The sequence below is a fragment of the Anaerolineales bacterium genome (genome assembly GCA_015075725.1).
Taxonomy (GTDB): Bacteria; Chloroflexota; Anaerolineae; order Anaerolineales; family Villigracilaceae; genus Villigracilis.
The window spans coordinates 3,744,824-3,975,509 of the sequence record JABTTV010000001.1 but is presented as its reverse complement, the minus strand read 5'-3'; the positions used below and the strand labels follow the sequence as shown (position 1 = coordinate 3,975,509).

Here is a 230,686-nt window from a genome sequence, read left to right as displayed (position 1 = left end):
TCGGTGAGAGCGCTCGATACCTCCAGGAAGGCATGGAGGTAAAACTGACTTTTTACAAGGGCGAAGCCATCGATGTGGAAATGCCGACCTCGGTGGATTTGAAAGTGGTGGAGGCGGAAATGGCGATTCGCGGCGATACCGCCACCGGTGTGACAAAGAAAGTGACCACTGAAACCGGGTTGACCGTTCAATGCCCGAACTTTGTCAATGTAGGCGATACGATTCGCGTGGACACCCGCACCGGCGAGTACATTACCCGCGTATAACGATGAAAACCCCTTCAGGCCAGGAATGTCCGCATTTTTACGGTGATTACTTTCGCGGTAGGAACGTGGAGGAATGCCGTCTGCTCATGGCTCAGGGCCAAACCTGGACCAGGGACCTTTGCGGCACCTGCCCCGTACCAGCCATCGCCCGGGCGAATTCCTGCCAGCACATGAAATTGAATGCAACTGTTTCCCGCCCGCTCGTGGCATTGTTCCAGCGCAGGGTTCAGATCCAGGCATTTTGTGAAAAATCGAAGCAAAATGTCCCTGAACCCCAGGTGGGGTGCGGCGAATGCCACGCTCTTCCATTTACATTCGAGATAAAAGAAGAATAGAATCCGAGGACTCCGGGGGAGTCTTACAACCTATGACGCTGACCCTTTTGCTTGACCTCGATGACACCCTGCTGAAGACCAACCAGAGTGCTTTCGTTCCCGCTTATTTTCAGGCGATTTCCACCCATCTGGCTCCGCAACTGGATCCTGGCTTGATTGCTGGCGCTCTGCTCTCCGGCATGAACGCCATGAATCAGAGCGGGGATTTCTCGCGCACATTGAAGGAGATCTTCGACGATGTCTTTTACCCGATGATCGGGTTGCAAAAAGGGGAACTTGATTCCGAGATCGAAGTATTTTATGACGAGATCTTTCCCGCGCTTCAGCCGATCACGGAACGCAACCCGGACGCGAAGCCCTTCGTTCACTGGGCGCAATCGCAGGGTTTTCGGCTTGTCGTCGCCACAGACCCGCTCCTGCCGCGCAAAGCCACTTACCACCGTGTGCGGTGGGCGGGTTTCGATCCCAACGAATTCGAGCTCATCTCCACCTTTGATGATTTTCATTTTTCGAAGACCCATTCCGCTTATTACGCTGAACTCCTCGGTCGGCTCGGCTGGCAGGAGGGACCGGTCTTGATGGTGGGCAACGATATGGAGCGGGATATTCTACCCGCAAAGCGCCTTGGGCTGGAAACATTTTTTCTTAACGGAGATTCCGCATCAGGTCCCGGACCCGAAGCGGGATTGCACGGTTCCCTGCCGGATCTTCGCCGGCGCCTTGAATCCGCAGACCTGACGTCGCTTATCCCATCCTTTACGGCAAAGGAATCCATCGTTTCGATCCAATCGGCGACCCCTGCGGTATTGGATGGATTGTTCCGAAATCTCGAACCGGCTGCATGGTCGCTCAAGCCCTCCGATGACGATTGGTCATTAACGGAATTGATCTGTCATCTGCGCGATACCGAACGGGAGATTCACCACATGCAATTGAAATTGTTCGATGGGCAGGGCGAACCGTTCATTCCGCGGCCGGATACGGGAGTATGGGCCAGTCAGCGCGATTATCTTCATGAGGATGGACCAGGTGCCATGCGCGAGTATACCGAAGCGCGAAGGGCGACTCTCGATATCCTGATGAATATGCCGGATAAGAATTGGGAGCGCAAAGCCCGCCATGCCATCTTCGGCCCCACGAATTTTCGCGAAATTGCCGGGTTTATGGCTGACCATGACCGGATGCACATCCATCAAGCATGGTCGATATTGAAAAAACTGGCTTTGGAAAAGTGATCTTCCTGTGTCTGGTGAGTCTTATCGAAGCATTTTCAGCCTTATGAAATGCTCGATCCCCGGCGTGTCTAAAACCCCGATCCTGTGTTAATTATAAATAATTCCCTTGCTTGAATTTCCCAAGGAGTGTTTGATAAATGAGAAAACGCGTTGTGATTACCGGGATGGGTTGCGTCAGCCCGGTGGGAAATAATGTAAAAGAAACATGGAATGCGCTTCTGGCAGGCAGGTCAGGGGCGGCTCCCATATCGTCGTTCGACGCAAGCAGCCACAAGACAAAGTTCGCTGCGGAAGTAAAAGGTTTCGATGGCGGCGCGATGTTCGGTCCGCGAGAGGCGCGCAAGATGGACCGCTTTACACAATTTGCCACATCCGCCACTCTTGAGGCTCTCGAACAATCCGGTTTGAAGATCGATGAATCGAATCGCGACCGGGTGGGTATTCTGATCGGTTCCGGCATTGGCGGGGTCATCACCATCATCGAACAATACCAGGTTTACAAAGAACGCGGACCCGACCGAGTCAGCCCGTTTCTCGTCCCGATGATGATCTCGGACAGCGCGGCGGGGAATCTTGCCATCCGGATTGGCGCGCGTGGACCGAACATGTCAATTGCAACGGCTTGCGCCACCGGCACCAATTCTTTGGGCGAGGCGGCCGAGATGATCCGGCGCGGCGCGGCGGATGTCATGGTGGCGGGCGCTGCCGAGGCGGCGATCCATCCATTGACAATGGCTGGAATGAACGTCATGACCGCGCTTTCGGCGCGTAACCACGAACCGGAGCGCGCCTCCCGTCCCTTTGATAGGGACCGTGATGGATTTCTGATGGGGGAGGGATCCGCAATTCTGATACTTGAGTCTTTGGAACATGCCCAGGCTCGCGGCGCGAAGATCATATGCGAATTTACCGGCTACGGCACGTCGGATGACGCCCACCATATCTCCGCTCCCGCGGAAAATGGCGCAGGCGCGGCGATCTCGATGAGCAATGCTTTGAAGGATTCGGGATTGGAAGTTTCCGATATTCAATACATCAACGCGCACGGTACATCCACCCAGCTGAACGATAAAAGCGAAACAGCCGCGATCAAGACGGTCTTCGGTGAACAGGCATATAAACTCGCCGTATCTTCCACCAAATCCATGACCGGTCATTTATTGGGCGCATCCGGCGCGCTGGAGGGAATGATTTCAGCGCTCGCGATCGTGGATCAGATTCTTCCGCCCACCATCAATTATGAGACGCCTGACCCGAACTGCGACCTGGATTATGTGCCGAATAAGGCGCGAAAATCCGAAGTCAGCCATGTGATGTCCAATTCCTTCGGTTTCGGCGGACATAACGCGACCTTGATACTCAGCCGCTTTCATTAAGGAGAAAGAATGCCATACGCGCACATCACAGGCTGGGGAATCAGCGTCCCAGAGCCCGTTCTGACCAATGACGATATCGCGAAAATGGTGGAAACCAGCGATGAATGGATCCGCGACCGCACGGGAATCCGTGAACGGCGCATCGCGCGTGAAGATCAATTCACCTCAACGCTGGCGGTCGAGGCTTCGATCAAGGCGCTTGAAGTTGCAAATCTTGCACCGACCGAGCTGGACCTGATCATTGTCGCTTCTTCGACCCCGGAATACATTTTTCCTGCCACTGCCTGCATCGTGCAGGATCAGATCGGCGCCACAAAGGCCGGTGCCTTCGACCTGTTGGCGGCATGTTCGGGTTTTGTGTTCGCCGCGAATATGGCGGCTCAATCGATCCGCTCCGGCTCGATCAAAAATGCGCTGGTCATCGGTTCCGAGACCCTATCGCGATTCACGAATTGGAAGGATCGCAACACCTGTATTCTCTTTGGCGATGGGGCGGGGGCGTTTGTCATTCAGGCGAGCGACCAGCCGGGGGGAATTCTCTCTGCGGTAATGCGCTCAGACGGCTCAGGCGCGGATTCGCTCACGCTCTTGGGCGGTGGTGCCCGCCATCCGGCGACTGAAGCGACCGTCCACGAAGGCAAACATTACATTCAGATGGACGGCAAGGCTGTATTCCGTTTCGCGACCCGGGTGATGGGATCCGCCACAAAGGAAGCGCTCGAACTTGCCGGATTGACCACCGCCGACGTGGATTGGGTCATCCCGCATCAGGCGAACTACCGCATCATCGAGACGGCGGCAAAATACCTCAAACTGCCCCTCGAAAAATTCGTCATCAACGTGGATCGCTACGGCAACACATCCACGGCGTCGATTCCCATTGCGGCCGTCGAAGCCATCGAAAAAGGAAGCCTGAAAAGCGGCGACAAGGTCGTTTTCGTCGGGTTTGGCGCCGGCCTGACCTGGGGTGCGCTCGTCGCCGAGTGGACGGGACCGATTCCCACCAAGCGTCATGTGTATCCTAAGCAGTATCGACTGTTTGCCCGCCTGCGATCGTTGGTCCGCCGCGCGTTGCGTTTCATCGAAGGTTTGTTCTCACGCCGCGAGCTTTAAGCGCCTTTTCATGGAATCATGGTACGATAATCGCGAAATAAGAAAAGGAGCAATGAAATGCCATTCAGATTCGGACCCCTGGAACTCATCGTCCTGCTTGTGATCGTCGTCCTGATTTTTGGACCCGGGCGCATCGGCAAGGTGGCGGGCGAGATCGGCAAGAGCATTCGATCTTTTCGGGACGGGTTGTCTGGAAAAGACGATGAAGAAACCCACGCAACGACGACCGAAGAAAAAAAATAATCCTGCGCCTGGGTGTAAAAAGCGCCTTCCTTCGAAGGCGCTTTTTGTTTCCATGCTTTCTATTATTTGAACGCTACGCTGGGCGTTGCCACCTTGCCGGCATAACTACGGGTCTTTTCCCTCATCGCACGTTCGAAGGCGCGGCGTTCCGCCTTTTGTGCATCGATGCGGCGCTGGACATGCGGAGAAAAGAAACCCGCATAGCGTTTCTGAAGTTCCGGCCTCTGCCAGTCGTTACCGCTTACACGCCTGCGGCAGTTCGGCGCGCCGCACAGGCAGTCGAACTCATCGTAGGGCATGGTATCGCACATGGCGTAATCGAAACAAACTTCCTCGCCGATTTGGATGTCTCGCATGGCAACGAGTCCAATCTGGCCCGAAAGACCTGCGTTCGGGTTGCACGAGTGATTGACATAATCTCCCTCGCCAATGGGGCGCGGCACCAGGAAGTGACGATCTTCGACCTGGAGGCACAGACTGCGCTCACGTTCGGGTAGGTGGATAAAGGTCTCCCATTCATACACAACGCCGCCGAAAACAGCGATCAATTCACCCTTCTTAATGGGCTTGAGAGTGAAAATGCTGTTCCCGCTTTTATCGGCTTTCAGGCGACCTTCCAACTTAGAAGACAGATAGGAACTTGGTTGCTTGGACATTCATACAATCACCTTTCGTATTTGAGGGTTAAAGATGAACAGCGCCTCCCGCGGTGGACGAGCCGCGAAAAACGCCATTGGTGATTGAATGATACATCAAACAGCCTGCATGTAAAGGGTTTGAGTCGTGCAGATTATTTTTCCGCCAGTGATGATTCGTTATTTCGGCTTCCCCCGAAATTCATAAACGATAACTTCAATACTCCTGGGATGCAAAAACTTCATGGCGGATTCCGGACCCGAATCGCGCCTCGCTTCCTGCCCAAAAGTGGTTCCAACCATTTGCATCTGCATTCCCCGATAATTTTCCCGCACGTTACGCAGAATTACCAATCTGCCAGCTTACTCTATCCAATTTGCGCCCCAATCGGGTTCCGGGTCGTTTGTGAGTTGTCTCATGCCTGAGCCGTCCGCCTCCATGATGTACAAATCCGCCTGGTCGTTGTTTCTCAGGGAATTGAACACGATGAATTGGCCGTTCGGCGAATAGGACGCGCCTGCGTTATTCCCGCCATCCGTCACTTGGGTGGATTTCCCTGTGGCAATGTCGATCTTGAAAATGTCTTTGTCCCCGAATGGACCTGCGTGAATGAGCAGGGATGTTCCGTCCGGTGACCAATCCACGCTTCCACCGATGCCCGATAATCCCTGGGAGATCTTGAGGTGGTTTCTCCCGTCGATATCCATACTGTATATATCATATTCTTGGGGTGAGCCTGAATTCATTGCATAGGCGATTTTTTCTCCCCTAGGCGACCAGGCTACAGCGACGATATCGCGCAGACCCGTATAAACCAGCCTCGGATTCAACCCGTCTGCGTTGACCATCCATACGGCTGTTGGACCGTCCCCGACACGATTTGCAAAAACGATCGTCCGACCGTCGGGGGAGAAATCCGGTGAAATCACATTGCCGACATTTTCGGTCAACTGAAACACCTCCCTCTCGGCGAAATTCAACACGAAGAAATCGAAATTCCCGTTGCGATTGGAGGCAAATAACACGGAACTTCCATCTGGTGTGAAGACGGGGTAATAATTGCTCGCCGCCATATCCGTAAGCTGGACGAGGTCTGTCCCGTCGCGGTTGATCATGCAAAGCTGGTTGTAATCGCCGCGCGTGCAGGTGAAAACGATGCGGCCGCCATTTGTAAAAGTGGGCCGGGGTGTGGGGGAGGTGGAAGGTTCGGGGGTGATGTTTGGAACGAATTTTGTGAAGAGGACCGGGGTCGGGAGTGGATTCTCTCCAGCCGGGCGGATAAAAATAAATAAGGCTACGAATCCGGAAACGAAAAAGAAAAGGATGAATGGAATGATTCCAAAGCGCAGGGCGGGCTTCTTTTTTGGGGTACCAAGCGATGCGAGGCGTTCTTCCAGGGGGACTGTGTCTGCGCTGACGGCAGTGGATTTGGGCGGGGGAAGAAACTCCCATGCGTTGAGCGCGGAGTCTATGATCGGAGCGTTTTTTGCATTGGCTCGCACAGGAATCTTATCCACCGAATACCCTGCGGCTAATGCCAGTGATGAGATCAATTCGGTCGTTGTTTTGAGCCGTTCTTCGGGATTTTTCCTTAACGCCCAAAGGACCATGCGCGAAAAATTACCGGGGAGATTTGGATTCAGAGATGCCGGGGCAGGCGGGGATGAGTCAAGATGCGTTTTTCGGATCGAGTCGAAAGCGCGCGGCGGATTCTTTCCATTGATCCATTTTCCCGTTATCAGTTCGTAGAGCATGACTGCCAGCGAGTAGATGTCGGTGGCCGCGGTCTGGGGTTTCTTTTGGATTTGTTCGGGTGAGAGGTGTAACGGCGGGTGGCTTGAGGTGTTGAAATGGACCGCTCCCGCTGCCCCGATCCCGCAAAGGATGAGTTCACCGCGCTTGTTGATGCGCACGAGTTCGGGGGAAAGATGAAGATGGAGAAAGCCCTGTTTGTGTAGCGCCTCCAATCCGCTGCAGACCGCCCCGGCAACGAAGAGCGCTTCCTCGGCGCTCAACAGACCGCGCGTACGGATTTCTTTCATCGAAGGACCGTCGACCCAATTTTCAACAAAAAAGGTCAGCGCGGGAGTCCTTTGAATGCCGTAATACCTGTTCAAGTTCGGGTGGGAGAGCGCTTGAAGCCGGGCCGAATTCCCCTCGAGTTCTTTCATTGCCTCTGCGTTTTCGGTAACAAGTACCGGAAGAATGGTGATTGCAAAGGCTCTATTCGTGCGCTCGTCCGTTGCCCGATACAGTTCGCCCAGCGCTGTGACGCCGGCGAATTCTTCGATTCGGTACTGGTTTATGGAGGTTTTTATCGCGAGAGTCGGGGGCATGGCGAATCACAAGTGGTGCAGGTTTCCCCACTTCCTATTTGCCGGCGAAAGATATTGAACTCCCGTCAAACTACAAAGCCCACGCAAGCATCAAGCCGAAGATGGCGACGATCAACCCGAGATGCAGGCAAAGATTGGCGGTCGCAAGGATCGAGCCGGGGAAGATGAATTGGAGGAGCAGGTTCAGGAGGATGAGCGCCAGCCCGATGATTGGCAGAAGGCCTTTGCGATGGGCGAGATATTCTGAAAGAAAATCGAGCATTTTCGAGATCATGCTTCCTCCAGGTCGGCTTCGGTCTCATGCATTCCCGGCGCGCTGCCGTTCGGTTGGATCTTCCAGGGTGCGAATTGCGCCAGTAGCCTTCCAGGCAGACTCCCATGGATCAAGACACCGCCGCGTTCGTGCTCGACGCGCTCCACCTGACCAAGTTCGTGATAGAGCGAGATCAACGCACCTTCCTTATATGGAAGGCGGACGCCAATCGTTTCGAATGCCTCGAATAATTCTTCCTGCACGAGCATGAGCAAATCATCCATGCCCGAGCCTTTCAAAGCGGATGTTGCCACGGATTTGTGAAAATTTTCCAATATCCTTGCCGCATTTTCCGGATCTTTCAACCGATCGGCTTTGTTCAAGGCGGTGATCATCGGTATATGACCTGCCCCGATCTCTTCCAGGGTTTGTAAAACGGCTTGATATTGTCCGAGCGCGTTCGGATGGGAAATGTCAACGATATGCAGTAACAGGTCGGCTTCGGCGATCTCTTCGAGCGTCGCATGGAATGCCGCGACCAGCGTGGTCGGGAGTTTTTGGATGAATCCGACTGTATCGGTGAAAAGAGCCGTATTATCGCCGGGAAGCTGGACGCGTCGCGTGGTCGGATCGAGCGTGGCGAAAAGTTGGTCTGCAACGTAGACATCGGCTTTGGCGAGGCGGTTCAGGAGCGTGGACTTGCCCGCGTTGGTGTATCCGACCAGGGCAACGGTGGGGATGCGCGAACGTTTCCTTTGTGCCCGGTAGCGCATGCGATGCGCCTCCACTTTGTCCAGTTCTTTTTTGATGTGCGCAATGCGTTTGCGGATCGTGCGGCGGTCAACCTCGAGCTGGGTCTCGCCGGGACCACGCAAGCCCACTCCGCCGGTCGAACCGGCGCGTCCGCCGCCGCCGCCTGCCTGCCGTTCAAGATGCGTCCATGCGCGGGTGAGGCGGGGAAGGTTGTATTCGTATTGAGCGAGTTCCACCTGCAGCATGCCTTCTTTTGTATGGGCATGCTGGGCGAAGATGTCGAGGATCAGCGCCGTGCGGTCGATGACGCGTATGTTTTTGCCGAGCGCTTTTTCCAGTTCGCGTTGGTGGCGCGGTGAAAGTTCATCGTCGAAGATGACGACTTCAGCGAGAGTTTCTTCGGCAAGCGCCCTGAGCTCTTCCACCTTGCCGGGACCGATGTATGTCTCGACGTTCGGGCGTTGCAGCCGCTGCGTGATCTCGCCGACGACATCCACGCCGGCAGTGTCTGCAAGCAATGCCAACTCTGCAAGCGAGTCTTCTAGCGAAAGGACATTTTTATGGTCGCGAAGCTCAACGCCTGCAAGGAAGGCGCGCTCACGCGGGGGGATCGTCGGTTGGGGGATTTTCTTCGCCACGTAGATCAGTTTCCATTTTTTGTTCAAGGCTGCCAAAGAATTTGAGCATGACAGGGTTTGTCGGCTCGGTTCGTGTAGGCAGCAAGATGTGAAAGGTCGAGCCGGGTAATTTTACTTCGTCGTAACCTGGGGATTCAACCCATATCGTTCCACCGTGCGCCTCGATAACGCCGCGAGTGATGGAAAGACCCAGACCGGGTCCGCCCCCCTTGAATTTTATTTTGCCGCTGGAGTGTAAGTCCTCCTTGCCGAGTTGGCCGAATTTTTCGAAGATGAGCGCTTGATCTTCGGCGGAAATGCCGATCCCGGTATCCTTGACGGTGATTTCGATAAATCCTGGCAGGAGCCGCCCGTCGATCGTGATCTGACCCCTGTCCGGTGTGTATTTAATGGCATTCGTTATTACGTTGTTGAGCGCCTGATACAACCTTTCAGAGTCGCCGTAGATCATCAGGTCGCTTCCTTCGAAGTCATTGACGGTCAAGGTCTGCTTTCGTTCAGCGATCGTTTTCTTGAACTCGTTTCGAGCGAGATCCAATAGATGGCTGATCCACATCGGCTGGATGTTCAATGTGAGCAGGTTGTTATCTATCAAGGACACATCGATCATATCGTCGATAATTTCCCGTAAGCGCAGGACGCCGGTATTTACCCCGGCCAGGTAGCTTCGCATTTGCGCCTGCGAGTCGGCCTGGATAAAGTCTGCCATCATGGAGGTGTAGCCTTCGATCAGAGTGAGCGGAGTCTTCAGTTCGTGCGCCGCCACGGAGATGAACTTGGATTTATTCTGATCGAGGATCTGCAACTTTTCCTGCACCGCCCCCAATTCCTTCGAAATATGTGCTACGCGGGTTTCCATCTCGTACCGGATCACCACGCCCAGACTATGTGTCAATACCGGGATGGTCGCCGCGAGAAGTTCAAGCGCCTCTTTGGGTTTAAGGTGCTCCCGGGAGATCTCGAGGGTGAGCGAGATCATGCGGTTCAGAATGAATGAAACATAATAATCGGCATGTTCGAGGTTCGTTTCGGTGGGAGAGCGTCCCCAATCGTACAGGATCGGGTCGAGCCATGCCATGTCGCCGGTGATGATGGTTTGTTCGAGCAGGTCATAGAATCTTTCCAATTGCTCTGTGAAACCCGCGCGTATACCTTCCCCAACCGCCATTTCTCGGGAAACGCGTTCCACCCAAATGGGACGAAGTTTACGCAAAGATGCCTGTACTGCCATTGCCTTAAGTGTAAGCCCAGTCTTTTCTTTTGACCACTCTTAATTTCCGCCTTGTTCAACGACCCAATGCCAGAGCGTATCCCCCACGGCTTTCAGGCTGTCGGCTGATACCTTATCCGCTGTGTCTTCGGTGGTATGCCAGTAGGGATAATCGAAGTCAATGATATCAACGGCAGGGATGCCTTTCTCGAGAAAGGGGGTGTGATCGTCGAGCATGCTGTGTTTCTCCGACGGAATGAATATATCGCCATAACCGAGCCGCTCTGCGGTCTTCCAAATTTCCGCACGAAGGGTGACGTCTGAATTCCTTTCGTAATAAAGGTTCAAATCCGCATCCCCGACCATATCCACGATGATCACCGCCCGGGGACGAACAGGGATTTCCTCCACGAATGCGCGCGAGCCGAGGATCCAATCCCAGCCCTCGATGCGCCCGTTATCTTCTGCGTCGAAGAAAACCAGCCACACGGGCACTGTATCATCCGGCAATATGCGGGCTAGTTCGAGCAAAACCGCCACTCCGGATGCGCCGTCGTTCGCGCCGGGAACAGGCTCGCTCCTCTTCGTTTCAACCGGATCGTGGTCGGCGATAAATCTTGTATCGTAATGCGCGGCAAGGATGATTTGCGGTAATTCCCCGCCTTTCTTTGCAATAATGTTGTAAATGGGATGTCCCAGCCGCTCCGCCTCGTGGACTTCTACAAGCCAGCCGGTATTTTCCAACTCTGTGCGCATCCATTCGCGGACCTGGGCATGTCCGGCCGACCCGGGCGTTCGTGGTCCCATGGCGACCTGGACTTCCACATCTGCCAATGCGCGTTCTCCATCGAATGTTTCCGGAGTCGTGCTGTATGTGTTGAATGAAAAGGCGTACCAGCCTGTTATGGCCAGGAACAACGTGCTTATAAGACCCAGATAGATCGTTGGATTCCGTTTGTTCATGATGGTTGATTCCGTAAATAATCTTCCAATGCGCCTGCGGCGCGGTCTGCGTGGGCTTGACCCTTTTCGCGTTTGCCGATCTTCCTTTCAGGATGAAGTTCCGGCAGGATGCCGAAGTTGGCTTTCATCGGTTGGAAGTCTTTCAGGTCGGCATGGGTGACGTAATGACATAATGCGCCGAGCATCGTCTCGCGGGGGAGTTCAAACAGCGGTTTACCCTGCATGAATCGCGCCAGATTGATTCCCGCCAGCAGTCCTGTGGCGATGTTGCCCATGTAGCCTTCCACGCCGGTGATCTGACCTGCAAAGAAAAGGTTGTCGCGGGAGATATGTTGAAGGGTGGGGCGCAGAAGCTTGGGCGAAGCAATGAATGTATTGCGATGCATCTGGCCATATCGCTCGAACTCGGCGTTTTCGAGTCCGGGGATCATTCTTAACACGCGTCTTTGCTCGGGGAATTTCAGATTGGTCTGAAAACCAACGATGTTATACAAACTGCCAGCCAGATTATCCTGCCGGAGCTGCGCCACCGCGTACGGACGTTTACCCGTCCGTGGGTCGCGCAAGCCGACCGGGCGCATGGGTCCATAAGCCAGCGATTCGTCACCTCGTTCGGCGATGATCTCCACGGGCAGACAACCTTCGAAGAAGTGACCTGCCTTCACGCCTGTCTTGATTGCGTCTTCAAAGGAGCGCAGTTCGATGCGCTCTGCCGTGCGCAAGGCATGCAGGAATTCGTAATATTCTTCCTTGGTAAAGGGGCAATTGATGTAATCGCCTTCATCCTGCTCGCTTTTATCGTAACGCGAAGCGCGAAAAGCGATTTTCATGTCGATGCTTTCGGCACGCACGATGGGAGAGATGGCGTCGAAGAAGAAAAGGTGTTCGTCGCCGCTCAACGCCGCAACGGAGTTTGAGAGACTTTCCGAGGTGAGCGGTCCACTGGCGATGACGACCGGCGAAAGTGGAATCTCTTTCACCTCTTCACGGATCAACTCAATGTTCGGGTGAGCCGAAATCTTTTTCGTCACCCTGCGTGCAAACGCCTCGCGGTCCACGGCAAGCGCTGCCCCGGCGGGGAGAGCCGTTTCCTCCGCGCATTTGACGAGGAGGGAATCCAGCCGGCGTAGTTCATTTTTCAGGACGCCCGAAGCGCGGTCGGCCTGGTTCGAACCGAGTGAGTTAGAGCAGACCAATTCCGCAAGTTGATCCGTCACATGAGCGCCGGTCGACGCCTGCGGACGCATTTCATAAAGTTTTACCCTTAAATTTCGTCCGGCGATCTGCCAGGCGGCTTCACTCCCGGCGAGTCCGCCGCCGATCACGATGATATCCTTCATAAGGCGGTTATTTTAACGTGAAATGTCTTAATCATGAGTGACGCGGGTATAATTTGAAAAACAACCGCCATGCAGACCGAAACAGGCATCGAGACCCAACTCAAGGAAGCCGTTCAACTCTCCGGCGCAAACTGGGCTGTGCTGGCGGAACGGGTGGGGGGCGTTTGGCTCGTGCGCGTATCTCACCGTTTGAATAAGGCGGCTCAGAACGAATTGACCGGCATCATGGCGATCAATTCGACGGACGCGTGGTTGTGCGGCGCTCTTACAGGAGGACATCCACGCTCTGCAGAGATGGGGAAGAACCGCGGGTTGGGCCACGGGCGTTTTTATGCCTTTCCGATCTCGAACTCGTCGAAACTCATCCTGGTCGGCGCTGAGGAGCAGACCGCCGAAGCGCAGAGAGTCTGGCGCTTGATGACCTCCCTGCTTTCCGGTCAGCTTGCCCCGAAGGGACAGGCGCTTCTTCCCGACCTCCAATCTGGGCTGGCCTTCAATCTGCCTCTTGCGCTCGAAAAAGTCCTCACCAACTTTGTGCAGACGGTAACCTGCCAGGGAGCCTGGCTTGCGATTCGGCGGGGTGATACGCTCGACGTTCAAGCTGAGTGGAACGCTCCCAGGGCACGCGGAGCCTCCCTTCTGATCGACGAAAATCCGGTCTTCCGCCGGGTCAACCGTTCGCTCTCTGATTTACTGCTCACCCGCGGACAGCCAAACTTCGACCAACTCCCGTTTACAAACCTGAAACCGAACAGCGGCGCATGGATCTGTTTACCCTTGGTGATCGGGCAACGCCTGATCGGCGTCGTTGCGATGTGGCGTCAGAAGGAATTTACGACATCCGAACGCGGTCAACTGCGCGAACTGGCGATGGGCATCCCGCAAACGGTGGATATCGTTGTGACCTTCTCGGAGATGTCCTCGCACCTGCGCAGGCTTGGCTTGCTGAACGACTTCGTATTGACCGTTTCCTCCGCGCAGAATCTCGACCAGATTGCCCGCCGTATGTTCGGTTTGCTTACCCGCGCTTTCAGCACCGAATTGATCGCGCTCTTCTTAAGATCGAGCGATGGTCGCATCCTTCGCGAATATCGTTTATATGAAGGCAAATTGAACGTGACCAGCGCTTCTGTGACGGAGCATCCCATCCAGCCGTTCCTGAAAGAGGGACGGGTCCGTCGTGTCTCGGATTCGTCCCGCGAAGGTTACATTGGGATTCATAAAACCGCCCGTTCTGAGTTGATCGTCCCGCTCCGTTACCGCGGACAGGCGATGGGCGTGCTTGTCATCGAGAATGCGCAAGCGGAGGCGTTCAGTCAATACGACGAGCATCTCATGGTTGTGATCGCCAGCCATCTGGCGGGACTCATCGAATACACCCGCCTGCGCGAAGAGGCGGAGGGCCGGGCGCGAAGCCTGGGCTTGATCCATGAAGTCGTCCAACAGGTCATTGGCTTGAACGACAAAAAGGAAGTTGCCTCCATCACGGCGGAATTGGTGGCGCAATACTTTCGTTACGAGCTTGCGGCCATTTTACTCCTCGATGCGCACAATGAATTTTCCATTCAAGGCATCGGCGGGACCCAGGCGAAGACATTTACCGAGTCCCTGGACGGTGAAGACTTTGTCGTCCTCGAAGGCGTGACCGGCCACGTATCTCGCAAGGGCGAGAGCGTCCTGCTGAATGACACATCTCAAAGCAAGCTCTATCAACCGACCAGGGGCTGGGAGGCGCGCTCTGAGATCTGCGTTGCCGTCAAGGATGGCGAACAGATTCTCGGCATCATCGATGTGGAAAGCCGCGAATTGAACGCTTTCTCTCATAACGACTTGATCGCGATGGAAGCGCTCGCAGGGATTCTCGCCTCGGTGGTGACCAGCGCCAATCAATATCAACGCTTGCAGGAAACCGTCCATCAACTCCAGATGACCGAGATGGAACTCAAGGAACGCATGGAAGCCCAGCGCGCCGCCGAGAATCGTCTCTTGCAGGCGGCAAAACTTGCAGCAGTCGGCGAAATGGCGGCAGGTGTGGCGCATGAATTGAATAACCCGTTGACCACCGTGACGGGATTTTCAGAGTTGATGCTGGAAGACCTGCCCGAAGATTCACACCACCGGCAGGAATTGCTCATGGTCCTGAACGAGGCGCGCAGGGCTAGTTCCGTCGTCCGTCGTCTGCTCGATTTCTCGCGGCAGGGGGAGCGCATCCGCGCCAGCGCCGATCTGAACGAAGTGGTGAACGATGTCATTGCGCTGACTCGTCATTTGATTCAAACGAACAATGTTGCGCTCATCCTCGAGCTCGACGAATCCCTGCCCTGGGTGTCCATTGATTCGAATCAAATGAAACAGGTTCTGCTCAATCTGATCCACAACGCATTGCAGGCGATGCCGCGCGGCGGCGAGATGCAGGTACGCACGTTCCGGAGCAGGCGTGAAAACCGCGATTGGGTCGTGATGTCTGTGCGCGATACGGGTACGGGGATCACACCCGAAGCCCAGGCGAAGATCTTCGAGCCGTTCTTTACCACCAAAGGCGACAGCGGCGGCACGGGTCTTGGTCTATCTGTCACGTATGGTATCGTCGCCGATCACGGCGGCACGATCGAAGTCCTGAGCCAATCCGGGCGCGGTTCTGCCTTCGAGGTCTGGCTGCCGTTGTAATCATTATCGCGTAGGGCGCGTTCTCTTACGCGCCTCGGGGCGTTGGATAACGCCCGTTACACAAAGTCGGAGAACATGGAATCACCTTTCGTTTACGTCGTCGATGATGAACCCGGAATTGCCATGCTGTGCGAGCGGGTGCTTTCGCGCGCGGGTTACCGTGTTGTCACCGAGACCAATCCGCGTAAAGCTGTCGAGTACTTTGAAGACCATCCGATCGACCTTCTTCTCGTCGACATTCGCATGCCCGAAGTGGATGGTTTCGAAGTTATACAGCATATCCAACGCTGGCAGCCGGATGCCGCAATTCTCATCATGACGGGACATGGAACGGTGGATACCGCGATCCGCGCATTGCGGCAGGGTGTGGATGGGCTCATCCTCAAACCGTTCAAACAGGGCGCCGAACTGGTCGATGCCGTCAAACTTGCATTCGCCGACAATCGAAAGAAACGCGATGCCGCGCGCACACAGGCATTGCGCCCGCTATTTACCGTCACCGAGGCGATGCTTTCCGAGATTCGCCGCGCGCCTTTGCTCGATCTCGTCATCAAAGCCATCACCGCCCAGGTCAATTGTTCGCAGGCGGCGTGTTATCAAAAACCGAAGGACGCAAAGGATTATTCCCGCCTTGCCGCGCGGGGGATTTACGAATCGAATTCATTGTTGGAATTGATTTCCAGCGCGGGGGGCTCGGATTCCCCGGTTTTGATCAATGCAACCGGACCCGGAAATCCGTCACTCAAAACGCTTCTCGCGGACCTCGATCTTGGTTCTGCGATTCTCGTGCCGGTTCATCATCCAAGCCTGAGCACGGTCTTCTACGCCGCCCGCGCGGTGGACGAATCACCGTTTCGCGAATCGGATCTGGAATTGTTCCAGATCCTTGCGCGCCAGGCTGCGACCGCGCTCGAAAATTCCCGCCTGTATGCCGAGCAGGTGGAATATGTGCGCCAGCTCGAAGCATCGCAAAAAGCCTTGGTCCAATCGGAGAAAATGGCGGCGGCGGGACGGTTGAGCGCATCCATTGCCCATGAACTCAACAATCCGCTTCAGGCGGTTCAAAATTGTCTGCATCTTGCCGGGCGCGAAGACCTGCCGGAGGAAAAACGCCGGGAGTATTTCGATATGGCGCGGACGGAACTCGAACGCCTGATGGTCACCGCCCGCCGCATGCTGGATTTTTACCGCCCGAACGCATCCACCCAGACGCAGGTCAACCTGGTGGATATGCTCGAGTACGTCTTGAGCCTGATGTCCAGGCAGTTATCCGAGGCGAAGGTCAATGTCGTCAAGGATATCCGCGATGACCTGCCGCTCATATCGGCTGTGGGGAGTCAGGTCCAGCAGGTTTTCATCAATCTCATCCTCAATGCGGCAGACGCGATGACGCCGGGCGGGGGCGACCTGCGAATCACCGCGCGGAAGTGGGAGAACGGGGTGGAGATATTCTTTCAGGACAGCGGTAAAGGGATTTCCACAGCCGAACAAGCCAACATCTTCGAGCCCTTCTTTAGTACCAAAGACGGGGGCACGGGGCTCGGCTTAACAGTAAGTTACAATATAATTACCGCGCACGGCGGGTCGTTGGAACTGCTTGCGGACCGCGCACCCGGCGCCTGTTTTAGAATCCTGCTGCCAACCGGAGGTAAACAATGAAGTCGAACATCCTTGTCGTTGACGACGAACCTGTAGCCCGGCAATCTCTCACCGATATTCTGAAACTCGAGGGGTATCTCGTCCAATCCGTCCCGAACGGGCAGGCGGCCGTCGAACACATCCGCACCCACGCCGTGGACCTGATGGTCGTGGACCTCAAAATGCCGGGCATGGACGGTCTCGAAGTCATCCAGGTCGTCAACCAAACGTCCCCCGAAACGGAAATCATATTGCTCACCGCGCACGGTTCAATCGAAACCGCCGTGCAAGCTTTGCGGCTACGCATCCACGATTATTTGCTCAAGCCTGCCTCCCCGGCGCAGATCCTTGCCAGCGTAAAAAAAGGTCTGGGTCGGCGAAGCAAACTGCGGGCGGGGACTGCGGCGGTGACCGGGTCCGAATCCACGCAGGAAGTGTACACGCTCAAAGACGGCACCATGGTCGACCTGTCGCGTCGTCAGATCAAACATAAGAGTAAGATCGAGCATCTCACGCCCGCCGAGGGTCGACTCCTGCGCATCCTGATGGAGAATGAGGGCAAGGTCTTTTCGCACCGCGAACTGGTGCTGCTCGTGCAGGGTTACGACACCTCGGCGCGCGAAGCCCCCGAAATTTTGCGCCCGCTCGTCAGCCGCCTGCGCCACAAACTGGAAGCCTTCCCCTCGCTTTCGGAGAAGGTCGTCAGCGTGCGCGGGACGGGGTATTTGTATGAGGGGGGATGATGTGGGTAGATCGGTAAATTAGGAAATGGTAAAGGGACAGCCGAGAGGCTGTCCCTTTACCATTTTGGGGCTCATTTACTGAAAATGGTTGACGATTTCAGTTATCCATATCACGGTCAATAAGATTTCCCATATTGATAACCAGATAATATTTATAAACATCATAGTAATTTTTCTTTTAATTATCGTTGTTTTTTGTTTAGTCTTTTTTTGTGTTAACTCTTGTTGATTGTAGAGTAATCGCTTTACACAAAAAATAATCAACGCAATTCCTACTAACCAAAATCCTAGCAAAGTTAAATTTAATAAGAGGAAGTTGTTATCATATTTCATGTTTACCTGCATGTCCTATTTAGCGGAACGAATAATAAAATATATTAACGTATCCTTGAGCAGAATAATTTAATGAAGCACCAGCTCCTATTGCCGGTCCAATTGCCAGGCTTTGTGGATCACTTGCTCCAAAAGGCTTCTTAAATGCCGGCCATGAATAACCAGCTGTGATGCCATCAAACATTGCTGCCCCTCTACCTTGTATGCTTTGGCTGCCACCTTCGTAATTATTTACACCGTCTATATTAAATCCAACAATTCCGGCTACAGAAGGTATGATCCCACCCCCTAGACCTGGGGCAGGTCCTCCATGAACATACACCGCAAGTGACCTATCACCAATAAGATATAAAGCGTCAATACCATAAGCACTTTGAACAACATTGTAACCTGGGGAAACATTCCCAGAGACACCTATGGCGTTTAGTGTGTAATCGCCCCAAAATGATTGTGCAGCGCTGACTCCGGAATCTACCATTGCTGGAATAGAGTAAGGATTTTGCGGGTTGACTAAAGTTGAATAATCCATATCGCAGATATAGGACTCGATTACATATCCGCACATAGATTGAGGGGAGGGAAGAATATCGTTCATAGGAATATTCGGGTTACCGGAATCGGCTTCACTAACATAAATATCGCCTCCACCTCCTCCGCCAGCGGGGTTATTTGTTCCACTGCCACCTCCCGAAGGTGAATGATTAGGACAATAATCATCACTGTTCCTGTCATTTGAGCAAGTAAAATGCCCACTCGGGTCGACGTAATTCATCGGCGAGTTGTTGACGTAGGCGTAGCGGTCCAGTCCACCTGCCCCCGGCGGGACGATGCTATCCGCTTGGGCAAAGCGTCCCAGAGTGGGGTCGTACCATCTGGCATTGTAGTACATGAGACCGTATGATCCTGTGTAGGAGTATTGTCCTGTGTACGTATACGCCGTCAGCGACGGTCCGCTTTGGTGGCGGACTTCACCCCAAGCTTTGTCCCTACGGGAGGCTTCGCACTACTTCGTCTGCGAGAGGAGATTGCCGTTCTCGAAAGTGACGATGCTTGTGAAATCGAGGTATCCGAAGAACGTATAGTACTTTGATTTATTCTTCCCACTTCCAATATGGTGCAATGGAAGAGGCGGCGATCACAAAAGATATCAATATGGAGACGATCCAATAAAACACCCAATTTCTAATATTTCCATCAAATTCCCAAAGAAAATAACTCATGAATACGAGTAGGATGGCGCAAAAATCGACCCAAAATGTTCTCCTGATTGCATCGCGCCTATTTATTTGTTTTTTCAGGAACCTTTTAAACAATAGTAACGAATAGGCAAGCGATCCAAAAACACCAACAAAGGGTAGTATCATAAGACTTATTTGCACGTAATACATTCTAGTACTCCAGTGGGAAGGCAACTTGTAATATTAATCACGGCCAAATATTCAAGCCATCAGGGTAATGCGAATCCGTAAGGTATATTCTCCCAGGCGCAATATGAAGATCGAAAAGTTTTTCCCCTCCTGTTACACGATAATAATCATGAATCACCGCGACACCATTTAGAAATGTATCGCCAAATGGTTCTGAGTAAAACCCTCCCGCACCGGCAAATGTTCCAGCTATAACCGTGTCTGAGCTTATTGTAAATTCTGATTTTGCTGAAGAATAGTTAGTATTACCTGTTATTAGCACATCGTTAGCAAGTGTGAGTCCGAAAGTAAAAGTTCCTATTCTTCCTTCAATTTCGTTTGCAATCTTATACCCTTGCATAACAGTACCAAGCCCGATTGGTCCCCCTGCAATTGAAGACACCGCTAGTGCTGCAAAGACTCCGGTCCCAACAAATGCAACTCCATCAAGAACAAACACGGTTACACCAACTGTATTACTAATTGTTTGACAGGATGAATGGGTAAGCGTTTGTTCGCATAGTGGAATTGGTTTATCTGATTTAGTAATTCCTGCTCCAAGCTCAGGACCATCACCAATATCACCCCCTTGGCTTTCATCGTCTGAATTGCCCAATCTCGGATTCCATTTTGGACCTTGTAATCCAGGCTTGTGTTTCGGGTTTGACCCTCCATTGCAATTGCCTGCCATTCCAACATCACTATCTCCATCACTTTCCACGCAAATGTGACCTGATGGGTCAGTGTAATTCATCGGCGAGTTGTTGACGTACGCGTACCGATCCAGTCCACCTGCCCCCATGAAATGGGGTGCACCCCCGGCGGGACGATGCTGTCCGCTTGGGCAAAGCGTCCCCGGGCGGGGTCATACCAGCGAGCGTTCTCCGCTCGCCGCGATGCGGCTCGGGATGCTTCGCGATAGTACATCAAACCGAACGATCCTGTATAGGAGTATTGTCCCATGTAGGTGTAGTTGGTGGGACTTGTCCCTGAATTGTGCTTATAGAGTAATTGTAACGCACCCATCCCTTTCGAATCATCCTTTTGAGCTATCTCTCCTTTTTTATTAATTTGCAGGCAGTATAATTTCCGAGTGATGACACATTATCACGTGCCACCTTCCATTGCACGGATCGCGCCGGATGGCAATCTATCTGCGCGGCAGAAGCGGCATTTCATGATCGAGATGTTGAAACGCCGTGTACGAGCGGGTACAGGGAGTGGCGTCGATTTCATTTTGCGGAGGACAGCGATGAACGCATGGCCCGATCTACGCCCGATCTTGAAGGGGTTGGATTGGCTTGTGGTTGACGGAGTTGCAACCCGTAACTACATGCCTGAACGAATGACAAGGGATCTGGATTTTCTCGTTCGTGAAAGAGACTCTGAGGCTGTTATAGCAAAGCTGGAAGCGGCTGGATATAAACTCGAAGCTCAACTTTCAATCCCGGGTGTGTTAATGTTCTCTCCCGATGGTGTGGAAGTGGATATTTTGTTTGGGAATGCTCCCTGGCTCGAAGAAGCGATGAAAAATGTTTCAACAGACCCGGCAGGGTACCCAACAATTGCCTTGCCCTATTTGATCTTATTGAAAATGGACGCCCAACGTGCCCAGGACTGGGCGGATGTTTCTCGAATGTTGGGATGGGCAAGCGATGCTGATTTGGAAAAAGTTCGTGAAGCCTTTCGGGTATATGCGCCGCAAGATGTGGAAGATTTGGAATCGCTGATCTTTATTGGTAAGAAGGAAAGAGAAACATCTGATTCTGAAAAATAAATATCTGCAAACCAAGCAGGCACCCTCCCCATTTGGGGAGGGACGGGGAGAGGTCACAGGGACAGCCGAGGAGAGGCTGTCCATTTTTTGTTGCCATGCCAGACCTGATAGGCGTCGCGTGGCACCGTGGCGATATCTCACTCGTTTCTCGCCTCACATCATCCTACACCGACTTGATTAAGATGTATTCTTACTAGATCGTTTTACTTGTTTTTTATCTTTTTTGAGCCACCACCACGTACCATGCTTAAGGGTTTCTCTAATATCATTTCTTAGTCCAGCAAGGATAGAAAGCAATATTATCAAGCCAAATATCCACCAGGATACATCCGGCGCCACAAACGGCTTAAGCAAAACCAATGAAGATACTCCTAAAAAAATAATTTTTTTTGAGTCTCGTACTACTCCTGATTTTTGTAACCAATTGTTTATTAATAGTCCCAAGAAGTTGAAAACAAGAAACGATGCAAGTAAAATAGCAATTTGATCATTATCCATTTTTTATCCTTTTAACATCCATAGTATGTATCACAATAAGGACCTGTGGGGGGACCTGCTAATAATTGTGGCACACGGTAATACCCATTCGAAATCTCGTCAATGACAGAGTATGTTGATGCGGCAATTGAAAAAGCCGGATGAATACCTGCGGTAGTTACCAAGGTGCCTTTTATATCACCTTCTTGCGAACTCTTTAATAAGGATAGCCCTGTATGTTCTATTGTTGAATAAACAACAATTTCCCTGCCTAATTTGATGGCATTACGAATCGATTCAATACCGACCACACTAAGTACAAGCCCAACATATTCCCAGGCTAGCTTAGTTGAATCTATTCTAGCAGGGTCAAAAACCGTCTTGTATGGACGATAAGGACTGCAACCTTGCTCTGGACAAGCATAAATTGGAATAGACAAAGTTTCCTCAATTTCCAGTGTCATAGAATTAGCGAAGTCAGGTGCGATTATGGGTGGCAAACCTACAAAAGGTAATTCAGGGGTCCCATTACCTCCACCATCCACATTACCTCCACCATTCACATTGCCTGACTTTGGATTCCATTTTGGACCTTGTAATCCGGGCTTATATTTTGGGTTAGAACCACCATGACAATTCCCTGCCATACCAGCATCACTATCGCCATCACTTTCCACGCAAATGTGACCAGAAGGATCAGTGTAATTCATCGGCGAGTTGTTGACGTAGGCATACCGGTCCAATCCACCTGCCCCCATGAAATGGGGGTGCACGCCGGGTGGGATGATACTGTCCGCTTGGGAGAAACGTCCCAGAGAGGGGTCTTACCAGCGGGCGTTGTCCCTACGGGAGGCTTCGCACTAATACATCAAGTCGAACGAGCCTGTGTAGGAATATTGTCCAGTATACGAATACTCCGTCAGCGACGGTCCGCTTTGGAGGCGGACTTCTCCCCAGGCTTTGTATTTCGTCTGCGATATGAGATTGCCGTTTTCAAAAGTTATGATGCTGGTCGAGCCGAGGTGATCACCGAGCATGTAGTACAGTGTACCGCCTTTTCGCATTGCGATGTGCTGAGACCCGGCAAAGTAGTATTTGAAGACGACTCCATCGGTTACTTTTCAAATTTGCCGTAAATAGCGTGTAATATATTTATGGATATGTTGATCAAGATAAATAATAATGCAAATGTTAATATATAAGGTAGTTGAACCCTAAATAATTTTAGAATGATTAATAACGTTGCGCTAGATGCGAGAGAGACTATAAATTTGTAACCATAGAGAAACGCAAGAACTTTCATATGAATTTGGCTGGTCTGATTAGCGGCTAAATTTTCATTATCGTTACTTCTTCCAAATTTCGACCAAAATTCCGCTAGCTCAAAAGGGCTAATTGCAGACACTCGAGCAAAATAACCAATAATTAGACTAAAAATAAAAAATATCGGCAGGAAATTTTTCGCTAATGGTTCTGTGATCCACCACGATAAGAACAAACTAAATGTTCCCGCTGAAGCAATTAACATAGCGTACCACCCGAGCTTATTTCTCTCTCCTTGCAACCTTGGGATTTGCCAAAGCGCGATGTAAGTGTATGTTATCCACAAAGAAACCCCAAAAAGCAACATTCCAATGAAAATGATCTTCAACGTTGTAGTCATAGATATCGTCCTAACATTTCATCTTTCATAGCTAACATAATCGTACCAACTTAACGAATCGAAGAAGTCTGAGCCATTTTCGTGGCCTATGTGATATTGGTATAACCCCCATATCGGTTTTTTTCCTTGTAACCTTTGAATATCGTAATACACTGTTGCGATGTTTGCTGTTAGGTCAGTAGCGGCTTCTGGAGTTAGAGGAGTGTTGCCCAACGCAATACTTGTTAATGCAAATGTTGTATCAGGCCCCAATGTCAACTCTGTCGATGGTTTTCCTGAAGAAGGGCTCTTTTTGATCTCGATGGTTGTTTGATTTGTTATTACATCTGCTGTGGCAACCATACCCAAAGACCACAGCCCAAGGGTGTTTTCAACAGGGTTCATGAATTTATTGTAAAACTTCATGGCCCCGCGAGCGCCAATAGCCCCGTCGATTCCTGGCAAAGGAGTTAGACTTTCACCAAAGATTAATCCTGCTCCTTCCAAGATTGTTCCTGCAAAACTTATTGTCCCTGCCAAAATATCGAGACCAGTCGCTCCGGAACTCAGAATAGAAGCAAACTTATCAGCCATGGATTCCTCTGGTGTCCTCCCCCTCGTCCACCCACTGGGCCTGCCCATCAGCCCGCGCTTGTAATTGGGATTCGACTTCCCGCCGCAATTCCCTGCCATTCCAACATCACTATCTCCATCGCTTTCCACGCAAATATGCCCGCTCGGGTCGACATAATTCACCGGCGAATTGTTGACGTAGGCATAGCGGTCCAGTCCCTGCACGCCGGGTGGGATGATACTGTCCGCTTGGGCAAAGCGTCCCAGAGAGGGGTCGTACCAGCGGGCGTTGTAGAACATCAAGCCGAAATCTTGGGTGTAGGAGTATTGTCCCGTGTAGGTGTAGTTTGTGGGAATCACGCCAGAAGTATAGCGCACTTCGCCCCAGGCTTTGTCCCTACGGGAGGCTTCGCACTACTTGGTCTGCGAAACGAGGTTGCCGTTTTCAAAAGTTATGATGCCCGTCGAACCAAGGTGATCGGAGAGCATGTAGTACAGTGTACCGTTTTTTCGCATCGCGATGCGAGTCGCGCCGGCAAAGCCTGCACTGAGCTTGTCGAAGTGTAATATTTGGTGACGACTCCATCGGTCACTTCGGTGTGTCCGCCCACGAATAGGGTTGTTGTCGAACCGAGGTTGGTCGTGATGACCGATTTCACGCGTCTGCCGTCGCTGTCCCTTCGATAAACTTAGGATACAAATCCGGCATCGTGTATAATCATAACGGAACCGAGGTAGAAATGGAACAGATTACCATTCAAGTCAAAAGCAGGCAAAAGGCGCGGGCGTTGATTGATTTTCTCAAGTCGTTGGATTTCATCGAGGAGGTGAGCGCCAGCCTTTCCTCCAATCAAACCGATGTCAGGATGAATGAATCCGAGTTCTTTGCCCTTGCCGGGATCTGGTCGGGACGCGATGTGACCCTTGACCTAATCCGCTCGCAAGCCTGGCCTGCCCGCTCATGATCCTCTGCGACACCAATATCCTGATCGAGTTCTATCGAAATAATCCAGACGTGGTTTCAGTCATGCGGGGAATCGGGCTTTCCAATCTTGCCGTCAGCGTCATTACAGTTGGCGAACTTTATTACGGCGCAAGGGATCAGCGCGAGTTGACGAAGCTCAAAAAGCATCTTGCCAGCCTGAATCAAATTGCGGTGGACGAAGAAACTTCTGACATCACTCTCACCCTTTTGGAAAGCTATGCTCTTAGCCATCGTTTGAGTTTGCCAGATGCCATTATCGCGGCAACGGCTTTGCGGCATTCGATTGAGCTTTACACTCTAAACCTCAAGGATTTCCGGTACATTGACGGGCTTTCCATTTATAAACCATAGGCAGGCATTAGCGAAATAGCGGAAGAGACGGTTCTTTGACCGTCTCTTTTTGATTGCCCGCCAGACCCACGGACTTGACATCCGTTTCGCCAGCCTGTCCCGGAGACCCGTCAGGTCTTAGGTATTCCCAAGGTGATCAGGGGTAGCGAGTAGTGAGTAGTGCCTTGTCTCACATCGTCCCCTTGTGGATGGCGATGCGTTGAGTCCCGGCGAAATAATATTTGGTGACGACTCCGTCTGTCACTTCGTAGTGTGCACCTACAAAGAGAGTCGTTGTCGCACCGAGATTGGTCGTGAGGACAGATTTCACACGCTTGCCGTCGCCATCGTAAGTGAATTGGGCAGAGGAGAAGACTCCGCTCGGCGGATCGGTGGGGATGGGCGGGTTGTTCCAAGTCACCGTGTTTTCCTGCCAGGAATTTTCGAGGATTTGGCGGAAATCGCCCCCCGAAATTGTGCAAGCGAGTTTCGTTATCTGCTCCTATCTTGATTTGTTATTCTTCATTTTTATTTTTATTACCCCTTAATCTCTTTTCAAAGAATGAAAGATTGTAGTATTTTATTGCCCAAAAAATACTAAAAATAACAATAAAGCCGAATAGGCAAATCCCACTCGAAAATGCTAATGTAGGTTTGTATATCACGCCCGCCCCCCAGGCGCTTAACGTAAAGAGCAAAAAACTCGTATAAGTAAATATTAATCCCTTTCGGGTAATCATTCCTTTTCGAGCATAGAAGAACGCCGAAATAAGAGTGATTATTAAAGTAAGAAGTACAAGTATTTTTATGAATGAAAATATAGTTTCCTTGTTCATGTCTGCACCAATTTCTTATCTGCGTAACGAAAGCCGAATTGGAAGTGATATTCTTATCAATGTAGTAGCTTGGATGTCGCCAGATCGTCTGCCTTCGTCATACAACAGCTGATTGTAAGAAACCCAAGCGTCAAAATTGGCCTCAGGTACAAGCCCGCCTAAGCCGTTTCCAACGGCAACAACCGAGTCTTGCCCTATGCCGATATTAATCTCATCCTTACCAAAATCTATGTAAGATGTTTCGCTGGTAAAAAAGTCATCCAATATAGTAGCAACTGCGGACGTACCGCCTGAAATATTTTCGATTACCCCGACTGGCGAGTAGGTTGTTATGAGGTAATCCATTAGCAACGCGTCGCCTATTGCCGGTACACAACCAGCGCCTGTTGAGCATCCTCCGGCGATGATAATTGCCATCATCGTGTCGGCGACAATCAGATTCGCAATTGAGGAATAAGCCCCCACGATATCGGAGTAGTAAGCGATATCAGAAAATAGCGTAAACTCATTCCCTTTTGCATTTTGTGGGTAGCTACATGAAGAGCAAATAGAACTGCCATCAGAATCATCAGCGTCACTGGATGTGCCTCCCCTCGTCCACCCGCTGGGACTGCCCATCAGCCCGCCCTTGTAATTGGGATTCGACTTCCCGCTGCAATTCCCCGCCATTCCAACATCACTATCTCCATCACTTTCCACGCAAATGTGACCTGATGGGTCAGTGTAATTCATCGGCGAGTTGTTGACGTAGGCATACCGGTCCAAACCACCTGCCCCATGAAATGGGGGTGCACCCCCGGCGGGACGATGCTGTCCGCTTGGGTGAAGCGTCCCAGTGCGGGGTCGTACCATCTGGCATTGTAGTACATCAAGCCGAAGTCCGCGGTGTAGGAGTATTGTCCCGTAAAAGTATACTCCGTCAGCAACGGTCCGCTTTGGTGGCGGACTTCACCCCAAGCTTTGTCCCTACGGGAGGCTTCGCACTACTTGGTCTGCGAGAGGAGGTTGCCGTTCTCAAAAGTCACAATGCCCGTCGAACCGAGGTGATCGGAGAGCATGTAGTACAGTGTACCCGCTTTTCTCATCGCGATACGAGTCCCACCGGCGAAGTAGTATTTGGTGACGACTCCATCGGTCACTTCGTAATCTACCCCTTGTTGTTAATTCCTTCCAGTCAAAAATGATGCTATAAAGGCAAAAGCAACTAAAGATGCTAATGGAATAGAGACAAAAAAGAAAAACACCCAATGCGTAATATTCCAATCAGCCTGCCATATATAAGTGGCAAGAAGGATAGCCATGACGCTACAAAAAATCACGATGAATGTTTTCTTTATTGCTTCACCTTTTGTTAAACGTTTTGCCCAAAATTGAAAAAGGAGAAACAGCGAATAAATAAGGCATAAAAAAGCGCTAATTAGAAAAATAATCGAAAAGCCTATCTTCATATAATAGAAATCCATTGCGACCTTCCTTCGCATCCTTAATAATTATATTTAGTGTCCATACTCATGATACCCATCAACAGCCCACCAGCCCAACCCTATATGAAATTCAAAAACAGGATCATTGCCAAGTAGGCGATATGAATCATAAGTCAATGCTGCCCCATTTATCAATGTATCCCCATAAGGTTCTGGGTCTAAACCACCAGAGGCAGCGAATATGACCGATAGGGCCACATCAGAACTAACAACGAGTTGAGGTATGGGGGTAAAAGTAAAATAGCTATCGCCGGTTACTGCAAAATCATTTACCAAAGTAAGAACAGCTGCCGTACCACCCATCCAGCCTTCTGCGCCATTTGCTATTGCATAAGCCTCGGCGATGCTTACTGGTCCAGCGGGTCCTACGCCAGCGCTTATTGGAAGCATTACTCCCAGTATTCCTGTTCCAATAGTTGCTACGAAGTCTAAAGTAAAAACTGCTGTGCTTAATACACCGCTAGTCTGTTGGCAAGTGGATGATGAAATTAGCTGCTCACATGGTGGAATTGGTTTATTTGATTTTGTAGTTCCTGCTTCAAGCCCTGCCCCACCACCAATATCACCTCCTTGGCTTTCATCATCTGAATTGCCCAATCTCGGATTCCATTTTGGACCTTGTAATCCAGGCTTGTGTTTCGGGTTTGACCCTCCATTGCAATTGCCTGCCATTCCAACATCACTATCTCCATCACTTTCCACGCAAATGTGACCTGATGGGTCAGTGTAATTCATCGGCGAGTTGTTGACGTAGGCATACCGGTCCAATCCACCTGCCCCCATGAAATGGGGGTGCACCCCCGGCGGGACGATACTGTCCGCTTGAGCGAAGCGTCCCAGTGCGGGGTCGTACCATCTGGCATTGTAGTACATCAAGCCGAAGTCCGCGGTGTAGGAGTATTGTCCCGTAAAAGTATACTCCGTCAGCAACGGTCCGCTTTGGTGGCGGACGTCTCCCCAAGCCTTGTAATTCGTCTGCGAGACGACCTGTCCCGAAGCGTCGGTGACGATGCTGGTCGAGCCGAGATGATCAGAGAGTAGATAGTAGAGAGTAGCGCCTTGTCTCATGGCGATGCGTTGAGTCCCGGCGAAGCCTGCACTGAGCGAAGCCGAAGTGTAGTACTTTACCTGTGTACATGTATACGTTTCGACAACCTCATAATGCGCGTTGACGAATTTGGTGGAGATAGCGTTGATACAAGATGAAAGTACAGCTTTATGTATTGTTGATATAGCCGTAAATCAGCGCAGCTATGATTGTCAGCAGAATTGCGTACCCAAAGCCAAACAAGCCCTGCTTCCATTTCTTCATTAATATCAAGCGTATACCTACCAACAATGAATAAGTTGCGTAAATAACCGACGGCAATAAGAGGTAATCGTTTCGTAAAAAAAATGCGGTTGCCGTAATCAGGACCAACAGTATTCCGAATGAAGAAGCATGCGTCTCATGAAATGCCGACAGGACTCGAATAGCCGTTGTTACGGATGGAGAAATCAAGAAAACTTTCTTAAATTGATCCAGAGACTCCCTTATATTACCCGCAAGGCTGAAAGCGTATGCCAGATTCGTACGGGCGACTACATCCAGCGGATTTATTTTCACCGCTTCTGTAAATGCATTTATCGCTCCTTCTTGGTCTTTATCTACCAGAAGCATGATACCGTAACAAGTCAAGACATCGGCTGAAACGGGGTCCAGTTTATATGCCTCTTGTGCTATGTATCTGAAAGATTCAAAATCGTTTTTACTGTAATAGGCGTATGCCATAACAACATGAGGCAGGGAAAGATTGGGGTTTAGTTCTATAGCCTTTTTGCTTTCGGTTATGGCTTCGTCGTGCGCTCGCATTCGAAGTAAGGCTTGGGCTAATCCCTGACGGACTAAAGCGTTCCCTGGTTCCTCGATCACAATGGACCGATAGATCTTTAGCGCCTGTCTGTACCTCCCGGTTTTGAGGGCGTTTTCTGCAATGGTTAACTTATTCATCAAACCTCCTAACAATTAAACCCTGGCACGCATTGTGGTCGCCCTTGCTGAATTATTTTCCCAAACAATGGAATCACTGCTGGTACCCGTGATACAACATAGATTGCCACTGGCGCTACTGCCAGAGCTGTATTATCCGGTCGCGCTACAATCTCAATTCCGAGCGTATAGGTAGCAGCGACATTTTGATTGGTGACCGAATAATCTGCGTTCACGTCAAATCCCCAAGGTGCTAAGGGGTTGCCTATATTTACACCAAGCACAGAACCTAATGCCCCAATACTAGATGATCCCGTTTGGAAAATGAAATTATCCGATCCCATTTCAAATTGTCCGTTTGAAATTGTCGTCGGACCAATGGTCATAGAGCTATTGTTTTGAAACGTGAATTCTACATCGCCGTAAAGCCTCGAGCCGCTGAAGAAGGGAAAACCGGGTGTTTGGACTAAAGTAAAGCCTGCTGGCGTTTGCACTGACCAATTAAATGCACTATAAACATCTTGAATTGCCTGGGTAAACAAATTGGGTTGCTGTGCAGGCGGAACGCCAATGCCATTCGGATTACAAACCGAGCTTGAACATACGGGGACAGGATTACTCCCGCTTCCCTCCTCAGGCTCACCACCTCCACCCGCCCACCCGCTGGGACTTGGCGTCACCTGCCCATTCCAGTTGGGATTTGGATACCCGCCGCAATCTCCAGCCATTGCCACTTCATCGTCCGTCCCCTGGTTGTTGACGCAAATATGCCCACTGGGATCAACAAAATTGACTGGCGAGTTGTTGACGTAGGCATACCGGTCCAATCCACCTGCCCCCATGAAATGGGGGTGCACGCCGGGTGGGATGATACTGTCCGCTTGGGCGAAACGTCCCAGAGAGGGGTCGTACCAGCGGGCGTTGTAATACATGAGACCGAAATCTGCGGTGTAGGAATATTGTCCAGTATACGAATACTCCGTCAGCGACGGTCCGCTTTGGAGGCGGACTTCTCCCCAGGCTTTGTATTTCGTCTGCGATATGAGATTGCCGTTTTCAAAAGTCACCGTACTCGTACTTCCCAAATGATCTGAGAGTAAATAGTAAAGGGTTCCGTTCTCGCGCATGGCGATTCTTTGTGAGTCTGCATAATAGTACTTTGTAATACTGGAACCGGTCATTTCGTAGTAGCTGCCGACGAAGTACGTGGTGGTTGAACCGAGATTGGTCGTGATGACTGATTTTACCCTCTTGCCGTCGCCGTCGTAGGTGAATTGGGCGGAGGAGAAGAGGCCGCTCGGCGGATTGGTTGGGATGAATAGTAGGAACTAGGGCGAATCAAAATTTTTGAATAATGAAAGGAGATGCATGCGAGAAAGTTTATTATGCATTACTTTTGGGAAAAGTATCTCTCTTCAATGTCGCCGTATCCAGCCCAATTATATTGTATGTCAACAATTGGCAAGTCAATATTTCCCATTGAAAACCAGCCTCTTTCGAGTAATTCATGATATAAACTTGGTGAAAAGTAGGTCACCCATTTCAAATCCGTCTCTGGTTTTATTTCCAGCTGAGAAGATTCTTGAAGTTCTATCGTTGCATATCCAAAAGAAATGCCCTTCGTGGGAAGAACGCCACTTATCCAAAGCCCGCCAAAGGGATTGGCCTGAATCATAACCAGTTCTGGTTCATCAGTTTTATTGATCATTTCTCCCAAAGTAATATCAATATCTCCAGTAAAATTAATAACCACTACATTATCAGAAATTATTCTTGTTTCAATATATACAGATTGACTCTTCGATAAAGATGAATCGCTGGAGACATTGAATATCACCCCGTCATCATATCCATCCCATGGTCCCGTCACTCCAATTTCACCCTGATTAACATTTGGTAGTTCCGATAATATTTCAAGCAATCTTTCTTTTGAAGTCTCGCCGGGTACAATTCCTTTCCAGCAAGGAGGAGTGCAATTAGAATCAGTTATTACGTTTTTAGACGTTAAATTTAATGTGCAACTTGAAACCAGGAACAAAATCACTATGTATGTTTTTTTCATTTTTTAATCCTTGAGAAATCTCATGGCAGATTCGATGCTTGTAAAGAAATAACGACATCAAGCCATGCCCCCACCAGGCTTTGCGGCAACTTTTCCTGGCCGTAAATATTCCAGGAGAACGACTCGGCAAAGTATTCTCCCGTTGAGTTATTACCATAGCCTTGATGTACGCTCTGACTCCATCGGTAATTTGCTGGGATGTAAGGATCGCTCAAAAAACTCAATTTGCCAGATAGATCAAATCTTACAATTCCTGGTTCAGCTCCGATAAAATCTGCCAACATATCCCCTGCACCACCAACGCAACCCGGTCCTACATAGCCGCTAGATGCACAATCCAAATGATGTGCAAGCTCATGAGCAAATAATTGGTGCGGATCCCAACCGCCATTATTTGTTTTATCTGTCCATTTACCATTTAAAAAAGTGACACCACCATCAGGTACAGACGCAAGTGGTGTACCTGCAGGATAAGATTGATTATTAGGCAAAGTGTAATCATGAGTTATTGTTATGCCACCCAAATATTCAAGAATCCAGTCTTGACCTCTTCCGCCCGTCAACCCATTCACATAGGCTACAATATCTTGCCCTGTTTGGTAAATTATTTGCAATTCTTCAAGTGAAAAATCTGATGCAATATTCCAATCAAATTCATTTTTGATTGTCTTGCGCCAAAATTCAGGTTTGCTCGTACATTTCGGACCATCGTCCCAATTCACGCCTTCACAGGTTACATGCCCACTCGGGTCGACATAATTCATCGGCGAGTTGTTGACGTAGGCGTAGCGGTCCAGTCCACCTGCCCCCATGAATTGGGGGTGCACCCCCGGCGGGACGATGCTATCCGCTTGGGCAAAGCGTCCCAGGGCGGGGTCGTACCAGCGGGCGTTGTAGAACATCAAGCCAAACGATCCTGTGTAGGAGTATTGTCCCGTAAAAGTATACTCCGTCAGCGACGGTCCGCTTTGGAGACGGACTTCGCCCTCATGAGATCTGAATCGTTTCAGAATTTATTGGTATCACTTTTGTGTAAAGGATTTTATGTAAAGCTCTCCCAGTATGATCAATGTGAAGATTATACCGATAAAAATGATAATCCCGGCCTTTGAAATTACTATTTCGTTCCAATAAACAGCAAGACATAACCATCCAAAAATAAATATCACCCCAGCAATCATTAGAACAAGCATTAGCATCGGCATCCATTTTAATGGGCTGTTTTCCTTTCCGGCGTTTGAGGTCAGTTCCTTTATTAATTCTATTCTTTTCTTTATGCCGGTCCCGATGCCGAAAATAAGGATTAAAGGCAACAGGCATATTATCAATAATGCAATTGGATTATCAATTGATATATTCATTGTTCCTCTATCTTGGAAGGTAAATACTAAACTCCAAATTTCCGTACGTTGGGATGATCGGTTGATCTAAAAATGGACTCCTTGTCACATCATAAGCCAAAACTGCCGCATCAATCACTGTGGAAGAATATGGATCCCTTCGTGTCCATCCAGCAACATTTGTAGAAACAGCAGCTATGGTATCTTGACCTACCGAAACCGTATACACGAATTGGTTTTCTTGGGCGTTCAATGTTGCCGTGTTTTCGCCAAGTAAATAGTCATTTGTTATCCATAAAGACATTGCTGCTGTGCTCACTGTGTTTATGTAAAGAGAGTCAATTTGATAAGCAGCAAGTGCGGGACCTGCCATACCCGGAATGGCACTTAACCCTGTGAAAACGAAGGCATCAAAAGCATTTCTTCCGAATGCGTACGCATCAAGGAGAGTAGCAAAAACGGATATGCCTTTTGCGAATGATAAGCATTGGCTATTGCAGTTTTCGTGGCCGATAATGTAATAAAGCTCATCCCCGATTTGCGGGCTATTTTGATAACAAGAATTGGAAGTACAAGCAGGCCCTGCTTGAAATGGCGAAACTATCTCGCCGCCTCCTTGATTTTCATTTCTCGAAATCCCCAACCTCGGATTCCATTTTGGACCCTGCAATCCCGGTTTGTATTTAGGATTTGAACCTCCATGGCAATTTCCTGCCATTCCAACATCGCTATCTCCATCGCTTTCCACACAAATATGCCCGCTGGGATCGATGTAGTTCATCGGCGAGTTGTTCACGTACGCATACCGATCCAATCCACCTGCCCCCATGAAATGGGGGCGCACCCCCGGCGGGACGATGCTGTCCGCTTGGGCAAAACGTCCCAGAGAGGGATCGTACCAGCGGGCATTGTAGAACATCAAGCCGAATGATCCTGTGTAGGAGTATTGTCCCGTATAAGTATACTCCGTCAGCGACGGTCCGTTTTGGTGGCGGACGTCTCCCCAGGCTTTGTCCCTACGGGAGGCTTCGCACTACTTGGTCTGCGAGAGGAGATTGCCGTTTTCAAAAGTCACAATGCTGGTCGAGCCGAGGCTTGTGCTGAGCATGGTCGAAGCATGGTCTCCGAGCAGGTAGTAGAACATGCTGTTCTCCTTCATCACAAACTGCAGATGTAATATTCAAAAAAATCTTACTTATAAAACATACTTAGATCAAAATCAAAACAGGTGTCTTCTTGGTTTCCTGACAGCATCTCAGAAAATTCTATTAATGATAGATTGGAAATTTGCTCTATTGAGTACATAAAAGCTAATGGTGTGTTAAGCGAATCTCCAATAGACATATCGAACCCTCCTATTTTGTTCTTGGCTAATGGACAAGCATGTAAAGTTGCATCTGGGCGATAAGCGTTATCTTCGCCTGAATACAGAATGTACAGTGAAATATTGTGATAAGAAAAAAGCATTTGATAACTAATAAATCCATTCTGCCCTTCTCCAAACCCAACTTCGATTTTTGTAGGTTTCCCGTATTTTTGTATTATTTGATTTGGTGTAAATGGCGCCCAGTCAGACAGAGTAATGTTGTTTTGCTGTAATCCTCTGATTGATACGTTAATTGTTTTTACTAAATCATTTTCTTCAAGAATAACTGCTCCAATAGATAATTTGTTTTCCACTAGGTAAGTGATATTAAAATATTTTCCAAAGTCGTACGTTCCTAATAATCCGCCTTTTCCTAACGAATCAAGAAACATCACTGAATTATCAAATGTGCTCTCATTTGGAATAATCCCCCAAAAACATAGATCGGCGCATAAACCGTTTGTTTTCATCAAGTCAGATATTTTTTCAGTAGATATTTCTGTACTTGATGTTGGCGATGCTGTAAAAAACGGTGTGTTAGTTAATACTACAGGTGCCTGGTTTGTAGTTGCAACTGAGTTTTGTGGAAAACAACTAACAGCAGATAAACAAAAAAATATAGTTACGATATAGGCTTTTCTCATTTTGTCCTTTCCTTGTGTTAAGGTGTGTTCGTAAACGCACTAATAACCCAATTTTGTCTGGCAACGCCGTACTGATAATTCGGATTAGTTGGATCGGTTATAAGATTACCCGCAACATAATTTGTAACGAGGTCCGCAAATTCTTCATCCGCGTTATTACCACTAGCGCACCAATCAGGTCGTTCGGAACAGTTGTATGAAGCAGTATGTTGCTCTGCTTCTACTGATATACCAGTGGGATCTTGTATTATTTGATTTTCATATCCAAGAGAATTTCTTGAATATCCTATATCAGGACCACCCATTACGAATATTCCGCTTGATGTATATATTTTTTCAGATCGCAAGAGGTCAGTAAAATAATTACCACTTCTAATGTTTATTGAATGAGCAACTTCATGATAAATATTTTGAAATGGGATATTCCCATATGACCAAAAGGAAATATTGCCATTACTGGTATTTGTTCTTCCTCCGTAATGATTTGAGTCATAGGTAAAACTATAGGTAGTGCCATTTGTATATTCCCTGATACTTCCTGGAAGCGCATCATTCAAATTAGATAAGGAATCATATAGATTTCCAAGATTCCGCATACTCCAGTTACCCTCTAATGTGATACCAAAACGCTGTTTAATTAACATTGAATATTGTTTCTTATAATCTTTACCAGCAATTAAGCAATCATCGGGATCATCATCCATTGCACAATGCCCACTCGGGTCGACGTAATTAAGCGGCGAATTGTTGACGTAAGCGTATCTATCTAACCCCTGCACGCCGGGTGGGATGATACTGTCCGCTTGGGCGAAACGTCCCAGGGCGGGGTCGTACCAGCGGGCGTTGTAGAACATCAAGCCGAAGTTTGCGATATAGTGACATTATTCAAATTAATACTTGGCAATCAATCCTGAGATTTTTTTGCCCAATACATATCCATTCGGTACACTCCCAATGTAGAACCTGTTAACAATATCAAAGCGAACCAATGGATAGCTAGATCGGGCATCCAAATACGTTTTATAAAGGTCAGAACTACACAAAAGATTATTGTTAGCAAGGAACGGTTAGGTGCTAAATTTTTATTCTTAAGCCAATAACCTAAAAGTACCCCTGGGATGGAAAATAATATGCCAATCCCAAAAGAAGTTATTGTAATATTAATTATTTGTAATAAAGTCATTATTTACCTTCCTATCGGTGGTATGTATGGAATTTCATAGAATCCGGCAGAGATATCCCGAATTACTGATGCCCCTGACGCTACAGTTCCAATAGGAGGTCTAACAAACCCGCCCACTGAAAGCCAACCGCCAGTGTTATCGCCACTATTGAATGAGTAAAATCCGGAGGCTGCTCCAAAGCCTTGTGAAGCTAGGTTTACCGGAATAGCATACTCAGGAACTACAATTAATGCGGCAACACCTAATGTAAAACTTGCGCTATCTAATCCTGTGCTTGTCCAGTCTATGCGTGAAGGATCAAACATAGTTACTTGGATATCATTATGAAGATCGTAAAACTCATAAAGTTTATCAGGCTCAGTTAATATATCGCATCCACTACCTGGTGAATCCTCACATCGATTTTGCCAATAATCGTGACGAATGTTATAGAAGTCCATGTAATTACCAGGATTATGTAAGTAAGGATCCTTTTTTATATCGTAGCCAGAGTGAGATTTCATGTAGATTTCTATTGCCGAAGATAACTCTTGAAAAAGCGAAGAGCCTCTATCATCGAGTTGCTCGCCATCACCGAATCTTTTATAAAGGTTTATTAATTCTCCTGGTGTTTCTCCATGCGTTGTGCTATTTCTCCATTGTCCTCCTTCGCAATCTTCCTTGTTTTGGTTATTTATATAATCGCAATACATATGCCCACTCGAGTCGACGTAATTCATCGGCGAGTTGTTGACGTAGGCGTAGCGGTCCAGTCCCTGCACCCCCGGCGGGACGGTGGTGTCCGCTTGGGCAAATCTTCCCAAAGCCGGGTCATACCATCTCGCATTATAGTACATGAGACCGAACGATCCTGTGTAGGAATATTGTCCCGTGTACGTGTATTCCGTCAGCGACGGTCCGCTTTGGTGGCGGACTTCGGTTATCGTTAAGGCGAAAATCTTATCTGACAAAATACGTTACAATACCCATGCCTGACTATAAAAGGAGATTTCGATGCGCGCAGTGGATATCATCATCAAAAAACGCGATAAAGGACAATTGACGGCGGAAGAGATCGATTTCTTTGTGCGCGGGTTTACGAACGGGGAGATTCCCGATTACCAGGCGTCCGCCTTTGCCATGGCTGTCATGCTCAACGGCATGACGAACCGCGAGACCACCGACCTCACCCTTTCCATGGCGCATTCCGGGCAGGTGCTCGACCTCTCCAAAGTTGTGGACATCGCCGTGGACAAACACTCTTCGGGCGGCGTGGGTGATAAAACCAGCATCGCCGTATTGCCGATCGTGGCGGCATGCGGCTTGCCCGCGGGCAAGATGTCCGGGCGCGGATTGGGGTTCAGCGGAGGCACGCTCGACAAGCTCGAATCCATCCCCGGTTATCGCGTCGATTTGACCACCGACGAATTTCTCGAACAATTGAAAGAAAAGGGCATCGTGTTGACCGGTCAGACTCTCGACCTTGCGCCTGCGGACGGAAAGATGTATGCGCTTCGCGACGTGACCGGAACGGTTCCATCCATGCCGCTGATCGCTTCCTCGATTATGTGCAAGAAGATCGCGGCTGGGGCACAGGCGATTGTCCTGGATGTCAAAGTGGGCTTGGGTGCGTTCATGGAGAACCTCGAGCGCGGTCGTGAACTTGCGCATCTCATGGTGGATATCGGGCGGCTGGCGGGACGCGAGACGGTGGCTCTGCTTTCCGATATGAACCAGCCTCTCGGCTCAGCGGTGGGAAATTCCCTCGAAACGATCGAAGCCATCGAAACCCTGTGCGGTCGCGGCCCCGCCGATTTTGTGGAGCACTGTCTGCATGTTGCGGCGCATGTGCTCGTGCTTGGAAGGCGCGCAAAAGATCTGGAAGCAGGCCGGGCACTCGCTCAAAAATCCATCGCCGAAGGGACCGCCCTGGAAAAATTGCGCCTGCTTGTGTCCGCCCAGGGCGGCGATTCCTCTTTTGTGGACGATACCTCGAAGTTCGAGAGGGCAAAATTCATCGAGGCGGTCAAGGCTCCCCGAAGCGGATTCGTATCCCAGGTCAACGCAAGAACCGTGGGCGAGGCTTCCGTCGCTTTGGGGGCGGGGAGAGCCAAAAAAGGCGATCCCATCGACCACGCTGTCGGTTTCCTCGTCTTCAAAAAGGTCGGGGATTCGGTTCGGGCGGGCGAGGCGCTCTGTGAGATTCATGCCAACGACGGGGAAAAACTCAAGGATGCGCGTGAGGCGATCCTCTCTGCGTATCGATACAGCGATGAATCCGTACCGCCGTTACCGCTGTTTTACGAGTAAAATATAGTCAGTCGCCTTGCGATTTTCATTGGAATCAGGCATACTTAATCATAGGAAAAGGTAATGGCAAAAGTATCGTTGCGAATCTACAACCGCGAGATCGAACGCCTCATCGAACAGGGGCAGACGAACGAGGCGATTGCCCATTGCCGCCACATCCTCAAAACGTTTCCCAAACATCTCGAAACCTACCGGCTGCTCGGCAAGGCATACCTTGAGTCTCGTCGTTACGCCGAAGCGGTGGATATTTTCGGGCGCTTGCTCATGGCTGTCCCCGATGATTTTGTGGCGCACGTCGGCTTGAGTATCATCCGCGATGAGGAGAATAAGCTAGACGACGCCATCTGGCACATGGAACGAGCTTCCGAGGTGCAGTCATCCAATCCGGCGATTCAAGCGGAATTGCAGCGGCTCTATGGTCGGCGCGATGGAATGGAACCTCCCAAGGTCCGTATGACGCGCGGCGCGCTCGCGCGTATTTACGTGCATGGCGAATTATATCCGCAGGCCATTGCCGAGATCCGCGCCGTGCTCGCCTCTGACCCGCAGCGGGTGGATATGCAGCTGCTTCTGGCTTATTCATATTACAAGAGCGGTCAACGCGCCGATGCCGCTGATATCTGCAACCAGTTGATCAAGCGATACGCCTACACTTTCGACGCGAACCGCATCCTGGTGGACCTGCTTCCCGCCTCGGGTGGGGTGGAGAGCACCCAGGTCTATCGCCTGCATGTTGCCGAAATGGATCCATATGCCAATTTTGTAAAAGGTTCCATCTTCGAAATGGCTGACGTTCCTGACGCCTCCGTGAATCTGGACCGGCTCGAATATACCGGCGAAGAAGTGCAGATGGGACAGGAATGGAACAACGCATCCATCGGATTTCCATCCGTGCCTCCTCTCGGCGCCGGGACCGCCGTTGTCGAAGAGCAACCCGAGTGGCTTCGTTCTTCCGCGATGGAGGAATCGCCTCAGGATTCAGCCGCATCTGCATCTCCACCCCAGCCTGATGAAAGCATCCCGGACTTTTTACGCGCTGCCGGTTGGGGTGCATCAAGCGGACCCGAACAGCCAGCATCCATTTTTGATGAAACGCCGGATGAAGAGGGACTTGTACAAGCGGATATCCCCGAGTGGCTAAAATCACAGACCCCCCCAAGCTCCGCACCGGTAGCCGCGGAACCCTCGCTGGGGATCGAAACGCCTGATTATTTAACCAACCTTGATCCTGGCTTCGATCCTTTCGCGGGCGCAGCCAAACCCGCAGGTGACGTCCCCGACTGGTTGAAAGCGGAAGGCGAGTCTTCTAATGAGGTTTCGCCAGCTCAATCTGCCGAGCCCATTGGTGATGTCCCGGATTGGTTGAAGGGTGTCAGTGATGTGCCACAACCTGAGCCTACTCCTTCCACCGAGGAATCACCGGACTGGCTTTCAAGCTTGGGCGCGATGTCTGCAGTGACGTCTGAACCACAGAGCGAAGAACCCATCATTGAACCCGGAAACATCCCGGATTGGTTGAAATCGAGTGAACCGGCGAATGAGCCATCCGCTTCAGTTGAAACTCTCGGTTCCACAATGCAAGAGCAGGATGATGCGGTGGCATGGCTCGAATCGCTTGCCGCAAAACACGGAGCGAAGCCCGAGGAGCTTGTCACCGATCCACAAAAACGCAGCGAGACTCCGCCCGAATGGGTCGCACAAGCCCAGAACATCGGCGCGCAGCCTTCCGAGCAAATTCCGCCGCCAGGTGTCGAAACCCTCGGTTCGACCTCGCAGGAACAGGATGATGCGGTGGCCTGGCTCGAATCGCTTGCCGCGAAACACGGAGCGAAGCCCGAAGAACTTGTCACCGACCCAAATAAACGCAGCGACACTCCGCCCGAATGGGTCGCGCAAGCCCAGAACATCGGCTCGCAGCCTTCCGCCGAGCCTGAACCTGTCAAGTCGGAATGGAGCGAGAACGCGCAGAATGTCGGTGAGGAATTCTTTGCTGATTTCGAAAAGGCATCTGCTGCCGAATCTTCCGCTTCGTTGCCTGCAGAGGATGAAACCAGCCTGTGGTTAAAGAATCTTGAGGCCCTGAAAGACGAGCCAATGGAATTATCAGGGTCTTCATCAGGAGTACCCGATTGGATGAAAGCCGATGAGAGCCAGCCGGAGGAGAAGGGAACCATTCCGGATTGGCTGGGCGAATCCGAGTCTGTGGGTGAAACCCCACAGCGGCCGCTTGACACATCCAGCCTGCCGGATTGGCTTGGCGGCTTGGACAAACCCGAGCCTTCCGCCATTGAATCAGAAGAGAGCCTTGTGAAGAACCAGGATCTCACCGACTGGTTGAGCGGATTGGATAACGAGCCGGGCTTGGATATTGATCCCGAAACCCTGCGCGCTCCCAAACCACCGCTTGAATCACGATATCCGGCGCGAGAACCTGTTCCAACCTCTTCGGGTTTGCCAAGCTGGATGGAAGCCGGGGAAGAACCGGAGGAAGAATCCTGGACGCCTCCCTCCTCACCGGAACCTGAATCTGTTACTCTAAGCGCGGAATTACCCGACTGGCTTAAAGGCGTCGATGAAGAGGAATTTGCAACTGATCTGGCTGGCGGGGAGTTGCCTCCCTGGTCGCACCGTGAGCAATGGGAAGCGGAAGGCGGTGCTCTCACTCCTCCAAAGCCGACCTCGCCTTCAGACTGGCATCCCATCTCGACTTCGCAGGAAGCAGAGCCGGTTGGCGCACCGCGTACAGGACAGAAACTGGTGCAAAACCCGCCATCCCCTGAACCGTCCGAACCTGCCGGGAAAAGGAAATCGTTCCAAAAACAAGGTTTGCCGCGCGGACGCAAATCTGAAGGTCAGGCTTCTGTCAGCACGCTGAATCTTGCCAAGGCCGAGTTGGACCGGGGCGATATCCCCGAAGCGCTGATGCATTTTGGTAAATTGATCAAGAAAGGCAAGCATCTTGAAGAGGTGATCGGCAATCTGTCCGAATCGCTCTACCGGTACCCGGTGGAGGTGGGCATCTGGCAGACACTGGGAGACGCCTATATGCGGGCGAACCGGTTGAAAGAAGCTCTGGATGCCTATAACAAAGCGGAAGAGTTGATAAGATAAAGATAACCTGACAGGTCTCGAAGACCTGTCAGGTTTTATATTCATTTTTTGGAGGAACTCAGTGGAAAGAACGCTAGTACTTGTAAAGCCCGACGGCGTCCAGCGTGGATTGATCGGTGAGGTGATCGCCCGTCTCGAACGCCGCGGTCTTCGCCTGGTGGCTGCGAAATTTATCGAGGTCGGTTTGTCGTTGGCTGAAACTCATTATGCAGAACACAAAGGTAAACCTTTCTACGATGGTTTGATCTCTTACATCACCTCTGCGCCTGTGATGGCGATGGTATGGGAAGGTCCGAATGCCGTAGCCGCTGTCAGGCAGACGGTCGGCTCGACCAAACCGGTCGAAGCCGCGCCCGGCACCATCCGTCACGACTTCGCCCTCGAAGTTGGGCGAAACCTCATCCACGCATCAGACAAACCGGAGACAGGCGAGCGCGAAGTTGCGCTCTGGTTTAATAAAGAGGAATTGGTGGATTGGAAGCGTGATGTGGACCGTTGGATATTCGAGAAATAACGTCGAAATAATTCAGTCAATTTGAACCAAAATGGTTCATAACAGTCTCTTCGAAAATTGTTGAAGAGACTGTTTGTTTTCTACAGAAAGAATCAGTTTTGAAGAAACTCACAAAAAATGGATGACTAATTGCGTTAACTGATTGATTTCGATTGGGTGGTTATATAATGATTCTAGGCAGGAAATCGAATTTTCCCTCTATTTGAAAGGAGGAATCACCATGACACTTGGTATGAAATGGCGTTTGGCTGTGCTGACGCTCCTGACCGCGACTCTGGCATGCAACATCCCCGGTTCGACGGGCGGCGAATACCCGATGGAGGAAACCCGGGTGGCGCTGGCGATCCAGCAAACCAGTCTGGCGATCCAGCGGGCGACATTGAACGCTGATGATTCTGCGGAAATCCTGCCTCCACCTGCCGCAACATATACTCCTTATCCGACCTATACCCCCGAAACTGTAATAGGGGTCGGACCGGGACCAATAGGACCAGTGGGAAATCCGACCCCGGAGGTGATCGATATGGACGCAAACATCAAGGGTTCGAATATCCTGATCTTCGAAGACGCGGCGGGCGACCCGTCTCTTGCGCCCGTAGTTGCCCAAACCGTCCGTGCCATGAACTTCTCCGGTGGCAGGGTTATCAATACCGGGGATGCGATGGGAAGATTCCGCGAATACGCCAATTCCGCCACCAAGTGGGATTTGATCATAGTCGCCGCCGAGGTGCGCTCCGGTTTCAGCGGCGAGCTGTTCGAGTTGCTATACGACCACATTGATAACGGCGGCGCGGTGATCATCGAGGTCTGGTATTTGGACCAGGTCGCCCGCGGCAAGATCGCGCCAATTCTCTCTGATTGCGGCGTGGGATTCTTCCGGGACTGGGAGCGTGATTTCGATTACGACCCCTATAAGTATTCGATCTTCTGGCTGGATACGTCTCATCCGCTTTTGTCCACGCCGAACACCGTTAGAGCCCCTTCGTATCCCTACCCGGTCTGGTTTGGCGATGCAGGCGACCTGCTCGATTTGGCTCCGGGCGGGGATGGCGTTTTGGTCGGCGGACTTTACCAGGACCGAAAATCGGATTACGGTGTGCTCGCCTCCTGCCTTGACGGGCGGATGGTGATTCAGACTTTTTCATCACATGATTACGATTGGGAACTGGTCCAGCCGCTTTGGGAAAATTACATCACCTATACACTCATTAATCACTACGAGTATGAACAATGACAGGCGGATAAAAAAATAAACCCGCAGGCCGAAGAGCCTGCGGGTTTTCGTTCATTGAAGTCTCAACAGGATTTTTCCATCTTCCCAAAGTTCTTCGATCTGGTAATACTCACGCTGGTCGGGTGAGAGGAGATGCACTACCACGTCGCCAAAATCGACGACCACCCAGCCGTCGCGGGAGAGACCCTGCTTTCGGGCTTTCTTCCTGTATTTTTTCTTGATTTCGTCGGTGGCGGCGCTTGCCAGGGCGTCGAGCATGCGGTCGCTGGTGCCTGTGCAGATGACGAAATAGTCGGTAAAGGATGCGATGTCCTTGATATCCATCAGGAGGATGTCTTCGCCTTTCTTATCCTCCAGGGCGTGTACGATGTCGCGTGCCATGTTCAGGGCGGTCAGGGGTCACCTCAACGGCGCGGAGAATAGTCTGGTGTAAACCGACCCGTCCGCGTGCAGGTCGCTTTGGTAGAGATGCACAGAGTCTACTCTGGCTGTGCCGATCCTGCCAAGTTGGATTTCAGCAACGGCATTGCGTATTCTTTGAAGTTGCCCTGCGTCGATTCCCTGTCGGACCCGTCCCACGGTCAGATGCGGTGAGAATGAGCGTCCATCCTTCTCGTAGCCGAGACGGGCAGCACCCGCTTCGATCTCGCGTTGAAGGGAGGCGAGGGCGGCTGGAGCGTGGACTCCAACCCAAAGGACGCGAATCCGGTTTGAGGTTGGGAAGGAGCCGAATCCACCGATGGTCAGGTCGAATTTTTGGGCTGAATCCGCGGCTTGGGAGAGCATCTGTTTGAGGAAGTCCAAATGCGTCCCAGGTATGTTGCCCAGAAATTTTAATGTCAGGTGCATATTGCGGGCGGGAACCCAGCGGATGGCATCGTTCCCCAATGTCTGGCGCAGGTGGGAAATTTGTTCTTCGATTGATTCTTGAAGGGATGAAGGCAGGTCAATGGCGATAAAAGCCCGAATTTGATTCATTCCGGATCGGAAATGCCGAGCACCTTCTCAACCGCCTGCTTGAGGTCTTGATACCCAACCGGTTTGGTGAGGTACATGGAAGCGCCGGCTTCGAACCCCGTTCGAATGTCGCCAGGCATGCTTTTGGCGGAAAGGATGATGACGGGAATGGATGCGAGCTCGGGTTCGCGGCGAATATAACGCAGGACTTCGAGGCCTGAAATGTCGGGCATCATGATGTCCAAAAGGATTACGTCGGGTTTTTCCTGGCTGATGATGGGGATGGCGGGACCGCTGGAAAACATTTTGATGACTCGAAAACCATTCAATCGCATCATTTCGGAGAAGAGTTCCGCGGCGTCCGCTTCGTCCTCGATGATCATGACTGTCTTTTGTTTGGAATTCATCCGAAATCCTCTGCCGCGCTAAAAATAGCATAAAGGCATCGAAATTGCAAGGGCGTTTTCGTGTTGCGATGACTTTGCAACCCGCCTCCAATAAATTGAATTGTAAGAAAACCCCGGTTGTTCATGTCTGGTAGAAAGAATGGATGACGAATAGGAGAGACGATGACCGAACTTGAGGCGTTCCGTGCAGAGAAGGATGAATTCTTTGCCAGCCACCCGCAAAGCCCCTTGACCCGCGAGCAGAAAGCGGGTTTTCACGGCTTGAATTATTTCCCTGAAAATGAACAACTGCGCATCGAGGCGCAGGTGGAGGAATTTTCTGTCAAGGATGGGTTCGATATGCAGACTTCCACCGGGGGAGTTCAGCACTATGAACGATACGGCAGGATTTCATTTTCTGTCGAAGGTGAGACCGTTGAGTTGACGATTTTTCGGAGCGAGCACGGATATTTCCTTCCCTTTGTCGATTCTCTGGCCGGTCGGGAAACGTATCCGGCAGGGCGGTATCTCGAGCCGGAGGTTTTGCCGGGAGGTCGATTTCTTGTCGACTTCAATCTAGCCTATAACCCGTATTGCGCATACAACGAGATGTGGTCCTGTCCGATCACCCCGGTGGAGAACAGGGTGAGGGTGCCCATCCGGGCGGGCGAGAAGCTGTTTCACGGATAAAAAATTGACAGGCGATCGCCTGTCAATTTTTTTCATCCTCTTTTGTGTGCTCGATCACGGTGAGCAGGGCTTCGTATTCATCGCAGCATTCCGAGCAGATGTCCAGATGCTCGCGGATGAGCGGAGTGAGTTTATGGGCGCTTCCGCCCCTGATCTCGGTTTCCACGAATTCGTCCAATACTGCGTAGAATTCCCCACAGGATAGTTCCTCCTCCTTGAACTGTTCGAGCACGTGGAGGAACTTGAGCGTAACCTCGTCGGTCATCTCGGGCTGGGAGGACGAGCGGTTTCGGATTCGATGGAGCAGGTTTTTTATGTTCATTCTAAGGCTGAGACGATTAATATAAAGTTAATCTTACTTTTGTTCGAAAGCGAGCAGCACATCCTGCGGGGATAGATCTTCGAGGGAGAGGCGCTTTTTCAGGCGCAGGCGGGCATCGTGCAATAATTTATAAAGCGCGTTGCGGTTGGTCTTCATTCTGCGGGCGGCTTCTTCCATGGGCACATCCTGCAAACCGAGCAGTACAAGCGCTTCGCGTTGTTTGGGGGTCAGTTCCTCTTCCAAGATCCGCCTCACCCGGACGATCATGTCTTTGCGCTCGGCTGAAGTTTCGGGGGAAGCTTGCGGGTCGGCAAGCAGGCCGGGGGGCGGAGGAGCGTCTTCGTTTTCAGTCAACTCGTCGAGGGATGCATCGCGCCAGCGCTTGCGGCGGAGTTCGGTCAATGCGATGCGAATGGCGATCTTATGAACCCAGGTTGTGAAAAGACTGCGCCCTTCGAAAGTGTTCAACTGATCCAGGACGCGTAGGAGAGTTTCCTGCGTCACCTCCTCGACGAGAGGCTGGAAGAGCGGATCGTCGGAGGATAACCATCGCGAAAGGGCATAAGGAAGTCCCTTTTGGACGACCAGGCGCAAATCAGCCAGGGCTTCCTCGTGGGGTGCGCCTGTGCTGCGTAAGGCTGAAAGCCATGCTTCATTTGAGCGGTTTGTCATACACCGTGATTATAAAAGAGGACGGAGCTTTTTTTGCAATCATGATAGATTCTGATAGTTTGCTTACACATTTCGGAAAAAAAACCGCCTCGTGGGAGGCGTTTTTTTGTGGGCGCACAGGGACTCGAACCCCGGGCCTCATCTGTGTGATAGATGCGCTCTAACCAACTGAGCTATGCGCCCTTTGTGACGGGCGGGATTATAGTCCAGCCGTTCCGCTTTTGCAAGGAATTAATGGGTGAGGTCCTCCGGTTTGAAGCACGCTTGATAATCGGCGCCAAGGATGACGCGATATTGCACGCGGCTGTTCGGGTCCGGGATGGATAATATATTGGCGGAGTATGCTCCCAGGACATTTAGGATGGTCTGACGTTCATTTTGGTCCTGTGTCACTGTGTGATCCACAAGAACGGAACCGGCGTAATCCCTGTTATCTGCAATTCCCGTGGTGGTTTCGTATCCGGCGTAATTCAGGCGGGAGGCGGCCAGCGCTTCCATCGTGTCGAAGCGTGAGCCGTTCTGCACTTCGATCGTGATATTTTCCCTGACGGTTGCGTATGTGGAGAGGGTCGTCGCTTCGATCAATAACTGCCTTAACGCCTCCTCCTGCGGTAAGAGAACGGACGCGCCGCCCGGTGTGATCCATGAAGTGACATAAGGCGGACGGATGTAATAACTGCGGATGTTCGCGTTGGTGAAATTGATGGCGTAAGGCGCAAGATTCAACATATCACCCAGACCCATGTCGGTTATAACTGTGCTTGAAAAATCGTTATAGAGTTGGGGAATCTTGCTGAACGTATTTGTTTGTAGCGCTTTTTGAAAAAGGGTCCGGATGACTTCCTGTTGTCGGCGACCTCGGTCGAAATCGTTGGATTTGGAACGGGAACGGGCGTACCAAAGCGCGAGGTCTCCGTCCATATGCACCTGCCCGGGTCCCACTGTGTACAGCCACCAATTGTTTTCGTTATTCTCATCGAGGCCGGGGGAGATGAGCCGCCAGTCTGTGTAGGGACAGGCGACGGGGACATCGATCCCGCCGAGGGTATCCACGATGCGGCGAAATCCGTCGAACTCGACCATGGCTGTATGATCGATGCGGATGCCGAAGTTTTGCAGGATCGTATCCTTCAATAACCCCATACCACCGCCTGGGTAGCCGCCGGATATTCCGCTCTGGTAGGCGGTATTGATGCGCTGCATCCCGACAGTAGGAATGTAAAGCCAGGTATCGCGTGGGATGGAGATCAATGAAACCTGCCCTTCACGATACCAGACAATGGCGATGAGCAAGGTATCCGTGCGGTGCGATGAGCCGTAAGGTCTGCGGTCTGAACCGATGAGTAGAAAGTTTACGGTCTCATTGTTGGTCAACGGCGGCAGGGAGGCGGGATCCACCGATGGGACTTCGGGGGGCGGGGCTGCCTGCGTCGGAAACAACTGTTCGAAGGACGCAGTCGCTGTCGGGGAGGCGAGAGGCGCAGCGGTTGGCGGGACGATTATGGTCGGAAGGATCGCCGGCGGCTCAGGATTCGAATCATTAACAAGAAGTAACGATGAGGTCGGAGTAACAAGCGAAGGCTGGAACGGCGTTGGAGTCGGGCTTGCATTCGCCGCTGGGGTGATCAAGACGAACGGCAGAGGCGCCTGCTCGGTGGCGGGCGGAGCACATGAGGTAAATATCACTGTCGCAAGGACGGTCGATATAATAAGTGTGGATGGTTTCATCGATGTATTCGAACGTTAATGGAATGTGCGTGTTATGGGGATGGAGTGGTGATCGGGAACGGTGTCAGCGAGGCGGTCTGGGTCGGGATGGGCGTCACGGTGGAAGATGGAGTTGATGTTGGCGGGATGGGCGTTTGGGTCAGGGTCGGCGTGCCTGTGAATGGCAGGCTCGTTCCCGGTTCGGTGAATACGGGAGTCGCTGTGATATTCTGGGTAATTGTCGCAGACTTTGTCGGGGTCCGTGGTGTGACATTTGGCACCCAAAGGATTTCGCCTGCAAAGATGACCTCGGTCCTGCGACAGTTCGCCTTTTTAAGGGCATCCAGGGTGGTCGAATATGCCAGAGCGATGCTGAACAACGTATCGTTCGCTTTCACGACATAATTTTTTATCCAGCCAGCAGCGCCGGGGGTGCATGCCGCTGGGATGCTCGTTGGCTGGTTTGGAACGAAGATGCGCGTTCCTGGAAGCAGGCTGCTGCTGACCAGGCAGTTCCCGCCTCTCAAGATCTCCCCGGTTGTTCCATATCTTGCGGCAAGGCTTTCGAGCGTGTCACCTGGTTGGACGTAAATGAGTATCCATCCGGTTGGAGGGGGGCAGTTTGTGGATTGGGCGATCGTGCTGGTGGCCGTAAAGGTCGATGATGTTAAAGCTGAAATCAAAGTCGAAGTCGGTGGAAATGTGTTCGTTGCCGTGACGGGAATCGGCGAAGGGATCGGCGTCAGGGTCGAGACTTCAGTTTCTTCCGGGACGAACCCGACAAGGGAAATTGACAGTGCGCCAAGAGTCAACCCGATGGAGAGGAACGCTGCCACCAGCGCATTCCCAAATTCGCGCACACTCCGCATTAACTATTTCCTTTTTTGTTTTTCTACAAGTTTTTCGCCGGAGATCGGCAATAGCACACTAAAGGTGGCGCCCTGACCCATGTTGCTTTCCACCCAGATGCGGCCCTGCTGGGCCTCGGTCAAAGTCTTTGCGATGGACAAACCCACACCGGTATCACCGACGCCCTGGATAAGGACGTTGTCGGCGCGATAGAGCCGGGTAAAGACCCGCGGCAGATCTTCGGGAGCGATTCCCCCGCCCATGTCAGTGACCTGGATCAGGATGTACTCCATCCCATCTTCGCTTCGTGTCTGGACCTTGAGTCGGATCGTCCCTTCGAAGGGGGTCGCCGCCCCGGCATTTTGCAATAGATGAATGAGGATCTGTTGAAGCGCTTCGCGGTCGGCGTGGATGGACGTCGGCGATTTCGGCACTTCGAGGTGGATGGAAATATTCTTCTCGCGAATCTGCGAACTCGTATATGACATGGCGTTGTCGATGATCGAATTAAGGTCCACCGATTCGGGTTTGAGTTCGTTGAGATCGGTTGCCAGGGTCGTGATCTGGATCATGTCGTCCGTCAAACTGCGGATTCGCTCTGTCGAAACCTTGATGCGGTCGACGAATTTTCTCTGCAGCGCGCCAAGAATGCCCACCGATTCGCCCAGGAGCAGGTCGGTGTAACCGACGATCGAGGAAAGCGGCTGGCGTAATTCCTGCGAAATGGAGGCGATCACTTCCGCCTGCTCGGTATTTTTCGTTGCGATGTGTCCCTTTTCCAATTCATCCAGTTTCATTCTCGCTTCTGCAAGCTGATTTTGCAGGGTTGCCACTTCCTGCAGGGTATCATTGAGTTCCTGTTCAGCCTGGGTTGGAGTCAGATTCTTCCCGGCGCGGAGTTCGGCGTTTTCATTCTGGAGATGTTCGATAATGAATTGCGACTCTTCCTGCGCGGCTCTTAGCGAAGCGATGTCGTCTGGGCGGTTTTGCTCCGCTTCGTTTCGAGCCGTTTCGAGTTGGCTGGTCAACTCGCGGATTCGCCGCTCGAGGTCTGTCGCCTGTGCTTTCGAGAGGCTGTTCTCCTCTTCAAGCCTGGAAACCCTCTGGTTGCGCTGGATAATGGGTACCAGGGAAGTGGCTATGTTTGAAAGGAAGGCTTGATCTTCTGCGCTCCATGTCCGGTCGGAGTATGGCGAAAGCAAAAGGATGCCTCCCAAAGTTTCCTTATCCGGGGTAAGGATGGGGACATAAAGGATATGGCCGGGGTTGCTCAAACCGAGGATGTCCGCGAGACCCTTGATATCCGCCGATGTGCTGCTGGCAGGGAGCCTCAAAGGTCGCCCGCGCTGGATCGAATTTGCCAGCATCGGTATCGCATTTTTGGAAAGGGGTCCGCCATCAAGGCTTTCCTCCCGGATCAAATCATATCCACCCGCAATAACCATCTGCTTGTTCTCGTCAGTAAGATAGATCATGAAGCACAGGTCTGCGAGCATGGTTTGCGCCGTGGCGCGCGTGATCGCCTGGCTCATCTTCGTGGAATTATTCTCGGCGGCGACTGCAAGCAGCGCGTGGAAAGTCTTCGGGTCGGTGCTGTATCTTCTTCGTTCCGGCCGTCCCGTCAGATCCTGTTTCCGGGTTGTCGGTTTGACAGGTTGCGCAACCTCCACGCCTTGGATGGATGAAAACCGCTGGGGCAGGGTCAGCAGGATCGGGAATGCCGCCATGTATGCGAGCCGCACAATGCCGGGGTAATCGCCTTCCAATCCGATGAGCAATTGTCCGAGATGACCCGCAAAGCAAAGGAGCATCAGAATGATACCGTACCACATGCCATCGGGTTTGCGGATAAAGAGAACTGCCATACCCAACAAGGTAAGGAGAAGAGAACCGACCTGCCAGACAAGGTCATCGATGGTCAGGTTGTAACTCAAGGTCGCGGACTCTGGATTGGCGATCTGTTGATTCCATGAGATCAAACCAAGCCCCAGTGCGGTGATGATGAACATGCTCAACAATGTCGCTGCTGCATCCGCCAGGCGGTTGGGTTCGGGGAAGGCGTACAACCATGTGACCCAAACGATGCCAAAAGCGAGAAAGGCGCGGTCCAGGGGCGGGAGAACGGATTTTGGATCCAGCAATTCCTGCCATCCCAGGCCGCTCAATAAAAACATGAGAATCTGGGCGCACAGCAATATTCCCAGCCCGATGAATGCGCGGCGCGATTGTGGAAATTCGCTCGCCCGCCAATGATTGAACGCCGACTGCAAGGCGCTGGCAACCACGAATACCAGGACGATGTAATAGATCAAATCGCCTGGCGGGACGGTCAATTGCGTCAAAACCAATTGAATAAAGTCGCTCATTCGATGGTGATTATACTGCCAGTCCCGGATTATCGCGTAGAATTGAAATCATGTTGCGACGGATCGGATCGACCTATTGGATCGTTTTTCTTCTCATCTTTTCGGCGGTGGTCTCAATACTTCTTGGGGGCTACTCCAGTCTCGATCGCGCAGAGCAGGCGGAGCGAGAGGGGAGTTACGCCCTTGCCGCAGAATCCTTTGCCCATGCCGCAAGATTTTTACCCTGGCGCAGGGATTTGTTCGAACGCGCAGGCATTAACGGGGCACAGGCGGGGGACTTTTCCGCAGCCGTGGGTTATTTCGAAAAGGGGGATGATTTCTCAGAACAAGGTTGGATCTGGTATTGCACATCTCACATACAGCTCGGGAATTTGTCAGCAGCTGCGCCTATTTGCAACAAGGGGGCTGAGCGCCATGAATCAGCGGGGTTGTACAGCCTGCTGGCTTTCATATATCGCGAAGAGAAGGATTGGGAAGCGGAGCGGCTCGCTCTCGAAAATCAAACCCGGCTGGATTCTTCGGATGCCTATGCCGCGTATCGACTTGGCATGTTATCGATGTTGCTATCTCCCGACGATGCACTGCCTGAATTGACCCGCGCCTCGACTCTCAATCCGGAGGTTGATTCAGCTGTTCAGACTTTACGTGCCGCCCTGGCAGTATCAAGCCAACAAAACGACCCTTCCATGCAAAGGGTGATCATCGGTCAAGCCTTTGGTCTCGTTCAGGACTGGGAATTGGCCACAGCGGCATTCGAAGAGGCGATTCGGCTAAATGATATCAATGCTGAGGCGTGGGCATGGCTTGGAGAGGCGAAACAGCAGACCGGTCAGGATGGAAGCGCGGAACTTGATCGGGCGTTGTCACTGGATCGAAATTCTGTCAGTGTTCGCGCGTTGCGCGGGTTGTATTGGAGCCGTAAAGGTAAGTACGAACAAATGCTCGCGGAATATCTACTCGCGGCCGGTATCGAACCGGAAAATCCGCGCTGGCGGGCCGGGGTCGGCGAAGCGTATGCCAAACTTGGCGACCTGGTTCTTGCGTTGGAATCGTATCAGCGTGCTGTGGAACTTGAACCGAACTCAGCGGAATACCTGCGCTTGCTCGCGGTTTTTTGCGCGGAGAATACCATCCAGGTCGAGGAGATCGGTTTGCCCGCCGCCCAGCAAGCCTTTGCGCTCGCGCCAACCGACCCCGTTGTTCTGGATACCCTCGGCTATGTTTATCTATCCACAGGGCGATTTGCCAATGCTGAACTGGTCTTGAAGCAAGCCATTGACATAGCGCCCGAGTTTTATTCTGCGCACATCCATCTTGCCCTCACGTATCTCGCCCAGGGGAATCGAGCGGCGGCCTTCAACCTGCTGACATTTGTCCGCGATGCTCAAAATCCCGGCGGGTACGCCGACGCCGCGCGCCAGTTATTGGATAAATACTTTAGATGATAAAATCGCGTTCATGAATCGATTCCTTTTGTTTTTCGTTTTGTCCGCTCTGATTGCCGCCTGCGCGGGTGCGCCTCCCGGGCAGGGACAGGCTCCCGCCGCGCCGCAAGCGTCAGGTTCGGTGCTCTTTCAGGATGACTTTGCGCAGCCCACCACCGGCTGGGATCGCCTGCTCGTCACCGAAGGCGTGATGGATTATTATTCCGGCGGTTACCGCATGCTCGTCAATGCCTTGCAGACGAATTTTTGGGCGACCCCGCGCCGGAATTTCACCGACGTGCGCGTCGAAGTGGATACCGGCAAATTGGCGGGTCCGGATGAGAACCGCATCGGTGTGATCTGCCGTTATAACGGGAGGGACTATTATTTCTTCATCATCACCAGCGACGGCTACTATGGCATGGGTCTCTTTCAAGGAGGCCAGGCGTTATTGCTCGGTCAATCCGAATTGCTGGCCTCGTCCAGTATCAACAAGGGACTTGCCATCAATCATATTCGCGCAGATTGTGCCGGAAACACGTTGACCTTTTATGTGAACGGGAATCTGGTGGCGCAGGCGCAGGATGCAGCTCTTTCTTCCGGCGATGTGGGAATCCTTGCAGGTACCTTCAGCGCGTCGGGCGTTGACATAATTTTCGACAATTTCGTCGTTTTGCAGCCTTGATGGTTTTATGAAGATCTTTCTCGATACGATAGGTTGCCGTCTTAACCAGGCGGAGATCGAAACCATGTCGCGGCAGTTTCGCGCTGCGGGGCACGAGATCGTCGCGTCTGCCGATCGCGCAGATATGGCGGTGGTTAACACTTGCGCGGTCACAACCCAGGCCGCATCTGACTCTCGTGGCAAGGTTCGCGCCATCGCGCGGGCGGGCGTGAGCGAGATCGCCGCCACCGGATGTTGGACTACCCTCCAGCCGAAGGAAGCCGCGAGCCTCCCCAATGTCAGGCATATAATTTCAAACGAAAAAAAAGATCTGCTCGTTTCCGAGATCCTCGGCTTGCCCAAAGAGTCGTTCGATCATGAACCTATCGACCGGGTGCCCATTCCCGGCTTGCATCGCCGCACGCGAGCATTCATAAAAGTGCAGGATGGCTGCGACAACCAATGCACGTTTTGCATTACGACACTCGCCCGCGGCGAAGGACGTTCACGACATATCGGTGACGTGATTCGCGACGTCAATTCGGCGCTCGCAGGCGGTTCGAAGGAGATTGTCCTGACCGGTGTTCATCTTGGTTCATGGGGAAATGATTTTGGGTTTCATCTCCGTGATTTGGTAAAAGCGCTTTTACGGGATACGGATGTCCGCCGCCTGAGACTCTCCTCTCTCGAACCCTGGGATCTGGATGCGGGCTTTTTCTCCTTATGGGAAGATTCCCGCCTCATGCCTCACCTTCATCTGCCGCTCCAATCTGGTAGCGACTCAACGCTGAAACGGATGGCTCGCAAAACCACAACGGACTCTTTTCGAGAGCTCGTCCATGCCGCCCGCGCGGTGATTCGGGATGTCGCCATCACGACCGATTTGATTGCAGGATTCCCCGGCGAGACGGAAAGAGAATTTGCAGACACTCTGAGCTTTGTCACCGAAATGAATTTTTCTGGCGGGCATGTCTTCTCCTATTCGCCCCGTCCCGGCACGGGGGCGTCTCGGATGAAGGGACAGATCAAGCCCGAGTTAAGAAAGAAGCGGAATCGCATCCTGCAAGAATCGATTGAAAGGTCGGCAAGGTCTTATCGAGAAAAATTCATCGGAAAGTCCATGTCTGTTCTGTGGGAGTCGACAACAGAATATGATGAATTCGGTTGGAGGATGGAAGGCTGGACGGGAAATTATCTGCGGGTGAGCGCGACAGCCCCTTCGCCAAGGTGGAATGAGTTGGATGAGGTGTTTTTGCAGGAAATGGGGGACGGCGTTATACGTGGGGAGATTCATTGAGCAGGCTCAATCCTTTTGTCCGCAAACATGGCTTGGTCGTTGCGGCATCGGTCGCCTTTTCAGTCAGTCTTGTCGTACTACTCTATATCCTTTACTTTCAATCGTTTGGTTTGAGTTTGAGGCGTGCTCTGTTTGGGGGAATTATCGTTGCTGTGTTATCTTTCTTGAGTCTTGCTTTGATCTTTTATTTAAAGAGAAAGCATTATTTTGAGGACCAGGCTCGGTTCCTGAAAACCCTGGGGTTTTGGATGTTTCTGGCTCTACTGCTCAGCCCATGCTTTTTCCCGATTCCTCATTATCCGACATCTCCGTTATTCCAGGCAACCAGTAATCTGAAAATCACGGTTGATTATCCGGACGAAGAGAATGATCCGGTTCAAATGAAGGGGGTATGGCTGAGATTCGACGACAAAACCTATTCCTATGAGGATTTTATTTTTTCAGGGGAGTGGGAGGCTGAATCCGATTATTTTTTCCTAAGCCCCGGCTCTGTCGGTGAATTGATCTGGCAGGGGAGCATTGGCGAGCGGGCTACCCTGACGTTGTTTCCATTGGATAAGAGGGCGAAGGTCACTATATTGTGGGATGGTGAGAAATTCGATTCCATATTGGTGGATAAGCCGTTTATCGTCAACAAGAAAAGCTCGACCCCCTTCTCGTATTATGCCCTGATCGTTATTACGAGAATTGTTTGCTTCGGTTTTGCTTTCTTTGTTTTCTTCAGTGTGTTTGAGTCGGTGGATAGCCAGAAGAAAAGACAGATTGCGGTCTTTGTCCTGCTTGCTCTCTTGGGTTTGTATTCAGTTTATCTTCAATTTGAAAACCCAGAACTTAAAGGGCGGCTTGATTTACAGGTCGACAGGCACAATGCGGTGATTAGCGGCGCGGCATTGGATCCCTGGCAATATCGGGTCTTTGCGGAGTGGTTGATCGAGGCCCTGGTTTTGGCCGCGAAACCTCTCGGGATAGCAGATCCGTACCTTTGGGTTTTTGTCTTTTTACGGGTCCTCCAAAATTTTACGATCTTCCTGCTCGCGTATTTCTATTTTCGAAAACTGGCATTTTCAGAGGTGGTTTCGCTGGCAGGCATCATCTTCCTGACCGGCTCGTTGCTTAATTCATTCCATCAAAGCGACCTCTCCTTCAACACGTACTTCGATTTGATCTTTTACCTCGGCGCAGGGCTGTTGATTTTAAATGACTTCTTCCAGTTGTTACCCTATTTGATGGTTTTCGCGTCTCTGAATCGCGAAACAAGCGGACTGATTCCATTCATGGGATTTTCCTCGCTCCAAAATTTCCGAACCGACAGGGCGAAACTCGCTTCGATCCTATTTTCCCTGGTTGTTTGGACGGTGATTTTTTTCCTTTTACGGGCGTTATACCCCGACCGTGAGTTGTTCATCCCTTATGGTTATCACCCCGGACCTGAACTCCTATCCTACAATTTGACCCCGTTCTCCTTGATATTATTCCTCCGTTTTCTCAGTTTTGCGCCCTTTGTCGGGTTGTTGTACTACAGGCAATGGTCGCCGTTGCTGAAGCGGTTTTTTATTGCAATCGTCCCGCTATGGTTTCTCGTCCATTTTCTTGGCGGAGTGGTTTCGGAGGCTCGCCTTTTCCTCGTGCCGCAGGCGCTGGTTTTCATCCCGCTTTTTTTGTGTTATATGCGAGAATATTACCCTGCTGGGGGGCAGAGTCAGGTTGTATAAGGTTCTTATCGTTACAAATGTCACTATATCGAATCGGGCGCAGAATATATAATTTTATATGAAAATCAAGGCACAAGGAGCAACCCATGACGGCTCAATTAATAGATGGAACTGCCATAGCGCAGAAGGTGCGCGATGGAGTGAAGGAAAAAACCGCGAAACGGCTTGCTGAGGGCAAGTCACAGCCGGGTCTGGCGACCGTATTGGTGGGGGACCGGATCGATTCGGCGACCTACGTCAGCATGAAGCAGAAGGCATGCGCCGAGTTGGGAATGACGTCATATCATCACCCTCTCCCAGCAGATGTCTCGCAGGCGGACCTGGAAAAACTTATCAAGGAGTTGAACGCCGACCCGAAGGTGAACGGCATTTTGGTGCAGCTGCCTTTGCCGGATCATCTGGATGAAGAACGCGTCCTCCAACTCATTTCGATCGAGAAGGATGTGGATGGATTCTCGCCCATCAACCTCGGCCGCCTCGCGCAAAAGGGGCGCGAACCGCTTTTTGTTCCCTGCACGCCTTATGGATGCATTTACCTCCTCAAGGAAGCCGGGGTCAAGATCGCTGGTGCGAACGCCGTGGTGTTGGGGCGGTCGAACATCGTCGGCATGCCCGCGGCTTTGCTCCTCATCAAGGAAAACGCCACTGTGACAGTCGTCCACTCGAAGACGAAAGACATCCCCGGTGTCCTGCGCGATGCAGATATTATCATCGCTGCCATTGGACGTGCTGAGATGGTTCGCGGCGATTGGATCAAACCCGGCGCGGCGGTCATCGACGTGGGGATCAACGGCATTCCGAAACTTAATCCGGATGGTACACAGATGATCAGCCAGAAAACGGGCAAACCTCTTCAGCGCCTGGTTGGGGACGTTAATTTTGAAGAAGCGAAGGAAGTCGCTGGTTTCATCACGCCTGTCCCCGGCGGCGTTGGTCCCATGACGATTGCAATGTTGATGGCAAATACATTCAGGGCGGCGGAAATCCAGGATAATAAGTAGAAGCTGGCAGTTTCCTTTCGTGATGAAATCAGCCCCGGCCGCCTCCGGGGCTGATTTCTTGCCTATCAAAAACCCTTGACATATCATTAGATTTATACTAATATTTGATTATTAGTAGTAAGAAATTGATATTATCGAAAGGAGCCCATATGTTCGTTCTTGATGCTCATACAAAAAAATTCCAAAAGGAACTTAATGCGGGAACCTCCTCGCTGGTGCTGTTGAGCGTTTTGAACCGCAGCGGCGAGCCGATGTACGGGTATCAGATAGCGAAGATGCTCGAAGAAAGCGCGCCGGATATCCCAATGATGAAGCAGGGGACTTTATATCCCGTCCTGCGTTCGCTGGAGGATAATGGCTTGCTTGGCAGCGTTGTTGAACCGTCCGTGTCAGGTCCGCCGCGCCGTTATTACAAGATTACGAGAGAGGGCCGGGAGGCGCTGGCTGAGTGGACCGAATTATGGAAACAAACCCGGAAGTTCGTGGATTCGATCTTGAAAGGATGAAATGATGTTCAATACAATCGAAGAATATTTGAATGCTTTGAAAATGGAGATGAAGAATGTGGATCCTGCATTGGTGCAGGATGCCCAATCGGATGCGCGGGAACATCTGACCCTGGCGCTTGCCTCGGCAAAAGAAAAGGAACCTGAAAGAAACGATACTGACGCACTGGCGAAGATCATCCAGGAATATGGCTTGCCTGAAGAGACTGCCCAGGCATATCGCGAGGCGGAGCGCCGCATCTCCCCGGCCTTGAGTCAACCGGTCAGGCCGCGTTCCATACTTGGGGATTTCTTCGGCGTGTATGTGGACCCGCGAGCCTGGGGCGCCCTGCTGTATATGTTCATTGCCTTTATCACTGGCGTCTTCTATTTCACCTGGGCTGTGACTGGCGCATCGATCTCGATCTCCTTTTTGATCTTTATCTTTGGTTTTCCGCTTTCACTGCTTTTCCTGCTTTCGATTCGCGGACTTGCCTTGCTGGAAGGAAGATTGGTCGAAGCGTTGCTCGGTGTGCGGATGCCGCGCCGCGCGCTTTTTTCTCATCATGACATGAAGTGGCTGGACCGCCTCAAAACGCTTTTGGTGGACCGGCAAACCTGGATGATGCTGCTATATATGCTCGTTCAATTCGTTTTGGGAACTGTTTATTTCATCCTGATTGTTCTTGTGCTGAGTTTTTCCCTGGCGTTTATCGCGATCCCTGTTTTTCAAGAGGCTCTGAATCAGGGCGCGATGGTGATCGGAGACACCCGCATCTTCTTCCCATCATGGACATACCCGCTGTGGGCGATTGGTGGGTTTTTATTGTGGACGATCTTCATGAATATTTCGCGCGGCATCGGGCAGCTGCATGGAAAAATGGCGAAGTGGATGCTGGTGGGTGAGTAGTTCGCCAGGTTAATATCCTCAAACAGAAGAGCCGCACCTTCGCGCGGCTCTTCTGTCTTTAGAACTTAACAACCAAGTGTTATCGCCTTGCTGCTTGCGTCACCGGCGGGATTGAATGCGATAACCCGATATCCCACTGTCTGGCCCGATAAAAGCGTGATGGTTTCGTTGAATTCGATCGAGTTTGCAGGAAGTTCGGCAACCACAACATCGTTGCGCACGACGCGATAGCCTGTTTCATCTTCCTTATCCGCCCAGCGAATGGTGACATTGGCTTGATTCGTCTCGTAATTGCAGGCGATATCCCATTTTTGCAGGCTGACGTTTTGCGGTGCGCCCCCCTCGGGGAGGGGCGGCGCGGTGACGGTCGGTACGGCGCTCGTGTTTCCTGCCGGGGTGACGAATTGACCCGCCACCCAGCATTGACCTTTGTCGGTTTCAACGATCCAAAAACTTGGCGGGAGGAAACCGACGATCTCGACGGAAACTCCTGGCTGGATCTGGGTGACCGGCGGGTAATTCACACCTGGACCGGTGCGGCAATTGGTCACATCTTCGAAGCTTGCCGATGGTGCTTCTCCCGCGGACGGAGTTTTGTCTTGTCCTGAAACCCCAGCAGTCGGGCTGGCGAGAGGACTCTGATTGTTCAACGCCGCTTCGACGGTCTGCACGGCGGATGTGGCAACAGCGGGATCCGTAATTTCGCTTGCGGGGGGCATGTTACATGAAGAAACGAACAGGCTGATTAGCAAAAGAATGTGACAACAACGCTGCATGGCATTCTCCGATTTCAAAGGAATTATTCTCCGTCGCCTTCCAGCCAGGTTTCCATGTAGGGTTTTTCCATTTCGAGGGCATGCGCCGTCATCTGGAGTGGATGGAAGGTGTCCACCATCACGGCGAGTTCCTTAGTCTCGGTCTTGCCGATGCTGGCTTCCGTCATGCCGGGCTGGGGACCGTGCGGCAGACCAAAAGGATGCAGGCTGATATCCGCGCGTTCGATTCCCTTGCGCGACATGAAATTGCCTTCTGCGTAATAGATGACCTCATCGGATTGGACGTTGGAATGATTGTATGGAGCGGGGATGCCGTCCGGGTGATAGTCGAAGAGGCGCGGCACAAAGGAACAGACAACGAAGTTATGCGCGTCGAAGGTTTGATGAACGGGCGGCGGCTGGTGGATGCGTCCCGTGATCGGCTCGAAGTCTTCGATGTTGAAGATCCAGGGATAGAGATAGCCGTCCCAGCCGACGACATCGTGGGGATGATAATCGAGGATATGCACCGAGATCCTGTCGCGCACCTTAACGCGCACTTCGAACTCACCTCGTTCGGTGTGGGTTTCCAATTCTTCAGGCACGCGGATGTCGCGTTCGCAATACGGCGCATGTTCGAGCATTTGCCCAAAATTATTCCTGTATCGTTTGGGCGGCTCGATCTGGCTTGGGTTCTCGATGGTGAAGAACTTGCATTCCTCGTTCAATTCCATCTTCCAGGTCGTGCCGAATGGAATGACGATGTAATCTCCCTTGTGGAAAGGCAGGCTGCCGAACTGCGATTTCAACACGCCGCTTCCTTCGTGGACCCACCAGGTTTCGTAAGCCTGCGCGTTGCGATAGAAATATTTCATGCTGTTCTTGGAGCGCGAAACGCCAAGGATCACATCGTTATTGCCGAGGAGTGGAATCCTGGAGGAGACCGGATCTGCGCCGGCGAGGATCGGTTCCGTCTTAAAGGCACGGTGGCGGATGGGACCGAAGTCCACGTATTGAGGTTTTGCAGAGCCGAGGTCCCTGGTTTCTTTTACGCGCGGCGGCAGGAAGTGATGATAGAGAATGGACTGGATCGATGAGAATCCCTCCAGTCCCATTACTTCTTCGCGGTAGAGTTTGCCATTCGGTTTTTTAAATTGCGTATGGCGCTTGTGGGGGATGCTTCCGAGTTTATGGTAGAAAGGCATTCGGTTTCTCCTTATTTTTCGCTGATGACGATGGATGAGACCAGTTCGTCCAGAATATCGAGCGGAGGCGTGAATTGATCTGGGGCGGATGTATCGATCAGGGTATTTACATTCGAATAGAAGGATTCGAATTCCTCGACGGTTGTAAGCGGCTGGTTAAGATACGGCGCGAGGAAGGGCGCGTCGACACTGATAAGGAAAGAAAGAAAATATTTTTCATCCTCCGTGACGCCCTGATACATATAAGTCATGCCGGTGCTCAAGAGCGGATCGGCTGAAAACGATTTGGTGAGCAGAAAGCGATAACCGGTTCCGTTCTTGAAGTCGACGGGGGATAACTGCGCATCGATCACATTGCCTGCCCCGGCGAGCCGCGGGAAATCGTTATGATGATCTGCCTGCCCTTCACGCACCGCGGAGAGATTTTCCACCACGCCTGCTTGAAGCGCATTGATCTCGTCTATCCGAAAAACGCGGATCCCTGCGGCTGTGATATCTTCAGACCCGTTGGTATATGCCGTGAACAAAATTCGCGCATGAGCCGGATATGGCAATTCGAAGGGCGCATTCGGTCCATATACGTCGACGACGCTTGTGCTGACGCTTTGAGTAAAATCATCGGGATAATCGAACCCGACAGCGATTCCCATTTCATCGAACGTGACAAGATTCTCCGCCTCGATCTCCGCAGGGACGGTTGAATCAGTTTCAGTTATCTCGGGCGTCGCAGACGATGCCGCCAGCGAAGGTAAAACTAATGCCGCCGGGTCGGCATCGGTCGGGGAAGAGGCGGGCGCGCATCCTGCAGCCAAGAGAAGCGCTATAAAAAGGAACAACTTCTGTTTCATCTGAATCCTATTGGACGGCAATGGACTGGATGAGCGCATCCAATTGGGTAAGCGTCGGCTTGAAAGAATCCGGGCTGGCGGCATTCAACACGTCTGTTATTCCCTGATAATATCCGGTCAAACCTTCGGAATCTGAGATATCAGCGGGGTAAACAACCCCGTCTGCGGAAGGATTCTCAGAGGTGGATTGCAAGGGAAGGGTCACCGGGAGTAAGGCGGCAACAAGATACTTCCCATCGCTCGTCAATCCTTCGTAATGATAGAAGCTGTTGTTTTTGGTTATCGGACCGGGAAACTGCCCATATTGCGAGATCATGCGGATGCCGTTTCCGCTGTTGAAGGAGAGGCGTTGAATCTGCGCGGCGTACTGCTGCGCGGCCGCCCCGTTGAATGGAACCGTGGGGGCGTTATCGTTCGTTATTGTCATGCCGGGGCTTGCCAGGATCGCCCGCAGACGGTCGATGCTGCCTTCCGCCCAGGGGTTGACGTCTGCATAAGCTTGCGCCGGATAAATGCGTATCACCGCATCGAAACCATCCTCTGATGGCGCGGGGTAGTCCTGGAGTGTAAAAAGCAGATGTTCCGGCGCGACTCCCCAGGGTCCTTGCGATTCATCCACAAGCGGAACGACTTCGCCGTTCGCGCCGCTCCCGAGCCCTTGAGGAATTACAAAATTGACGTTTTGAAAGTTTATTACTGTTCCACTGGATTCAGTCGGTGCGTTTGCCGCCTGTTGTGTGACGGCATTTAATGTGGCGGCAACGACGGTTTCCACGTTGGGCTGGGCGGGCGCTGAAGCGGGGATGGCTCCGCATGCCTGCAGAAGGAGCAGCATCAGGATCGACAGGCTTGAAAGTTTCTTCATCCTATAGATTCCCGCGTCGTTCCTGTTCCAATTCGAGTGATTCGAACAGGGCTTTGAAGTTGCCCTTGCCGAATCCCTGCGCACCGTGGCGCTGAATGACTTCGATGAACATGGTGGGGCGGTCCTGGATGGGGCGGGTGAATATCTGCAGGAGATAGCCTTCGTCGTCTTTATCGACCAAAATGCCAAGTTCGTGAATGGTCTTAAAATCTTCTTTGATCTTGCCCACGCGGTCTGGAAGCAGTTCGTAGTAGGTGTCCGGCACACGCAGGAATTCTACGCCGTTCTTGCGGAGTTTATCCACTGTGTCGATGATGTCCCCGGTGATGATGGCGACATGCTGTGCGCCTGGTGTGAGATAGTAATCGAGATATTCTTCGATCTGGCTCTTGCGTTTGCCTTCGGCCGGTTCGTTGATCGGGAACTTGACCCGTCCGTTCCCATTCTGCATGACCTTGGACATGAGCGCGGAGTATTCGGTGGAGATGTCCTTGTCGTCGAAGTGCATGAGTTGGCGGAAGCCCATCACTTGATGATAGAAATTGACCCAGTGGTTCATCTTGCCGAGCTGCACATTGCCGACGATGTGGTCGATGGCGGCAAGCCCTGCCGAATTGGTTTCATAATTGAGAGGCTTATAGGTGGGGGCAAAGGCGCCTTTGTAATCGTCGCGGTCCACGAATACGTGCAGGGTCTCGCCGTATGTATAGATGGCGGATGTGCGGTAAATGCCGAAATCATCCTTCTCCTCGCGCGGCATCCACGCGGATTTGGCTCCGCGGCTGGTGGTCTCGCGCCAGGCTTTTTCCACATCGTCCACGCCGAGCGCGATGACTTTGACGCCGTCGCCATGAACCATGTGGTGGGATGCAAGCGGGCTGGAAGGTGAATACGGCGCGGAGACGACAAAGCGCGCCTGGCCTGATTCGAGAACGTATGAGGCGAAATCCCGGTTGCCTGTTTCGAGCCCTGAATAGGCGACGGGTTTGAATCCGTACGCCTTCCACCAGTAATACATCGCGTGCTTGGCGTTGCCCACATAAAAGTGAACATGGTCAACCGATTTGATCTGGAGGAAATCCGCCTCTTCGGTCATGGGACGCGATTCAGTTTTAGCTTTTGTTGCCATTTTCTCTCCTTTGGCTGGTTTGCTGGATTCTACGATAAATGACCGGCGGGCGCAACGAACAAAATGCCCGGACTGTTACAGTCTGGGCGGTTTTTGAGCTTCTCAGGTTGATTTGACCTGCGCCGATTTTGCCAGTTGGTCTTTGATCAGGAATGGAAGGTACATGATGAAAAAGATGATGAACGCGACCACTTCCAATTGCGGGATGTACCAGGGCCAGGGCGAGAGGATATCCATCAAAGTGGGTGAAGGCGGCTTTTGGGCGATGAACAAATAATTGCTGCCGATGGCGTAGTTCAGGAAAAAGATGATCACCATGTAGATGTTCGTCCAGATGAAGATGCGTTTGAACGACGCAAGCGTCGGGCGGTATCCGTCCACGATCGTCATGAAGAGCGGGATGGAGATGATCAATCCGTGCGCGATGAGCGTTTGCATGATGCGGTAGTGCGGGATGTCATACATTGCGCCGTCTGCAGGCGTGAGGAAGGCTTGCAATGCGCCGCCGATACCCAAAAAGTAGGCGAAATCATATAGCGAGTGATTATGGGTTATGACCATGAAGACGATGATCCACAGGATCATGCTGCACATGTGCAGCGGCAGCATGGTTTGAACATTCCAAATACCCCAGTATGCAGACCAGAGATGCAGCCCGATCTCATTTACCGCCAGCAGGATCGCAAGCGTTAGTCGCACGGTGTTTCTCTGCTTCTCATTCCAGATACTGCGGAAATAGAACAGCGACAACCAGAATAGCACGAAGACCGCCACCACGGTCAAATGTTTGGTACCGAAAATTTGCAGGGAGGTTTTTGTGTGTTCGACGGAGAAAAATTCAAACATAATTAACTCCATTGTCTAGTGAGGATCAAATCATCAGGGCAGCCGCTAGGTCCCGCTTGGACTTCTTTTTATCGCGTCTTCGATGAACATCTTCCAGACCGGGTATGCATCCTCATCCCAGACCTTGTGCATTATCTCGAAGGCGTCTTCTTCCCCCCATCCAAGCCTGAGGATGCGGTATATTGCAATGAATGCAGTTGCCCTGAAATTCGCCTCGCAATGCACGTGGATTTTCTTTTCGCTGTTTGCATCCATCCTGTCCATGAAGAGATTTAATCCGTCTTTCGTTGGCGTCCCCCAATTGACAGGGATGTTGATGTATTCCATGCCTAGCGAAGCGACGACTTTTTCTTCATTTGGAACGGCATTGGGCGCATCATGCGGAGCAAGATTGATGACCAATTGCACCCCCGCATCCGCGATGGATTTCATTTGTTCCTGCAGGGGCATACCGCTGCTGGATAGTTTGTCGTGGTAATGCAGGAAATTATGGATATCGTTCACGTTATACTAACGACTCTTCCGCTCGTCATTTTTTGCAGGTCTTCCGTCTTCAATTCAAAGATCGCATTGGGAGTGCCCGCTGCCGCCCAGATCGTGGGATATTGCAGGAAGCTCTCATCGATATAGGTTTCCATTTGTTGGGCATGGCCGATCGGCGGCACGCCTCCGATGGCAAAACCTGTCACGGCGCGGACGAAGTCCGCGTCTGCCTTGCCGATCGGTTCGCCTGCGTACTCGCTGACAAGCTTTTCGTTTGCGCGGTTCGGACCCGACGTCAATACCAGGATCGGCTTGCCGCTGGATTTTCCGCGAAAGATCAAAGACTTTACGATTTGACCCAGTTCGCAGCCAGCGCGGTCGGCGGCTTCCTGGGCGGTTCGGGTCGATTCGGCGTGTTCGATCACGGAGTAGCTGTAACCGAGTTCGATCAATAGGTTTTGGATTTTTTGGGCGGAGGGGGATAGCGTGGGCATCCGCCAATTATAAACAACTTATTTGCGTGTGTATTTGATTCGCCACCTGATCTGCCAGGTCACCCCTCCGTCATCGGAACGCTCCCAGGTCCAGTCGAATTGCCCGGCTTCGACATTGGACCAGACCATGCGTTGTTTACATCGCTCGCCATTCACGACCGCGTCACGGGCCAGGATCATCTCTCCATCCTCGAATCCGCCTTTGAAGTCGAGGTACGAGCCGGTATTGTCCACCCAGGTCTGGCACCACAGATTTCGCTCAGGGTCGTAGCATGATACGCTCATGCCGATCAGGTCCGGCGCTGTAAAATTTTCCATCACCACCTTTCCGTCGAATGCCATCTCGACGCGATTCGTCCCCCGGCCGCCATCCCAAACCGCGTTCCATTCACCGAGCCAAAAATCGAATTGTCGTTCCGGCGAAATTTTCATCTTTCTTCTCCTTTGTTGCAGGAGAATAGCACAAACGCCTCTGGTCAAAAATCCCGCCAGGGGACTGATTTATAATCACCCCATGACTACTCAAGAAGAAATCTACAAGACCGAAGGGGATAAATACGAAGCGTTGATCGCGCGCGAGGATTATCAGGGAAACATTTTGAAATCCCTGCGGGGGATCACGCCTCTCGAAGACCGCCTCGTCCTGGACCTCGGAGCGGGTACCGGGAGATTAGCCAGTATGCTTGCGCCGCATGTGACCAGCGTCCGCGCATTTGACGTGTCGGAGGAAATGCTGCGGGTCTGCCGCGAGAAATTCGTCAAAAGCGGATTGTCGAACTGGCAGGTGGATATCGCCGATCATCGAAAACTCCCCGTGTCGGATCATTCTGCCAACCTGGCAGTCTCTGGGTGGAGTGTAAGTTACCTGGCGGTTTGGAATCCTGATACTTGGAAGGGAGAACTTGAGAAATGGCTTGCGGAAATGAAACGCGTTCTAAAGCCGGGAAGCCCCATCGTCCTCTTTGAATCGTTTGGTACGGGTAACGAGTCCCCCGTCAGGCTCGAACACCTCAAGGATTTTTATCCATGGTTGGATGAAGTCGGATTTCGAAGCAAATGGATCCGCACGGACTACATGTTTGCATCCCTTGCTGAAGCCGAAGAGCTTTCCCGCTTCTTTTTCGGCGACGAGCTGGCGAATCAGGTCGTGCAAAAAAATTGGACGATTCTGCCGGAATGTACCGGCGTGTGGTGGCTGAACATATGACGTCTTGCTTTTTTGACGAAATCTGTCATAATAACCCGAATATTCCGACCAGAGTCCGATAGGAGGTTCTCATGAGTTCGAATCAATCTCTGCTGGAGCAATTGACCAAAAAGAAATCCGTCCTTGATTGGTTTAAAGGTTTATTCACCCAGGTTCATCTTGAAATAACGGATACGGGTGAAAAATTTACCATTCTGCATCATGGAGACAGCGCCGAGGTGGTTTCCGGGTTTCATGCCAAAAAACCGAACTTTATCATTCCACTGAAAAGCGAAAATGTCGGCAATCTTGTGCGGGCATTCTCCGATGACAGGATCGACGCCCAGGAGGAATATCGGATCGTTAAGTTCATGATGGTGCCCTGCCTGCGCGCCGCTTTGGCGATGCCGATCCTGAACAACACCGCCGTGCATAAGATCGTCAAGGTCGATACGCACTGGCAGGAAGTCCTTATCGACCCGAGCGGCAACGAGGACCTGCAGCTCACGATCATCTACGTCAACAAGCAATGGCTGGTGATTCCCGGTCTGTACGGAACGCCTACACGGCGGCTGGCGCTGACCCCGGCACAGCTCCTCGATTTTCAGCGCCGGGTGCTCGCTGCCGATGCTTCAGGAAAAGTTTCCGATTGGGCAGGTTTAGCCAAATGGTATGTCGATTGGCGCGAGGAAATCACGGTCCACTAACGGGCAGGGGAAATAGAATATCATTTCATGGCTGTTCGCTGGCTGGCCATCGTCAACCCGGTTGCCGGGCATCCGCGCTCCTCTCATTGGAGGGAAACCTTTGCGAAGCGTCTTGAGGCGGAACTGCAAGCCGAGGTCGCTTTTACACAACGCCCCGGACATGCGGAGGAACTTGCCCGTGGTACGGACCGCGATCATATCGCTGTATTTGGCGGCGACGGAACAGTTGCAGAAGTCGTCAACGGCATGGATTTGGACCGTCAGCGTTTGTTGCTGCTGGCAGGTGGAACGGGCAACGGGCTCGCGCGCGACTTCGCCATCACCTCCTTGGATGCCGCCTTCCTCGCCGCCAAAAGAAATGGATTTCGCGCCCTTGACCTCATCCGGGTGATCTATCGATCCTCAGACCAAACGCGGTCGCGGCTTGCCATCAGCACTGCATCCATTGGTTATGCTGCGGAAGTGGTCTCACTGGCGAATCGATACTTCAAGCGACTGGGAAGTTGGTGTTATCCCATTTCCGCCACCTTACAGGCAATGCGTCAATCCACCTTCTCACTGAATTTATCCATCGATGACAGCCCTTTACAAGAACATAAATTAACCAACGTCATGATAAATAATACCCGTCACGCCGGGAATTTCCGCGCATTTCGGAAATCGGAAACCGGTGACGGCAAATTCGAGATTCTATTGGCGAAGGCGGGGTTTTGGGGACAATTCACCCATAATCTGGCTGTCTTGAGCCGCACTTATTTTTATCGGACAGCGGAAGAAAAGCCTGCTCATTGCCTGACATTAAATCTACCGGATCCCAAGCGGCTTATGATCGATGGGGAGTTGTGGGAGGACATCCACGAAGTTCGTTTCGAGATTTTACCGGGTAAACTTCGCTGTATCGTATGAATCGAAAAGATTATTTCATTGTCTCTCCAACCTGGGTGGATATATTAACTCTGGGAAGTTTAGCGCTCTCCACTCTCGGTTTGTATCAGGCTGCGCGAGGTCGGCTTAGTCTCGCCATCGTATTCATGTTGGTCGCGATGTTCGCGGATATGTTCGATGGCTTGATCGCGAGGCGTTTGAAATTGGAAAGCGAATTCGGCAGACAGCTGGATGGTTTCTGCGACGTATTTACATATCTGGTCCTGCCGTTATACATTTTATTTCAGATTGGCATGAACGACGCGCTTTCGATAACTGCGCTATTTGTTTATCTCGCCGGCGGCCTGCTCAGGCTTTCGAAGTTCAACATGATCGGCGTCGTGGAGGAAGCGGGGATTGCTTATCACATCGGTCTGCAAGTGATCTGGAGTCAGCTTTTCGTTGTATTGGCGTTTCCGCTTTGGTCCTGGCTGGGGGATATTTCCCGGTTTATACTGGCGCCGATCCTGTTCCTGATGAGTTTTTTCATGATTCGTAATTTGCGTTTTCCGAAGCCGACCCGATATGTTCTTCAGACCATCATCATCCTGGCTGTGGCATCTGCCTATCTTTACCTCCATCTGATCGGTATTCATACTCCATGAAGGTCCTGGATTTTGATTTCGACAAGGACTTGCTGAAACGATTTTTGGATTTTCCTCAGCGACTTTACGCCTCAGACCCGAACTGGCTGCCCGATCCCGGCGAGGAGCGATTGCTCACCGATGGATTTTCCTCATCCCTCTGGCGGAATTTTTTGGTATTGAATGGAAATGAAATTGTCGGAAGAGTCACCGCCATCATCAACCCTTTGCTGCGCGACGAACACGGTCAGCCTTATGGACAGTTGGGTTTCTTTGATTGCAGAGATGATCTGCAGGCTGCACAATTGAAGGTCGATGGAGCGCTGACTTGGTTGAGGTCAAAACTGGGACCCGAATCCACGATTTTTGCGCCGATGAACTTTGACACCTGGCACCCGTACCGCCTTCGCACCAAAGGCTTCGACCAGCCGACCTTCCTCATGGAACCCTGTAACCCGGCGCATTATCCGGGATTGTTGGAAAGACTTGGTTTTGCCCCCATCACCCGCTATGTCACCAAAACGGTTAACGACCTGGATCCTGCTCTGAATGTGTGGCGGGAATATCATTCACGCGCGATCTCTTGGGGATATTCCGTCCGAACCTTCAACCCAGCCGATGCATCTGGAGAAATATCCCTGGTTTACCGGCTCTCGACAGATATGTTCCGCGAAAATTATTATTTCACTGATATATCCGAAAACGAATTTCGCGCTTTGTACGCGGGTGCGGCAGGCAGGATCGACCCCGATCTGTTCCTGTTCATTATCGATCCGCAGCAGAACCCGGTGGGATTATGTTATTCGTTTGTCGATCACCGCATGACCGGGACGGTGAACGTCAAAACCTTTGGTGTATTGCCACATGTCCGCGGGGAGGGGGTTGGTGCGGCGCTTGCCTATGAAGTGTATCGGCGTTTTCAGCAAAAAGGTTACAAATGTGTGAATCATTGTCTGTTGCGGGCAGGCAACCGCGCCGATAAATTTGACGGCGGCTTGGGTGAAGTAACGCGGGAGTACACCTTATACACACGGCAACTCCGATCATGAATATTGCATCCCTGCTTGGCTCGGTGCCTGAGTCGGATCGTTCGGCGCTTATTTTTCCGACAAGTCATCCATCCATTTTTTCTTTTCGGCTGCTTGATGAATTATCCTCCCGGCTGGCGGGGGGCTTTCTTGGAAGCGGCTTGAAAACAAGGAGCCGGGTCGTTGTGTTGGCTCCGATTTCATTAAACCTTTATGCTGGTCTGATCGCATTATTCAAAATGGGAGCTACGCCGGTGTTCCTCGATCCGCAAAGCGGATTTGGACAACTGGAGAAGACGATCTCTTCGATACGACCGGATGGATTGATCTGTGGTCAAAAGATAAATTGGCTGCGGTGGTTTTTACCAGACTTGCGCCGCATCCCTCGCGTTTTTCCAACGGATGGAAATTCCAGGTTTTCTTTGAATCGTCTGGCTGTATCCTTTTCACCGCACTCCGAAATCTCTGAAGTGGACCTCGAATCTCCGGCGTTGATCACATTTACGGGCGGAAGCACCGATCCATTGGGTTCGCGCGGCGTGATTCGCACTCACGGATTGCTGGCTGCACAACATGCCGCATTGAGTCGCGCGTTGCCCAATGACACCTCGGATATCGACATGCCTGCGTTCCCGATTGCGACTTTGCATAATCTGGCATCCGGCATAACAAGCGTCATCCCGGATTTTCCATTCCGCCGCCCGGATGCAGTTCGACCGGAACGGATTCTCGAACAGATTCGTCAGCATGAAGTTACAACCGCATCCGGGCCACCCGCTTACTGGTCTGTGATTGTGGAGCATTGCCTGCGCCTTCAGCAATCTCTGCCTCTGCGGCGCATTGTCACAGGCGGAGCGCCGGTTACCCCTTTCTTTTTGGAAAAACTGGAACGCGTTGCGCCCCACGCAGAGATCCTTAACGTTTATGGGAGTACGGAAGCGGAACCGGTTGCGGTCATTAAGAGCTGCGATGCCATGGATGAAATGAAAAAGCCTGTAGCGCCGAGGGCAGGCATCCCGTTGGGAAGAGCCGTGCCCGAGGTCAGGATCCGGATTCTAAGTGCGGATGGGATCGAGCTTGAGACAGGTCAGGTGGGTGAAATTTGGGTGGGTGGGAATCATGTGGCGCGGAAATATTTTTCCAACCCGGCGGCTGAATCAAAAAATAAACGATTCGACTCAGATGGCGTTTTATGGCATTGCATGGGCGACCTGGGTTACAAGGATGAGACCGGTCTTTTATGGCTTGCCGGGCGGGTGAACACGATTGTTGTGCGCGGTGAAAAAAATTTATACCCGGTGTTTGTGGAAACGGTGGCGGAAGCTTTGCCGTTCGTGCGCCGCGCGGCATTGATCGGAATGCCGGACTCGAAGCTGGGTGAGCGTTCTGTATTAATAGTAGAATTCGCGGAAAATTCACCAAAACCAAAAGATTGGGTGAATCAATTGCGCGCCTTGTGCGGTGAGCATGGCTGGGCGCTGGATGAGATCCGTGCAGCCCGCCGCCTGCCGGTGGATGCCCGCCATAACTCGAGGTTGGATTACAAGCGCTTGAAAACAAAGAGACTTGGATGATAAAACATTTTTGGGCATACTTGCAGGAACGTTTTCCTTTACAGGCGAACGGCGTCCTCATCGTTTCGTATTTCACAGCCAACTATCTGCTTGCGCTTGGCGCGGTTTTCGGTAAAAGCCAGCCCCTTGAGATGTCGTGGAGATTCGCTGCGGGTTGTCTGGTTTTGTTGCTCATGTTCTTTCATATGCGGGTCATAGACGAACACAAGGATTATGAGCAGGATCGCATCGTACACCCGGAGCGGGTGCTGTCACGTGGATTGGTCACTTTGAAGCAACTTCGATATGCTGGCATCTTTGCAGTGACCGTCGAAGTGATGCTGAGTCTTCTTTTGGGGGTTCCGGCGTTCGTGATGTGCCTGGTGGTACTTGCCTTTTCCGGGCTTATTTACAAGGAATTCTTTATCGCGGAAATTCTTGAAAGACATCTGCTGGCGAATGCGTTTATTCACCTGTTGATCATGCCTGCTTATTGCCTGTATGTGTTTGCCGTTGCGGCCGATAGATCGTTCTGGCTGGCGCCCATGCCGATATTGCTCTATGCCTGGGTCAGCTATGGAGTGGGGCTTGGGTATGAAGTTGCCCGCAAAACGCGCGCGCCTGCGGATGAACGCGAAGGTCTGATTACATACTCGGCTGTGATGGGACCGTATCGTTCTGCTTTCATCAGCCTGCTGGCGTTGTTGTTTTCGGGCATGGTCAGTATGATCGTCGGCGCTCAAATGGAGTTCGCCTGGTGGTATCACGCGGCGGTCGCAGCGCTGTTGGGGGTGGTTGTATTTGGTGTGTTGTACTTTTATATTAAAACGACGGGCAGGACTGCCGCAAGCCTGCAGCTTTATGCAGGGATGTTCATCTTTGCCTTCGACATTCTTTTGGCGGTGGAATTGATCCGCTCGCATGGGCTGATCTGGTCATGAGCAAGGCGTCGAATTTAAGAGTCTTGAGTGAAGCGGGTTTTCGAGTTCCGCCTTTTGTTGTTGTTCCCGCCCGTGCCTTCGATGACTTCCGCTTGACGCTGTCAGATGGGGCGAACGAAGAAAAAATCGTACAGGCATCCTTACCTGCGGCCATCCAAAATGAGATTATCGAACTTGTGCGCCAACTTCCGGATGTAGATTTGGCGGTTCGCTCCTCTCTCGCTGAAGAAGACTCTGCCCGATACTCCTTTGCCGGTCAGCTCGATTCCTTTCTGAACGTTCGCGGCAAGGAAGCGGTGCTCGATGCGGTTAAAAAATGCTGGGCATCCGCGTATGGAAAACGGGCGCAGGCATATCGCATTAAGAATGGGTTGTTAGATAAAAAGATCGAAATGGAAGTGATCCTCCAAACGATGGCACCTGCGGATATCTCGGGTGTTGTATTTACGGCAGATCCCGCAACGCGAGACCCACGCTGGATGGTGATTTCCGTTGTAAGGGGATTGGGCGATGAACTTGTTCAGGGCAAAGTCAGCGGGGAAACCTTTCGCGTGAACCACGAGACCGGAGAATGGGATGGAGACGGGGCTTTGTTGAAAAAGAGCCAGGTCTCGGATTTGGTTGCCGTTTCCAGGCGGATCGAAGCCCTGTTCAAGTCTCCGCAGGATATTGAATTTGCCTTTATCGAAGATGTGCTTTTCATTCTTCAGGCCCGCCCCATTACCACGCCGATTCCCACGGAACACATCTTATGGGACAACGCCAATATCACCGAGAGCTATTCGGGCATTACCTCGCCTTTGACGTTTTCCATCATTCGCGGCTCATATGCGAATGTCTACCGTCAATTTCTGTCCCTGATGGGCGTAAAGGAAATGGACGAGACGGTGCTGAAGAATCTGCTCGGTTTTTACAATGGGCAGGTCTATTATCAATTGTTCAACTGGTATGAAGCCCTGAGCTGGCTGCCGGCCTTCGATCAAAACCGGCGTTTTCTCGAACAAATGATGGGTGTGAAGCAATCTGCAGGGGAAGCACACGGTAAAAGAACCGGCGGTTGGTTTGCTCTGTTCAGTTGGGGGATGCGCATGTTCGGACTACACCTCACCAGCGAGCGCCGCGCGAAAGATTTTCTTCTTGCTTTCAACACTGTCTTGGCGGAGTACCGCGCCAAGGATTTCTCGACCATGACGCCTCATCATCTTCATGAGTCATATCGCGACCTTGAAACGCGAGTGCTGGGGGAATGGCGCGCCCCGATCCTGAACGATTTTCTGGCGATGATCTTCTTTGGGATTTTACGCAGCCTGACGGAGAAATGGTTCGAACCCGGCAGCTCGCTTCATAATGACCTCCTGGCTGGGGATGGCGATATCGAGTCGATCCAACCCGCCAGGCGGGTGCAGGCGATGGCTCGCATCGTAAGAAACGACCGGGAGCTGGGAGCCATATTCGATCTCGAGCCGGTTGAAATCCTTGAACGGATTCGGAACCAGGAAAAATTTGCCGCCTTTCGCGTGGAATTCGATGAATATTTGCAAACCTATGGCGACCGCTGCATGAACGAACTCAAATTGGAGGAACCCAACCTGCGGGACGATCCTCTGCCGTTGATTCGGATGATTGCGGCCGCGGCGAAGAATCCGTCTGAGATGCCCGAGCATTCCCCTGTCCGGGCCCGAGCCGAAGCGCGTTTGTCCGCTTTACCGCTTCACAAACGATTTGCCTTCCAATGGATCTTGAACAATGCGCGCCGTTATGTTCGCAACCGAGAGAACCTTCGCTTTGCACGCTCGCGCTTGTTCGGTTTATTGCGCGGTATCTTGAATTCGCTTGGGAGGCAATGGGCGCAGGCGGGAGTGTTGCCGCAGGCTGCGGATGTTTATTATCTGACCATCGGCGAAATATGGGATTTTGTGCATGGCACGGCGGTCGCACAGGATTTGAAAAGCATTGTGTCCATGCGCCGCACCGAGTTTGCGGGATACAAAACCGATTCAGTGAGTCTGCCCGATCGGTTCGAGACGTTTGGCATCCCATACCTTGATTCGCCTCGTGGCCTGCTGGTGCGTCCGATGGCGGATGATGCGGATCTGCAGGGCGTGGGCTGCTGCTCCGGCATTGTGACTGGAAAAGCCCGCGTGGTGTACAGCGTGAACGAAGTCAGCGATCTTGGCGGTCAGGTCTTGGTTGCCGAACGAACCGACCCCGGCTGGGTCTTTCTGTATCCTTCCGCATCAGGGATTTTGGTCGAGCGCGGCAGTCCGCTTTCTCATTCTGCGATCGTCGCCCGCGAGTTGGGCAAGCCCATCATTGTCAATATCCCAAACCTGACGAGGCGGGTAAGGAGCGGTGACCGGGTGGAAATGAACGGCGGACGCGGTACTGTGAAGATTCTCCCATGACAGCCCTTCATTGGAATGTGCTTCTCATCTATGGTTTTTTCCTGGTGATTGCTACATTGCTTGCGTTTACCCGCCGCTGGTTGGACCCGAATGGAACGGGCGAAAGTGTCTGGCGGAAATATCCGCTTTATATTTTCATCAACCTTTGTTTTGTAGCCGCGGGCTGGCTCCCGCCAAATTGGCATGCGTTGACCATTCTGCTCGGGTTATTGGGAGCCTTCGCTTCCTGGGAGATATCGAGCGCGCTCAAGTTGTCTTCGCTGGCTTTTTATTTTGCAGCCATCACGTTTACGGGAATCGTTCTTGCCGATTTTCTCCAAATCGAGATCTGGCTGAAAGCCTGGCTTGCATTGATGCTCGTCGTTTTCTCGATGGGAACTTTGACCCGAAAGCCTGAGGATTATCCCGCGTTCGCCTTCGCTATTGCCGGGTGTCTGATATATCTTCCGATATGCCTTGTAACATATATTTGGATTCAACAAAACGACCCGGCAGGGTTTCGAGCCGCTTTTCTGTATCTGGTCATCGCAACGAACGATGCCTTTGCGCAGATCATCGGGCAGTCTTTCGGACGCAGGCAATTGGCTCCGCAGGTCAGCCCGGCAAAAACGGTCGAGGGCGCAATTGGCGGACTTTTATTCGCTGTTGCAATGGCAGTTGCTCTAGGTCAGTCAATTGGGATGACGCACATCACAGCAGGCGTGATCGGATTTACGATCGGGCTGGCGGGACTGATCGGCGACCTGACCGCCTCGATGTGGAAACGCGCACTGGGTAAACGAAATTACTCCGCCATGCTTGGGGCTCAGGGCGGAGTAATGGATCGGTTCGATGGCTTGATCTTTGCCGCGCCGGTTTTTTATCTTTTGATTACGATTGCAGTTTGAAACCGTTCAACGCCGCCTTGACAATGCCGACCAGTACCAGCCCAAGACTGATAAATGCAAAACCCCACTTCACAAGCCCCAGCGCCATGGCGATCCATGCCAGCGCGGCGGATTGAGCGGGATGCATCAGAATCATGGGGATGATCGCGGCGTTTTCGACCAGATCGAACAGCCAGGAGCCGGCCGGCATGATGTTGAATTTTTGCATCGCGTTTCCGGGTTTATATCCGCGCTGAAAGAGCCAAGAAAGAAACAGTGAGAAAAACAACACTGTCGAGAGCGGGTAAATAATGTCGGCGGTCAGTTCGATGGTGAGATATGCCGAGCGGCCCGCTTCGCCGTACCGTTCCATCATCTCGAATGCCTGCTGCGGAGTGTAGTACATCATCAGGTCGAGCGGGGTCACGCTCTGACCGGCAGCGGAATTCATCCATGCGGCCATTTGCGGCATCATATAGCCTGCGAAGAATCCGTAGACGACCAGCATTCCAAGCACCAGCCCGCCTTTTGCCCATTGATGAAACTTTTGCGAAATATTTTGTAACATGGAACCTCCATTGACGAAAATAGTTGACAAGTCACATGGGTAGGGCTGTCAACTTGAAGAAACACGCTGCCTGGTAAGAGGTGGCGTGTTTCTTATCCCACATTGGTGGGGGGTTATTTTATCGCCGCATCCCCGCCGCGTATTGCATCTTCGACCCTCATCTTATGCTCGCCGTGCATCGGCATGGAGTCCATTTCATCGAGTGAGTAGAATCCAAAATCGGTGGTTTCTTCGCTCAAGCCCAATTGCCCTTCAAATGCGTTTACTTCGAAACTCATCACGACCATAAAGACTTTCATCCCGTCGGGATAGATCACCAGTTGTTCCGGGTTGCTGTACACACCGATCAAACGGGTCGCGCGGACTTTCAAGCCCGTCTCCTCCCAAAACTCGCGCTCGCAGGTTTCCGCCGCGCTTTCGCCGGATTCCATTCTGCCGCCGGGCAGGCACCAGCGTCCATTATCGACGCGGCGCGTAAGTAAAACCTTTTTACGGGATTGGTCGAACAGGACAGCGCAGCAACCGACTCGCAATTCGCCTTCCCTGCCGAGACGGGGACCATATAGAACTTGAGTCATATTATTTTGCTTCAGCCGCCGTCCTCGGCGGTGAGGTATTGGAACCAGATGTATTTTTATGGAGATCTGCGCCGGGGACGGCGCAGGGAGCATTGGGATTAAGGTTTTATGAACGTCCCGTTCCGCAGTTCGCGGATGGTTTCTTCGATCTCTTCGCGCGTGTTCATCACGAAGGGACCGTACGGCACGATGGGCTCTTTGAACGGAGCGCCGGTGATGAGCATGAAACGGACGCCCGCTTCTGTACTGACCTCGACCTGGTCGCCGTCGTCGTTGAATTTCACCATGCTGACGCCTTCTACAACTTGACCTGAAAACTCTCCAACGCCTTCGAAGACGTACATCAAGGTTGTGTGTCCGGCTGGGATGGGATAATCGAATCGGGAATCAGGATTCAACTTCACATCCATGTAAAGAGGCGAAGCGGCGATCTCTGTCACGGGTCCGCGGATTCCATTCACCTCTCCAGCAACGAGGCGAATCACCGCGCCGTCTTTTTCGATGACGGGGATCGTCCCCGCGGCGACCTCTTGATAGCGCGGTTCGCTCATCTTTTGCGCGGCGGGCAGGTTGACCCAAAGTTGGAAACCGTAAATGTTTCCGTTGGGGCTTCGACGCGGCATTTCTTCGTGCAGGATGCCCCGCCCGCTGGTCATCCATTGCACGTCGCCTTCGGCGATGGTGCCCATGTTGCCGAGGCTGTCGCGATGGCGGACCGTGCCTTCGAGCATGTAGGTGACGGTTTCGATGCCGCGGTGCGGATGGGTGGGGAAGCCGCGAATTGGACCTTCGAGCGGGTTGTTGAAGGCGAAATGGTCGAATAAAAGAAAGGGGTCGAACTGGTTGCTGGCGTGCGGACCGAAGGAGCGCCTCAATAAAACGCCCGCGCCTTCGATCACAAGTTTGGGTTCGATGATTTGGGATATGGTTCTATTGGTCATGTCGTGTAGATGATTTTGGGGATGGGAAACTTACGTTTGCGGATTAGTGTCACTCTGAACGAGTGGCGCCCGCGCCACTTAGCATGACAAGATGATTATGGCAAATAACATCTCGCCTTCGTCACGCCTCCGCTGTCATACTCCTCGAAAGGATCCGGAAACGAATTCAACTCAGGTTCGTTTTGGACATGGTAAACGATGCACAGATTTCCTTTCGGCTTGGGGCGATTGTCCCATATTACTCGGATATTTTGAGGATTTTCGACCAGCAGGGAATAGAACTGCACGTTCGCATATGTCTCGCGCGGCTTGTTCATAAAAATTATTTCACCGGGTTGCCGATCGATCGCAAATTGCAGGGCGGATTCGAAGTCGAAACTCCCCATCGCTTTTACGCTTCGGGCGGGATAAGCGCTGAAGTAATCCAGTTGGAAACTGATCACTTCAGCCAATAGGAGCAGGGATATGCCGGTCAAAACCAGTGACTTGGCGCGTTGGTATCTGATGTAAGCAAATTCAGCAATTCCATAACAGGAGAATATGAGAATGTAATATCCTAGTGTCATGCTCCTTAACGCGTGCGGAGTCCCTTCGGAGGTCAATGCGGCGGGGATGGGTGAGAGGAACAGGCTGACGAAAAGGAAAATGTGGAAGCGATTCCACTTTCGCCGGATAAGAATGCCCATCAATCCGATCATGGACAGCAAAAAGACGGAGATGAAAATGACGCCACCGAATCCCGTCGAGTGACGCAGGTTGGGATCACCTTGAAAGAGCAGGAAGCGAGGGGAAAAATAGGTGAAATAGTTTTGAATGAAAATGGAGATTTTCTCACCAAGCTGCATCGACTCGCTCCAGTAGGATAGTGTATTGAACCTTGAAGTGATCGCCCCTGGATTGCGGATAGTGAAAAAGATTAACGGAATCAATGCGATAACAAATGCAACCGTGACCAGCGACAGTTTTTTGAGATTCTCTCGCTTAAAGAAAATTACCCAAAGCAATGCCAGCCCGAGAAAGGACAACAATCTCCCCGTGGAATATGTGTAGGTAGAAGTGCCGAGAATTATTCCGCAGGCAAGCGCTTTCAGGATATCCCTTTTCGAGTCATTCTCGTGAAAAGCGATCGATATCGATAGAATCCCTGCTGAAGTCCATGTTAATTGGGCGATGACCTCGAAGGCAATTCGTGAAATCGTGAATAACATTGGCAGGAAGCCGAAAGTTACCAGCGCATACAAGCGGACGATCTGGCTCTTGTCAAATACCCGGTTGATCAGCAAGAGAGTTAATGCGAGCGCGCAAAAATAGAATATGACGCTGGTGAACCGGAGCGTGAACTCTGATATTCCTAAAATTTTCAGCACCAGCGCCGCAGTGTAGATGTAAACAGGATTTTTATAATCCCCGACGGATTTTGGGTAGATGGGCAGGAACGCGCCGTGTTCGTCCCGCCCGGTTTCGATGAGTGAGACGGCATTATAGCCGATCGAAGATTCGTCGAGATAGAGACCTGAAGGGATCTCGGCGAGGAAGAAAGTGTGGGCGGCAAGGATTGGAATTAAAAAAAGGAGGAATAGGATCTTTGATGATGGTTGTTTGGAGAGAGAAAACTTGGGTGTATTTGTAGCCATTACATGGAGGGTTTTGCTCTTGACTTTCAAGACCGCTTGCCCTGGGCTGTTTCGAGGGGCCGTCGCACGCTTTGTCAGGTGCGATTTACGCTGGAAGACGTTCTATGTAAGCACAGGTTGCGGGCACGGGAGGGGCGACCCGACTCAGAAACTCTACCGTTTGTATTTCTTTAATACGCCATCCTTTTTCAACCGTAAAACGTGTTTTTAATTCATTGATTGAAATTTGGCGGGGCACATTGGGCACGGGAAATTCGATTGCGAACTCGTGTAAATGATAACCGCCATGCGGCCTCAATATCGAGGCGACCTCATCAATTAACTGTTCACATTGGTCTGGGTCGAACAAATGATAAAAACCCGAATCGAAAACTGCTCCAAATTTTTCGTCCAGTGCGGAGGGCTTGAGGGCGTCTGCTACTCGGAAACTTAATGATTGGTTGGTCTCATTGGGAAGGGATGCAGCCTTGTCTTGGGCGTTCTTGATCGCAGATTCAACGAAATCAATCCCAACAATTTCATGTCCCAATTTTGCCAAATAAATCGCAAGGTCGCCGGTGCCGCAGCCGAGATCCAAAATTGGATTTGCAGGCGGATATGTTTCTATAAGGGCAGCCATGGCGGGTTGAGGTGCGCCAATATCCCAGGGTGCGATATTCTGATATACAGAGTTGAAAAAAACAAGCGGGTCAGGACCAAATCTACTCAAGATAAATCTCCGGAAGGTAATTTCTTGAAAACACCTTATCGTTTTGAGCCTCATCCCCAAACCGCCTCGACAGGTTCAAGGCAAACTCCGCGAGTAGGCGCAAGACTACCGTGTCACACGAACCGGCGAAGCGGTCCAGCCGGAAAAAAGTTCAGGCGTGAGATGACCGCAGAATTTTCTCCAACGCTTTTCCTTTTGCGAGTTCATCGATCAGTTTGTCCAAATAACGGATTTTTTGCATCAGCGGGTCTTCGATTTCTTCGACACGAACACCGCAAACGACGCCCTTGATGAAGGACCTGTTCGGATTCATGGCCGGCGCTTGGGCAAAAAAGGTTTGAAAATCATTTCCCTGTTTGAGTTGTTGTTGCAATCCTGCCGGGCTATAGCCGGTCAGCCAGCAGATGATTTCGTCGACCTCTTCTTTCGTACGATTTTTGCGTTCCGCTTTTTGAACGTACAGCGGGTAAATCTCTGCAAATTTCATTCCAAAGATACGTTTAATAGACTTGTTGTTCATAACTGCCTGGCTTTCTTGAGATCGGGCGGGAAAATTTGGGATGCCATCCCTGCGTTTTCGTTAAACCCGTTCCACGCCTTTCAACTTGGCGAGTTTGGTAACGCATCGTCGAATTCCTCTTCATCGTAATCGTCGTCCATCAAGGCGTTCTCATCGATCCAATCGATTACCGTGCCGCCGCTTTCGGGATAATACGGGCTGACGAGATAATTCATCCCGTTTTCCCATGTCACGCGGAAATCGCGTGCGGTGAAAGTCTTATCCGCATGCAGGTCATAAAGTTTATCGGTCAATTTTGGAACAGGCGTGAAGGGATATAACTGCTCAAGGACAAGTTCTTTATCCTCTTCAGGGATTATGAACTCCTCCACGCTCGTCCCGTCCGCGAAATACATCGGGCGGGTGGGGTAGGGAAGTTTTTCCTCGGTGGGCATTTCATCGTGTGAGAGGAATTCGTTGCTCATGAACGTCCGGCTCCATTCGTGACCCAGGCATGGATCTCACGGATATGACCCGGCGTTGTGCGGCAGCATCCGCCGATGAGTCTTGCTCCCGCCTCATACCAGACTTTGGATTGCAGCCCGAACGAATCGCAGGAGGTCTCCCCGTGCCATGTGTTCGTGGACGGGTCGTAGATCTCGCCGGAGTTTGGATAAACGATGACCGGTCTGCCTGTTTTATTCCTGATCCTGCCGATCAAAGCCGGGATGAAAAGCGGCGATGAGCAATTGATTCCCACCGCGGCAGCTTGCGGCTGTTCATCTAGAAATGCGGCGATGTCTGCGATCCTTTCGCCGTTGCTGATGTGCTCTCCGTCTTTGGCGGTGAATGTGAACCATGCAAATGTATTTGGGAACTCAGCCAGCAGGCGAATCAACGCCCGGGCTTCGATTCCACATGGGATGGTCTCGCAGGCTAGGAGGTCCGTGCCCGAGGCGACCAGCGCTTCCACGCGCGGACGGTGGAACGCGATTAGTTCGTCCTCGGCCAGGTTGTAATCGCCGCGATATTCCGAACCATCCGCGAGATACGCGCCATAAGGTCCCACCGAACCGGCGATCAATGGATAAGCGCGATCGATACGGTTCGTTTCCTTCGACCAAAATTCATCGCGCGCCTCCTGAGCCAGACGCACGGATTTTTTCATCAAATCGATCGCCTGCTCGCGATTCAACCCGCGTTTGGCAAAACCCTCGACTGTCGCTTGATAGCTGGCAGTGATGGTGATGTCCGCTCCTGCCTTGAAGTAATCCAAATGCACCGCGCGAATCAGTTCGGGTTGTTCGAGCAAAACCTTTGCGGACCACAGCGCATCGTTCAAGTCGCAGCCGCGCGTTTCTAGTTCGGTCGCCATCGCACCGTCCACGATGGCGATGCGGTGATAGTTGAGAATGTTTTCGATTGGATTCATTGGATAGGCGGTCAACAGGGTTTCTTAACGCAAAGCCGCAAGGACGCAAAGATTCGCCCCGATCCCTTGCGCCTTTGCGCCTTTGCGTTATATATTTTACGATAGTCTTGCAAGTCCGATATCTTTCCGCGGACTCGAACTACGTTTTCGCCGCAACTTCCGCCGCGCGCAATTTATCCGTCGCGCGGAAGTATTTGAGATAGCGCATCGAGTTGGCGTCGCGCCCAAGCAAAAGGTCGGTGGCTTTGATGGCGGCGCCGAGTTTGATCGGGTCCGTGATGGATGTGGTCGCGCCGGTGAGCATCGCGATCGAAAGCATCGCCGCGTTGACCGAGTGTCTGTCCGGAAGACCAAAGGAAACATTGCTCGCGCCAAGACTGATGTTCACGCCGAATTCGTTCTTGATCATTTCGATGGCTTTGAGAGTGACCATCGCAGCTCTGTAATCGTGCCCGACCGTCATCACCAGCGGGTCGAGGATGATGTCCTCGATGGGGATGCCCATCTTTGTTGCGCGTTCGATGATCTTCGCGCCCGCCGCGAGGCGACCCTCTGGTGTGGGCGGGATGCCTTCATCGGCGATGGTCAACCCGATAACCGCCGCGCCTCTCGCCTTGACGATGGGCAGCACCGTGCTGAGTTGCTTTTCCTCCCCGTTGACCGAGTTCACCAGGGGCTTGCCGCCTTTGATCGCGTTCAAACCCGCTTCGAGAATTTTCGGCTCGTTCGAGTCGATGCACAACGGCACATCCGTCACGGATTGAACCGCCTCCACCACCAGCGGCATGACTTCCGCTTCTTCGATCTGCGGATGTCCCACGTTCACATCCAGCACATCCGCCCCCCAATCCACCTGGCGTTTGGCGAGGTGCTTGACATAATCCATGTTCCGCTCGACCAGCGCCTGCCCCAGCTTTTTGATTCCGGTTGGGTTGAGCTTCTCGCCGATGATGACGAACGGCTTGTCGAAACCGATCACGACTTCTTTTTTTTCAGATTTCAAAATGGTGTGCATGTGCCCTCCGAAAAATATATTTGTCATTGCGGGGGCGAGCCTCGAACGGCGAAGCCCGAAGCAATCTCCTGGTTAACACTGTGATTACTTCGCCGCAACAAACAAATGCGCGGCTCGCAATGAAGGTGTTTGTTATTGCCTTAAAAATCTCAACGCCGTCTCCGCCAGCACCGCCGTGCCGATCGGCAGGGCGCGTTCGTCCAGGTCGAATTTGGGATGGTGCAATTCATACAGGGGACGTCCTTCGATCATCGTGCCAAGGGTATACATCGCGCCCGGCGTCTTTTGCAGGAAGTACGGGAAATCCTCCGCGCCGAGTGTTTTGTGGAGAGGATGCACATTGCCTTCGCCGAGCAGGTCATGCCCGACTTGCGCGATCGTATCCGCGACCTGTTTATCATTGATGGTCGGCATGCCCCCGAAAAGAAAACTCAATTCGTAATCGCCGCCCAGGGATTTTACGATCTCGAACACCCGTGTTACTTCCTCGCGGATCTGCTTCTCGACATCCATCGAGGTAAAGCGCAGTGTGCCGATCATTTCGACCTTGTCCGGGATGACGTTTTCCGCAAAGCCCCCGTTGATCGCGCCGATGCTGACCACCGCCGGTTCGAACGGATTCAGCCTGCGCGAGACGATTGCGTTCAAGCCCATGATGACATGCGCAAGCATCACGAAAGGGTCGTTTGAATCGTGGGGATGCGCCCCATGGCCGCCCTTGCCGTAAATGACCGCGGTCCAATTGGTCACGCCGCCGCCGCTTGCGCCCTCATTGATGGCAATGGTGCCAACCGGTCTCGTTGGGTCCACGTGCTGGGCAATGACGTAATCTGCACCGTCCACGGCGCCTTCGTCATACATACGCATCGCGCCGCTTAATCCTTCTTCATCCGCCGTCTCTTCGCAGGGTTGAAAGAGAAAACGCACCCGTCCCATAAATTTTTCCTTTGCCAGGATTTTTGCCGCGCCCAAAGCCATCGCGGTATGCGAGTCGTGTCCGCAGGCATGCATTTTGCCTTCATTTTGCGAGACATAATCGGTCTCATTCAATTCGAAAATGGGCAGGGCATCCATGTCCGCGCGGATGGCGACAACCTTCCCGCCCTCGCCTATTTCTGCCACGACGCCTGTCTTGCCAACTCCGCGCTTGACTCTGTATCCCATCTTTTCCAATTCATCGGCAACGATTCCCGCTGTGCGAAAAACGTCAAAGCCGGTTTCGGGGTGCATGTGAAAATCGCGCCGCCATTCGATGAGTTCTTCTGAAATTGCATGTGCCTGTTTGATCATAAATTCTCCTTTTTATATCATTGCGAGGAGCCCGAAGGGCGACGAAGCAATCTCATTATTTTAGCTGGGAGATTGCTTCGGACTGCCGCCTTCGCAATGACGGCAACTTACTTCTTCTTCGCCGTCTCCCGTTCCGCTCCTGCCAGTATTTTATCCAATTCTGCTTCTTGTGCCGGCTCCAGCGGCAGGGCCTGATGCTCGCGTAAAATACGCTCCGATTCCTCAATGGCGTAATCCGCCATCTGTTTACGACCGAGTTTTTCGTCCCACGTGTCCCACGAATTGCGTTCGGCGAATTTGGTCAGCGCCATTTCGCCACCGCGCAGGTGCTTCATGGTGTGCTTTTGCCCGAGGAAGTTGCGCGTGCCGTTCATTACATCCAGGATGATATTCACAGCGATGTGATCCGCATCTGCGGAAAGTCCTTTGTGCAGGCGCAGGATGCTTCCCGCAAGTTCGTTGTCCAATACCATTTGGGCGAAGGACCCCATCACGCCCGCTTCCATTTCGCCGATGCCCGAGAGTTCGTCCGCTCCAGCCAGGGCGGGGATGGCGGCGTTCAGTCCGCGCTCGAAGGCGTTTTGTGCGTCCAGCGTATGGGCATTGGTCGAAAATCCATACACGTTGACGCTGAATCCGTAATAATGTCCGAGTTGAACCGTGGCGGCGGAGGATATGCCCAACTCCACGCCTCCCCAGATCAGGCCGGTGCGAGGCTCCAGCATCCCCAATCTGCCGCAATACACCACGCCGCATCCCGGGTTGATCAATTGGGCGAGAACCAGCGGAGCCAGTGTCTCGGCGCTTTGCTGTACGATACTGCCCGTGATCGTCATTGGTGAAGTCGCGCCGCCGGTGGGGCAGGGCAGATTGGCATGAATAACACCATGTTTCGCCATCTCCATGATGGCTTCGGCGGCAATGTCGTGCATCGTCAATGGACTGACTGGCGAAAGTGAAAGCGTCAATTCATTGGCAGGCGTGCCGACCACCGCAGCCATCTCCACGGCAAAGCGTACCTCATGACCGAATTGAATTCCCGGTCCCTGCACCGGCTTGACCGTATTCGAAAGCGCGTGACGGTACATGTAAAGCGATAGCATATCATTTGAAACATCCGGCGGGGTGAAGAATGGCGTCACCGTATTGCAATTGGGAAGTGCATCCAAAAGTCGGACGGCATCGGCGCAGTCTCGTGCGGTTGCCATGCGGCGGGAGCCTGTTCGCGCATCGTACACATCCCGCGCGCCGCCGAGGTTATGGAAGTACAGGTTGCCATCGCCCAGGCTGTTAACCTGCCCGTTTCGTCCGCGAATGACCGGTCTCTTGTTGGCTTTGGCGATCGAATCGATCACCAGGTCGGGCGGAAAGAAGACGCGGTTGTCTTTTATCCTGCATCCCGCTCCCTGCAATATTTCCAGGCTGGGTCTGTGCGTCCAGAATACACCCGCCTCATGCAAAACTTGCAATGTCGCTTCATGCATGGCTTGTAAATCTTCATCGGACAGGAACATTAATGGTTGCATGTATTCTCCTGTAAAAAGTCGTTTAACCGGGGGCGGTGGACCACAGACCGTTCAATGCGGTCTACCCTCTGCGGTCTACGGTCAGAATTCGCTCCAAAAACTCCATGCGCCTCATCTCTGCATCGATGATGTTCTCGATCCTATAAAACGCATGCCCTTCACCTTCGTACAAAAGCAATTCTACTTCCTTCCCCAATTCCGCCAACTTATCTCTTGAGTCAATTGAATCCGACGCCGGGCAGCGCGGATCATTTTCACCGCAGATCATCTGCACGGGCGAGTTCACTTTATCCAAAAAGTAATATGGCGAGCGCGCCATCCACAGGTCCTTATTCTCTTCCGGGTAGCCCATATTCTCGATGTTCCAATGCTGCAGATCTTCGCGCGACGCATAATGTGATTTTATCCAATTCAGGAACGGCACAACCGCCGACCCGCCAACAAACAATTCAGGGTAACCCGTCAGGCAGGTCATGGTCAAATACCCGCCGTGGCTTCGCCCGGTCACCGCGACCTTTTTCGCCAGCCCATTATCCAATAGAAATTTTGCGCCTGCTGCACAATCGTCATTATCCACGCCGCCCATGTCGAATCGGCTGGCATTTTGCCACTGCTTGCCATAACCCGTCGAGCCGCGATAGTTCGGTGCAAGCACCGTCCATCCTTGTGCCGTCATAAAACTCAACTCCGGATTCCAGGAGAATTGCAGATGCCAATTTGGTCCGCCGTGGATGTTAAGCACGGCAAAATCACCCGCGCCGCGATACAGCAAGGCGGGCACCCGCACACCGTCCAAGCCCGGATACCAAACTTCTTCAGGCTGCGCAAAATTCAACTCCACATCCAACGACTTCGTGAGTTGCGTTTCCTTGCCGCTTTCAAGGTTTATCTTCCATAGATCCGTCGGGTGATTCACGTCTTCATACAGGATGACGACCCCATCGGCAGTGATCTGCGGTCGGGCATGGACTCCCTCACCGACCTTCACCTCGCGAATTGCATCGCCTCCACGCATAAACTGGAGGCTGGTTCGCGCCCCTTCGCTGTGTACCCAGCCGATTAATTCCCCGCTCCGCGACCACGTGGGTTGGGTGTCGTCGCCAGTGGAATCGGTCAGCCAGCTGACTCCCTGTGTTTCGACATGGAATAGACCAATATTGAACCATTCGCTATTTTCACAGGAAAATGCCAGGGTCTTCGAGTCGGGCGACCAGGCTGGATGCTGCGCATTCAGAGGTTTACCATCCTGTGTCAATTGAACGGTGCGAACTTTTCCTTTATGTCGACCCACTGGCACGATGTGAATGCTTCGGTCACTCGCTGCCGCCTCCGACTCGACCGCGATCCATTTTCCATCCGGCGACCATGCCGCATCCCAGCAGGGATGGAAGATATTTCGGATCATCCGCGCGCTACTGCCATCCAACGGCAGGACATAAAGCGAGAAGATTCCCTTGGCATCTGAAAGCACAGCCAGTGACTCTCCATCTGGTGACCACGACACATTGGGTTGATGCGCATATAAAATATCCGGCGTCAGGTCGGTGGAGATGTTGGTAGTGAGGTCATGGATGCAGATGTGATAGGACTCACTTCCATCCAAATCCAGCGCAAAGGCGATCTTTGTTCCATCCGGCGAGAACTGGGGCGAAAACTTTGCTCCAGCCAGTCCAATCTCTAATCTTCTAATCTCTAATCCTCTAACTTCCCACAACTCCCAAGTGCCAGATTTGTTCCACGAAAAGACAATCCGCTTCTCATCAGGCGAGATGGCGTAATTCAAACCGGAGTCGACATAAGGGATGCGGAGAAGTTCAGGGAGGGTTAGCATGATTGTTTGGGAATTAAGAAATGAGTAACGAAAAACGAGGGCATTGTACCTTGTAAATCGTTACTCATTTCTCGTTACTTGTCTCTAAGCAAATACAATTCCTTCCAAGTTTGGCAGTTCATCCATACCGGCTTGCTTGGTGAGATTCAAAACGTAATTGTGAAGTTCCGCCTCATGGACGGGATCAAGCACAGGTCGAGTGTAGGAGGCGAGCAATTCCTTCACGTGGACTCGCGCGCGCTCGAAGGTATCCAACGAGCCGGATTCTTTCCATCCACGGATTGAGTCGCGGTCGATGATCTTCGTCGGCATGTGCTGTTCTTTCGGGAAGAGTTTCATGGTCACTTTTTGTTTGAGGAAGTCGCCGCCTTTGAAGTTGACGCCTTCAAAGAATTCGGTGGCGAGCGTTTCCGATTGGACGAGCATGCCTTTCAACATTCGTTTTGCCATCGCGATGCCTTCCGCGTCGATGACGAGTTTTTCAGGGCTTTGGCAGAGCAGTGAGTCCAACATGCCTGCGCCGGAGATCATATTGATGCCGCTCAACGCGCCGACGAGGAAGCCCATGACGCTATCCATGCCTGCCTGCATATCGAGGATTTTCGCGTCGGTGGCGCCGAGGTAGGTGTGTGTGGGCAGACCGAGTGCCTTGCCGACCTGCGCGTAGGACGAGTCGATCATGGCAGTTTCAATGGCTCCATACGGAGTGCCGCCTTTGCGCATTTCAAAAATGGCGGGCGCGCCGCCCCACACGATGGGCGAACCCGCATGCGCGAGTTGATGGATGGTGATGCCCGAAAGACATTCTGCCGCGTGCTGCGTGACCGCGCCAAGTAACGTCACGGGAGCCGCCGCGCCCGCCAACGGCATGGAGACGATCTCTGCCGGGATGCCTGCTCTGGCAAGTTCGATCAATTGACCCGCGCCGAAGTTCGACCAGATCAGCGGCGGCGAGGGGCAGGCATCGAATATGGCGCGCGGTTTGGTGCGCAGCTCGTCACGTCCGCCCGCAAAAATGGCGAGCATGTCGATCATCGCATTCACAGTTTGATTCGTGAACGCGCCTGTGACAATCGGTTTCTTCGAATACAGCATGACCAAGTACAAACGATACAGGTCATGAATATCTTTGGGCACATCGTGGCAAACCACCGCCGTGGACTGCGCATCGTACTGTGGGAGGCATTCTGCGATCTTGATGACGCGCAGCAGGTCTTCGGTTTCGGCGGTCTTGTGCTCCAAGGTCTCTGGGATGAGGACGGAAATGCCCGAGGAGCCGGGGTCGAAGTTAACCGCGTCGCCTCCGTACTGGACCTTGGGATTGCCTTCGTAATCGTAGAGGTGGAACACTCTGGGAACGGTTTCCAGCGCTTTGACCACGATCTGTTCGGGAATCCGGACGACCATGCTGTCTTCGTCCACTTGTGCTCCGGCTTCGGCGAGCAGGCGTCTTGCTTCGGCGTTCTGTACTTTGATGCCGGGCTTGAGCATCAATTGGTAGGCTTCATCGAGGATGCGTTGTATGAGGGCATCATCGAGCAGGGAGAGTTTAGGTTGCATGTGTGCCTCCTTGGAAATAGGAATTCAAAATGGTGGGTTATGAATGACCAAGGCGCACACTATAAAGTGCTGACGATGGACGGAAGACCATTGTCAGCGGTCTATCGTCCATCGTTTATCATGCAACTTCTAAATCTTCCAGCCTGGGTAATTCTTCAATGCCTGCCTTTTTAGCGAGGTCGAGCATGTACGAGTGGAGTCGCGCTGTCTGGTTGGGATCAAGTTCAGGTCGGGTGTAAGAGGCGAGCAATTCCTTCACACGCAGTTTGGCTCTGCCGAATGCATCCAAAGAGCCGGACTCTTTCCACTGGCGGGTCGAGTTGCGGTCGATGATGTCGCTGGGTAGATGCTGTTCTTCGCGGAAAAGTTGCATCGTTATTTTTTGCTTGAGGAAGTCGCCGCCTTTGAAGTTGATCTTTTCATCGTAGAAGCCGGTGGCGAGGGTGTCGGTGTGCTGCTTGACTCCCATCACCATGCGCTTTGCCATGGCGATGCCTTCTGCGTCGATGACGAGTTTTTCGACGCTGTGACAGGCCAGGAAGTCCAACATGCCGGAGCCGGAGATCATGTTTATGCCGCTCAATGCGCCGACCATGGCGGTGATGCCGCTCTCGAGCCCGGCTTGCGCATCTACCAGTTTGGAGTCGGTGGCACCGAGATAGGTGTGGGTGGGCATGCCGAGGGTCTTGGCAACTTGGGCGTACGAACAATCGAGCATGGCGGTTTCGATGGCTCCCATGGGTGTGGCGCCTTTTTTCATGTCGAAGATGGCTGCCGCGCCGCCCCACACGATGGGCGAACCGGGATGCGCGAGTTGATGGATGGTGATGCCCGCGAGAACTTCTGCCGTGTGTTGGGTGACCGTCCCAAGCATGGTGACGGGAGCCGCCGCGCCTGCCAACGGCACAGATACTATCTCGGCAGGAATGCCTGCACGCGCAAGTTGAATAAGATTGCCCGCCCCAAAGTTCGACCAGATCAATGGCGGTGCGGGGCAGACGTCGAAGATGGCTCGCGGTTTTTCGCGGGCGGCTTCGGGGCTGCCTGCAAAGAGTGCGAGCATGTCAATCATCTCTTGCACGGTCTGGTTGGTGAAGGCACCGGTGACGATGGGCTTTTTGGAATAGAGCAATGCCAAATAGAGGCGATAGGAATCTTGAATGTCTTTGGGAACGTCGTGACAGATCACGGCGGTGGATTGTGCGTCGTATTGTGGAATTTGTTCCGCTACTTTGAGCAGGCGGACGAGGTGCTCGGTTTCGGTCGTGTCATGCTCGAGCGTGTCGGGATTGAGCATGGTGATGCCGGAGGAACCCGGGTCGAAGTGAACCGAGTCGCCGCCGTAGTGGACGGTGGGGTTGCCGTGATAGTCGTAGAGGTGGAATTCGCGAGGCGCGCTTTCCAAGGCGCGGTGTACGAGTGAGGAGGGTATCTGTGCAACGTGGGTATCCGCGTCAATGAGCACACCTTCGCGCTTAAGCAGATGGCGCGCTTCTTCATTCTGAACTTTGATGCCGGGGCGCAATAATAATTCGTACGCTTCCGCAAGGATGCGGGCGATGATGTAATCGCTGAGCAGGGTTAGTTTTGGTCTCATGGATGACACCTCTAATTGGGTTGAGTTCTCTTTGGCGAAGAGAATTTCCTTTGTATGGGCGAGGTAATACCACTTCGTGGTACGAGCCTCGCCCATACAAAGCCGACTATTTATTTTTCTACAGACTTGATAATTCTTTCGAATTCTTTGCTGACTTTTTCATCCAGCGGGTCGGGCTGGTGTTCTTTCAGGATTTTTCTGGCTTTTTGTACTGCCCAGTCGCGGGCATCGTCGCCTTTTTCTTCCCACTGTGTGTATGGGCGGCGATCCAAAAATTGCGGCAGGAACAATTCACGCATGTGGTTGCGGGTGTGTTTCTGTGCAAGGTAGTGACCACCCGGTCCCACCGCGGCGACGGCATCCAGTGCAAGAGTCTCGGCGTTGACTTCGATGCCGTGCATCATCTTTTCGATGATGGAGAAGATCTCACAGTCCATCATCATTTCGGCATAGGACCAGATGCGGCTGCCGTGCAGGAACCCACACCCGAGCAGCATGTCAGACATGACCACGCTTGCCATGAAGGTGGAGAGACTGCCCTCCAGACCTGCTTGCCAGTTCGGTTCCTTGGCACCAGTGGCGAAGGAACCCATCGAAAGCGGAATGTTATAGAAGTCTGCGAGGATATTGGTTGCCGCGCCAAAGAGGAAATCTTCCGGTCCGCCGCCGGTGTAGACCCCCAAGCGTGGGTCTGATGCTGTTTGGGCGGCGGCATAGAAGACGGGTGCGCCGGGGTAAGCCAGTTGTAAAAGAGCGGTGGCGGCGATCACTTCTGCGTTGCCGACGGCGAGAGTACCTGCCATCGTGGCCGGACCCGTTGTCATGCAGGCCGTCATGGTCATGAAGCCGGTCGGGACTCCGTGTTCGGCGGCGATTAAGGCTGCGTCGAGCGACCCGCCGTCGTGCCCGAGAGGAGGCGCAGTGCATTGCATCATCGAGAGGACGGGGCGCTTGCGCAATTCCTCTTTGCTGCCTGCAAGCAAGATCGCCATTTCCATCGCGGCTTTGGCTTCGTCCACGTTGTAAATGGACTCGGTCTGCACGTGCTTGGTGGAGTTCTCCCACACGGCTTTGATCTCGTGCAGTCCGCGCGCTTCGACCGGTGTGTCTTGTGCCGAGACGGGTACCCAATGGAACGCGACCTCTTCGGTGGCGTCGGCGACACGGGCGATGTCGCGCACGTCTTGTAATTCGGTTGTGCGTTTCACGCCGGTGTGGATGTCGATGATCTCCACGCCGCATCCATCGGTTCCGAGGTTGACGTGGTTGCCGTCGAGCGGAAGATTTTGCTGCGGGTCGCGCGCGCCGAGGATGTAGGCGGGAGGGGCTTGCTTGAGCGCGTCTTCGATCAGATACGGCTTGACCTTGACGATTCTTTTTTCGTGATCCACATCCGCGCCGACATCCTGCCAGATCTGCAACGCCCGTTTCGACGGGAAGCGCACACCGACGTTCTCGATGATGTGCAAGGTCGCTTCGTGGATTTTTTGTACATCTTGCTTGCTCAGGATCTCCAATTTGAGTTTGGGATCACTGATGGTCTTGATTTTTTTATGAGACATAGAGCCCTCCAGTGGCTATGTCTCTCTCTCTTCTCTCTGATACTTGGTGATCGAGTAGCCCCGTGTTTGTCGGGGCGTACCAAGACCACCAAGTTATGAAATACTGAAATTTTTTATTCAACGTGATGGTCTCGATACGGGCTGTCGCCGTACTCGACCATCGGCGTAGGGTGATTATGCCTTCCCAACCAATTGCTTCGCCAGTGCCACTGCACCCACGGCATCTTCCGAAGTGCCGTCGGCTTTGATCTTTGTCGCCCAGTCGCGGGTGATCGGCGCGCCGCCGACCATTACCTTGATGCGCGGACGCAGGTTTTCCTTGTCCAGTTCTTCGATCAACTCGCGCTGGCGCACCATCGTGGTGGTCAGCAACGCGCTCAAGCCGATCAGGTTTGCATCGATCTCCAGCGCCCTGCCGATGATCTTCTCGGCGGGCTGGTCCACGCCCATGTCCGTGACTTCGAATCCGGAGGCGCTGAGCATCGTACCGACCAGAGTCTTGCCGATCTCATGAATGTCGCCTTCGACGGTTGCCAAAATGACGCGACCCATGATTTCGCGAGCTTCGCCAAGTTTCAAGAGTTCCGGTTCAAGCACCGCCACGGCGGCTTTCATCGCTTCGCCTGCCATTACCAATTCGGGCAAAAAGGCTTCCCCCGCGCCAAACTGGTCGCCGATGTAATTGACTCCCACCACAAATCCCTTGGTAATGGCATCCAGCGGTGGGACACCCATTTCGATGGATTTCTGGGCGAGTTCCACAGAAATATCCGAATCCCCGTCGATGATGCTTTGCGCCATGTCCTTATATAATTTCTCGAGCTCTTCCGACATACTGCCTCCTGATGTGTTTACTTGGATTTTTTTATCAAGTGCGAGACTTGTCTTTCCTTTTCCTGTAAAAGCTTTGCGGGAATGTTGCGATAATTTTCAAGCCACCGGCCCGATTCCATCACGTGTTCCAGCGAGACTTTCACCGCCAGGTCCGGGTCGTGTTTTTTGAACGCTTCCAGGATGGCGGAATGTTCATCGTGGGTTTGCGCCACGCTGCTGGAAACAAGTTCCGGTTTGCGGTAGAGCGCCTCGTATAAAAGCCAATCGGGGAATGCGTTCGAAACGATCGCATACAGTTGGATCAACAGATTATTGCCCGACGCCTCTGCAATGGCGGCATGGAACTCGCGGCTCATCTGGCGTTCCTGCGGCATCTCGCTCAGCTCAACATGGCGGTCCATTTCTGCCATGATCGACTCCAGGCTTTCGATCTGCTCGGGCGTGATATTCAATGCGGTTTCACGCGCGATCATCGCCTCGAGAAAGAGGCGCATGCCGTATGCATCGACCACATCCTTCTCAGACATATCGCGCACGCGCACGCCGCGGTATGGTACGCGCTCCGCGATGCCTTTTGCCACCAGCAGGTCCAAAGCTTCGCGCACGGGGGTCATGCTCACGCCCATCTGGCTGGCGATCTCTTCCTGCCTCAGCCACTCGCCCGTGCCGTATTTCCCGGCGATGATCTGGCGGTGCAGCGCATCGTAAATTTCCTCCTTCAGAGGCTTGTGGGCGAACTCTTTAATGATGGCTTTCATGATTATACATTATATATAATCATGAGATAAATTGGAAGAGATGCTTGTCACTCAAATGTCACAAATTCCCCCATAGATCGATGGTTCAAGTCGTATTCATTTTTCGAATCAGGTGTCTTGACCCGAAGACGGTCATCCTGGACTCGGTCAACTGGTTGGCGGATAGTAGAAACTCCCCGGATTTCAATAATTGAAGCGCATGTTCAACCACGATCGGATCGAATTGAGTTCCCGAACAGGCCCTCAATTCGTCGAAGATATATTCAAGGGAACGGGCTTTTCGGTAGGGGCGGTCGGACGACATGGCTTCGATGGTATCCGCCAGGGAGACGATCCTAACCTCCAGTGGAATTTGAGATCCTGAAAGCCCGTCCGGATATCCCTGACCGTTGTATTTTTCATGGTGGTGACGGACGATTGGCATCAACTGCCGCAGGGCGGGGGAATTTTCAAGGATCTTTGTCCCGATTTCGGGATGACGTTTAATCTCATTGAATTCCTCGGGAGTTAATTTTCCAGGTTTGAGGAGGATCTCCATGGGTATTCCGAGTTTTCCAATATCGTGCAGCAGACTGCCCTTCCGGATCGCTTCGATCTGGTTCGAATTCAGACCCATTGCCGTCCCGATTCGAGTTGCATAGTTGGTCACCCTGTAAGAATGGCCGAGTACGAAGGGATCGCGAAGGTCGATGATTTCCGCCAGGGTCATCAACAACCCTTCGTTGAGTTCCGTGATCTCATCGGATTTTTTTACCAGGACCTGGTTTTTTTCGCGAAGCTCCTCAACTACCTGCCGGGTGCGGTCTACATATTGTTTTTGGCTGACCCGAAGAAGGAACATTGGGATGGTCATCAGAAGCAGCCCGACGATGTTTTTGTATTGAAAACCGAAGACCATCGAGTAGGCGATGAACCCGATGCCCACATAATAAGGCACCAGCCACTCAAATTTGTCCCGCCAAACTTCCAGGATTGAATGCTTGAGATCCAGACTCATGCCGAGCGCCACCATCCAGGAGGTTATCAGGAACAGGGAGGTTGCCGCAAGCAGACAAATGGCGATCTGGGAAAGGATCGAAATTCCAAGGAAGTCATTTCCAAAGACATAAACAATCAATAGGGTTACGGTGCCTGCCAGGATGTGGGTTCCAATATTGAACAAGAATCGATTAAATGGACTTCGGTATTTTATGAAAAGGGACAGTGCCACCACCAGGCTCGATAACACCACGCCGACAGGACCGTATAGCAAAACAGACAACAAGATCGGGACGGCAGATGTCGAAACCGAGGATCGTTTTGAATATAGATCGATCGAAAGTAATTCAGATATTACGATCAGAAGGCAAAGGATGACGAGTCCCCCCCAATGATCCGGGTATATATCTTCGAATTGCAAAGATCGGAGCGTTGCCGTGAAGGCAAGCAAAGACGCAAGGAATGTTGTGAAGGCGAACAGCCGGGCCGCAATATCCGAGGTTCCCGATTTTCTTCCGCTTTTGCGTGATCCGTCCTTTTTCTCCTCGATCGGCTCGATGTTATTGGAAACATCGTTCGTATTATATTTGGGATCGGAGTCGTCAACTGGATGACGAACCATGGGATCGGTAAAGTTGCCGCCGTCCCCGGGTATAACTGCGGCGGGTGTCAGGTTATTTGGAGCCTGGTCAGTCGAAGACGAAGAAATTTCGAGGTATTCCTCGTTTTTATATGCGTATGATTTGTTTCGTCCGCTCAATTTTGAATGATAAAGCGCCAGATCCGCATTGTGCAGGATTTCCTCGGCTGTTTGGTTGAAATTTTCGCGTTGGGCAACGCCGAAACTCATGGACACCCGAATCGGAGTGGGACTCGTGCCAATCACAAACTCTTGTTTTTCGATCGTCTTGCGCAGGTATTCCGACCTTGCGAACGCCTGGGAGAGTTCCGTCTCGGGCAAAAGAATTGCAAACTCCTCGCCTCCAAACCGGGCGACTACGTCATAATCCCGGACGGATTGGTTGAGGATCTTGCTGATGCCGATCAGGACGTCGTCCCCGGCAAGGTGGCCGTACGTATTGTTGATGTTGCGAAGCAGATCCAGATCACCCAGGATCACAGACAGGGGACGATCAAAGCGATTGGCGCGCGCCATTTCGCTGGACATTTGCTTTTTAAAATGGGCATGATTGAACAGCCCGGTCTTGCTGTCGGTCTCACTCTGCCGTTCGAGGGCCGGGATGCGCAACGACGTGTAGATCAAGTACAACGGGAAAAGGAAAAGGAGGAGTCCGAACGGGCTGATCTCCCATACCAGTTCCAGCATGCAGCCGACCAATAGAACCGTCAGGTCCATTACGAAGGGAAAGAAATCCATCATTCGCGAGACCTTCAGATTCTCCCCGCGCGCCAGCCATAGGATGATCGCCAGAAGCAGATGGTTCAGGAAGGTGAATACCGTCATGCTCGCGATAAGGGATAGAATCCCGAATGATGACGCCGTCGTGCCGGAGGGATTCATGAATTGGAATGCGATCGACGCCCCCCATATCGAAATGGAATAATTGGATATATTAAATGTCTGGATAAACCAGGGCGGTTTGTTCCAGGCCCATTCTGCGAGGTTCGAGACCAGGATGACGATCAACGTTGCGCCGAGACCGAGATGAACAAAGGTGAAGCCGTAGATCAAAAAACTGAAAGTATAATGCGAGCGAACGGTCGTCCCAACCACCTTGGCAATGTGCAAAATCGATGCCGCCATACAAAGGATGATCAGAATCGGCAGGTCTGCATTGAATCCGGAGCGGATGTTATGCAGGAACGATGCCGCGCCCAGAATATAAACCGCTGCAAGGTATGTTTTGGTCGTCAGGGAAAGTTCTTTCATATGAAGCCTCTTGGACTTGAATGCGAGCGGATTCCTGAAAGGGTGGTTCTGAATAACCAGCAATTGTTATGGATGACGGAAAAGGCTTCGGTGCATTTCGCCGGAGCCCTTTCCGTCATTTGCGATTCCTCAACCGTTCCAGCCGATTGTGCATGTAATTTGGGGAAGTCTCTCTTTGATCAGGGTGTGGATCGAAGTGACAAGCAGTAAGCTGATACCCGTCCAAAGCAGGGCGATTATTGAGTTATGAACCTGGGTCAGATGATTAAGTATCATGATTTTATCCTTTCATTTAACGCCGATCGTTCTTCGGAATAAGAATCTGATTGTATGACCTAGGGGTCCCAGTAATCAGTGTTCCAGCCAGCGGAGTTCCAGCCTGCCGAGCTCCAGGCGATACTATCCCAGTTAACTGAATTCCAGCCAGCCGAATTCCAGCCGGCTGAGTTCCAGCCGGCGCTGCCCCAGGTTATCGGATCGCTTCCAGTTGTGAGCATCTGGCTGGGAGGAATACCTGTATTGGCGGTCTCGATGGTATCTCCCATTACTGCAGCAAAGGTATTAAGGTATCCTGAACCGGCTTTTTCGTGATCGTAGCCAGCCCAACTCGAGTTGGAGGTTGCCATCAAGCGATATTTGACCTGATCCGGGTTGAGGTTGGGATTTCTTTGCAGCATCAGGACGACCGCCGCAGTGACCATCGGAGCCGACATCGAGGTGCCCGACATCCTGAAATAGTTATCATCCACCCGGTGATCCGGATGTTCGACGTACACTGTGCTGTTTGTGCTTGCAAGCAAACTGATGATATTTCGCCCCGGAGCCACCAGGTCAGGTTTTGCATAACCATCTTCAGTGGTTCCATAAGCGGAGAAGTTTGCGATGGCATCGTCGAACAGCCAGGGGGTACCCATATCATCGGTCGCGCCTACCGTGATCACGAAGGGATCGTTCGCCGGTGGCAGTAGCTCCACCGGTCCGCTGCCGGTGCCGTTATTGCCCGCCGAAACCACCACCACAATGCCGTTGAACCATAGGATCTCCACCGCAGCGTCGACCGGGCTGCTATGGTAGGATTCGGGCGTTGCGCTGTTCATGGAGATATTGACAACCCTGATGTTGTAAGCGGCGCGATTTTCATAGATCCATTGCAAGCCATAGATCAAATCCGAAAGATAACCGCTGCCATCCGCGCCTGTAACCTTTACATTGACCAGGTTGACCGCTGGCGCATTCCCGATCCGAGCGCCTTCAGATGACTGTCCCGCCCCTCCGATGATGCCTGCTACATGCGTACCATGCCCGTAATCGTCGTAACCAATATCTTGAATGGCGATCTCTTCGCCTGTTGACAAGGTAACCATTGCCTGGCTTTCCAATCCGGTTTCCGATGATGTCTGGCTCTCCAAGCCTGATGATGGATGAGACACCACAGCCTCAGCGGTCATGCTCTCCCTGCTATAGACAAAATTCGCATCTCTGGTGAAGTCGACGGAGGCGACGATACGCGAGGCAGAATTTGTGGTCAAATCAAGGTGGTTCACCAAACCGCTATCCACTACGGCCACGGTAATTCCCTCCCCGGGGGCGGAATTGTTCGTCCAGACATTGTTGGCCAGAACACTGCGGATGTAGGCGTTTGCCAGCCGTGAATATTCGATTTGAACATTGTCGACGTGCAGGTAGCCATTGACCGTGCCTTCTCCAACGAAACGCACGCGCGTAAACGCGGTGGCATAGGGGCTGATATCGTAGGTTCTGGCAACCTGCCCGCTGTCCGAGGCTTTCATGCTGAAGATGTCGAGCGTGATCCAGGAATTGCCGTTATCCGGGGAAACCTGCACGCTCACCGTGCCGTTGGTGGATGAGATTGCTTTTACACGGGTGTCAAAAGTAAGGGTGGCTGAGGTGACCAGCGCCAGCGGGGCAGGACGGTATATGCCGCGGCCAGAAATGCTGGTTTTGCCTCCGCCAATCCGCAGGCAATTCCCTGCCGCACATTCATTGCTTGTGACCACCGTCACCTTGCCCTTTGTTGCGCCATCGCTTTCACCCACCTCTTTCCAGGTCAGCATCCACGTATTGGTTCCAGTTGTTCCGTTATAGCCGATGCTGTTGAATTCGTCCCGGAATGTGTTCGAGTCGAATCCGCCTGCCAAAAATACCTGCGAGTCGATGGATATCCAGTGGACACCTTCATGCCCGGCAAGTTTGAGCAGTTCCCCGCCCTTCATTTCAGCCGAAAATCCGGCAATCATATCCAATGATTTGATGATATTTCCCCCATTTTTTAGGACCTCATCCTCGACCTCCATGTCCTTCAGGTCCTTGTTCTCCGCCTCTTTCTGGACGATGACCATGAATCTGGCTTCCGGGTTCTCCTCCGCCATCTGAAGCAGGCGCGGATCGGCTTTGGGCGGATCATCACCCGCTTTCGCCCGGTTGATGGGGCCTCCCAAAGCGGCGAGGAGCAAAAAAAGGATGATGACCCCATTGAAAAATGATCTGGTTTTACGCATTCTGGCTCCTTTACTCGATAATTCCTGTATCGTTATATCGCCTTGAGTGAAAGTGGGGTATATGTAAATCTACGTATCGTTGTATCGATGCTTCATTGCACCGTTTTCCTGAGAGCCCTTTGGAGATCGGCGTGTTTGTGATTTCTGTTCATGATGTGCTCTTATCGGGGACTTCCTTTTTCATTACCGAGATCTGGCGCATGAGGGCGGGAACTCTCAAGGCTTGGTAGAGCAGGTAGAGGGGCGGAATATTTAAGAGGGAGGCGAGAGGCGTGAACTGCCATGCCAGACCGGTTACGGATCCCATCGAAAGCAGGGTGAAATCAAGGAAAAGGGTCAGGAACTCGAACAGGCCCGATTCGGCAAAACTCTGGTTGCGCGCCAGCTTGACCACGATTGCCAGGAGGAAATGGTTGGTCAGGACAAAAACCAGGTTGCTCCCGGCAAGCGCGATGGCTTCGATTGCATTAAGAGCCTGCCTGCCCTGGCTGATGCTGGTGAAGATCACAGCGCCGAGGGAGACCGGCAGGATGTGATTGCCGATATTGAAGAGTTGGATGTACCAGGGGTACTTGTGCCATGCCCATTCGACAAGATGGGAGACCAGGATGACGAAAATCGCGGCAGGCAAACCGAGGACGATGAAGGTAAACCCATAGAGGAACCAGGCGATGGAGTAGTTGGTCCGATTGGTGGGACCTTCGACCTTGAGGGTCTGGGCGACAGCACCCAATGCCGCGAGCAGATAGAGTGCCGGGGAACCCCAGTCCATTGCGAGAGCGCCCCATGCGGCGAGAAAGAAACCGATCAGGATGACGACCAGTATGTATATTCTCGTAAGGATTGACAAATTTTTCATTGATGCTCTCTTTTCGTTCGTGTCCGATTTTTTGCAGAGAGCAGGAGGTGATCCAGCCACCGTGGGGTGCGGGCTTGGCTCTTTGTCCCGCACCCGTTAGGTCTGTGATTTTGCGTCCCTGCCTTTCAGCAGGTTTGCCTTTTCTTTGCTTTTGTCAATGATTGAATTTCCTAGTTATCCCAGATACCGGAATTCCAACCAGCCGTGTTCCAGCCTGCGGAGTTCCAGCCTGCGGAGTTCCAGCCTACAGAGTTCCAGCCTGCGGTGTTCCAGCCAGCGGAATTCCAGCCTGCGGAACCCCAGATGATTGGCTCACTGCCGGTGGATAGCAATTGGCTGGCAAAGATGCCAGTGTTGGCGGTCTCGGTGCTTGTACCATTCACGGCGGCAAAGATATCGAGATGGCCCGCGCCAGATTGGCTGGCGGAATACCCGCTCCAGGTGGTGTTGGCGGTTACCATCAAGCGATACTTGACCTGGTCAGGGTTGAGATTCGGTTCATCCTGTAGCAGAAGCGCCACAGCGCCCGTTACCACCGGGGCAGACATGGAGGTGCCGGACATGCGGAAGTAATAATCGCCGACGCGGTGCAAGGGGTGAGCTGTATATACCGTTGACGCTTTGTCAGACAAGGGAGCAACAAGGTTGCGGCCGGGGGCGACGAGATCGGGTTTGGCGAACCCGTCCTCGGTGGTGCCAAAAGCGGAGAAGATAGCCAGGGTATCGTCGGTAAGATCGCCCGTGCCTTTATCCTCTGTTGCGCCGACCGTAATGACGAAGGGATCGTTGGCAGGCGGGTAGAGGATATCGGGTTCCGAGCCGTTGCTGTTGCCGTTGTTGCCAGCCGAAACCACCACCACGATGCCGTTGAACCACAGGATCTCGACCGCCGCACAAAGCGGGCTGGTGTGGTAGGACTGGGCGACCGTGCTGTTCAGGGAGAGGTTTACGACTTTGATGTTGTAGGTGTCCTTGTTGTCGTACACCCATTGCAGGGCGTCCACCACGGTGGATTCGTAGGTCATGCCGTCTTTATCGGAGATCTTGAGGCTGACCAGGTTCGCCCCTGGTGCTACCCCTTTGTATTCTCCATTGGACATGGCACCATTGCCGGCGATGATGCCGGCCACATGCGTACCGTGTCCGTACTTGTCATCAGAATTGCCGCTCGTGAAGTTCATGCTTTCCATGATGCGCCAATTCCAATTGGCAGTCGTAAAATCCTCATGGTAGTTTATGCCGCTGTCGATTACTGCGACGGTCACGCCACTGCCGTCCAAGCTCAGTTGATCTGCCCTGGTCGTCGGCAGGAAGGCGCTGAAAATTATGGGGATCTGGAAATTGGGACCGAATTCAGAGGTGTTATTACCGCTGTCCGTTGCGGTGGCTGTCAATTGGTCACCTGAGACCAAGCCAAAGCCCGGCAGGCTACCGTTGAAGTTGCCGCTGGCATCGGTAGTCAGGTAACCCACGAAGGTCTGGCCTTCGCCGTAGCCACTGCTGTCTGCGGAGGACTTGAAGAACTCGACGCGGGTGTTGGCGAACGTGCTCTGGTTGGCGGCGCTGCCTACGTAGCCAGTGACGTTCAGTATGCCTCCGGAGACCGACGCAGAGGTGATGACCGGGTAGTCCATGCCACTGTTGGCGCCGGTACCGACCGAACCATTGTTGGTCGTCACGCCGTCATAACCGAGGTTCAGCCCAAGGCTGGTGTTGGAGTGGAGAGAATTTCCCAGGACGCCATTCCCGGTAACTGTGTCACCGGCAACAACGATCCCCTCGTAGTTATAGGCGACAAGGTTACCAGACCCGGGCACGGTACCGCCGATCAGGTTATTACCGGCATACCCATTTACCTTTATCCCCGTGTGATTATTATGAAGGTTGGTCGTACCGGTCTTATCGGTGCCGATATAGTTGCCCTGGATTAGACCGTTGGTGGATTGAAAATCAATCCCATCCGACCCGTTGCCGGAAATTACGTTGCGCTCGCTCGAGGCCGTGCCGCCGATCTTGGTGCCGGTGCCTCCTGTGATGAATATGCCCTCGTTGGTGTTGCCGCGGATTTGCATCCCGGTAAGGTCGGTGCCGATCAGGTTGCCCTGAATCGTGGTGTTATTTGAGTTGGAGGCAAACACACCATCCTTAAGATTACCCGAGATGATATTCCCGGATCCGGGAGCGTTGCCGCCGATCAGATTTCCATCCGCTTGCTGGATGTAAATGCCGGTTCCACTTGTGTTTTGCGTTGACAATCCGTTTGGAAGGATTGCGTTTCCTGAAGCATCCAGCCCAATGATGTTGCCCTGGATGACATTCGCGGCGCTCCACTGGTTGAAAATTCCGTGATAGTCATTACCGGAGATTACGTTTCGGTCAGCCGCTGTCGTTCCGCCGATGGTATTACCACCCGATTGGTAGTAGAGCAAGATGCCGGAGCCGAGGTTGCCGCGGTCAAGCGCCCCGGTGACATCCGTGCCGATGTAGTTTCCAGCGACGATGTTATTGTCGTTGATATCCAGGCGAATGCCATCGCCGCTGAAGCGGTTGATCACCAACCCGCGGATGGTACTATTCCCAGCTTCTATTGTCAGCCCGTTTATGCCGGCCCCCGCAAGGCTGCCATCCAACTCGATGATGGGTGTGCCTGCAAAATCAGGCTCGCTGGCGCCGTTAATGATTACAACATCGGTGATTTTTGGTAGGGCAGAAGTCGGTCGAATAGTGTGTGGTCCAGCTCCGGTGATGTTGAAGGTGATCGTGTTCGCCCCAGTGCTGGCATTGGCTTGTTGAATGGCTGCACGCAGAGTACATTGACTTGCCGTCGAGGTTTGGCAGACACCATCGCTTGTATTTGCATCCGCACCATCGGCGGTGCTGTTCACCACAAAAGTACCGGCGGGTGGCGGGGGGGATGGGGGTTCCCCGATGGCATATTCAATCTGCACGTTGTCGACATACAGGATGTCGGACTTCCCCAGTGACGGGGAGGTCGCAAAACGGATCTGCGTGTTCGCCGCCGCGTAGCTCAGGATGTTGAAGCTGGCGGTCTGCCAGGAACTGTCTGAGCCCGCTCCGGCAAAGCGCCCCAATTCAGTCCAGGTGGAGCCGCCATTGGCGGAGGCCTGGATCACCACATAGTCACTGGTGCCGTCGAAACTGCTGCGTTTGTACTGGAAGGTCAGCGTAGCTGATGCCACACCGGACAGATTAGCCTGGCGGCTGAGCGTGCGGTTCGTGCTGCTCAACTGGAGTTGGCCGCTGGAGATCTTAACATACCCAGAAGTGGCACTCACGCTGCCATCGCCGGTTTCAGCCCAATTGCCCGCCCAGGTTTGCGTCCCGTTATTATTGCTGTAGGCCACCTTAGCGAACTCGTCACGTACGGTTGGGTCGCCAGCCGCCATTGAGACCATGGGCGCATCCACCGAGATCCAGCGCACCTTCTTTTTCTTCGCCAGTTTGAGGATCTGCCTGCCGGTCAATTCAGCGGAGAAACTCTCGATCACTGTGAAATGTTTCTTGACCTTGCCCCCCTCGTTCTCCACGTCCGCTTCCGGGTCGGTTTCGGTCGAGTTCTTGACCTTGACCGCCTTTTGGACGATGACCTTGAAGACAGCATCCGGGTTCTCTTCCGCCATCTGGAGCAGGCGCGGATCGGCCTTGAGCGGATCACCGTCTGCCAAGGCATTGCCGGGACCTCCCATCGCTGGGAGGAGTAGTACGAGGATAAAAACGCCATTGAGAATAAGTTTGGTTTTGTTCATGTTGATCTGCCTTTTAGCGAGCGGCAACTAAGCTGATTCTATTAATGGATCCATTCTGTCGAACGAAAAAAAACACCGGATACCACCGACAGCGGGTTCGCGGGCCCATAATGAAGAGCATCTCAAGCTCCACCGTGTACGCTTGAGATGCTGCTCTCTAAACTTGCTATGTGTTCCACCCCGCATTGATCTCTTCAAAGGGTCCGAATTCACCGGCATAACAGTCTGCCCTGGTATTCCATCCTGCAGAAGGGCAGAAACCTTTTCCCGCCACAGCTCTCTCTGCGCCGCCCACAGCCAGGACCAGGCCAAATGCCAGGGCGAGAAGTAAAATAACGATAACCGATACGCGAACGATTCTGTTCATGTGAGGTCTCCAGTTCTCGGGTAGGGTACCCGACTGAACATATTATGCAATCTGCCGGCTCCTGCGGAAATATGTAGTCCTACGTATTTCGGCCTTACAGTTGGTTTAGTGTCCAGACAAGTTAAAAAAATCCATCGGCGGAAAAGCGGCAGGGCTTGGAAACTCGAAGTTATCAAAAACAATCCGGAGCCAATGTCTAATAGTTTCTAATTTTTAACAGGATGCTAAGGACTTGTCTATTCAGGTATTGAGTTATTCACCCTTTTTTACGGAAACCTGGTAGTAGTATTTCGAAGACTCGTCCCCCTGTGCAATCGCGAGCGCCAGCGCATATCTTGCATCGCCGAGGACCACATCCACTTTTTCATAACCGCGGTCGCAAAGCAGGATTCCGATCCTGATCGGTATTCGGATCATTCTGGAAATATTCGGGACCTTCCTGTATAGGAGTTCCTGTATCCGGTTCGCGATCTGAATCGAGATCTCGCCATTGGGGATATTTTCGACCAGGATATAGAAGGTATCCGTGTCAAATCTGGCCAGGGTATCGGTGGGGCGGAGAATGCATTTTAATGCGCGCGCGATCTCGTGCAGGATATCCTCCCAATTATCGGGTCTCGGTGTTTTGATCCCTCCGCCGTTGGGCTCCAGGTTGAAGAGGAGCACAGCAAAGAGATACGGATCGATTTCACTCGATTGCTTGAGCGAGTTTTCCAGACGGTGTTTGAAAAAAGCCTGGTTATAGAGGCCCGAAGGACCGTCCCATGGTTCCTGCGGAAACGGAATCGCCTTGGGAGAATTTTTCGACAAAGTGATCCGGCTGATCAGGGTTGTCATTTGCTCGATGCTGACCGGTTTGTAAAGCACCAGGTCGGGTTCCACCGATAAGCCGCTGGCAACTTGTGAATAAGCCGTGATCACGATCACTTTGGTGTCGTTCAGCCTCTCCTCTCTGCGGATCATTTGCAGAATTTGATTCCCGGAAACCCCGGGTAGGTTCAGGTCCAGGAGGGCAACATCGGGCTGGCTGCAGGATAGCCGTTCAACGGCATGATCGCCGTGAAAGGCGATCTCTGTTTGGAAGCCGGCCAGGTCCAGGGCGTGTCGAAACAGGGCGGCAACATCCCGATCGTCCTCGATGATCAATGCAAATGGTTTGGCCATACCGGAAATGATCAGTTATTGCTCGTTTTCATAATTGGGTGATACGGAAGATCTTTTCATCATTGATGAAATAGAAGCATCTTTTGCTTCATCCAAGGCGCGGACGCTTAGCTCCCATTTTTTACAATTCAAGGATCCCGTGTTTCAAGGCGTAGCGCAGGACTTCCATTCGGTTGTGTAAACCGAGTTTCTTCATCATCCTGCTGCGGTGAAGTTCCACGGTTCGGTGGCTGATCGAAAGTTTTCGCCCGATCTCCTTGCTGGAAGAGCCTTCCACGATCATTTGTAGGATCTCGCGCTCGCGGTCTGTCAGGGATTCATATGGGCTGGTGAACCCTTTCCGATCTCCCCGGAGATTTACCGATAATATATTGGATAATATATTGGAAAGTTTTGGGCTGAAATATGTTCCCCCGTCGATCACTTCGCGCACGGCTTGCACGATTTCACTGGGACCCGTGTCTTTCAAAACGTATGCCGAGGCGCCGTTTTCCAGCGCCTTCACCACGTAAACATCGTCGCATTGCATCGATAGCACGATCAAATGGAGCGCCGGGCATATCTTTCGCGCCTGTGCCATCACCTCCAGGCCGTTCAAATTGGGCAGCATCATATCGACGATAAGCACGTCCGGCTTTAGCCGCTCGACCAGCGCAACCGCTTCGACGCCGTCTCCCGCCTCACCCACCACTTTGAACTCCGCCTCGTTCTCGAGCAGATTGCAAAGCCCCTGGCGGACGATGGGGTGATCGTCAGCGAGCAGAAGGTTCACGGTCATATTTTCTCCTTTCAACCCTTCGTGTCGAGATTGGAATAACGGCGAGGATTTTTGTTCCCTGGTTGGGGATGGATTGAATTGCCAGGTTTCCGCCGAGGAGGACCGCCCTCTCCCGCATTCCGCCCAGCCCTGTGGTGCGCGCTTCGAAGATCAGGTTGGGATCGAATCCTCTGCCCTGGTCTGAAACGATGATCTCCAGGACGTTGTCCTGCACCGCTAAACTCACTTCGACTTCTTCGACTTGTGCATGCCGGGCTGTATTGGTCAGGGCTTCTTGGATGATGCGATATGCGGAAATTTCGACATCGGGAGGCATGTGTTCCGTCAGCCTCTCCTGGCGAAAACGGACACTGATCCCGGTTTGCTTTTTATATCTTTCGAAATGCCAGTTCAAGGTGGGGATCAGACCTGCGTCATCCAGCATTGCGGGCCGCAGGTTGATGGACATCTCCCGGACCTTTGAAATCACATCGCCCACCGATTTTTGGATTTCATCTATCTGCTTCTGCTGAACCGGCGGCGCCTGCCTTTTCGATGTCTCCAGCATGAACTGCAGACCGGTCAATACCTGTCCCAGGTCATCATGCAATTCCCTGGCCAGGTGGCGGCGTTCGAGCTCCTGGACTTCCAGAAGACCCTTGGCAAGTTTTCTTTGCTGTTCGCGGCTGTTCTTGATCTGTTCGAATAATCTCGCATTGGCAATTGCCGCTGTGACCTGGTGGGCAAGACCTTTGAGGAGTTCGAGGTCATCCTGGAAGAAATTTCGTTCCTTTCCGATCGAACCACAAACCAGGATGCCGTTTATATCCTGGTTTCTGGTCAGCGCGGCAACAGCAAGGGATTTGATTTGAAGTTCGTGCATGATTTGCGAATATTGGGGCTCTCCCCATGTGCTCAGATCGGGCATGGTAAATATGGTTTTATCCGCGGGCAGGTATTTCATGAGTATCTCGCGGTCGAAGGAAATACGCGGCCGATCGTCACTCGCATGGCGCAACTCGTGGACTGTCTCCCTTGCCATTTCCACATAGCTGGAGGACCTTGAATCGTACAAAAATACCAATGTGAATGAGGTGTTGAGCACCTGGTTGGTGACTGTGCAGACCATATCGAGGACGTCTTTGATCTCGAGCGATGAATTCAATTTCTCGGCGACCCTGGCCAGGGCTTCGGCGCGCCCCGCCTGGTGTTTGATCTCGTTGAGAGCCGCCCTCTGGGAGGTAATATCATTGAAGGCGTAGACCATCCCGCGTTTGTTCTTTTCTTCGTCCTTGATCGGGTTGAAATGCAGCCGGATTGGAACGATTGTCCCATCGTATGCGTGTAACAGTCCCTCGAAATCCCGATAGGATTGGATTTCACTCTCCTCCTCCAGTTCCCGGATTTCCCTCGGATTGAGGGTGCTTTCGTCGAGAATCTTTATAACCTCCTCGATCTTTTTCCCAATGGCTTCAGCGCCGCTAATTCTTGCCAATTTCTCCGCAACGATGTTGACGAATTGAATGCGCCCCGCCTCGTCACATGCGATCACGGCGTCTCCAATGCAGGTCAGGATCGCGTTCAACCATTTCCTGTTCTCGTCCAGTTTTTTTTCGAACTGGTGACGTATCCGGGCGGTTTCGATGGTGGACAGGATGTGCTTTTCATCGAATGGCGTGAATATATACCCGTAGGGATGAGTACCCCCGGCTTTCCGGATTGTCATCTCGCTGGTGTAATCAACGATGTACACCACCGGCAGATCGAAATCATCCTTAATGAGTTTGCCTGTTTTTGTGATGGTTCTTTTCCCCCGGTCCCGCAAATTCATCAGAACGATGTTTGGTTGTGTAACTTGGATGGTTTCGACGGTTTCTTCACTGGAGTGGGTGACTGCAACCACGTTATAGTCCAGATTCTCCAATACCTCCCTCAATTCAAGAGCCGGTGACGCATCTAAATTGGCGATTAATACATTGATGCTGCTCATGGGATTCTCCGGATGTCGGCTCCTCGTCCTAGGAGTGATCGATGGATGCAGGTGAATGCGGTGATCTGGGGTTTGTTTTCGGTCTCTGCAGGCATTGTACGATCCCGATTTTACATACGGCAATCAGCATCCACCATAGTATGAATGTCAACAAAAGGTACAGTCTTTCAAAATTGTTAGACTGTACCTTGGTACAGTCATGCCGCTGCGTAAGACCGGGCTTTCTTGTCAGCCAAAACATTTCCGTCTATACTTTGGATATTGGAGTATCCATGTCAGAAATCGACTTATCCGCCATGAAACCTGCGCTCGAAAAATACAGTCCCATGGGCCGCCCGGGGTTGTTGCCCGCCCTGCACGCGGCTCAAAATATTTATGGCTGGCTGCCGGAACCCGTCGCCGCCGAGGTCGCCAAAGCCTTGCGCGTCCCGCTTGCGGATGTGCATGGCGTGATCGAGTTCTACTCGATGTATTACAACACGCCGACCGGCAGGAATGTGATTCGTGTCTGTACCGACCCGGCATGCGGGCTCCGGGACTCGGAGGGGATGTTGAACAAGCTCTGCCTTCAATACAAACTGGACCCGCATCAGACTCACCCCGAGTTGGATCTCACCATCGAGCCAAGTCCCTGCCTTGGGTTGTGCGACCAGGTCCCCGCCGTGTTGGTGACGAATGGGAACCAGGCTATCGAAGAGTTTACGTCGACCAAACCCTATCGTCCGATGTCTCCCGTTGGAGGGACGCTCCGTCTGCTGACCAAAAATTGCGGCGGCAGGACGACCTCATTGAAGGAATACGGCGAATATTCTGCGCTTAAGAAAGCCAAAACCATGAGCCGGGAAGAGGTCGTGAAGGTGATCAAAGACTCCGGTCTGGTTGGGAGAGGCGGGGCGGCATTCCCGACGGGCATTAAATGGGAAGGCGCGCTCAAGGCGGAGGGGGATGTCAAATACGTCATCTGCAACGCGGATGAGTCCGAGCCGGGCACGTTCAAGGACCGCATCCTGATGCTCGACGATCCGCACCTGATGATCGAAGGGATGTGCATTGCGGCATACGCCATTGGCGCAGCGAAGGGCTATATCTACGTTCGGGGCGAGTATCCTTATATCGTCCCTGTTTTGGAGAATGCGCTCGAGGAAGCAGGCATGGCGGGTTATCTCGATGATTTTGGTATCGAAATTCGTGTCGGCGCGGGCGCCTATATTTGCGGCGAGGAGACCGCGCTGTTCGAGTCCATCGAAGGGAAGCGCGGTTTCCCGCGCGTGAAGCCGCCCTTCCCGACGACATATGGCGTGTTCGGCATGCCGACCGTCATCAATAATGTCGAAACGCTCAGCAACGTGCCGCTCATTATTTCGATGGGGTCGGCGGAATATCGCAAGATCGGCACCGAGAAATCGCCCGGACCAAAACTGTTTTGTGTTTCCGGTGATGTGGAGCGGCCTGGTCTCTACGAGCTTGCTTTCGGCGCAACCCTGCGTGAGGTGCTTGACATGGCGGGCGGCGTTGCGAGTGGGAAAAATCTCAAGTCGGTCTTATTCGGCGGCGCTGCGGGCGCGTTTGCCACATCCGAACATCTCGATGTGAAAATGACCTTCGAAGATTTGCGCGCGGTTGGTCTGCCGCTCGGCTCCGGCGTGGTGATGGTCTTCGACGAAACCCGCGACATGCGCGATGTGTTGAAGCGATTGGGTCATTTCTTCGCGCATGAATCCTGCGGCAAATGTTATCCCTGCCAGATGGGCACCCAGCGCCAGAAGGAAATTCTGGACCGCATCGCAGATGGAAAAATTCAGGATGGCGACTTGGTCCGCCTGCAGGATGTCGGCTGGACGATGACGGATGCGAGTCTGTGCGGCCTTGGTCAGACTGCGGCCGGCGCGGTCTTGAGCGCGATAAAATTGTGGCCGGAATTGTTTTTCGAAAGTGGAAAGTAGAAGGTGTTGATTTACTCCACTCTCCACTTTCTACTTTCCATATTTGACCTCAGGTGAATTGATGACAATCACATTTATCATGGACGGAAAAGAAGTCGTCGCACAAGATGGGCAGACGTTGTTGGATGTTGCCCGCGAGAACGGCATCGACATCCCCACCATCTGCTTCCACGAGGCGACCACGGCGAACGCCCTGTGCCGCATCTGTGTCGTCGAAGTGGAGGGGATGAGACTGCTCCAGCCTGCGTGCATCGTCAAGGCGGCGGCGAACATGAAGGTCCAGACTCGAAGCGAGAAGGTTGTCCGTTCGCGCAAGACCATCCTCGAAATGCTTGCCTCTACCATGGACTTGTCCGATGCGCCAGAGATCCTGACGATGATGGACGAGTACGAAGCAGGCTCAGACCGCTTCCCCGATGTGAAGCGCCGCGAAACGGATGTGAAGGACGACAACCCGATGTACATCCGCGATTACTCGAAATGCCTGTTGTGTTGGCGCTGTGTGCAGGTCTGTGCGGACGATGCGCAGTACACGTATGCGATCAACTTCGAAGGCCGTGGATATGAAACGCAGATCGGAACATTCTTCGATAAAACGATACCGGAAACGACCTGCGTGATGTGCGGTCAGTGTGTGGGCGTCTGCCCGACAGGCGCCCTGAGACCCAAACGTGAATTTTTATTGGAACAGGGAAAAACCCCTGCTGAGATCAGCGTGATGAATACCGGCAGAAAGCAGAGGAAGCCGCGATGATCAAACCCGACCGAATAACCACTACGACCTGCCCCTATTGCGGCGTGGGATGTACCCTGCAATTGCATGTCAGGGACGATTTCATATACAAAGTGACCAGCCCCTTCGATTCACCTGTCAATCATGGGAATTTATGTGTGAAAGGACGTTTCGGTTATGACTTTGTCTATCACCCCAAACGCGTTACGACTCCGCTCGTACGGCGTTACCTTCTCGAAGGAAAGCCAAAGCCCGAAGGACGCGAACAGGTCTATGCCATCAGCGTGGACGGTAAACCGATTCCCGATTCCCAAATCTCGAACGATTGGGATTGGGTCGAGACCGATTGGGGCACCGCCCTGACCTTCGTGGCGGATAACCTCGTTCGAATTTACCGGCGCGACGGCTCGGACGCGATGGCGGTCTATTGCTGCGCCAAAGCCACGAACGAAGATAATTATCTTTTGCAAAAGATGTACCGCGCCTTGTTTCGTACGAACAACGTGGATCATTGCACGCGCTTGTGCCATGCGGGTTCTGTGGTTGCGCTTCAGCAGGCCATCGGTTCGTCTGCCATGAGCAACACCGCATCGCAAGTGATTATGAACGACGTGTTCATTGTTACTGGCTCGAACACTTCCGAAAACCATCCCATCATTGCCTTGCAAATGAAGGAAGCTGTGATGAAACACGGCGCGAAGATGATCGTCGTGGACCCGCGCCGCATCGATTTGGTGGATATGGCGGAGATGTGGCTGCCGCTCAAGCCGGGTACGAATGTGCCGGTCTTTTCGGCGATGGCGCACGTGATCGTAAAGGAGGACCTGGTCAATTGGGATTTTGTCAAAAATCGGACGGAGGGGTTTGACGAATTCCTTGAATCGCTCGAAAAGTTCACGCCTGAATACGCCGAGGAGATTTCCGGCGTGCCTGCCGAGGATATTCGCAAGGCGGCACGCATGTATGCCAAGGCGAAGAACGGCGCGATCTATTGGGGCATGGGCATCTCGCAGCTTTCGCATGGCACGGCGTCGGCGCTCGCCTTGATTCATCTTGCCTTTCTCACCGGTCACGTCGGGCGTGACGGCACGGGTTTGAATCCCCTGCGCGGACAGAACAACGTGCAGGGCGCCAGTGACATGGGTTCGATGCCTTTCCATTACCCCGGTTACATGCGCGTGGACAATCCTGAGAACCGCGCCAAATGGGAAAAGGCATGGAACATCGAAGAGGGCGGATTAAGCCTCAAGCTTGGACTCACCACGACGGAAATCCTCAGCCATGCGCACGAGGGAGGCGTCCGCGCTTTGTTCATCATGGGCGAGAATCCGATGATGTCCGAACCGAACCTCAACGAGTCGCGCAGACACATGCAGGAACTGGAGTTCCTCGTCTCGCAGGATATCTTTATCAACGAAAGCGGCGCGTTTGCGGATGTCTTCCTGCCAGCCACGCCTTTTGCCGAAAAGGACGGGACGTTCTCGAACACGGATCGGCGCGTACAGCGCGTCCGTGCGGCTCATCCTCCCCGCGGGCTTGCCCGGCCGGACTGGGAAATTCTCTGCGATCTAGCCAAACGCATCGAAGCCAGCCTTGGGCGGACCAACTCAGCATATTGGGATTACAAGCATCCCGAAGAAATCCTGCGCGAGATGGCGGGCGTGAATGAAGATTACGCGGGCATCACCTATGAACGCATCGACAAGGTCGGTTTGATCTATCCTGTGCCGGATTTGAATCATCCCGGCACGCCGACTCTCTTTACCGACTCCTTCCCGCGCGGACGCGGCAAATTCCATCAACTCGATTATGTCCCCGTCATGGAAGAGCCGGACGATGAATATCCCTTCATTCTCACGACTGGACGTTTGCTCGAGCACTGGCACGGCGGGACGATGACGCGCAATTCTGCATTGAACGAAATTTATCCCGAAGCCCGCGTGGAGATACACCCCGCCGACGCCGAGATTCACGGAATAAAACACGGCGATCCGGTGAGACTGCAAAGCCGGCGCGGAGAGGTCGTCATGCGCGCCACGATCACGGAGAAGACCTCCGTCGGCGTGATCTTCATCCCCTGGCATTTCGCCGAAGCCGCTGGGAATCTGCTGACCAACGATGCCCTCGATCCTCAGGCGAAGATTCCCGAGTTCAAAGCCTGCGCAGTGCAGGTCTTCCCGGCGAGGGAGAGTGATTTGCCGAACCCCGAAGTAGTTGTAGAACGAGGCAGGTACTAAAATACAGACCTCCGAGATTTTTAGAAATCTCGGAGGTCTTTTGTATAATCGTTTTATGACAAGAAGATACCTCGTCCCCCTCTCTGAAATCAGCCGCGAGCAGGTCGTGGTCAACTCACGCTTCATCGCCACACTCGCGCCTGCCTTTTCCATTGACGAAGCCCGCGCCTTCATCAAGCGGATTCGCGCAGAGTTTGCAGACGCGTCTCATAACGTCCCGGTCTATGTCATCGGCAGCGGGAACACGGTCACGGAATATTTTTCGGACGATGGAGAGCCGTCAGGGACAGCGGGCAAGCCTGCGTTGACAGTCCTGCGCGGCAGCGGGCTTGGCGACGCGGTTTTGGTTATCACCCGCTATTTCGGCGGGACCCTGCTCGGTACGGGCGGGTTGGTCAAGGCGTATACCGAGGCTGCGCAATCCGTTGTCAATGCCGTGGGGCGGGGGAGGCGGGTTCAAGTCCATGTGGTGATGGTTGCGATTCCGTATAACCTGTTGGAGCGTGTCCGGTTATTTGTGTCAAAACATCACGGCAGGGTTCTGGGCGAAGATTATGCGGCCGATATTACGATGACCCTTCAATTCCCCGTTGAGGATTTCGAATCGTTTCGAATGGATTTACGCGAGTTGTCGGCGGGAAAGATAAAAGCGGAAATGATCGAAACAAAAGAGGAGATCGTACAGGCCTAATTCCTTTTCTTTCCCTATTCTTCGATCATCCCGCTGGCAGCTCGATCACAACTTTCAATCCCTTTCCTTTTTCACTCTCCGCCCAGATGCGTCCCTTGTGCATTTCCACGATGGATTTGGCGATGGCAAGGCCAAGCCCGGAACCGCCATCGTCCCTTGCCCGGGCTTCGTCGACGCGGAAGAACCGGTCGAAGAGATGCCCCGCTTCCTCGGGGTTGACTCCCTCGCCGCTGTCCTGGATCGATATCTGGATGTTGTGCTTCTTTTCGGCTACTGCAAGTTGAACCCGTCCGTTTTCCGGAGTGTGCCGCAGGGCGTTATCGAGAATGTTATTGAGCACTTGGGCAAATCGATTCGGGTCGAGATTCGCTTTCAGCATGACCGGAGCAGGCTGAAGATCCAGAGTGATGCGTTTTTGGTTGAAGAGGGTCAGGTAATGGGCGTGGACATCGCTCATCAAGCGGTTGACATCCATAGGTTGGAATTCCACCGAAAGTTCGCCCGCGTCGGCAAGGGACAATGTCCGCAGGTCGCTGACGAGACGTTCGAGCCGTTCCGCTTCCTTGCGGATGATCTCGAAATTTTCGCTGGTGGGTTTTAAAACGCCGTCCTTGACGCCTTCTGCATGGCCAAGGATGAGGCTGATCGGGGTGCGCAGTTCGTGCGCAATATCGGCGGTCATTTGTTTGCGGAGTTCGAACGACCGCGCGAGGTCGGCGCTCATCTTGTTGAACGAGTTGGCAAGATCGCCGATCTCATCGCGAGAACGGACAGGGACCTGTTCGCCGAGCGCACCGTCCGCCATTTTATGAGTGGCATGGGTCAGTTCGCTAACCGGTCGCGTGATGCTGCGCGAGATCAGAACGCCGATGATCAAAGCCAGCAGTGTCGTGCCAGCCGCGCTTAAGAAGATGGACCGATAGACGCTGCGGAGAAAGGCAAAATCGATCTGGCTGCGCATCATTGGGTCGGTGACAAAAAGGATGCCGACGACCTGGCTGTCCACAACGATCTCGATCCCCTTCGTCAACTCCTCGTTGCCGATCTGTTCACCGCGCGGGTGCGTCATACCGTCGGATACGATCACAATACCGTTCGGGTCGGTGATAAAAAAGGACGGTTCACGGTTGGCGCCGTGCATCATTCCCTGCCTACGGCCGAAACGCCCGAAACCGTTTTCGACCCCGTCGAACGAGTTGTTTTCGCGGTAATACCATGCCAGTTCATCCGCCATCTCCGCCTTGTAACGCTTGTCGATGAAGCTGTCGAATTCACGGTCGGTCGCGAGCCGGGTGGCGCCCACGACCAGCCCGATGCTGACAACGCTGATGAGCAGGAAGGAGAGGATGAGTTTTGTGGCGAGCTTCATGGGGTTGATTTATCCGCAGAGTTCAGGGTCTTTGCAGCCCGATGAATTTGTTTTCGATCCGTTCAATTTGCATATTTGGATCATTGTTTCCGCAAACGATATCCGACCCCGTACACGGTTTCGATGTATTTCGGGTTCCGCGGTTCGGGCTCCATTTTCGCGCGCAGGTTCTTGATGTGCGTGTCGATCGTGCGCTCATACCCTTCATAGCGCACACCCTGGATAACATCCAGCAGGTCGAGGCGGGAAAACACCTTTCCCGGCGCAGACATGAGCGCTGCAAGCAGGTCGAACTCGGAAGGGGTCAGGTCCGTGCTTTGGTCGCCGATGTTCACTTCGCGGGTTTCCCGGTTGAGCGTAATGTCGCGCACTTTCAGGGTTTGGCCTCTGGCTTCGTTCTTTCCGGAGCGCCGCAGGACGCTGCGCACACGCGCCATCAGCTCGCGCGGTTTGAACGGCTTTGTGACGTAATCGTCCGCGCCGAGTTCGAGCCCGATGACTTTGTCGTCGTCTTCCACCCTGGCGGTCAGCATGATGATGGGGGTATCGCTCTCTGCCCGGCGGGCGCGCATGAAATCATATCCGTTCATTTCGGGCATCATGACATCGAGCACCACCAGGTCGGGGTTTTCTCGTCGTGCAACTTCCAGGGCCTCGCGCCCATTATATGCAGTTGCAACGCGATAGCCCTCCTGCTCGAGGTAACTTTGCAGGAGCGAGACCATGCGTCTTTCATCATCCACGATAAGGATCGTCTGCGGCACGATTCGATTATCCCATAAATGCTGTGAAGAAATTATGTGGAAATGAAAAACACCCGCCTCGTTCCGGTGCGGGTGTTGATCGGGTGTTTCGAGCATTCTCCTACGTGGATGATTTGTCATCGTCATTCCCGGCGGAAGGAGCATCCTTCACCAGCCGCCAGCCGCTCCCTTTGAAGAGAGCGTACCCCAGCCAGATCAAGCCGCCGATGATCACCAGCCGAATCAGAAAAAAGATGGGGTAGAAAAAGCCAAACCCGTTCCAACTCCCGAAATCATGTCCGCGGAAACCGCCATGCATCCCAAAACCGCGCCAGTGTCCGAATGGCATCATCCCGGCGAAGTTGGCGTTTTGCGCCGCTCCAAGTTGAAAACCTGCAAACCCGACTCCCGCAAGGACGACTAGCCCAAGCACAATGCCCAGCGTCCACCAGACCCATTTATTCGACTTCATGTCTACCTCCATTAGTAAACCTGCCCTCATTTTCCCACTCTGTTTTTATAAAAGGATGGAGGAATTGTGTGGATCTTATGTGATCGTCTTCATCCGGAGACCCTACTCGTACGCCAGTGTGTCTCTCACCGTCAGCCTTGAAGCGCGTCTTGCGGGCAATGCGCTTGCCAGTGTGCCCAGCACAATGGTAAAGATCAACCAGGCGATGATTCCGGTGACCCCGTAGATGACGGGCAGGGGGGCGGTTACCACCGCCATGCCGACGCCGAAGCACAACACATTGGTGATGGGGATGGCGATGAAGATGCTGACCGCCCAGCTGATGATGCCGATCATCATCCCTTCGGTAATGACGATCGCTTGGATATCGCCGTTGCTCGCGCCGATGGCTCTCATCACACCGATCTCGCGGGTTCGTTCCAGCACATTGATGCTCATCGTGCCCATCAAGCCCAGTCCGCCCACGATGGCGATCAGCGTTGCCATCACGAGCATGAAATACACCAGGATGTCCGTGGTGGCTTTCTGGTCGCGGATGAAATCCGCGCCCAGCTGCGTGGAACTGATTCGGATTCCGCGGCGCTCGAAAGCCGAGGTGATCTGTTCATTGATGCGCGCCTGCGTCGCTGAGTCGTGCTTGTCCGTAACGATGCGCAGGGAATACGCCATATCCGGTTCGCCCACAAGCTTGCTTAGGAACTCATAATTTACATACAAAGGCGGCGGGCTGATGTTCCCTGTGATGCTGTACGTTCCGATGATCAGCCATTTCGTTTTCTTTCCATTCACGTCGATGGTCAGCCAGTCGCCGACCTTCAAGTCCGGGAAGATTTGCAGCAGATGATTGCCGATGACTATGGCGTTCTCATCGCCGGTTTTCAACCAGCGTCCCGAGGTGATGATCGGGTCGATCAAGATCGATGTGGAGGGAGGCGCAATGAAAATGATCTGAGTCCCCGCCTCGTCCTCGCTCATTTCCAGCGTGCCTGTGTACTGCAGCCAGCCCTCCGCGCCGATCACGCCGGGGATGCTCATCGCGATCGAGGCCACTTTATCATACCGATACCCGTGGTCGAAGGCGATGTTGATATCCGCGAGAATGTATCCCTGAATGTCCTCGATGGTCTTGTCGAAAGACTCCCACAGGTTGTATACGGCGATGAAGACCGCGCCGCCCAACACGAGTGTGAATAGGGTCAATCCAAGCCGGGTTTTGCGGCGAAATGTGTTGCGGATCGAAATGCGGACGGGTCGCGGAATCAGGACGACATTCTTGCTGACCTTCTCCTCTTTCGCCTTTGCGTTTCCACCCAAACCATAGTCGCTCAACGCCTCACGGACGGTCACGCGCACACTGTTATAGATCGGCAGGATGGCAGCAAGAATCGGAACGATCAGCGAGACGAATACCTGCTGGATCAATGTTGCCTGGTAGCCCTTGAATTCCGCGGGGTGAAAATTCAACCACGCTGCCATCCCGCCGCCGATGTTTATCGCGAGGGCATTTGCCAGTGGAATGGCGATCGCCAGAGAACCCAGGCCGAATATCGAGATCAGCGCTAGGTACATGCCGAATATCTGCAGGGTGTTTCCGCCGGTGGCTTTCATGATGCCGATCTGCCGTGTATGCTGGGTCATCAACGCAGTGATGGTATTGATGATCAGGAACGCGCTCAACAGGACGGTAAGGTATCCGAGAGTTCCAAGGACGAAAAACACGCCCTGGGTGACGGAATAGGAGAAGTGATGTCCCGGTTGGTACACGCTGACAAAATAGACCGTTGACCCGGCGCGCTCGAGGCGGTCTGCCACGGCTTGCGACACCTCGGTTACATGCTCCGCGTCGGTTTGTTTTTCCGCAACGCTCACGGCCAGCCAGTCATATTGGCCGGTGTTGCCGCCCAGCCAGGTGAGCGTATCCGGTGTGACGTAGGCGTTGACGAGCCGCGCAAAGTTGTAGGGGAATCCCGTCACGGCATGCATATATCCTGTGAACTTGAGCTCGCGTCTTTTGCCGTCCGATAATTCGACCAGGATGGTGTCGCCGGGTTTAAATCCGATGGACATGGCGCTTTCATCGATGATCGTTTCCTTGTCGTTATAGATTGGAATGGATGATTCGCCAAGGGCGGGTTTGAGGAGGTCCAGCGTCAATGATGTGGGATGTTCCGCCGATGTAAATTGGATATCGGTATACGACCCATCCGGGAGAATGATCCGGCCGCTGACGCTGGAAAAACCTTCCACCGCTTCGACACCGGGAATTTCGCGTGCGATGGTAACCTTGTCATCGTCCAGGTCCGATGCGTAAACCTGTCCTTCGGAAGGATTCGCCGAAAGAAAATCCCCGTCCATGCTTTCGTTCATGTACAGCGACATGTTGCTGTTGAAGCCCACCGCGAAAGACCCGACCGCGATCGTGACGATGGTCAGGAAGGTTCGTCCGCGGTTGCTCCAAAGATCAGCCCAGACTTTTTTCCAGCGGCTGCTGATCATGAGGAGACTCCCCTCCAGGAAAGATTCTCACCCTCGTGTTTGTCCGCCATTTGGTGCAGCGATTCGCGCGTCGCCTCGGATTGTTCCACCAATGCCGATAGTTCGTCATAGCTGATGGTGAGGACTTCCACCGGTCCGGATTCGGAGGCGCGGATCGAGGCGCGATACCTCTTTTCGTGGAAAAATTCCATCTCACCAAATACCTTCCCGGGTCCAAGTTGGACGGCTACCACATCGGATTGATTGGAACGCGGCAGGATCACCTCCACAGTGCCTTTGGAGACGATGTAGAAGGCGTTTGCATTCGTGCCCTCGTGCAGGATCATTGTCCCCGCTTCGTAATTCAACTTTTTCGCGGATCTTGTCGCCTGCAGAAGCTGGGCGTGGTTGAGGGTCGGCATCGCTTTTGCGACATACTCATTGACGATCTCGCCGTCCGCGATCAACGCGGTTCGGTGGGTGCGTTTTGCCATTGCGCTGTCGTGCGTGACGATGATGATGGTCTTGCCTTTTTCGACAAGGTTGTTGAAAAGCGCAAAAACGGATTCGGCTGTCTTTGAATCGAGGTTGCCCGTCGGTTCATCCGCAATGACGACAGGCGGATCGTTGGCGAGCGCGCGCGCAATGGCGACCCTTTGTTGTTGGCCGCCGGAAAGCGCGGTGGGGAGCTTATGCGCGTGATCGCCCAGTTCCACGAGTTCGAGCAATTCCATTGCGCGCCTGCGGCGCTCGATGGGTGTGTACATGCGGCAGAAATCCATCGGAAGCATGATGTTCTCGATGACGGAGATCATCGGCAGCAGTTGGAAGAACTGGAAAACCACGCCTAGGTTTTTTCCGCGCCAGCGCGCCATCCTGTTTTCGTTGAGCGTATGCACGCCAGTGCCGTTGACCCACACCTCGCCATTCGACGGGCGGTCGATGCCTGTGATCATGTTTAACAGGGTGGTCTTGCCGCTTCCCGATTTGCCGATGATGCTGACAAATTCCCCGGCATTGATCTGCAGGTCCACATCGGTCAACGCCCGGTAATCGCCGACAGCGGTCTTGTAATATTTATCCACGTTCCGCAGATCGATCATTGATCGGGATTCGATGACGCTTTCGTCATCTCTGTGTTTGAAGAAAGAAATGGCCATGTAATACTCTCTCCCGGAGGTTCCCGGAACGTGCCGCTCCCTCGATCGTGATTTACTCGAATGTGACCACGGCGGTCATTCCCCAGCGCATGGCGGGGTCCTTTTCAGTGAGCAGGATGGTGACCTCATAAACCACGTCACCTTGATTCTCGGAATATTCCTGGCTGATCGAAAGGACATTTCCCTTGAATTCCACGCCGGGCATGGCATCGAGTTTGACCGTTACGGGTTGGCCTTCTTCGATGTTGACAACATCGATCTCGGTCAGGTCGCTGGTCTTGACAAGCCATTTTGAGATATCGGCAATGGTGACCACAGGCGAGCCCGATGCGGCAAATTCTCCGACCTTTAAGTTTAGATTAGTAATGACACCCGCATGCGGCGCGCGTAATTCTGCATTGGCAAGCGTGGCGCGCAGGGCGGCGGTATCGAGCGAGAAATCATTATCGGCAAGCGCCTGGAAGTCCGCTTCGGCATTGGCGACCCGGACCTGGGCATTCTGGTAATTCGTTTCCAGTTCGAGCCACCGGATGGCAACTCGATACAATTGCCAGGCTTCATCCAATGCTTTTTTCTTGTTACCGGGTACGTCTGATTTGGGGCGTTCTTCTATGTGGTATCTTGCCCATTCCTGGTAGGTGATATATGCGTCATATTCTTCCGGGGTCATCTCGGAGAAATCGGGTTTCGGTTCGCCATACTTGAGGGTCTTTTCATCGAGATGCTTGTAGGGCTCGAATTCGGCGCGGGCTGTATTCAGTTTGACAAGGGTGTCCGCCACGGCTTGCGTGGGGGTCATGCCGTCCCAGCGCGGGGGCACGTCGAAATCGTCGAGCCGGGATTGCGCATCGCGGAACTCCTGGTAGGCTTCGGTCAGTTCTTGAGACGATTTTGCCCGCGCGTCTTCCAATGTAAGGGTTTCTTCGGATTGCAGTGTCGCGATTACATCCCCGGCGCTTATCGTGTCGCCTTCCTTCACCGGGACTCCGCTGACCAATCCGCTTGCATTCAGTGAGATTTCGGTGTAGGTGATGGGTTCGAGGTTCCCTTCGGCGATGACGGTGTCGTCCGCTTCGACCATGGGGATGGGGGTCGCTTCGGCGGCGGGGGTTGGTGCTCCACAAGCAGTGGCGAATAACCCGAGAAGCAATAAGGTAATGAAAGCCTTGTTTTTCATTTTTATTTCCTTTGTTCCTTGATGATCACTCTGAGAATATACGAAGCCAGTCGATTGAGGTTGCAGTACCATCTGTCAGTATAGTCATTGGGGGTGGCTTTGCCCCTATCCTTAAGTAGGGTTAAATGGAGACCACGCTTTGTGCGTGGTCTCTTGGTTAATTTTCCTTCTCCAGGAGCCTGCTGGCTTCATCGTTCAGCCAGCGGCGTCCGTCGCGGGCGAGCAGGTCGTAGCCTTCGGGTGGACCCCAACTCCCTGGGCGGTACACAGCCAGAGGCGGAGTCTGATGCGTTTCCCACGTCTGGAGGATGGGATCGATCAACGACCAGGCGGTTTCCACTTCGTCGGCGCGGGTAAAAAGGGAGGCATCCCCCTGCAGGGCATCGAGAAGGAGCCGTTCGTAGGCTTCTGGAATGGCTGTCTTGCCAAAGGCATCGTCGTAATGGAATTCCATATCCACCGAGCGGGTTTCATTGACCGTATCCGGCGCTTTTGCTTCGAAACGCAGATGCACGCCTTCATCGGGCTGAAGGTAAAGCACCAGCATGTTCGGCTTCATGGTCTGCATGGGGAACATGGTGGTGGGGGGTTCTTTGAATTGGATGATGATCTGGGTCATCTTTTCTGAAAGATTTTTCCCGGACCTTAAGTAGAATGGAACGCCCTTCCATCTCCAGTTATTGATGAAAAACCGCAGCGCGGCATACGTGGGGGTCGTGGATTTTGGGTTGACTTTGTCTTCGGCGCGGTATCCCTTGTACTGGGCGCGTACCGTATTGACTGCGACCTGTTCGGGGGTCATCGGCTGGATCGCGCTCAACACTTTGACCTTCTCGTTTCGCAAGTGACTCGCGCTGAACGAAGCGGGAGGCTCCATGGCCACCAGGGTCAACAGTTGTAAAAGGTGGTTCTGGAACATGTCGCGCAGCACGCCGACCCCATCGTAGAAACCCGCGCGATGTTCCAAACCGACTTTTTCAGAAACGGTGATTTGCACATGGTCGATGTAGTTGCGGTTCCAGATCGGCTCGAAGATGGTATTGGCAAAGCGTGTGAACAGGATGTTCTGCACGGTCTCTTTGCCGAGGTAATGGTCGATGCGGTAGATCTGATTTTCGTTCAATGCCTTGTGGACCTGCTTGTTGAGTGTGATCGCCGAGGCGAGGTCGGTACCGAAAGGTTTTTCGAGCACCACGCGCCGCCACCCGCCATTCTCGTGCAGTTGACCGGTGGCATCGAGGTTGTCGATGATTGTCGGAAAGAGGGTGGGCGGCAGTGCCATATAGAAAAGGCGGTTTGCATCGCCGCCTTCAGAAGCGGTGAGCGCTTCTGCAAGTCGTTGAAAATCGCCTGTTTCAGTGTATTTCCCGGCGAGATAGTGCAGGTTCGGCGTAAAAATGCCCCACTCTTCGTCGGTGAATTCGTACCCGGCGAATTCCTTCATCCCTTTGTAAAGATGTTCGCGGAACTGCTCGTCGCTGAATTCCGTGCCGCCAAAACCGAAGATCTGGAATTTCTTGGGTGTGCGTCTCTTGTGAAAAAGATTGAAAAGCGAGGGGATGAGTTTGCGCTGGGTCAGGTCGCCGGAGGCGCCGAAGATGATGATCGTCGTCAATAATCCGTTATAAAGTGGTGTGTTCATAAGAAGGACCATTGACGATAGACGATGGACAATGGAATATGCTCCACGGTCTGCCGTCTATCGTCGCTATTCAGCTTTCTTGATCGCATGCCCGCCGAATTGATTGCGCAGAGCGGCCAGCATGCGGGCGGGATAATTTTCTTCGTCGCGGCTGGCGAAGCGCATTTGCAGCGCCAGTGTGATGACCGGGGCTGGCACATCGAGGTCGATGGATTCAAATACCGTCCAGCGTCCCTCGCCTGAGTCAGCGACCCAGGGCTTGATGTCCTTGAGTTCAGTGTCTTCGTCGAGGGCATTGGCGGCGAGGTCGAGCAGCCACGAGCGGACGACACTTCCGTGTTGCCAGATGTGCGAGACCTGCGAAAGGTCGAGCCCGAATTCCTTCTTGTTTTTCAAAATGCCGAAACCTTCAGCAAAGGCTTGCATCATGCCGTATTCGATTCCGTTGTGAACCATCTTCACATAGTGACCCGCGCCATGTGGACCGACGCGTCCCCAGCCAAATTCTTTTCCGGGGGCGAGGGTCTCGAAGATGGGATTCAATTTCCTGCTCACTTCTTCCTTGCCGCCGATCATAAGGCTGTAGCCTTCTGTGAGACCCCAGATGCCGCCGCTGGTTCCGCAGTCGACAAAGTCGATGTCTTTGGCTTCGAGCATTTCGGCGTGCTTGATGGTGTCTTTGTAATTTGAGTTGCCGCCGTCGATGATGATATCTCCGGGTTTCAATAATGCGGCGACTTTCTGAATCGTTTCTGTGGTGGTGGCTCCAGCCGGGACCATCACCCAAACCGCCTTCGGGGAGGAGGTCAGTTTGCCGACGGCTTCTTCAAGCGAATATGCGCCTTCGATGCCCTCTTTCACGGCGCCATCAACCGTCTCTTTTGTGCGGGCATAACCGATCACGCGGTGTCCGCCTTTCGTGAGGCGTTTTGCCATGTTCAATCCCATTTTGCCCAAACCGATCAGTGCTAATTCCATTTTGTTGCTCCTTTGGTTTTCGTCATTGCGGGGAGTGCTTTTGCTCTTTGCAACGAAGCAATCTCGCATATCATGTCAGGAGATTGCTTCAGGCGAAGTGCATCGCCCTCGCAATGACAGAATGATTTATAAAAACTTGCCTGCCGCTTCATCGATCATCCAAACCAGGTTTCCATTCACAGGCTGGATTCGCTGCGCGGGATATAACTCCAAATTTTGTTCCCCATGTATGACGTTGCGTAACGTCTCCGCCTTGCCTGCGCCGGTGACGAGAAACCAGATCTCCCTGGCTTGGTTGAACACCTTCGACGTCAAGGAGACGCGCTTGGCTGGGCGGTTCTGATAAAGCGCGGTGACTGCAATGACGGGCGAGTCGGTTTCAACCGGGGAACCGGGAAAGAGCGATGCAGTGTGACCGTCATCGCCCATGCCGAGGAGAACCAGATCAAAGCGCGGGAAGTCGAATGGCGCGTCAGCGAATCCGCTCAGGGTTTGGGCGTAGGCTTGGGCGGCAAGGGCAGGCGCGAGCGCGGATTCGACGCGGTGTATGTTCGTCGTCCCGATTTTGTCAAAAAATATTTCACGCATCGAGCCGTAGGTATTGCCGGGATCGTCCACGGGCACGCAGCGTTCATCGCCCCAAAAGAAATGCACGCGGGTCCAGTTCGGCTTTTCATTTGCGAGTCGTTCGTATAATTTCATCGGTGTGCTGCCGCCGGAAAGAGAGACGAGGAATCTTCCCCGTTCGGCGATGGCTTGATTTGCGAGTTCGGCAAACGCTTTTGCTGCGGCTTGGCTTAATTCATCGCTGTCTTTAAATTTTTTTATGACCATGACCTGTCGATTGTAACGCAGATGATAAAATCTGAGCGATGACCCAGATCAACTTGAAAAAACTCCAGACGCTTCGCGCCCGGACCTTCAACCTGCCTCCGCAAAAACGGGTTTCATCTCCCGCCTCGGCTTTGACCTTCGTGAACAAACGCGGATTTGTTTACTTCTGGCCCATCAAAGGCGTGGACCTGCCCTCGTTGTGGACCGCTGTTGCTGGGGATCGGCCCGTCGCCGATGCGCACGATGACCCGGGTCACATTACATGGGGATGGAAAGACAACGCCCTCGATAAAAAGATCTGGTACTACGGGAAAATCCTGCGAGGCAAAGCGACCATGATCTCGTTGGAGGTCGCGCCGTATTTTTACGCACTCTCCGAAAACTACGGCGACCCGAACGAAGATTATCTTATTGCCTATTGTGAGGGACGCCTGCCGCAGGCCGCGAGACAGGTCTATGAAGCCTTGCTCGATAAAGGCGCAATGCATACGATTGATTTGCGAAAAGAAGCAAAACTATCCAATGCGAAAGATTCGGAGTTCAACAAGGCGCTCGAGTACCTGCAAAAGGATTTCAAAATTCTGCCAGTAGGTGTGGCACAGGCGGGCGCTTGGAAGTATTCTCATATTTACGCCATCACCACCAATCACTTCCCTGAGTTAGCCGAGCAGGCACGGATGATCACTGAATCGCAGGCGCGTGCGAAATTGCTGGAACTGTATTTCGGCATGGTCGGTGCGGCGCAGGTCCGCGACGTGCAGAAATTGTTTGGGTGGGGCAATGAAGTGGTGAAGAGGTCGGTTGGAAAATTGGTGGATGCGGGTAAATTAGTATTGACCGGACATCCCAAAAATTCAGGGGAGTGGGTGGCTGTGAGAGGGGTTTTGTAGCAGAAAGACCTCGGAGGTTTTCAAAACTTCCGAGGTCTGTTTTTTGCCCCTTGACAGCTGTAAATAAACACTGTATATTTACAGTGTTTATTTATTTAGGAGCCAACATGGTCAGACCCAGCAAGAAGACGCAAATCCCAAATTTACAGTATGCCATCAAAGAAACGGCGTGGAGACAGATTGCCGAGACTGGGGCGGCAGCATTGTCTTTGAGAGCGATTGCGCGCGAGTTGAAGATCACCGCGCCTGCCATCTACAACTATTTCCCGGACCGCGACGCGCTTGTGACCGCCCTCATAATCGACGCTTACACTTCCTTTGGGGACTCTCAGATCGCTGCCCGGGATGCTGTCCCATCCGAAAATATGGAAGAAAGAATCTATTCGATTGGCACTGCCTATCGTCAATGGGCGAGGATGTATCCGCAACGATACCAGCTCATTTTCGGCACGCCGATCCCAGGTTATCGAGCGCCGGTAACGGAGGTGTTGCCGTCTGCGGCTCGTTCGTTAAGTGCTTTGGTCAGCGTCGTTGATGGGTTGCGTATAGCCAATAAATTGAAAGCAGAGGGTTATCCAGGCGTCCAACCTGGGCACGAAGAAGAATTCGAGGTTTGGAAAAGCTTTGCAGGCAATTACCACATACTGTCGCTGGCTGTATCCATGCTGATCTGGAGCCGCGTTCACGGCTTGGTTTCGCTTGAAATTTCCAACAACATGCCCCCATTCGGGGTAGATGGGGATGCGCTTTACATGTACGAGATGGAAGCGACTGTCGATCAATTCATTAAGAGGTAGAAGATATGTCTAACATTTTCAATGGACGTTACACCGCAAAAACAGATGAGCCCTTTGTGGTTTTTCTGATCGGGATGCGCATCAACAAGTGGTGGCGGCTCGATAAATGGCTGCCTGTGGCGAATGCCATGACGCCGATGATGCAAACCCTGTTTACCCATCCTGAAAAAGGTTTCATGCATGCGGAATTTTTCTGGAATTTCAGCGGGCCCTGCATCATCCAATATTGGCGTTCGTTCGAAGACCTGGAGCAATTCGCCCGCAACCCATCGGACCCGCATCTTGGTCCTTGGAAGAAGTTCAATCAAGCTGTTGGGTCAGATGGAATCGTGGGCATCTGGCACGAGACCTACACGGTCAACGCGGATCAATTCGAGTGTATGTACGGGAATATGCCCAAATTCGGTCTAGCGGCGGCGACCGGGCATGTGCAGGCGGTCGGTCGCCGCGAGACGGTTCGTAAACGACTGGATGTCAATAAGACTCGGGAACATCTAACAGAAACAAAGTAAAGGAAATTTCAAATGTCAATTAATCATGTCGTATTGGGAACAGGAGCGGTTGCCCGCGCCGCAATGGAAGAACTCGTTCGGCGCGGAGAACGGGTCCGCATGGTGAACCGCTCGGGACGGCTGGGGGAGATTCCCGCCGGGGTGGAGGTGAAAGCCTCGGATCTGTATGACCCGGCTCAGGTCAAGGAAGTGACGCGGGGTGCGCAGGTGGTGTATCAAGCCGCGGTGCCTGCATATCATGAAGTTGCCACGAAATTCCCGGCGTTTCAAAACTCCATCCTGGAAGGGCTGACGGGCAGCAATGCCAAATTGGTGATCGTCGAAAACTTGTACATGTACGGTGATACGAACGGCTCGCCGATGACCGAAGAAACGCCGCATAATGCCCACACGCGAAAAGGACGCGCGCGCAAGGAAGCCAGCCGGGCTGCCTTCGAAGCGCATCGGACCGGGAGGGTACGCGTCACCTCTGCGCGCGGGTCCGATTATTTCGGTCCATGGGGCACAGAGTCATCCACAACCTTTGGCAGCCGCCAACTCTATCCGTTGTTACAGGGTAAGACCGTCCAGATGATCGGCAGAACGGACATTCCCCACACCCATACGTATTTGAAGGATTTCGGGCGGGCTTTGGTGATTCTGGGTGAACTTGACGAGGCAGATGGGCAAGTCTGGCATGTTCCCAACGATCAGCCGCGCATCACACAAGGTGAAATGCTGAAGATATTCGCCGAAGAAGCAGGTCTGGCATTCAAGATGACCAGTATTGGCGCGGGTATGCTACGGTTTGCCGGGCTCTTTTCGCCGCCCGCGAAGGAATTGGTCGAAATGATGTACGAGTTCGACCAGCCGTTCGTCGTGGATTCGAGCAGATTCGAAAAGACGTTCGGAATGAAAGCCACACCCATGCGCGAGGCGATCAAGGAGACGGTGGCCTGGTATAAAGCTCACCCTGGAAAGAAATAGCCGGACAAACTTTATCTATTAAGAAGGAAAACATCATGCTTATCGTTAATTCATTCATGGCGTCTTTGCATCACCTTGCTGCATTTGCGCTTACTGCTTGTTTGATCTATGAATTTGTGGCATTCCAAAAAGCCCTTTCGGTCAATGAAGCCCGACGCATTCAGCGCATCGACGGCTGGTATGGTATTTCATCTGGCATTCTTTTGGTGGCAGGTCTGCTGCGCGTTTTTTTCTTTGAGAAAGGTGTAAACTTTTATGCCGCCAACCCTCTGTTCTGGGTGAAGATGGGGCTGTTCGTGATTGTGGGATTGTTATCCATTTATCCGACCGTGCGCTTCATCAAATGGGGTGACCGATTGAAGACCGGCACTGCCATCGAAGTCCCCGACGAAGAATACAAACGCATCCGACTTGTTCTTAACTTGGAATTGATCGGTATTGCACTGATCCTTTTCGCCGCCCCCGCCATGGCGCGCGCCATCGGCATGAACTGATTATTACCCCTTTCGATGGTTTTCAATATGCGTTAAGAATTCCCGCCGAAAACGTTCGGAAGAAAAGCGAGCCGCGTTATCCACTGCGGCTTTGCTGTCTAAATTCATTTTTTCGAATTCTTGAACCGCCTCGACCAATGATTCAGCGGTTTGCTCATTGAATAGCAGCCCTGTCTCCCTGTCCCGAACGATTTCTGACGCCCCGCCTCTGTAATAGGCGATAACCGGGCATCCCGCAGCCTGCGCCTCGACCATGGCAATGCCGAAATCTTCGGTTGCCATGTACACAAATGCTTTGGCTTTGTTCATCAACTCTGTCACGGCTTTGTCTGGTTGATAACCCATGATCGCTATGCTTTTTCCTGCAATACGTTGAAGGTGCGGCAGATCGGGTCCATCACCGACGATGGTGAGTGGTAAACCCAGCAGATTAAAAGCTCTGACGATCTCTGACGTCATTTTGTATGGGACGAGGCGCGAGACGAGCAGATAGAAATTGTCCCGTTTTTCAGAAGGTGTGAAGCGATCTACATCCACGGAAGGATAGATGACTTGGGAATCCCTTTTCCATGCTTCGCGAATGTGAGAGGCTGTCCACTGGGAGTTGGCGATCAATGAATTGGATCGAGTGGAGGCAGAGGCGTCCCATCGGCGCAGCAGGCTCAAGGTCCCTTTTGCTGCGAGGCGGATGAGAGGATTCGTCAGGCCGTGAAGCTTCAAATAATCATCCCGCATGTGCCAGGCGTAGCGCATCGGGGTTGAGATGTATGAGATGTGAGTTTGGTGTTTGTGGGTTTTGACTCCATGCGCCACGGCATGTGAAAGAGAAATGACAAGGTCGTATTTGCTCACGTCCAGGGTTTCGATCGCAAGCGGCATGATGGGCAGGAGTTTGCGATAATGTTTTTCGATGCGGGGAATTTTTTGCAGGAAGGTCGTTTGGACAATTAATTCCCGCAGCGGCGTGTTCTGGAAATTTTTTGGGAAATGGGTCAGTGCAAAAACATCGGCATGCGGGAAGAGGCGCAGGGTTTCGACGAGCAGGCGCTCGGTGCCGCCAAATGTGCTCAGCCATTCGTGAACGATGGCAGTTTTCATGAAATGCCCAAGGGAAAAATGCATAAGAAAAGAAAAAGAAACATGACCGGCGACAGATTATAATTGCAAACCAGATTACACAGGTCCGATTTAGCGTTGTGAATAATTTCCCTCATCCTTTCTTCAGGCGTTTTTTTCGAACAGGCGCGCGCATGTTTTTTGCCGCGACGATTCTGCTTGCGCCGTTCCGCCTGCGGTTGGACGTGTGGACGCGCCCGTTTTATCCTGTCTACCCCGACTACACGGATTTCCTTTTGTTTGTCAGCGATTTCACTTTGTTCTTCATGCTTGTGTTCTGGCTCTGTTCGTTGATCGTGGAACCGCGCAGGGTGGGGGCCGGGAATCCGGTTGTCTTTATCCTGCTGACGGGTTTGACTCTCGCGGCATGGGTCTCCGTGTTTGGAAGTGTGGATGCGATCATCACCCGGTATCAAGCCGTCCGGTTCGTATTCCTTCTTTTTTATTATCTTTACATCGTGAATGAGATAACTTTGACTCGGTGGGTCCTGGCTCCGGTTGCGCTTCAGGCCATGGCCCAGGTTCCAGTGGCGGCGGGGCAATCCTTTTTGCAATCGTCGCTGGGGCTTCAGTTTCTCGGCGAGCATGTGCTCGACCCGACTCTGCGCGGAGCGAGCATCGTCCCTGTCGCGGGCGAAAGGATTCTGCGGGCATATGGATTCGCCGATCATCCGAACATCCTGGGCGGCTGCCTCGCATTTTCGATGATTCTTCTGTTCGCGGTTATCTTATATGGGAAGCATCGCAATCAAATATTTGCGGGAATCTGTTTCCTGCTGGCTTTCCCGCCCCTGGTTCTGACGTTCTCGCGTTCGGCGTGGTTAAGCCTATTTGCAGGTATCGGTTTCCTGGTCATGTTCGAGGCGGTGAATCGCAGGTGGGAATCCCTCACCCGAGCCTTCCTGCTTGGTCTGACGTGCGTTTCCATCGTCTCGCCGCTGCTCCCGATCTATCTCTCGGTGATCGAAAAAAGATTCAACTCCGGCAATGTTGCGGAGGATGGACCGATGATCGAACGCGCCTACCTGATGAATTCGGGGAATACGCTTTTTGTGGAACATTCCACCATAGGTGTGGGGCTGGGCGCCTCGCCGCTCGCGATGAAACTGAGGTTTGAAGAATTCCCTGTGAATTTTCAGCCGCCGCATTACGTCCCGCTGACCGCCGCATTGGAGACGGGCGTGGCGGGCGGAATTTTCTACTTGCTGTTGTTTCTTTTCCCGATCTTTGATTTTATCTTCCGCTGGCGTGTGTATATTCAAAACCCCGCGGGCATGGGCGTGATCGCGCTTTTGCTTGTAATATCGGTCGTCAACTTGTTCGATTACTATACCTGGTCGTATGCGCCGGGTCGTTTGTGGCAGTGGCTGGCGTGGGGATTGTATTCGACGACATCGAGGAGGGCATGATGGGAATCGTCCTCCAATACCTTCTGGCTCCCGTCGTGGTCGCGTACGCGTTGGTAATGATGGTCCTTGTTGTCTATATATCAAACCTTTTCTACCTGATGATCGTCAGTTTGAGGAACCGCGGGGGATTGAAACCGCCTCCCCTTAAATTGTTGGAAAAACTTCCCACCGTCACGGTTCAATTGCCTATCTATAACGAATGGTATGTGACGGAACGTCTGCTTTCAGCCTGCGCCGCCCTGGACTATCCCCCCGACCTGCTCGAAATACAAGTGTTGGATGACTCCACCGATGAAACCGTTTCGCTCATCGCGGGAAGGGTAAGAGAGTTGCAAGGTCGGGGTTTGAATATCCGCCACATCCACCGTACGAACCGCGAGGGTTTCAAAGCTGGTGCGCTTGCCAACGGACTCTCGCTTGCAGCCGGAGAATTCATCGCTATTTTCGACGCCGATTTTCTCCCTCAAAAGGATTTTCTCAAGCAATTGCTTCCGCGTTTCGACGATGAAAAGGTCGCGTTCGTTCAGGCGCGTTGGGGACATTTGAACCGAGATTATTCCATGCTGACCATGATGCAGGCCTTCACCCTCGATGCGCATTTCGTCATCGATCAGTTCGCCCGTTCGACCAATGATTATGTCTTCAATTTCAACGGCACGGCGGGGATATGGCGCAAATCCGCCATTTTGGATGCTGGCGGCTGGAAGGCGGATACACTGACCGAGGATATGGACCTTTCCTATCGCGCCTTTTTGCGCGGCTGGTCGGCGCGGTATGCGGTCGACGTGGAAGCGCCCGCCGAGCTGCCCGTCAGTTTTACGGCGTATCGTCGTCAGCAATACCGCTGGGCGCGCGGTAGTCTGGAATGTGCCTTCAAATACATTCCCGTCATCTGGCGCGGTGGTTTTTCGTTCGCCAGAAAATTCCAAGCCACATTCCACCTGACAACCTATATTCTGCATTTTCTCGCCCTGCTTTTCATGATCTTTTATCCATTCCTGCTCCTATTCGCCCGTGAATATCCAACTCTGCTCGCGCCGGTGGGGCTGGGGTTGTTGATGAATATTTTCGCCCTCGTTCCCTCCATGTATTTTGCGGCTGCGCAGCGATTGCTTCGTAACCGCTGGGCGGAATCAATTCCTGCCATACTTGCGTTTTCAGTATTTGCATCCGGCATGGCACCAAACACATTGCGGGCGCTTCTTCAAATTCTGCAAAAGAGGATTGTCCCCTTCGAACGCACACCGAAGTTCGGGATTACAGACCGCTCTCAAACCTGGCGCGGCAATCGTTACCTCATCCGTTTCGACTCGCTGATCCTCTTCGAAGCTTTCCTTGGTTGTTTCAACTTATGGTCTGCCTGGCTTGCCTGGAGTTCAGGTTATTATTTGATGATGTTCTACGCCATATTCTTTGCACTCGGAATGTTCTTCTTCTCCGGTTTTACGGCTTTCCAATCCCTGACCTACCGCCTCGCCCGCGACCGGGAGCCTGCCCCCGCGTAAAGGACATTTCACTTGGCTGTCACTGGAATCTCCCCACCCCTTAAGCAGGCCGACGTCTCCCCTCTCGAACGCGCTGTCCTTGAGACCCTGGCGTATTCGGATATTTTCGATTACCCGCTGACCCTGAAAGAGTTGCATCGCTATCTGCCCATTCTTGTAAAACGTGATGAGCTCGAATCTCAACTCCCATATCTTAAAGGGAACTCTTTCGAAGACTCAGCTGGTGTTTACTATCACCTCCCCGGGCGCGGCGGGATCGTTGAAGTCCGCAAGGTCCGTGAAAAAAATTCAATGGGATCATTTCGACGCGCGCTGTTTTACGGAAGGATACTGGAACTCATGCCCTTCGTCCGCATGGTCGCCATAACCGGTTCGCTTGCGATGCTCAATCTTTCCAAAAACGCCGACATGGACTTCATGCTCGTCACCGCCCCACACCGCCTGTGGATCGCGCGGGCATTCGCTGTCACATTCGGCAGGCTGATGAGGCTGACCGGAGACCGCATCTGCGTGAACCTCCTCGTGTCGGAGCGCGCGCTTGAATGGCCCCGGCATGACCTGTACTCCGCCCGCGAGATGGCGCAAATGATTCCGATTGCAGGCTTGAACATGTATCATAAACTGCGCGAATCGAATCCCTGGGTCGCAACCATCCTTCCGAACGCATCCGATTTACCCGATCATTCCCCACCCAAACCGGATGAAACCGGCTCATGGATCCAGCATTTCCTCGAACTGCTTTTTCCCGGTAAATTCGGCGCATGGCTTGATGATCTCCTGATGAAGATTCAGCTGCGCAAGATCAATCACAAGTATGGTCAGAGCGCGGAGGCGAATTTCAACATCCACGTCTGCCAGGGGAATTTTCATGACCACCGAAAATGGGCTTGGGAATATTTCCACGCGCGGCTGGTCTCATTGGGTTTGGAAAGCGGGGAAGGATCAACTCAATGAAGAAGGTTCTGTTCGGTCAATCCTACTACCTCCGCTTCGACCCCAAACTGTGGCGTGCCATGCAGCCGTATCCCCCTTTGGGAACTTTATATGCTGCGAGTTACATCCGCGAGCGGGGATATGAAGTTACGCTCTTCGATGCCATGCTGGCAGAGTCGGAAGAGGAATGGGCGAAGTCGCTGGACGAACACAAACCGGATTACGCCGTCATCTACGAGGACAATTTCAATTACCTTTCCAAAATGTGCCTCTTGCGGATGCGCGAAGCGGCATTCACGATGATTCGCATGGCGAAGGAATGCGGATGTGTCGTCATTCTTTGCGGTGCGGACGTCACCGACCATTATTCAAAATATCTTGACCACGGCGCAGATTACTGCATCCTCGGCGAAGGGGAGGAAACGCTCACAGAACTGTTGAATCAGCTCTCGGCGGGGAAAGAACCGAAGGATGTTATCGGTCATGCTTCACGTTTCACTCTTCACCCATCGCGTCGCCCCGACATCAAAGACCTCGATTCCCTTCCGTTCCCCGCCTGGGATTTGATAGACATAGATAAATACAAAAAACTCTGGCTCGACCGTCACGGTTATTTTTCGATGAACATGGTGACGACTCGCGGCTGTCCGTATCATTGCAACTGGTGCGCCAAACCGATCTGGGGCCAGCGTTATAACTCGCGCTCGCCGGAAAATGTCGCTGCGGAGATGAAATGGCTCAAGGAGAATTTCTCGCCGGATCACATCTGGTTTGCCGACGATATTTTTGGTTTGAAGCCGAATTGGGTCGAACGATTTGCGGATTTGCTCATTGAAAACGACGCGGTGATTCCATTCAAATGTTTGAAACGCGCGGACTTGGTGAACGAAAGAACTGCCGCGGCGCTTGCAAAAGCCGGATGCGAGATCGTGTGGATCGGCGCGGAGTCCGGCTCGCAAAAAATTTTGGATGCGATGGAAAAGGGTGACAAGGTGGAGGATATTTATCGCGCCGCGGAGTTGTTGCATAAAAACGGAATCCAAGTCGGGTTCTTTCTGCAATTCGGCTACCCCGGCGAGACGTGGGACGATGTACAGGCGACCTTGAAGATGGTTTGGGAGTGTATGCCGGATGATATCGGAATATCCGTGTCGTATCCTTTGCCCGGCACAAAGTTTTACGAGCGCGTCAAGTTGGAATTGGGCGAAAAACAAAACTGGGTCGACTCCGACGACCTTGCCATGCTTTACAGAGGACCGTTTCCACAGGAGTTTTACCGCATCCTGCACGGACGGACGCATCACGAGTTCCGCATTCGCCGTGCGATCAAGAACCCCACCTTGCGCGGATGGCTTACCATGCCACTTAATCTCGCTGGCTTGCTCCGCAGCGAATTTCGTTTAAAAAGATTTGTTAACCCGCCAACAACCTGACACCTGCCACCTGAAACTTGACACCTGAAACTTGACACCCGAAACTCCCCCGAGGCTCACTCATGAACAAACACATCCTCTCCGGCACATCCTTCGAAACCATCGCCGAAGCATATGACCGCAATGCAGATAAATACGACGACTTCATCGAGAACAACGAGAATCTCGCGCGCATGAGGAAGCGCGTATATGATTTCGTCACGGCAAGATTGCCGAAAGGGACAAAGATTCTCGATGTTGCCTGCGGCACGGGCACGGACGCCGTCTGGTTTGCGCAGCATGGATATTCCGTCCACGGTGTCGATATTTCAGGTGAAATGCTCTCGCGTGCCGAGAAGAAGGCGAGGGAACTCGGCTTGCAAGATCGCCTTTCCTTCGAACAACTTTCATACACGGACTTAAGAAACACAAAGGCAGGTCCTTTCGATATGACCTTCTCGAATTTCGGCGGTTTGAATTGCGTGGCCGACCCGTCGCTTGTGGTGGAAAGCGTCCGTCCGTTGATGAATCGAAAAGCCCGCGTGATTTGGGCGATGATGCCGCCCTTCTGTCTTTGGGAAACTGCAGTGTTGTTTAAAGGGAAATTCCGCCTTGCCACACGCCGTTTTTCGGGGAAATCCACCGTGCATAAGGAGGGATTGGAATATCCCGTTTACTATTACAAACCGGGTCAGATCGCGCGCGCCTGGGGCGGAGATTTTCGCCTCGAAACCGTTGAAGCGCTTTCCGTATTCACGCCTCCCGCCACAAGCAAGGATTTTTCTGTAAAGCAACCCGGCATCTATCAAGTTCTTCGCAAATTGGATGATGCATTTGCCGCGCGCTGGCCCTTCAAGTATTGGGGAGATTTCACCCTTGTCTCTCTTGTCCGGGAATAAGACACCGATTGTTGCGCGCGGCAGCCTGCGGGTAAATTCCCTGCTCCTTTTGCTTGCGCGTATTACCGCCCAACTGCTTGCCGTGTTGTTCGCGGGGTTTCTTGCTCGCAGGCTGGGCGTTCAGGATTTCGGTCGCTTTGCCTTCATCGCCTCTCTAATATTCGTTGGCAACACCTTCACGAATTTCGGCACCGATACATTTCTTGTCCGTGAAACTGCGCGCAACGGGAAGGTCACCGATGCCGCATCCCGCGCCCTTTCCCTGCAGTTTGCATTTTCCGCTTTGTATTGCGCCGCCATGCTGGCCCTGCGCGATACGCCCTTGTTTTTCTATTCGCTTGCTCTGTTTCCCTTGGCGGTTTTTTCGGTCAACAACGCCTTGCTGCGTGGATTATCCCGCTTCGATCTTTTCTGGCTGTTGAGCCTCGCGAACGGATTACTTCAGGTAATTGCCGCTCTTCTTTCGCGGGATATCCTGTCTCTCTGTCTTTCACTGCTTCTCGGGCAGATTCTGATCTCCGCCCTCTCCCTCCGGATTTGCTCCGCCTCGCTTCCGAACTTTCGCTTGTTACCGCTTAATGACTTTTTTCCCATCTTCAAATTGATTCTGCCTTTCGCTGTTTTGACGATCCTCTTGGTTGTGATTCAACGCCTCGGCATTCTCTTCACTTCATCCATGCTGGACGATGGAGATACCGGCTATTTCTCCGCCGTGACCCGCGTCATCGAGGGGCTGAAACTCGGGCATTACGCCATTCTCGGCGCGCTGTTACCTGCCCTCTCGCAAGGCGTAACGGGCTCACGGAAAAGTTTTCGCCGGGCGTTCTTCCTCCTCATGGTTGTAAGCCTGATCTTCGCCATGTCCCTTGCAATCCTATCTGCGCCGGTCCTGCGAATACTCTACGGCGACGCCTTCATCCCGGCATCCAACGATCTCGCGCTTTTGGGTTGGAGTCTCATTCCTTATACGGTCTCATCATTTATTTCCTATGATCTCATCGCCCGAGGAATGGAATCGATAATCGTCAGGGCCGCCCTCCTCTCCCTTTTTATATATATCGCCCTGTATCTTGTTTTGATACCAATGCTTGGGTTGGACGGGGCGATCCGGTCTTCGCTTTACGGGGAATGGCTTCAAGGATTTGTATTCGTCATGTTTTATTTGTATGCCTTGCTTCCCGTAAAGGATCTTCCTCCCGATGAATCCAGATGACCCGCTCCTGACACCGGAGGAATTGCTTTCCTACCGCCGGACCACCGGCGCGCTCGAGGATTTTCCCCCGCCCGAAATGGTGATCTTTGTTCCGCAAAAAAGCCTCGCAAGATATATCCTGCGCGGGTCCTTTGTCAGGAAAGTGCGCGGTTTCCTTGGCGAGTTTTATCTTCTAAGAAAATTCGGCGGGAGGATTGCCGTGTCCACCGGCTTCGGGATCGGCGCGCCGGTTGTGGCTGGGCTGGCGGATGAGTTTGCGGCGTTGGGGGTCAGGCAGATGGGTCTGATCGGTCTGGCAGGCGGATTGCAGGATTCGCTCACGACGGGGGATATGGTCCTTTCAACGGGGGCAATTCGCGGCGAAGGGGTGACGCGTCATTATCTTCCGCCCGGCGGATTTGTCGAATCATCTCCGGTACTTGTCGGCCGCATCGAGTCCCATCTTGAGAAACGGAAGATAAAATTTTCCAGTGGAATGACCTGGACGACAGACGCTCCCTTCCGCGAATTGCGAAAGGATGTACTGGCGTATCAGGCAGATGGAGTTCTCGCAGTGGATATGGAAGCGGCCGGGATGCTCGGAGTTGCAAAATCGCGCGGTTTACCTGCATTTGCGGCATTTGCCGTGGCTGACCAGCTTTCCGGTGGTGTCTGGAGAATGTCCGCGGATTTGAGACAAGCCCAATCGAATTTGGCTTTATTATTTGATTCGATTTGTGAAGCTTTGAAATAACGAGATGGGAATTGTTGCGACCTTCCCCGTATTTTCCTCGTATATGGTTAAGGACTTTCGATTCCATCAAAAAAGATTACACCACTCATAAATTCTTGTCTCAGGAGAAATGTTTATGAACAGATCCGGTCGTTCCCAACTTGCCCTCGGAATCATCCTGCTCCTTATCGGCGGGTGGTTCCTGCTCAATCAGGTCAACCCGTCGTTTCGGAACTTCTTCGAACCGTACACTGAATGGCCCGTCAATATGTTGTTGATAGGCGCAGGCATCCTTGTCATCGGTCTTGCCACCGGCTCGCCGGGAATGGCGGTTCCAGCCGCCATCGTCGCAGGCATTGGCGGGATTTTTTATTATCAGGAGACCACTGGCAACGTCGATTCGTGGTCGTATATGTGGACTTTGATCCCCGGCTTTGTTGGGCTTGGCACGATGCTGCAGGGCTTGCTCGGCGAAAACACTGCTTACAACCTGAAACGCGGTTTGAATCTGATGGTCATCAGCGCGGTGTTGTTCCTGGTCTTTGCTGCATTTCTTGGCGGTTGGAACATCCTCGGCGATTTCGGACCCGCGATCCTGTTGATTCTGCTCGGTTTGTGGGTGCTCGGCAGCGGTTTGTATAAGACATTCCGAAAAAGGGAGTGATAAATGAAACACAATCAGTTGTTCTGGGGCGTCGTCCTCCTTCTGATCGGCGGTTTGATGCTCGCAGATCAAATGGGGATCAGACTCCCAAATGGCAGCCCGTTGATGAGCCTTTTCTGGCCCGTTTTATTGATCGGCTTCGGGATTTGGGTTTTGCTTGGCGTATTCCTGCGGGGCGAGATAAAAACTGAAACCGCCAGTATCGATTTACAGGGCGCGCGTGAGGCGGGTGTGCATATCAGTCACGGCGCGGGGGAGTTTCGTTTCCACAGCGGCGCATCGGCGAATGAATTACTGCACGGCTCTTTCATCGGAGGGCTGCGTCACACGAATTCGCGGAACGGTGAAAGGCTCGAGGTCCGCATGAGACCCGCGAATGATTTCATTGTATTTCCTCCCTTCGGCTGGCGGGAACAACTCGACTGGGATGTTTCGTTCAACTCGTCCGTTCCCACGGCATTGGATATGAATTTGGGTGCGAACAAATCCGTGATCGATCTCAAGGACATGAATGTCACCGATATACGGTTGAAAGCCGGGGCAAGCGACACGGTGATCACTCTGCCTGCTCGTGGGCGCCTCAACGCGGACTTTGAAGTTGGCGCGGCGTCTCTTACAATTGTCGTCCCGGAAGGTGTTGCCATTCGGGCTCACGCTTCCATCGGCGCGGGCGATTTCCAGGTGGATCGGACCCGCTTTCCGAACCGCGTATCCCCTGACTATGAAACTTCGCCGAATGCCGTGGAGATAAACGTCAAGGGCGGGGCGGTTTCGGTCAAGATTATATAAGGAGTCGAACCATGATGCGAAGATTTGATCCCCGGATCGTAATCGGAGTGCTGTTGATCCTCGGCGGCGGGCTTGCCCTTGCCCAGACGATGGGTTATCTGAAAAATGCGGGTGATTATTTCTGGGGCGGAGCGTTTCTCCTTGGCGGGCTGGCGTTCCTCTCCTTGCTGCTAAGCGGGAATTGGTGGGCGGCGTTCCCGGGTTTCACCCTGGCGGCGTTGGGCGTGTTGATCCTCCTCCCCGAAGCTGTCGATGAATTGGGCGGCGCGATCTTTCTCGGCGGCATTGCCCTGTCGTTCTGGTACGTTTACCTGACCGATCGAATCCATCGGTGGTGGGCGATCATCCCGGGCGGAGTGCTCACGGCGCTTTCGCTCTTGATTCTTGCCTCGTCCTATTTCGATGAATATTCGGGTGCCATCGTTCTCGGCGGGATCGGGTTGACCTTTTTCATCGTCTATCTCACCAGCCCGGTCGAAAGATGGTGGGCGCTTATCCCCGGCGGCGTCCTTTGTACTTTGGCGGGGATGACGGTGGCAACAGAGCGTTTTGGCGCGTTCGAGAGCGGCGGTTTCTTCTTCCTCGGTCTTGCGCTGACCTTTCTACTGGTCGCCGTCCTTGCGCGAATGAAATGGGCGTTCTGGCCCGCGCTTGTGCTGGGAATCATGGGTGTGCTGGGGCTTGCCTCCCTGATGGATTATGCAAATTACATTTGGGCGGTCGCGCTCATCGCGTTCGGCGGGTTTCTCGTCATCCGGTTTTTCACACGGAACGCGGGATAATTCGAATCCCCCAGGTGACTGGTCCTGAAATTGCGGTGCAGGAGAAAATCTTGCACCGCAATTTTTATGCTACTTGCTCTCCATGACGTGGATTTCAGGAAAGAATTGGTGAACCGTTCCTTCCACCCAGCCGTGGAGTGTGGAAGGCAAAAGCGGACAGTTGAGACAGGCGCCTCCCAGCCGTACCTTCAACTCATCCCCGCTCAGGGAGACGAATTCCACGGTCCCGCCATGGAATTGTTCGATGTATGCGCTCAGATTCTCCAACAGATGGCGGATCTGATCTTCGCGGGTACGTGCATGCGTAACAGACATTGTTATTTCCTTTCCGAATCGATAAAACGCTTGATCTGCTCATGGGCGTTTTTCCAACGGGATGAAACGTTTAGTGCCAGCCGGTCGATGATGATCCTTCCGGTCTCGGGGTGGTTGTCCATCAGGCTCCATAAATCCTGCCGGTGGATGCGAATGGTATCAAGGTCCGTTTCGCTGGCGACACTGGAAGTATATCTTTTTCCGCCGATTGCGGCTGACCAGCCAAAGACATCGCCATCTTTGAGGCGGGTGATCAGGATGCGCGGCGCATCATATGGCTTGTAGCTGATTGCAGCTTTGCCCTTCAAGATCAAGTAAAGATATTCCGCAGCATCTCCCTGCTCGAAGATCACCGTACCTGATGGACAAATGAACCTTTCGAAGATCGACATGAGCATGGTTGCCTGGTCTGGAGAAAGGTCTTGAAAAAGGGGGATGATCGGCAGGTTCTCAAGCATTTTGGTCATAGTAATCGTCGCGCAACCCGCCTGCTAGTATCATCCATCCTATATTGGATGACATTTGTCCCGTTTTCTGACTGCGGAAAACTTCGTGAGTTATACTTTGAAATGCCGCGTACTGACATATGAGCGAACTTTCGAATCAACCTTCGCCCGGCCGACTGATTGCCCTAATGCTGATCGGGTTCGGATTCCTTGCCCTGGGTGTGTCGTTTCTGCTCATGCCCGAACAATTATCCTCCGCCTCCACGCAGGACTTTTCGACGATACCCGTCGAAGTGAATTTACCCTCCCCCGAATTGAATCTCACCACGCTGGACGGCCAGGCGGCTTCCCTTTCCGATTATCTGGGAAATGTCGTATTGGTAAACCTGTGGGCTACATGGTGCCCGCCATGTCGGGAGGAGATGCCCACTCTTCAGGCATTCTACGATGAACACCGTTCCGACGGTTTTATCCTGATCGCCATCGACCAGGGCGAGACCCTGGACGAAGTAACTCCGTTCGTCGAAGAATTTGGGCTGACCTTCCCCGTCTGGCTCGATCCGGGCAGTACGGCCGGCGGCGAATTCAATACCATGAACCTGCCAAGTTCCTACGTCATCGACAGGTCTGGCCGCATCCGCCTGATGTGGATCGGCGGCATCTCGAAAAACAATCTTGATAAATACGTTCCAGGCGTTATCATGGAGGATCGCTAAATGGATGTGACTGTGAATTGGATGGGCCGCATGGCTTTCGAAGGGGAAGGGGCATCCGGCTCCCCCGTTCGTTTGAATTCGGATATTACTGATGGTCAATCCGATTCTGGCGCGCGCCCGATGGAATTGATCGCTATCGGTTTGGCGGGTTGTGCGGGGATGGACGTGATCTCGGTTCTGCTCAAAAAACAGCAGGCCGTGACGGATTTTCAGGTCTTATTTCACGGAGATCGTGCCAGGGATTATCCTAGGGTTTTTACACAGGCAATGGTCGAATATCGTTTCTATGGCGCCTCCCTGGATGAATCCGCCATTGTACGCTCGATCGAACTCTCGGTGGAAAAATACTGCCCGGTGTACGCGATGCTGGCGAAGGCTTTTCCGATCCGCTCCGTTTATAAAATCTACGATTCAGAATCGAAGGCTTTGTTGAAGGAGGGTGAATACCTTCACAAGGTGGGTTTAGAGTCGGATTCCCCTTCGAACGATCAGGGATAATTTCCGTTGACGGCTGTATAAACGTCACCGCACTCGCAGGCGGTCACGGTCAGGCCGCCCTTGGTGAGAGTCCCCTCGTAAGCTCTGATTCCTCTGTGGGGTATCCAACCGCTCATCGTGAACGGGATGACGCTGTCTGCGAGGATCCATTCGCCGTTAAATTTTCTTGCAACATGAACGTGAGTACCCGTGGACCGTCCGCCTTCACAGGAGGGATAACCGATCTTGTCTCCGGTTTTCAATTCCGTGCCGAGAGAGACGCGCTCCTTTGTTGCAAGGTGAAGATAAAAGATCACCCAGCCTGTACGTTCATCGCCGTCTTTGTCGAGATCGAGTGCGACACCGTCCACTCTGGAGCGGACGACCAAACCATCAGCCACTGCCGTGGCAAAATTTTCGATTTTGGCTGGGATACACCCGGATTTTTCGGATGGCGGAGCAAAGTCAAGCGCGGAAAACGGCTCGCCAGTGCCCCAGCCTGTATGTGGTCCACCGGTGTAATTCCAGGTTTGCGAGTCGGGGAATGGGAGGGAAAGGTCGGGTTGTCTCAGGCTGCCGGGGATCAATTCAAACGAATCCTCCCAGGGGCTTCCAAAATAATCGGTATAGGTTTTATACAAACCATCCGGGCTGATGGCGTCATTATATTCGCTGCCGTTATACATGCGCGAAAAATAATATTGCAGCGCGGCAGAAGCGGCGTTTTGCCATGGGTCGGGGCGGATCAGATTTCCAGATGCATCTTCGAATTCGATCAGGGAACCGGCGCGCCAGCCATAGTATCCATTGTTCAATGTGTTTGCCGCAAGCACCAATTGCAAATAGTGTGATTCCCAAAACTGCCTTTCCAGCCCAAGCAGTCTTCTGCGGACAGGCGGCTCGGGCAGGGAAAGCGCCCCGCCTTGGTACTCAAGGATCGCGAGCAGGAGTTTCGGATTGATGCTGTAGTTGATCGCGACATAATCGACCAGTTCAGCCCCGGACCTTGTCTCGCCTCCCACGTACGCCCGGAAGTTGTTCAGCCACCCGGGTTGAGACGCCACAAAGGCGGCTGTGTTGAATCCGCTGGCAGTGGGGCTGTTGACAAAGGCATGATCGGGAATGATTTGAAACGGGCTTCCCCACAAGGCGCGGTAATAGATCGGGATCTTCATCGGCATGCCTTGGGGCAGGGTGGTGGCATCGCGCGGGACGAAAGGATTGGCTTCGAGGATCTCATCCACATTGGTATTGAAGCGGGATGCGAGCGCCGGCAGGGTATCGCCACTCTGGGCGGTGTAATCCACAAGTTGACCCGGTGAAAAGGAAGGGCGTGATGGCAAGGGGGTTGACTGGGAATCGGGAAGAGGTGTCTGTCCTGTTTCTTCTACACTGACGGCCGGATTGTTGACGGGCGCGTTACAGGAAAATGCAAATATTGCAGTTAATATTCCCAGTCTGATTCGTATTCCGAGATCTGTATGAGATTTTTTTTGATTGCTGAATTTTCTAATCATCTTTTTCGCGGATGATATTCGACCAGGATTGCCCGAGCAAATCCGCTGTGACGACCTGCTCGCCGTTGACGAGCTGGCCTTTGTAGGGTTCGTCCCCGGCAATGACCCGCCACCCGCTCAGCACGAATGGGATTGGACCATCCGCGGTCACCCATTCGCCGTTGAATTTTCTGGCAAAGTGTAAATGCGTGCCGGTGGATACGCCGCCCTCGCATGAGGCATGCCCGATCCGGTCGTTGGTTTCGACATAAGTCCCGACGGGTACACGATCTTTTGTAGCGAGATGCAGATAGAGAAGATTCCATCCCGTCTGTTCGTAACCATCGCCGTCAAGGTCCACCATCACCACCCCATTATCAGACCGGACGACCAAACCCGGCGCCGAGGCGACAACCCAGGTGGTGGTGGGTATGCAGCCAGATTTTGCGGCAGCCGGAGCAAAATCGATTGCGGAGAATATGCTGTGGGATCGTCCGTAAATGTTCGGGCTGATCTGCCCCCAACCGTTGTGCGGTCCGCCGGTAAAACTCCAGACCACACCCGGCTCGAAAGGCAGGACAAGCGGCGGCTGGATCAATCCCGGGGGAAAGATTGAACCGACCAAAGCGGCTCTCGACCAAGCGTCTCCAAACATTTCTTGATACAGGGCTGGGAAGCCGGACTCGGGATTAATGATCTGTGACCACTGTGACTGGCTGTGCAGCTTGGAGAACAAATATTGGATCGCAACCGTCCCGGCATTGAGGCGTGGATCGATGCGGAGTTTGGCCCCTTCGGGAAATTCGATGTGGGTGATGGTCCCGGCTCTCCACCCGTAATATGCGATGGACATCGTGTTGATTGCCCAGGTCATTTGCACGCTCATCCCCTTGTATCGGTAATCGTTGAAGCCCATGGGAAATTCGGTATGCAAAATGTCGATGGGTTGACCCCGCACCCAGCGCGCCTCATACTCGAGCAGTGCAAGCAGAAGGCGTGGATTGACCGAGTTTTCGATGGCCAGCCGGTCGATCGCATCGTACCCCGCGATCCTTCCCGATGAACCCAGGTAGTCATTGAAACTGCTGAGATAGCCTCCCTGTTCCTTGACATATTTTTCGGTGTCGAAATCGAGCGAAGCGGACGAATAGACAAACTCGGCATCTGGCAGGAGTTGGATGTTGGGAGTGGTCGCTTCATTGATCCGGTTGGGGATCACCAGAAGTGTTCCAGGGTCGATGAGCGTTGTTTTCGAAAGATCGGCATCTGAGATGATCTCCGTTTCATCAACATTGAAGCGTTCGGCGATTGCGGAGAGCATGTCTCCGCTTTGGGCATAATAAAGAAACGGTGCGGCGTCATTAAGCGGCGCAGGTGTCTCGCTCGGGGTTTTGGCGGGGGCTTTTTCTGTAGGTGCCAGGGTTGGGGTGATTGCGTTTTCAGTTTCGATGAAGGCAGGGATGGTCGAAGTGGGAAAAATGATCGGGTCTTCCGAACCCGCAAACGGGTCCGTTTGAGGCGCAGCTTGCGGGGAATATGGTGTTGGAGTGGGTGCAACCCCCCAAAGGGAAGGTGAAGTCCCACAGGCGGATATCGTCATCGTAACTGCGATGAATACGGCAATAGTGCGTTGCATGATCGGGTGAAATTATAACCAAATGATATGAATGGAGGGTGAATCAGCGTGTGATCAGGTTTTCGGGTTGGGCGGAATCGAGAGCTTCGATGGAGTAAGTGCCGCTCGTGAGATAACCGTCGTACTCGATGCCTGTGCCGCTGGAAACCCAGCCCCCGAGGTTGAAGGGAATCGGACCGTCTGCGGATATCCATTCGCCGTTGTATTTGCGCGCCACATGGACGTGAGTGGCATTCGAAACTCCGCCTTCACATGATGGGTGACCGACGCGTTCGTTCCTGAAAAGATATTCTCCAGGCGCAACCCTGCCATCAGCGGCGACGTGCATGTATACGATGACCCACCCGGTCTGTTCATAACCGTCATTATCCAGGTCCTGAATTACCGAGCCGACGCCTGTGCGTGTGACCAAGCCGTCCGCCATCGCGGTGACCCAATGGGAACTTATAGCGCATGATCCGGAATTATCCATTGGCGCAAAATCGAGGGCGCCCCATGCAGAACCGGAATCCCATGCGCCGTGGGGTCCTCCGGTAAAGTACCAGCTTTCGCCCTCCGCAAAGGGCAGGGACATGAGGGGCTGCGATAGCGTCAGCGGGATCAGGGGTTCGACTGCGTAGCTGAATGGATTATCGAAGAACACATAATAGGTGACGATGAAACCACCTACGCCTGTATCATATTGCCAGGGTTCGAAGCCGCCCAACTCTGAAAAAAAGTATTGGATTGCGGCAGTCCCGGCATTGATTGTGGGATCGATGGGAATCACCTGCCCGTCTGCAAGCACCCAGGTCGAGAGAGCATTCGCCTTCCAAAGGTAATATCCGCGGTTTAGGGTGTTTGCCGCCCAGACTACCTGTTTATATAATCCCGCTTTTGCGGGATCGACATAACCCATTGGGTAATCGGTGATGACAGGGTTGGGGTTGGTCACCCAGCCGCTCTGGTATTCAAGCAGGGCGAGCAAAAGACGCGGATTAACAGAGTAGTTGTATGAGACCGCTTCGATGATGTCTGCGCCGTTCAGCACCACGCCTTTGACGTCTTCGGCGTATTGATTTAGAAATCCGCCCTGGCTGGCAATGAATTTTTTGATGCTGAATCGCGCTGCGGCGGGACCGTTGACCAGTTCCGAGTCGGGAATGATCTTCAACGAATTACCGCCCGCAGTGGCTAACTCAGGCGCCGGGATGATCAGGACCGCGCCGACTTCGAGCGTGTTGGGATCGGTGATGTTATTTGCATCCATCAATGTTTGCAGGCTGATATTGTACTGGAGTGCGATACTTCCAAGCGTGTCGCCGGGCTGAACGACATGTTCATCTGCCTGTTGGCGCGGAGTTGGCAGGACCCGTGCCGCATCGGGCGTGGGGGAGTTGGATGTGATCTGGTTTTGAATTCCGATCAACGGAGAGATATTCAATGGGACGCGGGTGGGAGTCGGAGGGCGGGTCGAGGTCGCGGATGGGATGATGGTTTCTGAGGCGGCGGGTGTCGAAGTGATCCCGTTCGTGCTGGAATGTCCGGGCGGTGTTCCCCCGGTGGACACAAACGGGTCATACGTGGGAAAGGTGACGGGCGTTTCAACAGCAGGAGCGCATGAAACTAGAAATGAAGCGAGCAGGATCGCCAATATGATTCTGGTAAATGACATGGGCGTGATTTTACCAAAGGATGACCCCGAACTAAAAAGAGACGCGGTTTTCTGCGTCTCTTTTCATACCCTGTTCATCCAATTCAGGATTGAAATCCGGACCCCATGATGTAATTTTCCAATCCGCGGATCTCGCTGTCTTTCAATTCGATCGCGGCGAGCAGGACATCCCGCATCGAAACGATGCCCAAAAGTTTTTCGTTTTCCACAACGGGCAGGTGGCGGAGCCTGTGCTGCTTCATCAGCCCCATGCATTGTTCCACGGATGTATTCAAATTGACCGTGAACATCTGCGACGTCATCACATCCCGCAGGGGGGTTTCCCCGGCGATGCGGCCGGCAAGTTCGCCTTTGTAGAGATAGTCGCGCTCCGTGTAAATTCCGACGATCTTCCCGTTATCGGTGACCAGCACAGCCCCGATACGCGCGTCAGCCATCACCCTGAGCGCATCGAGCACCGTTTGCGAGGACTCGACGGAAAAGTTCTTTGCATTTTCCTTGACTTCCAATAGTTTTCGGACGGTGGTCATCGTTTATCTCCTTTTTCCGGGGGATTTGGATATTGCGCCTATTCTAATTCAAAGTCGCCATGCGGTTGTGATTTAAGTCCTTAAACCAGCTCCACTTTTACGGCTGTGACCTTGTACTCGGGGATCTTCGAAACCGGGTCGAGCGACGCGTGCGTCAACTCGTTTGCCGAAGCCTCAGGGAAGTGAAAGTTCGCGTACACCATGCCGGGCGGCACACGGTCGGTTACCCAGGCTTGGGCTTCGATGCTTCCGCGCCGCGATGTGATGCGCACCACTTTCTTTCCGTTCAATCCCAATTTCATCGCGTCGTCCGGATTCACTTCCACCAGCGCCTCGCCGTACACCTGCATAATGCCCTTCGCGCGGCGCGTCATCTGCCCGCCATGCCAGTGATATAGCACACGCCCCGTGCTCATGATCATCGGGAAATCATCATCGGGCTTTTCCGCGGGCGGCACATGGTCGATCGCCATGAACTTGCCCTTGCCGCGCGTGAATTGCTTCGTGTGAAGGATCGGCGTCCCGGGATGATCGACTGTTGGGCAGGGCCATTGCAGGCGTTCTCCCGCTTCCAATCGCGCATGCGTGATTCCGCCATAGGATGTCGTGACCGTGTTGATCTCCGCCATGATCTCGGATGTATTTTTATATTCCCAGCCTGCATGCGGCGCTTCTTTCCGGACCCGGTCACTGATTCTCTCCATCAGCCTCTTGGCGATCTCAGATGTGATCCACCAATCCGGCTTCGCATCGCCCTGTGTTGGTATGGCTTGCCTTACCAGCTGGACGCGCCGTTCTGTATTGGTAAAGGTTCCGGTCTTTTCGGCGAACGTCACCCCGGGAAGGAGCACGTCCGCATAGACGGAGGTTTCCGAGGGGAAGATCTCCTGCAAAACGAGGAAATCCAATTCCTCCAAACAGTGGCGGATATGTTTTGTATCCGGGTCAGACATGACCGGGTCTTCGCCGAGGATATAAAGTAACTTGATTTTGCCTTCCAGAATTCCCGGCATCATCTCAGTGACAGTAAGACCGATTTTCGCATCCGCGGTTGCCCCCCAGACATTTACAAATTTTTCTCGCGCTTCTTCGCTGGTTACGGGCTGATATGCCGGATACACGTTTGGCAACCCTCCCATGTCGCATGCGCCTTGCACGTTGTTTTGTCCGCGCAATGGATTGACTCCGCCGCCGGGTTTGCCCATATTGCCGAGAAGCATTTGCAGGTTGGCGAGGTCCATCACGTTGCGGACCCCGACGATGTGTTGGGTAATGCCCATCGCCCACAGAACAGCTGTCGGCTTGTATGAGGCGAGAATTTCCGCCGCTTCATAGAGTTTTTCCACAGGGACGTTGGTGATCTCCGCAGCTTTTTCCGGCGGATATTGCATCACGGTTTGCTTGAACTCTTCAAAACCTTCCGTGTGTTCTTCGATGAAGGCTTTATCTTCCAGGCCTTTCTCAAGGATGATGTACATTAAACCGTTGAGCAGGGCAATATCTGTGCCTGGGCGTTGACGCAGGTGCAGCGTGGCAATTTCGGTAATATCGATTTTTCGCGGATCGGCGACAATGAGTTTTGCGCCGCGTTTTCGCACCGCGCGGCGGATCATCGTCCCAAAGACGGGATGCTGCTCGGTGGTGTTCGAGCCGATAATGAAGAAGGCTTCTGCAAAATTGGCGACATCGTCCATGCTGTTCGACATGGCCCCTGAACCGAAGGAGGCAGCCAGACCGGCTACCGTGCTGGAGTGTCAGAGACGGGCGCAGTGGTCGATGTTATTCGTTCCCACGACCTGCCGCGCCAGTTTGTTCATCAGATAATTTTCTTCGTTCAGGCATTTCGCCGAAGTGAGGAAGCCCATGCTGTCCGCGCCGAATTTCATTCGCATCTCCGCGAATTTATCCGCCACAATATCGAGAGCCTTATCCCATTCAACCTCGACCCAATCCCACGGGGATTCGATATTCGATAAATCGACTTTTGTCTTTCGGTCTTCGGCTATCGAATCTCCAATTTCACTTTTCCTCTTTCCTTCCAGTAGATACTTTCTCACCCTTGGCTTTACCAACCGTTCAGGATGGTGAATGTAATCGTAAGCATAGCGTCCCTTCACGCACAAAGCCATCCCGTTGACCGGCGCATCCGGGTTGGAGGATACGCCGATGACCTTGTTGTTTTTCACCAGCAGATCGAACTGGCAGCCCACACCGCAGTACGAACATATCGTTGCAACTTTTTTCACCTGATGTGCCCGCGCCATCCCGTAATTCATCTTGTTCGACAGCGCGCCTGTCGGGCAATAAGCCACGCATTGCCCGCACGATTCGCAGCGCGCTTCGAGCATGGTCACACCCGCTCCTGCCACGATGATTTCATCAAATCCACGCTTCGCCACGCCCCAAACATCGCGCCCCTGTATTTCTTCACAAGCTAGCACGCAGCGTCGGCATAAAATGCATTTGTTCATATCCACCCGGATGAAGGGATTGGGGTCGCTGTTCACAGGGTAACGCGTTCCCTTTGTGCCCCAGGCCGGGATCTGCGCCTGGTATTCATAAGCAAGGTCTTGCAGTTCGCATTCACCCGCCGCATCGCAGATCATGCAATCCACGGGATGATTCGCGAGCATCAGTTCGAGGGTCAGCTTGCGGTCCTTCATCACCTTTTCGCTATCGGTCTCGATCTCCATGCCTTCCCAAATGGGAGTGACGCATGCAGCTTGCAGGAAACGCCCGCCTTTTACTTCCACCACGCACATGCGGCAATTCCCTGTCGGCGATAGATCCTTGTGGTAACACAAGGTCGGGATGTGAACGTCATGTTCCTTTGCAATCTGCAAAATGGTCTTGCCTGCTTCCGCCTGTACCGCTTTGCCGTTTATTTCTATATTCAGCATAGTTTCACCTTCAACCAACCAACCAACCAACCACTTGATTGCTCGACAATTTGACTAATGCTCTGCCTTTTCGAATTCCGAACCGAAATGAGTTAAGGCAGATTTGATCGGTATCGCCACACTTTGTCCCAGTCCGCAAAAGGACGAATCTTGCATCAAAGCGGCAAGGGTTGCCAATTCATCTTTGTCGCCTTTTTGCCCCTTTCCCGACGTCATACGATTCAGGATTTCCAACGCGCGCCAGGTTCCCACCCGGCAGGGAGTGCATTTCCCGCACGATTCCGCTGTAAAGAAATGCAATATTTCCCGCAAGAACGCCACCGGTGAAATTCTTCGGTCGCAGATCAGGAATGAGCCTGCGCCCAGCGAAATTCCTTTCTGCGAAGATGCAAAATCAATTGGCACATCGAGCATTGTCGAATCCACGATCGTCCCTGCTGCCCCGCCGCATAATGCAAACTGAAACTTCGAGCCTTTCTCCATCCCTCCGCCGAAGGCTTCGATGATCTCGCGCAGGGTCAGGCCGAACGGCGCTTCGAACAATCCTGCGTTCTTTATATGTCCAAGCACCATATAAACTTTTGTGCCCGGTGTGGGGGCGTTGGTCAAACTTCGCCACCACTCTGCGCCGTTCTTGACGATGTGAGGCACAGCGCAAAACGACTCGACGTTGTTCACCGCGGTCGGTCGTCCGCGAAAACCAAATTGAGGTGGATAGGGCGGCCGCAGCCTTGGTTCGCCGCGCTTGCCTTCCAGTGACTCGATCAATGCCGTTTCTTCACCGCAGATATACGCTCCCGCGCCGCGATGGACGTGAATTTTGAAGGAGAACCCGCTGCCCAGAATGTCTTCACCAATGAGATTTTTGGTTTCTGCCTGGTCGATGGCGTTCTCCAGCCGCCGGGCTTGATGTTCATATTCCCCGCGGATGTAGATCCACGCCTCCGACGCGCCGGCAGCGTATCCGGCTATCGTCATGCCTTCCAAAAGCTGATGCGGGTTCGTGTCGATCAAAACGCGGTCCTTGAAGATCAGCGGCTCCGATTCGTCCGCATTGCAAATGATGTAACGCGGAGTCCGCTTTTCGTTGGCGACGAAGCGCCACTTCCGCCCGACGGGAAAACCCGCGCCGCCGCGGCCCTGCAAACCGGATGTCTCTATTTCGGTAAGGATCGCTTCGGGGTTTGTTTGGAGCGCTTTCTTCAATCCGTCATAAACCCCATTTGCCATTGCATCCTCAATGGAGTCGGGGTCGATCTTTCCGATCAGAGATGTCATCACGCGGACTTCGCCTTTGCGAACTTCGCTGTAATCTGTAGGTGTGCCGCGCCAGCCATTGGAAACCTTGTCCGCCTCTTTCGCCTCAACGGGACCCGCCTGTTCATCCTCTACCAATACAGCCGGAGCGCGATCACACAATCCCAAACATGAGGTTCGTTCCACCGACCATTCGCCACCAGCCCTGGATGACCACTTCTCTATCGTCTGCTGTCCATCCTCCATTGTCGCCCTCTTTAGCCAGCATACAGGTCCGTCGCATACGCGTAAAACTTTTTTTCGTTCCCCGAGAGACAACATGGAATAAAATGTCGCCATGCCATACAATTGGTGGGGAGGGAGTTTCAGCGCGCGGGCGGCATCGGAAATGGAATCAGTCGTCAGCGCAGAGTGATGCGTTTGAATTTCCTTTAGCAGTTCCAGTGCGGCTTCAGGCTCGTTCCCGTGTTTGCCTGCAAGTTTCTCGATCTCCGGCGGGATGGGGTGGTAAACGATTTTTTTGTTGGTCATGCTTTCGCTCCGGCTCAATTATTCCTTATCGTGTGGTTTTAGGTAAGTTTCATTCATCCTTGCTTGCAGGGAGTTTTGTCCGAGTGATATGTGACAAAATTCACAAACAAACGGAAGAAAAAAAGAGCGACATCAAGTCGCTCATCATCCCTGAAAACCGACCCTTTCGGCGTTTGAATAAACGTTGAAGCGGTGCTTTCTTGCATAGCCGATCAAAGTAATTCCATAGCGTTGCGCCATTTCAATCGAAAGTGACGATGGGGAAGTGCGCGAGATCAAAATGGGCGCGTTCAATTGCGCAGCTTTTTGCAGCATTTCCGAGCTGATGCGCCCGGTGGTGATGAGCATGCGATGCTCGGGCCACACGTTTTGCATCAGGCACATCCCGGCGATCTTGTCGAGCGTGTTGTGCCTGCCGATGTCGTCCGCCGCCAAAACGATTTTTTCGCCGTCGCTCAAAGCGGAGGTGTGCACTCCGCCCGTATCGCGATAAAGCTCCTGCGACTCGAATAACTTGTCCACCATGTCCATCACCGCTTCCGGCTGGACCTTGAACCTGTCCGCTGAAAAATCGACATGGGGCTTCGCGAGCAGGTCAACCGCCGTCACCCCGCCTGTGCAGCCGGATGTTCGGCGCCAGTTGGTCGGCTGCTCGGCGTTGAAGTTCAGCCACACATCCACATTATCGCCGTGTTCGCACAGGCGGGCATCTGCGATTTCGTCCATGCTTTTGACGATTCCTTCGTTGTACAAAAAACCCACCGCCAGTTCTTCGAGGTGAATGGGCGTACACATGAACGAGATCCAGACTTCTCCGTTCACAGTCAGGGAGACGGGAGCTTCCACAATGGTCTCGGCATCAAAGTGTTCCCATTTTTTGAATTCGTATCGTTCGTAATCAATCGCTTTTCGGGGAGGAATCATACGTACTCCAAATGCCAATAAGGTGTTCGATCTCGGTTTTCAGGCGGGCAGCGGCTTTATCGGAATTGCGATGCACTTTGCAGAATACATCGGGATCGGCGAGGAAGGCGCCCAGGCAGGCCTCGGTACACAGCAGGATCTTTTTTCGTCGATGCTGCGCGGACGGAAAGTATTGCGGATCGGTATCGCGGAAGATGCGTCCGCATAGGGTGGCGAAGGCTTTGGGATTTTGCTTCATCTATTATTCTTCCAAAACGCCGACCAGCTTCACGCAATCGTGGATTAAGACCTCTTCTTTGTGAGGCGCATCGATGATTTCGCCGGTCAGATCCTGCCCGGGAAAATGAAGGAACTCGTGCAACCCCGTCCGCCATTTGGGGCAATCGGTCACATCGTAAACGATGCCGTTGAGGGCGATCCACATGCGCGAGCCGCGTTCGCCTGTGTTCCGCTTGAGTTCGAGCGGGGAAATCTTCCGTTCCCGGCTCATGACGGTTTGAAAAGCAGGCCGTCCGGCAGGGATTGCCTTATGTATTCCAGAAGCGAATAAATGAGCAGGGAGCAGCCGATCATCTCCACCGATTCTTCGCAGCTGGCAACCACAGCGTAGGTGAAATTCTTTTGCCCGATGCTGGAGGCGAAATATCCGCTGACCATCTCGCCGCCGATCACGCCGGTAAGGTAGATTGCCAGTGAGAGAAAGAAAAGCATTTTAAACTTCGTTTCAAGATGAAGGAAAAATGTCAGGAAGGCGATCAGGAATATGCCGACCGCGATCATACCGGGGATGATCCAGGCGAAGTAGAAAATCCCCTCGGCGCCATAAATGGCGCGCATCGGTTTGATGAGGCGCTCGTGCAAGGAGGCTACTTCGTCGATGGAAAGCAGGAAATAGAGGAAGACGAGTAACGCCCAATGGAACCGGAATTTGTCGCGGATGGAAAACTTCCAAACGGCGATTCCGGCAAAGAGCAGGGATGGGATGAAAAGCAGCAACGAGTTGATGAATGTGGGAATGTTGTTTTCTGCATCCATGTAGAAAGGCATGTTCAATAGGTCCAAAACGAATTCCTGCCAGTAGCTGTGGATGTCCCAGCCGCCGATAAAGCGAAGGTATTGTCCCCAGATACTCATGCCGACGAGAAGGGCAACCAGGAGCAGGAGAACGATCAAGGCGCGTCCCGGGTTGATTTTTATTGTGGGTGTTTGATTTGTCATGGGATCCTTTGAAGTGGATTATATCGTCTCTGGTGGATCAATTCCCGGCTTGGCCCGAACCGGGAACGATCACAGTGCGAACGTCTCCGCTGAAGCGCTCCAGGTCGTCCAGCGTGCTGTTGATCGCATCCGCATCGAGCGGGATCGTTCGGGTTACGATCCGGGAAATATCCAAAACTTTTCGACGCGCAAGGTCGATCAGGATGGGTAACTCCTGGAGGTGATGATCGTTCGAGCCGATGAGTTCCGTCTCGTTGCCGAGCAGTTCGGTATAGGTTTGGATTTCGAGAGGATGGTTGGACAACCCGACGATCACGACGCGTCCCATCACTCCGGCGACTTGAATTGCCTGTTTCATCGTTTGAGGAAGCCCGATCATTTCGATCGCGACATTCACGCCCCTGCCGTTGGTCATCCTTTTGATCTCGGTGACAGGGTCCGAATTTTTCGCGTTGATGGGTATGGCGTCGTATTGTGCGGCGAGCTCCAACTTCCCTTCATTGATATCAACGGCATAGACTTCGACCGCGCCGAATGCCTTTGCCAGTTGAATGGCGGACTGGCCCAGACCACCCGCGCCGAAGATTGCGGCGGTCTCGCCGCCTTTCAAACGACTTTTTCGCAGCGCATGGAAAGCGGTCGCGCTTGCGCACATCAAAGTGGCACCCTGTTCGAAGGGAATTTCTTCGGGGAGAAGAATTGCATTGCGCGCGGGCACGGCGATATATTCCGCGTATCCGCCGTTCGTGTAATGACCGATCATCGAAACCTTTTCGCAGAATTGGTCGTTTCCGGTTGTGCAATAAAAACAATCCCCGCAGGACAGATTGTAATGGAGGCAGACGCGATCCCCGGATTTCAAATTCGCCACCGCAGTGCCGGTGCGTTCGATAATGCCCGCAACTTCATGGCCAAGCGTCAGCGGCACCGGCTTGACCGGCGATATTCCCGCGCGGTAGTGTGCGTCCGAATGACAGACTCCAGCCGCCTCGACCTTGACCAGAACATCCCTCGTTCCAATCTCGGGAATCGGGATTTCCTGCATTTGCAACGGTTGATTCACTCCGATAAAACGCACGGCTTTCATGCTCTCTCCTCGCGATCAAAATAATGCCGCGATTATACCCAGCGTCCCTGCAGAGCGAGGCGGCGGAGAAATCGAGAATCCCCAAACAACGGGATGTTCGCTTATTACACTTGGAGCCCGATGTCGAAAACCGCCGCATGGCCGGAGGTTGCAGGGAGGACGTTCAACACAAGCTGGCTTCCGCCTTGCCGGTAAATATTATCGTTCTCGTTCCGCGTAATGCGTTCGCCGCGTTGTGCGTACGGCTCCTGTGAATACACCTGGTCGGTGAGGGCGTCATCGAAGAATAGTTGGGATGTGAAGTCGTGCCCGTTGAAACGGATTTTGAAATGGATGTGGACGGCGCGTCCCGGATACCAACCGGGGTAGATGGTTGCGAACTTAGCCAACCCGTTCGAATCGGTCGATTGAAAACCGCGCAAGAACCTTTTTCCAACGGCGTTCTGCACATCCGAATACACACCGAACGCATCGCAGTGCCAGATATCCACTTGCGCGCCTGCTAGAGCGGTGCATCCATCCGGGCTGAAGCGTGAGACATTGAATGTCAATTCGAGAAGCGTGCCCTGCGATACGGTGCCGTCTGTCGGATCAGAACGGATATCCGACCGGTTGAGCATTTCGTCCACGAAAAATGGACCTTCCGTCATTTCGGGTTTCACAACGCAGGCGGGAATCGTTTTTGTATTCGTTAGTGTGGGCAATGATTCGATCGCGGTTGGGATGGTGGCCGCCGAGGCGGGTGATGATGTTTCCACAACATTTGGCGCGCAGGATGCCAGCAGGGTCGCTGCGCTGCCTATGCCCAATATCTTCAATACATCCCTGCGGGTCAGAACGGTTCCGACTGGCTTGTCATCGTTGTCCATGATTCTCTCCTTTTCTAAAGTCCCCCCAGTTTACGCATGGAGATTAAGAGGTGCATGAAGAAACAGCGTTCAATTTGCGGGGTCAGCCTTCCCGTGGTTTCTCATTGCTTCATTCCCTGAATGGATATCTCCCCCGTTGCGGGCATCATCTCACATGGAACATGAATACATTTGACCACACGCTCCAATTTCCGGCGGCATCCCTTGCCCGCACCCGCCAATAATGCGTCCTTCCGATCAAGGTCCTGGACTGGATGAATGTCCTGTTGGTGGTCGCGCTGAACTCGGGACTTGAAAAGTCCGCGTTGTTATCCACTTGGATTTCGTACCGGAATGCACCGGCGACGGACGACCATTCCATATTTGGGCGTGAGGGTGTGGAAGAACCCATTTTGGGAGTTTTAGGTTTCGGCGCAGCCGGAGGCGTTGAATCCAATGTAAAGGAATAAGCCGCGCTGAACTTTCCGGGATTCAAGTCCGGGTTATAGGCACGGACGCGCATGTAATAGACGCCGTCTGCAAGAGGGGTCGAAGTCACGAGCGTTGTCCCGGGAATGGTCTGCACGAGGGCGATCTTCGAGAAACCGCTGTCGCGCGCGATGAAGACCTCGTAGGCTTGCGCATTCCAAACCGTCGACCAGGATGGCGGAGAAAGGGGGGTGTTCGTTAAATTGCCCGGCACAGCGTTGATGGTTGGCGCGGCGAAATCCACCGGTGTTTTCGCCAGCGTAAAACTTTCCCCGGTCGTGTAATTGTTATTCGCAAGCGGATTCCCAGCCCTGTCTGTGATATTCCCGTTATCGATAAGGTCGAGCCGTATCGTTCCAGACCCCGCGCCTGTGCCAACGGTGATCCAGTAGAACGGATCGGCGTTCTGCAAATTAAGCACCGATGAAAGGATGACGTTCGAACCGGTCACCTTGAAATCGCCGGGTTCTACACCTTGCACCGGTTCGGAGAATGTAACAACGAAATCAGCCGTCGGATTGATGGAAGGGTTGTTGCCCGTGCGGACGATCGAAGTCACCTGCGGAGGTGTGCGGTCGATGGTGAAGGCTTCTCCGCTGAAGTTTCCGTTCCCGAGTCCGTCTCCGCCGAGTGTGATTCCCTGCGCGTTGTGGATGCTGTCGTCGTCGATCAGATCGAGTATTAACTCGCCGTCCATTGCGCCGGCGTTCACGTTGACGACAAAGAACGGACTCAAGTTTTGAATTGTGTTGATCGTCCCGCCGCCTGTCATTTGGAAATCACCGGTATCGACCCCGTCCACAAATTCGGAAAATGTGACGATAAAGTTGACGTTCGACGCATTGGTTGGGCTCGCGCCCGCGCGAATGATGGAAGTGACAATGGGCGTATCGATGGCGATATTGAAGATGCCGCCCATGGTATTGCCGTTTCCTGCGCCAACTCCGCCGAGCGGGTTGCCGATCCCATCGGCGATGCTGTCGTTATCCAACAGGTCGAGCCGGATGCTGTCGCGGCCGGGTTGCGCGGAAACCGACACGATATATTGATTTCCGCCCCCTGAGATATTTGTGATCGCAGCGCCGTTCATCGTGAAGAGGGAGAAATCGCCTCCATCCACGCCGGTGACTGGCTCTGAAAAACTGACGGTGTAATCCACGCCGGAGGAATCCGCTTTGCCCACCGGAATGATCGAAGTGACGACAGGCGCAGCGCGGTCCACGGAATAGGATTCGCCGCCCGTAAAACCCGTCGATGTTGTGTTCCCTGTCGGGTCGCTGACCGAGTCGTTATCGATGAAATCGAGACGCAGGTCGTCGTTTTCATTCCCCGTCAGGACTGTCACTGTGTAGTTTGCGCCTGACCCGGCAATATTTGCAAGAGTCGCTCCATTCAAAGTGGACAAGTTAAAGTCGGTCGGGTCCACGCCTGAAACAAATTCTGAAAAAGTCACTGAGAAATCAACCGAAGCGGCGTTCGTCGGGTTTGGAGTCGCGCGCATGATGAAAACGACCGATGGCGCGGTCTTATCCACTGAATAGATATCGCCTGAAAAATTTCCGGTCCCTGCGCCTTCCCAGCCCAGGGGGATTCCGAGGCTCGTGACGATGGAGTCGTCGTCGGCGAGGTCGAGGCGAAGAGTTCCATCCCCGGTTCCCGTATTGACGGAGACGAGATATGAATTCCCCGAACCGCTCACCCCTGCGATACCCGCATCGCTAATGCTGGTGGTAAGGAAGAAGTCGGCCGCATCCACGCCCGTGACCGGATCTGTGAAATTGACCTGATAATTTACTACTCCCGCATTCGAGGGATTCGGGTCGAGCGCTGTGATTGAAGATACATAAGGCGCTTTACCGCCGATGGAATAGTCATCCACGAGAACTCCGGCGCGGGTGAACATGCGGAATCTCATGTACAGGTTTGTGGCGTCCACGCGCATCGCGCCATAATCCTGGTTGAAGCGTGCCTGGCTTTGGGGAAGAATATCCTGAAAATGGTAAATCTCCCCGCCGCCGATGCCGTTCACGAAATAAGGCAGTCCGTCGACAAGCAGGCGTTCGTACGTATGATCGTGCCCTGTAAGGACGACATCCGCTCCCCATTCTTTGAAGGGCCAGCGCATATATTCCGTCGGTCCGTGACGCCCTGATGTGTACGGAGCGTGGTGGAAGACGATCACATTGAACGTGGAGGTGGATGCTGCCAGGGTCTTGCGAAGCCAGATCCCCTGCGCCGACCCTGGTGTGATACCGTCCGGCTCCATTCGATCGCTGTCTAGAATGAAGAAGTGTGCGGGACCTCTGACAAAATCGTAATAAGACCTTACATTGCCGTAACCGAAATAACCAAGGTAGGGTGAAATATCGTCCGTGCCCCAATCGTGATTACCCAGGGAGGGGAAAAACCGCTGAGTCGCTGACCCTTCGCCATAATTTCCCTTGTATTGATAAATGTATTCGTGAAAATATTGCCCGATGTTGTCGTCGATTGTGGTCGCCTGCCCGGCTGGATAATTATTGTCGCCGACGGTGACGATAAAATCCGGGTTCCAGCTTTTGATGAGATTCGACACATCCAATAACGGCTGCCCCGCAAGTCCGTAGTCGCCGATTACAGCAAAGGTGATGCGGTCGGATTGGGCGTGAGCCGTTGGCGCGTTGACTGAAAGTACGAGGCATAAGAGCAAAGCGGCGGTAAAAGCGAGTCTTGAATACGCGGATTTCACAATGTCTCCTGCAATGACCGGATCGATTTCATTATACGCAGCAGAGATGCGTCAGTGGGGTTTTCCCCGCCTCTGGCATGAACTTAATATGGATTCGTTCATGAAGTAGAATTATCTGAGAATGAAATATCCAATTTCCATCTTATTTATTTTGTTTTTCGTCTCCTGTAACCTTCCGCAGGCTGGGACTAACGAATATGCAAATTCTCCCGACCCAGTTCTGTTTACTTCGACATCCCCAGCAGCAATCATTCCCGAATCTGCAATCAATGAATCGCCGCCCCCGGCCAGTCCCACCGCCTCACCGCATCCCTGTGACCCTTTAATTGTAGATTATTGCATCACAGCCGAGCATTTCATCTTACAGCGTCCCATCCAGCCGCCAGGTAACGACAAGATCGATCTTTCGTATCCCTACGCCTCCACCCAAAGCGGACAGCGCGATGCGCATCATGGCGTGGAGTTCCAGAATGCGTTCGGGGCAACTGTCCATGCGGCGGCGGATGGTATCGTGGCATATGCTGATACAGATGAGGCTGTCAAATTCAGCCCGTGGACGAATTTCTACGGAAATGTCATTGTCATCCGTCACGCGGAGGAGATGTTCACTCTGTATGCGCACCTTTCGAAGATTCTTGTCAGGGTGGGGGATGAGGTCAAAGCCGGGGACGTGATCGGCAATGTCGGTCAGAGCGGCGGCGCGACGGGTCCGCATCTCCACTTTGAGGTCCGCAAGGGAGGCGATTACACAGCATATTTTTCCACCGAGAATCCAGAGCTTTGGCTCGTCCCGCAGGAAGGCTCGGGGGCGATCTCCATCACGCTGATTACCCGTCAGGTTGAGAATTACGAACATCCGCTGGTCATTACGCGTCTGGCGGATGGAACCGACGAATCACTTTTTACCTATTATCTGAAATCCTATGCCAGAGGATTCGAGCACAACGCCGAAGATGCGGTTCTCAATAACCTCCCAGCGGGCAGATATAAGATCGCGCTGAACGATACATCCGGTTTGAAGGAACGATTTGTTTTTGTGGAAGCGGGAAAACTGACCGAAGTAATATTCGATTTAAAATAGACTTCCTGCAAAAGTCGCAATTCTATCTTGCTCAAGGCGGCGTCCTGCCGCCGGGGACTGCGGCGGAAGCACTTATGAATGAGGTTTAATAAAGAACGCGACTCTCGACGAGACGCGTTCACCTGCGCGGTCACTTTACGCAGCCACCACCGGGACGAGGAGGAAATATATGGCAAGTCCGGAGACCAGCGCGATCAACCCGAATACCGCAAACAGGACGCGCATGTTGCTCTCCGCGCCGAGCAGGGATGCCCAGGCGACAAAGGCGAGACCAAGCGCCATGATGAGCATGACCAGTTGCAATTGGTCGCCGCGTTCATCGTATTGCGAGGCGAGGTCAAAATTCGCGTCGGATTTATCCCATAAAAGGGTGGCATCGAGATACATGCTGTCGTAATAGTCGTCGGTCCAGACGACATCGGGGTCGCTTTCGATGGCGGCCGCAAGCGGCTCGGAGAAATTGAATTCATAGTACTCGGCGATCTCTGGGCGTTCATCCACGTTCAAGTACCAGTTGTCGAAGTAGTTGTAATCCTGCGTGATATCCTGGTTGGCGCGCAGGTACTCGGCGTTGCCGTCGTTCAGTTGCTGCATGCCGAGGATCTCGTACTTGTTCTGTTCCGAGTCTGCCATGGCGCCCTGGTAACTGACGAAGGCGGTCAGCACGGACAGGATGGCGATCATCGTTCCCAAAAATATCTCGTTGCTGACAAACTTTTTCATCTCTGACTCTCCTGGGGTGGGATAAAAAGCTGGGCGGATTATATGAAGGTTTCCACCTTTTATGACTTGCAATTTTGTAATAAACAAAAACGCCCCGCGATCTGGACTTTCATCTCGTCGCGGGGCAATTCATATTCACTATTCCCTTCTAACTATTCCCTGCCCTTGCTATTCCTCCAACGTGCTCACATCGCCTTCCGGCAATCCCTGCGCCCTTGCCTTCAACACGCGGCGCATGATCTTGCCGCTTCTCGTTTTTGGAAGTTTATCCACGAACTTCACGTCTTCGGGTCTTGCGATCGGGCTGATGACCTTGGCGACGTGCTGGCGCAATTCTTCGGCTAACGATTCGGAGGGAGCGAAACCGGCGCGCAGCAAACAAAATGCATGGATGCCCGTCCCTTTGACTTCGTGCGGAAGGCCGATCGCCGCCGCTTCAGCAACGGCAGGATGACTCACCAGCGCTGATTCGATCTCTGCTGTGCCGAGGCGGTGCCCCGAGACGTTGATCACATCGTCCACGCGGCCGATGATCCAGTAATAGCCATCCGCATCGCGGCGGGCGGAATCTCCGGCGAGGTATTTGCCCGGGAACTTGGACCAGTATTGGTTCACGTAACGATCCGGGTCGCCATAGATGGTACGAAGCATCGAGGGCCACGGCCGCTTGAGGACGAGATATCCCTCGTCCCCATCCTTGACCGGATTCCCCGCCTCATCCACGATCTCGGCTTGTTGACCGAAGAATGGGCGTGTGCCTGAGCCGGGCTTGAGCGGGACCGTCGGCGTGGGCGTGATCATGAACATGCCGGTCTCGGTCTGCCACCACGTATCCATGATGGGACATTGCTCCTTGCCGATGACGCGGTGATACCACTTCCATGCTTCGGGGTTGATCGGCTCGCCGACACTGCCGAGCAGGCGCAGGGATGAGAGATCGTGTTTATTGGGCCATGCCTCGCCAAAGCGCATCAATCCGCGGATGGCTGTGGGCGCGGTGTAGAGGATGTTGATTCCGTAACGTTCGACACACTGCCACCAGCGATTCGGGTACGGATATGCCGGTCCGCCTTCGAACATGAATGAGGTCGCGCCGTTGAGCAGCGGACCATAAACGATATACGAATGTCCGGTCACCCAGCCGGGATCTGCCGCGCACCAGAATCGGTCTTCGTCTTTGAGGTCGAAAACATATTTGAGCGTCGTGTACGTCCCGACCATATATCCGCCGTGAACATGAAGGATGGCTTTGGGTTTGCCGGTGGAACCGGATGTGTAAAGGATGTAGAGCGGGTCCTCCGCATCCATTTCTTCTGTGGGGCATTTTCCATTCGCGACGGGGAGTTTTGCAAGTTCGTGATACCAGTGATCGCGGAGCGGATCCATGGGCGTGTCCTGCCCGGTGCGCCGCACAACCAGAACATTTTCGACGGACGGGCATCGCTTAAGAGCCTCGTCCACTGTGCGTTTGAGATTGACGATCTTGCCGTTGACGTAGTTGCCGTCCTGCGTGATGACCAGTTTCGACTGGCTGTCTTCGATGCGTCCGTGCAATGCTTCCGCCGAGAATCCGCCGAAGACGACCGAATGCACCGCGCCGATCTTTGCGCACGCCAGCATGGCAAAGACGATTTCCGGGACGCGCCCCATGTAGATGGTCACGCGGTCGCCTTTGCGCACGCCCATGGCTTTGATGATGTTCGCCATGCGCGAGACTTCGCGGTTCATGGCAAAGTATGAATACGTGAGATGTTCCTTGCCGTCTTCGCTTTCCCAGATCAGGGCAAGTTTGTTCTTGCGATATGTTTTGAGATGCCGGTCGATCGCGTTGTGGACGATGTTGACCTTCGCGCCGGTAAACCATTTGAAGAAAGGTTTCTTTGAGTCGTCCAGTACCTTGTCCCACTTTTTATACCATTCCAATTCAGAGGCTTCCGCCGCCCAGAAGCCCTCCAGGTCCTTGTCGGCTTTTTCAGCCATCGCCTCCCAATCCTTCACGCGCGCCTGCGCGACGACCTGCTCAGACGGATAATAGACTTCGCCTTCCATTTCCTTCTTCTTCGCCATGCCAGCCTCCTGAGTTGTAAATATTAGGCGCAATTCTAATACGATTTTTTTACTCCACCCAATCCAAAATCCAGGCTGTTGAGGCGCAGGATGCCTTCTCGGGCGCATCCGTTGACGTAGGAGTAAGTCAACTACTCAATCAAATCCAAAATCTTGTACCATAATCCTGCGAACGGCAAAAACCAGGGGCTGCCGTTATACAACCCCAAAGGCGCGCCGGGGAAATCGAACTTCGCGAAGGGGTGCTCTTCGATATTTCCATTCATCATCGCATCGGCAACTGTCGCGCCCAAATACGTCGCCATCGCCACGCCATGCCCGGCATAGCCCAGCGAATAAAAAATCCCATCCTCTTCGCCCACGTGGGTCATTTGATCGAATGCAAAATCAAGCGTGCCGCCCCAGACGTATTCCACCTTCACGTCCTTCAATTGCGGGTATACCTGAATCATCTCGCGCCGCAAAATCTCACCGCTTTGAGCAATCGTGTTTTCATTCTCCGGGAAGAACGCCGCGCGTCCGCCAAAGATCATGCGGTTATCCCACAGCCTGAAATAATTCAGGAAATGTTTGTAATCAAAGATCATGCGATTCTTCGGGCTGAGTTCGTGCGCGAGTTCATCCGGGAGTCGTTCTGTTGCAATAATGAACGAACCAATCGGGATAATCTTCTTTTGAAATTTCTTTGTGACCCCGCCTGTATACCCGGATGTCGCCACCAAAACGGACTCCGCCTCCAAATTCCCCCTTTCTGTTTGGATGAAGAACCGGTTCTCTTCTCGCTCGATCTTGGTGACCCGCGCTCGCGCGCAGAGTTTTGCCCCCGCCCTGACTGCTGCATCTGCGAGTCCCACCACATATTGAGCCGGATTCAACCCGCCGCTGACTTCATCCACGAGCGCGCCGTGATACAAATCCGTACCGATCTCAGAGCGCAAGTCTTTCGGCGAGACCAGCCGCACGTCGTGATTGAATTCCTTCGCCATGAATTCCACTTCGCCTTGCAGAGACTCGTAGTGCTTCGGCTTGTTCGCTGTCAGCAAGTGGCCTGTCCGCGCAAAACCGCAGTCAATATTTTCCTCCCTGACGATCTGCTCGACGATGTTGACAGAATCCAGCGAGCACTGAAACAATTCCTTTGCCAGCTCCCGCCCATATTTTTTGATGACCGTTTGCATGGCTGGTTTCAGCCCGGTTAACGTCATGCCGCCATTGCGGGAACTCGCTCCCCAACCGATATTCTCCGCTTCGAGCACGACCACACTCACGCCCTGCTTCGCCAGCGTCCGCGCTGCGCTCAAACCTGTGTATCCGCCGCCGATGATCGCCACATCCACTTTGGCGGGGATGGAGGTGAGAGCCTGCCCTGAGCCTGTCGAGGGGTCCGGCATTTGGACTGTGGTGTGCCAGTAGTTGTGTTGTTTCATGTCGTATCCTATTTTGCGCTCGAATATCCCCCAATGTTCGAGTGCAATCATGAAAAGAAAAAATCCAAAGTCAGGAGACTTTGGACTCCGTATCGTCCCCGAGAATTTCTTCCCAATTCAATTCCTTGAACGCCTCTTGCAGGCGGTGACCATCGTTCACGACGATGTATTTTAGATTGGTGAAGAATTTCTCGGCGTAGGTGCGTGCCTCGTCGAGCGGGACGACATCATCCGCTGTCCCGTGGATGACGGTCGTGGGTACAGAGACAGGCTTAAGATCAAGATATGAGCCGAAGGGTCCTTTCATCAAAGCCGGGGCGAGCAGTATCAACTTGCGGACTCGATCCGGATTTTTGCAGGTGAAGACCGTTCCCATTAATCCGCCCAGAGAGGAGCCAATGATCGTCCAACCTTTTTTGCGGCCTAGGATCTTTTTGAGCTGCGCCATGCGCTCGTCGAACCCACCGATGAAATCTGGTGTGACCATGCCGGGAAACTTCTCCGCGAACTGACGTGCTTTGCCGCTCTGGCTGTTGCTTTCGGAGCCATGGAGGTAGATGATGTGTGAGTTATCCATTTTCTTTTTTCTCGGCTTGCGGGCGGGTTCCCTGGCACCGCCCGCCAGGGCAGGTGTGGCTTTTTCTTCAGAGGGCGCGTTCTCGTCGATGAAGTCATCGGGCTCAGAGGGTCTGGCGACGACCAATGATTGCGGGCGGAGCAGGTCGCGCAGTTCCTTTTGCAAAGGAGGCGGGAAGTCTGGCGAGATGCGGCGCATGGTGACCGATGTCATTTGATTCTCAGTGGTAGTGAGAATGTGTTTCAGCATAAATACAGTTTCATTAGGCGAAGCGCGATAGAGCGTGACGATGAGATCAGTGAGATCATATTGCAGGGTGGACGGGGCGGCTTCGACGATGGGTTCGACGAGGTCGAAGACGGCTGGCAGGTTCTCAAAGTCTGAGTCTGCGATCATGGGGATGAGCGCTTGAATGCCGTTCGACCAGGTGCGTTGTCGTTCGGGATGCAGGTATTCACGCACAAGGACGAGGAATTGATTCGGCGTTTCCTTGCGCATGCGGGTGAGACTTGTCGTGAGCAATGCCACGCGCACTTCCGGATCGCGGATCTGCTGAGTCCATGCGGTGATGCGGGGAAGCAGGCGTTGCTCCTGCGGTGGGATGCGCCCAAGTAAATACGAAGCAAGCAGGCGTGTTTCGAGTGCCCCTTCGTCCCAGAGCAGGTCGGCGAGTTCGAGCGCGAAGTGCGGATTTTCCTCCGCTTTGAGGCGCAGTTCATTTTGAATATGAGTTAAGACAGCGGGGGGCGTGCGGTAGGTCTTGAGGTTTGAGCCCGGGGCGACATTTTCCACCGTGCGCAGCGTGTAATTGACGTAGAACTCCAATATCTCACGCAGATGCTTCATGAACTCGTCTGGCAGGAAGAAGAAATCTGCTAAACGGTTCGCTTGTTTGCGGAGGCGGGTCAGGTCGATGGCGGGCATAAGAGCAGTGATCAGTGGACAGTGACCAGTGATCAGATTACTGTCTACTGATCACTGGTCACTGATTACTGTTTTTTAGTAAGCCTTGGCAAAATAAACTTTGCGTTTACTGGCTTTTCCACAAACCACGCACATGCCTTCTCCCTCGGGTTGATTGAAGGGGATGTTGCGCGTGGTGGCTTTTGCCTCTTCCTTGACCTTCTTCTCACATTCGGTCGATTCGCACCAAAAGGCAAATGCCCAACCGTCTTGCACGACTTTTTTTAGTTCATCGAAGGTCTTCACGTCGTGGATGTTCGAGTCGCGATATTCGGTGGCGCGTTTGAGCAGGGACGCTTGCACGTCGGTCAGCAGAGTCTTGACCGTGTCGGCGATGCCTTCCTGCGAGACAAAAGTCTTGCCTTCCCTGCCGGGCTTGTCGCGGCGGGCGAGAGCGACGGTGCCTTTTTCCACGTCTTTGGGACCGATCTCCACGCGCACGGGTACGCCGCGCATTTCCCAGTCGTTGAACTTGAAGCCGGAAGAAACGTTGTCGCGGTCGTCAAACTTGACGCGCACGCCCGCAGACTTGAGTTCAGCGAAGAGGCGGTCGGCAACTTCCATCACCTTTTCTTTTTCCGCATCATTCTTGAAGATTGGCACGACCACAGCCTGGATAGGTGCGAGGCGGGGCGGCAGGACGAGACCGTTGTCATCGCCGTGCACCATGATCATCGCGCCAATGATGCGGGACGAGATCGCCCACGATGTCGTTTGCGCGTAGGTCAGTTTGTTGTCTTTGTTCAAGAATTGGATCTCGAACGCTTTTGAGAAATTATCACCGAAGTAGTGAGATGTGCCCGATTGCAGCGCGCGCTTGTCCCACATCATTGCTTCAATGGATGTCGTGATCTGTGCGCCTGCGAAGCGTTCTGTCTCGCTCTTGGTTCCCTTGAACACAGGGATGGCGGCTTCTTCGAGGCAGAAGCGTTCGTAGATGTCGAGAATGCGGTACATCTCCTCTTTGGCTTCTTCTTCGCTGGCATGTGCGGTGTGACCTTCATGCCAGTAGAATTCTGCCGTGCGCAGGAAGAGTTTGGTGCGCAATTCCCAACGCATGACCGAACCCCACTGCACGATCAACAGCGGCAGGTCGCGCCATGATTTGACCCATTTGGCATACATGTGACCGATGATGGTTTCGGAGGTGGGGCGGACGGCTAGCTTCTCTTCGAGTTCTTGTCCGCCGCCGTGGGTGACGACCGCCAACTCTGGCGCGAAACCTTCCACATGTTCCTTCTCTTTTTCGAAGAACGACATCGGGATGAGGGTCGGGAACGCTGCGTTGACGTGACCGGTCTTCTTGAATTCGGTATCCAGCCACGAACAGATGTTTTCCCAAAGCGCCCAGCCATATGGCTTGACCACCATGCATCCGCGCACGGGCGAGTAATCCGCCATGTCTGCGCGCACGACCAACTGGTTGTACCATTCGGAAAAGTCGTCTGCTCGGGTGGGTAGTTTGTCTTCAGCCATATTGACCTCGTTTTTCATTGTAGGGGCGAGGTCTCCTCGCCCTGTGATTGTATGATTTTTTGGGCGGCGGAACGCCGCCCCTACGATTTATCCCAAATATTTCACTGCAGTTTGTACATCGCCCGCAAAGTATAACAACTCTCTTTGGTGGGCAGGCATGTAAATTTCAAATTCGCCGAAGAACTGGTCGAAGGTGGACTGCCAACCCCGCCCGATCAGTACCAACGGTCTCCGGGGCAGGGACTCTACGATCATCAAATTCCACATCATCATGATTTCGGTCAGCGTGCCTGCGCCGCCGGGGAGCGCCATTGCCGCATCGCAGCCTTCGATCAGCGCCAGGATTCTTTCATGAAGTGTTTTTTTCCTTCTTTCCTCTTTCACCCAGCCGTTGGCTTTTGTCGGTCTCCAGGCTTCGATGTCTTCACAGGTCACGCCGATGACGTGCCCGCCCGCTTCGTTCGCGCCGCGCGAGACGGCTTCCATCGTGCCCATGTAACCGCCGCTCAATACAACGTGTCCGCGCTGGGCGAGGAGCGAGCCTAGTTCGCGCGCCTCTTCGTATGCAGGTGTTCCTTCTTTCGGCTGCGCGCCGCCAAATACGGTTACGTTCATTTTTCAACATCCCAGGTTCGCGTCTTGTTTGTTTCGATCTTTTTCAGAACCGCCTCTTCCAGGTCGATCTCTGATATCGCAGCCAGTTGCAAAAGATACAGCATCACATCTGCCAGTTCGCTGCCCAATTCATCGCGGTCTTTTATCTCATCGGTAAATTGAAAATGCTCCAATATTTCCGCCGCCTCGATCGAAAGCGAGACCGCCAGATTGCGCGGTGTCTGCGGGCGTTTGCTGTCCGCCTCGTACCATCCCTTCGACTTCACCAGCGCATGCATTTGTTCTGTCAATTCTTTGATCGTCAAATCTTTCATTTTCACCATCCAACAAAAAACGGCTCGCCAAGCCTGGGAGAGCCGTTTGGGCGCGATTAAGCGAACCTAGCCAGACCTGGGGGAGTTACACATTCTAGGGGACGGGTTCGGGTTCAGGGACATGCGCCAGATTATAAGGGTAAAATTGAATTTATGCAAAAGGATGAAGTGCTTCGCCTCTTTCGTGACCCAAACCTGATTCCGCCCGAAAAACAGACTCTACTCTCGAACATTGCCGCCCAATCGGAAGCCCTGCACATGCCTTGTTATCTCGTAGGCGGCTGCGTGCGAGACCTTTTGCTCGGCAGACCGATCAAAGACCTGGATGTCATCGTCGAAGGCGATGCCGTCGCACTTGCTGCGCGACTCGTCGAAGTATATGGCGGCAGGCAGACCTCACACTTCAAATTCCGCACCGCCTTTTGGCATGTATCTGGGTCAGACCATGTGGTTGACATTATCACTGCCCGCAGCGAAACCTACGAAAAGCCGGGCGCGCTCCCCTCAGTAAAACCTTCCACGATTGAAGATGATCTGCGGCGGCGTGACTTCACAGTTAACGCAATGGCATTGCGCGTGGATGGAAAAGGCTTGGGCGAAATCCTCGACCCATTGGGAGGCCGGGCAGATCTCGAGCGGGGAGTGATCCGCTTCCTTCATCCCAATTCTTTTATCGACGATCCAACCCGCATCTTTCGCGCCATCCGCTATGAAGCGCGGTATGGGTTTGATATCGAGCCTGAAACGCTAAGTTCGATAAACCGTGAAGCGCTAAAGGTGCTCGAGTCATTAAGCGGCGAGCGTCTGCGGAACGAATTGGATTTGATTCTCGATGAAAATGAGTCGGCGAAAATGTTGATGCGCTTGGCAGGATTGGGGGTTTTGGGGTCGATCCATCCAAGGATGCCCGAATTCAACCAGGATTATGCCGATTACCTTGAAATGGATGCCCGCCTCGATGTCGCTGCCGACCGGCGGGTGATGGGGTTTATTCTGTGGTTCATCGACCTTTCGGAGGAGGAGATCTTCCTGCTGGTCAACCGGCTGGATTTTTCAAACGAGTTGTCTCTGGCGGTTTGGGCGGGCGCGCAATTGAAGCGCAGTCTTCCTCATCTCGCAGGCTCGCCGCCCAGTGTGTGGACCTATGCATTGGAGAAACTTCCCCTTCTTTCCATTTACGCCGTTTACCTGGTTACGCGTGAAAATGCATTATTGAGTTATATTTCCATCTGGCGGCACGTCAGGGCGCGGACAACGGGTGAAGACTTGAAGAAACTTGGGCTGGCGCCCGGCCCGCGGTTTGGCGAGGTGTTGCACCGCCTCCGCGCCGCCTGGTTGGACGGCGAGGTCACCAATGAATTCGAGGAGAAGGACTTGCTCGCAAAACTTGTATGAAAGGTGTTTGTTGTTGGCGGGGGAAGGTCCCCGAAAATTCTGTGCGGGGAACGATTCCTTATGTATAATGAGAGTATGATCGAGGAAAAACAAATCCGCCTTCCCTATCGCCTGCGAGAGCCCTTCCTGAGTAAAACGGAAGCGGCTCTTTTTCGTTCCCTGACGGACCTGATGGGAGACCGCTACCTGGTCTGTCCCAAAGTTGCCCTGACCGACCTCTTCACGATCGTCCGCCCGAACGAAAATGTGCATTACTTCAACAAGATATTCCGCAAACATGTGGATTTCCTGTTGTGCGACCGAAAAACCTTTGCTCCATCCTTCGGTGTGGAGATCGTCAAACCCATTGCAAAGACAGGCATGCGTGAAGCCGATAAATTCATTGCTGATGCGTTCAGCGATGCGGGTATTCCGCTCGTCCATGTTCCATCGAACGAGAGGTATGTTCCCTCCGATCTGATCGCACTTTTCAAGCTTGCGCTGGTAAATAATGAGAAACCCAGGGCGGGTATGGATTCTGTTCCGAACTGCCCGGTGTGCGGTAAGATGATGGTATTGAGAAAATTTCGCCGCGGCCCGGATGTGGGGAGGGAATATTACGGCTGTATCGACAACCCAAAATGCAGCGGGGTGGTAACGATCGATTAGTTCGAATGGTAATCCAGGAAGGATGAATTGACCCGGATTGGGGATTTCATTGATAATGCCTTTTAAGTTCCGATGCATAACGTATCCCGACGTTGTCGCGGTTTTCCTTCAGCCATTCCTTGAAGAGGATCTTACCGCGTGCGGGCTCCCTCGAAACCAGTAGATTGGCCATCAATCCATCCACTTCTTCAGGGGTAAGGACGACATCTCTGACGAAGAGGCTTATGATCTGGGCGGCGAATAATGCCAGCCGGGGCGGTACAGGGACCAAAGGTCGTTTGTTGCCGATGGCGTCTCCGACCAATTTCACCAGTTCCTTAAATGTGTAAGAGTCTGGCCCTACGGTATCGATGACATAATTATCTTTGGCGTAAACCGCTTCAACGGTAAGGGTCGCAAGGTCCACTACATGCACAGGTTGAATGCCGTATGAACCGTCTCCGGGGAGCAGAAAAAAGGGGAATCGGCGCAGGAGGAAGGCGATATTGTTGATGAGAATATCCTCTCCGCCGCCGACCAGGACGGTGGGACGCAGGATTGCATAAGACAAGCCCGAATCGATGACTGCTTTTTCATTCGCCGCCTTGCCCCAATAATAGGGGAGTGGGGAATCGGCGGAAGGATTGGCGATGCTAATGTGGACGATCCGTTTCACACCCGCCCTGACGGCGGCATTCACCAGGACTTTTGTGTTCTCCACGGCTTTGGGCTGCGTGTTCGTTCCCTTATCGAATCGCACCCAATAGGTGTTGACCAGCACTTCCGCCCCGCGCAGGTTTTCAACCAGTTCTGCCTCATTTGCAAAATTTAACGGATGCGCCTTGACCTTTCCATCGAAGGGATCGGGTCTATTGGGATGATTGGTGAGAGTGATGACTTCCTCACCCTTTTCAAGCAATAATCTGGCAACGTACTTTCCAGTGTAACTGAATGCGCCGGTGACTGCGATCTTCATTTCGCCTCTGCTTTCGCGGGTCGCGGGGCAAATAAAGCAAAGATCGAGACGACGAACCCGACCCCGACCAATCCAAAGAGAAAACCTGCCAGCGTGCCGCTGAGCCTTCCGGCAATCTCAAAGAACAACTCCTCCAATGTGACGGCCTCTGGCCTGTAATTCAAGGCGAGGATGCCCGGCAAGCCGACCAGCACGACGTTCGAGAAAACCGTCCAAAACTGCGCGCGTTCTTCCGTGCCGCATAGGTCAACCAGGACCTTGCGCAGGTACGGGCGGATATAGTTCACGACGAGAGCAGTAACCGCGATGGTCAGAAAAACATGTACGAGAAAACTGATGATGGTATTCATGGGATTCCTTTTCTTATTTCAAAATATTTAAGATCTTGGTGACATTCGAAAGTCCGAGACTTTCCAATTTGATGACGGCGTTCGTCAGACTGTCGATGGCGTTGAAAAAATCCTGGAGGGCTTTGACCCGTTCGTACATGAACGCGATTTCCGCCTCATCGCCCGAGACTGAGCCCGATTCCAATTTCTCGAGCGTTTCCCTCACCCCGCGCAAAGCCCGGTCGAATTCGCTGTGCTGCCGCTCCTTCAAAAGCGAGCGGATGGATGTGTAGAAATCCGTTTCCGCTTCGTAGTAATCTTTGCGGTCTCCCAGTTTGGACGAGCGATGCACCAGTCCCATTCGCGCCAGTGTCCGCACCTCGGTGCTGACCGCGCCCTTTGTTAATCCTGTCTGTTCCACGATCTCATCCAATGCAAGCGGGGCAGGGGATAGATAAACGACCGCAAAGATCGCGCCCATCCCTTTCGGGAAACCCCAAAATCGGCTCATCTGGCTGAGGTTCTCTATGAAATCCTTCTTGAGTTGAGGGAGTTTGGTCATCCTGTCTGCCTTTGATTTAAAACGTTTAGTAATTACTAAACGTAGTATATGTCAAAACCCATCGGATGTCAAGGACGAAAAAACCGCCTTTTCAGGCGGCTCATGACAGGTTTGCGGTTGTCTATGGTTTTGGGGAAAACATTTGGAACAATTCCGCGCCCGATATTCCCATCGCATCGTCGATATACTGCTGGATGGGCACCCGAAAGATGATCCGTTCGGCTTCGCTTTTTTCGAAGGTGAATTCGACGAATCCGTAATTTGGTCCTTCAAGGCTTTCTCGCGGAATTTGTATCACGGTCTCGAGAACCTGGGCGATCCAATTTCCAAAATCCTCTTCCCTGTTTAGTGCGTCCACTTGCAAATGCACGTAGAAATCCGTTTCCATGGCGCCGAAGACAGCAGAGCCGTCCGTTTGGATGCAGTTCTCGCCGAACGCCTGTGCCCGACCCGCAGCTTGTGGATTCATGGCTTTTAATGCGCTGTCGAACTCCGAGGATAACTCAGGTAGATCCAGGTAAGCCCATTGAAAGGCGCAGGGTTGATTTGGATCCGGGGATTCCGTTTCCACAGCTGTTAGGACGATTACTGCTGTTTGGGTTACAGGCTCCGGCGGGGGAGCGGATACGGACCGATATGCGGCAAAAGCCGCTGCGGCAGTTAAAACTGCACCGACAGCCCATTTACTCGCGCGTTTCATGGGTCTCCTCGATACTCATCATTCACCGATCCGAACGATCAGCCTTTTAGCAGGTCTGCGGCGGCGGATGCCATCAATGCCGCGCCGTTGACGAGTGCGCTTTCGTCGAAATCGAATTTGGGATGATGGTGGTTGAAGTTGAGGTTCTTTTCGGCGTTCGCGGAACCGATGAAGAAATAACAGCCATCGGCTTTTTCCTGCATATACCCCATGTCCTCCGCCCCCATGGTGAGATAGGGATTGCTGGCGATCTCGTTCTGGGGGAAGAGGTTTTGGGCGGAATTCATGACACTTGCCGCGACGTTGTCGTTATTGATGACCGGTGCTGTGACTTGTTTGATAAGGATCTCCACTTCGCAGTTCATGGCTTGAGCCGTTCCCCGTACGATCTCTTCGAATCGGCGGTGAACTTTCTTGCGAATCTCCGGCTCAAAAGTGCGGATGGTCCCGCCGAGTTCCGCGGTTTGGGGGATCACGTTGAACGCCGTGCCGGAGTGAAGGGTTGTAACACTTATGACCGCCGGCTTTAGCGGCTCAATGTTACGCGCGACGATGCTTTGCAGTGCGGTGACGATTTGCGATGCGCAGACGATGGGGTCGATCGTCACTTCGGGCTGCGCGCCGTGACCGCCTTTTCCCGTAAGTTTGATGCTGAACAGATCTGCACCCGCCATCACCGGTCCTTCGGCAACATGCAGCCAGCCGACAGGTTTGTCGTTCCAAAGATGAAGCGAAAGGGTCTTTTCCACATTGGGTCCTTCGAGAACGCCGTCGCGCATCATCATTAATGCGCCGCCGACCTCTTCGCCATTCGTTCCTTCTTCAGAAGGTTGGAAACAGAATTTGATATTGCCCGCCAGTTCGTTTTTACGTTCGTTGAGAATCTTTGCCACGGTCAGGCCGATGGCGGTGTGGCCGTCGTGACCGCAGGCATGCATCACGCCGGGATTTTCGGAAGAATATTCCGCGCCGGTGTCTTCATTTATAGGTAACGCATCCATATCGAAGCGGAGCAGGATGGTGGGACCCGGTTTCGAACCTTCGAGAAAGCCGACCACGCCTGTCTTGCCGACACCCTTGGTCACTTCGATGCCGAGAGCTTCGAGTTCCTTTGCCACGATGCCGCCTGTGCGGATTTCATTGAATCCGAGTTCAGGGTGTTTATGAAAGTCGCGCCGCATGGCTTGGGTGTAGGGGAAAAGGTCTTGAGCTTGTTTAAGGAAGGGATTCATGGAAAGCTCCTTTGAATCTCATATCGTTGCGAGGGTGTTCTTGTTATTTGCCCGAAGCAATCCCATGCTTTCTTTGAGATTGCTTTGCCGCCACTGAACGATACCGGCGGCTGGCAGCGACATTGATTACGAATACACGATGACTCTGAACTTCTCTTCATAGCGCGGATTTTCATCCGTGCTGTCGTCGGTTCGGCGGGATTTCAAGCGTTCGACGAGTTTATCCACGTCCTGTACCTGGGATTTATGCCTGAGAACGGCTTGGATTTTTATTTCCCAGAATTCGGTTACATCAAGGAAGGTGTTGGGCTGTTGTGTAAGCGAACACCAGACTTCCTTCGGCATGTGGGGTTTAAATCCCTGCGCGAGCAGGTCGGGGAAGTAGGCGGGGTTGCCCGCCGCAGGGAAGACGGCGTCGAGCACGACTTGCCCGCACGCGCGGTGATCGGGGTGATTGATTCCATATACCGCGAAGAGATTTTGCGGGTCGCAGGTGACGAGGATATCCGGCTTGTGTTTTCGGATTTCTCGAACCACATCCCGGCGGAGGTTCAAGTCAGGGATGAGGTACCCGTCCGGCAGGTCCATGAAGAGAGGCGGCTCTGCCCCAATGGCTGTTGCAGCTTCCGCTTGCTCGAGGTGGCGAATCCCGCAAAGCTTCTCGGGGGTCATTTCCGGATGAGTTGTTGGATTGAAGCCTTTGTCGCCGCAGGTCAGCAGAAGGTATTGGATGATGTGTCCTTCGCGCGACCATTTGGCGAGGGTGGCGCCGCAAAAAAATTCTGGATCGTCGGGATGAGCCAGAATGACCAGAATCTTTTGCTGTTGTTCCCAGGTTTTAGTTTGCCCGGACATTTCTGTTTTTCGATTTGCCGCATGTGCAGCCGCCGCCTTCATGCCGGTCGCAAGGCGCTTCGGATTTTCTGCGCAGGGCTTCGAGCTCATCCCAAGGCTGGATGTCTTCACGCGAAAATGCGAATTGCTGCGGGCGTTCGCCTTCGACCTCGATAAGTACGACGACCTTGTCGCTCATGGGAAGAAGGTCAATCACCTTGCCTTCGCCTTTCGGTGTGACCACGCGCTTATTGCGTTTGGGCAGGGTCTTGCGCGCTTCGACGTATTGCTCGTATTCATAGATGAGGCAGCAGCGCAGGCGCCCGCACATGCCGGTGATCTCATCCGGCGTCAGGGAGATGCCCTGTTCCTTCGCCATCTTGATCGAGATGGGGGAAAAGTCGGTGAGGAATTTGGAACAGCAGCGGGTCTCGATGCCGCACGCGCCCATACCGCCGATCAGTTTCGCCACGTCGCGCGGACCGATCTGCCGCATTTCGATATGCGTGTTAGGGTATTTCTCCGACATATCCTTCCGCAGGGATTTGAGGTCGACTTTTTCCTCCTGGTCGGTGCTGAAGAGGAAGGCAAGGCGCGAGCCGTCGTAGTTGTATTCTGCGGCGACGATTTTTATTGTGTCGAGCAGGCCGATCTCCGATGCGCGTGCGCGGCAATTGATCATGGCTTCCGTTTGTTTGTTTCGCCAGGATTGCTGAAGTAAAAGATCGCGCGGTGTGGCGCGGCGTTCGATGCTTTTCCAGCCGCCTTCGGGGCGTGGGGGCGGTTCCTGAAGGACCTGGATCACTTCCCCGAGATGACGTCCGCGCGAGGTATCCACGATAACGTGTTCGCCGGGTTTGAGATCGGGCAGGGAGGTGGAATCAAAGTGGTAGATCTTGCCGATGGGATTGAATCGCACACCGATAATGTTTTTCATGTCAGGTTGCATGGGTGCAATTATACCTGAGTCGCCCGGGGGCTGAAATTATCATCGAAAAGCAATCTTTTTTATCGCATGGGCTGGGTATACTCACTTGAAATGGACAAGGTAAAGATCCCCGACAAGGTTTCCCTGCTCCGGTTGGCATTCAACGGCCTGGATGAAAATGAATTGGAACAGATGGCTGCACTTACGGAACTCCGGTTGTATCCTGCCGGCCATTTTTTGTGCCGTGAGGGAGAGTACGAAGAGGTCTTTTATATCCTTGCCGAAGGCAGGGTCGTGATCAGCAAATCGGTGGGGGATGGAGAAGGGGAACGTATTTTGCGGACTGCAGGCGCAGGCGACCTGATCGGCGAAATGGCTCTCATCCTGAACGCGCCCCGCTCAGCCACCGTGACAACAACAACGGATTGTACCGTCCTCGAAATGGAAAAATCCGACTTCGAAACGATGTTAAGCCAAAGCCCGCGCATGGCGATGGATATCATCCGCATCACCCTGGACCGGCTGAGGGAGAACGACCAGCGCATGATCGCCGACCTGCAAAAGGCGAACAAGGTTCTGCGTCAATTGGACCGCAACAAGACCGAGTTCATCGACGTCGCTGCGCATGAACTGCGGACGCCCATCACCATCTTAATGGGCTACGCGGACCTCTTGAATACGTCGCCGGAAGTCCGGCACCACCCCAACCTGGCTTTGGCGGCGGAGGGAATCCACAGCGGCGCGGAGAGGATTCATTCCATCGTCAACACCATGCTGGATGTCACCCGCATGGACGGCGAACCTCAAACATTGCGGCTCGCGCCGATTTTATTAAAGCGGACCGTCCTGGATGCGGTGAATGGATTGAGCAAGGCCGCCTCCGAACGGAACATCGAATTGATCCACAACCTCGAGCCGGATACCCCTCTGATCCACGGCGACCCGACCTTGATCCAAAAAGCGTTATATCATCTCATCGTCAATGCGATCAAGTACACACCCGATGGCGGCAAGATAACCATATCCACGAAAATGGCAAAGGCGGCGAACGGGGCGGATGGGGCTTTGATCGAAGTCAGGGATACCGGGATCGGCCTGGACGCGGAACATCACGAACTCATCTTCGAAAAATTTTATCAGGCGGGCAAAGCCATTGTGCATTCCTCCGGTACGACAAGTTTCAAAGGCGGCGGCCCGGGGTTGGGACTTGCCTTTGTGCGCGGTGCTGCGAAGGCGCATGGCGGCCGGGTATGGGTGGAGAGCAGGGGACACGATGAAACGACCTTCCCCGGTTGCGTGTTCTATTTATGGCTGCCGGTTTAACTGGAAATCAAAAAGCGTCCGTCGAAAAACGGACGCTTTTTGATTAATATCCTAATTTCAGAACCGGGCATTACGTTCGAGCGTTGATCTCTGCCAGGACTTTCTTGACCATATCCTCGGTCAATCCTGCTTCCTTGGCTTGGGGCATCGCCAGTATCTGTTTGAGGGTCATGCCTTTTGCCAGGCCGATCATGGGGTTTTTGGAAATTCCAGGCGCATGTTTTTCCAGGATTTCCAGGGCTTGTGTGTCCTTCAATATCTCGCCGACGGTTGTATCCATTGTGTATGCCATTTTATTCTCCTTTTGGTTTTTCAAAAAAACGCAATGACGCGGACATTTACAGTATACGTCATTTTGGGGAAGGAAACGAATCTCATATCGCTTACTTCCGATCGTAGAAAACCAAAAGTGTTTGACCATATTTTCGCTGCTCGCCCTCCACGAGATGGCTTAATTCCGGTTCTTCATACTCAGATGGGTCGATCTGGACGATTGCCGTCCCGTCGTCGCTCAGCCATTCCAAATGATCGTCGAGCCGCTTCAGCGCCTCCACCCACATGCCCTGATATTGCGGCGGCGCGATATAGATATATTCGAATTGTCTGTCTGCTCTGCCCGCCAGCATCGTGAACGCATCACCGCGTTTGACCTCTGCTTTATCTGCGAATTTGCAGTGTTCCACATTTTCTTTGATCGTTTCGATCGGCGCGCGGTTCAGGTCCGTGAATCTCACGAATGAAGCGCCGCGGCTCAGGGCTTCGATCCCGATCGCTCCCGTGCCCGCGAACAGATCCCACCAGTTCGAATCGATCACGTCCCCCGCGAGGATGTTGAACAACGCTTCCTTGACGCGGTCCATCACGGGTCTTGTCGTATCTCCCGGCACGGATTTCAACTTCCTCCCTTTTGCGATTCCCGCGATGACGCGCAGGGTCATAACCTCACCCCTCTCCTGAATGGTGAGGGGAATCGACGCTCTTTCGCGCAGCCATGATATTCTCGTGCGGAGATTCGTAATAAACGACGCATCCCGTACCGAGGATGAACCTCCTGCCATTGGTCTGATTTAAGGCTTCTTGCGCCTCTTTCCTGACCTGGTCCGGATTCCCCGAGTGGAGCGTATCCTGACTTACGCCTCCGCACACCACGCCGCGAAAGAAACTTTGCGCTTCTGCCAGCGATGGGTAGCTTTCGCGGTCGTGCCAGTTGACGATCTGGAAGTTCATCAAACGCAGCAGGGAGAAATAAACATCCCTGCCGTGTAAATGGAGCATATTGCACCAAAGGTCTTTTGCAGGTTGAAGCGTTTTCTGGTCCACAGGCAGGACGAGGAACTTGTATTCTTCCATATCCATCATGCTGCCCTGGGCATGTTGGACTGCATAGAAGATGCCATCCACGCCTGCGCCGTGTGCGGCTTCGATGAATTTCATCGTGGTCGTCGCGATGGTATCCAATCCCTTCAAGACGGCGTCTGGGTGCTTGCGGATGTGTTCCAATAATAACTTGTTCCCTGCCAGGTTCTTTGCCTGCGACATCGGGTTGAAGATCGTTTGTATGACCGGGGTTTCCTTTCCAACTTCTTTGCGAATTTGTTTCAGGCATTTCAATTGCGCGGCAAGATGCGGAGCAGAAGGATCGAGCGGTTTGAGCGATTCCCAATCCCCGGGTTCTTTGATGACGTATTTTAAATAATCCCGTGAACCTTCGGGGTTATTTCGCCATTCATCCTCCACGCCCCAATCTTTGACGGCAAAAGAGGAGGCCGGGGTCACTTTCACGATGTCGAAGTCGTAGGTCTGCTGGAATTTGATCGTCGCCGCGGCAAGACTTTCAGGATTCTGGTCTTCGTTCGGGAAGTGACGCCAGAGCGCGATCGACGTGCGGTCGGTCAATTCCCCGTTCAGGCAGGCTTGAATGCGTTCGCGATGCGTGGTCATTTCTTTATAACTCGCTTTCCAGTCGGTGGCGGTGATAGATTCCTTCGCGGAAGGTCTTGATGATTCTAAATCCGTTCGCCTGCGTCGCTTTCAGGCTGGCGATGTTCGAGGTCTCCACGCTGGCGTAGATTTTTTTATACCCCCGTTTGCGTCCCTCGTCCATGAGGGATTTTTGCAGTTCGCGCCCCAGTCCCCTTCCGCGGTGTTTCGGGTCGACGGTGAAGTAGACGCATTCGACGGTGTTCGGCTCATACATCTGACCGCGGATGGTGACGCTCGAAATAAGCATTTGAAGGAATGCCATCGGCCGGGTAAAGATGACTTTGATAATGTTCCTGACAAACCAACCCTTGTCTTCTGTGAGTTTTGCTGTGAGGGATGATGGCTCTGGTGAGGCGAGGCTGAAACCCATTATTTCTCCCGTCCCATCATCCTGAGCATAAAAGCCGAAAGCCCGCTCATCCTTGATCGCATTCTCGAAATAACGCAAAGCGAAGGGATAGCCCAGCCTGGACAATAAACCTGCGTCATTCATATGGATTTCAGCGATGCGGGGAAGAAGATCACCTGAAATGCCTTTGAGGGTGTGAAAACTGTGCGTCATTTTCTGATTTACGAATTACGGATTACGACTTACAATTTTTGCATGGACATCGAAACCCGCTACAACCTCGCCCTCGACTATCTCTATTCCTTCGTGGATTATAGCCTGAAACACTCGTCCGAGCTTGCCAAGGCGGATTTCAACCTCGACCGCATGTTCAGGTTGATGGATTCTCTCGGAAATCCGCAGGCGAAATATCCCATCATCCATGTGGCGGGGACGAAGGGAAAGGGGTCCGTTTCCGCGTTGTGCGCATCGGCGTTGACGGCGGCGGGATACAAGACCGGCTTGTACACTTCTCCGCATTTGGAGGATTACACCGAGCGGATTCGAATCGATGGTCAGCCGATCTCGCATGACCAGATGGTGGAGTTGGTGGAAGAGATCAAGCCTCATGTCGCAGCGATAGAAAAACTGACCACATTCGAGATCACGACAGCATTGGCGTTCATGGCATTTGAGAAATATGGGGTTAATGCGGCAGTGTTCGAAGTGGGGCTTGGCGGCAGGCTCGATGCGACCAATGTGGTCATACCGAAGATTTCGGTCATTACCTCATTATCTTACGACCACATGGCTGTGCTGGGAAATACCCTGGCGCTCATAGCAGGGGAGAAGGCCGGAATAATAAAGGATTCTGTCCCTGTGGTTTCATCCCCTCAAAAGGAAGAAGCGTTGGAAGTGCTGATGCGTATAGCCAATTTGAGGAATTGTGATTTCACTCTGGTCGGACGGGATATAAATTTTGTCCGAAATAGATCTTCAATCGATGGTCAGACATTGGAATTGAAAAGCGCTGCGTGGGGTAGGGTGGAGTTGACAGTCCCGCTTCTTGGCAAACACCAGGTGGAAAATGCCGCGACTGCCTACACTGCGCTGAAAACCAGCGGGATTCCCATCACAGACGAGCAGATCAAAACCGGATTCCAGCAGGTTGATTGGCGCGGACGGTTTGAAGTAGCCCGCCTCGAACCGCCTGTGATCTTTGATTCCGCCCACAACCAGGATTCGTTCGAAAAATTGCGCGAAACCCTGGATGAACATTTCCCCGGCAGGTTGGTCTATCTCATCTTCGGTGCGTCTGAGGATAAGAACATTCCCGGCATGTTCACGGAGATGAAATCGAAGATAAGGAAGATCATCATCACGCGGGCAGACCATCCGCGCGCTTTGAGCGTGGAGCATATTCAGGGTCTCGCCGCGCAGGCCGGGTTGGAGTCTGAGGCGGCGGTTCCCGTCAAAGATGCATTGCGGCTTGCGCTGGATTTGTCCGCGAATGATGGTAGCATTGTATTATCCGCCGGATCGATGTTCGTGACGGCGGAAGTGATGAGAGAATGGAAATCGATAACATCGCTCATGCCTCCGGAATCGGCGAAGGGAGCGTAATCGAAATGGAATTTATTAGATGAGTCAACCGAATTGGAATGAAGATGAATTTGACCTGACCCTCTCGCAGCGGACGGAGGAACTGTACCGCATCCCAAACATGGAGCCGAAGGCCGATGGTTTGATCGAGGCGTCGGTGCTTCCGCTGCGGGATATGGTCATTTTTCCGCGCATGGTGTCGCCGATCTTTATCGGGCGTGAGGCTTCACTGCTGGCATTGGAGGAGGCGCATACCAAGGAACAGACCGTGATCGGTTTGACCCAGCGCGACCCCGATGTGGAGGAACCGGGTCCGAATGATTTTCTGCCCATCGGTGTGGAGATGGCTGTCGGGCGTTTGCTCGATATGCCCGACGGTTCGCATTCCGCGCTCGTGCAGGGCCGCCGTCGCGTGGAGATCGTGGAGTTTATCCGCCTAAAACCTTACATCAGAGTGCGCGCGCGCATCATCCACGAGTCGACGTCCGCCGACCGGCAGACCCAGGCGTTGATGCGCTCGGTCTTGAATCAGTTCGAACGCTGCATCCAATTGGACAGGTCGATTCCCGAGGAGGCGCATGTCTTTGCTTTGAACATCTCCGAGCCGGGCTGGCTTGCAGATATGATCTCCACTTCGCTCGGGCTTACCTACGAAGCGAAACTGCGGCTGTTGATGATTCTCGACCCCAAGGCGCGCCTCGGACAATTGAACAACCTGCTTGCCGCCGAAGTGGATGTCCTCGAGCTCGAAGATGAGATTCACACCCGCGTGCAGAACGAAGTCGACAAGAGTCAGCGTGAGTATTACCTGCGCGAGCAGATGAAACAGATCCAGACCGAACTGGGCGAGGGCGACATTTTTACGCGCGACGCGGTCGATTTGAAAAAGCGGGTGGAGTCTGCGGCGTTGCCTGAAGAGGCGCGGAAGGTGGCGTTGAAGGAAGTGGAACGCCTCAACCAGATGCCGCCGATGGCTCCCGAAGTGGGCATCATCCGCACCTACATCGATTGGATTCTCGATCTCCCGTGGCACAACCCGACACCGGATAATCTCGACGTGAAACACGCGGCAAAGATTTTGGAGCGCGATCATTTCGGTTTGAAGAAAGCCAAGGAACGCATCCTTGAATACATCGCTGTCCGTTCGCTCAAGCCGAAGAAGGAGCGCCAGCCGATCCTTTGTTTTGTCGGACCGCCTGGTGTGGGAAAGACGTCGCTCGGCCGTTCCATTGCAGATGCGCTCGGACGCAAGTTTGTACGCGTCTCGCTCGGCGGCGTGCGCGACGAAGCGGAAATACGCGGACACAGGCGCACTTACATCGGCGCGTTGCCGGGGCGGATTATCCAGACCATGAAGCGGGCGGGGACTTCCAATCCGTTATTCATGCTCGACGAGATCGACAAGTTGTATTCCGATTTTCGCGGTGACCCGGCTTCGGCGATGCTCGAAGTGCTCGACCCGGAACAAAACCATTCGTTCAGCGACCATTATCTTGAATTGCCATTCGATTTGTCCAGGGTCATGTTCATCACGACCGCAAATTCCTTGGGGAGCATTCCCTCGCCGCTGCTCGACCGCATGGAAGTGATCGAATTCCCTGGCTATATCGAAGAAGAGAAGGTCGAGATCGCCAATCGCTATCTGATTCCGCGCCAGATCGAAGAAACCGGGATCCAAGATCCCGGCCTGAATTTTGAGCCCGGCGCCTTGCAGCGTATCATCCGCGAATATACGTATGAAGCCGGTGTTCGCGGACTCGAGCGCGAGATCAGCCGTGTATGCCGCAAAGTAGCGCGCCTGAAAGCGGAAGGGAAAAAATATCCGACTGTCATCGCGGCGGAGGGAATCGATAAACTCCTTGGACCCCAGCAATTCTTCCCGTCTGAAGCCGAGAGGGCTGACGAGGTCGGCGTCGCCACCAGCCTGGCATGGACGGAAACGGGCGGCGAGATCATGCCTGTCGAGGTTGCCATCATCGAAGGCAAGGGCGGTTTGCAGATGACCGGTCAGATGGGCGAGGTGATGCAGGAATCCGCCCAGGCGGCGATGTCCTATATCAAGTCCCGGTCCGCGAAACTCAAGATCGAAATGGAAGTGTTCGAACGGTTCGATATCCACATCCATATGCCCGAGGGCGGCATTCCCAAAGACGGACCATCGGCTGGAATTACCATGGCGAGCGCCATCATTTCCGCTCTGACCGGGCGGCCCATCTATAAACATGTCGGCATGACGGGGGAGATCACCCTGCGCGGACGCGTCCTGCCGATTGGCGGTGTGCGCGAGAAGGTTCTCGCCGCTCATCGCGCTGGCTTGAAGACGGTCATCCTGCCGGAGAAGAACATGAAAGACCTTGTGGAACTTCCGAAAACGGCAAAATCCGAACTTAAGATCATCCCGGTAAAACACATGGATGAAGTGTTGGAGATCGCTTTGGGAAAGAATCCGATCATCGAAGCGCCCAAACCCAAAAAACGCGCCGAGGAACAAAACGAAGGCTGAGGCGGAGGTCGAAGCGCAATCTTCGAATTTGCCTTCAACATGTCGAAAGGGACAGAACGCAGACCGGCAAATCCGTTTTGCGTTTTTCTTTTTGTGTTTCTTTTTTCGCTTTACAATATCCCCCTCATGAATTTTCGTCCCATCCCGCTTGAAAACAAGGTCGTGCTCATCACCGGCGCATCTTCTGGTTTTGGAGAGGAAGCCGCCAGGATGTTTGCCGAGGAGAAGTGCAAGGTAATCCTTGCCGCGCGGCGCATCGACCGTCTGCAAAACCTAGCTTCGAAGATACAGGACGCGGGCGGTGAGGCGATAGCGATTCCGGTCGACATCGTCAACCCAGACGATATCGAAAACATGATCAAGACCGCCATCGAGCTATACGACCATATCGATATCCTTTTCAACAACGCGGGCATCGGCAGGGTGGGTTGGTACGAAGAACACAGCCTGGACCGGGACATCGACCTTTTGATTAAAGTCAACCTCATCGGCATGATGCGTGTCACCCGGATGATCCTTCCTTACATGATCGCACGGCGGCAGGGACACATCATCAACATGGTTTCAGTTGCGGGTCTGATTGCAGCGCCCCTCATTGCAAGTTATTCCGCCAGCAAACATGGCGCGAGAGCCTTTACTGACGCGTTGCGCCGTGAAGTTGCGCCGTTTGGGATCACGGTCAGCGGGATTTATCCGGGTCCTGCTTCCACCGAGTTTGGGAAACACATCGGCTCGAACGTTGCTTATCAATCGTTTCGTTATAAATTGAAGCTGCGCATGTCATCAACGTACGTCGCGCGTCGTATCGTCGACGTCGCCAAGCGGCCTCGGCGCAGCCTGGTGATTCCCTGGTGGTTCCGCATTGCCACCACAACTGAAGCGATTTTTCCATGTCTTGTGGATTGGATCACCATGATTTTCTCAAAGTTCAAACATAAATAGGAGAATGGAGACTCTTGTGACTCGTTCCCGCCTCGACCGCCTCACCGCCTCTCTCTCGAACTCGAACCTGGATGCCGTTATTCTGAATCCGGGTCCTACGCTGAAGTATCTTACCGGGTTGAATTTTCATCTCATGGAACGCCCCGTGGTTTTATTCGTCGCTCCGGGCAGGGACCCGGTTTTGGTCTTGCCTGAACTCGAACTTCCCAAAGTGGACTTGTTTCCGTTCAAGGTACAGGGCGTGGCGTATGGTGAGAATCCTGCCGAATGGGATGACGCGTTTACAAAGGCGGTGCGATCCCTCGGTTTGGATGCGAAACGCATTGGTGTCGAACCGCGGCAATTGCGGTTGCTGGAATTCAGGTATGTCCGCGCAGGCGCCCCCGAAGCGGATTTCCCCGATGCGACCGATGTTCTCGCAGAACTGCGATTGCGGAAGGAGAAAGCCGAGGTGGAGTCCATGCGCAGGGCTGTGAAGATCGCGCAGGATGCATTGGAGGAGACGCTTCAAAGGATAAAGACCGGCATGACCGAGCGCGAAGTTGCTTCGGAGTTGGTGATGCAGTTATTGAAACACGGTTCTGAATCAGAAATGCCGTTCGCGCCGATCGTCTCTGCGGGACCGAATTCTGCAAATCCGCATGCCTCTCCAACGGATAGAAAACTTCAAGCCGGGGATCTGCTCGTCGTGGATTGGGGCGCCGCGTACGATGGGTATATCTCCGACCTGACGCGCACTTTTGCTGTCGGCGAGGTGGATGAGGAATACCAAAAGATTCACAAAATCGTTCAGGAGGCAAATGCAGGAGGCCGCGCCGCGGCAAAACCCGGCGTTCCCTGCGCGGATGTTGATAAAGCCGCGAGGGGTGTCATCGAAAAGGCGGGATATGGAAAATACTTCACCCATCGCACCGGTCACGGCATCGGCATGGAGGGACATGAAGCGCCATACATGCGCGGCGACAACATGCAGATTCTCGAACCCGGCATGGCATTTACCGTCGAGCCGGGGATTTACCTCACCAATCGCAACGGTGTGCGAATTGAAGACAACATGGTGATTACCGAAAACGGCGCGGAGAGTCTCTCCGATATGCCAAGGGAAATCAGGACGGTCGGTTAATAATTTTGATTGGATGATAAACAGTAAGTTGATTTAGAGGAGCAAAATGAAACTTATTGAGATCGCAAAGTTTACGAACAATGTCGCAGGGATGTCCGCTTTTTATCGTCGATTGCTCGGGACGGACCCCGTCGCTGAATCGCCGGATATGGCGATCTTCATGAACGCAGGAGTAAAGATATTCATTCACAAGATGTATGAGGCGGGCGAAGGCGATTTGCCCCCGGAAGACCACATTGCCTTCGCTGTTGCAGACGTGGATGGAACCCTTGCGGAGTTGCAGGCAGGCGGGTCGAAGGCTGAGGTCGCCCCGAAGGATTATTACTGGGGTCGTTCTGCTTATCTGCGCGACCCGGACGGACAGTTGATAGAGATCACCCAGGAATCAAAATGAATCTTGTAGTTCCAGAATATCTCGACCTGATGGATCGTCAGAGAGAGGCGATTCTCATCTCACTGGGTGGACTGACAGATACCCAGCTTTGGCACAGACCCGCTCCAAAAGAGTGGAGCATCGGCGAGATTCTCGACCATAATTATTTGCTCATGGCTTCGTTTTATCCGGTAGTCAGGTTCTTGTGGAATTATCTGGGTTGGTACGGTCGCTTGCGCAGGAAACGACCATATGATACCGGGATCGAAGACCTGTATCGCTGTCCAAAATTCCCTCAATGGGTCGGCTTCATGTGGACGCCCCGCTACAATACAAGGAAGCCTGTGCCCTTCGATGCTTTGAAAAAGGAACTTCGCGATCTGCATGCGAACGTCCGCGCATTTTATGAAGGCAAGGACGAGGATGTGTTGGGAAATCTTTACTTGTACGATCCGCTCTTCGGCTGGTGCAACTTGATCGTCACCCTGCGCATCGGGATCTATCACGACCAGTTGCATTTCGACGATGTGGCAAAGCAGGCGCGTGCCTTCAAGTAGATAAATGGTAGAATGCAGTCCTTTCGGAGTCTGGATGCCCGTCAAGCTCATTTTGCGGAACAAGGAATACGAGGTCAAAGCCGGGATGGCTTTACTGGACGCGTTGAAGAAATGCAATATCGTCGCGGAATCGGTGATTGCCACGCGGGAGGGGGAGTTGATCACCGAAGATGAGATCTTGAAGGATGGGGAAGTGATAAAACTGGTCGCTGTGATTTCGGGCGGTTGACATGAAATGCAAGAAGTGCGGCGAAAAAGCCTCGGTCAATATGCGCCAGCATCGCATGGCGTTGTGCAGTGAGCACTTCCTTGAATGGATTCCGGAGCAGACCGAACGTTTCATCAAGAAGTACAACATGTTCACACGGAACGAGAAGGTCCTCGTGGCGGTATCAGGCGGCAAGGATTCGCTTTCGCTATGGGATATCCTGGTTCGGCTTGGATACAACGCCGACGGGCTTTACCTCGGTCTGGGGATCGATGGGGGAATCGGCTACTCGGACGAGTCTCACAGGCTTACCGATGAATTTGCCAAAAACAACAACCTGAAACTCCATGTCGTGGATATCGAAAAGGAATATGGCCATTCCATCCCTGTGCTTTCGGAGGTCAGCCATCGCGGGCACGGCAAACCCTGCGCCGTCTGCGGCTTGACCAAACGTCACGAGATGAACCGTATCGCGCGCGACCTCGGTTACGATGTGCTCGCTACCGGGCATAACCTCGACGATGAAGCCGCGGTGTTGTTCGGAAATACCCTGCATTGGGAACCGGATTATCTCTTACGGCAGGGACCCGTCCTGCCTGGAATGGAGGGGCTGGCGCGCAAGGTCAAGCCCTTGTGCCGCTTCTACGAGCGCGAGATGACCGCGTATGCCATCTCCAGGGGAATTGCGTATATCTATGAGGAATGTCCATTTGCGGAAGGTTCGACCCAGATATTTTATAAAGAAGCGTTGAATCAATTGGAGACCGTCCGCCCGGGCACAAAACTGACCTTCTATCTGCGTTTTTTGGAGGCGCGGCAAAGCGGGGAATTGTTTGTGAAGAAAGAAGCAGCTCAAACTCAACTGCATCCTTGTGAGAAGTGCGGGCAGCCCACGTCCGCGCCGGGGTATTGCTCGTTTTGCAGGATGCTCGAAAAAGCGGCTCTTCAACCTACCGAATTACAGTAGCGATCAACCCCACCAGGAACAAACCGAGCGCGATATAACTTGCGATCTGCTCCTGCGAGAAGATGTCGAATTGAGGCGTTTCGAACCCGAAACGGTCGATTTGATTTTGCACAGGCGTTTCTGTCTTGCCGAGCAGTGCATCCCGAAAGGTCAGCACATCGGCGGGACGGTCATCCGGGTGCAGGGACATCGCCCATAAAACGGCTCTTTCCACGGATGGGCTGAGGCGTGGGTTGATGTCGATGGGGGGAGTCAGGCTTCGGCTGGTCAGGAACCGTTTGCGAGCCTCGGCGGGAGGTTCGTTCGTCAATAGATGATAAAGAGTCGCGCCGAAAGAGAAGATATCCGCCCGGGAATCCGTGTGCGTGTCGTCGCCCCCGTATTGTTCGAGGGGCGTATACAGCGCGGTTCCCTGCCCCTGGATGACGGTGATGGTCACTTCGCCGGGAGCCATGATCTTTACCAGGCCGAAATCCACAAGTTTGACCAGCCCGCTCGGCGTAAGTTTGAGATTGCTCGGTTTTATGTCGCGGTGGATGATGGGCGGTTCCTGGCGGTGGAGATAATCGAGCGCGTCCGCGATCTGAACCGCCCAGCCCAGCACGTCCTTTTCCGGTAGGAAGGTGTTGTTGCGCCGCGCTTCCTGCATCAACTGCCGCAGGTCCTTGCCGGGAACGAAATCCATGACGAGATAATCGCGCGTTTCCACCGAAAAGAAATCGGATACCTTGGGCAGGTTCGGGTGGTCGAGGCGCGCGAGCACGGAAGCCTCGCGAAAGAATTGTTCGCGGGCTTGTGCAAGGACTTCTTCCGGGAGAGCCTGGTTGTGCTCCACTTCCTTGAGCGCGCACAATCGGCCTTGCAGACGGGTATCTTCTGCAAGGTAAATACTGCCTGTGCCGCCCCGCCCGATCTGTTCCTGGACGACGTAGCGCTGGCGCAGGATCTCCCCGTTCGTTAACGATGGGGACAAACCTTCTCCTTCTTGTTAAAGCGGCTGTGAACGATCCCGGTGATGGTTTCGGCGTATATCACCGCGCATCCAAATGAAGTGATGCGAAACAATCATGCACAGAATCCCGCTTTTCTGCTATATTATAAACGGCTTTGTAATAATGTAGCACATGTCTGCAGACTTGTGCTGCTGCAGCGAACCGACGAGGAGATTATGGAACGTGAAGAAGAGTTTCCCATTCTTATTGCTCAGGATGGTCCGTTGAAGGGGCAGCGCTGGACGTTGAGCAAAACCCTGATGATGGGGCGCGACCCGAGCTGCGAAGTGCAGGTGCAGGACCGGCAGGTCTCGCGGTTTCATGCGCGCATCACTCCCACGCAGGAAGGCGTTACACTCGAAGACCTCGGCAGCAAGAACGGGACGAATCATAACGGGACGGAGCTCACGGGTCCCATCATGCTGCAGGACGGCGACACGTTCGGCATCGCGCTGGCGCAGCAGTTTACTTTTCTCACCTCCGACGCAACAATGCCGCTGGCTGAGAACGGTCCGCGCGGCGGGCGCTTGATCATGGACCAGAAATCCCGCCAGGTTTGGGTGAACCAGCAGCAATTGAGCCCGCCTTTATCTGCCCAGCAATTCAAATTATTATGGGTCCTGTATGAAAACCATGGCCAGGTTCTGGAACGCGCCAGTCTTGTCAGCGAAGTATGGGGCGAGGAGCAGACCGCCGGCGTTTCGGACCAGGCGCTCGATGCGCTCATCCGCCGGTTGCGCGACAGGCTGTCTGTGCTCGACCCGGAACATCAATACATCAACACGGTGCGCGGTCACGGCTTGCGCCTCGATAACCCGTCGGTCGGGGAGTAGGAATCATGGATGCTCAATCAGAAAAAGTGCTTGCCCAGCTCATCCGCAATGCCCGCATTGCCTCCCTTGGCACCCTGCGCGACGAGTCTCCGCAGGTCTCGATGGTTGCCTTCATACATAACGGGGATTTTTCGGCATTTTATATTTTCGTCAGCCGTCTCGCCCAGCATACAGTGGACATGCAAAAGGACAACCGCGTCTCCCTCATGATCTGCGAAACGGACGACGGCCGTGCCGACCCGCAGACTCTTGCGCGCGTTTCGATTCGCGGGAAGGCCGAATCGATACAGAACGGCGAGCCGGGTTTTACTCCGCTGAAAGCGCAATACCTTGCCCGTTTCCCCGAATCGGAGCAATTGTTCAGCCTGACCGATTTCAGTTTCTGGCGCATCACGCCAAAAGGCGGGCGTTATGTCGCGGGGTTTGCCAAAGCGTTCAACATCACCGCCGAAGCCCTGCAAAAAACTTCACAGCGATAAATTTTGGTGACAGTCATTTTCAGATGGCTGTCACATTTTTAGGAGTCGTCATGGCTGATCTCAAACTGCTCGCCGTCTTTGCGCATCCCGATGATGAATCCATGGGTATGGGCGGGACACTGGCGAAATATTCTGCGCAGGGCGTGGAGACTCACCTCGTCTGCGCCTCGCGCGGGGAGGGCGGCTGGTTCGGTCCCGAAGAGCAGGATCCAGGTCCGGTGCGACTCGGCCAGATTCGCGAAGCGGAACTTCGCAGCGCCTTCAAAGAACTCGGCATGACGAGCCTGTTCTTCCTCGATTATCTCGACGGTCACGTCGACGAAGCGGATCCGCTTGAGGCAATTGGAAGGATCGTCACACATATCCGGCGCATCCAGCCGCAGGTGGTGGTGACCTTCCCGCACGACGGCATTTACGGTCATCCCGATCACATCGCCATCGGGCAGTTTACCAATGCCGCCATCGTCTGCGCCGCGGATTCATCCTACAAAGACGTCGAAGGTCTGCCCCCGCATCGCGTTTCGAAACTGTATTACATGGTGGATGACGAAGCGTTCGTGGACGCCGTCACGCCTTATATCGGCGAGATCACTTTTCCCGTTGGAAGCCAGATGCGCGGCGAAAACGCATGGAAGGATTGGATGGTCACGACCCGCATCGAAACGACGGAATACTGTCGCGCCGCCTGGCGGGCGATTCAATGTCATAAAAGCCAGTTGGCTTCATTAGGCGGGCTCGCTGAATTGGACGAAGATTCCGCTGCTCCCATCCTTGCAATGCAAGGGACGTTCTATCGCGCGTTCAGTTTGGTCAATGGGGGCAGGCAGGTGGAAAGCGATTTATTTAAAGGGCTTGAAATCAGGTGAAAAAAGTTATGGAATAAATTCACAGAAGCCGCTTGCCGATAAGCTGATACACGCCTGCGCTAAGATTAGCCGCGCAAGTCAATGGGGGAAGAAACTTACCCCCAAATAAAGGACAACATGAATAGGTTATCCCAGACAATGTTACCGAGACCTTGTAAACACGCCTGCTTTCTCTTGTTGATGCTGCTCCTGTCCGCTTGCGGAGGGGGATTTAGCGCGGGGACTGAATCGCCCGTTCCTTCTTCATTGCCAGCTAATACATTACCAGCCACGATTACCACGACACCTCTGCCAGTCGCTCGGACCGCATTGCCAACTAATACTCCATCTGGGTTTACACCACCGCCTTCGTCAGCGCCTCGAACAGCAACAGCGGCTGCCACCCCACTGCCTGCAATTCTTCCCAATTTCCCCTTGAATGGGTATGTTGTGCTTTTCAAAAAGGACAGCCACCTGTATTTTCAGGATGGAGAGGATAGCCCAATCAAGTTAACCCAAATCGAAAAAGAATCCTATGGTTATTTAATTTCAGACGACAATGAGATAGTCGTTCTTTTTCGAGAAGGGGGTATTGATAAAATATACGCAACCAACATAGATGGCGATAAAAACGTAATACTCATCGATTGGTCAGTGCCTTATAAATCTGGCGAAAAAATAGGCCAACTAAGTTTTTTGCCATACACGCACCAATTATTCATGGAAACATTTTTATGCGCGTCTCAAGAATTTAAAACACTGTGCTTTTCAAATATATCCATTGTGGATATCGATAATAGGGGAATTAACAAAATAGCATCTTTGGGCTTAAGTTATCAACAAAATAGCAATAATAAAAATGTTCGGATTTCCCCAAATGGTGAAATGATTGCGGTTGGAACACAGGATGGAGTGAAGATATATTCTACGGGGGGAATTATTCGTGAAAATATTTTGCCATATAGACCCAGCACATTAACCGTACCATTCCCATATTTGTCGTGGTTTCCAGATTCGAGAAGCTTAGTTATCGCCAATCCGGATACTGTTTATGAAAGCCAGGCGTATGACAATTTCCCTGGATACACACTATGGAAATATATCATTGATACAGATACCTCCCTTAAATTGCCGCTCGTTTCCCCAATGCCGGGAAACGGTTGGGGGTATTTTGAGATTTCACCAGATGGACAATGGGGTATTTACGGGGGCATTAGCGGATCCAGTCCGGACGATTCCCTCTTTATAACAAATCTTATTACTGGCGATACGAAAAATATCGGAAAAGATGTGCAACCAACATTCTCTTGGTCCCCTGATAGCAGACATTTCATATATACGAGCACAAGTAGTAAATTAGGAGCAATTCATCAACCTACTGCCGTCCAGTCAGTTTGCCGTTTACATCATTGGATTGACGCTTATCATTTCACTTGCCTAAATAGCGAAACTAATAAATCCCCTCGCATAGCAAAAATCACTTCATATGGTATTCAAGTTTATGAATTTGGGCTTGATGGCTATCTTGTACTAATTAAGCCAAAATAACAAGGTTGCGCCACTCGACGAAAAGGAAGCAGTGCGATCCTTGTCCGCGATTTTCACATGTACATCATAAAAAATTAATGGGATTTCCCATAGTCTTTGATAAAAACTTGTTCTTCGTTTGATACAGCCAGTTTGAGATAAAAATATTGGAGGAATATATGTACATCCTATTTTTCAGTAAAAAAGGCACAATAAAGTTCTTGCTTGCCCTATTCTTGGTCGCTAGTTCTGTTTCTTCAAGCAGTATAAGAACAAAGACTGCCTTGGTATCAGCAGCGCCTCGGAATTCTATAGACCCCGCTCGTCAGCATATGCTAGATATTGCTTATCTATACGCTAACCATCGTTGGGCTGCATCCGAAACAAACTTAATTCAATACCCTTATCTAGCGCCTGCTTCATTATTTCTTGCATGATACTACGTTTATGAAACCTCGTTAGCTCATAATTCCCATCTCCAAACCTGACAGGTCTCATCGGAAACTCGTCCGACCCCAACCCATGCGCGGACATGACCTCTCTCCGACCAACGCCTCTTGGAGACCTGTCAGGTCTTTATCCTTCTATAATCCGTATCTCTTCCTCAGATAACCCATACAACTCATAGACCAAAGCATCAATCGCCTTGTCGGTCGCTTCGATCTCGCGCTTGAGCATTTCCTGTTCTTGCGGCGTTCTTCCCCCCTTTAGGGGGGACTGGAGGGGGGTCTTGTGCAATGCCAACATGCGCTCGACCAGCGAGACCAGATTGTCGTGCTTTATTTTATCCACAGCTATATTTAGGTAAATCATTTATGGTTACCTATCTTTTCCAGAATTTGCTTTCGCAAAATACTAGCATCATACTTTTCTTGCAATTCGATTCTGATGACAGGTAAACCGACGGCTTTTAATGTTTCATCTTTAAAATTATCTCGTTCGACGTGATCGTATTTATTGTGGCTGCTATCGTCCAATTCTATTACGAGCAAAGGTTCAAGTTTGAATTTATCACACAACAGAAAGTCAACATGCTTGCATTGAATTTGATTGTTATGAAACTTTCGATCATTTGGTTCGTTTGCCAGCCAGAGGAAATCTCCCATCCGAACTTTCATTAGGATCGTGTATTCGCCTGCAACGGCACTACGAATGGAACGAAGCAAGATGCTTTCCCTGTAGGTAAGAACTGATTTGCTTTTTCGATACTCAGGCTTGTCAGAGCTTGATATTCCCAATTCGATTGGTCGTGCAATTTCTGTTGTTCGTTGAGGTACTTGCTCCCATCCCTGTTTTTGCTCCAATCGTTCTTCTTGACGTTTATATTCCTTGCGATCTTCATCGTCATCGAACAGGATGACAAAAAACATCCGAAGCCACTCAAGAAGTTTCTGGAAGAAACGTTTCATTTCTCCTCCTCCACAATCCGAATCTCTTCCTCACTCAACCCATACAACTCATAGACCAAAGTATCAATTGCCTTATCCGTGGACTCGATCTCGCGCTTGACCATTTCCTGTTCTTGCGGCGTGCGTGGACTTTGCTTGTGCAATGCCAACATGCGCTCGACGAGCGAGACCAGTTTGTCGTGCCGCGCTTTGTCGGCGGGGTCGTCGAAGTTGATCGGGCGGATGGGTAAGTTTTTTATAAATTGTGTCCAAAACCGGACGTATCCACCACGTAATGTTGTCCCAATAGATAGCAAAAACTTGAAAAGCAGTTTAGAGTTTAACAACCCTAAGACATATAAAGGTGATATTAGAGAGGTTTCTTCAAGTATTACACCATAACCGGTTTTATAGAAATTTCCATCTACATCCAGAGTAAATGATGGAGCATTGTTGTAATCAGGGACGATAAGTTTTGGTACTTGAAAGAAGTTCATACTTTTAGGATAGCCAAAAGCATACCAATTAGCAGTTTTGAATTTCCCTTTCTCTCTTTGTTCTAATGCTTCTTTGTTCTCAGCTAAATACAAAAAAGCTTTCGGGAATTTTTTAATTTTGGCTGTATCAAAAAGCTTGCTACGCTCTCTGGTAATGTCGTAAGGGCAAATTAAGTAAGAAGTTGTATTTACTGGTTGGTATTTTCTGATTTGCTTTCCATATAAAAAAGGAACAAGAATGTCTTTTTCGACTTTGACGCGTTTTTCAAGAGATTTTGAAGTTCCTTCCACCAAATCACCTTGAATTACGCAATCATCAAGAACAAAAACATCATCTGCACTTGTTTGCGTACCAACAAAGATTTTACTTATATCTCCGAGCTTTACTGGCATTTGTCCAAGTTTTTCAAATAAAACGGCATTTCCTCCAGCAGAGAAATTCCATTCATTACTGGTCACTTGCTTGGCATCAATCATGCCAGAGACATCCGAAGTCTCTGAGACTTCGGATGTCTGAGCCTGCAAAACGCGCCAATCTGCAAGGTTTTCAACCTTTGTAAACTCGAAATCTTCCCTCGCTGTTTTATCTAGGAATAACAAACAAGTGTAAGTCGTTGCACTTTCAAAGACTTGCTGGTCGCCAAAATGCACCACTTTGGCAAGATGTTTTCCGTTGGCAATCACACCGCGAATCGGTTCGCCATATTGAGCATTGAAGAACTTATGTGGCAGAATAAAGCCCAAACGTCCATTCTTATTGAGAACGTCCAAGCCTTTCTCAACGAAGACTACATAAATATCATAGTTGCCTTTGCTGGCGGCTTCGTAGCGTTTCTTGAAAAACTCCACGTCAATGGGGGAGCTTTCTTGTAATGTCTGAATACGAATATACGGCGGATTTCCAATCACGGCATCGAAGCCGCCCTGAATGAACACCTGCGAAAACTCGGCTTTCCAGTCGAAGGCATTCACGCGGTAGCGTTCTTCTTCGTCCACCAGCATGGTCAATTGCCGTCCCTCATAATAATCATTGCCGATCAGCGAGTTACCGCATTTGATGTTCTTGCCCAAGTCTGGCAGGACTCGCTCTTGAAACAACGCCAACTGCGAGCCGATGGTCTCATGGCTTTCGCCTTCCAACACCTTCAACAACAACGAGAGTTTGGTCACTTCCACGGCTTGCGGGTCAATGTCTACGCCGTAGATGTTGTTAAGCAGGATGTCTTTCTTCTTTGAGGTGGTGAGTCTGTAGCCGTCTTTGGTTTGGAAAATAACGGGTTTCTTGCCCGTTGCCCATTTCTCCGGCTCATTGTTCATATACCATTTCAAATGCCAGTCCAGCAAATACTGATACGCCCCCAATGGGAATGTCCCAGACCCACAAGCCGGGTCTAGCACGCGCAGTTTTTCGGCTTCCTTGGGGGTCTTGCCTTCCAGCAGCTTGCCTACCGTGTTCTCGACAATGTACTCCACAATATAAGTCGGTGTGTAATACACCCCGCCCGCCTTGCGCACTTCGGGCTTCTCTTCCACCTTGGCTCGATGCCCGGCGGTGAGTCGAATCACCTTGCCGAGGAAGCGTTCATACACCTGCCCAAGAATATCCGCCGGAATTTCTCGAAAGACATACGGGCTTTCAGGGTAATACAAATTCTTGATGATGTCCTTCAACGGTTTATCATCAATCTTGATGGTTAGAGTCAGGCTATCGGTCGGGCTGGAGGCGTCTTTCTCCTCCGAAAAATGGAACAAGCCGGAGTTATATCTAGCGTCTGCCCTTTTGAATAACTGACATAACGCCTCATACACGCCCGAGCCTGCGCTAATCTCTTTGAGCTGTTCATCCCTCTCAACGCCTCTGTCTTCACAAATGCGCAGAAAGACGATGCGGTCAATCGTCATTTGCACGGCATAATTCAACTCACGCACCGAAAGCGATTCATTCTTGATGGCGATATTGGTCGCCAGCAGATCGCGCCAACGTTCGATCTCGGCAAGAAAGGCATCGTCCACTTCAGCAGTGCCTTTTTTGAGCTTCGTGCCTTCGGCAAAGGCATCGAAAGAGCCGCGCAATACCGCTTCACGCGAGAAGATGTTTGCGATCTCGTCCCACTTCTCGATGTAATCTTTATACGAATATAACTTGACCCGTCCGGTGGAAGCCTTGTCCTTTTTATCGGGCTTGGCGCGGCAATCGTAAATGGCAAGCTCTTCAAAATCCGAAAGGATACTGAGCGGCAATTTCGCGCTCCAGGCATAACGCCGTAATTGAAAAGCAGGGTGAATATCTGTTTCTATTTTGACGGCAGGTTTCTTGGCTTCTAAAAAGAACTTTCTCTGCCCGCCGATCCGAAAGGCATAATCGGGGGCTTTGTTTTCCCCTTCGATCTCCAAACTATCCTCATGCACCACATCCTTATACATCTCGGCATAGCCCTGCTTGTTGAATACATCCCAACCCAGCGCCTCAAAGAACGGGTCTAGGAACTCACGCCGGAGTTGCGTCTCGTTGTACCTGCCCGAACGGTAGGTTTCTTTGTGTTCTTCAAAACGCTGTACAAGTTGTCTGATAATGTCTGGAGTGGTCATAAATAAAGTTCCCTTTTGCCGATTTTACAAGAAAAATTGTCTCCTGTGGGGGATGCTTAAAAAGTGACAGTCACCTGCGAGGTGACTGTCACTTTTGGATTTTTCCTAACCCATGTTCTTCTTCATCGAAACCTTGAGCGCAATTTTATAAACCTCGCTCAATTTCTCTCCCATCGCTTTTGCTTCGGGGTTATCCGCCTGCGACTCCATTTGTCCGGCGAGTCCGGTGAGCGTATCCAGCAACCCCTGTGTGACGATATCGGGATTCTGCGTCAGTGCCGCTTCGACGGCGGCGGAATCTGGCAATTGCAGCAGTTGTTCGATGATCGCGATCTCGGGCGGCGCGCTGGCTGCTTGCAGGACCTGGATCATCTTTTGCAGTTTGCCCATCCGTTCATATTCGTTCTTCTCGGTTGCCTGTCTCAGCATTTGCTGGGCGATATCCACCGAGTCCTGCGTGAACTTGTCCAAGCTGGCGGTCACTGCTTTCTCGATATCGTCCTGCTTGAGCAGGGATTCCACAAATTCCTGCGCCTGCTTGTAGCGCGCTTCGACCTGTTTATCCAGGTCTGCCACAAAACCGAGCAGTTTCTCCCGGATTTCTTCGAGGCGTGATTTTTCTTCGGCGGGGGCTTTCTCGATTCGTTCGGTCAAAGTCTGGAAGAAGACGTAATCCATGCCCGCCCGCGCCATCGATACATAAGCGCGGAGTCTCGCATCCGTTTTCGAAGCGAGGACGAACTCGAGCAGTTTCTCGCGCGTCAATCCCTGGCCCGCATCCTGCAATTCGTGTTGCACCGCTTCCAACTCCCCGACCGATTCTTTCAATTGACGGCCGTAATCGGTTTCCTCCAGAAGTTGGGTTTGGATATCGATCAGCGCGCGCGCCATTTGCTCCTGCCCGCTGCCCATGGCGCTCTGGGCGATGCGGCTGAAAAGCGCGAAGAACTGCTCGTCGATGATCTTCTCGTTTTGTTTGATCATCTCGGAACGCGCATCCTTCGTTGTGACCTGCATCAGCCGTTCGATGAACTGGACGCGTTCCTGCTGGGTCTTGAGCATTTCAGGCGTCACGCCGTCTTTCCCCAGGATCGTCTCGATCATGGATTCGAACGTCAGGTTGGCTTGCGGCTTGAGCAGGTACCCCTTGCGCTTCTCCGGCGGGAGGCGGTCCATCACCTGCTTGATCAAAGGACCGATCATCCGTTCCTGTTCATTGACCGGCAAGCCCAACTCCGGCGGGAAGAACGTCAATAAAAGTTCCTTCTCGTTGTCGTGATACACCACCGGCGTGGCAAGCCGCCCCTGGTAGCCGCAGTGCGGGCAGCGCGCGTAATTGGACTGCCCGCCCAATAATCTTTGTTTTGCCTGCGGATCGGCGGTCACATCGAACAACTGCTCGACGTTGGCGGGGATCATCTGTCTGCAACGAGGACATGCGATTTGTGTTTGAGCCATCTATTGATTTCCGATTTACTTTTATGGGTTAATGCTCACATTATACATGGTTACGCATCACGTTTTACCGGTTTGTAATCCGTGATGCGTAATGACTTGACTTTCAGACTGTCGGACTTGGTGCCTGCGAAACTAGCCGACCAACTCCTCCAAACGGTCGATATACCCTTCCATCACGGCAAAGGTTTCCTCGACGGGAATTGGCGTCCTCAGGTCCACTCCCGCATTCTTCAACACTTCCAGCGGATATTTCGATGAGCCGGATTTGAGGAAACCGAGGTAATCTTCAGTCGCGTTCGGTTCGCCCCGCAGGATTCTGGCAGATAGGGCATGGGCGCCGGAAATGCCTGTGGCGTATTGATACACATAATAGTCCGCGAAGAGATGCGAGAACGTCGACCAGACCATGCCAACGCGCGGTCGATCGATCTTCACTTTTGGACCGAATGCCTCGCTGAACAGGTCCGCCATCAGGTTCTGCATCGAATCGGCGGTGAGGGGTTCGCCGCGCTCGGCGCGTTGGTGGGTCTCCAGTTCGAAGCGCGCCAGCGTCGGCATCTGGAAGAAATAGCGGAAGAAGTTCCCGCTCACGGCTTCTTCGATCAGCGCGATGAGGAAGTTCTTATCCTTGATGGTCTTGAGCAAATGGGCGCGCATCATCGCCTGGTTGAAGTTCGAAGCCACTTCCGCCACGAAAAGCGAATAACTCGAGTAGGCGTAAGGCTGGTTCTTCCACGTCAGGAACGAGTGCATCGAGTGGCCGAGTTCATGCGCCAGCGTGCTCATGCTGCCGATGTCGTTGGTGAACGACATCATTATGAAAGGATGCGTCTTCGGTGAGCCGTACGAGAACGCGCCGTTCGATTTGCCGAGATTGACGGCTGAATCGACCCAGCGGTCCTTGAGGCAGCCCTGGCGTAAAGCTTCCACGTATTCCCTGCCCAGTGGGGCGAGGCTGTCACTGATGTGGTCAACCGCCTTCTCGAATGAGACAGGGACTTTCTTTTTTGCGATGGGTGCCCAGATGTCGAAATATTGGATGTCTTTCAATTTCAGCGCCTTGCGTTTGATCTCGAAATATCGGTGCCAGACCGGCAGTTTTTTCTTGAAGGTGTTGATCAGGTTGTGGAATACTTCCTCGGGGATGTTGTTATTGAACAGCGAGGCGGACAGGGTCGTATCGAACCGGCGCGCGCGCATGTTGAATACGTTCGCCGCGATCGAAGAGGAAAGATTCGTTGCCAGTGTGTTCTTGAACTCGATGTGTTTGTCGTGATAATTATCGAAAGCGCTCTGGCGCACTTTGCGGTCGGGGTGTTCCAGCAGCGTCGAATAGAAGTTACCCTGGGTTATCTCCACCTTTTTTCCTTTGCTGTCTTTCGCAGGCTCGAATTTGAGATCGGCGTTGACCAGCATGCTGGTGCTGGTCGAGGGTCCGCTGAACGGTTCCGCCGTCATGCCGAGGATCTCCTCCACTTCTGCCGAACGCACATGCGCCTGCTGGCGGAAAAGATCGTCGAAGGATTGGCGGTAAATGGCAAGTTTATCGTTCGAGTTCATCCATGCTTCGAGCTTTTCCCTGCCGATATAGAGGAGTTCGGGATTGAGGAATGAAGCCGCCGCGGAAACCTGCCCGGCCATGCCCTGTGCCTTGCCGACCATCCCGGCAGAAGCCTGGTTGGTTGTATCCACTGCATAGGCAAATTGGGCGTACATATAAACGGTCTGCGCGCGGAGGGAAATATCCTCGATTGCTTTGATGCCGTCGTAAAGGGTATCGGGACTTTCGCCCAACTTTCCCTCGAATTTTTTCACGTTGGGGATGTCGTCGATCACCGCCTTGAGCGCCGCCTCCCAATCCTTTTGGGTTTTGAATACGCTTTCCGCGTTCCAGACATATTTCTTGTTCACTTGCTTTCTTGCGGGTATTTTCGCCATGTTTTTTCCTTTGAGTAGAATTGTTTGCAGGGTTTTCCCTGAGATGGATTGATGAAACGTCAAATATTTTACCTTCACCCCCGTCTTGTGGGAGATACTGTGGAAGGGTCTGTGATTTCAGGGATATAGCCCTGCGTTTATATCCATAATTTATGAACGCGGGCATGGTTGCTCAACGCGGGAGTGAAAAACAAATGCGGGCTCCGGATTCCGTTTTTGAGCGCGGATTCGATCCGTCCCTGCCTTCCGCCCAGATCCTCCCGCCATGCGCCTCGACAATCGCGCGGGCGAGATATAACCCAAGCCCCGCGCCTTTTGTTTGTTTGACGGCGCTGGTCGAGCGGTAAAAACGGTCGAAGATGTGCGGCAGGTCCTTGGCGTCGATGCCCGGTCCCTGATCGCTGACGCACACGATCACCTCGTCGGGCAGGATATTTCCTGTGATTTTAATTTCGCCTTCCGGAGCGTATTTCAACGCGTTCGACACGAGATTGGAAAGCACTTGTTCGAGGCGGTTTTCATCACCGAGGATGACTGGGAATTTCTCGGGGAAGTCGGTGACGATCTTGTGATTCGGCGATTGGGACGAAAACCGCTCGCTCACCCTGGACGCGAGGCTGGGGAGGGCGACATCGGCCTGGTTCAAGCTCAAGCCTCCCGCCTGGAGGCGTGATGCATCCAGCAGGTCATCGATCATCTTGGATAACCGGTCCGCCTCTTCTTCGATGACGCTGAGCGATTCGTTGATCGTATGTTTGTCCCACTTGGCGTCGGCGCGCCTCAACGTGGACGCATACCCTTTGATCAACGCGACCGGGGTGCGCAGCTCGTGGCTGACGATTGATATGAAGGTGGCTTTGATCTCATCCGCGGTGCGAAAGTGGGTGATGTCGCGTATTGCGACGAGAACATTGCGAAGTTTTCCTTCATCCGATAAAAGCGGCGCATAGGTGATTCCAACCGGGATGGGCGGTGGGAGCGGCCGGCTCAGATCGCCTTCCACATATAGCGTGGCTGTCGGCGAAAGGGGCCATCCATTCCTGATCGATTCTTCAAGGGTTTTCCCCTGCGGCTCTTTCTTCCATTGAATGATCTCATTATGCGGCTTGCCTGTGATCTCGCTTTGACTCCGCCCGAATAATTTTGCGAAGGCGGAATTACAGCGTTCGATGTTCATGCCTGCGTCGAGGATCAGGATTCCATCTGCGGCAGAGTCGAGAAGCGCGTCAAGTCTTTTCTTTTCGTAGGAAACCTGCCCGTATAACTGGGCGTTGAATACCGCGATAGCGGCTTGATCCGCGAAGGATTGCAGAAGGATGCGGTCATTGGGGGTGAATAGGTCGGCGTAGTTGCGGAAAATGAAGATCACACCGATGACCTGTCCATGCGCGGCGAGGGGCAGGCCTGTTCCGTTCAGCAATCCCATGCTGGCGGTGTAGGTCAGGTCTTTCAGCATGCGGTTGAGTTCGCGCACATCCAGTTCGCGGACCTTTTCCTCGGCGAGGAGCGGGGTCAGGTAGGAGAGAAAAGCCGGGGCGATGCCGTGAGCCGCTGCAACGCGCCATCCGTCGGGTTGTTTGAGCGCGATGATTCCCGCCTGCCCGGCAAGCATTTCGATCGAGACTCGCAGAATCCTCGCCATGAGCTTCTCCAGGTCGAGTTCCTGGGTGAGCAGGCGCGAAATTTCCAGCAGATAATCCCGCTGGCGCACGCGAAAATCGGGGAGCATGGACGGCACGATGGACATGTGCGGGAATTGTATCATTATCAAAATGGGTTGGAGGTGCCATCCCAAACAATCCAAAATAAGGTATATTTGGTAGTAACTCGGTAATATGCGCGTCGAAAATAGGAAAAACAGCCTTGGATTTTCAAGTATTTATAGCCGCCCCGGCGATTTATATGCATTCATGCGAAAACGGGCGTCTGTCGTTTTCGCGTTTTTTTTAATTATTAAGACCTTGGTTTTCATGTGCGTAAAGGTGAATTGTCATGAATAGATTTTTCCGCGTTGTTTTTCTTTTGGCTATTGTGTTCGGGAACCTGCTGGTGATGCCAGTCACGCCGGTGCGTGCTGCCAGCCTCCCGGCTGAGATCAACAAACAGTTCACGCCGCTGCAGATCGATGCGGGCGGCATTTCCGTGCTTCGGGTGACGATCTTTAATCCCAATACGTTCGAGTTGACGAACGCCGGGTGGACGGATAATTTGATAGGCGTCCAGCCGGGTCTGTTCATAGCCAACCCGGCAAATGTTGTCAACACCTGCGGGCTGGTTGGTGATGTGACGGCCGTTCCGGGCACGACCACGCTTGCTTTGAGCAACGGAACCGTCCAAGCCCAGCAAGGCGCGAATCCGGGTGAATGCTACGTGGAAGTGAATGTATCTTCCGTCACACCCGGAAACCTCATCAATACTATCCCGGCAAACAACCTGACCTCCCAGGGCGACGATGGCGGGACGATCGTAAACATTTCGAATACCACCCCTGCCAGTGCCACGATTACAGTGATTGCTGTCACGCCGCCATCCTTGTCGAAGTTGTTCGTGCCTACCACGATTTTTTCCGGGGAAACCAGCCAGCTGACCATTCGCATCAATAACAATGATACAGACACCAACCTCACAGGCGCCTCTTATACCGATACCCTGCCTGCGGGTTTGCAGATCGCCAATCCGAACGGACTCACCGTCACCAACTGCGGCGCGGGAGCAAGCGTGTCGGCTCCTGCAAATGGAAACACGATTACCCTGACCAATGGAACGATTACCCCTGCCCAGGATTGTCTTGTGCAGGTGGACGTTACCGGCGCGAGTGGGGCATATTTGATCGCGAACGGAACTGCCAATACCATCCCGGCAGGTCCCGGCGGACCGGGTTCCCTCCGAACCACCCAGGGAGTTACAAACGGCTCCCCGGCGCAGGCGGAGTTGACCATTCAACCTGTTGGAATTGCCAAATCATTTGCTCCCGGAACGGTGGATGCCGGTGATCAAACTACCCTGACCATCACACTGCAAAATCCGACAGGTTCGGCTTACACCGGTGTGGCGATAAGCGACAATCTAAATACGATGGGTGCCGGTTACACGATTGCCGGTGCGCCGACGGCAAACACCTGCGGATTTACTACTATAAATGCCCCTCTCGGAGGGACCCTGATTCAACTTTCCGGCGGCAGCATTCCCGCCAGCGCCACTCCCCCAACCCCTCGCGGCACCTGTGTCTTTTCGATTCCCGTACAAACGCCCTTGAACAGTACCGGTGGTACGGTCACCAATACCATACCAGCGAACGTATTGACCGCAGACCAACCGGTTACAAACTTCCTGCCGGCAACCGCCAATCTTACAGTAAACCGTGCCCTGACCGGCACGAAGGCTTATTCGCCCCTCAGTATTGTTGTAGGCGGTACGAGTACCGTGACGATTACATTGAATAATGCGAGTAGCACTGCCCTGACAGGGGTCAATTTTACGGATAACTTGCCCCCTAACCTAACGGTCTCTGGAACACCCTCCAGCCCACAATGTGGCGGAACCATTACGAACACAACTACTTCCGTTACCCTGATCGGGGGGACGATTCCGGCCAATGGAAACTGTACGGTTGTTTTTAATGTTACGAGCAATACCGCTGGAACATACGATAATGCTGTTCTGGCTAATACGATTACCAATGCTCAGGGAGTTGGACATGCTCTCTTCAGAACAAACCCCGACCTGGTGGTTGTTAATTCTAGTTCCCTGCCTGTAGGGTTAACCAAAACCTTCCAGACAGATCCGATTGCACCTGGGCAATTTAGCCGGCTGCGTATCACGATTACTGCCCCTGCTGATACATCCATCTCGGGGATAAACGTTACTGACACCCTTCCCGCTGGTCTTGTTATCGCGCCGTATCCACCAGCGCTTGCCCCTACAGATGATTGTCCTGGCGGAACGATCACAGCCGTTGCCGGGACGAATGTCATCACTTTTACAAATACTCCTGCGGATGTGCTTGCGGCAGGCGTTGGTTGCAATATTGATGTCAGGGTGACTTCAACAATACCGAATCTGTATACCAATACCATCCCTGCCAATACTGTCGTAACCACCGAAGGGCGATCCAATCTTAATCCTGCGGTTGATACTATTCGTGTGACCAGCCTGACCATGAGCAAGGCGTTTTATCCCACGCATGTGCAGGCTGGCGGGCGCTCCACATTGACGATCACTTTGCAAAATACGACGAGTTCACCCATTGTAAATTTATCGATGACCGATAATCTCCCCGGCTCGCCGACCGACGGGATTCGCGTGGCGGCGGTTCCGAATATCGTTAATACTTGCGGAGGAACTCCATCAGCTGTGGCAGGTTCCAATTTGATCAGCATCACGGGCGGCACGATACCCGCCCAGGTTGCCGGAGTGCCCGGGCTGTGTACGATCTCCGTGGATGTTGTCGGCCTCGATAGCACGCCGGTAGATCCCAGCACACAAACGAACACGATCCCTGTCGCAAATGTAAACGGCATCGTCCAAAGTACTGGGACGGCGATCTCTCCCTTCGGGCAGGCGCAGGCGACATTGAACATCCAAAGTTTAAGTATCGGTGTGGTCAAGGGGTTTAACCCGGTCCTGGTCTATGGCGGTGCATTTTCGACCATGAGTGTGCAGTTGATCAATCCAAATCTTAACACTGCCCTGACTGGCATTACGTTTACAGACGACATGACCTTGCTTGGTGTTGGAATTCAGCTAGCCAACCCGGTCAATTTCGACGTGGGGACCTGCGGTGGGGTGCTGACCGGAAATCCCGGCGATACCTCCTTCACTTTTACAGGCGGTTCTCTGTTGGCGAATACGTCCTGCACGCTTACGCTGCGGGTGGTTATGAATGTCAATGGCAACCTGACCAATCGAATTCCAGCCGGTGCTGTCACTACGTTCAATGGCGTCAGCAATCCGGACCCGACAGAAGCGTCTTTAACGAATTTGCCGGGCGTCAGCGTCAGTAAGACCTTCAATCCTGCGCAGGTTTTGACCAACCAGGCATCGGTGTTGACGATCACGATAGCGAATACCGGCAATGTGCCGGTCGTAAATATGGGGTTGGTTGATAACCTTCCTGGAACTCTGCCGGATGGGTTGGAAGTTGCCAACCCATCGAACGCTTTCACCGATTGCGGAGGTCTGCTGACTGCCCTTCCCGGGTCGCAAACCGTTCAACTGACTGGCGGTGGTTTGACAGCGCTTGGAAACCCGGGCGATTCATGCCTCATTAGGGTTGATGTCATCAGCACACGGCCTGGAGTCTACATAAATACCATACCTGCAGGAAGACTGACGGCTGATGGCGGCATCACGAATAACAACCCGGCAAACGCCACATTGACGGTCGCCTCGAACTACAGCCTCGGCAACCGGGTGTGGTACGACACAAATAATAACGGCCAGATTGATTTCGGCACGGAACAGGGCATCTCCAATGTCCGGGTGCAGTTGTTCAACGCGGCCGGCGCAGAGATCCCGGTTGGACCCGATGGCATCCTGGGCACAGGTGATGATGGTCCTGGGGGCGTTCTTACGAATGCCAACGGCTATTACCGCTTCGATAACCTTCCGGCCGGGGATTACATCGTGCGCATCCCGAACGATAACTTCACGGTTGGTGGCACAACCGATGCCCTCGTTGGCTATTGGAGCAGCGGCACCACGATCAATGCTTCTGGAATCCCTAGCGATTCGACCTCGAACGATCCTGATACCGATGCAGACGACAGCGACGAGAATGGCATCACAAACCTGAGCGGCAATTCGACCAATTATGTTCAATCGGCTGTCGTGACGTTGGGACCGGATGGCACCGAGCCTGTTGGTGAGACCGATCTTTCCGGTGGACAGGGCGCTCCGGATGGCAACGCTAACATGACCGTGGACTTCGGATTCTATCGGCAAACGCTCGGCGATCTGGTCTTTGTGGATATAAATGGAGATGGCGATTACGATGCCGGAACCGATTCGCCCTTGTCCGGCGCATTGGTTCAACTTTTTTCCAGTGATGGGACCGAGATCATCACCGGCGCCGACGGCATCCGTGGAACCGGCGATGATGGATTTGGACCTGATGGGATACCCGCTACTGGCGATGACGGCACAGGCGGCGTGCTGACTGGCGCGCCTGGAACATATCAGTTTGCCGGTTTACCGGAAGGCGATTACATTGTGCGCGTTACGCCTCCTGCCGGTTATGCCAGCACGGTGGATACCTCTTCACCCGCCGATACCACCGACCCGGACACCAACACAGATAACAATGATAATGGCGCAGGGACAGGCACGGGTCAGGTCAGCAGCGGCGTGGTGACATTGACACCCGGGCAGGGGACGGGAGGAAGCCCCGGTGCGGCGAACAATGTTGTAAATCAATCCAGCGGCACCACCCTCGACCCGACCGTGGATTTTGGCTTCACAACGACCAGTTTCAGCCTCGGCAACCGTGTCTGGTTCGATACCAACAACAACGGGCAGATCGACTTCGGTACAGAATCGGGCATCTCCGGCGTTCGCGTCGAGTTATACCAGGATAATGGCGATGGCGTATTTGGAGCTGGCGATACCTTCCTTTCCTTCGATACGACCGATGCCGGAGGATATTATCGCTTCGACAACCTGCCTGCAGGCAATTATGTCGTTGTCATCCCGGCTGATAACTTCCGCGATGTGGGTGGAGGCGATACCGTCGCCTCGGATCCGCTTGCAGGGTATTGGAGCAGCGGAACCACCATCAACACCTCTGGCGCGATCAGCGATTCGACCGCCAACGATCCGGATACAACCCCGACAGATAGCGACGATAACGGGATTTCATCCATTAGCGGAACCTCCGTCGGTTACGTTGCCGCCGCCGCGGTGACCCTCGGACCTCTTGCAGACGAACCGCTCAACGAAACGGATCTCTCTGGCGGGCAGGGCGCGGCAGATGGCCGCGCCAACATGACCGTGGACTTCGGTTTTTACCGCCAGCAGCTGGGCGACCAGGTCTTCGTGGATGTTAATCGCAATGGGACTTACGATGCGGGCGATACGCCGCTAGCCGGAGCGACGGTTCAGTTGTATTCCAGCGACGGCACAGAGATGGAGACTGGTCCGGATGGCATTTTGGGAACGAGTGATGATGGCCCCGGCGGCGTGACGACTGGAGCCGGAGGAACGTATCAATTCAGCGGCCTGCCGCAGGGCGATTACATAGTGCGGGTCACGCCTCCCGTTGGTTATACCAGTACGGTGGATACGGCCAATTCAGGCGATACGACCAATCCGAACGATAACATCAATAATAACGATAACGGTATCGGTGGTGGCGTGGGCCAGGTATCCAGCAACCCCGTCACTCTCACGCCCGGCAGCGTTGGTGCGGCGAACAATAACACGGTGAACAATGCTTCAGGAACGACGTCCAATCCCACCGTGGATTTTGGATTCATCGGCAACAGCGGCTCTTTCACCAAGACCCTCACAGGGACCAATGAAACATTCACCACGGACCCGCAAGTTGCGATTGGGGAGATCCTGACTTATGAGATTCTCGTCAACCTGCCGATAGGAACACCGTTGGATAATGTCACCGTTACCGACCAGATGGATAAGGGACTTGCCTTTGTGGATTGTTTGTTTGTGGAAGTGGCTGGCGTTGATCAAACGGCGACGATCTGTCCGCCTCCTCCGCCGACGCCCCCAGCCCAGCCGGTGGTTTCCTCAATCACAAATCCTGGCGATTCGCCCGCCAATCCGGCGAATCCGGGCAGACAGGTGGTCTTTACTGTCGGGAATATCCCTACCCAAACATCGGCTACGACCCTGCTGATTCGGTACCGCGCCATTGTCCTGGATGTCATCGAGAACCAGGACGGCGTGACCTTGAACAACAATGTAACCTGGGCTTTCACCGGTGGTTCGTTCACAACCAGCGCGCCGGATGTGGAGGTTATCGAACCGGACCTTGCCATAAATAAATCGGCGATTCCATCCAGCGGGGTGCCGATCGGTACGCCGATTCAATTTTCGATTACTGTTAATCATTCAGCGATCAGTTCAACCGATGCCTTTGATGTCGTGCTGACGGACATCCTGCCGCCGGAATTGGAATACATACCGTGCACCGTGGTATACGCCGGCCTCGCGCCAACAACCCCGCCTGCGCCTGCCTATTGTCCGGCTGGAACGTCCAACCTGGTCTTTCAATGGGACGTTTTCCCGCTTGGGTCAACCGCCACCATCACCTTCAATGCCCGGCTTGTGGCTTCCCCTGCCACGAATACAGCAAATGTCGCCTGGACATCCCTGCCGATTGATCCGCAGCCAAACGGCCTGCCTGTCCAACTCAGCGTTCACAATGCGAGGTCCACGGAGAGATGGTACGACCCACTCGACGATGTGGATGTCTACGGCGTTTCCGCCAGTGTTGTAATCAATCAGGGTGGAACAGGCGCTGGCGGGGGAGGTCGGAAAGTTTCGGACTCAGACCTGCCAGACAAACTGCCGGATACAGGCTTCGCTCCGGGCGTGGTTACCCTCCTCCAAAAACAGCCTGCAGAAAAAGCCTACCGTGCCGCCGAGGTCTGGCTCGAAATTCCGCGCCTTGGGGTAAAGATGCCGATAGTCGGTGTGCCGTTGCTTGACGATAAATGGGATGTCACCTGGCTGTGGAACGAAGCAGGCTGGTTAGAAGGCACGGCATTCCCCAGTTGGTCGGGTAACAGTGTTCTGACAAGTCATGTAACCCTGCCGAACGGTGAGGACGGACCATTCGCCTCGCTCGGAGAATTGAAATGGGGCGACCGGATCATCGTCCATGCCTATGGTGTCTCCTACGAATACGAAGTACGCCAGAACCGGACCGTAAGCCCGACGAATAAGAGCGTCCTGCAGCACGAAGATGAACCGTGGCTGACATTGATCACTTGCGCGACCTACAATGAATCCACCGGTGAATACGGCAAACGCATCGCGATACGCGCGGTGCTGGTCGGCGCGGAGGAGAACGCTTCAAGCATCGGCAGTAGTAAAACCCGCTAACGTAGAATCAACAAAAGGCGGCGTCGCGAGGCGCCGCTTTTAGATTCAAACCGTATAATCAACAAATGGCATACAGTCCCTCGTTGAAAATCTTCATCAGCTATGCTTCTGCGGACCGCCCAAAGGCGCAGAAACTGCATTCTTATCTTGTTTCAAAGGGAGCGGAACCCTGGCTCGATACCGAAAACCTTTTGCCCGGGCAGGATTGGAAGATGGAAATTGCACGGGCATTGGATGAAACTGACCTTGTCCTGCTCTGCCTCTCGAAGCATTCCGTGAGCCGGGAAGGATACGTACAAAAGGAAATGCGCCTCGCGCTCGACCGGGCACTCGAGATTCCTCCCGGTGAGATTTTCCTCATCCCGGCACGTCTCGAGGAGGTCGAACTGCCGTATAGCCTGCGCGAATACCAGTCGGTTGATTTGTTCACGGAAACCGGAATGAGGAAACTTGTGAAAAGCCTCAACTTGCGGGCTGAAAAGGTAAATGCCGCCATGCTCTCCGACGATGATTCCCCCGCGCCGTACACGAAGAAGTAAAAACCTGCGCCGCGCAGATAACCGACTTCTTTCCATGCATCAAAAACCGAAATCCATATTCACGGTGATGACACCGGTTCGAACATCGTCATCGGTGACGACAATCGTGTAAGGAGCGAACCGGAGGAATGACAAAAAAGACCTTCGAATTTGAAAATCGAAGGTCTTTTCATTTGTCAATCGCAAATTGTCGGTCGCTTATTTCAATTCCTTCTCCGCCTGCGTCAATGCGTCTTCGAACATTGCCAACCCCTCGTCCGCTTCGCTCTTGCTGATCGAAAGCGGAGGTGCGATGCGGATCACGCTCTGACCGCAGGAGAGGGTTAATAACCCTCGTTCGAAGGCAAGGTCCACCACCCGGTCGGTGAGTTTCTTGGCGGGTTCTTTAGTTTCTCGATTCTTTACGAATTCCACGCCGATCATCAACCCCTTCCCGCGCACATCGCCGATGCTCGGATGCCTTGCCTGTATCTCGGTCAGCGCGTCCATGGTGTATTCGCCGACTTCCTTTGCGTTCTTCAAATATTCCTTTTCGATCAGATCGATCGTTGCAAGCGAGGCCGCGCATGAGATCGGATTTCCTCCGTAAGTGTTGCCGTGTGTGCCGAGTTCCCAATCCATCACGGACTTGCGTGCAATGCATGCGCCTAATGGCATACCAGAGGCAATGCCTTTCGCTGCGGTGATGATATCCGGCTCGACGCCGAAATGTTCGATCGCCCACCATTTTCCCGTTCGTCCCATACCAGACTGGACTTCATCGAGGATGAGCAAAATCCCATGCTTGTCGCAGAATTTTCGCAAGGCTGGGTAGAACCCGTCGGGCGGAACGATATACCCTCCTTCGCCTTGGATGGTCTCGACTAAAACGCCCGCGACTTCCTTGGCGGGAAGGATCTGGGCGATGATCTCCTCTTCGATGTACCGAACGACCGCTTCGCCGTAATCCTCTCCTTTGCGGCGTTCGAGGATGGGGCGATATGGATTGGGGAAGGGGGCATGGGTCACGCCGTTCATCAGTGGATAGAATCCGCTGTGATACTTTGCCTTGCTGGCGGTGAACGTCACCGCGCCCATTGTCCGCCCATGGAATGCTCCTGTAAAGCCGATGAAGTTTGATCGTTTGGTGTGATAGCGCGCAAGTTTTATTGCTGCTTCCACCGCTTCGGTCCCTGAATTTGTCATGAAAGAAAGCGCATCTTCCTTGAAAGGTGCGATCTCGTCCAGTTTTTCTCCGAGCCGGATCCAGTTCTCATGATAGAAGTCCGACGAGATATGGATGAATTTTTCCGCCTGTTCCTGGATCGCCTTGACGACTTTCGGATGCGCGTGCCCGGTGGCTACAACTGCAATGCCGCCCATAAAGTCGAGGAAGCGGTTTCCGTCCACATCCCAGACTTCCGTTCCTTTCCCGTGATCCATCGCAAATGGATAGCTTCGCGGATACGAGGGTGAGATCACCTTCTGGTCGCGCTCGATCATTGCCTTGGTCTTCGGACCGGGTAGATTCTTTTGGGTCATTTGTGCTCCTTGATGATGAATGGTTATATGCCGATTTTCATTTCCGCCAGTGCGCGCGCCCCAAGCAGACCGGCTTCATCGCCAAGTTGCGCCTGGGTGATCGCCAGTCCTTCGAGATATCGCGGATGAAAGACCCGCCTTTTCAAACTCGCATCGAACGGCTCGAACAATAGTCCTCCCACCTGAGAGACCCCGCCGCCGAAGATGATGATGGATGGATCGAACGCATGCAGGAAGGATGCCACCCCGATTCCAAGATACTCCCCCGCGCGTTGGTAGGCGCGGATTGCCAGTTCGTCGCCTTTGAGCGCCGCATCCGCAACATCACGTGCGTTCAGGGATTTTTCCCGCTTCAAGATCGATTTAAAGCCGGAATCCAGTTCTGCAAGGACATATTTGACGATGGCCGGACCCGAGGAAAATGACTCGAGGTGCCCATTGAAACCGCAAGAGCAGGGCGGTCCATCCGGGTCGACGATGACATGCCCGAGTTCTGCGGCGAGGCCGTGAAATCCCTGCAGGAGGCGGTCATCGATTACAACTCCCGCGCCGATCCCTGTGCTGACGGTGATATACAAAACATGATGATGTCCCTTCCCGGCTCCGTATCGATACTCGCCAAGCCCGGCGAGATTCGCATCGTTGTCGAGAAAGGTTTTTACCCCGAAATGTTTCTCGATCTCTGGCGCGAGGGGAAAATTATGCCATTCCGGGTTATTGGGCGGGGCAAGCAGATAGCCGGTATGGGGATCAAGCGGACCGGGCGATCCAAGTCCGATGGCTGTCACGGTGTCAGATTCTGGCCATACATCCTCGATCACATGGATGAGGCGTTCCAGTCCGCCGGGTTCTGTGGCAAGAGTGGGAATTTTCTTTTGCTTGAGGGGATTCAACTGGTCCTGCATATAAGCGGCTGCGCGCATCTGGGTGCCGCCGATATCTACAGCGATGACGATGGACATGATAATGATTATACCGTAATGGATTTTTGAGATTCCAGGGCTGGTTTGACTCATCCCCCCATCCCTGCTATTATCCCTTCGATGCGTTTTTATATTTTTCGCCGTCTTGGAGAATTGATCCGCGACCTGCCCCGCTGGCTTCGCCCGGGTTTGGGTGTAAAGCGTTGGCTGGTCTTAACCATGTTCGGAATTACCCTGATTGGTTTGGGCATTGCCGTCATCATCATCGATATTTACCGGACAGATTCCTCCGACCCCGCATTTCTCACCATCCTCTCTTATGCGTCATTGCGGTTCCTTCCCCGGATTCTTCGAGCCGCTATTTTTGGCGGATTGGGTTTGATCTTCATCTTGTATGGGATTTACAAATTGAACCGTTCGCTTCTTCGTCCTTTCCTTCGGGAGGATTCTGATGTGGTCAATACCCTTGTGGACTTTCGGCGTCGTGACCGTGGTCCCCGAATTGTGGCGATCGGCGGCGGGCATGGACTCGCCTCTCTCCTGCGCGGATTGAAACTGCATACGCGTAATCTTACTGCGGTCGTGACCGTTGCGGATGACGGGGGGTCTTCCGGAAGGTTGCGTGAGAGTTTTGGAATTCTTCCGCCCGGGGATATTCGCAATTGTCTTTCCGCTCTTTCCAACGATGAAGACATGTTGACCCAGCTTTTTCATTATCGCTTCAGCGGATCGCCGGATCTCGAAGGTCATTCGTTCGGAAATCTGTTTATCACGGCTCTGGCGGATATCACAGGGAGCTTCGAAAGCGCGGTTGTCGAATCGGGCAGGGTCCTTTCTGTGAATGGCAGGGTTTTACCCTCCACCCTCCATGACGTGAAACTCGTCGCCAGTTTGGAATTGCCTCATACGCTTCACGAAGTTCGTGTGGAGGGTGAAAGTAAGATCCCGTCGGTGGCCGGGCGCGTCCGCCGTGTCTGGTTGGAGCCGGATACCGCCCCCGCATTTCCACCTGTGATCAATGCATTGTTATCAGCCGACGTGATTGTCGTGGGACCGGGGAGCCTGTATACCAGCCTGCTGCCAAATCTATTGGTTCATGACCTCCTTTCAGGCATCCGTGCCAGCCGCGCAATTAAGATCTATGTCTGCAATATTGCCACACAGGATGGGGAGACCGACTCGTTTACCGCGTACGACCACGTCAGTGCGTTGGAGAGTCACGTCGGGGGGGATATCTTCGACGTGATATTGTGTAACACAAATTACACAGGGGTATTGAATCCAACCTCGGCCTGGGTGCGCCTGGATGAAGAAACCCTTGCGGACGAACGCACGTACGCAACCGACCTTGCCGAAAATGCACACCCCTGGCGGCATGATTCTGCGAAACTGGCGCAGGTGATCATGGACATTTACAACGAAAGAACCGGACCGCTGGCCTGATCGTTTGGGCAATGCGGATAGCGGGGGTTACGACGAAAGGGCGGTTAAATTCCCAAATCATGGTTGGAAAAAGATAAAAATCCCTGACAAATATCACATTAAAATGAAGCGGTAATAAAATTCACAAATCCCCTTTAACGCAGTACAATCTGCCCCGGTCAACTGAATAATCACTGGAGGATTATCCCATGGCAATCAAAGTAGGCATTAATGGATTTGGTCGTATCGGTCGCCAGGTTTTGAAGGCGATCCGTGACTACTATCCCAAAGAACTTGAAGTCGTTGCATTTAATGACATCGGCGACACAAAGACAATGGCTCATCTGCTGAAATACGACTCGACCTATGGCCGTTTCGACGGCACAGTCGAAATTGCGGATGATGGCTTGGTGGTCGATGGCAGGAAGGTCAAAGTTTTCAAGGAGACCGATCCGGCTGCCATTCCGTGGAAGGATCTGGGTGTCGATATTGTGATCGAGTCGACGGGTCTGTTCACAATCAAGGAAGACGGAGTGAATAAGAAGGGCAAGACCGTCAAAGGCGCTGTAAATCACATCACAGCTGGCGGAGCCAAAAAAGTGATAATTTCCGCGCCTGCTGAAGGTGAGGACCTCACCATCGTGTTGGGCGTCAACGAAGACAAATATGAACCCGCCAAGCATCATGTGATTTCCAATGCTTCCTGCACCACGAACTGCCTGGCTCCGGCGGCCAAAGTTGTTCACGACAAACTTACCATCAAACGCGCTTTCATGACCACGGTGCATTCCTACACCAATGATCAGAAAGTGCTCGACCTGCCGCATTCCGACCTGCGCCGCGCCCGCGCCGCTGGTCTGAATATCATCCCGACCACCACTGGCGCTGCAAAGGCTATTGCGTTGGTTATCCCGGATCTCAAGGGCAAGTTCGATGGCTATTCCTTGCGCGTCCCGACTCCTACTGTCTCAGTCGTTGACTTCACCGCTGAAGTTGAGAAAGAAACCACCACAGATGAACTGCGCCAGATGTTCCGCGACGCCGCCAAGGAACCGCGCTTCAAGGGCGTTCTGGAAGCCGTGGACGAACCGCTCGTCAGCATGGACTTCAAAGGCAGCTCCTACAGCTCCTCTATCGATCTGCCCTTCACATCCGTTTTGGGCAAGGATAAGAGCAACTTCATCAAAGTCGTTACCTGGTACGACAACGAATGGGGCTACTCCTGCCGCACAGCCGATCTCGCAGCGATGATGGCGAAATCTCTGTAATATTTCATAGGTCACGCTTCAAGCGTGACCTGCTTTTTAGGTGCAGCGATGAACAAGAAAACTGTAAAAGACATCGACCTCAAAGGCAAACGAGTTTTCATGCGCGTGGACTTCAATGTCCCGATGGCGGAGGGCAAAGTCACCGACGATAAGCGCATCAAAGCCGCCTTGCCCACCATCCAATATTGTTTGGATCAGGGAGCATCACTCCTGCTCGCCAGCCACTTGGGACGCCCCAAGGGCGGCTCCGACCCGGAATTCAGCCTGCGTGCCGCTTCTGAAGTTTTATCTACACTGATTAATCGTCCCGTGACCATGGCGCCAGATTGCGTGGGTACCGAAGTGGAGGCGATCGCCAGGTCTCTCAAACCCGGCGACGTGGTGATGCTTGAAAATACGCGCTTCCACAAGGGTGAAGAGAAAAACGACCCCGACCTCGCAAGGCAAATGGCATCGCTTGCCGATGTATATGTCAACGACGCGTTCGGTTCCGCCCATCGCGCTCACGCATCCACTGAAGGTATAGCGCGCTTCCTGCCTGCCGTCTCCGGCTTTTTGATGGAACAGGAATTGGAATACCTCGGCAAAGCGGTTGCCAACCCTGAACATCCCTATATCGCCATCCTCGGCGGGGCAAAGATCAGCGACAAGATTTTGGTTGTCGAAACTCTCGCCGCGAAATGTGACAAGCTCATCATCGGCGGCGGCATGGCAAATACCTTCCTCGCCGCGAAGGGATTGAACATGCAGGATAGCCTCGTCGAAGCGGAATCACTCGAAACCGCCAAGACCCTGCTTGGCAAACTTGGCGATAAACTCGTCCTGCCTGTGGATGCAGTCATTGCGGACAAATTCGATGCTGAAGCGAATTCGCAGGTCGTGGATGTGGACAAGATCCCTGCAGGCTGGTGCATGTTGGATGTGGGACCGAAAACTGTCGGCTTGTATAAAGCTACATTGGACGGAGCCAAATTGATCGTTTGGAACGGACCCGTGGGCGTCTTCGAAATGCCGAAGTTTGCCGAAGGGACATTCGCGCTTGCCAAACTCCTCGCAGAATCCGGCGCGACCACAGTCATTGGCGGCGGCGACTCCGCCAGCGCGGTCAAGAAGGCGGGCGTTGCGAAACAAATGACTCACGTCTCGACCGGTGGCGGCGCATCCCTTGAATATCTCGAAGGCAGGGAACTGCCCGGAGTTGTGGCCTTGCTCGATAAATAAAACCATCAAGAATAGGACAAAAGGAGCAGTGGGTTTTTTCCTATGCCCCTGCTCCTTTTTTTTGTATAATCCGCCCATCTTATTCCAAGGAGAAGAGAGAAAATGGAAACAAATCAGGTTCCGCAACCCGGACCGAAGAACAATCAAAAAACGATCCTTTACATTGCGATTGCCGTTCTTTTGTGCTGTTGTTGTGTCGGGACAGCTGCCGGTGGTTATTATGGATATCAAGCATATGTCGCCGCCCAGCAGGTCATGGAGGATGTACAAGACTTTGAAATCCCGACGGACGTGCCCTTTGTCCCTCTCGATCCGGGCAGCACGGAGACAGCGCCCAACTTCGATACCAGCGGTGAAGTCCCTGAGGGTGGGCTCTCGGATGAAGAGACTCGATTTATTGCCTGGGCTTCGGTTCAATTGGTTGGAATCATGTCCGGTTGTACCACTCCCATTGTCGAAGGGACGACGATTACGGTGACTCAGCAGCCGGATGCCAGCGGTCAATGGCGCGAGGAATGGAACGTCAATTGCGGCGACGGAACATTCAAAGCCTTCCCATTGGTGTTCACGCCCGATAGCAGCGGCTTTGTCAACGTCGAGGTTGAACTCCAGCCTTGATCGATTGACATCAGAACGGACGAGGTAATTACCTCGTCCGTTTTTTTATTTCCGTGACGATTTTCGATCAATTTACAGGCATCCAACCCAAGGTTGGGGTGCTCGGATATAATTGATAGATATTTATCGCGGAGAAATGATGATGGCATTCAATCCGGGAGAAATCGTGGGTCCGTATCGGATCATCGCTCAAAAGGGACAGGGCGGCATGGTTTCTGTCTTTAAAGCCCATTACCCTGCGCTCGATGGGCGCTGGACATGGCGGATGAAATACACGATTGATACCGTAAATTGCTAGAAGCAAGAGACCGCCAATCCTACCCCTCCAAGGAGCACTATGAGAACACCTTTTGTTGCTGGAAACTGGAAGATGAACAAAACGATCGCGGAGACGCGGGAACTGCTTGCCGCTATGGTTGCTGGTTTGGATGAAATCACCGGCGTGGAGCGGGTGGTCTGCCCTCCTTTTACGGCACTGGTTTCCGCATTTGAAATGCTTGCTGGGAAACACATCGGGCTTGGCGCCCAGGATATGCATTGGGAGGAAAAAGGGGCATACACGGGCCAGGTCTCGCCGGGGATGATAAAGGAATTATGCGGATATGTGATTCTGGGGCACTCTGAGCGCCGCACATATTTTGGAGAGACTGATGAAACAGTAAACAGAAAGCTTCTCGCCGCACAAAAATTTGGGCTGACCCCGATCGTCTGTGTGGGCGAAACGCTTGCGCAATACGAGGCGGGGGAGACTTCAAATGTCGTTTCCACTCAAACGCGGCTTGGACTGCAGGGCATATTTACCGATTTTGCGTCTAGAATCGTTGTGGCTTATGAGCCGGTCTGGGCGATCGGCACGGGGAAGGCATCGAGCGCAAGCAATGCCCAAGGTGTACATGGGGAAGTGATTCGCCCGGTCTTGAAGGAATTGTTCGGCGCGGAGATTTCGCAGGCGATCCGAATCCTTTATGGCGGTTCAGTGACCGCCGCGAACGCCGCCGAATTCTTCTCCCAACCGGATATCGACGGCGCATTGGTGGGCGGCGCAAGCTTAAAGCCCGGGGAGTTCATCGCCATCGCGCGGGCAGCTGCTGGTTAAATCGCCTTCTGTAGTTCCTAACCGCCCGTCCAGGGTCGATCGTGAATAAGAGGAAAACAACGCCGTGCAGTTCGTCGGTCTGATCATATTTGCCTTAAATCTTCTGCCGCTGGTATATCTCCAGCGGTTTTTACATCGTGAGATCCAGTTGATCTTCTTTATTCTGACTCGCAACAAACCTCTCACCATTGCCTTGTTTTCATTGCTATTCCTCCCGGGCGTATTGCTTCACGAAGCCAGCCATTATCTGACGGCAAAGCTCTTGGGCGTGCAAACTGGGCGATTCACTGTCGTGCCCCAGGCCGTTGAGAGCAGGGGTCTGGTTCTGGGATCGGTCGAGATCGAAAACACCGATATCCTGCGCGACTCTCTGATCGGACTCGCGCCGATCCTTTCCGGGACCCTCTTCATTGCATATGCGGCGCTCGTGCAATTACAGTTGGATGCGTTGTGGCACGTTCTGAAGAACGGTCAATGGAATTTGTTTTTTATGGGATTGAGACTGTTGCCGACGGTGCCCGATTTTTATTTATGGTTCTACCTGACCTTCGCGGTTTCGAGCACAATGCTGCCTTCAGAATCGGACCGGCATGCGTGGCTTCCCCTCGGCTTATGGGTCGGTATATTGATCGCCGTGGCGGCTTTTGCCGGGGCAGGCGCCTGGATGCTCCAAAACCTCGCGCCCCTCCTGGACTCCCTCCTGCGTTCGGCTTCGTTGTTCATTGCGCTAAGCAACATCGTCCATATCATGATGTGGATCCCCTTGTTTTCATTTCGCCGGGTGATTGCATTTTTCCTGGACGTGGAGCCGGGCTGAATCCAAGCTATTCCATCCCTTTCAGTTTTACATAAACTGCTTCCATTACGCCCCCTGCCACGGCGAGTGATTTATCCGAAACGAGCCGGATCATGGAGGGGTCGTTGCGGGCATCCACGTCCCCGATCTTCATTCCCTCGGCAACCTCGACCCGCGGATGGATTAGTCCGCGCAGAATACCATCGAAAGGGCTAGATACGGTCTTGCCGTTTACGCTGGCGATCACTTCGCCTTCTTTGCAAAATTCCCCAATTTGTTTGCGCGGTTCCAATGTCCCGGCAGTTGGGGCGCGTAATACACGCCGCGGATCGCCGTCCGGCTGCTGGTTGTCCGGCAGGGTACCGCCATCCCAGTAGACCCTGCCGAGCGTGTGACCGCGCCGTGTTTCGATCACAGCATCGCAGTTCGTTCCGGCAGTGAAGCCCGGTCCGAGCCCGATGTGAAGCGCGATTTGAGTCGGCAGCGGTTCAGGTTCCATTTTTATCAGCCGGGCGTCCACAACGAAGGTGGATTTGGGACTGGTTAGAAATTGATTGTTGAGGATATTGGCATTCGGGTCGATCAGAACCGGGATCTCTCCCGCCTCCAATGTGACCTGGAACTGATCGCCTGAAACCAGTCTTGCGGTCACGCCCTCCACGGTTTGCATCCCCTCATAAACAGCTTCGGAAAAGGAAACGGTCCGGCGGACTGCGAGCGGTTTATCGAGTTCGATGATGGCTATTTGAAACCCGACGCGATACAGGCGCAGGGCGACCCCGCTTGCGAGGTCTCCTCCGCCGCGGATGATGATCAATGGATTCATTTTGGTTCCTGTTGTTCATGGAGTAAAAGCCCGAAAGAATAGGTGGCGACGTAGATGAAAATAAAAAGGGAGGAGAATATTGAAATGAACATGATGGATTGCAGACTTGGATTCATGGCGTAGGTCAGTAATTCGCCGAGTCTGGCGACCGGGTCGAAGACCACATCCCAGGAGTTCCAGCGCAGGAAGCGCCCGATGTAGGTCCCGACTCCACAAAGTGTACCAACGATGAGGACGAATATCCATCCTGCAATGCGACCGAAAGCCCTGCGCACGAGGGTCTGCATCAGGAAAAGGGAGTAGACGCCCAACAGCATTCCTGTCCATGCGAACCAGTTGATCAGCAGGGTATCGAACCAGACTGGGACGTGTTCGCGCGGGTGGCGCAGATGGATGAGATCTGTGAGAATGTAAGGCGCATTCGGGAAAAACAAAAGCCATAGCGCCGCGGCTGGCAGGACGATGATCGCTGTGAAACGCCTGCGCGAAACGAAGCCCGATGCGGCGTAGGAGATCAGGAGTGGGAGCCAGGCGAGGAAGAGGTTCCATACCAGAATGGCGTAATCTGCAGTTCCGCTCATCTCGATGCGGAGTCGGACCAAAATTACGGACAGGAGGCTTGCCCCGGAGAGGATTGTAAAAATGGCAAGCCTGAAGCGAAAAGGTTTCAGGTTTTCATATATTTTGCGGATCATGATTGCCTCCGAACCATCTGCCCATTCTACGCGCGCCTTCTTTCAATCGCTTTCAAATACTCTCTTTATCGTATCGGCTGTGACGGTTGGGTGGAGTCCATCTGTTCAGGCAGACCGTTTGCGCGCGCCTTTTGTTCCTGCAGCATATGACTGAATGAGTAGAGCAGGAGGAAAATAAAAAGGAAGAAGAAAGTATATGCTATCGTAAAAGCAGCAAGCCGCCTGCTCGGGTCAATGACGATTCCGAGGATTTCCATGGCGGTCTCAGCCGGGCTTTGCAGGATATCCCATGAGTTCAAACGGACGAAGCGCCCGATGTAGATTCCAAAACTGCTCAAGCCTGAGATGACGAAGACGAACATCCATCCCAGCCATCGGTTGAAGGTGCGGATGATGATATCCTGCATGAGGTAAAGGGAGATCACGCCCAGCAGGGTTCCCGTCCATGAGCACCAGACCACGATGATGACATCGTACCAGAGCGGCGCTTCTTTTCCGGCTCCGCGCGCCAGGTCCTGCAGGTCGGTAAGCATGTAGGGCGCGTTGGGAAAGAATAATAACCAAAGGACTGCTACGAACGGGATGGCGAGATATACCCAGAGCTTGTTCCACGATAGCGCGTGGGCAAGGTAGGCGAGGATGAAGGGGATCCACGCCAGGAAGAGATTCCAGATCAATCCCGAATGGCGGGTTGAGTCCGTGAACACCACCCGGGCGCCGACGAGCGCTATGCAAGCCCCGCAGGCGAGGTTCAGAAGCAAAAAGACCGCGATATTGTGGCGATTGCGAAACGTAAAGTTCTTGATTCGATTGAAGTTCATGGTTTCTTTCTGAAATACAGGATCATGTCGAGATCACCCGGCGAATGACCGAGTTCGGTGAGGATGAACGCCGCTTCACTACGATGTTGCGTGCCGTGATTGACCACATGCGCCATCGACTCCCATAGGATGTTCTCGTATGCGACCCCTTCCGTGCTGGTATACCGAAAGGGACCGTTCAAACGTTCATCGGTAATTTTTGTGGTGAATGTCATTAATTCTTCCTCTTCCGATTGCCAGCGGTCGCGAAGAGAATCGAATGTCGGGAAATCTTCAGGTTGGAAGCGCATCTTTGGTGATTCACCCTCCCAGCGTTTGCGCCAGATCCATTCGGCGAAAAGGGTGTGGACGAGGATGCCGCGCAGCGATCCGTGCGGATATTCTCCCGGTTCAAGGAATTGCTCCAACGTTATTTTCGCAACCGTGTCGAGGATGCGCGCATTTGCCCATTGGTTGTACTTGAAAAGCTTTTGGATGTATTCGCTGTTCACGTTTCTTTCTCCATGATTTCATCCCCCATACAAGTGATTATTGCTGATAAGAGGGATTGGTTATCTCATTAAAAATTCTAACAGAATTTCATTTACTTCGCTTGCGCGTTCGTAATGGGGGATGTGGCCGCAATGGTCGAAGGCGTGAAATTCAGCATGGGGGATCGCGTTTAGAATATCCACGCTGTGCTCGAAGGGGACCGTGGTATCCTGCTTCCCCCAGAAAATCAAAGCAGGCTTTTTCAATTTACCGACCCGTTCAAAGACCTCAATAAAGGAGCCAAGCATGTCGCATCGTAGAGTGGAAAGGATCGCGCGTTTGAATCCCCGGTATTTCATCTGGTTTCGATATCTCTCTTGGAATTGCTCCACCAGTCTCGGTGAGAACATGTCGGCAGCGACACTTTTAACCATGCTACCCGTGCCAAACAAACCGATGAGTATTTCGCCAAGGATGGGAATTTTCACCGCTTCGAGGAGGGGCGAGAGCGATACCGGCTTTGCGCCGCATGGGTCGATCAGGATGTGTTTGGCAACCTCATCTGGATAAGCGTCAATGAATGCGGCAGTGATCGGTCCTCCCATGGAGAGTCCGACTAGGTTGATATTCTTGTAGTCCAGGGCATCGAGCAACTCCTTGAGCTGCCGGACGAAAAGGGATATATCATAGCGGGCTTTGGGTCTGTCGGAAAAACCGCGCCCGAGCAGGTCGTAGCGCAGGACGCGAAATCCCTGTTGGCTGAGGAACTCGAAGGTGGGGTTGTAGATAAAATACGGGACGGAGAAACCATGCACGAGGACTACGGCTTTTCCGTTTTTATCTCCGGCTTCTTCGTAGTGCGTGACTCCGCATCGGAGTGTAATGAATGAACCCGGCAAGCCTTTGCGGGTTTCTTCGTTCAAGGGAATCGTTTCGTCAAGGTAGGGAAAATTTATCATTCAACTGAAGTAACCGAAGAATTCTATCTATCCAACAATCCCAATACCACAGGAAGTAATTGTTTCTTCCTCGAAACGACTCCGGACGCGTCGCGGGAACCATCGTGCAGGGGTGGGTAGGGGAGATCGTTCAACACGGGCGGCGCGGATGAAGAGACCAATAACCGGCTCGTCCCGCGTACGATGTCAGTGACGAGCAGCATGGCAAAGTCGAGTCCGCGTTTATCGCGCAGGTTATCGAGCGCATTGGTAAGCGGATTTAGATGCTCGGTCAGCTGCATCAGGTCGGTCACTTCCACTTGCGCCACCGCAAATTTGAATCCGCCGCCTTCGAAGGATTTGATGTCTGTGCTGACGACTTCTTCCGGTTTTCGATTCGAGAGTCCCGCGCCTGCGCTGAGTAGCGATTTGCCGAACGATTCGATGGTTTCGCCTTGCAATGGGCTTCCTCCGACGAACGTCCAACGCGCGAGTCGTTCCGCAGCGGTGCGGTCACGATTTGTCGTGGTGGGAGAGGTCAGGATAAGCGTATCTGATAACAGTCCGGCAAGAAGCGCGCCAGCGACCTTTGGCGGGGCGGAGAGTCCCGCCTCGGCTGTCTGTTCCGTGACAAGGGTTGACGTCGAGCCGACCACATCCACTGTGAAGCGAATCGGTTGGTGAGTATAGGGGTTGCCTAGGCGGTGATGATCCAAAATTTCCAGCAGTTCGGCTTCCTCGAGCGCGGCGATGGACTGGCGTGGCTCATTATGATCCACAAGGATGATCTTGAGACGCGGCGGGTTAAGTATGTTCCGTTGGCGGGCAATGCCTAGATAAAGTCCGTTATCATCCACCACCCAGTAGTCATCGATCTCATCGCGAAGGATTCGATTAAGGGAATCGCGGATATGGGCGTTTGCCTTGAACTTCGGCACATTCGTATCTGCCGCGTCCTTGCACTCGGCAGACATCATCTCGCGCACGGTGGTGTCGCCGGGGCGGGGACCAAGAATGTTGGTGAAATAATTGAAGAGGCTCAGGCCGTTGATGATTCCGAATGGCGTTCCGTCCTCGTTTACGATGGGGGCGAGTCCGCCGGTGCGCGATGCGAGCGTCCACGCCGCGCCAAGTTGCGCATCGGGGCGGATACTGTCCAACCTGTGCATCACAGATTCGAACCTGGGCGACGCATCTGTGAGCAGGATCGGAGATTCGAGCCCGATGGTTTTAAGCACCCATGATGTTTGCGGATTCAACGCCCCGGCTCGGGCGGGGATCGCGTTGACCCTGTCCCTCTCGCGCAGAAGCCAGGCATACCCCATGGCGGATGCGATCGAGTCGGTATCCGGATTGATATGACCTACAATATAGATTTGATCTGGCATTGGTTGATTATTCCTTGCGTCATCCAATCAATGATTATATCTTGCATTGGCTCGAATTGATCCTAACATGCCTCTCCCATGTAGATCCTCGGATATGAAATTAAAATTCATTCCCTCCCGCCCAGGTTGACAAAAAGAACCCGCCAGCGGCATCTAAATCCCGGGCGAGTTCTTTTTTGTCCGCATGTCGGGTTCGTTTATTGATTCTTGATCGCCTTCCAAACCCTTTCCGGCGTGGCAGGGATCTCATCAACATTGGCGCCAATCGCGTCGAGGATTGCGTTCCCAACTGCCGGAGCAACGCCGTCCATCGGGATTTCCGCGACAGCTTTGACCCCGAAAGGATGACTCGGCTCGAAGGTTTCCACGAAGATGGTCTCGAGGTCGGGCATTTCGTCCGCGCGGAAGATGTGATAGCGGTCCAGGTCGCGTTCGTAAGCCGAGCCTTTTTCGTCGTAACGCATCTCTTCGCAAACGGCGTAACCGAGAGCCTGTGTCATGCCGCCTTCGATCTGCCCCGAAGCGGTGAGCGGATTGACGATCACGCCCGAATCCACCGCCATCACCAGTTTATCCACGGTGACCTGACCGGTTTCCGTGTCTACGGTCACTTCGGCGAATTGCGCCGCGAATGGGGGAGGGGACACCGGCGAGACGTAACTTGCCACGCCCATGATCTGTTCCTGGTTGTTCTTGTGCAATGTATCGAGCGCGATCTCCGCAAGCGTCACGGATCGTCCGTCGGGGGCGATGGCTTTTCTGTCTGACAATCGAATATTCGGGTATTCGGAATCTGCCATCCCCAGCATCTTTGCCGCGCGGATTTTGATTCTTTCAGCGACGATCTGTGCCGCCTTGGTCGCAGCGGTACCAGAGATGTACGTCGTTGACGAAGCGTACGCGCCTTTATCGAAGGGAGTGAAATCAGTATCGGATGAATAGGTGATCATATCTTCGACGGGCACGCCCAAAACTTCAGCTGCCATCTGCGCGAGGACGGTATCGGAGCCGGTCCCGAGGTCTGTCGCGCCGACGAGCAGGTTGAAAGAACCATCGTCGTTCATCTTGATCGATGCGCCGCCCATGTCGAGGTAGGGAATTGCAGTCCCCTGCATAACCATTGCCACGCCGATCCCGCGTTTCAGGTGTGAGGTGTCAGGTGTCAGGTTCTTTCCCGATACCTGATTCTTGGCACCTGACACATTTTTGTGCCATTCCTCATTCCCAAACTTCTGATCCCACCCAATTGCGGCTTTCCCTTGCGCCACGCATTGTTCCAGCCCAACGGTGTGGATGATCTCCGGGCGCGGTTCACGGCCCTCGTTCCAAGCCGTCGAAAATGGGTGGTACTCGCCGGGGCGGATCGCATTTTTCAACCGGAAATCGATGGGGTCGAAACCCATCGCGCGAGCGATCTTTTCGAGGTGGCGGTCGAGGGGCCAGTAGCCCTGCGGCACGCCGTATCCGCGGAAAGCTCCGGCGGGAGGCGTGTTGGTATACACAACATCGGCATAGAAGCGAATGTTTGGGGATTTTCGGTACTCGCCATCCCCCACATACAAGGCCATCGATTTGTGACCTGTGTTGCCGGTCACTGTCAATGCGTGACAGCCGTACGCGCCGGTATCGGATAACGCGTACATTTCGTTGGCGGTAATGGTGCCGTCTTTCTTAATGCCGGTCTTCATCTTAACCCGCATTGGGTGGCGAGAACGCGCTGCGATGAATTCCTCTTCGCGGTTGTATTCATAAATGACGGGACGCTTCGTGGCTATCGTCAAATGAGCCGCCACGTCTTCCATCAACACTTCCTGCTTGCCGCCGAAGCCGCCGCCGATGCGCGGCTTGATGACGCGGATTCTTTTGACGGGCAGGCCCAGCACTGGAGCGAGCATTCTCCGCACGTGGAATGGAACCTGCGTGGATGTGCGAATTACCAGCCGGTCGTCTTCGTCCCAATACGTCACGCAGACGTGCGGCTCGATGTGCGCCTGCTGGACTTTCGGCACTTCGTATTCAGCCTCAAAGATTTCGTCCGCTTCGGCAAAGCCTTTGTTCACGTCACCAATGTCGATGCGGATGTGCGCCGCAAGATTTTTCTCGGGGTTTGAATCTGCAAAGTTGACATATTCCGGCTCGTCGTGGATTTTTATCGCATCCGGTTTCATCGCTTCGCGCGAGTCGATGATGGCGGGCAGGATTTCATACTCCACTTCGATAAGCGAAAGGGCTTTCTCCGCAATTTCTGCGGTCTCTGCGGCGACGAACGCCACCCGATCGCCCACGAAGCGTACTTTGTGGTCGAGCGAAAACGAATCCAGCGGACCGGGAATCGGGTCGGATTGCCCTGCAGTGGAGTAAACCACGCGTGGAACATCCCGCCATGTCAGGACGGCGACAACGCCTTCCAACGCGAGCGCCTTGGTCGCGTCGATGCGTTTTATCTTCGCATGCGCATGAGGAGAGCGCAGGACTTTGGCGTGTAACATGCCGCGCATGTCCATGTCTGCTGCAAAGGCGGGTTTGCCCTGCACGAGTTTGATCGCGTCCACTTTCTTTTCTGGCTTGCCGACGGTCTGCCATTTCTCCGTTTCTGGCGTGACGACAACCTTGGGTCGCGTCAACACTGCGGCGGAGGGTGAGGCGGAATCTCCAGCGGGAGGAACAGGTCCGGATGTGCCGAAGTCCCAATGGATGGATGTCAAGTCGATGGGCTCATCTCCGCGCATCACTGCCGCGGCTTTCATCACCGCTTGGATTGGCTTGAGATAACCGGTGCAGCGACAGAGCACACCGCTAAGCGCTTCGCGAACTTCGGCTTCGTTTGGATTCGGATTTTTATCGAGCAGACCCTTCGCCGCAAGGATCTGCGCCGGGGTGCAGTATCCGCATTGAATGGCGCCTGATTCCACGAATGCTTTTTGCAGCGGATGCAAACCGTCGGTCTTGCGCCATCCCTGATCGGGATGTTCGCCCAACGCTTCGATCGTCGCCACGACATGACCTTCGGCTTGAGCCGCCAGCATCGACCCGGCGTTGACGGGTTTTCCGTCGAGCAAAATCGTATCTGCGCCGGTCAACCCATGCTCATCGCCGAATTTGACGCCGTGAAAACCAAGTCCGCGCAATGCGGCGAGCAGGGTTGTCGAAGCGGGGACTTCGATTGCATGCTCTATTCCGTTGATCTTGAGGGTGATGTTCATGGTGGCTCCTGTGGAGTGAGAGGTTATTTGAGTCGGGATTTCAAGATTTGAAGGTGGGCTAGGATTTCTGGGTTTAGATCGTATTTGCCTGCTTCCGCTTTGGCTAACAGGACCATGCGACACTGAGATTGATATCGTCGCCAACAAAGTCGAGAGCCTGGGAAGGGCGCGGACTACCGAGTAATGTGAGGGCTCCCCCGCCAAGGAGGAAAAGTCTCGATCTGACCGGGACTTGCCCTCCCAAGAGAGTAAGAATGGATTGCAAATAATCCTTATCCATTTTCAGCCTTGTGGAATTCCAGGTCTTTGTACCAGACATCCGCCGCATGCTGGTATGTGGCAAGCCAATTAATTGGTAATCCACTCAATTCCTTTTGTCGGAGGGATAGCGCGGAAAGATTTATCGCAGGGTCGTCACTAGGGGACAAACCCAGTTTGGAAGAGAAGAGATCAGGCAGGTTATTCTGTGACAAATATTTTCTTTCTATCCACACGGCGGCGGTGTAAAAACACTCCAATAGCAGGCGAGTTGCCGGATCCAATACAATCGAAACTTCGACGGCATATTGTGAGAATTCAGGATGGCAAAGAAAAAGTGGGATGAGACTTAGTTGCAGACGCGTTTCAGGGTTTTCAGCCAGGGCAACAATTAAATCAAAGGGCGGTAAGGTTGGTGGATGATTCGGCTTCTTCCCCAGAATGAAACGCACATCCCGTGCCCAGAGTTCTGAGACGAGTTGATCGTTTGTTACGGTAGGGGTGGGCTGCTCGGACATAAAATCAAAAGAGGGCAGAGATAAATCCCTGCCCTCTTATTTTACCCAAAACGGAGGTCGAAAAATTAGCTTTGTCTATGCAACCTTTGTGATCTTTAATTTTTCCTTCGAGCCATCCAGCGCGGATTGTGAACCGACGACGACTACGGCATCGGACTTGATGGCTTTTTCGAGCGCATCTCCGAAAGCGAGGAAGTCCTCTCCGTTCGTGGATAGGACCTGGTCGCGGATCTTTTGGCGCATTTCGTCGGTGCGACCGGTCAAGTGGCGCATCATGGACGTGTAGCCTTTCGCGTCGGGGAGTTGATAGGCATCCAGTTCGCCGATGGTCGAGATGATGGCTTTCTTCAATTCGTTATCCGACAGTCGGGCGGACTCGAGCCCTTTCAGGAAGGTGGGCGCGGAATCGTAGTTCTTGATGGTCTCATCCACGTTCGGGTCGCGATACGAGAGATAGGTAAACACGCCGGTCGTGTCGTCGAGTTGGGCGAAGACGCCATACGCGCCGCCCTGCACGCGGACCTTTTCCCAAAGATGCGTCATGCCGAGATAACCGATGACGACCTGCGCCGAACCGTCATATTCATAGCCGAGGTCGAATAGGTTCGCGCCTTTTCCCACGTAGTTGACCTGCGCCGGGATCACCAGCCCCTCCTTGTGAGTTGAAGGCTGAATGTCGAAGGATGAAAGTTGGGCATCCTTGACGGGCATGGCGAAGATGAAATTCTCCAGATGCGGTCGGACCGTTTTCCAATTCATCTCGTCGAGCGTGACATTCGCGATCATCGTCTTGCAATTGATGAGCGACTCGCGCATCGCCTCCATTTTTTCGAGTACCTTCTTCCAGTTCTTGTCGATGTCGTTCGCGAGTTCGCGCAATGCAAAAAGATAGCCCACGCCGCGTGTCTGGTCGTTGATCCATCCCGTGCCGCCGAATTGCGAGCGCAGGCGCATGTTCGCAAAGCGATGTCCGGCGGGCGCGAGTGCAGACTCCACGCCGGATTTTTCTTCGAGCACGATCTGCTTGAGTCGTTCCTTGTTGTCGAGTTTTACGGTCAGGAGGACGTCCCTGAGGATGGACAGCATCTCCTGGCTTTGACTCACAGTGGATTTGCCACGGATCATCAGGTGCGCCTGCGCCTCTTTCGTGGGCAGGTTTGTCAGGCTGACCGATGTGCCGTGGATTCCGCCGGTGCTTTTCCCGATCCGCTGCGAGAGTTTGACGTAATCCTCGGTCTCGGTGCCCATCTCGAACAACGCGCGCGCGAAGACCTCCGTCAGCGGAAGCATGTCCTTCGGCATGGGGCGCAGGTCGAAGGCGAGATCGAGATAGAGGATGCCGTTGGTGAAGATGTCGTGATAAAGGACCTTCGCATCCTGCACCTGGATCTCTTCGATGGAGATCGTGCGGGCTTGTTTGTCGAGGTCTTTCAGTTCGAGGGTCGGAATGGTCGCCAGCGCTTCCGCGGTGTCGGGAGTCTCCTGTCTTGCTTTTAGTTCATCCGCATTTTTGGCGTGTTTGCGGATCTCATCCGCGCTCATCGCGGACCTGGCGGATTCCAGCCGGGACTTCTCCTCTGCCTCGAGGCGCTGACCCAGTTCCGGGTCCGGTTTGAAGCGCAGGGTCGTCCGGTGATTATTCTCGATCAAATAAGTCTGGATCAATTTTTCAAAATATCGCGAGTCGTTGGTCAGTCGATTCTTGATATCAGCCAGCGGCGCTTCGAAGGCGAGCACTTTGAATGGGTCGTCGTCGTGCAGCCAGGTGGTCAGCGCGCGCAGCATCAGCCCGATCCCGCGCGGGAAGGAACCGGTGTTGTTCTCGCGCAGGGCGAACTCGATGGTGTTGATCGAAGCCGCGGTCATATCGGGGTCGATGCCGTCTGTGACGAGGGATTGCAGTGTATCGAAGATCAGCGTTTCGATCTTTTTCGCGCTGCGGGCGCGCGTGCCTTTAAGACCGGTGGAGAAGAACATCTCGCGCAGTTCGGTTTCGAGCCCGCCCCCGGCAAGGTCTTCGCCGAGTCCTGAGTCAAGGAGCGCTTTGCGGAGCGGGGAGGCGGGCGTACCGATGAGCGTGTGCGAAAGGATTTGAAGACTGAGTGTGAGGACGGGGTCGGTGGTATCCGTCAACTTCCAATTGACGGTAAGATAATGTTTGTTCTCAATATCCTCGCCTTCACTGGCAATGTAGGAATGCTCGACCTTCTTCGGTTTTTTGAAAGGTTTCCCGGGCGGCACCGCAGACTTGACCTTTTTCTTTTTGTACGGTTTGAGATAGCCCTCCATCAATTTTAGGCGTTTCTCCGGGTCGTCATTGCCATAGAAGAAGATGAACGAGTTGGACGGGTGATAATACGACCCCCAGAACCCGCGGAAGTTTTCGTAGGTCAGGTCGGGGATGTTTGCCGGATCGCCGCCTGAGTCGACTCCGTAGATGTGTTTTGGAAAGAGCGATTGCTGGATGGTGCGTGCCAGTAAATTCTCAGGCGAGGAATAAGCGCCCTTCATCTCGTTGAAGACCACGCCTTTATAAGTGAGCGCGTTTTCCTCCACTTCGTAGTGCCAGCCTTCCTGCATCAGGGTCTCTTCCGTGATGCGTGGATGCAGGACGGCATCCATGTACACGTCGATAAGATTGTAGAAGTCCTTTTCGTTCTGGCTTGCCACGGGGTAGCAGGTCTTATCGGGGTAGGTGAAGGCGTTGATAAAGGTCGCCAGCGAGCCTTTGACCAGTTCCACGAACGGTTCCTTGACCGGGTACTTCTCCGAGCCGCCCAACACCGAATGTTCGAGGATGTGCGCCACGCCGGTCGAATCCTTTGGCGTGGTC

Annotated in this window: 211 protein-coding genes, 1 tRNA gene, 1 pseudogene and 1 riboswitch (2 of these 214 cut by a window edge); of the genes and pseudogenes, 78 read left to right on the top strand and 135 right to left on the bottom strand. The window is 53.0% G+C overall.

Annotated elements, in window-relative coordinates; all coding sequences use genetic code 11:
- From efp to HS100_18980, 6 genes are all read left to right on the top strand, one after another.
- A protein-coding gene (gene efp, locus HS100_19005) for an elongation factor P (GenBank protein MBE7436014.1) crosses the window boundary here: on the top strand, nucleotides 1-266 show its 3' portion. It extends 292 nt beyond the left edge of the window; the window shows 266 of its 558 coding nt (coding positions 293-558); the start codon falls outside the window, past its left edge; it ends in the stop codon at nucleotides 264-266.
- A gap of 2 nt (nucleotides 267-268) precedes the next feature.
- Nucleotides 269-601: a hypothetical protein gene (locus HS100_19000; GenBank protein MBE7436013.1), complete on the top strand. Its 333-nt coding sequence runs from the start codon at nucleotides 269-271 to the stop codon at nucleotides 599-601.
- Between the two features lie 32 nt (nucleotides 602-633).
- Nucleotides 634-1,836: a DinB family protein gene (locus HS100_18995; GenBank protein ID MBE7436012.1), complete on the top strand. Its 1,203-nt coding sequence runs from the start codon at nucleotides 634-636 to the stop codon at nucleotides 1,834-1,836.
- A 137-nt stretch (nucleotides 1,837-1,973) separates the two neighbouring features.
- Nucleotides 1,974-3,212, top strand: a complete 1,239-nt coding sequence (fabF, locus tag HS100_18990; GenBank protein MBE7436011.1) for a beta-ketoacyl-ACP synthase II — start codon at nucleotides 1,974-1,976, stop codon at nucleotides 3,210-3,212.
- A gap of 9 nt (nucleotides 3,213-3,221) precedes the next feature.
- On the top strand, nucleotides 3,222-4,325 hold the full coding sequence (locus HS100_18985; protein MBE7436010.1) for a ketoacyl-ACP synthase III: 1,104 nt from the start codon (nucleotides 3,222-3,224) through the stop codon (nucleotides 4,323-4,325).
- Between the two features lie 57 nt (nucleotides 4,326-4,382).
- Complete coding sequence (locus HS100_18980) at nucleotides 4,383-4,568, top strand: twin-arginine translocase TatA/TatE family subunit (GenBank protein ID MBE7436009.1); 186 nt, start codon at nucleotides 4,383-4,385, stop codon at nucleotides 4,566-4,568.
- Between the two features lie 62 nt (nucleotides 4,569-4,630).
- Here the strand turns inward: HS100_18980 and HS100_18975 are convergent, their stop codons facing one another.
- The 7 genes from HS100_18975 to trmFO form a co-directional block, all read right to left on the bottom strand.
- Nucleotides 4,631-5,224 carry an SET domain-containing protein-lysine N-methyltransferase gene (locus tag HS100_18975; GenBank protein ID MBE7436008.1) on the bottom strand — a complete coding sequence of 198 codons (594 nt, stop codon included), beginning with the start codon at nucleotides 5,222-5,224 and terminating at the stop codon, nucleotides 4,631-4,633.
- A gap of 342 nt (nucleotides 5,225-5,566) precedes the next feature.
- A complete protein-coding gene (locus HS100_18970; GenBank protein MBE7436007.1) occupies nucleotides 5,567-7,540 on the bottom strand; it encodes a serine/threonine-protein kinase in 1,974 nt (657 codons plus the stop codon).
- A gap of 70 nt (nucleotides 7,541-7,610) precedes the next feature.
- Entirely contained in the window at nucleotides 7,611-7,814 is a 204-nt protein-coding gene (locus HS100_18965) for a hypothetical protein (protein MBE7436006.1), read from the bottom strand.
- Nucleotides 7,811-9,184 (bottom strand): GTPase HflX, encoded by a 1,374-nt coding sequence (hflX, locus tag HS100_18960; protein MBE7436005.1) that lies wholly within the window; start codon nucleotides 9,182-9,184, stop codon nucleotides 7,811-7,813. The genes HS100_18965 and hflX overlap by 4 nt, the downstream gene beginning before the upstream one ends.
- Complete coding sequence (locus HS100_18955; GenBank protein MBE7436004.1) at nucleotides 9,144-10,415, bottom strand: HAMP domain-containing histidine kinase; 1,272 nt, start codon at nucleotides 10,413-10,415, stop codon at nucleotides 9,144-9,146. Before HS100_18955 ends, hflX begins: the two co-directional genes overlap by 41 nt.
- Nucleotides 10,416-10,454: 39 nt before the next feature.
- A complete protein-coding gene (locus HS100_18950) occupies nucleotides 10,455-11,357 on the bottom strand; it encodes a M28 family peptidase (protein ID MBE7436003.1) in 903 nt (300 codons plus the stop codon).
- Entirely contained in the window at nucleotides 11,354-12,697 is a 1,344-nt protein-coding gene (gene trmFO, locus HS100_18945) for a methylenetetrahydrofolate--tRNA-(uracil(54)-C(5))-methyltransferase (FADH(2)-oxidizing) TrmFO (GenBank protein ID MBE7436002.1), read from the bottom strand. The genes HS100_18950 and trmFO overlap by 4 nt, the downstream gene beginning before the upstream one ends.
- 69 nt (nucleotides 12,698-12,766) lie before the next feature.
- Here trmFO and HS100_18940 point away from each other — a divergent pair, with 69 nt between their 5' ends.
- The 3 genes from HS100_18940 to HS100_18930 all read left to right on the top strand — a co-directional run bounded on the left by HS100_18940 (nucleotide 12,767) and on the right by HS100_18930 (nucleotide 17,745).
- Nucleotides 12,767-15,364 (top strand): GAF domain-containing protein, encoded by a 2,598-nt coding sequence (locus HS100_18940; GenBank protein ID MBE7436001.1) that lies wholly within the window; start codon nucleotides 12,767-12,769, stop codon nucleotides 15,362-15,364.
- Nucleotides 15,365-15,439: 75 nt separating this feature from the next.
- Nucleotides 15,440-17,023, top strand: a complete 1,584-nt coding sequence (locus HS100_18935) for a response regulator (GenBank protein ID MBE7436000.1) — start codon at nucleotides 15,440-15,442, stop codon at nucleotides 17,021-17,023.
- Nucleotides 17,020-17,745 (top strand): response regulator transcription factor, encoded by a 726-nt coding sequence (locus HS100_18930; GenBank protein MBE7435999.1) that lies wholly within the window; start codon nucleotides 17,020-17,022, stop codon nucleotides 17,743-17,745. Before HS100_18935 ends, HS100_18930 begins: the two co-directional genes overlap by 4 nt.
- A 352-nt stretch (nucleotides 17,746-18,097) precedes the next feature.
- Here HS100_18930 and HS100_18925 read toward each other — a convergent pair whose 3' ends face one another.
- From HS100_18925 to HS100_18915, 3 genes are all read right to left on the bottom strand, one after another.
- Nucleotides 18,098-19,021 carry an RHS repeat-associated core domain-containing protein gene (locus HS100_18925; protein MBE7435998.1) on the bottom strand — a complete coding sequence of 308 codons (924 nt, stop codon included), beginning with the start codon at nucleotides 19,019-19,021 and terminating at the stop codon, nucleotides 18,098-18,100.
- A 482-nt stretch (nucleotides 19,022-19,503) separates the two neighbouring features.
- Nucleotides 19,504-20,238: a hypothetical protein gene (locus HS100_18920; protein MBE7435997.1), complete on the bottom strand. Its 735-nt coding sequence runs from the start codon at nucleotides 20,236-20,238 to the stop codon at nucleotides 19,504-19,506.
- Nucleotides 20,235-20,510 (bottom strand): hypothetical protein, encoded by a 276-nt coding sequence (locus tag HS100_18915; GenBank protein MBE7435996.1) that lies wholly within the window; start codon nucleotides 20,508-20,510, stop codon nucleotides 20,235-20,237. The genes HS100_18920 and HS100_18915 overlap by 4 nt, the downstream gene beginning before the upstream one ends.
- A 226-nt stretch (nucleotides 20,511-20,736) precedes the next feature.
- Here HS100_18915 and HS100_18910 point away from each other — a divergent pair, with 226 nt between their 5' ends.
- Nucleotides 20,737-21,261 (top strand): nucleotidyl transferase AbiEii/AbiGii toxin family protein, encoded by a 525-nt coding sequence (locus tag HS100_18910; protein ID MBE7435995.1) that lies wholly within the window; start codon nucleotides 20,737-20,739, stop codon nucleotides 21,259-21,261.
- 177 nt (nucleotides 21,262-21,438) lie between these two features.
- On the opposite strand, the gene HS100_18905 is transcribed toward HS100_18910, so the two are convergent.
- The 5 genes from HS100_18905 to HS100_18885 form a co-directional block, all read right to left on the bottom strand.
- Nucleotides 21,439-21,759 (bottom strand): hypothetical protein, encoded by a 321-nt coding sequence (locus HS100_18905; protein ID MBE7435994.1) that lies wholly within the window; start codon nucleotides 21,757-21,759, stop codon nucleotides 21,439-21,441.
- An 11-nt stretch (nucleotides 21,760-21,770) separates the two neighbouring features.
- Nucleotides 21,771-22,448, bottom strand: a complete 678-nt coding sequence (locus HS100_18900; GenBank protein ID MBE7435993.1) for a hypothetical protein — start codon at nucleotides 22,446-22,448, stop codon at nucleotides 21,771-21,773.
- Between the two features lie 150 nt (nucleotides 22,449-22,598).
- Nucleotides 22,599-22,802: a hypothetical protein gene (locus HS100_18895; GenBank protein MBE7435992.1), complete on the bottom strand. Its 204-nt coding sequence runs from the start codon at nucleotides 22,800-22,802 to the stop codon at nucleotides 22,599-22,601.
- Between the two features lie 50 nt (nucleotides 22,803-22,852).
- Nucleotides 22,853-23,401: a hypothetical protein gene (locus HS100_18890; GenBank protein ID MBE7435991.1), complete on the bottom strand. Its 549-nt coding sequence runs from the start codon at nucleotides 23,399-23,401 to the stop codon at nucleotides 22,853-22,855.
- 18 nt (nucleotides 23,402-23,419) lie between these two features.
- A complete protein-coding gene (locus HS100_18885; protein MBE7435990.1) occupies nucleotides 23,420-24,313 on the bottom strand; it encodes an RHS repeat-associated core domain-containing protein in 894 nt (297 codons plus the stop codon).
- A 380-nt stretch (nucleotides 24,314-24,693) separates the two neighbouring features.
- Between HS100_18885 and HS100_18880 the strand changes: the two genes are divergently transcribed.
- Both HS100_18880 and HS100_18875 read left to right on the top strand, forming a co-directional pair.
- The gene (locus tag HS100_18880; GenBank protein MBE7435989.1) at nucleotides 24,694-24,918 is read left to right on the top strand and encodes a hypothetical protein; all 225 of its coding nucleotides are present in this window, start codon (nucleotides 24,694-24,696) and stop codon (nucleotides 24,916-24,918) included.
- Nucleotides 24,915-25,289 carry a type II toxin-antitoxin system VapC family toxin gene (locus tag HS100_18875; GenBank protein ID MBE7435988.1) on the top strand — a complete coding sequence of 125 codons (375 nt, stop codon included), beginning with the start codon at nucleotides 24,915-24,917 and terminating at the stop codon, nucleotides 25,287-25,289. Before HS100_18880 ends, HS100_18875 begins: the two co-directional genes overlap by 4 nt.
- A gap of 169 nt (nucleotides 25,290-25,458) precedes the next feature.
- On the opposite strand, the gene HS100_18870 is transcribed toward HS100_18875, so the two are convergent.
- The 15 genes from HS100_18870 to HS100_18800 all read right to left on the bottom strand — a co-directional run bounded on the left by HS100_18870 (nucleotide 25,459) and on the right by HS100_18800 (nucleotide 37,103).
- A complete protein-coding gene (locus tag HS100_18870) occupies nucleotides 25,459-25,689 on the bottom strand; it encodes a hypothetical protein (GenBank protein ID MBE7435987.1) in 231 nt (76 codons plus the stop codon).
- A 430-nt stretch (nucleotides 25,690-26,119) separates the two neighbouring features.
- On the bottom strand, nucleotides 26,120-26,836 hold the full coding sequence (locus HS100_18865; protein ID MBE7435986.1) for a hypothetical protein: 717 nt from the start codon (nucleotides 26,834-26,836) through the stop codon (nucleotides 26,120-26,122).
- Nucleotides 26,833-27,030 (bottom strand): hypothetical protein, encoded by a 198-nt coding sequence (locus HS100_18860; GenBank protein MBE7435985.1) that lies wholly within the window; start codon nucleotides 27,028-27,030, stop codon nucleotides 26,833-26,835. The genes HS100_18865 and HS100_18860 overlap by 4 nt, the downstream gene beginning before the upstream one ends.
- 57 nt (nucleotides 27,031-27,087) lie before the next feature.
- Nucleotides 27,088-27,243, bottom strand: coding sequence for a hypothetical protein (locus HS100_18855; GenBank protein ID MBE7435984.1), 156 nt, complete (start codon nucleotides 27,241-27,243; stop codon nucleotides 27,088-27,090).
- A gap of 21 nt (nucleotides 27,244-27,264) precedes the next feature.
- Nucleotides 27,265-27,567 (bottom strand): hypothetical protein, encoded by a 303-nt coding sequence (locus tag HS100_18850; GenBank protein MBE7435983.1) that lies wholly within the window; start codon nucleotides 27,565-27,567, stop codon nucleotides 27,265-27,267.
- A gap of 33 nt (nucleotides 27,568-27,600) precedes the next feature.
- A complete protein-coding gene (locus HS100_18845; GenBank protein ID MBE7435982.1) occupies nucleotides 27,601-28,656 on the bottom strand; it encodes a hypothetical protein in 1,056 nt (351 codons plus the stop codon).
- Between the two features lie 148 nt (nucleotides 28,657-28,804).
- The gene (locus tag HS100_18840; protein ID MBE7435981.1) at nucleotides 28,805-29,578 is read right to left on the bottom strand and encodes a tetratricopeptide repeat protein; all 774 of its coding nucleotides are present in this window, start codon (nucleotides 29,576-29,578) and stop codon (nucleotides 28,805-28,807) included.
- Between the two features lie 8 nt (nucleotides 29,579-29,586).
- Nucleotides 29,587-30,684 carry a hypothetical protein gene (locus HS100_18835; protein MBE7435980.1) on the bottom strand — a complete coding sequence of 366 codons (1,098 nt, stop codon included), beginning with the start codon at nucleotides 30,682-30,684 and terminating at the stop codon, nucleotides 29,587-29,589.
- Between the two features lie 263 nt (nucleotides 30,685-30,947).
- Nucleotides 30,948-31,619: a hypothetical protein gene (locus HS100_18830; protein MBE7435979.1), complete on the bottom strand. Its 672-nt coding sequence runs from the start codon at nucleotides 31,617-31,619 to the stop codon at nucleotides 30,948-30,950.
- Nucleotides 31,620-31,639: 20 nt separating this feature from the next.
- Complete coding sequence (locus HS100_18825; GenBank protein ID MBE7435978.1) at nucleotides 31,640-32,632, bottom strand: hypothetical protein; 993 nt, start codon at nucleotides 32,630-32,632, stop codon at nucleotides 31,640-31,642.
- A gap of 9 nt (nucleotides 32,633-32,641) precedes the next feature.
- The gene (locus HS100_18820) at nucleotides 32,642-32,980 is read right to left on the bottom strand and encodes a hypothetical protein (protein ID MBE7435977.1); all 339 of its coding nucleotides are present in this window, start codon (nucleotides 32,978-32,980) and stop codon (nucleotides 32,642-32,644) included.
- Nucleotides 32,981-32,987: 7 nt separating this feature from the next.
- Nucleotides 32,988-33,932 carry an RHS repeat-associated core domain-containing protein gene (locus HS100_18815; GenBank protein MBE7435976.1) on the bottom strand — a complete coding sequence of 315 codons (945 nt, stop codon included), beginning with the start codon at nucleotides 33,930-33,932 and terminating at the stop codon, nucleotides 32,988-32,990.
- 218 nt (nucleotides 33,933-34,150) lie between these two features.
- Nucleotides 34,151-34,969, bottom strand: coding sequence for a hypothetical protein (locus HS100_18810; GenBank protein MBE7435975.1), 819 nt, complete (start codon nucleotides 34,967-34,969; stop codon nucleotides 34,151-34,153).
- A 17-nt stretch (nucleotides 34,970-34,986) separates the two neighbouring features.
- Complete coding sequence (locus HS100_18805; GenBank protein ID MBE7435974.1) at nucleotides 34,987-35,823, bottom strand: hypothetical protein; 837 nt, start codon at nucleotides 35,821-35,823, stop codon at nucleotides 34,987-34,989.
- 332 nt (nucleotides 35,824-36,155) lie between these two features.
- Nucleotides 36,156-37,103: an RHS repeat-associated core domain-containing protein gene (locus HS100_18800; protein MBE7435973.1), complete on the bottom strand. Its 948-nt coding sequence runs from the start codon at nucleotides 37,101-37,103 to the stop codon at nucleotides 36,156-36,158.
- A 43-nt stretch (nucleotides 37,104-37,146) separates the two neighbouring features.
- Between HS100_18800 and HS100_18795 the strand changes: the two genes are divergently transcribed.
- From HS100_18795 to HS100_18780, 4 genes are all read left to right on the top strand, one after another.
- A complete protein-coding gene (locus HS100_18795) occupies nucleotides 37,147-38,442 on the top strand; it encodes a thymidine phosphorylase (GenBank protein MBE7435972.1) in 1,296 nt (431 codons plus the stop codon).
- A gap of 63 nt (nucleotides 38,443-38,505) precedes the next feature.
- Nucleotides 38,506-41,553, top strand: a complete 3,048-nt coding sequence (locus HS100_18790) for a tetratricopeptide repeat protein (GenBank protein ID MBE7435971.1) — start codon at nucleotides 38,506-38,508, stop codon at nucleotides 41,551-41,553.
- 61 nt (nucleotides 41,554-41,614) lie between these two features.
- On the top strand, nucleotides 41,615-42,067 hold the full coding sequence (ndk, locus tag HS100_18785; protein MBE7435970.1) for a nucleoside-diphosphate kinase: 453 nt from the start codon (nucleotides 41,615-41,617) through the stop codon (nucleotides 42,065-42,067).
- A gap of 220 nt (nucleotides 42,068-42,287) precedes the next feature.
- Nucleotides 42,288-43,301, top strand: coding sequence for a hypothetical protein (locus HS100_18780; protein MBE7435969.1), 1,014 nt, complete (start codon nucleotides 42,288-42,290; stop codon nucleotides 43,299-43,301).
- Between the two features lie 51 nt (nucleotides 43,302-43,352).
- On the opposite strand, the gene rsfS is transcribed toward HS100_18780, so the two are convergent.
- The 3 genes from rsfS to HS100_18765 are packed head-to-tail and all read right to left on the bottom strand — an operon-like array spanning nucleotide 43,353 to nucleotide 44,665.
- Nucleotides 43,353-43,670 carry a ribosome silencing factor gene (rsfS, locus tag HS100_18775; GenBank protein MBE7435968.1) on the bottom strand — a complete coding sequence of 106 codons (318 nt, stop codon included), beginning with the start codon at nucleotides 43,668-43,670 and terminating at the stop codon, nucleotides 43,353-43,355.
- 30 nt (nucleotides 43,671-43,700) lie between these two features.
- Nucleotides 43,701-44,279 (bottom strand): RNA 2',3'-cyclic phosphodiesterase, encoded by a 579-nt coding sequence (thpR, locus tag HS100_18770; GenBank protein MBE7435967.1) that lies wholly within the window; start codon nucleotides 44,277-44,279, stop codon nucleotides 43,701-43,703.
- Nucleotides 44,276-44,665 carry a response regulator gene (locus tag HS100_18765; protein MBE7435966.1) on the bottom strand — a complete coding sequence of 130 codons (390 nt, stop codon included), beginning with the start codon at nucleotides 44,663-44,665 and terminating at the stop codon, nucleotides 44,276-44,278. The genes thpR and HS100_18765 overlap by 4 nt, the downstream gene beginning before the upstream one ends.
- 162 nt (nucleotides 44,666-44,827) lie before the next feature.
- Here HS100_18765 and HS100_18760 point away from each other — a divergent pair, with 162 nt between their 5' ends.
- Nucleotides 44,828-45,334, top strand: a complete 507-nt coding sequence (locus tag HS100_18760; GenBank protein ID MBE7435965.1) for a DUF1684 domain-containing protein — start codon at nucleotides 44,828-44,830, stop codon at nucleotides 45,332-45,334.
- 22 nt (nucleotides 45,335-45,356) lie between these two features.
- Here the strand turns inward: HS100_18760 and HS100_18755 are convergent, their stop codons facing one another.
- From HS100_18755 to HS100_18730, 6 genes are all read right to left on the bottom strand, one after another.
- Nucleotides 45,357-45,656, bottom strand: coding sequence for a hypothetical protein (locus tag HS100_18755; GenBank protein ID MBE7435964.1), 300 nt, complete (start codon nucleotides 45,654-45,656; stop codon nucleotides 45,357-45,359).
- A 33-nt stretch (nucleotides 45,657-45,689) separates the two neighbouring features.
- Nucleotides 45,690-46,328, bottom strand: coding sequence for an RNA polymerase sigma factor (locus HS100_18750; protein ID MBE7435963.1), 639 nt, complete (start codon nucleotides 46,326-46,328; stop codon nucleotides 45,690-45,692).
- Between the two features lie 109 nt (nucleotides 46,329-46,437).
- Nucleotides 46,438-46,511 (bottom strand) — tRNA-Val (locus HS100_18745).
- Nucleotides 46,512-46,559: 48 nt separating this feature from the next.
- Nucleotides 46,560-48,056: an LCP family protein gene (locus HS100_18740; protein MBE7435962.1), complete on the bottom strand. Its 1,497-nt coding sequence runs from the start codon at nucleotides 48,054-48,056 to the stop codon at nucleotides 46,560-46,562.
- Nucleotides 48,057-48,088: 32 nt separating this feature from the next.
- Nucleotides 48,089-48,904, bottom strand: a complete 816-nt coding sequence (locus HS100_18735; GenBank protein ID MBE7435961.1) for a LysM peptidoglycan-binding domain-containing protein — start codon at nucleotides 48,902-48,904, stop codon at nucleotides 48,089-48,091.
- Nucleotides 48,905-48,907: 3 nt separating this feature from the next.
- On the bottom strand, nucleotides 48,908-51,250 hold the full coding sequence (locus tag HS100_18730) for a GAF domain-containing protein (protein ID MBE7435960.1): 2,343 nt from the start codon (nucleotides 51,248-51,250) through the stop codon (nucleotides 48,908-48,910).
- Between the two features lie 50 nt (nucleotides 51,251-51,300).
- Here HS100_18730 and HS100_18725 point away from each other — a divergent pair, with 50 nt between their 5' ends.
- The 7 genes from HS100_18725 to HS100_18695 all read left to right on the top strand — a co-directional run bounded on the left by HS100_18725 (nucleotide 51,301) and on the right by HS100_18695 (nucleotide 58,743).
- Nucleotides 51,301-52,695 (top strand): hypothetical protein, encoded by a 1,395-nt coding sequence (locus HS100_18725; GenBank protein ID MBE7435959.1) that lies wholly within the window; start codon nucleotides 51,301-51,303, stop codon nucleotides 52,693-52,695.
- A 13-nt stretch (nucleotides 52,696-52,708) separates the two neighbouring features.
- Entirely contained in the window at nucleotides 52,709-53,359 is a 651-nt protein-coding gene (locus HS100_18720; protein ID MBE7435958.1) for a hypothetical protein, read from the top strand.
- A gap of 7 nt (nucleotides 53,360-53,366) precedes the next feature.
- Nucleotides 53,367-54,635 carry a tRNA (N(6)-L-threonylcarbamoyladenosine(37)-C(2))-methylthiotransferase MtaB gene (gene mtaB, locus HS100_18715; GenBank protein ID MBE7435957.1) on the top strand — a complete coding sequence of 423 codons (1,269 nt, stop codon included), beginning with the start codon at nucleotides 53,367-53,369 and terminating at the stop codon, nucleotides 54,633-54,635.
- A gap of 380 nt (nucleotides 54,636-55,015) precedes the next feature.
- Nucleotides 55,016-56,347 carry a hypothetical protein gene (locus HS100_18710; GenBank protein MBE7435956.1) on the top strand — a complete coding sequence of 444 codons (1,332 nt, stop codon included), beginning with the start codon at nucleotides 55,016-55,018 and terminating at the stop codon, nucleotides 56,345-56,347.
- An 86-nt stretch (nucleotides 56,348-56,433) separates the two neighbouring features.
- Nucleotides 56,434-57,348, top strand: coding sequence for a bifunctional 5,10-methylenetetrahydrofolate dehydrogenase/5,10-methenyltetrahydrofolate cyclohydrolase (locus HS100_18705; protein MBE7435955.1), 915 nt, complete (start codon nucleotides 56,434-56,436; stop codon nucleotides 57,346-57,348).
- A gap of 149 nt (nucleotides 57,349-57,497) precedes the next feature.
- Nucleotides 57,498-57,854, top strand: coding sequence for a PadR family transcriptional regulator (locus tag HS100_18700; protein ID MBE7435954.1), 357 nt, complete (start codon nucleotides 57,498-57,500; stop codon nucleotides 57,852-57,854).
- A 4-nt stretch (nucleotides 57,855-57,858) separates the two neighbouring features.
- Entirely contained in the window at nucleotides 57,859-58,743 is an 885-nt protein-coding gene (locus HS100_18695; GenBank protein ID MBE7435953.1) for a sensor domain-containing protein, read from the top strand.
- A gap of 65 nt (nucleotides 58,744-58,808) precedes the next feature.
- Here HS100_18695 and HS100_18690 read toward each other — a convergent pair whose 3' ends face one another.
- From HS100_18690 to HS100_18650, 9 genes are all read right to left on the bottom strand, one after another.
- Nucleotides 58,809-59,519 carry an SH3 domain-containing protein gene (locus tag HS100_18690; GenBank protein MBE7435952.1) on the bottom strand — a complete coding sequence of 237 codons (711 nt, stop codon included), beginning with the start codon at nucleotides 59,517-59,519 and terminating at the stop codon, nucleotides 58,809-58,811.
- Between the two features lie 23 nt (nucleotides 59,520-59,542).
- Nucleotides 59,543-60,703, bottom strand: a complete 1,161-nt coding sequence (locus tag HS100_18685; protein MBE7435951.1) for a homogentisate 1,2-dioxygenase — start codon at nucleotides 60,701-60,703, stop codon at nucleotides 59,543-59,545.
- 11 nt (nucleotides 60,704-60,714) lie between these two features.
- On the bottom strand, nucleotides 60,715-61,551 hold the full coding sequence (locus HS100_18680) for a hypothetical protein (GenBank protein MBE7435950.1): 837 nt from the start codon (nucleotides 61,549-61,551) through the stop codon (nucleotides 60,715-60,717).
- A gap of 7 nt (nucleotides 61,552-61,558) precedes the next feature.
- Nucleotides 61,559-62,416: a hypothetical protein gene (locus tag HS100_18675; protein ID MBE7435949.1), complete on the bottom strand. Its 858-nt coding sequence runs from the start codon at nucleotides 62,414-62,416 to the stop codon at nucleotides 61,559-61,561.
- 1 nt (nucleotide 62,417) lies between these two features.
- Nucleotides 62,418-63,512 carry a 4-hydroxyphenylpyruvate dioxygenase gene (gene hppD, locus HS100_18670; GenBank protein ID MBE7435948.1) on the bottom strand — a complete coding sequence of 365 codons (1,095 nt, stop codon included), beginning with the start codon at nucleotides 63,510-63,512 and terminating at the stop codon, nucleotides 62,418-62,420.
- A 135-nt stretch (nucleotides 63,513-63,647) separates the two neighbouring features.
- The gene (locus HS100_18665; protein ID MBE7435947.1) at nucleotides 63,648-64,391 is read right to left on the bottom strand and encodes a TIGR02206 family membrane protein; all 744 of its coding nucleotides are present in this window, start codon (nucleotides 64,389-64,391) and stop codon (nucleotides 63,648-63,650) included.
- A 45-nt stretch (nucleotides 64,392-64,436) separates the two neighbouring features.
- Complete coding sequence (locus HS100_18660) at nucleotides 64,437-64,895, bottom strand: protein tyrosine phosphatase family protein (GenBank protein ID MBE7435946.1); 459 nt, start codon at nucleotides 64,893-64,895, stop codon at nucleotides 64,437-64,439.
- A complete protein-coding gene (locus tag HS100_18655; GenBank protein MBE7435945.1) occupies nucleotides 64,892-65,368 on the bottom strand; it encodes a YbaK/EbsC family protein in 477 nt (158 codons plus the stop codon). The genes HS100_18660 and HS100_18655 overlap by 4 nt, the downstream gene beginning before the upstream one ends.
- 18 nt (nucleotides 65,369-65,386) lie before the next feature.
- A complete protein-coding gene (locus tag HS100_18650; GenBank protein MBE7435944.1) occupies nucleotides 65,387-65,800 on the bottom strand; it encodes a hypothetical protein in 414 nt (137 codons plus the stop codon).
- 82 nt (nucleotides 65,801-65,882) lie between these two features.
- On the opposite strand from HS100_18650, the gene HS100_18645 reads away from it, so the two are divergent.
- From HS100_18645 to HS100_18605, 9 genes are all read left to right on the top strand, one after another.
- Complete coding sequence (locus HS100_18645) at nucleotides 65,883-66,575, top strand: class I SAM-dependent methyltransferase (GenBank protein ID MBE7435943.1); 693 nt, start codon at nucleotides 65,883-65,885, stop codon at nucleotides 66,573-66,575.
- 71 nt (nucleotides 66,576-66,646) lie between these two features.
- Complete coding sequence (locus HS100_18640; protein ID MBE7435942.1) at nucleotides 66,647-67,261, top strand: hypothetical protein; 615 nt, start codon at nucleotides 66,647-66,649, stop codon at nucleotides 67,259-67,261.
- A 27-nt stretch (nucleotides 67,262-67,288) separates the two neighbouring features.
- Nucleotides 67,289-68,167 carry a hypothetical protein gene (locus HS100_18635; protein MBE7435941.1) on the top strand — a complete coding sequence of 293 codons (879 nt, stop codon included), beginning with the start codon at nucleotides 67,289-67,291 and terminating at the stop codon, nucleotides 68,165-68,167.
- The gene (locus HS100_18630; GenBank protein ID MBE7435940.1) at nucleotides 68,164-68,790 is read left to right on the top strand and encodes a CDP-alcohol phosphatidyltransferase family protein; all 627 of its coding nucleotides are present in this window, start codon (nucleotides 68,164-68,166) and stop codon (nucleotides 68,788-68,790) included. The genes HS100_18635 and HS100_18630 overlap by 4 nt, the downstream gene beginning before the upstream one ends.
- Complete coding sequence (locus HS100_18625) at nucleotides 68,787-69,818, top strand: GNAT family N-acetyltransferase (protein MBE7435939.1); 1,032 nt, start codon at nucleotides 68,787-68,789, stop codon at nucleotides 69,816-69,818. The genes HS100_18630 and HS100_18625 overlap by 4 nt, the downstream gene beginning before the upstream one ends.
- On the top strand, nucleotides 69,815-71,371 hold the full coding sequence (locus HS100_18620) for an AMP-binding protein (protein ID MBE7435938.1): 1,557 nt from the start codon (nucleotides 69,815-69,817) through the stop codon (nucleotides 71,369-71,371). Before HS100_18625 ends, HS100_18620 begins: the two co-directional genes overlap by 4 nt.
- Nucleotides 71,368-72,291, top strand: a complete 924-nt coding sequence (locus tag HS100_18615; GenBank protein MBE7435937.1) for a UbiA family prenyltransferase — start codon at nucleotides 71,368-71,370, stop codon at nucleotides 72,289-72,291. Before HS100_18620 ends, HS100_18615 begins: the two co-directional genes overlap by 4 nt.
- Nucleotides 72,288-74,696 (top strand): hypothetical protein, encoded by a 2,409-nt coding sequence (locus HS100_18610; protein MBE7435936.1) that lies wholly within the window; start codon nucleotides 72,288-72,290, stop codon nucleotides 74,694-74,696. The genes HS100_18615 and HS100_18610 overlap by 4 nt, the downstream gene beginning before the upstream one ends.
- Complete coding sequence (locus tag HS100_18605) at nucleotides 74,693-75,583, top strand: phosphatidate cytidylyltransferase (GenBank protein MBE7435935.1); 891 nt, start codon at nucleotides 74,693-74,695, stop codon at nucleotides 75,581-75,583. Before HS100_18610 ends, HS100_18605 begins: the two co-directional genes overlap by 4 nt.
- Here the strand turns inward: HS100_18605 and HS100_18600 are convergent.
- The 26 genes from HS100_18600 to HS100_18475 form a co-directional block, all read right to left on the bottom strand.
- Nucleotides 75,567-76,130, bottom strand: coding sequence for a hypothetical protein (locus HS100_18600; protein ID MBE7435934.1), 564 nt, complete (start codon nucleotides 76,128-76,130; stop codon nucleotides 75,567-75,569). The two genes, HS100_18605 and HS100_18600, sit on opposite strands and share 17 nt — an antisense overlap.
- A gap of 113 nt (nucleotides 76,131-76,243) precedes the next feature.
- Nucleotides 76,244-76,708 (bottom strand): NUDIX domain-containing protein, encoded by a 465-nt coding sequence (locus tag HS100_18595; protein ID MBE7435933.1) that lies wholly within the window; start codon nucleotides 76,706-76,708, stop codon nucleotides 76,244-76,246.
- A gap of 98 nt (nucleotides 76,709-76,806) precedes the next feature.
- On the bottom strand, nucleotides 76,807-77,649 hold the full coding sequence (locus HS100_18590; protein ID MBE7435932.1) for a pirin family protein: 843 nt from the start codon (nucleotides 77,647-77,649) through the stop codon (nucleotides 76,807-76,809).
- A 95-nt stretch (nucleotides 77,650-77,744) separates the two neighbouring features.
- On the bottom strand, nucleotides 77,745-79,283 hold the full coding sequence (locus HS100_18585) for a glycosyltransferase family 39 protein (protein MBE7435931.1): 1,539 nt from the start codon (nucleotides 79,281-79,283) through the stop codon (nucleotides 77,745-77,747).
- Nucleotides 79,284-79,368: 85 nt separating this feature from the next.
- Nucleotides 79,369-79,992 (bottom strand): class I SAM-dependent methyltransferase, encoded by a 624-nt coding sequence (locus tag HS100_18580; GenBank protein MBE7435930.1) that lies wholly within the window; start codon nucleotides 79,990-79,992, stop codon nucleotides 79,369-79,371.
- Between the two features lie 151 nt (nucleotides 79,993-80,143).
- On the bottom strand, nucleotides 80,144-80,512 hold the full coding sequence (locus HS100_18575) for a DUF2200 domain-containing protein (GenBank protein MBE7435929.1): 369 nt from the start codon (nucleotides 80,510-80,512) through the stop codon (nucleotides 80,144-80,146).
- A gap of 80 nt (nucleotides 80,513-80,592) precedes the next feature.
- Nucleotides 80,593-80,976, bottom strand: a complete 384-nt coding sequence (locus HS100_18570; protein ID MBE7435928.1) for a hypothetical protein — start codon at nucleotides 80,974-80,976, stop codon at nucleotides 80,593-80,595.
- On the bottom strand, nucleotides 80,973-81,923 hold the full coding sequence (gene mmuM, locus HS100_18565) for a homocysteine S-methyltransferase (GenBank protein MBE7435927.1): 951 nt from the start codon (nucleotides 81,921-81,923) through the stop codon (nucleotides 80,973-80,975). Before mmuM ends, HS100_18570 begins: the two co-directional genes overlap by 4 nt.
- Before the next feature lie 139 nt (nucleotides 81,924-82,062).
- Complete coding sequence (locus HS100_18560) at nucleotides 82,063-82,938, bottom strand: dihydropteroate synthase (protein ID MBE7435926.1); 876 nt, start codon at nucleotides 82,936-82,938, stop codon at nucleotides 82,063-82,065.
- Nucleotides 82,939-83,070: 132 nt separating this feature from the next.
- Nucleotides 83,071-84,228 (bottom strand): amidohydrolase, encoded by a 1,158-nt coding sequence (locus tag HS100_18555; protein ID MBE7435925.1) that lies wholly within the window; start codon nucleotides 84,226-84,228, stop codon nucleotides 83,071-83,073.
- A 107-nt stretch (nucleotides 84,229-84,335) separates the two neighbouring features.
- Entirely contained in the window at nucleotides 84,336-85,754 is a 1,419-nt protein-coding gene (locus tag HS100_18550; protein ID MBE7435924.1) for a trimethylamine methyltransferase family protein, read from the bottom strand.
- Nucleotides 85,755-85,815: 61 nt separating this feature from the next.
- Nucleotides 85,816-87,585: a S9 family peptidase gene (locus tag HS100_18545; protein MBE7435923.1), complete on the bottom strand. Its 1,770-nt coding sequence runs from the start codon at nucleotides 87,583-87,585 to the stop codon at nucleotides 85,816-85,818.
- Nucleotides 87,586-87,669: 84 nt separating this feature from the next.
- Nucleotides 87,670-89,145: a trimethylamine methyltransferase family protein gene (locus tag HS100_18540; protein MBE7435922.1), complete on the bottom strand. Its 1,476-nt coding sequence runs from the start codon at nucleotides 89,143-89,145 to the stop codon at nucleotides 87,670-87,672.
- A 118-nt stretch (nucleotides 89,146-89,263) separates the two neighbouring features.
- A complete protein-coding gene (locus HS100_18535; protein MBE7435921.1) occupies nucleotides 89,264-90,742 on the bottom strand; it encodes a trimethylamine methyltransferase family protein in 1,479 nt (492 codons plus the stop codon).
- Nucleotides 90,743-90,852: 110 nt separating this feature from the next.
- On the bottom strand, nucleotides 90,853-92,304 hold the full coding sequence (locus tag HS100_18530; GenBank protein ID MBE7435920.1) for a trimethylamine methyltransferase family protein: 1,452 nt from the start codon (nucleotides 92,302-92,304) through the stop codon (nucleotides 90,853-90,855).
- 174 nt (nucleotides 92,305-92,478) lie between these two features.
- Complete coding sequence (locus HS100_18525) at nucleotides 92,479-93,138, bottom strand: corrinoid protein (GenBank protein MBE7435919.1); 660 nt, start codon at nucleotides 93,136-93,138, stop codon at nucleotides 92,479-92,481.
- Nucleotides 93,139-93,155: 17 nt separating this feature from the next.
- On the bottom strand, nucleotides 93,156-93,896 hold the full coding sequence (locus HS100_18520; protein MBE7435918.1) for a GntR family transcriptional regulator: 741 nt from the start codon (nucleotides 93,894-93,896) through the stop codon (nucleotides 93,156-93,158).
- 85 nt (nucleotides 93,897-93,981) lie between these two features.
- On the bottom strand, nucleotides 93,982-96,765 hold the full coding sequence (locus tag HS100_18515) for a diguanylate cyclase (protein ID MBE7435917.1): 2,784 nt from the start codon (nucleotides 96,763-96,765) through the stop codon (nucleotides 93,982-93,984).
- A gap of 129 nt (nucleotides 96,766-96,894) precedes the next feature.
- Nucleotides 96,895-97,041 carry a hypothetical protein gene (locus tag HS100_18510; GenBank protein MBE7435916.1) on the bottom strand — a complete coding sequence of 49 codons (147 nt, stop codon included), beginning with the start codon at nucleotides 97,039-97,041 and terminating at the stop codon, nucleotides 96,895-96,897.
- A gap of 59 nt (nucleotides 97,042-97,100) precedes the next feature.
- Nucleotides 97,101-99,284, bottom strand: a complete 2,184-nt coding sequence (locus HS100_18505) for a S8 family peptidase (protein MBE7435915.1) — start codon at nucleotides 99,282-99,284, stop codon at nucleotides 97,101-97,103.
- A 148-nt stretch (nucleotides 99,285-99,432) separates the two neighbouring features.
- Complete coding sequence (locus tag HS100_18500; GenBank protein MBE7435914.1) at nucleotides 99,433-100,143, bottom strand: hypothetical protein; 711 nt, start codon at nucleotides 100,141-100,143, stop codon at nucleotides 99,433-99,435.
- 43 nt (nucleotides 100,144-100,186) lie between these two features.
- Nucleotides 100,187-100,292, bottom strand: a riboswitch (cyclic di-GMP riboswitch).
- 21 nt (nucleotides 100,293-100,313) lie between these two features.
- Nucleotides 100,314-103,910 carry a S8 family serine peptidase gene (locus HS100_18495; protein ID MBE7435913.1) on the bottom strand — a complete coding sequence of 1,199 codons (3,597 nt, stop codon included), beginning with the start codon at nucleotides 103,908-103,910 and terminating at the stop codon, nucleotides 100,314-100,316.
- Between the two features lie 166 nt (nucleotides 103,911-104,076).
- A complete protein-coding gene (locus tag HS100_18490; GenBank protein ID MBE7435912.1) occupies nucleotides 104,077-104,277 on the bottom strand; it encodes a hypothetical protein in 201 nt (66 codons plus the stop codon).
- 252 nt (nucleotides 104,278-104,529) lie between these two features.
- On the bottom strand, nucleotides 104,530-105,441 hold the full coding sequence (locus HS100_18485; GenBank protein ID MBE7435911.1) for a response regulator: 912 nt from the start codon (nucleotides 105,439-105,441) through the stop codon (nucleotides 104,530-104,532).
- A gap of 121 nt (nucleotides 105,442-105,562) precedes the next feature.
- Nucleotides 105,563-106,219 carry a response regulator transcription factor gene (locus tag HS100_18480; protein MBE7435910.1) on the bottom strand — a complete coding sequence of 219 codons (657 nt, stop codon included), beginning with the start codon at nucleotides 106,217-106,219 and terminating at the stop codon, nucleotides 105,563-105,565.
- Nucleotides 106,194-108,188 (bottom strand): PAS domain S-box protein, encoded by a 1,995-nt coding sequence (locus HS100_18475; protein MBE7435909.1) that lies wholly within the window; start codon nucleotides 108,186-108,188, stop codon nucleotides 106,194-106,196. The genes HS100_18480 and HS100_18475 overlap by 26 nt, the downstream gene beginning before the upstream one ends.
- Nucleotides 108,189-108,460: 272 nt before the next feature.
- On the opposite strand from HS100_18475, the gene HS100_18470 reads away from it, so the two are divergent.
- From HS100_18470 to HS100_18460, 3 genes and pseudogenes are all read left to right on the top strand, one after another.
- Complete coding sequence (locus HS100_18470) at nucleotides 108,461-110,131, top strand: NAD(P)H-dependent oxidoreductase subunit E (GenBank protein MBE7435908.1); 1,671 nt, start codon at nucleotides 108,461-108,463, stop codon at nucleotides 110,129-110,131.
- A 61-nt stretch (nucleotides 110,132-110,192) separates the two neighbouring features.
- Nucleotides 110,193-111,043: pseudogene (locus HS100_18465) on the top strand ((2Fe-2S)-binding protein).
- Nucleotides 111,044-113,156: 2,113 nt separating this feature from the next.
- Complete coding sequence (locus HS100_18460; GenBank protein MBE7435907.1) at nucleotides 113,157-113,792, top strand: YigZ family protein; 636 nt, start codon at nucleotides 113,157-113,159, stop codon at nucleotides 113,790-113,792.
- A 25-nt stretch (nucleotides 113,793-113,817) separates the two neighbouring features.
- On the opposite strand, the gene HS100_18455 is transcribed toward HS100_18460, so the two are convergent.
- The 9 genes from HS100_18455 to pgl all read right to left on the bottom strand — a co-directional run bounded on the left by HS100_18455 (nucleotide 113,818) and on the right by pgl (nucleotide 124,642).
- Nucleotides 113,818-115,161 (bottom strand): HAMP domain-containing protein, encoded by a 1,344-nt coding sequence (locus tag HS100_18455; protein MBE7435906.1) that lies wholly within the window; start codon nucleotides 115,159-115,161, stop codon nucleotides 113,818-113,820.
- Nucleotides 115,162-115,241: 80 nt separating this feature from the next.
- Entirely contained in the window at nucleotides 115,242-116,021 is a 780-nt protein-coding gene (locus HS100_18450; protein ID MBE7435905.1) for a response regulator transcription factor, read from the bottom strand.
- A gap of 4 nt (nucleotides 116,022-116,025) precedes the next feature.
- Nucleotides 116,026-116,376, bottom strand: a complete 351-nt coding sequence (locus HS100_18445; GenBank protein MBE7435904.1) for a hypothetical protein — start codon at nucleotides 116,374-116,376, stop codon at nucleotides 116,026-116,028.
- Nucleotides 116,377-116,478: 102 nt separating this feature from the next.
- The gene (locus HS100_18440; protein MBE7435903.1) at nucleotides 116,479-118,872 is read right to left on the bottom strand and encodes an FtsX-like permease family protein; all 2,394 of its coding nucleotides are present in this window, start codon (nucleotides 118,870-118,872) and stop codon (nucleotides 116,479-116,481) included.
- Nucleotides 118,869-120,011: an ATP-binding cassette domain-containing protein gene (locus tag HS100_18435; protein MBE7435902.1), complete on the bottom strand. Its 1,143-nt coding sequence runs from the start codon at nucleotides 120,009-120,011 to the stop codon at nucleotides 118,869-118,871. The genes HS100_18440 and HS100_18435 overlap by 4 nt, the downstream gene beginning before the upstream one ends.
- 52 nt (nucleotides 120,012-120,063) lie before the next feature.
- Nucleotides 120,064-121,188 carry an efflux RND transporter periplasmic adaptor subunit gene (locus HS100_18430; protein MBE7435901.1) on the bottom strand — a complete coding sequence of 375 codons (1,125 nt, stop codon included), beginning with the start codon at nucleotides 121,186-121,188 and terminating at the stop codon, nucleotides 120,064-120,066.
- Between the two features lie 157 nt (nucleotides 121,189-121,345).
- The gene (gene zwf / locus HS100_18425) at nucleotides 121,346-122,830 is read right to left on the bottom strand and encodes a glucose-6-phosphate dehydrogenase (protein MBE7435900.1); all 1,485 of its coding nucleotides are present in this window, start codon (nucleotides 122,828-122,830) and stop codon (nucleotides 121,346-121,348) included.
- Nucleotides 122,831-122,896: 66 nt separating this feature from the next.
- Nucleotides 122,897-123,877 carry a decarboxylating 6-phosphogluconate dehydrogenase gene (gene gnd / locus HS100_18420; GenBank protein ID MBE7435899.1) on the bottom strand — a complete coding sequence of 327 codons (981 nt, stop codon included), beginning with the start codon at nucleotides 123,875-123,877 and terminating at the stop codon, nucleotides 122,897-122,899.
- A 57-nt stretch (nucleotides 123,878-123,934) separates the two neighbouring features.
- On the bottom strand, nucleotides 123,935-124,642 hold the full coding sequence (pgl, locus tag HS100_18415) for a 6-phosphogluconolactonase (protein ID MBE7435898.1): 708 nt from the start codon (nucleotides 124,640-124,642) through the stop codon (nucleotides 123,935-123,937).
- 38 nt (nucleotides 124,643-124,680) lie between these two features.
- Here pgl and HS100_18410 point away from each other — a divergent pair, with 38 nt between their 5' ends.
- From HS100_18410 to HS100_18390, 5 genes are all read left to right on the top strand, one after another.
- The gene (locus tag HS100_18410) at nucleotides 124,681-125,532 is read left to right on the top strand and encodes a winged helix DNA-binding domain-containing protein (protein MBE7435897.1); all 852 of its coding nucleotides are present in this window, start codon (nucleotides 124,681-124,683) and stop codon (nucleotides 125,530-125,532) included.
- A gap of 107 nt (nucleotides 125,533-125,639) precedes the next feature.
- Nucleotides 125,640-126,329 carry a TetR/AcrR family transcriptional regulator gene (locus tag HS100_18405; protein ID MBE7435896.1) on the top strand — a complete coding sequence of 230 codons (690 nt, stop codon included), beginning with the start codon at nucleotides 125,640-125,642 and terminating at the stop codon, nucleotides 126,327-126,329.
- A 5-nt stretch (nucleotides 126,330-126,334) separates the two neighbouring features.
- Nucleotides 126,335-126,841, top strand: coding sequence for a DUF4188 domain-containing protein (locus HS100_18400; protein ID MBE7435895.1), 507 nt, complete (start codon nucleotides 126,335-126,337; stop codon nucleotides 126,839-126,841).
- A 12-nt stretch (nucleotides 126,842-126,853) separates the two neighbouring features.
- A complete protein-coding gene (locus HS100_18395) occupies nucleotides 126,854-127,807 on the top strand; it encodes an NAD-dependent epimerase/dehydratase family protein (protein ID MBE7435894.1) in 954 nt (317 codons plus the stop codon).
- A gap of 35 nt (nucleotides 127,808-127,842) precedes the next feature.
- Entirely contained in the window at nucleotides 127,843-128,301 is a 459-nt protein-coding gene (locus HS100_18390) for a DUF2214 family protein (GenBank protein ID MBE7435893.1), read from the top strand.
- Between the two features lie 3 nt (nucleotides 128,302-128,304).
- On the opposite strand, the gene HS100_18385 is transcribed toward HS100_18390, so the two are convergent.
- Nucleotides 128,305-129,399 (bottom strand): glycosyltransferase, encoded by a 1,095-nt coding sequence (locus tag HS100_18385; GenBank protein MBE7435892.1) that lies wholly within the window; start codon nucleotides 129,397-129,399, stop codon nucleotides 128,305-128,307.
- 152 nt (nucleotides 129,400-129,551) lie between these two features.
- Here HS100_18385 and HS100_18380 point away from each other — a divergent pair, with 152 nt between their 5' ends.
- The 10 genes from HS100_18380 to HS100_18335 all read left to right on the top strand — a co-directional run bounded on the left by HS100_18380 (nucleotide 129,552) and on the right by HS100_18335 (nucleotide 139,735).
- Nucleotides 129,552-130,826 (top strand): O-antigen ligase family protein, encoded by a 1,275-nt coding sequence (locus tag HS100_18380; protein ID MBE7435891.1) that lies wholly within the window; start codon nucleotides 129,552-129,554, stop codon nucleotides 130,824-130,826.
- Nucleotides 130,826-132,331: a glycosyltransferase gene (locus HS100_18375; GenBank protein ID MBE7435890.1), complete on the top strand. Its 1,506-nt coding sequence runs from the start codon at nucleotides 130,826-130,828 to the stop codon at nucleotides 132,329-132,331. The genes HS100_18380 and HS100_18375 overlap by 1 nt, the downstream gene beginning before the upstream one ends.
- Nucleotides 132,332-132,343: 12 nt before the next feature.
- On the top strand, nucleotides 132,344-133,285 hold the full coding sequence (locus HS100_18370) for a hypothetical protein (GenBank protein MBE7435889.1): 942 nt from the start codon (nucleotides 132,344-132,346) through the stop codon (nucleotides 133,283-133,285).
- Nucleotides 133,282-134,697, top strand: coding sequence for a B12-binding domain-containing radical SAM protein (locus tag HS100_18365; GenBank protein ID MBE7435888.1), 1,416 nt, complete (start codon nucleotides 133,282-133,284; stop codon nucleotides 134,695-134,697). The genes HS100_18370 and HS100_18365 overlap by 4 nt, the downstream gene beginning before the upstream one ends.
- Nucleotides 134,698-134,759: 62 nt before the next feature.
- The gene (locus HS100_18360) at nucleotides 134,760-135,575 is read left to right on the top strand and encodes a methyltransferase domain-containing protein (protein ID MBE7435887.1); all 816 of its coding nucleotides are present in this window, start codon (nucleotides 134,760-134,762) and stop codon (nucleotides 135,573-135,575) included.
- Complete coding sequence (locus HS100_18355) at nucleotides 135,553-136,788, top strand: oligosaccharide flippase family protein (protein ID MBE7435886.1); 1,236 nt, start codon at nucleotides 135,553-135,555, stop codon at nucleotides 136,786-136,788. The genes HS100_18360 and HS100_18355 overlap by 23 nt, the downstream gene beginning before the upstream one ends.
- Complete coding sequence (locus tag HS100_18350; GenBank protein ID MBE7435885.1) at nucleotides 136,775-137,521, top strand: nucleoside phosphorylase; 747 nt, start codon at nucleotides 136,775-136,777, stop codon at nucleotides 137,519-137,521. Before HS100_18355 ends, HS100_18350 begins: the two co-directional genes overlap by 14 nt.
- Nucleotides 137,522-137,636: 115 nt before the next feature.
- Complete coding sequence (locus tag HS100_18345; protein ID MBE7435884.1) at nucleotides 137,637-138,164, top strand: hypothetical protein; 528 nt, start codon at nucleotides 137,637-137,639, stop codon at nucleotides 138,162-138,164.
- A 3-nt stretch (nucleotides 138,165-138,167) separates the two neighbouring features.
- On the top strand, nucleotides 138,168-138,953 hold the full coding sequence (locus HS100_18340; protein ID MBE7435883.1) for a hypothetical protein: 786 nt from the start codon (nucleotides 138,168-138,170) through the stop codon (nucleotides 138,951-138,953).
- An 11-nt stretch (nucleotides 138,954-138,964) separates the two neighbouring features.
- Entirely contained in the window at nucleotides 138,965-139,735 is a 771-nt protein-coding gene (locus HS100_18335; GenBank protein ID MBE7435882.1) for a hypothetical protein, read from the top strand.
- A 69-nt stretch (nucleotides 139,736-139,804) separates the two neighbouring features.
- Here HS100_18335 and HS100_18330 read toward each other — a convergent pair whose 3' ends face one another.
- Both HS100_18330 and HS100_18325 read right to left on the bottom strand, forming a co-directional pair.
- On the bottom strand, nucleotides 139,805-140,050 hold the full coding sequence (locus HS100_18330) for a NifU family protein (GenBank protein ID MBE7435881.1): 246 nt from the start codon (nucleotides 140,048-140,050) through the stop codon (nucleotides 139,805-139,807).
- Between the two features lie 2 nt (nucleotides 140,051-140,052).
- Complete coding sequence (locus HS100_18325) at nucleotides 140,053-140,517, bottom strand: cyclic nucleotide-binding domain-containing protein (protein ID MBE7435880.1); 465 nt, start codon at nucleotides 140,515-140,517, stop codon at nucleotides 140,053-140,055.
- Between the two features lie 119 nt (nucleotides 140,518-140,636).
- Between HS100_18325 and HS100_18320 the strand changes: the two genes are divergently transcribed.
- Together HS100_18320 and HS100_18315 are read left to right on the top strand one after the other, a co-directional pair.
- Nucleotides 140,637-141,212 (top strand): TlpA family protein disulfide reductase, encoded by a 576-nt coding sequence (locus tag HS100_18320; GenBank protein ID MBE7435879.1) that lies wholly within the window; start codon nucleotides 140,637-140,639, stop codon nucleotides 141,210-141,212.
- A complete protein-coding gene (locus HS100_18315) occupies nucleotides 141,213-141,710 on the top strand; it encodes an OsmC family protein (protein ID MBE7435878.1) in 498 nt (165 codons plus the stop codon).
- Here the strand turns inward: HS100_18315 and HS100_18310 are convergent.
- The 13 genes from HS100_18310 to HS100_18250 form a co-directional block, all read right to left on the bottom strand.
- Nucleotides 141,701-143,206 carry a LysM peptidoglycan-binding domain-containing protein gene (locus HS100_18310; GenBank protein MBE7435877.1) on the bottom strand — a complete coding sequence of 502 codons (1,506 nt, stop codon included), beginning with the start codon at nucleotides 143,204-143,206 and terminating at the stop codon, nucleotides 141,701-141,703. The genes HS100_18315 and HS100_18310 overlap by 10 nt on opposite strands.
- A complete protein-coding gene (locus tag HS100_18305; GenBank protein MBE7435876.1) occupies nucleotides 143,199-144,821 on the bottom strand; it encodes a LysM peptidoglycan-binding domain-containing M23 family metallopeptidase in 1,623 nt (540 codons plus the stop codon). Before HS100_18305 ends, HS100_18310 begins: the two co-directional genes overlap by 8 nt.
- Nucleotides 144,822-144,864: 43 nt before the next feature.
- Entirely contained in the window at nucleotides 144,865-146,475 is a 1,611-nt protein-coding gene (locus HS100_18300) for a LysM peptidoglycan-binding domain-containing protein (protein ID MBE7435875.1), read from the bottom strand.
- An 83-nt stretch (nucleotides 146,476-146,558) separates the two neighbouring features.
- The gene (locus tag HS100_18295; protein MBE7435874.1) at nucleotides 146,559-147,005 is read right to left on the bottom strand and encodes a CBS domain-containing protein; all 447 of its coding nucleotides are present in this window, start codon (nucleotides 147,003-147,005) and stop codon (nucleotides 146,559-146,561) included.
- A gap of 80 nt (nucleotides 147,006-147,085) precedes the next feature.
- On the bottom strand, nucleotides 147,086-149,905 hold the full coding sequence (fdhF, locus tag HS100_18290) for a formate dehydrogenase subunit alpha (GenBank protein ID MBE7435873.1): 2,820 nt from the start codon (nucleotides 149,903-149,905) through the stop codon (nucleotides 147,086-147,088).
- Nucleotides 149,906-149,959: 54 nt separating this feature from the next.
- The gene (gene nuoF / locus HS100_18285) at nucleotides 149,960-151,693 is read right to left on the bottom strand and encodes an NADH-quinone oxidoreductase subunit NuoF (GenBank protein ID MBE7435872.1); all 1,734 of its coding nucleotides are present in this window, start codon (nucleotides 151,691-151,693) and stop codon (nucleotides 149,960-149,962) included.
- A gap of 144 nt (nucleotides 151,694-151,837) precedes the next feature.
- On the bottom strand, nucleotides 151,838-152,617 hold the full coding sequence (fdhD, locus tag HS100_18280) for a formate dehydrogenase accessory sulfurtransferase FdhD (GenBank protein MBE7435871.1): 780 nt from the start codon (nucleotides 152,615-152,617) through the stop codon (nucleotides 151,838-151,840).
- Nucleotides 152,592-152,855, bottom strand: coding sequence for a hypothetical protein (locus HS100_18275; protein ID MBE7435870.1), 264 nt, complete (start codon nucleotides 152,853-152,855; stop codon nucleotides 152,592-152,594). Before HS100_18275 ends, fdhD begins: the two co-directional genes overlap by 26 nt.
- A gap of 3 nt (nucleotides 152,856-152,858) precedes the next feature.
- Entirely contained in the window at nucleotides 152,859-153,107 is a 249-nt protein-coding gene (locus tag HS100_18270; protein ID MBE7435869.1) for a cytochrome b5, read from the bottom strand.
- Complete coding sequence (locus tag HS100_18265; protein MBE7435868.1) at nucleotides 153,104-153,835, bottom strand: hypothetical protein; 732 nt, start codon at nucleotides 153,833-153,835, stop codon at nucleotides 153,104-153,106. The genes HS100_18270 and HS100_18265 overlap by 4 nt, the downstream gene beginning before the upstream one ends.
- 37 nt (nucleotides 153,836-153,872) lie before the next feature.
- Nucleotides 153,873-154,922, bottom strand: coding sequence for an alcohol dehydrogenase catalytic domain-containing protein (locus HS100_18260; GenBank protein MBE7435867.1), 1,050 nt, complete (start codon nucleotides 154,920-154,922; stop codon nucleotides 153,873-153,875).
- Nucleotides 154,923-155,026: 104 nt separating this feature from the next.
- Nucleotides 155,027-155,791: a hypothetical protein gene (locus tag HS100_18255; protein ID MBE7435866.1), complete on the bottom strand. Its 765-nt coding sequence runs from the start codon at nucleotides 155,789-155,791 to the stop codon at nucleotides 155,027-155,029.
- 145 nt (nucleotides 155,792-155,936) lie between these two features.
- Nucleotides 155,937-158,987: a metallophosphoesterase gene (locus tag HS100_18250; GenBank protein MBE7435865.1), complete on the bottom strand. Its 3,051-nt coding sequence runs from the start codon at nucleotides 158,985-158,987 to the stop codon at nucleotides 155,937-155,939.
- Between the two features lie 121 nt (nucleotides 158,988-159,108).
- Between HS100_18250 and HS100_18245 the strand changes: the two genes are divergently transcribed.
- Nucleotides 159,109-160,068, top strand: coding sequence for a M23 family metallopeptidase (locus HS100_18245; protein MBE7435864.1), 960 nt, complete (start codon nucleotides 159,109-159,111; stop codon nucleotides 160,066-160,068).
- Between the two features lie 135 nt (nucleotides 160,069-160,203).
- Here HS100_18245 and HS100_18240 read toward each other — a convergent pair whose 3' ends face one another.
- From HS100_18240 to HS100_18210, 7 genes are all read right to left on the bottom strand, one after another.
- Nucleotides 160,204-160,791: a hypothetical protein gene (locus HS100_18240; protein ID MBE7435863.1), complete on the bottom strand. Its 588-nt coding sequence runs from the start codon at nucleotides 160,789-160,791 to the stop codon at nucleotides 160,204-160,206.
- Nucleotides 160,792-160,959: 168 nt separating this feature from the next.
- Nucleotides 160,960-162,858 carry an acetate--CoA ligase gene (gene acs, locus HS100_18235; protein ID MBE7435862.1) on the bottom strand — a complete coding sequence of 633 codons (1,899 nt, stop codon included), beginning with the start codon at nucleotides 162,856-162,858 and terminating at the stop codon, nucleotides 160,960-160,962.
- 131 nt (nucleotides 162,859-162,989) lie between these two features.
- Nucleotides 162,990-164,285 carry an FAD-binding oxidoreductase gene (locus HS100_18230; GenBank protein MBE7435861.1) on the bottom strand — a complete coding sequence of 432 codons (1,296 nt, stop codon included), beginning with the start codon at nucleotides 164,283-164,285 and terminating at the stop codon, nucleotides 162,990-162,992.
- A 70-nt stretch (nucleotides 164,286-164,355) separates the two neighbouring features.
- Nucleotides 164,356-165,786 carry an alpha/beta fold hydrolase gene (locus HS100_18225; protein ID MBE7435860.1) on the bottom strand — a complete coding sequence of 477 codons (1,431 nt, stop codon included), beginning with the start codon at nucleotides 165,784-165,786 and terminating at the stop codon, nucleotides 164,356-164,358.
- A 75-nt stretch (nucleotides 165,787-165,861) separates the two neighbouring features.
- Nucleotides 165,862-167,301, bottom strand: coding sequence for a proline--tRNA ligase (locus tag HS100_18220; protein MBE7435859.1), 1,440 nt, complete (start codon nucleotides 167,299-167,301; stop codon nucleotides 165,862-165,864).
- 87 nt (nucleotides 167,302-167,388) lie between these two features.
- Nucleotides 167,389-167,916 (bottom strand): LOG family protein, encoded by a 528-nt coding sequence (locus tag HS100_18215; protein ID MBE7435858.1) that lies wholly within the window; start codon nucleotides 167,914-167,916, stop codon nucleotides 167,389-167,391.
- A complete protein-coding gene (locus HS100_18210; GenBank protein ID MBE7435857.1) occupies nucleotides 167,913-168,230 on the bottom strand; it encodes a nucleotide pyrophosphohydrolase in 318 nt (105 codons plus the stop codon). The genes HS100_18215 and HS100_18210 overlap by 4 nt, the downstream gene beginning before the upstream one ends.
- Nucleotides 168,231-168,383: 153 nt before the next feature.
- Here HS100_18210 and HS100_18205 point away from each other — a divergent pair, with 153 nt between their 5' ends.
- Together HS100_18205 and HS100_18200 are read left to right on the top strand one after the other, a co-directional pair.
- A complete protein-coding gene (locus HS100_18205) occupies nucleotides 168,384-169,625 on the top strand; it encodes a CCA tRNA nucleotidyltransferase (protein MBE7435856.1) in 1,242 nt (413 codons plus the stop codon).
- A 75-nt stretch (nucleotides 169,626-169,700) separates the two neighbouring features.
- Nucleotides 169,701-170,273, top strand: coding sequence for a DUF2726 domain-containing protein (locus tag HS100_18200; protein MBE7435855.1), 573 nt, complete (start codon nucleotides 169,701-169,703; stop codon nucleotides 170,271-170,273).
- Nucleotides 170,274-170,319: 46 nt separating this feature from the next.
- Here HS100_18200 and HS100_18195 read toward each other — a convergent pair whose 3' ends face one another.
- The 7 genes from HS100_18195 to HS100_18165 all read right to left on the bottom strand — a co-directional run bounded on the left by HS100_18195 (nucleotide 170,320) and on the right by HS100_18165 (nucleotide 175,834).
- The gene (locus tag HS100_18195; GenBank protein ID MBE7435854.1) at nucleotides 170,320-171,228 is read right to left on the bottom strand and encodes an NAD(P)H-binding protein; all 909 of its coding nucleotides are present in this window, start codon (nucleotides 171,226-171,228) and stop codon (nucleotides 170,320-170,322) included.
- On the bottom strand, nucleotides 171,225-171,578 hold the full coding sequence (locus HS100_18190) for a hypothetical protein (GenBank protein MBE7435853.1): 354 nt from the start codon (nucleotides 171,576-171,578) through the stop codon (nucleotides 171,225-171,227). Before HS100_18190 ends, HS100_18195 begins: the two co-directional genes overlap by 4 nt.
- Nucleotides 171,579-171,591: 13 nt before the next feature.
- Nucleotides 171,592-172,119, bottom strand: coding sequence for a helix-turn-helix domain-containing protein (locus HS100_18185; protein ID MBE7435852.1), 528 nt, complete (start codon nucleotides 172,117-172,119; stop codon nucleotides 171,592-171,594).
- 121 nt (nucleotides 172,120-172,240) lie between these two features.
- A complete protein-coding gene (locus HS100_18180; GenBank protein MBE7435851.1) occupies nucleotides 172,241-172,819 on the bottom strand; it encodes a hypothetical protein in 579 nt (192 codons plus the stop codon).
- Nucleotides 172,820-172,857: 38 nt separating this feature from the next.
- A complete protein-coding gene (locus HS100_18175) occupies nucleotides 172,858-174,051 on the bottom strand; it encodes an amidohydrolase (GenBank protein ID MBE7435850.1) in 1,194 nt (397 codons plus the stop codon).
- 126 nt (nucleotides 174,052-174,177) lie between these two features.
- A complete protein-coding gene (locus HS100_18170; protein MBE7435849.1) occupies nucleotides 174,178-174,906 on the bottom strand; it encodes a PIG-L family deacetylase in 729 nt (242 codons plus the stop codon).
- Complete coding sequence (locus HS100_18165) at nucleotides 174,890-175,834, bottom strand: stage 0 sporulation protein (protein MBE7435848.1); 945 nt, start codon at nucleotides 175,832-175,834, stop codon at nucleotides 174,890-174,892. The genes HS100_18170 and HS100_18165 overlap by 17 nt, the downstream gene beginning before the upstream one ends.
- 90 nt (nucleotides 175,835-175,924) lie before the next feature.
- Between HS100_18165 and HS100_18160 the strand changes: the two genes are divergently transcribed.
- Nucleotides 175,925-177,136 carry a cyclic nucleotide-binding domain-containing protein gene (locus HS100_18160; GenBank protein ID MBE7435847.1) on the top strand — a complete coding sequence of 404 codons (1,212 nt, stop codon included), beginning with the start codon at nucleotides 175,925-175,927 and terminating at the stop codon, nucleotides 177,134-177,136.
- A gap of 70 nt (nucleotides 177,137-177,206) precedes the next feature.
- Here HS100_18160 and HS100_18155 read toward each other — a convergent pair whose 3' ends face one another.
- The 4 genes from HS100_18155 to HS100_18140 all read right to left on the bottom strand — a co-directional run bounded on the left by HS100_18155 (nucleotide 177,207) and on the right by HS100_18140 (nucleotide 179,681).
- A complete protein-coding gene (locus HS100_18155) occupies nucleotides 177,207-177,428 on the bottom strand; it encodes a hypothetical protein (protein ID MBE7435846.1) in 222 nt (73 codons plus the stop codon).
- Nucleotides 177,429-177,519: 91 nt separating this feature from the next.
- The gene (rsmD, locus tag HS100_18150; GenBank protein MBE7435845.1) at nucleotides 177,520-178,074 is read right to left on the bottom strand and encodes a 16S rRNA (guanine(966)-N(2))-methyltransferase RsmD; all 555 of its coding nucleotides are present in this window, start codon (nucleotides 178,072-178,074) and stop codon (nucleotides 177,520-177,522) included.
- A 4-nt stretch (nucleotides 178,075-178,078) separates the two neighbouring features.
- Complete coding sequence (locus tag HS100_18145) at nucleotides 178,079-179,077, bottom strand: uroporphyrinogen decarboxylase (protein MBE7435844.1); 999 nt, start codon at nucleotides 179,075-179,077, stop codon at nucleotides 178,079-178,081.
- Between the two features lie 4 nt (nucleotides 179,078-179,081).
- On the bottom strand, nucleotides 179,082-179,681 hold the full coding sequence (locus HS100_18140) for a GNAT family N-acetyltransferase (protein MBE7435843.1): 600 nt from the start codon (nucleotides 179,679-179,681) through the stop codon (nucleotides 179,082-179,084).
- A 42-nt stretch (nucleotides 179,682-179,723) separates the two neighbouring features.
- Between HS100_18140 and HS100_18135 the strand changes: the two genes are divergently transcribed.
- The 8 genes from HS100_18135 (at nucleotide 179,724) to HS100_18100 (ending at nucleotide 187,722) form a co-directional block, all read left to right on the top strand.
- Nucleotides 179,724-181,070: a bifunctional folylpolyglutamate synthase/dihydrofolate synthase gene (locus tag HS100_18135; protein ID MBE7435842.1), complete on the top strand. Its 1,347-nt coding sequence runs from the start codon at nucleotides 179,724-179,726 to the stop codon at nucleotides 181,068-181,070.
- A gap of 100 nt (nucleotides 181,071-181,170) precedes the next feature.
- Entirely contained in the window at nucleotides 181,171-183,552 is a 2,382-nt protein-coding gene (lon, locus tag HS100_18130; GenBank protein ID MBE7435841.1) for an endopeptidase La, read from the top strand.
- Between the two features lie 126 nt (nucleotides 183,553-183,678).
- Entirely contained in the window at nucleotides 183,679-184,494 is an 816-nt protein-coding gene (locus HS100_18125; protein ID MBE7435840.1) for an SDR family NAD(P)-dependent oxidoreductase, read from the top strand.
- 4 nt (nucleotides 184,495-184,498) lie between these two features.
- Nucleotides 184,499-185,617: an aminopeptidase P family protein gene (locus HS100_18120; GenBank protein ID MBE7435839.1), complete on the top strand. Its 1,119-nt coding sequence runs from the start codon at nucleotides 184,499-184,501 to the stop codon at nucleotides 185,615-185,617.
- 46 nt (nucleotides 185,618-185,663) lie between these two features.
- On the top strand, nucleotides 185,664-186,011 hold the full coding sequence (locus tag HS100_18115) for a VOC family protein (GenBank protein MBE7435838.1): 348 nt from the start codon (nucleotides 185,664-185,666) through the stop codon (nucleotides 186,009-186,011).
- Nucleotides 186,008-186,547, top strand: coding sequence for a DinB family protein (locus HS100_18110; protein MBE7435837.1), 540 nt, complete (start codon nucleotides 186,008-186,010; stop codon nucleotides 186,545-186,547). The genes HS100_18115 and HS100_18110 overlap by 4 nt, the downstream gene beginning before the upstream one ends.
- Nucleotides 186,548-186,581: 34 nt before the next feature.
- Entirely contained in the window at nucleotides 186,582-186,776 is a 195-nt protein-coding gene (locus HS100_18105; GenBank protein MBE7435836.1) for a hypothetical protein, read from the top strand.
- A 1-nt stretch (nucleotide 186,777) separates the two neighbouring features.
- Nucleotides 186,778-187,722: an adenine nucleotide alpha hydrolase family protein gene (locus tag HS100_18100; protein ID MBE7435835.1), complete on the top strand. Its 945-nt coding sequence runs from the start codon at nucleotides 186,778-186,780 to the stop codon at nucleotides 187,720-187,722.
- Here the strand turns inward: HS100_18100 and HS100_18095 are convergent.
- Entirely contained in the window at nucleotides 187,706-188,695 is a 990-nt protein-coding gene (locus HS100_18095) for a serine/threonine protein kinase (protein MBE7435834.1), read from the bottom strand. The genes HS100_18100 and HS100_18095 overlap by 17 nt on opposite strands.
- Before the next feature lie 195 nt (nucleotides 188,696-188,890).
- Between HS100_18095 and HS100_18090 the strand changes: the two genes are divergently transcribed.
- The 4 genes from HS100_18090 (at nucleotide 188,891) to HS100_18075 (ending at nucleotide 192,419) form a co-directional block, all read left to right on the top strand.
- Nucleotides 188,891-189,547, top strand: a complete 657-nt coding sequence (locus HS100_18090) for an FHA domain-containing protein (GenBank protein MBE7435833.1) — start codon at nucleotides 188,891-188,893, stop codon at nucleotides 189,545-189,547.
- A gap of 5 nt (nucleotides 189,548-189,552) precedes the next feature.
- Nucleotides 189,553-190,026: a pyridoxamine 5'-phosphate oxidase family protein gene (locus HS100_18085; GenBank protein ID MBE7435832.1), complete on the top strand. Its 474-nt coding sequence runs from the start codon at nucleotides 189,553-189,555 to the stop codon at nucleotides 190,024-190,026.
- Nucleotides 190,027-190,076: 50 nt separating this feature from the next.
- Nucleotides 190,077-190,892, top strand: coding sequence for a PIG-L family deacetylase (locus HS100_18080; GenBank protein MBE7435831.1), 816 nt, complete (start codon nucleotides 190,077-190,079; stop codon nucleotides 190,890-190,892).
- Nucleotides 190,893-191,009: 117 nt separating this feature from the next.
- Nucleotides 191,010-192,419: a hypothetical protein gene (locus HS100_18075; GenBank protein MBE7435830.1), complete on the top strand. Its 1,410-nt coding sequence runs from the start codon at nucleotides 191,010-191,012 to the stop codon at nucleotides 192,417-192,419.
- A 555-nt stretch (nucleotides 192,420-192,974) separates the two neighbouring features.
- Here the strand turns inward: HS100_18075 and HS100_18070 are convergent.
- From HS100_18070 to HS100_18045, 6 genes are all read right to left on the bottom strand, one after another.
- Nucleotides 192,975-193,166, bottom strand: coding sequence for a hypothetical protein (locus HS100_18070; GenBank protein MBE7435829.1), 192 nt, complete (start codon nucleotides 193,164-193,166; stop codon nucleotides 192,975-192,977).
- 41 nt (nucleotides 193,167-193,207) lie between these two features.
- Nucleotides 193,208-193,768 carry a DUF2726 domain-containing protein gene (locus tag HS100_18065; GenBank protein ID MBE7435828.1) on the bottom strand — a complete coding sequence of 187 codons (561 nt, stop codon included), beginning with the start codon at nucleotides 193,766-193,768 and terminating at the stop codon, nucleotides 193,208-193,210.
- 35 nt (nucleotides 193,769-193,803) lie between these two features.
- Entirely contained in the window at nucleotides 193,804-196,872 is a 3,069-nt protein-coding gene (locus tag HS100_18060) for an Eco57I restriction-modification methylase domain-containing protein (protein ID MBE7435827.1), read from the bottom strand.
- A 105-nt stretch (nucleotides 196,873-196,977) separates the two neighbouring features.
- A complete protein-coding gene (locus HS100_18055) occupies nucleotides 196,978-198,330 on the bottom strand; it encodes a hypothetical protein (protein ID MBE7435826.1) in 1,353 nt (450 codons plus the stop codon).
- 132 nt (nucleotides 198,331-198,462) lie between these two features.
- The gene (gene pepF / locus HS100_18050; protein MBE7435825.1) at nucleotides 198,463-200,268 is read right to left on the bottom strand and encodes an oligoendopeptidase F; all 1,806 of its coding nucleotides are present in this window, start codon (nucleotides 200,266-200,268) and stop codon (nucleotides 198,463-198,465) included.
- A 172-nt stretch (nucleotides 200,269-200,440) separates the two neighbouring features.
- On the bottom strand, nucleotides 200,441-202,033 hold the full coding sequence (locus tag HS100_18045) for a PAS domain-containing protein (protein MBE7435824.1): 1,593 nt from the start codon (nucleotides 202,031-202,033) through the stop codon (nucleotides 200,441-200,443).
- Nucleotides 202,034-202,260: 227 nt separating this feature from the next.
- Between HS100_18045 and HS100_18040 the strand changes: the two genes are divergently transcribed.
- Nucleotides 202,261-209,331, top strand: a complete 7,071-nt coding sequence (locus HS100_18040; GenBank protein ID MBE7435823.1) for a sortase — start codon at nucleotides 202,261-202,263, stop codon at nucleotides 209,329-209,331.
- Nucleotides 209,332-209,396: 65 nt separating this feature from the next.
- Nucleotides 209,397-209,870 (top strand): toll/interleukin-1 receptor domain-containing protein, encoded by a 474-nt coding sequence (locus HS100_18035; protein MBE7435822.1) that lies wholly within the window; start codon nucleotides 209,397-209,399, stop codon nucleotides 209,868-209,870.
- 198 nt (nucleotides 209,871-210,068) lie between these two features.
- Here HS100_18035 and HS100_18030 read toward each other — a convergent pair whose 3' ends face one another.
- Both HS100_18030 and HS100_18025 read right to left on the bottom strand, forming a co-directional pair.
- On the bottom strand, nucleotides 210,069-211,391 hold the full coding sequence (locus HS100_18030) for an acetyl ornithine aminotransferase family protein (protein MBE7435821.1): 1,323 nt from the start codon (nucleotides 211,389-211,391) through the stop codon (nucleotides 210,069-210,071).
- Between the two features lie 23 nt (nucleotides 211,392-211,414).
- Entirely contained in the window at nucleotides 211,415-212,353 is a 939-nt protein-coding gene (locus tag HS100_18025; protein ID MBE7435820.1) for an ROK family protein, read from the bottom strand.
- Nucleotides 212,354-212,398: 45 nt separating this feature from the next.
- Here HS100_18025 and HS100_18020 point away from each other — a divergent pair, with 45 nt between their 5' ends.
- From HS100_18020 to HS100_17990, 7 genes are all read left to right on the top strand, one after another.
- Nucleotides 212,399-213,757: a YvcK family protein gene (locus tag HS100_18020; GenBank protein MBE7435819.1), complete on the top strand. Its 1,359-nt coding sequence runs from the start codon at nucleotides 212,399-212,401 to the stop codon at nucleotides 213,755-213,757.
- A 188-nt stretch (nucleotides 213,758-213,945) separates the two neighbouring features.
- Nucleotides 213,946-215,004 (top strand): type I glyceraldehyde-3-phosphate dehydrogenase, encoded by a 1,059-nt coding sequence (gap, locus tag HS100_18015; GenBank protein MBE7435818.1) that lies wholly within the window; start codon nucleotides 213,946-213,948, stop codon nucleotides 215,002-215,004.
- A 48-nt stretch (nucleotides 215,005-215,052) separates the two neighbouring features.
- Nucleotides 215,053-216,225, top strand: coding sequence for a phosphoglycerate kinase (locus HS100_18010; GenBank protein MBE7435817.1), 1,173 nt, complete (start codon nucleotides 215,053-215,055; stop codon nucleotides 216,223-216,225).
- Nucleotides 216,226-216,327: 102 nt separating this feature from the next.
- Nucleotides 216,328-216,843 (top strand): hypothetical protein, encoded by a 516-nt coding sequence (locus tag HS100_18005; protein ID MBE7435816.1) that lies wholly within the window; start codon nucleotides 216,328-216,330, stop codon nucleotides 216,841-216,843.
- Nucleotides 216,844-216,985: 142 nt separating this feature from the next.
- Complete coding sequence (locus HS100_18000; GenBank protein ID MBE7435815.1) at nucleotides 216,986-217,141, top strand: hypothetical protein; 156 nt, start codon at nucleotides 216,986-216,988, stop codon at nucleotides 217,139-217,141.
- 39 nt (nucleotides 217,142-217,180) lie between these two features.
- Entirely contained in the window at nucleotides 217,181-217,939 is a 759-nt protein-coding gene (locus tag HS100_17995; GenBank protein ID MBE7435814.1) for a triose-phosphate isomerase, read from the top strand.
- A gap of 64 nt (nucleotides 217,940-218,003) precedes the next feature.
- Entirely contained in the window at nucleotides 218,004-218,756 is a 753-nt protein-coding gene (locus HS100_17990) for a hypothetical protein (GenBank protein MBE7435813.1), read from the top strand.
- A gap of 7 nt (nucleotides 218,757-218,763) precedes the next feature.
- Here HS100_17990 and HS100_17985 read toward each other — a convergent pair whose 3' ends face one another.
- From HS100_17985 to HS100_17945, 9 genes are all read right to left on the bottom strand, one after another.
- The gene (locus HS100_17985) at nucleotides 218,764-219,561 is read right to left on the bottom strand and encodes an EF2563 family selenium-dependent molybdenum hydroxylase system protein (GenBank protein ID MBE7435812.1); all 798 of its coding nucleotides are present in this window, start codon (nucleotides 219,559-219,561) and stop codon (nucleotides 218,764-218,766) included.
- Entirely contained in the window at nucleotides 219,558-220,256 is a 699-nt protein-coding gene (locus HS100_17980; protein MBE7435811.1) for a DUF1361 domain-containing protein, read from the bottom strand. Before HS100_17980 ends, HS100_17985 begins: the two co-directional genes overlap by 4 nt.
- 65 nt (nucleotides 220,257-220,321) lie before the next feature.
- A complete protein-coding gene (locus tag HS100_17975) occupies nucleotides 220,322-221,077 on the bottom strand; it encodes a DUF1361 domain-containing protein (GenBank protein MBE7435810.1) in 756 nt (251 codons plus the stop codon).
- Nucleotides 221,074-221,568 (bottom strand): DinB family protein, encoded by a 495-nt coding sequence (locus HS100_17970; GenBank protein MBE7435809.1) that lies wholly within the window; start codon nucleotides 221,566-221,568, stop codon nucleotides 221,074-221,076. Before HS100_17970 ends, HS100_17975 begins: the two co-directional genes overlap by 4 nt.
- A gap of 60 nt (nucleotides 221,569-221,628) precedes the next feature.
- A complete protein-coding gene (locus HS100_17965) occupies nucleotides 221,629-222,507 on the bottom strand; it encodes an alpha/beta hydrolase (protein MBE7435808.1) in 879 nt (292 codons plus the stop codon).
- Between the two features lie 23 nt (nucleotides 222,508-222,530).
- On the bottom strand, nucleotides 222,531-223,874 hold the full coding sequence (locus HS100_17960) for a DHH family phosphoesterase (GenBank protein ID MBE7435807.1): 1,344 nt from the start codon (nucleotides 223,872-223,874) through the stop codon (nucleotides 222,531-222,533).
- 197 nt (nucleotides 223,875-224,071) lie between these two features.
- Nucleotides 224,072-227,077 (bottom strand): molybdopterin-dependent oxidoreductase, encoded by a 3,006-nt coding sequence (locus HS100_17955; protein ID MBE7435806.1) that lies wholly within the window; start codon nucleotides 227,075-227,077, stop codon nucleotides 224,072-224,074.
- A gap of 272 nt (nucleotides 227,078-227,349) precedes the next feature.
- A complete protein-coding gene (locus HS100_17950; protein MBE7435805.1) occupies nucleotides 227,350-227,853 on the bottom strand; it encodes a hypothetical protein in 504 nt (167 codons plus the stop codon).
- Nucleotides 227,854-227,928: 75 nt separating this feature from the next.
- On the bottom strand, nucleotides 227,929-230,686 hold the 3' portion of the coding sequence (locus HS100_17945) for an insulinase family protein (GenBank protein ID MBE7435804.1). The gene runs 146 nt beyond the window's last position; only the last 2,758 of its 2,904 coding nucleotides appear in the window; its start codon lies off the right edge, out of view — the gene reads right to left on this strand; the stop codon is at nucleotides 227,929-227,931.

What these genes read in the sequence shown, in the direction of transcription:
- HS100_19000 (MBE7436013.1), top strand. Translation starts at nt 269, where the DNA reads ATGAAAACCCCTTCAGGCCAGGAATGTCCGCATTTTTACGGTGATTAC.
- HS100_18995 (MBE7436012.1), top strand. Translation starts at nt 634, where the DNA reads ATGACGCTGACCCTTTTGCTTGACCTCGATGACACCCTGCTGAAGACC.
- fabF (MBE7436011.1), top strand. Translation starts at nt 1,974, where the DNA reads ATGAGAAAACGCGTTGTGATTACCGGGATGGGTTGCGTCAGCCCGGTG.
- HS100_18985 (MBE7436010.1), top strand. Translation starts at nt 3,222, where the DNA reads ATGCCATACGCGCACATCACAGGCTGGGGAATCAGCGTCCCAGAGCCC.
- HS100_18980 (MBE7436009.1), top strand. Translation starts at nt 4,383, where the DNA reads ATGCCATTCAGATTCGGACCCCTGGAACTCATCGTCCTGCTTGTGATC.
- HS100_18975 (MBE7436008.1), bottom strand. Translation starts at nt 5,224, where the DNA reads ATGTCCAAGCAACCAAGTTCCTATCTGTCTTCTAAGTTGGAAGGTCGC.
- HS100_18970 (MBE7436007.1), bottom strand. Translation starts at nt 7,540, where the DNA reads ATGCCCCCGACTCTCGCGATAAAAACCTCCATAAACCAGTACCGAATC.
- HS100_18965 (MBE7436006.1), bottom strand. Translation starts at nt 7,814, where the DNA reads ATGATCTCGAAAATGCTCGATTTTCTTTCAGAATATCTCGCCCATCGC.
- HS100_18955 (MBE7436004.1), bottom strand. Translation starts at nt 10,415, where the DNA reads ATGGCAGTACAGGCATCTTTGCGTAAACTTCGTCCCATTTGGGTGGAA.
- HS100_18950 (MBE7436003.1), bottom strand. Translation starts at nt 11,357, where the DNA reads ATGAACAAACGGAATCCAACGATCTATCTGGGTCTTATAAGCACGTTG.
- trmFO (MBE7436002.1), bottom strand. Translation starts at nt 12,697, where the DNA reads ATGAAGGATATCATCGTGATCGGCGGCGGACTCGCCGGGAGTGAAGCC.
- HS100_18940 (MBE7436001.1), top strand. Translation starts at nt 12,767, where the DNA reads ATGCAGACCGAAACAGGCATCGAGACCCAACTCAAGGAAGCCGTTCAA.
- HS100_18935 (MBE7436000.1), top strand. Translation starts at nt 15,440, where the DNA reads ATGGAATCACCTTTCGTTTACGTCGTCGATGATGAACCCGGAATTGCC.
- HS100_18930 (MBE7435999.1), top strand. Translation starts at nt 17,020, where the DNA reads ATGAAGTCGAACATCCTTGTCGTTGACGACGAACCTGTAGCCCGGCAA.
- HS100_18920 (MBE7435997.1), bottom strand. Translation starts at nt 20,238, where the DNA reads ATGAATTACACTGACCCATCAGGTCACATTTGCGTGGAAAGTGATGGA.
- HS100_18915 (MBE7435996.1), bottom strand. Translation starts at nt 20,510, where the DNA reads ATGGGTGCGTTACAATTACTCTATAAGCACAATTCAGGGACAAGTCCC.
- HS100_18910 (MBE7435995.1), top strand. Translation starts at nt 20,737, where the DNA reads ATGAACGCATGGCCCGATCTACGCCCGATCTTGAAGGGGTTGGATTGG.
- HS100_18905 (MBE7435994.1), bottom strand. Translation starts at nt 21,759, where the DNA reads ATGGATAATGATCAAATTGCTATTTTACTTGCATCGTTTCTTGTTTTC.
- HS100_18900 (MBE7435993.1), bottom strand. Translation starts at nt 22,448, where the DNA reads ATGAATTACACTGATCCTTCTGGTCACATTTGCGTGGAAAGTGATGGC.
- HS100_18895 (MBE7435992.1), bottom strand. Translation starts at nt 22,802, where the DNA reads ATGCGAAAAGGCGGTACACTGTACTACATGCTCGGTGATCACCTCGGC.
- HS100_18890 (MBE7435991.1), bottom strand. Translation starts at nt 23,401, where the DNA reads ATGACTACAACGTTGAAGATCATTTTCATTGGAATGTTGCTTTTTGGG.
- HS100_18880 (MBE7435989.1), top strand. Translation starts at nt 24,694, where the DNA reads ATGGAACAGATTACCATTCAAGTCAAAAGCAGGCAAAAGGCGCGGGCG.
- HS100_18875 (MBE7435988.1), top strand. Translation starts at nt 24,915, where the DNA reads ATGATCCTCTGCGACACCAATATCCTGATCGAGTTCTATCGAAATAAT.
- HS100_18865 (MBE7435986.1), bottom strand. Translation starts at nt 26,836, where the DNA reads ATGAATTACACTGACCCATCAGGTCACATTTGCGTGGAAAGTGATGGA.
- HS100_18850 (MBE7435983.1), bottom strand. Translation starts at nt 27,567, where the DNA reads ATGGATTTCTATTATATGAAGATAGGCTTTTCGATTATTTTTCTAATT.
- HS100_18845 (MBE7435982.1), bottom strand. Translation starts at nt 28,656, where the DNA reads ATGAGACAAGGCGCTACTCTCTACTATCTACTCTCTGATCATCTCGGC.
- HS100_18840 (MBE7435981.1), bottom strand. Translation starts at nt 29,578, where the DNA reads ATGAATAAGTTAACCATTGCAGAAAACGCCCTCAAAACCGGGAGGTAC.
- HS100_18835 (MBE7435980.1), bottom strand. Translation starts at nt 30,684, where the DNA reads ATGCGCGAGAACGGAACCCTTTACTATTTACTCTCAGATCATTTGGGA.
- HS100_18830 (MBE7435979.1), bottom strand. Translation starts at nt 31,619, where the DNA reads ATGAAAAAAACATACATAGTGATTTTGTTCCTGGTTTCAAGTTGCACA.
- HS100_18820 (MBE7435977.1), bottom strand. Translation starts at nt 32,980, where the DNA reads ATGAATATATCAATTGATAATCCAATTGCATTATTGATAATATGCCTG.
- HS100_18810 (MBE7435975.1), bottom strand. Translation starts at nt 34,969, where the DNA reads ATGAGAAAAGCCTATATCGTAACTATATTTTTTTGTTTATCTGCTGTT.
- HS100_18805 (MBE7435974.1), bottom strand. Translation starts at nt 35,823, where the DNA reads ATGTTCTACAACGCCCGCTGGTACGACCCCGCCCTGGGACGTTTCGCC.
- HS100_18795 (MBE7435972.1), top strand. Translation starts at nt 37,147, where the DNA reads ATGCGCGCAGTGGATATCATCATCAAAAAACGCGATAAAGGACAATTG.
- HS100_18790 (MBE7435971.1), top strand. Translation starts at nt 38,506, where the DNA reads ATGGCAAAAGTATCGTTGCGAATCTACAACCGCGAGATCGAACGCCTC.
- HS100_18780 (MBE7435969.1), top strand. Translation starts at nt 42,288, where the DNA reads ATGACACTTGGTATGAAATGGCGTTTGGCTGTGCTGACGCTCCTGACC.
- thpR (MBE7435967.1), bottom strand. Translation starts at nt 44,279, where the DNA reads ATGAATCAAATTCGGGCTTTTATCGCCATTGACCTGCCTTCATCCCTT.
- HS100_18765 (MBE7435966.1), bottom strand. Translation starts at nt 44,665, where the DNA reads ATGAATTCCAAACAAAAGACAGTCATGATCATCGAGGACGAAGCGGAC.
- HS100_18760 (MBE7435965.1), top strand. Translation starts at nt 44,828, where the DNA reads ATGACCGAACTTGAGGCGTTCCGTGCAGAGAAGGATGAATTCTTTGCC.
- HS100_18755 (MBE7435964.1), bottom strand. Translation starts at nt 45,656, where the DNA reads ATGAACATAAAAAACCTGCTCCATCGAATCCGAAACCGCTCGTCCTCC.
- HS100_18750 (MBE7435963.1), bottom strand. Translation starts at nt 46,328, where the DNA reads ATGACAAACCGCTCAAATGAAGCATGGCTTTCAGCCTTACGCAGCACA.
- HS100_18740 (MBE7435962.1), bottom strand. Translation starts at nt 48,056, where the DNA reads ATGAAACCATCCACACTTATTATATCGACCGTCCTTGCGACAGTGATA.
- HS100_18735 (MBE7435961.1), bottom strand. Translation starts at nt 48,904, where the DNA reads ATGCGGAGTGTGCGCGAATTTGGGAATGCGCTGGTGGCAGCGTTCCTC.
- HS100_18730 (MBE7435960.1), bottom strand. Translation starts at nt 51,250, where the DNA reads ATGAGCGACTTTATTCAATTGGTTTTGACGCAATTGACCGTCCCGCCA.
- HS100_18725 (MBE7435959.1), top strand. Translation starts at nt 51,301, where the DNA reads ATGTTGCGACGGATCGGATCGACCTATTGGATCGTTTTTCTTCTCATC.
- HS100_18720 (MBE7435958.1), top strand. Translation starts at nt 52,709, where the DNA reads ATGAATCGATTCCTTTTGTTTTTCGTTTTGTCCGCTCTGATTGCCGCC.
- mtaB (MBE7435957.1), top strand. Translation starts at nt 53,367, where the DNA reads ATGAAGATCTTTCTCGATACGATAGGTTGCCGTCTTAACCAGGCGGAG.
- HS100_18710 (MBE7435956.1), top strand. Translation starts at nt 55,016, where the DNA reads ATGAAGGGGGTATGGCTGAGATTCGACGACAAAACCTATTCCTATGAG.
- HS100_18705 (MBE7435955.1), top strand. Translation starts at nt 56,434, where the DNA reads ATGACGGCTCAATTAATAGATGGAACTGCCATAGCGCAGAAGGTGCGC.
- HS100_18700 (MBE7435954.1), top strand. Translation starts at nt 57,498, where the DNA reads ATGTTCGTTCTTGATGCTCATACAAAAAAATTCCAAAAGGAACTTAAT.
- HS100_18695 (MBE7435953.1), top strand. Translation starts at nt 57,859, where the DNA reads ATGTTCAATACAATCGAAGAATATTTGAATGCTTTGAAAATGGAGATG.
- HS100_18690 (MBE7435952.1), bottom strand. Translation starts at nt 59,519, where the DNA reads ATGCAGCGTTGTTGTCACATTCTTTTGCTAATCAGCCTGTTCGTTTCT.
- HS100_18685 (MBE7435951.1), bottom strand. Translation starts at nt 60,703, where the DNA reads ATGCCTTTCTACCATAAACTCGGAAGCATCCCCCACAAGCGCCATACG.
- HS100_18680 (MBE7435950.1), bottom strand. Translation starts at nt 61,551, where the DNA reads ATGAAACAGAAGTTGTTCCTTTTTATAGCGCTTCTCTTGGCTGCAGGA.
- HS100_18675 (MBE7435949.1), bottom strand. Translation starts at nt 62,416, where the DNA reads ATGAAGAAACTTTCAAGCCTGTCGATCCTGATGCTGCTCCTTCTGCAG.
- hppD (MBE7435948.1), bottom strand. Translation starts at nt 63,512, where the DNA reads ATGACCGAAGAGGCGGATTTCCTCCAGATCAAATCGGTTGACCATGTT.
- HS100_18665 (MBE7435947.1), bottom strand. Translation starts at nt 64,391, where the DNA reads ATGTTTGAATTTTTCTCCGTCGAACACACAAAAACCTCCCTGCAAATT.
- HS100_18655 (MBE7435945.1), bottom strand. Translation starts at nt 65,368, where the DNA reads ATGCCCACGCTATCCCCCTCCGCCCAAAAAATCCAAAACCTATTGATC.
- HS100_18650 (MBE7435944.1), bottom strand. Translation starts at nt 65,800, where the DNA reads ATGAAAATTTCGCCGGAACGACAATTCGATTTTTGGCTCGGTGAATGG.
- HS100_18645 (MBE7435943.1), top strand. Translation starts at nt 65,883, where the DNA reads ATGACTACTCAAGAAGAAATCTACAAGACCGAAGGGGATAAATACGAA.
- HS100_18640 (MBE7435942.1), top strand. Translation starts at nt 66,647, where the DNA reads ATGAGTTCGAATCAATCTCTGCTGGAGCAATTGACCAAAAAGAAATCC.
- HS100_18635 (MBE7435941.1), top strand. Translation starts at nt 67,289, where the DNA reads ATGGCTGTTCGCTGGCTGGCCATCGTCAACCCGGTTGCCGGGCATCCG.
- HS100_18630 (MBE7435940.1), top strand. Translation starts at nt 68,164, where the DNA reads ATGAATCGAAAAGATTATTTCATTGTCTCTCCAACCTGGGTGGATATA.
- HS100_18625 (MBE7435939.1), top strand. Translation starts at nt 68,787, where the DNA reads ATGAAGGTCCTGGATTTTGATTTCGACAAGGACTTGCTGAAACGATTT.
- HS100_18620 (MBE7435938.1), top strand. Translation starts at nt 69,815, where the DNA reads ATGAATATTGCATCCCTGCTTGGCTCGGTGCCTGAGTCGGATCGTTCG.
- HS100_18615 (MBE7435937.1), top strand. Translation starts at nt 71,368, where the DNA reads ATGATAAAACATTTTTGGGCATACTTGCAGGAACGTTTTCCTTTACAG.
- HS100_18610 (MBE7435936.1), top strand. Translation starts at nt 72,288, where the DNA reads ATGAGCAAGGCGTCGAATTTAAGAGTCTTGAGTGAAGCGGGTTTTCGA.
- HS100_18605 (MBE7435935.1), top strand. Translation starts at nt 74,693, where the DNA reads ATGACAGCCCTTCATTGGAATGTGCTTCTCATCTATGGTTTTTTCCTG.
- HS100_18600 (MBE7435934.1), bottom strand. Translation starts at nt 76,130, where the DNA reads ATGTTACAAAATATTTCGCAAAAGTTTCATCAATGGGCAAAAGGCGGG.
- HS100_18595 (MBE7435933.1), bottom strand. Translation starts at nt 76,708, where the DNA reads ATGACTCAAGTTCTATATGGTCCCCGTCTCGGCAGGGAAGGCGAATTG.
- HS100_18590 (MBE7435932.1), bottom strand. Translation starts at nt 77,649, where the DNA reads ATGACCAATAGAACCATATCCCAAATCATCGAACCCAAACTTGTGATC.
- HS100_18585 (MBE7435931.1), bottom strand. Translation starts at nt 79,283, where the DNA reads ATGGCTACAAATACACCCAAGTTTTCTCTCTCCAAACAACCATCATCA.
- HS100_18575 (MBE7435929.1), bottom strand. Translation starts at nt 80,512, where the DNA reads ATGAACAACAAGTCTATTAAACGTATCTTTGGAATGAAATTTGCAGAG.
- HS100_18570 (MBE7435928.1), bottom strand. Translation starts at nt 80,976, where the DNA reads ATGAGCAACGAATTCCTCTCACACGATGAAATGCCCACCGAGGAAAAA.
- mmuM (MBE7435927.1), bottom strand. Translation starts at nt 81,923, where the DNA reads ATGAATCCAATCGAAAACATTCTCAACTATCACCGCATCGCCATCGTG.
- HS100_18560 (MBE7435926.1), bottom strand. Translation starts at nt 82,938, where the DNA reads ATGCACACCATTTTGAAATCTGAAAAAAAAGAAGTCGTGATCGGTTTC.
- HS100_18555 (MBE7435925.1), bottom strand. Translation starts at nt 84,228, where the DNA reads ATGATCAAACAGGCACATGCAATTTCAGAAGAACTCATCGAATGGCGG.
- HS100_18550 (MBE7435924.1), bottom strand. Translation starts at nt 85,754, where the DNA reads ATGCAACCATTAATGTTCCTGTCCGATGAAGATTTACAAGCCATGCAT.
- HS100_18545 (MBE7435923.1), bottom strand. Translation starts at nt 87,585, where the DNA reads ATGCTAACCCTCCCTGAACTTCTCCGCATCCCTTATGTCGACTCCGGT.
- HS100_18540 (MBE7435922.1), bottom strand. Translation starts at nt 89,145, where the DNA reads ATGCAACCTAAACTCTCCCTGCTCGATGATGCCCTCATACAACGCATC.
- HS100_18535 (MBE7435921.1), bottom strand. Translation starts at nt 90,742, where the DNA reads ATGAGACCAAAACTAACCCTGCTCAGCGATTACATCATCGCCCGCATC.
- HS100_18530 (MBE7435920.1), bottom strand. Translation starts at nt 92,304, where the DNA reads ATGTCTCATAAAAAAATCAAGACCATCAGTGATCCCAAACTCAAATTG.
- HS100_18525 (MBE7435919.1), bottom strand. Translation starts at nt 93,138, where the DNA reads ATGTCGGAAGAGCTCGAGAAATTATATAAGGACATGGCGCAAAGCATC.
- HS100_18520 (MBE7435918.1), bottom strand. Translation starts at nt 93,896, where the DNA reads ATGAAAGCCATCATTAAAGAGTTCGCCCACAAGCCTCTGAAGGAGGAA.
- HS100_18515 (MBE7435917.1), bottom strand. Translation starts at nt 96,765, where the DNA reads ATGAAAGAACTTTCCCTGACGACCAAAACATACCTTGCAGCGGTTTAT.
- HS100_18510 (MBE7435916.1), bottom strand. Translation starts at nt 97,041, where the DNA reads ATGATACTTAATCATCTGACCCAGGTTCATAACTCAATAATCGCCCTG.
- HS100_18505 (MBE7435915.1), bottom strand. Translation starts at nt 99,284, where the DNA reads ATGCGTAAAACCAGATCATTTTTCAATGGGGTCATCATCCTTTTTTTG.
- HS100_18500 (MBE7435914.1), bottom strand. Translation starts at nt 100,143, where the DNA reads ATGAAAAATTTGTCAATCCTTACGAGAATATACATACTGGTCGTCATC.
- HS100_18495 (MBE7435913.1), bottom strand. Translation starts at nt 103,910, where the DNA reads ATGAACAAAACCAAACTTATTCTCAATGGCGTTTTTATCCTCGTACTA.
- HS100_18490 (MBE7435912.1), bottom strand. Translation starts at nt 104,277, where the DNA reads ATGAACAGAATCGTTCGCGTATCGGTTATCGTTATTTTACTTCTCGCC.
- HS100_18485 (MBE7435911.1), bottom strand. Translation starts at nt 105,441, where the DNA reads ATGGCCAAACCATTTGCATTGATCATCGAGGACGATCGGGATGTTGCC.
- HS100_18480 (MBE7435910.1), bottom strand. Translation starts at nt 106,219, where the DNA reads ATGACCGTGAACCTTCTGCTCGCTGACGATCACCCCATCGTCCGCCAG.
- HS100_18475 (MBE7435909.1), bottom strand. Translation starts at nt 108,188, where the DNA reads ATGAGCAGCATCAATGTATTAATCGCCAATTTAGATGCGTCACCGGCT.
- HS100_18470 (MBE7435908.1), top strand. Translation starts at nt 108,461, where the DNA reads ATGTCAGAAATCGACTTATCCGCCATGAAACCTGCGCTCGAAAAATAC.
- HS100_18460 (MBE7435907.1), top strand. Translation starts at nt 113,157, where the DNA reads ATGACAAGAAGATACCTCGTCCCCCTCTCTGAAATCAGCCGCGAGCAG.
- HS100_18455 (MBE7435906.1), bottom strand. Translation starts at nt 115,161, where the DNA reads ATGAAGCTCGCCACAAAACTCATCCTCTCCTTCCTGCTCATCAGCGTT.
- HS100_18450 (MBE7435905.1), bottom strand. Translation starts at nt 116,021, where the DNA reads ATGCTCGAAACACCCGATCAACACCCGCACCGGAACGAGGCGGGTGTT.
- HS100_18445 (MBE7435904.1), bottom strand. Translation starts at nt 116,376, where the DNA reads ATGAAGTCGAATAAATGGGTCTGGTGGACGCTGGGCATTGTGCTTGGG.
- HS100_18440 (MBE7435903.1), bottom strand. Translation starts at nt 118,872, where the DNA reads ATGATCAGCAGCCGCTGGAAAAAAGTCTGGGCTGATCTTTGGAGCAAC.
- HS100_18435 (MBE7435902.1), bottom strand. Translation starts at nt 120,011, where the DNA reads ATGGCCATTTCTTTCTTCAAACACAGAGATGACGAAAGCGTCATCGAA.
- HS100_18430 (MBE7435901.1), bottom strand. Translation starts at nt 121,188, where the DNA reads ATGAAAAACAAGGCTTTCATTACCTTATTGCTTCTCGGGTTATTCGCC.
- zwf (MBE7435900.1), bottom strand. Translation starts at nt 122,830, where the DNA reads ATGAACACACCACTTTATAACGGATTATTGACGACGATCATCATCTTC.
- gnd (MBE7435899.1), bottom strand. Translation starts at nt 123,877, where the DNA reads ATGCGAGATTGCTTCGTTGCAAAGAGCAAAAGCACTCCCCGCAATGAC.
- pgl (MBE7435898.1), bottom strand. Translation starts at nt 124,642, where the DNA reads ATGGTCATAAAAAAATTTAAAGACAGCGATGAATTAAGCCAAGCCGCA.
- HS100_18410 (MBE7435897.1), top strand. Translation starts at nt 124,681, where the DNA reads ATGACCCAGATCAACTTGAAAAAACTCCAGACGCTTCGCGCCCGGACC.
- HS100_18405 (MBE7435896.1), top strand. Translation starts at nt 125,640, where the DNA reads ATGGTCAGACCCAGCAAGAAGACGCAAATCCCAAATTTACAGTATGCC.
- HS100_18400 (MBE7435895.1), top strand. Translation starts at nt 126,335, where the DNA reads ATGTCTAACATTTTCAATGGACGTTACACCGCAAAAACAGATGAGCCC.
- HS100_18395 (MBE7435894.1), top strand. Translation starts at nt 126,854, where the DNA reads ATGTCAATTAATCATGTCGTATTGGGAACAGGAGCGGTTGCCCGCGCC.
- HS100_18390 (MBE7435893.1), top strand. Translation starts at nt 127,843, where the DNA reads ATGCTTATCGTTAATTCATTCATGGCGTCTTTGCATCACCTTGCTGCA.
- HS100_18385 (MBE7435892.1), bottom strand. Translation starts at nt 129,399, where the DNA reads ATGAAAACTGCCATCGTTCACGAATGGCTGAGCACATTTGGCGGCACC.
- HS100_18380 (MBE7435891.1), top strand. Translation starts at nt 129,552, where the DNA reads ATGTTTTTTGCCGCGACGATTCTGCTTGCGCCGTTCCGCCTGCGGTTG.
- HS100_18375 (MBE7435890.1), top strand. Translation starts at nt 130,826, where the DNA reads ATGGGAATCGTCCTCCAATACCTTCTGGCTCCCGTCGTGGTCGCGTAC.
- HS100_18365 (MBE7435888.1), top strand. Translation starts at nt 133,282, where the DNA reads ATGAAGAAGGTTCTGTTCGGTCAATCCTACTACCTCCGCTTCGACCCC.
- HS100_18360 (MBE7435887.1), top strand. Translation starts at nt 134,760, where the DNA reads ATGAACAAACACATCCTCTCCGGCACATCCTTCGAAACCATCGCCGAA.
- HS100_18350 (MBE7435885.1), top strand. Translation starts at nt 136,775, where the DNA reads ATGAATCCAGATGACCCGCTCCTGACACCGGAGGAATTGCTTTCCTAC.
- HS100_18345 (MBE7435884.1), top strand. Translation starts at nt 137,637, where the DNA reads ATGAACAGATCCGGTCGTTCCCAACTTGCCCTCGGAATCATCCTGCTC.
- HS100_18340 (MBE7435883.1), top strand. Translation starts at nt 138,168, where the DNA reads ATGAAACACAATCAGTTGTTCTGGGGCGTCGTCCTCCTTCTGATCGGC.
- HS100_18335 (MBE7435882.1), top strand. Translation starts at nt 138,965, where the DNA reads ATGATGCGAAGATTTGATCCCCGGATCGTAATCGGAGTGCTGTTGATC.
- HS100_18330 (MBE7435881.1), bottom strand. Translation starts at nt 140,050, where the DNA reads ATGTCTGTTACGCATGCACGTACCCGCGAAGATCAGATCCGCCATCTG.
- HS100_18325 (MBE7435880.1), bottom strand. Translation starts at nt 140,517, where the DNA reads ATGACCAAAATGCTTGAGAACCTGCCGATCATCCCCCTTTTTCAAGAC.
- HS100_18320 (MBE7435879.1), top strand. Translation starts at nt 140,637, where the DNA reads ATGAGCGAACTTTCGAATCAACCTTCGCCCGGCCGACTGATTGCCCTA.
- HS100_18315 (MBE7435878.1), top strand. Translation starts at nt 141,213, where the DNA reads ATGGATGTGACTGTGAATTGGATGGGCCGCATGGCTTTCGAAGGGGAA.
- HS100_18310 (MBE7435877.1), bottom strand. Translation starts at nt 143,206, where the DNA reads ATGATTAGAAAATTCAGCAATCAAAAAAAATCTCATACAGATCTCGGA.
- HS100_18305 (MBE7435876.1), bottom strand. Translation starts at nt 144,821, where the DNA reads ATGCAACGCACTATTGCCGTATTCATCGCAGTTACGATGACGATATCC.
- HS100_18300 (MBE7435875.1), bottom strand. Translation starts at nt 146,475, where the DNA reads ATGTCATTTACCAGAATCATATTGGCGATCCTGCTCGCTTCATTTCTA.
- HS100_18295 (MBE7435874.1), bottom strand. Translation starts at nt 147,005, where the DNA reads ATGACCACCGTCCGAAAACTATTGGAAGTCAAGGAAAATGCAAAGAAC.
- nuoF (MBE7435872.1), bottom strand. Translation starts at nt 151,693, where the DNA reads ATGACCAACAAAAAAATCGTTTACCACCCCATCCCGCCGGAGATCGAG.
- fdhD (MBE7435871.1), bottom strand. Translation starts at nt 152,617, where the DNA reads ATGATTCCTCCCCGAAAAGCGATTGATTACGAACGATACGAATTCAAA.
- HS100_18275 (MBE7435870.1), bottom strand. Translation starts at nt 152,855, where the DNA reads ATGAAGCAAAATCCCAAAGCCTTCGCCACCCTATGCGGACGCATCTTC.
- HS100_18270 (MBE7435869.1), bottom strand. Translation starts at nt 153,107, where the DNA reads ATGAGCCGGGAACGGAAGATTTCCCCGCTCGAACTCAAGCGGAACACA.
- HS100_18265 (MBE7435868.1), bottom strand. Translation starts at nt 153,835, where the DNA reads ATGACAAATCAAACACCCACAATAAAAATCAACCCGGGACGCGCCTTG.
- HS100_18260 (MBE7435867.1), bottom strand. Translation starts at nt 154,922, where the DNA reads ATGAAAGCCGTGCGTTTTATCGGAGTGAATCAACCGTTGCAAATGCAG.
- HS100_18255 (MBE7435866.1), bottom strand. Translation starts at nt 155,791, where the DNA reads ATGGACAACGATGACAAGCCAGTCGGAACCGTTCTGACCCGCAGGGAT.
- HS100_18245 (MBE7435864.1), top strand. Translation starts at nt 159,109, where the DNA reads ATGAAATATCCAATTTCCATCTTATTTATTTTGTTTTTCGTCTCCTGT.
- HS100_18240 (MBE7435863.1), bottom strand. Translation starts at nt 160,791, where the DNA reads ATGAAAAAGTTTGTCAGCAACGAGATATTTTTGGGAACGATGATCGCC.
- acs (MBE7435862.1), bottom strand. Translation starts at nt 162,858, where the DNA reads ATGGCGAAGAAGAAGGAAATGGAAGGCGAAGTCTATTATCCGTCTGAG.
- HS100_18230 (MBE7435861.1), bottom strand. Translation starts at nt 164,285, where the DNA reads ATGAAACAACACAACTACTGGCACACCACAGTCCAAATGCCGGACCCC.
- HS100_18225 (MBE7435860.1), bottom strand. Translation starts at nt 165,786, where the DNA reads ATGCCCGCCATCGACCTGACCCGCCTCCGCAAACAAGCGAACCGTTTA.
- HS100_18220 (MBE7435859.1), bottom strand. Translation starts at nt 167,301, where the DNA reads ATGGCTGAAGACAAACTACCCACCCGAGCAGACGACTTTTCCGAATGG.
- HS100_18215 (MBE7435858.1), bottom strand. Translation starts at nt 167,916, where the DNA reads ATGAACGTAACCGTATTTGGCGGCGCGCAGCCGAAAGAAGGAACACCT.
- HS100_18210 (MBE7435857.1), bottom strand. Translation starts at nt 168,230, where the DNA reads ATGAAAGATTTGACGATCAAAGAATTGACAGAACAAATGCATGCGCTG.
- HS100_18205 (MBE7435856.1), top strand. Translation starts at nt 168,384, where the DNA reads ATGCAAAAGGATGAAGTGCTTCGCCTCTTTCGTGACCCAAACCTGATT.
- HS100_18200 (MBE7435855.1), top strand. Translation starts at nt 169,701, where the DNA reads ATGATCGAGGAAAAACAAATCCGCCTTCCCTATCGCCTGCGAGAGCCC.
- HS100_18195 (MBE7435854.1), bottom strand. Translation starts at nt 171,228, where the DNA reads ATGAAGATCGCAGTCACCGGCGCATTCAGTTACACTGGAAAGTACGTT.
- HS100_18190 (MBE7435853.1), bottom strand. Translation starts at nt 171,578, where the DNA reads ATGAATACCATCATCAGTTTTCTCGTACATGTTTTTCTGACCATCGCG.
- HS100_18185 (MBE7435852.1), bottom strand. Translation starts at nt 172,119, where the DNA reads ATGACCAAACTCCCTCAACTCAAGAAGGATTTCATAGAGAACCTCAGC.
- HS100_18180 (MBE7435851.1), bottom strand. Translation starts at nt 172,819, where the DNA reads ATGAAACGCGCGAGTAAATGGGCTGTCGGTGCAGTTTTAACTGCCGCA.
- HS100_18175 (MBE7435850.1), bottom strand. Translation starts at nt 174,051, where the DNA reads ATGAATCCCTTCCTTAAACAAGCTCAAGACCTTTTCCCCTACACCCAA.
- HS100_18170 (MBE7435849.1), bottom strand. Translation starts at nt 174,906, where the DNA reads ATGTCCGGGCAAACTAAAACCTGGGAACAACAGCAAAAGATTCTGGTC.
- HS100_18165 (MBE7435848.1), bottom strand. Translation starts at nt 175,834, where the DNA reads ATGCAACCTGACATGAAAAACATTATCGGTGTGCGATTCAATCCCATC.
- HS100_18160 (MBE7435847.1), top strand. Translation starts at nt 175,925, where the DNA reads ATGGACAAGGTAAAGATCCCCGACAAGGTTTCCCTGCTCCGGTTGGCA.
- HS100_18155 (MBE7435846.1), bottom strand. Translation starts at nt 177,428, where the DNA reads ATGGCATACACAATGGATACAACCGTCGGCGAGATATTGAAGGACACA.
- rsmD (MBE7435845.1), bottom strand. Translation starts at nt 178,074, where the DNA reads ATGACCCTGCGCGTCATCGCGGGAATCGCAAAAGGGAGGAAGTTGAAA.
- HS100_18145 (MBE7435844.1), bottom strand. Translation starts at nt 179,077, where the DNA reads ATGACCACGCATCGCGAACGCATTCAAGCCTGCCTGAACGGGGAATTG.
- HS100_18140 (MBE7435843.1), bottom strand. Translation starts at nt 179,681, where the DNA reads ATGACGCACAGTTTTCACACCCTCAAAGGCATTTCAGGTGATCTTCTT.
- HS100_18135 (MBE7435842.1), top strand. Translation starts at nt 179,724, where the DNA reads ATGGACATCGAAACCCGCTACAACCTCGCCCTCGACTATCTCTATTCC.
- lon (MBE7435841.1), top strand. Translation starts at nt 181,171, where the DNA reads ATGGAGCCGAAGGCCGATGGTTTGATCGAGGCGTCGGTGCTTCCGCTG.
- HS100_18125 (MBE7435840.1), top strand. Translation starts at nt 183,679, where the DNA reads ATGAATTTTCGTCCCATCCCGCTTGAAAACAAGGTCGTGCTCATCACC.
- HS100_18120 (MBE7435839.1), top strand. Translation starts at nt 184,499, where the DNA reads ATGGAGACTCTTGTGACTCGTTCCCGCCTCGACCGCCTCACCGCCTCT.
- HS100_18115 (MBE7435838.1), top strand. Translation starts at nt 185,664, where the DNA reads ATGAAACTTATTGAGATCGCAAAGTTTACGAACAATGTCGCAGGGATG.
- HS100_18110 (MBE7435837.1), top strand. Translation starts at nt 186,008, where the DNA reads ATGAATCTTGTAGTTCCAGAATATCTCGACCTGATGGATCGTCAGAGA.
- HS100_18105 (MBE7435836.1), top strand. Translation starts at nt 186,582, where the DNA reads ATGCCCGTCAAGCTCATTTTGCGGAACAAGGAATACGAGGTCAAAGCC.
- HS100_18100 (MBE7435835.1), top strand. Translation starts at nt 186,778, where the DNA reads ATGAAATGCAAGAAGTGCGGCGAAAAAGCCTCGGTCAATATGCGCCAG.
- HS100_18090 (MBE7435833.1), top strand. Translation starts at nt 188,891, where the DNA reads ATGGAACGTGAAGAAGAGTTTCCCATTCTTATTGCTCAGGATGGTCCG.
- HS100_18085 (MBE7435832.1), top strand. Translation starts at nt 189,553, where the DNA reads ATGGATGCTCAATCAGAAAAAGTGCTTGCCCAGCTCATCCGCAATGCC.
- HS100_18080 (MBE7435831.1), top strand. Translation starts at nt 190,077, where the DNA reads ATGGCTGATCTCAAACTGCTCGCCGTCTTTGCGCATCCCGATGATGAA.
- HS100_18075 (MBE7435830.1), top strand. Translation starts at nt 191,010, where the DNA reads ATGAATAGGTTATCCCAGACAATGTTACCGAGACCTTGTAAACACGCC.
- HS100_18065 (MBE7435828.1), bottom strand. Translation starts at nt 193,768, where the DNA reads ATGTTTTTTGTCATCCTGTTCGATGACGATGAAGATCGCAAGGAATAT.
- HS100_18060 (MBE7435827.1), bottom strand. Translation starts at nt 196,872, where the DNA reads ATGACCACTCCAGACATTATCAGACAACTTGTACAGCGTTTTGAAGAA.
- HS100_18055 (MBE7435826.1), bottom strand. Translation starts at nt 198,330, where the DNA reads ATGGCTCAAACACAAATCGCATGTCCTCGTTGCAGACAGATGATCCCC.
- pepF (MBE7435825.1), bottom strand. Translation starts at nt 200,268, where the DNA reads ATGGCGAAAATACCCGCAAGAAAGCAAGTGAACAAGAAATATGTCTGG.
- HS100_18045 (MBE7435824.1), bottom strand. Translation starts at nt 202,033, where the DNA reads ATGATACAATTCCCGCACATGTCCATCGTGCCGTCCATGCTCCCCGAT.
- HS100_18040 (MBE7435823.1), top strand. Translation starts at nt 202,261, where the DNA reads ATGAATAGATTTTTCCGCGTTGTTTTTCTTTTGGCTATTGTGTTCGGG.
- HS100_18035 (MBE7435822.1), top strand. Translation starts at nt 209,397, where the DNA reads ATGGCATACAGTCCCTCGTTGAAAATCTTCATCAGCTATGCTTCTGCG.
- HS100_18030 (MBE7435821.1), bottom strand. Translation starts at nt 211,391, where the DNA reads ATGACCCAAAAGAATCTACCCGGTCCGAAGACCAAGGCAATGATCGAG.
- HS100_18025 (MBE7435820.1), bottom strand. Translation starts at nt 212,353, where the DNA reads ATGTCCATCGTCATCGCTGTAGATATCGGCGGCACCCAGATGCGCGCA.
- gap (MBE7435818.1), top strand. Translation starts at nt 213,946, where the DNA reads ATGGCAATCAAAGTAGGCATTAATGGATTTGGTCGTATCGGTCGCCAG.
- HS100_18010 (MBE7435817.1), top strand. Translation starts at nt 215,053, where the DNA reads ATGAACAAGAAAACTGTAAAAGACATCGACCTCAAAGGCAAACGAGTT.
- HS100_18005 (MBE7435816.1), top strand. Translation starts at nt 216,328, where the DNA reads ATGGAAACAAATCAGGTTCCGCAACCCGGACCGAAGAACAATCAAAAA.
- HS100_18000 (MBE7435815.1), top strand. Translation starts at nt 216,986, where the DNA reads ATGGCATTCAATCCGGGAGAAATCGTGGGTCCGTATCGGATCATCGCT.
- HS100_17995 (MBE7435814.1), top strand. Translation starts at nt 217,181, where the DNA reads ATGAGAACACCTTTTGTTGCTGGAAACTGGAAGATGAACAAAACGATC.
- HS100_17985 (MBE7435812.1), bottom strand. Translation starts at nt 219,561, where the DNA reads ATGAATCCATTGATCATCATCCGCGGCGGAGGAGACCTCGCAAGCGGG.
- HS100_17980 (MBE7435811.1), bottom strand. Translation starts at nt 220,256, where the DNA reads ATGATCCGCAAAATATATGAAAACCTGAAACCTTTTCGCTTCAGGCTT.
- HS100_17975 (MBE7435810.1), bottom strand. Translation starts at nt 221,077, where the DNA reads ATGAACTTCAATCGAATCAAGAACTTTACGTTTCGCAATCGCCACAAT.
- HS100_17965 (MBE7435808.1), bottom strand. Translation starts at nt 222,507, where the DNA reads ATGATAAATTTTCCCTACCTTGACGAAACGATTCCCTTGAACGAAGAA.
- HS100_17960 (MBE7435807.1), bottom strand. Translation starts at nt 223,874, where the DNA reads ATGCCAGATCAAATCTATATTGTAGGTCATATCAATCCGGATACCGAC.
- HS100_17955 (MBE7435806.1), bottom strand. Translation starts at nt 227,077, where the DNA reads ATGAACATCACCCTCAAGATCAACGGAATAGAGCATGCAATCGAAGTC.
- HS100_17950 (MBE7435805.1), bottom strand. Translation starts at nt 227,853, where the DNA reads ATGTCCGAGCAGCCCACCCCTACCGTAACAAACGATCAACTCGTCTCA.